Source organism: Flintibacter sp. SJQ-8, from assembly GCF_054108085.1.
The window spans coordinates 224,961-451,108 of sequence record NZ_JBPJWR010000016.1; the positions used below are offsets into that span (position 1 = coordinate 224,961).

Genomic DNA, 226,148 nt, shown 5'->3' on the forward strand with positions numbered 1-226,148 from the left:
GCGTACCTGCAAAGCGATGACCCGGAAACGCTGCGGGAGATGTCCGATAAACTCGGCAGCTATACCACATCCAGTTACCAGCTTTCGGCCAGCAACGGAAAATACACAACCCCGTCTAACTCCCAGAGCGTCAGCCTGACCGAGAGAAAGTTGCTCAATACGGATGAGGTCCGGCGCGTCAAGCGTCCCCATCAAATCATCACCAGTCGCGACCACCCCGCTATGATGTATGCGCCCGACCTTTCTCAGTGGATGTTCAACAAGATGTTGGGGTTGGGAGATATGGAGCATAACCGCAGGCTGCGGGAAGAACGGGAACAGAAACGGCCAATCATCACCGACACGAAGCAAGAAATCGCATTGTGGAACATCTGGATTTACTACCAGAAGGACATCATGCGCCGCCTTTCGCAGCAAAAGGGCGCTATGGGTGGTGGCCTTGATGATGATTAACTCATAGGAGGTTTTGAATGAAAGAGAAAATCAACCAGACGGCGGGCAGGCTGAAACAGACTGTCCGGGCGGTAGGTGTTGGTATTGCCACACTTACCGCCTCTTTTTTTATGTCCGCACCGGCTTATGCCGCTGGTGTGCAGGACAGTCAGATTGTCAAGGGAACCGAGAAACTGGTCGGTGATGTGACAACCTGGCTGATGGTTCTGGCGCCGGTTGTGGCCGGTCTGCTTATCATCTATTTCTGCATCCGGCGCGGCATGGCTGACGAGATGGATCAGAAAAAGTGGAACAACCGCATTGTGGTGGCGGTGGTGTCCTGCATTGGCGCCGTACTCGGTTCTGCCACCCTGAACCTGATTCTCGGCTACTACCAGTAAGCCGGGATACATTCCGTAGTACAGGCGATTTCCGCGCCTTACTAAATAAATCATTTTATTAACAGGAGGAAAAAACTATGGCTAACTTCATCCGCAACACTCAGGTTAAGGCTATGACTTCTATCTGGACTGCCAAGCAGAAGGCCCGTGAGCTGGCTGACCGCACGGCGGAGGCGCTGACCGACCGCACCGGTCAGGGTACGCTGGATGTGGCGATTACTGTGCTGATCTCCATTGTCCTGGGCGCCCTGATCCTGGCCGGTCTGTACCTGATCGTGGACGACACCGTGCTGCCCACCATCACCCAGCGCATCAAGGATATGTTCAACTACGGCGGCTGATCGGAACAAGCAGCGGCGGGGCCATCGGCCCCGCCCTAATTTTTGACAGGAGGTTTTTCAATGGAGTTCAAAGCGGAAATCAAAAAGACTTTTACCGGTCCCGACAAGCTGCGGGCGGTGTGCAGCGTGGTCCTGGATGACTGCTTTCTGGTGAAGAATGTGCGGGTTGTCGAGGGCGAAAAGGGGCTGTTTGTGTCCCTGCCCAGCCGTCGGAATGTCAAGGGCGAGTGGGTGGAGCATTGCTTCCCCATGACGAAGGAGCTGCGGGCGAAGCTCTCCGCTGCCGTGCTGGAAGCGTATGAGGCCGCCGTGCAGAACGAGGAAGCTGCTGCGTCCTGATTACTGCCCCATATTCCAATCCCTATTGGGGGCGGCCGAGCGCCGCCCCCAGAAAGGAGGTGGTTGCTGATTGGAATATATCTTAGTGCTGCTGATTGTGGCCCTGCTGAATGGAGCAATCGCCTATATTGATGGGCTGATGGAAGGGATCATCCCTCTTACCCTGTATGCAGAGCAGTATATGTCCACTTTGGCCGGGGTTGATCTGTTTCAATCCCTGTTTGACATTGTGTTCGGCTTTGGTGTGTCCCTGATTGTGCTGAAGTTCCTGAAAAAAGGCTTTGAAACCTATGTACTGTGGTCGGACGGGGATGCAGATGAAGAACCCATAGCCATTCTCACAAACTTCTTCAAGGCAATGGCGGTAGCAATCTGCTTTCCCACCATGTATGACTGGCTTGCCACGATTGTAGAGGAAATGAGCAATAAAATGTTGGAGGCCATCGGCCTTGCCACCGCTTACGATTGGGCTGGCTGGGTATCCGGCATCTCGACGATGGGACTTGTGACGGCCATCTTTGGTCTGGTATTTGTCATCGTCTATTTCATTCTGTATTTCCAATTCCTGATGCGCGGGCTTGAAATCCTGATCTTGCGAGTGGGCATTCCGTTGGCCTGCGTTGGTCTGATTGACAATGACAAAGGTGTATTCAAGCCCTACATGAGCAAGTTCTTCCAGTCTGCGCTCTCTGTGGTAATTCAGGTTTCTCTTGCGAAATTGGGGGTTGGCCTGATGATGAATATGCACATCTTCTGGGGCGTGGCCTGTATGATTCTTGCGGTGCGGACACCGAAGTTCCTTCAGGACTTCCTCATTACGACCGGTGGCGGTGGCGGCGGCGCCATTGTCAACAACGCATACCATTCTGTACGGCTGGTGCAGATGGTCAAGGGCATGGGAAAGTGAGGTGATGGCCGATGGTGACAATGGACGATATTTCAAATGCCATCATCCTGCTTGTGCGTGTTGGTGCGGTCGCCCGTTTCATCTACTGCCTGGTGCGTTTGACCGCAGCCGAGGAACAAGCAGCGCAGTATAAAAAGCGCGCCCGCAACACGGTGATCTTCTACATCATCGCAGAATCCATCTGGCAGATCAAAGACCTGATTCTGTACTATTATTCCTGACAGGAGGTGCAAATGGACGAAGATTTGAAACTCTACATCCCTCTGGGCGTGAAGCCGGAGGCCGAACTGTTTACCGGCTTTGGGAAAAAGCAGCTTTTTCAATCCATTGTGGGGTCCCTGGTGATGGGCGGCATAGCGGCGCTGGCCTGGCTTTTTACCGGGAATGTGACAACCACCGTTATCCTGGCCCTGGCCGGTATCTTTGGCTCTGTGATGATGACCACCAAAGACCAGAGCAATTTGTCCGTGGTAGATCAGGTGCAAAACCTGATTCGCTTTTTGCGCGGACAGAAAATCTACCCGTATCGTTACGGGGATGAATGGGGGCTTGAATAATGTACGCAACCATTCCGGTCTACTACCCCTCGCTGGAGGAAGCCGCCCGAAAGGATGAAGCGGCTCTCTGGTGTGACAGCTACAACATCAATATGTCCTGCCGCAACTTCATTCAGGATAAGGCCATGACTGCCTTCAATACCCGTGAACTGGACGCCTTTATCGAAGAATTGGTGCGCTGTTATGGAGCAGAACGGGCGATGTATGTGCTGTCCCGTACTATCCAGTTTTCCGATTGGGACGCACGGTTCGATCAGGCCGTGCTTGACCGAGCGGGCAAAACGGACTTCCCTGACACAAGAGAGCCGAGGGAGGCACATCAGGTAGACCCGACCACCCGATATGTCACGGAGATTGATCCGTGCGTTGTTAACGCCGTCTTTGTGAAGCTGATGGAGCTTGAGGACGAACAGGAAGAAACCAACTACATGAATGAAATCGAGCAGTATGAGCTTGACGAGGATATGACGGCAGAACTGTGAGGCTGCCGATGGAGCAGATGACATTTCTGGATTTCTTCGCAGGCATCGGCGGTTTCCGCAAGGGCTTTGAGCTATGCGGGATGCGCTGTGTGGGGCATTGTGAGATTGATAAGTATGCCGACCGCAGTTACAGAGCCATTCACGATGTAAAGGAGGATGAATGGTATGCAGCCGACATCACAAAAGTCGCCCCCGCAGATCTCCCCAGAGCAGACCTGTGGGCAGGAGGATTCCCGTGTCAGGATATTTCGGTCGCTGGCCGCCAGCGAGGGCTTGACGGAGCAAGAAGTGGACTCTTTTTTACACTTGCTCAACTCGTCAAAGGCCAAAGTCCTGAAAATCGACCCACATGGATTGTCCTTGAAAATGTTAAGAATCTCCTATCCATTCATGGAGGATGGGACTTTGCGACCGTTCTCGATACGCTGGCCTCACTCGGCTACCATATCGAATACGGACTGCTCAATACAAAGTATTTCGGCCCCCCTCAAAATCGAGAGCGAGTGTTCATTGTCGCTTGCCGACATCCTGGAGCCGGACGCGGACCCAAAATATTTCCTGTCCCCGCAGGCAGTGGCAAAGCTCTTATCCAACTCATAGGTGGTATGCAGGGGCAGCGCGTCTATGACCCGGCAGGCATCAGCGTAACAATGGCTGCACAGTCTGGTGGCTGGGGAGGAAAGACCGGTCTGTATTTCGTTGACCTTTGCAATGGTAATCCCAAGCTGACCGATCATGCCCGCTGCATCAAGGCCAAGTATAACAGCGGCATTACCAACCGTGGCGGGGACAATTCCGGTGTTCTGATCTCTCCCGCAGGGATGGACAAGGATGCGGTTCTGTCCTTTGTGGACATTTGCACCGGGAAGGCGAAACTCACCAGAGAAGCCCGCTGCATCCTCTCCGCCTATAACCGCACCATCAGTAATTGGGGCGGCAGTTCCGGGGTGTTCTATGGCTGCCGTGCTGTCGTGACCCCAGATCGGGAAGAAAAACGGCAAAACGGACGGAGAATCAAGAACTGCGGGGAGCCGTCTTTCACTGTTACGGCGCAGGATCGGCATGGAGTGCTATTTCAAGACTGCGATGAGTGTCCCTACGGGATGCAGATTCGAGAAGCGACAAAGAAAGGATATGATATTGCCCGCTGCGGCGACAGCATCAACCTCTCTTTCCCGGAGAGTAAGACGCGGCGCGGACGGGTCGGCAAAGACCTTGCCACGACGCTGGAAACCTCTTGCAATCAAGGCACAGCTTTTGCCGGGTGCGGCCTGATCCGCAGGCTGACGCCCCGTGAGTGCTGGCGACTGCAAGGCTTTACAGACGAGATGTTTGATAAGGCACGGGCAGTTAACAGCGACAATCAGCTATACCGGCAAGCCGGTAATTCCGTGACGGTTCCTGTAATCTACGCCATTGGGAAACAAATCCTTGCCGCACAGAAGGCATTGGAATGTGGAGAATAAGATGTTTCAGAAAAATTGGAACCCGTGGCCCATTTTTATCGGCATGGCGGTCGCAATGACCGCCATCGCCGTATTCTATCGACAAATCATGTGATGGAGGTGATTCATGCTGGAAACTGACGCATTAAAAGAAAAGCTGGAAATGGAAATCCATCGCTTTGCCCGACCGCCGGAGGAACTTTCTTCCGGTGATCCGTATTTTGAGCAGCTTCAGACCATGCTCGCAATCCGAGAAGAGCTGGAAAATATACCGCTGTGCGATATTCAGCGGGATATGCTGCTTGCGATGGAAAATGTATTGGAATCGGCATGGTTATTCCGTAATACCCCCGTCCCGGATCGCTGCATGAATCCGAACAATATCAGCGAAGTGGTGTACTACTTCCTTCAGGACAAAGGTGCCGAGTACCGGGGCGACCTGCTCTATGAACGGGCCAAAGCCGAGTTTGATGCCCGTATGGAAGAACTCGCCGCCCTGCCGCCTAAAGAAATTCTTGACCATGCCTACGAGAAGATCATCAAAGAAGATTTCCTCTGCCATCTGGAGGAAGGGTTGGACGAGTGGGAAACGGACGCTCTGTTGTCTTATCCGCAGCCTTTGGCGGCTCTCTACACGGAATGGATGGGAGTTGATTACTCCTATCTGGATATAGACAGAATCCAAAGCACGGCAAAGCAAGCAGCGGGAAAACGGTTAAATGAACTTCGCCGCCATGAGTTTGACGTCAATGGTGAGCCGCCTGCGGAACTGCGGTATTTCTATGATTTGCATAGCGAGATACTGGACAACCCAGATCTGGAGTGGGTCGGTGATATGGAGCCATGAATCCTCTGATTGTAAAAGGCGTGGTATTTGGCCTGCTGTTGGCTTGTGCTGCGCTCTGGGATATGAAAGAACGAGAGATTCCCAATCTGATTCCGGCCATGATTTTAGTTTGTGGCTTGATAGAGCTGCGCCCCGCTGCTTCTGTGGCGGGGCTTCTTGTTACGGGAGGTCCGTACCTGTTGGCTGCATTACTGACACATGGGAAAACCCTTGCCATTGGCGGTGGGGACATTAAGCTGATGGGGGCTTGTGGCTTTGTTCTGGGAGTGTGGTCTGGTTTGCTGCACAGCATTTTATCTCTGATCCTGGCCGTGCTTACAGGAGTGATGCTGTTTGGAGTACGCAGGCAGGACTTTTCTTCCATCCGGCTGCCACTTGCCCCATTCTTCTGCATTGGCGGCGTAACTGCTTATTGGCTGGCGGCTGCGGCCGCTGTAATCTGAACAAATGGAGGTATCAACTTGAACAAGAATATTTTCAGAAACCGGACGATTATCGGTGCGGTTTGTATCCTGCTGGCCGTCCTGGTTTGCTTTGGCATCACGCCCCTTTTCAATGCGGGTTTGAAGGCCCAGACCGAAGCGGTACGGGTGAAAGCCGAGGTGATTCCCCGTGGCACCTATATCACGGCGGATATGGTTGAGGTCTACACCAGAGGCGCGTCCGGTATGTCTGACGCCATTGCCACATCACTTGACGAGGTAGTAGGCCGATATACCGATGTAGAGCTTCGCAAAAACACAGATGTAAACACCGGCTGGCTTTCTTCTGAACCACTGACTCAATACGAGTACCTGACCAAGCTGGACGGTTCCAAAGTGGCGATCTCCGTTACCATTCCCACCTTTGCCAAAGGTGGTTCCGGCAAGGTGGAAGCTGGTGACATCATCATGCTCTTTGCAACCGATAAGGACACCGGGGAAACCACCCAGCCCCCGGAACTCAAGTATGTAGAGGTCCTGGCCGCAACACAGAGTTCCGGCGCCGACAAGGAATATCAGGCGCCCCAGGATGACGAGGAAGAAAATCCCGAAGAATCGCTCCCGTCCACCATTACCCTGCTGGTAAATACCGAACAGGCACAACTCCTTGCGCATTTGGAGGAATCCAACAGTCTGCACCTGGCGTTTGTGTACCGTGGAACCCGTGAGAACGCCGAAAAGTTCCTGGCAGCTCAGGATCAGTTCTTTGTGGAGCCGGAGGAAGATACCGCAGCTCAGGATGGCGAACAGGGTGAGGTATCCGGTGATAACAATGTGGCCGACAACACCGGTGATAATGCGGCCGGCAATGAACCCGCAGAGGAACAGGAGGTTGAGAATACCGATGGCGAATAAGCAGAAACAGATGCTTGCTGTGTGGGGCAGCCCTGGGGGCGGTAAAACCGTAACTGCGGTCAAACTGGCCCTGGAATTGTCCAAGCGGAAGAAAAATGTGGTGCTGGTGTTTACCGATGTGACGGCGCCCACGCTTCCGGCTGTGGTCAGCGAGAAGAAACTGCCGGATGTGTCCGTAGGCGAACTGCTGGCGGCTCCCGGAATGACGCAGGAACAGGTTCTCAAGACCTGCGTTCCCTGTGAGAAAAACCCCTATATCAGCTTTCTGGGCTACAAGGCCGGTGAAAATGTCTTTACCCATGCGGAGTACAGCAAGGAAAAGGCGGTGGATATGCTGGTCCTGCTGCGGCACATCGCAGACTATGTGATTGTGGACTGCACCAGCCTTTTGACCGGCAATGTGCTGGCGACCACCGCACTGGAGGTGGCGGATGATGTGCTGCGGGTGTGCAGCTGTGACCTGAAGGCCATCTCCTACTTCTCGTCCTATCTGTCGCTGGTTGCTGACAGAAAGTTCAAACCGGAACAGCACATCAAGGTGCTGTCCAACACGCGCCCTTATCAGGGTGGCAGCGAATACGAGAACTCCTTTGGCGGTGTGAAATACCGGCTGCCGTATCTTCCTTCGTTGGAGGAACAGGCGGCGACGCTGAAACTGCTGGAACCGCTTTCCGGTAAAGAGGCCAAGACCTATGAGCCGGTCATTGCCGCTATTGCCGGGGAGGTGTTCGGAGATGGCAAGTAATATTGACCTGTTCTTCAATACCAGCAGGAACAAGCGGACATTTCCCGAAGTGCTGGCGGAGATTCAGGAATATCTCGCCAGCAAGTATTCGACCCTGATTACCGATAACCCGGAGGAGCAGCACCAGCAGATCACCGCATACATCGCAAAGTATCTCAACGATTACAGTCTGGGCGTTGAGGGCATGAGCCATGAGGAACTGATCGACAAACTCTATACGGAAATGGCCGAGTTCTCCTTCTTGACGCCCTATCTTTTCGCAAATGATGTGGAGGAAATTAACATCAATTCGTGGAAAGATGTGAAAATCACTTATGCGGACGGGCGTGTGGTTCCCACCAAAGATCGGTTCCAGACCCCACAGCACGCTGTTGATGTAATCCGCAGACTCCTTCATAAGTCCGGCATGATTCTGGATAACAGTCAGCCGGGTGTGGTGGGCCATCTCTCCAATAAAATCCGTATCACGGTTCTGGGCAATCCGCTCACGGACAAAGAAAAAGGTGTGGCTGCATCCATCCGTATCGTGAATCCCAAGCAGTTGAGCCGGGATGATTTCATTGGCTACGGGACAGCCACCGCCGAAATGCTGGACTTTCTGGCCGAAGTTCTCCGGTTCGGTTTGTCCATCTGTGTGACTGGTTCCACCGGCAGCGGTAAAACCACGCTGATGAGCTGGATTCTCTCCACCATTCCCAACGAAAAGAGAATCTTCACCATTGAAAACGGGTGCCGCGAATTTGACCTTGTGAAAGAGGATGCAGAAGGAAATGTCATCAACAATGTGGTCCATACCGTTACCCGTTTTTCTGACGATCCCAAGCAGAATTACGATCAGGAGCGCCTTTTGGAGTTTGCCCTGACCTGTAACCCGGACATTGTGTGTGTCGGTGAGATGAAATCGGCCGAGGCTTTCGCCGCACAAGAGGCGGCCCGCACCGGCCACGCAGTTATCACCACCACCCATGCCAATAGCTGCAAGGCTACCTATTACCGCATGGTAACGCTGTGTACCCAGAAATACGATATGGGTGACAAAACCCTGTATAACCTGGTGACAGAAGCGTTTCCCATCGTTCTGTTTGTGAAAAAGCTGGAGGACAACAGCCGCCGTGTCATGGAGATCACCGAATGTGAGATTCTGGAGGACGGCACCCGGCAGCTCCACACCCTTTACCGCTATCATGTATCGGAAACCTCTATCGAAGATGGCAAGGTAAAGGTGCATGGCGAGTTTCAAAAGGTATCCACGATCTCGGCCAGCCTGCAAAAGCGGCTTTTGGAGAACGGTATGCCGCCCCGTCTGCTGGAGCGTATCGCCGGTGGCGGTGTAAAACTGGATACCGGAAAGGAGGAAACTGCGTGATTGTATTGATTTTGCTGGCCTTTGTCGGGATGCTGACCGGCATCTTCTTGATTCTGGGCATGACCCCCTTTACATTTGCGGAGGAACTGACCAAGCCGCTTTCCGGGCGCCGACAGCCGATTTCCAAGCGAATCCAGCAGGTCAACCACCCCAAAGAGCCGAAGGGCATCCGTAAAACCGTGCAGGAAGCACGGGAGATGTTGATCCTCACCGGAAAGGGTGGGAAGTTTGCCGCCGTCTGCGCTTTCTCGCTGTTCCTGGCGGCAATGGGCGCTGTGATCTGTATTGTAATTCAGAACTACTTTATGCTGCCGGTTTTGGCGGCCGGAATGGGCTTGCTCCCATTCTGGTATGTTCTGTTCACCTCTCACAGCTATAAAAAGCTGATGAACAACGAGATTGAAACCGGACTGTCCATCATCACAAGTTCCTATCTGCGCAGCGAGAGCATGATAACCGCTGTGGAAGAAAACATTCATTACCTGAACCCGCCTGTGGCTGATGTGTTCCGAGGCTTTTTGGCCGAAACCAATATGATAAGCGCCGATGTGAAACAGGCGCTCTCCAACATGAAGCCCAAGCTGGACAACTATGTGTTTCGGGAATGGGTGGATGCCGCTATTGCCTGTCAGGACGATAAGAGCCTGAAAAGCACGCTCACCCCGATCATCGGGAAACTCTCGGATATGCGGATTGTTGCGGCGGAACTGGACTATCTGCTTTATGAGCCTTTCAAAGAATTTATCACAATGGCATTCCTGCTCATTGGCAACATCCCATTGTTATACTTCTTGAATAAAGACTGGTACGATGTGCTTGTAAATACGGGCTTTGGCAAAGGGATTCTGGCGGTGTGTCTGCTGGTGCTGCTGATCTCCTTTGCGGCGGTGATCCGGCTCACCAAGCCCGTAGAGTACAAGCGTTGATCCCATCAGGAGGTGATACCATCGAGAGTGCTACCGATCTCCCTGCGGGACGCCAATGCGTTTGTTCTGGCGCATCACCGGCACAGCGGACAGGTGCGCGGCTGTAAGTTCTGTGTGGCTGTCGTAGATGATTTGGACGTCGTTCATGGAGTTGCGATTGTGGGGCGCCCCGTTGCCCGCCGACTGGATGATGGGAAAACAGCGGAAGTGACCCGGCTTTGCACCGATGGTATTGCCAACGGGTGCAGCTTCCTTTGCAGCCGGTGCGCCCGGATTGCGAAACTGATGGGCTATCAGAAAATCATCACCTACACCCTTGCAACCGAAAATGGAGCCAGCCTGCGGGCTTCCGGCTGGCAATGTGCGCCGGGACTGCGAGGCGGCGGGAACTGGAATGTGCCGGGGCGCCCCAGAGCCGACAGCCGTAACACCGGCCCCAAACGGCTCTATTACAAAGAATTGAGGTGACGCGAGTTTTGTATCTCATTTTACTATGCTTTGGGACGCTCTTTGGACTGGGAGCGTTCTTTTTGTTGGCCGGACTGCTCCGGCTGCCGACTTCCGCAAGCACAAAGGCGGTTCTGACCGTAACGAGTCGAGGGAAGTCCCAGAAAGGCAGCATCAACGCTGTCCTGTTCGATATGGCTGCACGGCTCTCTCCGCTGGTACATCTGGACGGCTATAAGCGGAAGAAGCTGGAGGCACAGTTGAAATCCGCCGAAATTAAAATGTCCCCGGAAACCTATATTGCGGCGGCCTGGGTAAAGGCTGGTCTGATTGCTCTGCTGATAATTCCGGCCCTTCTGATTTTCCCGATCCTTGCGCCGGTCATTGTGTTTCTGGCGGTGGCAGTTTACTTCAAAGAACAGAAACGAGCGGACGAGATCGTTCAACAGCGCCGGGAAGAAATCGAAGCCGAGCTGCCCAGATTTGTAAACACCATTGAACAGGAACTCCGGGCATCCCGTGATGTGCTGAACATCCTGAAATCCTACCAGAGAAATGCCGGTCATGCCATGAAGCGGGAACTGGAAATCACGATTGCGGATATGGCATCCGGCAACGAGGAAAACGCACTCACCCGCATGGAGAGCCGGATTGGAAGTACCATGCTGTCCGATGTGGTGCGCGGCTTGATCTCGGTCAAGCGCGGTGATAACGGAATTATGTATTTCCAGATGCTTTCTATGACCTTCAAGCAGTTGGAACTTCAAAAACTGAAACTGGAGGCCATGAAGCAGCCGGGGAAAATGCGTAAGTATTCCTTCATGCTGCTGGGCTGTTTCCTGCTGATGTATCTGGGTGTCCTGGGCTATGTGGTGTTGGAAGCCTTTGGCGATCTGTTCTAAAGGAGGTGGTGAAACCGTGAAACGACTTCTGAAGGACAAACGGGGTGAGGGCTTTGTGGATGTGTGTGTCCTGGTCCTGGCGATTGCAATGGTTCTGGCGTTGGTGGTCCGCATTGCGCCGGTATTTGTGGCAAAGCAGAACCTTGATGTCTTTGCAGACGAATTGGTTCGGACAGCAGAAATCAATGGTCAGGTTGGCTCTGCCACCAGCGCAAAAGCGGCAGATTTGCGGGAGCAAACCGGGCTTGACCCCAACATCTCATGGAGCGACACCGGAAAAATCCAGCTTGGAAATGAGGTGGAAGTGACCCTCACAACCACCGTCAATATCGGACTGTTCGGTGAGTTTGCATCCTTTCCTGTTACTCTGACAGCAAAGGCCAGTGGGACTTCGGAGGTGTATTGGAAGTGAAGAAGATTCAAGAAGTCCTGAAAAACAAATCCGGGCAAGGCGTACCGATGATTTTGGCCGTTGTCCTCTGTTGCCTGATTCTGGCCTGTGTAACCTTTGAGTATATGCGACTGATGATCGTTGCACAGGGGGTGCGCGATTCCGTCCAGTCCGCCATTGTGGATGTGGCCACCGAGAATTGGGATGAAGCCTATGCTGGTTTGCGGGAGGGTTACTCCGGCGGCTATCAGCTTTCCGGTTCGTCCTGGTCACAGAATGTTACCAGCGGCAATGTGTATGCCCGCCTGCAAAATGTTTTGGGTGTTGAATATGAGGGCGGGCAGTATGTAAAGTACAGCGGCGAAGATTTGGAGTATCGACTGTACGATCTGCACCTGGAAGTGGAAAATGCTCCGCTGGCCCCATCTGTGCCGGATGGGATTACGCAGCTCAATGTCACAGGAACGATCACTGTTGATGTGCCGCTTTCCTTTGGGTTCGGGCATCTGCCCCCCATGCAGATCACCATGAAACTCAACGCCAAATATGTTCCCAGGTTTTAATTTTGTGTATTTCGCCCTGTCGCTTTTCCATAGCGCAAAAAAATATTTGGCAGGAATCACACCTGGACGCCGTATTTGTGCAAATGGTATAATGATGGCGGGAAATATCGCCATCATTTTAATATAAAATCACCGTACAAGGAGGTTTTCAAATGAGTGCTAAAAACAAAAAGCTGCTGGCCGTTCTCGGCGCAGCCGCCGTTGTGGTAATTGTGATCGCCGCAGTGCTGCTGGGCAAGGGTGGGCAGACCACAACCGTTGATCCGGCATCCACCCCCTCGGATGTATCTGCCGAGGATGTGGATAGCAGCAATACCCCGGACAGCAGCTCCAGCGAACCGCTGGTAGTGGTGCCGGACGCCTCGAAGCCCGAAGCTACTGACAGCCAGAACCAGACCGATGCTGTTTTGAATGTGGAGGAAGAAGATCAGGTAGACGTTAACCTGACCGACAGTGAAAAGAAACCCGAAACCACTCCGCCCCCGGCGCCTTCTCAGGAGGAACAGCAGGCGGCCAGCGAAAAGGATGAGCCGATTGTGCATGAGCCGGACAGCAACCAACCCCAGACCGGCGACACACAGGGCGGTTCCATCTATCTGGAGGGCTTTGGCTGGATCACCGACGAGGGCGGCGGCTCCGTCCAGCACAACATTGACTCTGATGGAGATATAAATAAACAGGTCGGCAACATGGGCTGATAACAAGCCCGGAGAGTACGGTAGCGATACCGTACTCTTTTTTTGTTCTCAACTAATTTGATTGGAGGTGCGTTTTTGAAGCGGATATTTGTGATACTGCTCACATTTGTGCTGCTGTTGGGTATCTGCCCTATGAGCGCCCTGGCAGAAACCGGAGGAAGCGGAAATGTGGATGGCGGTGGCGGCGATATGGGGCAAGGAACCTCGCAGAACTCCTGGAATCCTGGTATGGATGGTGTGCGGATTACCGTGGTTGACGCAGAATCCGGTCAGCCTGTGTCGTCCTCTTTTGATTTGACCAACAAATCTCCATCTATCAAGGTTCATTTTGGGAAAGTCAGTAAAATTCAATATACGAATGGGGCGAGTATTTCTCCCACCACGGGGAATTACGACTACTATACCCCGGCAACCCCTATGCCGAGAATCATCAGCAGCGGCAGTCAGAGCGCCAGCATTGAAGCTATCAAGAAATACTTCTGCTCCGAGTATGCGGTAAAACTGGTGGCACAGCAGACCAGAATCGCATACGAGGAACTAATCGGCGGACAGTACAAGCTGTTTTTGGAGCCAATCGCCTATTTCAAGCACAACGGAATTATGATGGCAATGACTGCCCATGAAGCCGCACTCTATGATAATCAGGCAGGCGGGTCCTTGCGTAAGACCATGACGAGTTTGACCCATAAAAACCTGCCGCTGGCTATGTTCCTGGAATATGCGGATATGGGATTTCCGGCCTATACAGGGGCTACCAATAAGACCTGTTCCAACGATACTATTATCACCTATCTGGGCATGGGTATTGTATGGTTTACCGACCCGCCCGAACAGCCGGAGCCAACCGACTATGACTATGAGTATCGGGTGGATACGGATGTCATCACGCCGGTAACACTCTATGCTGGTTCGGAGATCAATCCTGACAGTCCGGCCACGGTATCCTTCACGATCAACGGCAGTACCTACCGGATGAACAATATTGTGATTCCGTCGGGAGACAGCCAGATTGCATGGGTAAAGTGGCATACACCGTCGGAGCCGCAGGACATTACCATCTATGTCAGCACCAATAAAGGCTCGTTGAGCCAAAGCACCATTCAGGCAAAGGTGGTAGATCTCTCCGGCAACGACCCGCCCGACCCGAAAGCCACCGATACGATGGGAAGCTGGACGGCCAGCAGCGTTCCCAGCCGTGAAACCAAGACCTATGCTGCTTGGAGTGTCTGGTGGGCGCAGTGGCACCCCTATTGGGTGTGGCACAGCACCGGTGATGACGATGGCTATTGGGTGGACGAAGGATGGTATGACTTCTTCCGGGACAATTACTCGGCCAGCATGACCGCTACCACCCGAATCGAACCGGACGAAAAGGTTCCCACCGCTTCGGGTGATTTGATGAAATCAGGCTATGGCGTAACAAACACGGTAACGGCGACGGTCAGCACCTCTGCCCCGCTGTCGCACTATACCTATGGGCAGACAGCCGTATCCTACTTCCCGGAGTTTGGATACGGAACCTACTGGCGGCTGCTTGAACGGCTCACCAGCGGAACGACAGCACGGTTCCAGTTTGCAAAGAACATTTACAGCACCTATAACCAGCGGGTGCATTTTACGCCGGTTTGGTTCCCGGACGGGAGCTACATCGTCAATACTCATGTGATGGATATTTGGACGCCTGCGGGGATGCTTGCCATGAATCTCACCGATGATGTAACGATCAGCGGCTCCCTCTATGATGATTGGCATATCGCACCGGGCAATCCGTAAGGAAAAGGAGAATGGATATGAACGACAACAGAACGATTCGGATTATGGTGTTTGAACCTGGACGGGCACCTTATACGACCATGCTGGAGGATTCTCTGGAACACCGGCAAGAACTTGTGGGCGGGGATATTGAGTGTATTCCTCTGCCCTGCGAAACGGTTCTCTGCTGCAATGCGTCCGGGAAACTGACAGGTCTGCCGGAGAACCGACAGTACGGGCCGGATACCCTTCACGGAACTTTTTTCCTCTATGGCGATACCCCGGAAGGACGGGGCGTTTCTTTGACCGATGAACAGATTGCCATGTATCAGGAGTATTTTCCGCAGCCGGTCCCCGCAGCGGTATCCTTTGAAGTACGGTCCGCCGCCGACATGAAAGAGTTTATGAACCTCATGTTCGGCAAGGGATGGGACATGGACACCGGAGCCGGAGAGGATATGGAGGCAGGCCGATGAGCAAAATGTTTTCGGTGGTGACTCTGGATGCCCCCCACTCTCTGATGACGGAGCATTTTGTCCCCGGCAGCCCTGATGGGCTGGATGAACTGCTGGACTGCGATGAAATCTCCGAGGTTCTTGCCGAATGGCCCCTGGGGGATACCATCGAAGCGAAAATTCAGACCTATCTCTATGGAGATGGCGAAACCGTGCGGGCTGACGAGGAGGATTTGGCTTTCTTCCGAGAGCATTTTGACGAGCTGGACGCCAGCGATGCCCTGGACTGCATCTCAGACCACAGCTTTTCTTTTGAATCGGACGAGTTGGATTTTGGGTACGGTGAAGAAAGCGAAGATGAAGAAGATTTGGAACTATAAGACATGGCTCTGCTGAAAAGCAGGGCCTATTTTTATGGCAAAGAAAGCGAGGTCGATAAATTGCTTTTGCCGATTATTATGATCTGCGTCTGTGCGCTGCTGGGCGGTGGAACGCTGATTTTTCTGAAGTTGTCGGCCAAACACAAAAAATCGAAGAACAAGGATAAGGAGGAACTGGCCCAGATTACCGCCAATGAGTTTGTGAATGTGAAGGATATTCGGGGGAACTTCCTCTATACCCGTGACAATCTGGCTCTGGCATATCTGAAAATCTACCCGATCAGCACGGAACTGTTCAGCAAAAACGAAAAGCGCCTGATTGCCAAGCAGCTTACGGTGAGCCTGTCCAGCGCACAGTACCCGTTTCAGCTTCTTGCCGTATCCCGCCCGGTAGATATTTCTCCGCTGTTGTCGGAGCTGTCTGCCACACTCACTTCTTCTTCCGATGTGAAGCAAAAGGAACTGCTGAAGCAGGAAATCGTGGAAATGGGCGCCTTTGCTCTTTCCGGCGAAGTTGTGGAACGGCAATTCTACATCAAGATTTGGGATAGGGTAAGCGATGGCGTTGAGCGCGATCTGCTTCAGAAGCTCAAGCTGCTCGGCGGATATTTTTCGGACATCGGCATTCAGACCGAGATTCTGCAACAGCAGGATATTGTCCGGCTGTGCAACCTGGTCAACAACCCGGCCTATGTGCATTTGGAGGATTCCGGCATCAATGCTGCGATCCCGATTTTGGAAAGTGTAGGTGTTGTCTAAGTATGAAGCACACCCGGCAGGATTTGAAAATCATGCAGGGTTGGAGCCTCGAAAGAAAAATCAGAGTTACGCAGACGAGAATCATGGAATGGTATATGCGGTACGATGGGCAGGTCTTTATCAGCTTTTCGGGCGGTAAAGACTCCACCGTGCTGCTTGATCTGGCACGGCGGGTCTACCCTGATATTCCTGCTGTGTATGTTGACACGGGGTTAGAATACCCTGAACTGCGCGATTTCGTAAAAACGAAGGACAATGTTATTTGGCTTCGCCCGCGCTATCCGTTCACTCAGATTCTTGAGAAGTACGGCTATCCGATCATCTCCAAAGAGATCTCGGATGTTATCAATGGCGCAAGAAAGGGACAACCTTACCGTCTGGCGAGAATCAATGGAGAACTGCTGGACAAGAACGGAAAGAAGTCGATCTACAACTGCGAGAATTACAAATATCTTCTGGACGCTCCCTTCAAGATTTCGGCAAGGTGTTGTTACCACATGAAAAAGGCGCCGCTGAACAAATTTGAAAGGCAGTCCGGGCGGCACCCGATTACGGGTGTCCTGGCCTGCGAAAGCAAGCTGCGGGAGCAATCCTGGATCAAGTTTGGCTGCAATAGCTTCGAGCGACAGCGGCCTCTCAGCCAGCCCCTTGCGTTCTGGCTGGAAGAAGATATTTTGCGGTATTTGAAAATGACCGGCATTCCCTATGCCCCTATCTATGGGGAGATTGTTGAAAGCCGCAAGAAGAACGGCACCCCGATTCTGAAAACCACCGGTGTTTCCAGATCGGGGTGTATGTATTGTATGTACGGCGTTCATCTGGAGCATGAGCCGAACCGATTTCAGCTTATGCAGGTGACGCATCCCCAGCAGTATGATTACTGCATCAACAAACTGGGGTGCGGCGCTGTGCTGGACTACATTGGGGTGCCTTACCGCAATCAGCAGTTGGAGGTGGATCATTGTTAGGTTCTAAGAAAAAAGAAGAAGTGCTTCCCGTTAATGAAGCGCTGTTAAATGTCATTACCCCGATGGGGCTGGAAATCAAGCGGAACAGTCTGGTCATCGGTGAAAATCTGGGCAAGGTGTACGGCGCCGTCCGCTATCCGCAGAAGGTGGATATGGGTTGGCTCTCCAAGATCACCAACATCCCCAGCACCATCGTTTCGGTGGGGATTACCCCCATTGACAATGGTGCGCTCATTTCCGCAATCTCCAAAAGCATTGTCCAGCAGCGCGGCGCCGCTGACAGTGCTAAAGACCCGCTGACCCGGCAGCGCGCCGAGAAAGCCGCCGAGGACGGCGAGAAAATCATGCAGCGAATCGACCAAGAGGGCGAAACGGTTGCCATGATGTCGCTGACCGTGATGCCGATTGCACAGGATGAGGCCAACTTCACAAAGGTCTGCCGCCGTGTGGAGAGTGCCTTCAACATCCAGAAGTGCAAGGTGCGCACCCTCGCCAATCTCCAAAAGGAAGGGTTCCAGAGCATTTCTCCCACCTATCCGGCTAACGCCACGGTGGACAGCATCGTGTCCCGCATTATTCCCATGAGTACCTTTGTGGGCGGGTTCCCGTTTGCCAGCTCCGGTTACAACGATGGCCGGGGCTATTATTTTGCAAAGGACAGCAACGGCGGCCTGGTGATTCTGGATACCTGGGAGCGCGGAAACGACCGCACCAATAGTAGCTTCGTGATTATGGGTGTGGCCGGTATCGGCAAGAGTACCGTTGTGAAGCACATCATGCTTTCGGAATACATGAAGGGGACGAAAATCCTGTGCATCGACCCGGAATCCGAATATAAGGATATGTGCCGGAACCTGAACGGAAGCTGGCTCAACGCTGGCGGTGGAAAAAACGGCCGCTCCAACCTTTTGCAGATCAGACCGGCGCCCCGTGACGATGACGATGAAACCGACAAACTCTATACCGATGAAGGAAACGGTATGTCTGATATGGCGCTGCACATGAAAACGCTGGAGATTGAATTTTCCCTGTATCTGCCCAGCCTGACGGATATGCAGAAAGCGATCCTCAAGCAGACGATCATTGAACTCTACAATCAGTTCGGCATCTTCTGGGAAACGGATATTCGGCAGCTCAAGGCCACGGATTTTCCCATTCTGTCCGACCTTCACGCCCTGCTGGAAAAGAAAGCGGAGGCCAACAAGGAGAATCCGGTATATCGTGATCTGGCAATGCTGCTGTACGACGCCGCAGCGGGCAGCGACAGCTTTCTGTGGAATGGTCACACCACGCTGGAGGCCAATTCCCGGTTTATTTGCCTGGATACCCACGACCTGCAAAATGCGTCGGATAATGTCAAGCGCACGCAGTATCTGAATTTGTTGAGCTGGTGTTGGGAGGAAATGAGCCGCGACCGGAATGAGCGCTGCCTGTTGGTATGTGACGAGGCATATCTGATGATCGACCCGCAGGTTCCGCAATCCCTGGTGTTCCTGCGCAATGTGGAGAAGCGGGCAAGAAAATATGAAGCTGGACTGGCGATCATTTCTCATTCCGTGGTGGATTTCCTGGCCCCGGAGGTCAAAATGTACGGGCAGGCCCTTTTGGATATTCCGTGCTATAAAATCCTGATGGGCTGCGACGGCAAAAACCTTCAGGAAACCAAAGACCTCTACAACCTGACGGACGCGGAGCAGGAATTGTTGGAGAGCAAACGGCGCGGACACGCGCTCTTTATCATTGGGTCCAAGCGGCTTCATGTAAACTTTGAGATTCCGGCTTACAAGTTTTCCTATATGGGCAAAGCTGGTGGCCGGTAATTCGGTGGCGACCGGGAGCAATCCCGGTCGCCTTACTTATTCCACACAGGAGGTTTTCAGATGAATCATGCGGAACGATACGAATACCTGGTCAACAAGATGGCTGCTATACGCTGGGGGGGCAGTGATTTGGACGCTTCCTATCATGCCGCCCTTTTCCTGATGGCTTCCCATCCGGCTCTCTTTGAGAAGATGGATCGCTACCTCTGCCCGGATGGAATTGACTTTACCAAGATGATGCGGAAAGAGGAATTTGAATATGACTGGATGAAGATGACGGCGGATGCCGCCCGCAACCTCTTTTCCTGGAACAGCAAGTGTGCTGCGACCCCCTTTGAGATTTCGCGGATGCCCGCCCCGGCGATTCGAGCGCTCTTTACGGCCTGCTTCATCGCCAATGGGGACTACATGGTATCTGTCCGGGAAAATGACAAAGGAGAAAAAGCGTTTGAAATTGACGACAGCGCCGGTAAACGGCGGGAGGCGTTCAATCTGCAAATGGAGCAGATGATGGAAGCCCCCGGTATGGAACCGGACTGATTATGGAGGTGATTTTTTGGCTGTTGATCCGTTGACTGCAAAAATTTTGGCAAAGGTGGCTATGCAGGCGGCTACCGACTCCGAGAGCCGGAAAAGAATCCTGTTTATGATCCTGGCCCCGGTTCTGGGGCTTTTGCTTTTGATTGCCTTCATCCTGTACCTCATTACCAGCCCCTTTTCCGTGCTGTCCCAATGGTTGATTGGTGATGAGGTAAACGTGGTAGAGGATTTTCAGAAGCAATATGGTTACAACCAGCAGCTCGGCATTTATGAGAAAGACTATATAGACGGTAGTGGTCAGAGCTATGAGGGCGTCATCTTTACGGATGGGGCAACCGAAGTTGTCTACTACAATCAGTTGGATGAGCGTTGGGCCGATCTTCCGTATGGAACCGATAATATCGGCGGTTATGGATGTGGCCCGACCTCTATGGCGATTGTGGTATCCAGCCTGACAGACCAGACCGTTGATCCCCCCACAATGGCAGAATGGGCGTATCAGAACGGCTATTGGTGTTCCGGCAACGGGTCCTATCACTCGTTGATACCGGGGGCTGCGGAGGGCTTTGGGCTTCAATGGGAAAGCATCAGCACCGATGACCCGCAGGCCGTGGTGGATGCTTTGGCATCCGGGAAATTGATTGTGGCACTCATGTCAAAAGGCCACTTCACATCCAGCGGTCACTTTATGGTGCTGCGTGGAGTGACCTCTGAAGGAAAAATCCTGGTGGCCGATCCTGCCAGTAAAAAACGAAGCGAACAGGAATGGGATATATCAATCATTCTGGATGAGGCCAGAAAGGGCGCCGCAGCAGGCGGTCCCCTGTGGGCGATCTACTAAAGGGGTGCGATATGAATAACCGAAACAAGCTGATTGAACTGTTTATCTACATCGTGATCGTAGTGGTGGGCATCGTCCTTTTGCTGACCGGCGGGGCGGATGACAAAACCAGTGCTGAAAATATGGGAGGTGAATCCTATGCTGTTGTACTTGACGAGTAACCAGAAAAGCAACCTGATTGACCCCGCTGTGCGGAATATGACTCTGCCCGCCAAGAAACTGGTCGGCCGGTTCAGCCTGAAAAGTTTCGTTACAAAAGATATGCGCAATTATGCCAACGCCAAATTCTTTGTGGTGGATGCGGCGTGTATCGAGGAAAGCGGCAATGATTTCACCCTTGCCCTGCAATCCTTTCAGATGATGTTCTCCGCCCGGATCATCGTCATCCTCTCCGGCTGCGAGGATGTGAACGGCGAGGTACAGCGGTTACTGTCCATCGGCGTTGTGAATCTGGTTACGGGTGAAACGATGGAGGACGCCTTGGACGAGCTGACAGAAGCACTTTCCGAAGATGGGATGCAGCGGTATGTGGTAAAGGCTCCCGTCTACGAACAGCCAGTTACTCAGCGTGAGAAAGCCCCGGAGCCGGATGAAATTATTCCATACCGCTGGAACGCCCGGAATATCCGTATTGCCGTGGCCGGTTCGCAGCGCAGGAGCGGCGTGACAGTGACGGCCTTTAACCTGGCATCTTGGCTGGCGGCCAGAGGTGCGGAGGTGGCATATATCGAAGTCAATCAGAACCGCCACCTGCAGCTCCTGCTGAACATCTACGAAGCGGCGCCGGATGGGGAGCATTACACCATTGATGGGATCGACTGCTACCTGACCAACGAACCGGATAGGGAGTATCAGTTTATCATCTATGACTGCGGCGTGATGCAGACGCCCACCTCTATTTTCCGTGACGCGGATCACCGGCTCCTGTGCGGAAGTGTCCTGCCCTATGAGATTCCGGTGTTCCACAAGGCGTTGTCCGAGTGCGGTTCGTTGGAAGTACGCCCGGTAGCGATCTGTGTGCCGCAGGAAATTCAGGAATACTGTATGGAACTCTTTGGGGAAAATGTGCAGATTGCGGCGGCATCCCACGACCTGTTTGCGAAACGGGTCAATGGGCAGATCTACCGGCCGCTTGTGGAGAAGTATATTGCAGGAGAAAAGCGCCTGTAACAGTATGACATGATTGGGAGGATTGGAATATGGTAAAGTTTGAGTATATGCAGCGGGCATTTTCTTCTGAACTGAAGCCCAGAGCACGGCTTGTGCTGCAAGTCCTGGCTCTGCATTGCAACAAAGAGGGCGAGTGCTTCCCCTCTATCAAGACCATAGCCGCCAAGTGTGGCTATGGGGTGTCCACCGTAAAGCGAGCGCTGGATGAGCTGGTGAAGGCGGGATATATCGTCAAACAGGCCCGGTTTGACGAGCGTAAGAACGGCGGCCAGACCAGCAACCTCTATACTTTATGCTCTGACTTACTCTGCCCTGACGAGCCGGAAAACGCCCCTGTGCTGGAAGATGATGCGTCTGATGAATCCCCGGCAGTGCAGCCGGAAAGCGCCCCTGCGGATGCCTGTAATGCCTCTGATCCCACACCTGGGGAACAGTCTGCCACTTTGCCAACAGCGGATTCCTACTCCTTTGCAGATGGCTTTGAAACCAAAATCGGGCGGCAATTCTGCCGCCCGATTCGTATGTGGACTGGGGGGCAGTCCATTTTTATACCCCCTTGAACCGTACAGGTGAACAGATACTTACGGATGAAGAAAAAAGTAATAGTTAATCCAAAAATTGCAAAAAATAGACGGCCAGGGGTCGAAACCCCCGCCGTCAGTCCTTGGATTGCAGTCGGTTAATAAAGCCAATTAGCATAATCAGATCTTCGTCCTTGAGTTTTCGCATTCCGTCCATCGCTTTACGGATTAACTGTGGATTGACCGCTTCTGCATCAAAAAACTGCAAAGGGGTAATCTCAAAGTAATCACAAATTTTTAAGAACTGAGCCATTGACGGAAGAGATCGACCGGATGAAATCCCCTGAATATAGCTCCGGTTCTGTCCTAAAGCCAAACTCATTTGATATTCTGATGCGCCTTTTTTCAAACGCAATTCGGTGATCCGATTGCGGATAAATTCTTCATCCATATCCTCACCTCGCTATATACAAGGATAACAGATGAAATGCCTGGATTATAAACATAGTATGTGTTATAATATTGAATATATGCCTATTTACGCCGTTTTATTTGCGTTATTTCATTTTTGTATGCGTGAGATTTGAAGTGGGGTGAAGTTTTTGGAAAAAACATACGCTTGTGCCATTACTGGGCACCGTCCAACTCGATTTAAGTTCAAGTATAATGAAGGGTATTCGTTGTGCAAAAAGATAAAAAAAGCAATGCTAAAAACATTTTGTCATTTGCATGATGAAGAAGGTATTTTCCGCTTTTATGTTGGAGGTGCATTAGGGGTAGATATGTGGGCAGCCGAACAACTCTTATATCTCAAAGAACAACCGGGATATCAAGATATTGAGTTAATTGTTGCACTTCCATTTGAAGGGCATGATTCGAAATGGGATGCAATGAGCAAACAGCGGTTGCAGATAATTATTCATAATGCCACAAAATGTATTGTTATAGGACAAAGTGGAACTACATCCGATTATAAAAAGAGAAATTATTATATGGTAGATCATGCAGATTTCTTGCTGGCAGTCTATGATAACAATCGTAAACTACGATCTGGGACAGGCCAAACAGTAAATTATGCTTTGAAACAAAATCTTCGTATAATTTTTCTCCATCCTGATACAGCAGAAATAAGTTAATGGTTTAGTTAGTTCATAAAAAATTTTCACATATACTATTGCATCGTTTTTGGTTGCCTTTTATAATATAAATACCATTTCCTTGTTTTGTATTTTATTGAAAGGGTGGCAGTGAACGATGGCACGAAAATCCTATTCAGATAAGGAACGCGAACAAGTGAAAGAAGCTCTCCTGATAACTGTTCTTGAAAGTATTGTAAATCAGGGACTTGTTCATAGTAGCATTGCTATTCTTTGTGAAAAAGTTGGAATTTCTAAAACTTTCTTTTACAGCTTTTTTTCTTCAAAAGAAGAACTTGTAATGCAGGCACTTCGATATCAGCAGCCTAAATTGCTACGCTATGCACAAGAACTGATGAATGACCCCAAACTCAGTTGGAGAGAAAGCGTCAAAACCTTCTTGAAAAATTGTTGTTATGGAGAAAAAGTTGGGTTTGCAGTCTTATCAATAGAGGAAGAACAGCAAGTATATCGCTGCCTTTCCAACGAAAATTTTCAAGCGTTTCGTAACGACCAGTTGTATTTATATCGCAACTTACTTACAATTTTTGGCGTTCCGATGGACAACATTGATCCACGGTTATTTGGTAATCTGTCCTTAACAATGATGATGAGTTATAAAGCTATTCCTGATACTATGCCTTTCCTGTTTCCCGAAGTAGCAGATGATATGGTAGAATTTCAAATCAACGCCCTGCTGGATGAAATGCAGCGAGCAAAAAAGGAAGCGATAAGGTGACGCGAGATGCACAGAGATAAACTTCCATGTTCTGTGGGATTACAGAGCAAACAAATACATTCAAAGACCAGAACAAGTCGGATTTTTGCAACCGGCTTTAGATTTGCGCGGCCTTTTTATGTCCTGCGTTCGTCTGCCCTTGTGGCAGTGCGGCGCAGGGCATTTTTTATTGTTCGGAAAGAGGTGGCCTGATATGAGTTTACCAAAACGAAATAGTGCGGACGGGCGCTGTTACTGGATGAAGCCCGAGGTGCAGGAGGAACTGCAACCGCTCTTTGACCAGTGCATCCAGGATGCCATTGACGGGAGAATCACGCGGCTTGATTCTCTCTGGCCTCCGGTAGTGGTCAGCAGCGAAGGCGCGCCCTTTGAGGTGTGGCAACTGCTTCGGACATGGACCGAAGCGCAGCGGGCTGAGACCCTTGACGCGGAAAAGGCCATCGCCTTCAGCGAAAACCTGCGCCGCCAGAGCCGGTGGGGTGAAATTGACCACCATCTACTTGATATGCTGCAACGGGAGCTACAGGAGAAATATTTTATCGTGACAGGCAATGAAGATGACCACTTCTGGGATCGGGAGTATTCCCTAAAACCAGGTATCCGTGCAGAGCAGGTCCCGGAGCCGCTGCTGCGTTTCGCCTGCTATGTGGCGGTGAGCTATAAGGTATATGGTATGGACTTTCAGTATCTGGACGCCAATTACCTCTTTGGATTGGTGGAGAAAGTCCGTCCGGATATGGTGAAAAAGCTCCGGGAAAATGGAACCGGCAGGCTACCGATCTCTCTGCAAAAGAGAAAAACAGAGCACTTCACCGCATCGGCCAACGATGCCTTTGCTGTGATCCGTATTACTGCCAGGGACAACACAGAGGAATGCTATTGCGAAGTGCTGAACTACCTGTGTGAGCTTCTGGAGCAAGAGGATTTTCCCCGCAGCTATGGGGTGGAGTTCAAAGGACCGGAAAAGAGTTATCTTCCCATCACAGGACTGCCCAAAAAGGGAGTAAACCAGCTCTTTGCCTGTGCCGTGCAGTACCCCGGCCTCCATCCCCTGATGGAACGGTACGCCCGGCTTGCCATGCGGCAATATGAGCAGTACACCAATCTCAGCGATGAGCACTGCGCGCTCCCCGGAAGTTTTGCCGTGTTCGCCCTGGGAATGCTGGGGCAAGAGTGGCGGCAGCTCCTCTGGGATTATCTCGATCTCTGCGATGATGAGCACTCCCACTTACAGGAAAAATTCCTCCGGGAGTATGTGAAACAGTTCGGATTTACCGCCGATACCGTCCCTGTATTTGTCCGTGGGGTGCTGTCCATGCAGAACATGAAGTATTCCAAGGACTATGCCGCGTGGATGGCAAACGCAGAAAGCCTGGACGCTCTGCTGGAGGCAAAAATCCATCTGTCCGAGATCGTTCCCAGCGGTTTTTCCTCCGACGAGGATGACGATGATGACGAGGACGAGGAACCCGCCGAGGAAACAGAAGCCAGCCCGGAAGAAGTGCTGCAATACGCATGGGAAACGGTCTGCTATGTGATCTGGGGCAAAGCCAGCGCCAAGGGTGGTCAGAAAGTAGTGGAAGCAGCTCCGGAGGAACTGAAGGAACTTTACCGACAGATTTTTATTCCGATAACGAAGAACCAGGAAGGAAGTGGTGGCCTGCTATGAGTTTGCCGAAACGCGACGGCGTACAAGGCCGTTACTATTTGATCCAGAAACCAGATACGAACCCCGAAGTGCTGGAACACGCCGATCAGTGCATCCAGGATGTGTTGGATGGAACTGCAAAAGAAAACCATTCCGGCTATCCGGTGGTCGTTCGGAACCAAAGCGGAACGCCCTTTCTTCCCAGCCAGCTCCTGGAGCGGTATCTGTACAAACTGCCTTTGAAGGGATTCCCCTATGAGGAAGCGGTTGTATTCTGCGATGCCCTGCGACGGTTGGTGGGCTGGAGGGAGATTGGCCATACCTTGGGAAAATACATTAAACACCAGGTGCAGGAGAGGTTTTTTGAGATTAGAGAGAATGAGGACTACTTTTCGCCTTTCCCGCTCTGTACCGCATGGCCGGAGCTGCGGCCGGAGGATGTGGACGAGAACCTGCTGCGCTTTACCTGCTATGTTGCGGTCTGTTATACGGTGTATGGAGCCAGCGATAATACGGTTATAACCGAACACTACCTTGATCTGGTTTCCCAGCTTCGCCCGGATATGGTGAAGCAACTGAAAACAGCCGGCAGCGGCAAATTACCAAAGGACATCCAGCAGCGTAAGACGGAGCATTTCACCGCATCGGCCAATGATGCGTTTGCTGCCATCCGCATCACCGCCAGGGACTCCACCGAGGAGTGCTATGCTGAAATCCTGGACTACCTGTGTGCGGTGTTGGAGCAGGAGGAATTTCCCCGCAGTTACTCGGTGGAGTTCCGTGGGAAGGAAAAACTCTATCTGCCTATTCCCGGCCTGCCCAAAAAGGGAGTCAATCAGCTCTTTGCCTGTGCTGTGCAGCACCCCAATCTTCATCCGGCTATGGAGCGATACGCTCGTCTGGCTATGCGGGAGTTTGAGTGGTACCAAAACCTCGCAGATGAAGCCTGTGCGATGCCCGGTACCTTCGCCGTGTTTGCCCTGGGACTGGAGGGAGAACCGTGGGTGCCGCTGGTGACGGAATATCTGGATCTCTGCGATGACGAGCACTCCTCTCTGCAAGGGAAATTCCTTCATGCCTTGATCCGAAAGTTTGGGTTTCAACCATGGACGCTGAGGGTATTGGTGCGGGGCGCATTATCTATGCAGTGGCTGGAGCCTGCCAGAGAATTCCGCAGCCTGATAGCCAATGGGGAAAGCCTGGATGCACTGCTGGCAGTCAAGCGCCGCTTTTCCGCTTATCTCCTGCCGGAAGAAAACGAAGACCCGAAATTCCGGGCCATCGCTTGGCAGAGCCTGCTCTGGGCCATCTGGGGGCAAGCCTCTGAAAACGGCGGCAGCAAGGTCATTAAGACGGCTCCGAAGGAACTGAGAGAAAGGTATCAGGAAATTTTTCAATAGACTATAAGGAGGACTCGGATGAGTGAAGTAAGCTATTCAAATGTACCTCCCATGATGGCTGCCATCAAAAGTGGTGACATAGAGGCGATTCGTTCCCTGCTTCACGCAGGGCATTCTCCCAATGAGCCACAATGCTATCATGTAATGATTGGAGATTGGCCGCGGGATGACGAAGCCTCTCCGCTGGAATTGGCTGTACTGGAAAATCGGATGGACATGGTACAGCTCCTGATCGAATGCGGAGCAGATTTGACCCATAACCCGGAAGAATTGCTTTGTGGTTCCCTGCGCAGTCAAGACCTGACCCTGTTTTCCTTTTTGGTAGATGTGGGAGTCAGAATCCCCGCAACGCAAAGGGATATATGCAGGCTGTTTCTCCACTTGGTGGATCGGGATGAGCCTAATGTACTCCCCATTTTGAAAAGGATGGGCATGGATTTGAAACAATACGGCGGTGAAGCCCTGCGCAGTATGGCGAGCCATGGAAATCAGCTGCTGGTGGAGTATCTGATTCAAAACGGGGCGGACATCAACTATCACAAGCCAGATATGGTGTTTCCCTACGCTTCGACTCCTGTCACTGAAGCTGCACGGCACAACGATTTTTCTATGGTGCGCTGGCTTGTGGAACAGGGTGCAGACATCACCATCCCGGATAAATACGGTGACCGGCCCTACACCGTGGCAGTACAGAACAAAAATCAGGAAATGGCCGCCTACTTAAAAGCTCTGGAGCCGGAGGAATGGCATAACGAACAGGAAAAGGCGCGTCAACTCACGCCTTACAAGCTGCCTGCCAAGCTGGTGGAATACTTAAAGACCGGCCCCTTGCGTCTGGAATTTCCAGAGCGGGAACTGGTGAAATGGGCGGAACTGTACCCCTACATGGATGTACAGGAGATGACCTGGAAACGGAAAAAGTTGCTCTCCCTTATGGCGAAAATGGACAATTACAGCGACTATTTGCTGCTGTGGAGTCCCAGAGATAAGAAACTCTGGTATCTGGACATTGAGCATAAGGAGTTTCATCCGTTAGCCAAATGGGAGGAATTTATTGCTGATCCCGGAAAATATCTTAATGGAATGATTGAGGGAGAGTTTGAGGAATAAGGAGAGAACACAAATGACAAAAGAGCAACTCTTATCTTTATGGAATGCGGACAACTGGGAGGTAATGAGCTGCGGGGTCTACCTTACGGCGCACCGGGCGGGGAAGGAACTGCATATCAACTGCAATGGTTATACCGAGGCAGAGATTCTGGCCATGCCCTTCTGGGAGCGATTAGCTCAGGAACTGGATGAGTTGGACCGGCAGGCCCACGAGATCTTACAGAAAGAATTCCCCGATGATGAGGACATCCCCGGTCTGGCCCTGACCGACATTACGATAGACAAATCCGGCTGTTACGGGACATTTTCCCTCTGCTATGATACTGGGGACTCTCCGGCTGGGGAACTCTATCTCAATGTGTCCTTTGACGAGCAGTTCGTGCCAAGCCCGAAGGTTGGCTACGACACCTTTTGATACAGGGAGGCTCCCCTATGGCATTAAAATTGAACTTTCGTGAAGTCACACCGGAAGATACCGAAATTCTTCGTATGATAGCGTTGAGAAACGGGAAAGCAGAAGATTACCTCTGCTGCGATGTTACCAATGAGGATGGTGTAACGCAGACTACCTGGTATAGTAAGGCGGATGTGGCCCTCTGGGGGGAGGATTATATCCGGGCGCACACCACAATGAAGTACAGCGATTATAGCGGATGGATCATCATTCTAGATATGGAGCCGTGGAACGATGCACAGGCATCACCACGAAAAAAGAAGAAACGGGATTCCTTTCCCCAAATCCCTACCTGGCTGGAGGGCCATGTCAAAGAACGAAAACAAAAGCGCCTGCCCACCGTGACCCTCTGCTCCTCTGCCGGAAATGAACTGCTGGAAGTGTGGTATTACGGAGAATTGCTCACAGTGAAGGGAGAGTCCCAATCCTATATCATAGATAGAGGCGAGACCCCCGGACTGGTGGCAGCCCGCGACCCAGAGAGCGGCGAGGAGTTCGTCATCTTCGACGGTGGGCAGCATGGTTATGATAATATGTTCTGCGATGAACACAATCCAGCCCAGCTGGCGCATCGCCCCCTCCAGCGGTATGAGATCCCTGCCTCCAAGTTGGTGCTGGAACTGGGCTACAATATCGACTATGAGGATGAAAAAGAGAGCTTCGAGGTAGACGAGGCTGATACCGTGGAACTGGTTAACGGTGAGCGGATGCCCTGGGAGCAGGTCAAACGGGACGGCATTGACTACATTGCACTTTACTATGTGAATGATAAAGGAAAACAGGTGCAGATTTTGGATGCGGAACTGGCATGAGTACAATAGGACTGTTTTGGTAAGAATTTGATGATTACTGGTGTTGATGATGTAAGCCGAGAAAAGAAGTAAGGTGTGTGATCAATGATTACTGGAAAGTATTTGGAGAATCCTGCGTTATATAGTCCCGATGAACTTGAACGATTGGACAACCATATCGAAAAATATTTTGGAAAAGCCACAACAGTGGTTCATGAGTTTTTCAGCGAAGATATTCATGTTGATGTCTCCATCATTCCGCCCCATGAGGAACACAACTATTATACTTTGGTAACCACAGGCATGGGTGCGTTTTCGATGAAGATCCCAAGTGAATATCAAGAGGATGGCCTTCCCTCTCGGATAGAACTGATGATGTGCCTTCCGCCTGAGTGGAACCCTGAAAGTAAGGAAAGCCAAGAAAATTGGCCAGTAGAGCTGCTTCGCTATTTAGCAAGATTTCCAATCATAGAAAGCACTTGGCTGGGCTATGGGCATTCTATTCAAAACGGAACACCATACGCAGATAATACATTGCTGGCAGGGTGTGTTCTTTTAGGCGTACAGGATGCGCCGGAGGGTGCTGCCGTCTGTAAGCTCTCAGATGGAAGTTGGGTCGGTTTTTATCAGGTGATTCCTCTGACAGAGAACGAACTGGAATACAAGATTCAACATAGTACAGATGAAATGCTGGAATACATGGAAGATGTAGACCATGTTGTATATTTCCAAAGACCGGATACCAAGTTTGAATAACACAGAAGAATAAGGAGAGAACGCAACATGGAACAGGCATATTGCACCGCAGTTTTCTGGCGCGGCGGAGAAAAGATTGATCTGAATGGGCGAAAGCCGGATGCGGTACGGTGCCTATCTGTGACGGGAGAGCGGAAGGTGAATCTGTCCTTCCTGCGAGATTATCCCAATCTGGAGGAACTAACCCTAATGGAAAAGTGTGAGGGTGTAGAAGTTCTCTCCGGGCTAAAGCAGCTTCATACACTGTCCCAATGGCTGTCGGCCCCTGTTTCCTGGGACAATGTTTCTCTCCCCGGCCTGCGTGTTCTCCACCTGCGTGGGGAAAAGAATGGCGACATCACCCCACTTCTCACCAGCATTACCTATCTCCATTTGGAGGAAATGCGGAAAACGGAAGATCTTGCCGCTTTCCTGACTCCAGCGACCCGGCTTCAGAAACTCTATCTCCAGTCACTCCCAGCTGTGCAGGAACTACCGGCTCTGGATGGGCTTCCTTCCCTTTATGCCCTGAAACTCTATGAGCTGCATAAACTAAACGATTTGTCCGCCCTCTCTCACAGCCATTTGCGCTACTTTGCCGCCTCTCTGATCGGGGATAAACTCTCCGCCCAGGCGCTGGCAGATGCTGTGATGGCGATTCCCAATCTGGAGGCAGCCGCGCTCCAGCTGGCGGATCGCTCCGAGCGGCGCTATGGCGGTGTCCAAAAAGCCTTTGCCGCCGCTGGGAAATCCGCATTGCTGTGGGAGGAAATTAGTGCTTTGACCACATGGCTGTCGCTGTAACCTGGGGATTGGGGCAAGAATGATATGGAACAGTTTTTTGAACATTCCGATTTGGGATTGGGAGCACTGACCTTTCAGAAAGGACCAGGGACCATCCACTGCTGGACTGGAAGAATCGCAGACACAGAGATCCTGTTTTCCATTATTTTGAACACATCTGAACTCCGGTCGGCAAACCTGGATTTTATCCGTTCTGTGCTTCAAAACTGGCGGGAGTATCTTTCAAAAGCGGAGCATGAGATTCAGGCGCAGATTGGTAAAAGCCCTGAGAAGTTTGGATTGCAGCGCGCTCCATTCCCTGAAACGGAGATTCCCGCCGAGCAGCCGCAATTTCTGTTTTATGATGAGACAGAATGGGGCCTGCACTTTGAGATTTGTACCCTTCCTGTGGGGGAGCCATTTGGACTTATGGTTGAGTTTTCAGGGGATACGCCAACGGATGTATATGGCTTGTCGGAAGCGGAAGAAATAGAAGCGGACATGGAATAATATAAAGGAGCCGATCAGATTGTGTGAGAATGCGAAAATTCTTTGTCCTTACTGTTTGACGAGAGAAATTGACCCGGCACAGGCGATATGCTCTGCTTGTTATTCAAAAGAGGATAAATGGGAGCGAGGCAGTTGGGATGACCTACGCAAGCGCAAGAATGCCGATGAAATCCAGATGTTTACCATAGCCAAAAAAGTAGATGAAGCGTTCCAGATACCAGAAAATGAAGCTTATGCCTGTATAGAGAAACACGAAATGATTCAGGCTGAGGCCTTGGAACGGGAAATGGAGGCTTTTCACCGGCGGCGCATCCTTTGTATGGTGGAGATATTTTCCAAGATTGATTGCGGCATCCTCTTTTCTGGCTATGTAGAACTGGATACCTATTTCAAGAATGTGTGGGATTATGCCCATCAGCGCATTGCCGCAGAACAGCTCAGAGAGGTTCAGGAGTATCTGCGGTCACAGATTCCATGGAAATCCCTATCCAGTCAGCGGATGGATCTGGGGGCAGAACTTCTCAACTTTTGGTGCGGAGAAGATGAGTTGGATTGGGGCTATTCTCAATATTTTGAGATTGCAGCAGGTAATCTCAAGCCGTTTCTTGCAATGACCTTATTCACAGAGATTCTGTGTAAGCATTTTCCAGATGTAATGTCTGCGCCAGTCAAGCGGCTGAGCAGCAAACTTTGAGGCACTAAAAAGGGGGTACTTTCATGCCAGACTGGGCACAAATCATATCCGATGCGCTGGACATTCTAAAATTTGACGGAGCCGTACAGGACACTCTGGCGGAACTTCGAGGGAAATGGGGCGCACAGGTCCCGGCGCTGCTGGATGAACGCTTTGACGCTATCGGCATCCAATATATGAAATTGCCCCATGAAAAAGGAGCGGCGGCCTTGGGGCAGGAACTCTCTGCCTTCGGCTGGGCGTTGTATAACCTGGACGATGAGGACGAGTATCTGTTTGCCTTGATCCCAGAAGAAGAACGCAACGAATGGGAACGCTACTGCAAAAAGCAGGGGCAATATTGCCACCTGATGAAACAGCAAGGGCGAAAATGGGGCGACCATGCCAAGGAGCAGGACCCTGGGAAGCTGATGCCCTGCGAGGAGTACATACTTCAGGATGAGTACGATTATTTCTTCAACTCCCTGGCGGGTGATTTTGCGGCGGGCGAATGGAAAAACCAGGATGCAGAAGAATGGAAAAACGGCTGTGTGGCCGATCTGCGCCAGCGTCCGCCCCAGGTGACCCGCGCCCACAGTTTGCCGCATCTTGGGTGCCTCACTTATTCCGCAGAAAATGGACTCTATGCCGCGTCCAGGACCGCTGGCAGCGGGACTATTGGCCGAGCATTACTGAGCAAGAATCCAGCCACGCTCAACTGGGCCGAACCGTCCCCCGTTGGATATGACGGTCCACCCCGGACCCTGTGCTGGGCTGACCATTCCCTCTGGGTGGGCGATCCCACCAACGCTACGCGGATTGAACTGACTGACCGGGGCACCTGCCAGGATGTGAAAAACTGGACTCTGCCGGAAGATGGATGGAGCACCAAATACCATTGCGGCATTACGACAGACGGTCTGGGCCGGGTCTACTTTTCCAACGAGTGGTACAAGGGGCAGATTTACCGCTGGGAAAACGGCAAGGTAACAAAACACGCCTTCTCTCTGTATGGATACGACCATCTCTCCGAGGCCGTCCCCGTTCCCGGCACAGGCCGTATCTACATGATCCACGCCGTCAGCGGCAAGGGGCGTGTGGAGGAATGCTTGCTGGAGCTGGACATGGACATCGGGCGGTGCCGCATCGCCTCCCTGCCCGGAATGGGCGAGGGGCTGAAACTACGCTGGTTTACCGGGGACTGGCTGTTGGTGCAGGGAAACGGCGAAATCCTCTCCGATGACTTTGCCCAGCTCATCAATAGGAACACCCGTGAAGTGCTGCGTATCCGTCCGGAAATGTTCGGCGGGGAGAAAATGCAGCACATTGGAATACTCACCGATGGCACGGTGGTCATCGTCACCCGGCGGGACAGGGTTGGGCCGGTATTTCGTTATCCCATCGACTTCTGGGGCTTCCTTCGGACGGCAAACAAGCCCAAAAAGCTGGAATGGCGGGAGTACAAAGAAGTGTACCCGAATCTGCCCATCTTTCTACCGTCCAAGGCCACGGAGCGAAAAATCATTCTCAAAAAAGACAGCCTGACCATCCTGGGGTCGGTATTTACGCCGCCGTTTACCCTTTCGCAGCTGGCGGAAAAGTTGGGGCCTGCCCGCATTGTCCTGCAAAATGGAACACGAAAAAGCCCCATGACTGGCCGAGAGAGTCCCTATACCCAGGCACTTGCTTTGTGGGACGAGCTTGGACTCCAGGGCTGGTTAGATGAAGATGAGCAGACCATCAAAACCCTTGGTGTCCGGGTAGCGGCACAGGGAGAGTATGCGGTTCGGCAGACATTTGACGGAGCGGTTTGGATCGGGTCCAAGGACTACCGGGAGGCCAGCTGGAAGGATTTCGCCGGATTTGCCCATACCCTCAAATTAGGCGGCTTTACCGTTTATACCCGCTTGCCGGGTCCTGTTCCAGAGGAGCAGGCAGAGCGCAGAAAGCAGCTGGAGGCCCTCTCCGCTATGGTGCAGATCAGCTGGAAAGAGCCAGAGAAAAAGACGGCGAAAGCGCAGAAATACAAGTTATCCAAGCCGACTGAGCCAGTGCTCACCTTTACCAGTTTCAACTTCAAACTGGCGGTGCTGGAAGTCCTGATGTATGAGAAAGGCTTACTGGCTCCTAAACTGGACGCCTATGAGTTTGCCAGAGAGTACAGTCGCCGCAAGATCGACATTGACGCGGAAGGGTATGAACCTATCCCAGAGATTCAGAAGTGGCTGGAACAATACCCTGTCCCGGCGCGGCTGGCCCCGGAGGTCACAGAAATCGAGATGGATGGCGGCAGCGAGATTTATACCCAGCTCTGTCCGTTCTGGGATGGCGAGGACGGAGCCTTTGATCTCAATACCATTACGGAGGATGAACTGCGCCAGTTCCCTAATCTCAAACATATTACCCTCATGTCCTCTAAGCCGGAACAGGTGCTGCCGGTTCTGGAACGGTGCGGTATCAAAGCAGATTTGCTGTGAGGTGAAAGCATGAAAGCGAAACTAAAAGTGATAAAGAACTGGGAGTTCGAGGAATTTGAACTGACGGGAACTTCCTTCAAATACAGCCCGACTGGATGCAAAGGTATGGTAGCCCGCAGCGAGGATGAAATTGTGTTTTGGACCTATCATCTCGTGCAAAAGTGCAGCGGCGTTTTGTGGGTCAAAGGCGAAGTTTCCAGGTGGATTCCCAGCCCGGAGCCGAAAGAGCAGCAAGATGTTTGGGAAGTTCCTGTCTTGCTCTCATGCGACAGAGGAATACTGTTGGTTTGCCCCGCCAGTAAATCCCTTTGGTGGATGCCGCAGATGGATGGAGAGTGGACTCCGATCCCCATGGATAACTGGTGCGCCCAGGGCATCCCTATGCCGGTGGCCGTCACCGGAAGCCAGGGCGTTTTCCCTATTGTGTGCCGAGTGGACAACTCCGCTGATGCGACCAACAGTTTTACCAGCCTGACGGTAGATTTTGAAACCATGACTGCACACTGGGCAGAAAGCGGCTCTTGCGTATACAGCAAAGCAGGAACCCGACAGACCCATTTGGCGGCGGTAGAGCGAGCTGGCGGCAATTTTGCCCAGGCAGACTTTCACTACAACTATCCTATGATTGGTTCCATACTGGAACAGAACGGACAGTTTTATGCCTTTTTGGAAAGCAGCACCATCAATCCGGCGGGTCTTTCTCTCATGGGCTACTATTGGTATCTGGAACTGGAGGAAAACGGACTATTCAAAAAGAAACTGTGGGGCAAAGATAATTTAAGCCGCCTGCCCGGAAAACATGGGATGCGCGGAAAATTCTCCGGTGACAGGACTTGCCTGATCCTATCTCCCATTTTTAAGAATGATGACTGGAAGGGTAAACAAAAGGTGCTGCGCCTTTCGGATTTGGTGCTGATCGACCTTGCCATGCCCCGTGGATACGCTTCCTTCCATGTGCTGGATGTATGGGGAAATCGGGCATTTCTCAGCGATGAGAAAGACAAGCTGGTTCTTTGTGAAATGACCTTGGAGTAGTTATGAGGGCTGAGTATGCTTTTCAAGAAAAAGATTGTATTTACGGAAGGAATGAATGAAACCCTTTGTTCTTTCGATGAAATACCCTGGTTTTCCTGTTGTGGAGTTCCGTATGATAAACCATCGTATTACCCATATCTTCAGGAAAAGGACCCAAAACGAGCAGAAAAACTACTGCTGCATACAAAGAACTACTCAGGAACCGTCTGCCTTACGAATTTGTTCAAAGAAGGCATTTGTCGTGCAGATACCTTTATTCTGCAAACGGCTGGGTGGAAGTTTTACCAGAATGAATTCATGCCATGTGTGGAGGCCAGTTGGCGCACTTATGAAAAAAGAGCATTGAAGGCAAATGGCCTCGATCTAAACTCGGTGGAAAAAAGATTCCTTCGTGATTATGGCTTTCCTGACAGTATAGATCTTCAGTTGTGCCGAATGGTGCAATATTTGCTGGTTGAACAATACTTCCTTGAAAGGTTTCCTCAGTTCCCTCTATTTTTCAGCCGGATCATTGATATTTACAAGGATGGTCATATCGTGCTTGGCTGGAGTGGAAGATTTGCATCGCATGAAACGAATCTGGAAAATGAAAACGGAGTTCCAATCTTACCAACAGACGGAAGTTTGATTATATGGTAGGAAAACAAGAACTTAATTGCTGTGAGACGAGGGAAAATGATATGGCATTACAGGAAAAGAAAATAATGCCTCCCCCTTGGCTGGCCCACCGGGAGATCGAGAGATACTCTATTGGCTGGCGCATGGGCTATGGGGAGGATTACATATACCGATTTGGCGATTGGCTGGACACCCTCTCCCCGGATGAGCAGACAGAATACCGCACCCTCTTTCCCGAGCCGGTAACCTGGAAGGGCTGGTGGGATGACGAAGATAGCAGCGAAGTGCTGGAACATGGGGACTTCTGGGTGAATGCGTGGCAGCCGGAAGGAAGCCCTAAGTACACTCGCCAGTGGCTCCAGCAGGAATTTTCCATGGGGAGAAAGCGGGAACTGTGTCTGTTCTGGGGCCATCAGCCTGCCGAGGACGGCCAGCTGACAAAAAGCTGTCTCAGCCAGTGGTGGATGGAGGATTTCTGGTCCGTTGCCAATACCTATCTTTGTATGGAGCAGTATATGATGGCAGGCAAGGCGGAACTGTTCAGCGATCAGGAGATTCGGGAGCAAATTTTGAAATGCAGCGACCCGAAACAGATCAAGGCCCTGGGCCGCAAGGTGCGGAGGTTTGACCAGAAGGTATGGGACAAGTTCAAATACGCCATTGTATTGAATGGCAACTGGTGCAAATTCAGCCAGAACCGCAACCTGCGGGAATTTCTCCTCTCCACCGGAGATAGTGTGCTGGCGGAGGCCAGTCCCTACGATAACATCTGGGGCATTCGGCTTTCAGCCAACTCCCTGGAGGCGCAGGACCCGATGAAGTGGCGGGGGCAAAACCTGCTGGGTTTTGCTCTAATGGAGGTACGGGACGAACTGCGCCGGGTCACGCAGAATGAAATGTTGTGCGACTGGAACGCAGTCTGAGGTAAAATGATGGAATTATTTGCAAAAAGAATGACTTGGGAGCTGGACAATGAGGAAGGGCTGTCCTGCCTGTTCTTTGAACTGGAGGATGGTTACTTTACACTCTCCCGCAAGACCGGCGCGGAAGCACTCCGCTTGGAAATGAACGATCCAGCCAATGGTCAGTTGATTGACCCGGACTGTTTTGAATATGCCCTTGATAATACCAGGTTTCGTCTAAATATCGTGCGGAACAACCGAAAGGTTCTGCGGTATCTGGAAGAACACCACATCAACACGGAGTTGTATGGAGAAATCGTCCTTCACTACACTCCTCTCAGCAAGCCACAGCTTGAATCATTATCTGCCGTAACTCTCAGGCTGTTTTTCGGTGAACTACTTTTTTAGGCGGAAACAGAAGTGTCGTTGGCAGAAATCACGCGAGGGGATAACTATGGTTAAAATTCATCGTATTTGGTTCAATACGGAGAGAATGGACAGAGAGGATCACTACAAAATCACATTATTCAGTCGCCCTCGTGTATCTATTCATGTGGACGAGTACATTTGGAGTTTCATCGAAGAAAACATTGTGAAGCCACACAAGCTTATGCGTAGTGAGAAGCATGGGTATCTGTTGGACATTTCGTTTGACCAGTTTGACCCGGCAAAACACCGATATTTTCCGCTTTCCTCATACAACGGCTTGCTTCGGGAAGGGGTCGAGATGGACAGCGCCAACAGAAGCTATTTCCGCGAGGACTTTGCAGGCGGCAAAGATCGGACTACCTGGTTCTCTCCCAATAAAATATGGACAAACTGCGGCGACAAGGTTCTGAATGTGGACATCAAAGCTGCCAATGTGAGCGAGAATATTACCCCCAGAGAATACGCAGATTTGCTTTTCGATGGAATTGGAGCGGCCTTGGTGTTCAATTTCAAAAGGCTCAAGCGCGAGGAGTTTGATGGGCTGAAGCCCAAGATTGATTGGAGCATTGTAGAAAGCTTCCCCTTTCCCGCACCCTTTGAGGAACAGCGGTACATTGGGGATGAAGGCGAAATTCATGTGTATTCTTGGGATGGCCGAAAGGAAACGACCCTTGTTGGTCCCTATTCCGTGCGGAAGTTGTACCTGGAGCATTTCGGAGAATCGTGAGGAGGAATTTTGCCGTGCAAGTCTGGTCAAAGATGGATTTTGGCACTGGAGAGATTATCTTTTTGGATATCACGCAAAAAGAAGATATGCTGCAAGTAGAATATCCGAACTGCTTTCTGCTGGATATGGGCTGGTATCAGGACAGATACATCATTTCTATCATTCAAAATTTTGATTGGACGCATCCAGTCCAGCAGTATGAAACAGCAGAAAGGAATCAGCTTCCCAAGCTGTTGACGGAGGCGGTTCGCCTTGTGGAAAAGGAATCACAGTCTGCCGGAGCAAATTGAAAGAGGTCTTGTTATGAACGAGAATTTATTTCGACCACAATTTGATACATTGAAACTGTCCGATAAGCTCTGGCTGATGCAGACGCTGGCGACTCGTTATCATTTGACATTCAAGGAACTATACGCCTTTTCCCGCTGGGGACAAAGCTGCACCACCGGCCTATTTGAAAAAGGTGGCCGGGAGTTTGTCTTTGTCCCGGGCGATACCGTGATTCTTGGCTGGGAGAGCTTTGTCCAAGGAATGGACAAGGCCAACCAAGAGGAACTGGCGGATATTTTTGCGGAAATCGAATATGAGGGCTCTGCGGAGGAATTTCTCAGGCAGGGCATGACCCCAGTACGCCAGGTGACCATCGCCCCCATGTTCGTGGGCAGAAAACTGGAGGAAATTGGCTGGGAAAGCGTACCCATGAACGATCCACGCATCACCGCCCACCCCGACTGGCTGGAGAACTTGCAGAAGTGGGCGGGCCAGAACAGCCAGAGCTTTGAAATACACGAAACTGTCCGCTTTGAACGCAATGGTGATAGCTGGCGAGCGTGGCTGTGCCATCCAATGACCTACCCGGAATTTCAGCGGTCCCTGTTGTGGGAGCTGGCAGCCAGCCTTCCCACGCCGGATGAGTGGGCCTATCTGTGCGGGGGCGGATGCCGCACCCTGTTTCCCTGGGGGGATGGACTGGACCACAAGATGAAACTGCACCACTTTGAAAACGGGGAAGATCAGGGTAAGCCATACGACATGGAGCAGCCCAACTTCTTTGGCCTGTCTATCGCCTACGACCCCTATAAGCGGGAGTTGGTAGACGGGAAAACATTGACCACCTGCGGCGGCGACGGCGGCTGCAATGTCTGCGGTGGCATGGGTCCTTTGCTTGGATATTTACCCTGTTCCCCTCACTGTAAACCGGAGGTTCGGGAGGATAATGAGATTCACAATGACTATGACTTTTTCCGTCCTGTTATCCGGGTGCAGACATCCGGGTGGAGAATAGTATCACCCGAAAATGAGAGGTGATATTGATGAAAAGCCGATTGGAGCAATTATTGGACGAGCTATTAAGACAAATTGATATACCTGCGATGGAGCAAGCCATGTCCAAGCAGTATAAGAGCCAGATCCGCAGACGCTGGGAACTTCCGGCAGACTATTGGATGCTGTTGGAGCGCTGCTGTGGACTGCGAACCGTGTGGAGCAATGATACCTATGAGGCCCTGGAACTGTGGGGACTGGATACCCTTGTGAAGGGCCAGGAGGGATACGCCTATAATCCTGTGGAACAAAAGGTAATTAAAGATTGGGACGAGCATCTTGTGGTGATTGCGTCTGATGCTGGTGATCCATACTGCCTGGACCTGCGACGGAACGATACAGCCGTGTTCTGGGCAGAACATGGCGCCGGAACTTGGGACTTTCAGCCTGCCTTTGATTGTTTGGAAGATTTTCTCGAAAGCGTTTTGGATGTACCCAAAACGCAGGAATATGAAACAGCATATCCCTATCACTACATCCGCCTGATTGTAACCGGGATTTCCGACACCAAAAAGGCTCTGGTGTTTCTAAAACAGCATTTTGGCGACAGCAGCTTTCAGCAGACAAAAGACAGGCTGAAAGAACTGCCGCTCTTGATCTATTCCGGTCTTGATACCGGAACCGCCCCGCTGGAAAACTCTCTTGACCGCTGGGGATTGATGTACGAAAAGCAGCAGATTTCGTTGGAAAAGTTTCTGGAAGATCAAGCATATATCCGCAATCTGTAAGGTCGAAGCTGCGTTGTGCAGGTGCGATTCATCGGCATTGGAGCCCGCTAAAGACAATCCAAATGAGCAAAGTACACAATGATGTGATTTTTGGAGGAAGTCATGATCAAAGCAATTATGAAAATCCATACCACTTCTTCTTCGGTTACATTTGTATGTGGCGATGTTGCTATTATTGGAAACGGTGAGTTTCGGGCTTCATCAGGAAAAGTGGATGGCTTTATCCTGTATGCCGACACTTTACAGTATGAAAACGGGGCGAAGCTCTCACGGGATGAACAGGAAAATTTGAAGTGCCTGTATCAGCACTTTGTATTGAACCGTGAAGATTTCATAGACTGGGATATTTGAAAAGAGATTTCCCCATGAAATGTTAGCAGATTGAGCACAGGAGTAAGGAGGAAAGCTATGGAATGGCCAAAACGGGCGCGGACAGCGGATTGGGAAAATGGTGTCCTGGCCTTAGATAGAGAGAAACAATTTGAAGTCCCGAAGCTGACCGCAGAGATCATGGAGCGGTTGGCCGGTTACACCCTGGTGGGCTTCCATGTGAAAGGGTATCCGGTGACGGATGAACTGCTTGCCCCCTTTGCCGGGCATAAAAGTATGGTCAACTTCGGCGTGGAGAACGGCGCCCTCACCGACGCCTGTTTCCCCTTTTTTTCCGCCATGCCCAAGCTGCGCTATCTGCTGCTGACCGGGAATGCCGGGATCGACGGAAGCGGCTTGTCCGCCCTGCAAAGCTGTAAGCTGGATCTACTGGCCCTTGACCACACCAGGCTGGAGGATGCCGGTCTGCTTCGAGCAGCCTCCATCCCCAAACTCTCCCACATCTGGATCGACCACACTGCTGTTACTTATGATGGACTACTGGCTGTCGCCGGCAACAACTACATCCATCCGGTGGCCCATGTGCAATTTACCAAGGAGCAGATGGAACACTTCTCCCAGCTCCAGCGGGAAAAGGCCAAAAAGCCCGTCCAGCTGGATGAGCAGGCAGCGTCGGAATGCCGCAATGTGTTGTCCGCTTTCTTTGCCGAAATGACAGAATGGGAGCAGTACATGGAGCAGGTTGGGTTTGAAGATGCCGAGGCTGTGCCCCGCCTGCTGGCGATCTGGGAGAAGTATGTGAGCGAAAAGCCCCGTCTGGGCTACCGGCCTCTGGCCCTCTCATACAGCGCCCAGGGCACCTACAACGGGGAAGAATTCCTTGACGCGGAACAGATCACTAAGAACAAGCTCTACATCTACACCAGAGAGAAAAATACCAGCTTTGACCGCCGCTTTCTCATGAAGCGCGTGGGCGAGGGTTGGATGATTGACGCGGTGCAGGAGCGGCTGGACGGCTGGCAACGGACAGGATTGTAAGGGAGGCATAATGGATGATATATAGGTTTACGGAAGTATTAAACGATCTTGTTAATTATTTTCTCCTTGGTGACATTTTGTTGCTGGAGGACTGGAAGCAGGCAAATCATCTTTCAGATGATTTAGCGATGGAGTTTACCACAAACGAAAGCGGCGACAGGATATTTGCCGAAGGAATTGTAATCCCAATGACCGGTATTGAAAACTATCCCTATACCATATTGTTCAATCTCTCTGGTGATAGACCGGAGCTGTGCAAAGAAAGAAACCGATTGCAGCTTAGAAAAAGTGGCTATTCCCTCAAAGTAGATCATAATATGCTGATGCTTTTTACATGGCCAATATTGGAACAGTTTACGCCTGAAAAGGTGAAATATCTGATTTCTTACTATAGAGTGCATAAGAAGCCGATGATTGAGCTTGCAAATGGCTGGTATCATATCGAGATTTTGGGTGGAGAAACCTTGCAGGACGGGGACTATGAACCTACATTTGAGTTTGTGATACAACCAGCCACAAATGAAGAAGCCACCATAAATGCAGATATGAATTTTAGCTTTGAAATTACAAGCTCTGCTTATTAGTGAAACCTATCCCTACCGAAGATGGAAAAGGAGATCATGATATGGATTTATTGAAACAATGCCAGCAATGGTTTGAACAGGATGAAGCGCAGAAGGTAATCGACACCCTGGAAGCGATTCCTGCCGAGGAGCGCACCCCGGAACTGGACAGCGAATTGGCCAAGGCATATATTGCCGTTGCACATATAGGAGAACGGGAGCCTTTTGAAAAGGCGCTGGAACTTCTGGCTCCCCATGAGGAGTATTTTGCCGAAGATCACTGCTGGAATTATCGAATCGCTTTGGCCTATTACTGTCTGGATGAGGAAGGCCCCGCCCTGCGTTACTTTGAAAAGGCACTGAAAGCCCGCCCCGGAGACAAAGATACCCAAGAGTACATAGACGATTGCCGCCGTCGTTTGTCCCTGCCCCGCTTTGAAAAGAACTTCCGTGAAAGGACGCAGGAAGGATGGGCAGCCTTTTCTCAGATTGAGGCAGAACTGCGTCAAATCATAGAAACTGACGAAACGCACCAGCGCGGCGAAGAACTGGTTGAAAAATGCGGGAATGCGCTCAGAACGGCCCTGCGTGATACTTCTTTTGAGCTGGGCTTCAATGGCGAAAAGTATGAATTGATCCTCAGTCCAGAGGGCCTTCGCTCCCGCCTGTTCCCGTTGGTGTACTTCCAGAAGCAGGCCCCAGAATCGGTGCTTGAGCATTGGAATATCTGGGTAGGCCGCCAGCCCTGTGAGGGGTTCGAGCTGCGGGCTGGAGAGATCGAAGTTCGGGCTGATGATGTGCAGATGTGGGCAGAGGAAACAGAGGATCATCAGGTAAGTCTGGTCCTTTACTGTGAAAAGCTGACGCCGATCTTGAAAGAGGACACAGACAAGGTCTGGTGGGCACTCTCTATGCTGGTGGATCAAACCATCGGAGAAGTTTCCGCTATCGCCTTTGTTGCTGGGTTTGATGTTTATGCTCAGCCGAAAGACGAACCGGCCAAGCTGCTTTCTGAACTGCCGGAGTTGCTGCAAAGCATGGGACTTTCTCTCTGGCGGGATGGCAGCGACTACCTGGAAAACAGCTACCTTGCCTATGAACTGAAACCGGTGGAGGACCCGGAGGCTGACTGGCGGCTGGATGTATATACTGGAAGCTGCCGCCTGCCGGTGCTCATCAACGACTACCTGACTGCCCGCAGTGATATGGTGGATGAGTACCACAAGGATGGCATTGCCGCTGGATTCCTCCTGTACCCGCTGTCCGGTTTTACCGGTGAGGAACGAGTGAAAGCCATTCTGGATTTCCGGGATAACCTGCGGGATGCCATCCTGCGGGATGCAGGAGAGGAAGCCGTGACCTTCCTGGGTGGGGCCACTGGTCTGTATTGTGGGTATCTGGATTTTATCGCCTGGGATCTGCCCGCTGTACTAACAGCAGCACAGGCATTCTTTGAGGGAAGCGACCTGCCCTATGCTCACTTCCACGCATTCCGGCGGGATGTGGGTGGTGTGCCGCTGCTGGACGAGAAAGAACCGGAGCCTGATATTCATGAGGAAACTGGCTCCCTGCTCTCGGCGGAGGATATTGAAACACTGGAATCCTTTGATGAAGGAACTGCCGCTTACTTTGGGAAAATGCTCGATTGGCTGGAGAATTTTATCAAAAGCGGCGTAGAAGAAGGAAGATTCAGCGAAAAGCAGGCTCATCAGGATCTTCAGATTGCCCTCTGGTACGCCTTCGCCAGCAACAATCTGAATGACTATATCCACTATTACCGCACTGTGGAATGGATGAAGGATTCCGAGAAAAATGCCGCAGGCTGCGCTACCTGGTATTACCGGTATTCTGTGGCGCTGATGCACTGCGGCAGACTGGAAGAAGCCTTCAGCTACGCGGAAAAAGGTGCCCAGGAGGAGCCGGACTACCCCTGGATCTGGCTACAGGTGGGCAAGCTGCGGGCGCATTTTGGCAATCAAACCGGCGCGTTAGATGCCGTCAAGCATGGATTGGAACTGGAACCGGGCGATTATGAGTTCCTGACCCTGAAAAAAGAGATCAAAGCCGGAGCTACCCTGGAGCAGATGCTGTGCCACTGGATTGACCCCGGTGCCGATCAAATGCTCCAGCAGGGGCGGGACGAAGATGCTGATGATAAACAGCGTGCCATAGCCTGTATCCGAGTAGACGAAGCAGGGCTTGCTGAATTTTATGAGCTGTTCCACCCAGAGCGGTATAACTATGAGAAAAACTCCCCCTGCTGTGAATTCCAATACCCGGTGAAGGAACATCTTGTGGAGCTCTCCTTCCGTATGAATGAAGCTGGCCTCTCCAAGATGGGAGCCGACTGGCTGCGGCAGCTCAAGGAACGGCTGGACAGCGGTGAATGGCTGACCCACACCCCCGAAGGAGAACCAGAGGGCATTCTAACAGGTGTGTTTGTGGACCAGACCCGCCGCATTGGTCTTGTCTATCAACAGCCGGGAGACGATCAGTATTTTCAGATTTTCCTGAACCCGGACGGCACGAAGGCGGATGCCTTCTGGTCCTCAAGAAAAAACAGCGAGCCGGAGGTTTATTCGGAGGATGAGATGTCTGCGATAGAGCAGCATATCAAAAACACCTTTGGTGAGTTTGAGAATGTGTTCCATGAGCTGGTTTCCCCTGACATCCATGTGGACATCTGCGTTGTTCCTCCCTCTGATGAGCGGGACTATTACACACTGGTAACGATGGGCATGGGTGCTCACCGGATGAATGTGCCGGAGGAACTGGCGGAATACAAGCTGGAACGAGCAGAGCTGGCCATCGCTCTGCCACCGGATTGGAAACTGGATGAGGAATCCCTGAAGGATGAGCGGTGGTACTGGCCGATTGGTCTCTTGAAAGTGTTGGCACGCCTGCCTATTTCCAACGATACCTGGCTGGGCTTTGGCCACACAATGGATAAGCAATCGCCGTTTGCAGAGGATACGGAACTCTGCGCCGCACTTCTGGTAGGTCCGCAGGATGTTGTCTGGAACGGAGGCGAAGTCTGCACTTTGCCGAGCGGCGAGGAGGTCAACTTCTATCAGGTGATCCCGCTCTATCGGAATGAGATGGAGTATAAGATGGAGCATGATGCGGACGCTCTGCTTAAAAAAATGGCAGGCATCAGTTTTGTGGTTAATCCCACCCGCCAGAATGCCATCACCAGAGGAACGCTTGCAGAGGAAGAATTCACCGGCGATATGGACGATGCCGCATGGCACCTGGAATCCATTCAGGAAAAGGGCTTGCCGGTGAATGAGATCAATGCCTACAACCACATGGCAATCTATCTGCGCTGGTGCATAGAGCATGATCTGATGAGCGCGGAATTTATGGAGCGGTACTGGGAGCAGGTGCAGCCGTTTATGGCAGATCTGAGCCGCGCCGATCTGCGTGGCTTTATCCGGGACCAGCTGAAAGGACAGCTCTTTGGGGCGCTGTTCAACAAGGAGGGCGCAGCCTTTGCTGGATATTACTATGGCGAGGCGGATAGCCCGTACTTCCCCAGCGACATTGATAACTATGCTTTGGAGTATTTCGGTTCAGAGCAATATTATTCCGATAAGTTCCAGGATGAAGCCTATCTGTTCATCCCATTTGATGAAAACTATTATCAGGCTATGGCAAAAGTCATGGAAAAGCGGTTCGCCAACTGGCAGGGACAGAGTTTCGATGAGGCCACTCTGGAGCCTTCAGACCTTGCGGAAGCCATGATGGAATATCTGGACTGTGAATGTACCTATTTCCCCTCAATGACGGATGATGACCCCATCATGTCGGCATATAACTATGCCAAACGGGAAAGTGTCAAAGAGGGCTTTGTGCCGGTTCTGATTAAGGCGGATGACGAAATCCTGTGGGAATGCCTGATTATGAATTCTGACCCGGACAGCGATGGCGAGGACGACTTTGCTTTCGACCCGGACAAAGTCGCCGAATACCGGAAGAAAATGCTCTCCGCCCCTGTTGAGAACAGTAAGGCAGTCCTGGAGGAAATGATTGGGCAGCGCAAGGAAGAAGCCGAGGATGACGATATGGACTGGGATGAGGAGATTCTGGGCGAGATGGAGGGCGGATATGATAACCGTCGTTTTTCAAGCTACTGGAATTCCGATAATAATATGACCTATCCTCTCATTCTGGCTAAAATCCCCGTGAAGAATCCTTGGGAGATTTTTGCCTATCTGCCCTTTGGTGGCTGGAATGAATGTCCTAACACGCCAGAGTTAATGGCAGTTGCGAAATACTGGTTTGAACAGCATGGGGCGGTGCCCGCTGCCATGAGCCACGACGAGTTGGAGTTCCTGCTCCCGGCTCCCGTTTCCGAGGAGAAGGCTATGGATGCAGCAGTGGAACTGTATGGCTTCTGTCCCGATGTGATTGACCAGGGGCCGGAGGACGCCACTGTGGGCGCTCTGGCCGATGTGCTGCGGCAGTCCACTGTTTGGTACTTCTGGTGGGATTGACGGGAGGCTACTCAAATGACAACACAGTTGTATCTTCAAAAAGCAGAAATGCAGTTATCAAGAGGACTTGAGGAAAAAGCCCTGGAAAGTTTGTTGTCGGCGCTTGTCTGTCAAAACAGAGATACCGTCAGCGAAACTCAAACGCGCTGCCTTTTGGGTGAATATCAGTTCGTCCATCAGCAGTATGTTCAGGCGCAGGAGCAGTTTAGCTGGATTTCTGACCGGGCTGAGCAGCTGGAACATGACTATGATGACCTACTCAATGAGGAGATTCGTGAAGCTGAGGTGCTGTTAGGGATCATGCAGAGATTTGGATTATGTTCTGAGCGATGAAGAAGGAGGTATTGTCCCAAAAGTGTTGCGTGATGGACTTGTGTTCAAAGATGAGGATGGTCAGGTCATATTCAACCAGTACAGCTTCTGCGAACTGGTGAAGCACCTGCTGGTGGAGCTGGTGGGGATCTCTTATGAGGAAGCCTCCCAGATAGTGGAACGCTCACCGTTGGCAGCGCCAGTGGACAATGCCATGGATGTGGCGATATTCAGCCATGACCTGCCTTATTACTGGGCTATGTTTTCCTACTATGGGAACGGTTATTGGTGGGGGGACAAGGGTATTCCAGCGCAGCCAGAGGATATGGATGCCTATTTCGCTTTAGAAAAGCAAATCATGGAAAAACACCACTTAAAAGAGCCTTTTGAGTGGGAGTGAAAGGACGGATTTAGTGGGATACGATGTGAGTTTTCACCCGATTTCACCAGAGGAAATGCGGGAATGGTATTTTACTCCCTTAACCTGGATACAGCAGGGACAGGAGGAAAAAGTGCTGGCCCTTGCCGCGCAGTATGGGATGGAGGATTTCTATGCCGAAAAATATCTGAATACCTTGCGGGTTGGGGCTGAAACGGAAGCTGACGAGCTGTTTGACAAAAGCCACGGCTTCTATATTGCAGTAATCCAAGGATTTTTCCGAGATTACTATTACACCAGAGGCAGTGCCTTTTCTTTCCTGGTGGAGCAAAAGCCAGAATATGCGCGGTACTTCACCTCATGGGAACAAATCACTCCTGTTTCCTTTCAAAACCCCATGCAGAACCGAATCATCGAAAACTATTGCTCCGGTGTATATCTGTCTCCAGATCAAGTTATACAACTTCTTAAAGACATGGAGCAGGACCCAAAAGTCCTTGAAGATCTGGAGGGGCTTTGGAGCAATGGACAGATTGCTGTGCTGAAAAAAGCACTTTCTGCTGCTGCAAAGTCAGGAGTCGGTCTGTTGGAGGCCACTGAAGTGGTAGAGCCCAACCCCATCAGCCCAAATGAGAGCACAAGCTACTCTAACCTGTACCACTGTGATCGGGACGGGGTATATCTCTACATAGATGCCGTCAGTGGTCAATTAGCGGATGCGATTGGGAAAAACGAAGGATAGATTCTCTCTATGAAAATGTGTGGGCATCTGTGGGAAGAACCAAAATAGGCAGCTACCCACAATATTGATTATCGCAGAAAAGCTCACCGTTTCGGTGAGCTTTTCTGCAATATTTCATAATTTTTTTATTGCTACCACTGGTTGCCGAATTGACATAGGTGGGGTGGTAGAGTGGCTACCACAGAAAAAATAGAATGAAAGTGAGGAGGTTCACTATGAAGTTACCCGAAAAGATTCAAAGGGAACGAAAAAAGATGGGACTGTCCCAGGAGAAACTCGCAGAAAAAATAGGAGTATCAAGGCAGGCCATCACAAAATGGGAGAACGGCTTGGCATCCCCTGAACTGGAAAAAATCGTCTCATTAAGTGAATGTTTTAAGGTATCTACTGACTATTTGTTAAAGGACAATATTACCGAGCCGACCCCACCACAAGAATCTGCATTGAAAGGAAACAAGCGAATGTCATGGAGAACGTGGCTTGGAGGAAGTTTGTTTGGAATATCGGCGCTGATTATATTTGTATTATGGCGACTTTCTGTTCGTTTTCCTATTTCGGGAATGACCGGAAACGGTGTCCATTTAACCGGATTTAGTGGCTTTCTTGGCTTTCATGGAATTTTACATGAAAGCTATGTAATAGTTGCGATTGGAATAATCGGTTTGATACTTCTGATTACTGACTTTATCCGCATAAAAAAGAATAATCGCTGATGACCGGACAATGCAGAGTTGATCTTAAACTGAATAGGTTTATTTCGGCTCGGCAGCATTGACCTGTCGGTAGAAATACATATATTTGAATTAAGAAAGGGAGTGATGCTGCCGGTGTGCCGTCCGTTTGTATGGACAGGAGTCTGATGCACTATACAATACCTCAAGAAGCGCATTATGCTGTTCCGCTGTCTTTACGCACCACGACACACGGCTTACAAGACAAAGAAAATCATCTTTATATGGAAGTATGGTGGCCGGGAGTATTGTTCTAAAAGCGAAAAGCCTCCACCTGCCAAAAGATGCTTTTTCTGCGGACTTTTTAATAAACGACTTGGAGCGGTCGAATTTGTACTGAGTTACAGATTCGGCCGCTTTTTGATTTGTTCTCGACTACTTGGTCACTGGTGTCGAGCACCACCACTTCCGATTTGTTTTCCACAAAAAACAAATCGGAGGTAACAGAGGTGCAAAATTATCGCAAAAGCGACTATGCGATAAACAAAAACAGCCCAAATATCGTTTATCGCTTTCATAACGAAATCATAGAAATCACACTGGAGGATTATCTGAAGGAGAATCCTGACAAAACGGAACATGACTTTGCAGAGCTGAAAGCCCTGTCCGATCAAATTTACTATGAGCAGGATCGGGCAGAGAGCGCCCAGACCCGCAAGGATGTTTCGATCCACGGTTTGGAGGAAACGGAGCATTGTGCCACTCGCGCTCTGGATGAAGAATGGGAAGAACGAGTTGTTGACATACAGAACCGCAAGTATGCCTGGAAAGCCCTGGAGCAGCTTTTTACAGTGGGCGCTTTGACCGAGGTTCAGAAACGGCGATTCCGGCTTCATGTTTTTCAGGGACTCTCTACCCGGCAGATCGGTCGCATGGAAGGGACAAGCCATCAAGCCGTTGCCAAGTCCATAAACCTGGCGATTGCCAAACTTAAAAAATATTTTGCGGCACAGGGTTGACACCCCTGCGGTTTCAGGACGATAGGTGAAAGGCATTCTTTCGAGTGTTCTTCTTTCACCTGTACCTTGACAACCGCATACTCATTCATCAGTAACATCCCCCCTTTCCAGCTCGAAGAGCTAAAGCCGATTCAGGGGCCGCGCCATGATATACGGACATGATGAGCAGATCCCACCTGATTATCATAATTGGTCTTGCATACAATCCTGTCCTGTATGAGCGAGTAACGGCAGCCTGTAAAAACCGGGCAGCACCCGGCGCGGCCATGACCGGAAAGGGGCATAATGGTACTCCTGTCCAGCCACAGCCCTGCTTAAGATCAGAGTAGTCCATAACATTTGGAAACCATCTGGTTGCAGGATCACGCAATGGGGGCAGCTCGGAGAGATCCTCGGAGGGGTGAGATTCCCGTGGGCCGGTTCGCTGCCGGTCACTGATGACTTCCCAATATGTGCGGGGTGTCAAGGACAAATGGCACATAACAAGAAAACAAATCGGATTTTGTATTTCGCCGGAAATGGGGCAGGTCTTATGGCCTGCCCCGTTTTCCGGCTTACTTAATATTCAGGAGGTCAGTTTATGCGAAAGGCTATCCGGCGTGGCGATCTGTTCTATGCAGACCTGAACCCGGTGGTCGGCTCCGAGCAAGGCGGCATCCGCCCTGTCCTTGTTATCCAAAATGATGTGGGGAATCACTTTAGTCCTACCGTTGTTGCAGCAGCCATCACCAGCAGAAAAGCGAAGAACAGTCTGCCTACCCATATCCTACTTGAGAATGTGCCGGGGCTTGCGCCTACCTCTCTGCTTCTGTTGGAACAACTGCGGACAATAGACCGGAAGCGGCTCCGTGGTTACATTGGGCGTATCAGTAAAGAAAAAATGCTGGAGGTAGATGCAGCCCTGGCAATCAGCATCGGCATAGGATACCCCAACGAAAGGAGGACTCACAATGTATGAAAATGACGGCGGCCTACTCTCTCCCAGAGATGCCTACCGATTGATGTTAAAAGACTACCCGGATGTGATGGACATTGGTCAAATGTGTGAGGCGCTTGGCGTCAGTACAAAAACCGGGTACAAGTTACTTAAAGATGGGAAAATTGAGTACCTTAAAATTGGACGGGCTTACCGCATCCCCAAAGCCCACATTCTTCGTTATTTGAAAATCACCTGCTCCACTTTTGCGGAGTAGCAGGCTATGGCGTCGATCTTCACCGGATAGACGCAGAAAGTTAACAATTCTGACGCGGATTTACCTGGAGTTTTGTTCTGTCCGATGATACAATAAAGGTGTCATTGGTAGGTGAACTCAATACCGCAAAAGGAGGAACAGATCAGTATGCCAGCGGTACACCTGCAAGAAAACAGCAAACTAATCTCCGGCCATGTGGCCGAGAAAAAAGGGTATCTCTATTGGGTTCTAAACCTTACCGATGAGAACGGTAAGAGAAAGCCCAAATGGATTCCCACCCATAAGAAAGTCAAGGGCAATAAGACCTGGGCAAACAATATGCTTCCCACCATCCGAAAAGAATGGACGGAAAAGCTGCTTCAGGAGGCTACGGCCTCACAGCAGTCGGCTTCTCCGTCTGGCCCGTCATCCGCAGCGATTTCCTTTGTGGATTTCCTGTACCAGTGGCTTGAGTACAAGTACAAGTCTGCTACCGGACGGGTGATGGACAGCAAGCCCATTGAACTCTCGACCTATTCGGGATACGAACAACAGCTTAACAACCCCATCGCCCCGTATTTCCGAGAGCATCCTGTCGCACTTTGTGACCTTACCAAACAAGATATTCTCGCTTTTTATGAGAAAGAATTGGAACGGGTCAAGCCGACCACCGTTAAACATTACCACGCTCTGATTCATGGGGCGTTGAATTATGCGGTTGACAAAAATCTGATTCCAAGCAATCCGGCTGACCGGATTATCATTTCCAAGCCTGAACCCTTCAAGGGTGACTACTACCTGGATTCGGAAGTCCTGAATCTGTTTGAAGTTATCAAGGGGCATAAGATCGAGCTGGTAGTTCTACTGACTGCTTTTTACGGCCTGCGCCGCAGTGAGGTTATCGGTTTGAAATGGAGTGCCTTTGACTTCAACCATAACTGCTTCTCCATTCGGCATACGGTAACAACCTGCAATGTAAAGGGAGAGCGGGTCACGATTAAGAAGGACAAGGCAAAGAACAAATCCAGTCTGCGGACTTATCCATTGATTCCTTTTTTGAAAGAACGGTTGCTGGAGGCCAAGAAACAGCAGGAAGAAAATCGCAAGCTGTGCGGGCGCGCCTACAACAAAGAATATCTGGGATATGTCTGTGTCGATGTGATTGGCAATCTCATTAAACCCAACTATGTGTCCTCGACCTTTGGGAAGTTGCTTGCCAAGAACAATTTACGGCACATTCGTTTCCACGATCTTCGCCATACCTGTGCCTCGCTTTTGCTGGCCAACGGTGTTCCGATGGAACAGGTAAAAGAATGGCTGGGACACAGTGAGATTTCAACAACGGTGGATATTTACGGGCATCTGCAATATGCCACGAAAAAACAATCCGCCGCAGCCATTGAGCAGGACATTGTGGCGCCCATGCTGCAAAACCTATCGGCGGTTTCTCCATAAAAAGGAAAGAGGTCTACCAGCTTTTCGCTGGCAGACCTCATGGCGGAGATGGAGAGATTCGAACTCTCGCGCCGGTTTTGAGCCGACCTACCGCATTTCGAGTGCGGACCCTTCAACCGCTTGGGTACATCTCCAAATTTATGTTATATCCCTGGTCCCGACCCGCCGACCAATTCAGCCGGTGGAAATCGGGAAGAACAACAGGATAGAACAAGCAACATTATTCAATTTGAACTTGGCTGGAACCCGCATGGTTCCAAGGGTTTCAGCCGTTTGGCACTCCGCATAGGAAACCTGATTTCGAATCATTATACCAACTTGGATGTTGACAGAAAATCAGGGACGATTGCGGTAACTACGGAACCCCAAAACGGACCTCTGAAAGTGACCGTCAGGTGCCTGCTCTCATTATAGCCATTCTCCTGCAAAATTCAAGCCGTAGAAAATGGGAAGAACAACAGGATAGAACAGACCCTATTTTACGATTTGAACTTGCCCGCAAACCCGCATGATTACTGGCTTTTCGGTTGTGTGGACTTCCAAACTCGAAACATGATTTCGAGTCAGCCTCGTTACGACCACTTCGATACATCTCCATGCTGTATTTTCAAGGCTTTGCGGGTTTCCGGCTGATTGAGAACCAAGTGTAGAAATCGTAGACAAAGCGTAGAAAAACCGTAGATATTCAGTTTTGAAAAAGTGTAGAAAAGCGGAAGAAGCCCGAAGTATCAAGGGTTTGCGAGGTCACCCCGGAAAGCGACCGACACGATTTCGAGTCAGCCCCGTTATGACCACTTCGATACCGCTGCGTGTATTTGATCTGCGCTCCTAATAAAATACCAGATAACCGGGCGCAAATCAAGTGTTTGCGGCAAAGTTCTTTTAAAAAAGCCCGTTCGGTATAGGCATCTGCCCCCACGGGCAGACTGGTGAAAAACGGGATCACCCTCGGCCCGGCGGACAAATGCGGCGGCGCGCTTTACTTTCTGCCCGTGGTCGTGGTATGATGAGAGACACTGGAGTATGCCGTGGGCCCGCCTGCCGGTCCCACGTGACATAAAAGAAAGGAATCGTGTTTATGTCTGAAGTGAAGCGCCGGGAGCTGTTCCCCGGCGTGTGGCTGCGCGCGGTCCACACCAACCAATTCAAAAGCGCGTATCTGTCCGTCACTCTGATGGCCCCCCTGGACGGGGCCACGGCGGCGGAGAATTCCCTGATCCCCGCCGTGCTCCGCCGGGGCACCCGGCCCCACCCGGATATGGAGTCCATGTCCGCCGCCCTGGACGAGCTGTATGGCGGAGCCATCGAGCCCGTGGTGCGCAAAAAGGGCGAGACCCAGTGCGTGGGCTTTGTGGCCAGTTTCCTGGACGACGCCTACACCCTGGAGGGGGAGCCCATTCTGGAGTCCGCCGCCGCCCTGCTGGGCCAGGTGCTGCTGGACCCCGCCACGGAAAACGGCGTCTTCCGGACCGACTATGTGGCCGGGGAGAAGGCCAACCTGCTGGACCGCATCCGGGGCCAAATCAACGACAAGCGGGTGTATGCCAGCCACCGCCTGGCCCAGGTCATGTGCCGGGAGGAGGCCTTCGGCGTGGACAAGCTGGGCGATGAGACTAGCGCTGCGTCCGTCACCCCGGACAGCCTGTGGCAGCGGTATCAGGCCCTGCTGAACACGGCGGCAGTTGAGGTCTACTACTCCGGCTCCGCCCAGCCGGAGCGGGTGGAGCGCGCCCTGCATGACGCCCTGGCCGCCCTGCCGGTGAACCCGGACCGTGTTGTCCCAGACTGCGAGGTGCGGCTGAACGCCGGGACCCAGCCCCAGATCGTGGAGGAGGCCCTGGACGTGACCCAGGGCAAGCTGGCCATGGGCTTCCGCACCGGCGGCGTGACCTGCTGGGAGGAGGACTACCCCGCCATGGTGCTGTGCAACGCCGTGTTCGGCGGCACCACCCTGTCCAAGCTGTTTATGAACGTGCGGGAGAAGCTGTCCCTGTGCTATTACGCCAGCTCCGTGCTGGAGAAGATGAAGGGCCTGGTGCTGGTGTCCTCCGGCATCGAGTTTGACAAGTACGAGACCGCCCGGGACGAGATCCTGGCCCAGCTGGAGCAGATCCGTCGGGGCGAGATTGAAGACTGGGAGATGGAGGGGGCCCGCCGCACCGTCATCGGCGGCTATCGGGCCACCCTGGATGACCAGGGGCGGCAGGAGGAGTTCTGGCTGGGCCAGTCCGCCGCCGGGCTGGAGGAGGACATCCCCGCCCTGTGCGCCCAGCTGGAGACCGTGACCAAAGAGCAGGTGGCCCAGGCGGCCCAAAAGCTCCAGCTGGACACCATCTATTTCCTGAAGGGCAAGGAGGGGCAGCATGAATAAGGAAGCATTTCCCCACGTGGGAGAGACCATGTATCACCAGGTGATGGAGAACGGACTGAACGTGTTCGTCTTCCCCAAGCCGGAGTTTCAAAAGGGCTACGCCTTCTTTGCCACCAACTACGGCGGCATGGACCGGCGCTTCTGCCTGGACGGCGTGTGGCACGACACCCCCGCCGGGGTGGCCCACTATCTGGAGCACAAGATGTTCGACACCGAGGACGGCAACGCCCTTCAGGAGCTGGCCGCCAACGGGGCCAGCCCCAACGCCTTTACCAGCTCCGCCATCACCGGATATTACTTTGAGTCCACCGAGAAGTTCCACGAAAACCTGCGCATCCTCCTCTCCTTCGTGTCCATCCCCTGGTTCACCAAGGAGAGCGTGGACAAGGAGCAGGGCATCATCGGCCAGGAGATCGGCATGATCGAGGACAACCCGGACTGGCGGGTGTTTATGAACCTGATGAAGGCCCTGTATAAAAACCACCCCATCCGGGACAGCGTGGCGGGCAGCGTGGAGTCCATCTCCCACATCACCGCCGAGACCCTGTACGCCTGCCACAAGGCCTTCTACGACCCGGCCAACATGGTCCTGTGCGTGGCGGGCAACGTGGACCCGGAGCAGGTATGCGCCATGGCCCGGGACATTCTACCTAAGCAGGCCGGTCCCATCGCCGAAAAGGACTACGGCCCCGCCAAGACCGACCGAGTCGCCCAGAGCGAGCTGACGGAGGAGATGGAGGTTTCCACCCCCCTGTTCCAGCTGGGCTATAAGGGCGACGCCCCCCAGAAGGGCGAGGCGGGCCAGCGGCAGGAGCTGGTGGCCGAGCTGGCTTTGGAGGCCCTGCTGGGCAGCTCCAGCCCCCTGTATGCCAAGCTGTATCAGCAGGGGCTCATCAACCGCAGCTTCAGCTATGGCTACGAGAGTTACCCCGGCTGTTCCTTCCTGTGCGCCGGGGGTGAGTCCAAGGACCCCCGGGCGGTGCGGGACGCTGTGGCCGCCGAGGCCGTCCGTCTGTGCCATGTTGGCATCGACGGCCCGCTGTGGCAGCGGATCAAAAAGGGCGCCTACGGGGCCAAGGTCCGCGGCTTAAACTCCTTTGAGAACCTGTGCATCGGCCAGGCCCAGGCCTTCTTCGCCGGCAGCGACTATCTCCGCTTTGCCGACCTGTTTGCCGCCATCACCCGGGAGGAGGCCCAGGACCTCATCGCCCGGTGGGTGACCCCGGAGCGCACCGCCCTGGCCGTCATCCGGCCCAAGGGGGAGGAGAAATGATCCACACCATCTCTTTCCCCGGCCTGGGACTGACCTTTACCCTGAACCGGGTGGCCTTTACCCTGCTGGGCCGTCCCGTCTATTGGTATGGCATCATCATTGCCAGCGGCCTGCTGCTGGCCGTGTTCCTGTGCGGCAAGTGGGGCAAGCGCTTCGGCATCACCGAGGACCAGATCACCGACATGATGATCTGTGCCGTCCCCGTGGCCCTTGTGGCCATCCGGGCCTATTACGTCATTTTTAATCTGGGGCTCTACCGCCGGGCGGACGGCAGCCTGGACTGGGGAGCCATCCTCCGCTACAGCGACGGCGGTTTGGCCATCTACGGGGCCATCTTGTCCTCCCTGGTGGTGCTGCTTCTCTTCTGTCATGTGAAAAAGATCAGCTTTTTGGCCTTTGCCGACCTGGGCGTCCACGGGCTGTTCATCGGCCAGCTTATTGGCCGGTGGGGCAACTTTATGAATGTGGAGGCCTACGGCGGCCCCACCACTCTGCCCTGGCGGATGTGCGGGGAGTCCATCGCCCAGAACATGCTGGACCAGGGCTATGTGGACCAGGCGGGCTATCAGGCCATCCTGTCCGGCAATCTTGGGGTACATCCCACCTTTTTGTACGAGTCCCTTTGGAACCTGGCGGGCCTGTTCCTGGTGTATCACCTGGGCAAAAAGCGCCGGTTTGACGGGCAGTGCTTCCTGTTCTACGTCTTCTGGTACGGTTTGGGCCGGGCCTGGATCGAAGGGCTGCGCACCGACAGCCTGTATCTCTATGAGGGCAGCGCCATTCGGGTGTCTCAGCTGCTGGCGGCCTTATCCGCCGTGATCGCCTTGGCGGCCACAGTCTGTTTATGGCGGCGGAGCAAGCGCCATCCCGCCCCCCTGTATGTGGACCGTCTGGCCCGGCAGGCGGCCCAGGCGGATGCTGAAGTGGTCAAGTCCGACAGCACTCCCGGCCAGTCTCAGGATGTCCAGCCCACCCAGGGCCAGATGCCCGATCCCCCGGAGGTGCCGGAGAAAAAAGAATAACGCCCCATCGGCGCAGAAAAACAGGTCCCGGAGCGGCAATGTCATTAAGTTAAGCAAATCCGCGCACACGAAAAAATGCCCACCTCGATTTTTTGAGGCGGGCATTTTTTATGCTTTCATTATGCGGTTTGATTGTGCTTACTTCGCGGGCAGGACAATGACTTGACCCTCGTAGATGGTATTGGCGTTCACAAGACGGTCGGCGTTGCGCTCGAAGATGGCCTTGTACTTCATCAAACTGGAATTTCACGTTGCAATTCAATCACGATACGGCTTTTAGGATATAGGATACTCATGCCATTCCACATTGTTTTTTAGGTCTTGATTTTCCTTTTCGGCATTGTATTCTTCTTGTGTGGCTTTTTTGCCGTTTATCATGAAATTATCCATCGTGTATGCCTGTCCTGTGGCAGATAAGACATCAGTTATAACAAGGCCGTCTTGAGTGAAGCCGATAGTAGCAACGCCCTCCTTTGAACCCAAATCATCGGAATAGATAAAGGTGCCATCCGTTTTGAGATTTTCAAATGTACGATAGTCTGTCCGATAGCCATACACATGGTCATCACTGCTATGAAGAACTAAATATCCTCCGGTATCGCCAGCTACACCACAAACAAAAACGACCGCTTCTTCACTACCGTCACCGTCCAAATCAATCATTGCATAGTTTTGAATAGCCATATAGGCATCATCAGAATTAAATAAAGATGGAATATCGGCTATATTAACAGAAGCAAAATCAGATCCACCATTAGCAGCATAATAGAACGGTTGATTACCCTTCAAAACATCTTGCATATTAGCTGGTGTCGAATTACTTGAACAACTAACCCATGCTAAAACACCAACCAATGCCAAAACTAATGTTATCAACTTTTTCATAACAACACCTCCGCCAAATTCCGATTTGCCGGTTTCTTTCACCGCTGCCAAATCCATCATATCATGCGTTTCCATACAGAGCAATAAAAAGATGGACCGCAGAAAACCCGTGATGGAATTTTCAGTACATTGGCAGGGCTTGTTGAGATCTTTTCCTAACAATTTCACTCTTACAATTCGTGGTGGTTTCTGCTGACTTTTCTATCTTTGCGCAGACTTGTTGTGAGGTCGGTCAGCTTTTCTTCCGATATGCCCCTATGCGTCGCTCACAAGTCTTTCCGCTACGGCTGTTAAGTTAAGGCGGCATTTATTTTTCTGAAAATGCGCGTTTTGACCCTCGAAAACAGCGTTTTGAAAAAATAAATGCGTTGAGGGGGCGGTGTCCGCAAACACCACCCCCTCTTTTTTACGCGGCTATGCGGTAGACAAAACCGTAAAATCCCTTGGTGCGCAAGTTCCGCTCGTCCTGTCGGTTAGGGCGGATGGGAACGGTATGCCGTGCGATTTCTTTTAACAGCGTTTCGCCGTCCGCGCGGGGCGTTCGCAAGAACTCCTTGCAGAGCATGACCGCCATTTTGAAATTGACCTTGTAGGCGTAAACGCCGTTTTTCGGCTGACGGACAACGACTTCTTTACAGACGCGGCTTGCGAAGTTAAACGCCGTCAAGCTGGCGTATATCTCCTGTTCCGCAAAAGCGTCGGACTTGCCGTGGAGATTGACAAGACCCAGCGTGTACTTGAGGTCGCGGAACGAGGTTTCTATACCCCAACGGAGATGATACAGTTCCCGAATATCCGCAAGCGTAAAGGACGGGGCAGAGAAGTGGCAGCCAAACAAAAGCAATCAAAAACTTCTAAAATTCAATCAATTTTGGCTAAACTATCACATTTTGGCTGTCTCAACTTCTGCTTGCGAACACCGTTCACCACGGCGTTTAATTTACTCTATCTCCATGCGGCGGAAAAAGCAAGCGGATAGGGCAATTCTTTACATTTTATTCAAAATTTGCGGTTAATTAAATGCAACAGCCCAAAAAGCGCCCAGCCGTTAAGAAGAGGGAAGCATCTTTCCGCCCCTCAACGGCTGGGTTTTTAGATTAACTTAATGACATTGGCCGAGCGATTTTCATGCGCTCCGGGGCCTGTTTCTTTATGTCTCTGGTTTATTTTTCGGCTCTTCAAAAGGCAGTTTGGGCAGCTCCCAGCGGTAGCGATAGGCCATCACTCTTAAAAACACCACCAGCCCCGTGGTGAAGAAAATGGAGCCGCTGGGATAGGCGGGTCGGACACAGTAATAGCTCAGCGCCCCCACCAGGGAGGCCATGGCGTAGAAGTGCTTGCGGAGGATGGCGGGGGTGGTGCAGCTGAGCACATCCCGCAGTACGCCGCCCCCCACGCCGGTGGTCAGCCCTAAGAATATGCAGAAAAAGGGGTTCTCCACATAGCCCGCGTCGACAGTCGCCTGCACGCCGATGACGGAGAACACCCCCAGTCCGATGGCATCGCACACGTTGAGAAACTGGCTGTCCCGAAAGGACACGGGCCGCTCCCCCCGGCTGGTGTACCACCCGAAGAGGAACACCGCCCAGGCGGCCAGGGCAGCCATCACCAGATACTCCCAGTCCACAAAAGCCGCCGGGGGACACCGGCCCAGGATGATGTCCCGGACGATGCCTCCTCCCAGGGCGGTGGCGATGCCCAAGGTGAACACGCCGAACAGGTCCAGCCCCCGCTGGATGGCCGTCATGGCCCCGGAGATGGAGAAGGCCACCGTGCCCAGCATATCGGCAGCGTTCATCAGGGTATCGGCATCAAAATGCACAGCGCGTCACGTCCTCTCTGGCAAATGGTTCTCGCTTGTCTTTGCTCTATTTTAACAGAAAAGGGCGGCTGTTGTAAAGAAAATGAACGCAGTTCCATCTTAAATGCTCAGTCTCCGCCGCAGCTCCCGCACCCGGTCCCGGCTGATGGGCAGAACGGTGTCCTCCCCCCGCACCCGCAGGGCAAAGCCGTTGCCCGTCCAGGGGAAGATGCTGTCCACATACTTCAGGTGGACCAGGCTGGTCTTGTGGACCCGATAGAACTGTTCCCCCTCCAGCCGGGTCTCATACTCCCCCAGGGGGGTGCTGTCGTTATACCGCTTGCCGGAGATGGTGTGGATGACGCAGCCCCGGCCCACGCCGTCGGTCTCGATATAGGTGATGTCCTCCGTGTCCAGCAGGGTGGTGCTGCGGTTGCTGCTCACCGCAATGCGGTGGAGGGGGCGGGGCTGGGGCGCGGCTGCTTCCGGATGGGGTTCCATGCACCGCTCCAGGGCCCGGCGGATGCGTTCCGGGTCAAAGGGCTTTAGGATATAGTCGTCCGCCCGCAGTTCAAAGGCCTTCACGGCAAACTCAGAATAGGCCGTGGCGAAAATGATCTTGGCCCTGGGCATCAGCCGCCGGGCCAGGGCGGCGATGGTGGTCCCCTCCATGTCCCCCAGGCGGATGTCGATGAACAGCACGTCAAAGCTCTGCCGCTCCAACAGCTCCATGGCCTGGGCCCCGCTGGCCGCCTGGGCCACCTCCGCCTGGGGCAGCAGCTGGCGGATCTGGTGGGTCAGCACGATGCGGGAATATTTTTCGTCATCAATGACCGCAATGCGCATGTCTCTCCCCCTCCTGCTCTTCTTTTCTCTTCTGTTTTCATTCATTAAAACCTGTGTTTCCCACCCCCTGCGGGGGTGGGAACGCCAAAAACTCACAGCGTATCCGGCATGTGGGGCGGGGTCAGGGGGATGGAGAAGGCCACCGTGGCCCCGTCATCGCTGTTTTGGATGGAAAACTCACAGGCGTCCCCATAGATGGCCCGCAGCCGCTTGCGCACGTTGAACAGCCCGGTATATGTGGGGTCGTTGGGGTCATCCAGCTTGCGCAGCACCTCGTCCGAGAAGCCGGGGCCGCAGTCGCTCACCTGGATATAGGCCCGCTGATCGTCCTGTCGGATGACCAGGGACACCCGCCGGTCATCCACCGCCTTAAAGCCGTGGCGCACGGCGTTTTCCACGATGGGCTGTAAGATCAGGGGCGGCAGACGCAGGGCGGTCAGATCGTCGGGCAGCTCCTTGTGGACGTGGAGCGCCCCCTCGAACCGGGCCTCGGTGAGCATCAGATAGTTGTCCACGTTGGACAGCTCCTGCTCCAGGGTGACCACCGGCTCGTTGATGGTGAGGGTCTGGCGGAAATAGTTGGCCAGCACCAGCACCGTCTGACAGGCCCGGTCCGGGTCGGTGAGACACAGGCCGGAGATGGTGTTCAGGGCGTTGAACAGAAAGTGGGGGTTGATCTGAGATTGCAATGCCCGGAACTCCGCCTGCTTGCGCAGGGCGATCTGGTGCTCCGTCTCCCCCAGTTCCAGCATGACGGAGAAGAAGTCCGCCATGCTGACCAAAGTACGCCGGTCCGCGTCCAGCACCAGGTTTGGCCCCACGGGCACCCGCAGCAGCAGCGCCCCGGTGATGCGCTCGTCCGCCCGCAGGGGGGCGGATAAAATGGCCCAACTGGCCTCCTTCCCCGTCCAGCTGGATGAAGACGTCGTTGGTCTCCATGGCCGCCCGGGCGGGCAGGGGCAGCTGGCCCTCCGGCAGCTCCCAGCCGCTGCTGGCCAGCACCTGGCCGCAGTCGGTGAGGGCCACCTGGAACGTGGGCAGCTTGTCCCGGACGATGTCCACCGCCTTTTGCAGGGCCGCCCGGTCCCCCATCCCCCGGCGGAGATAGGGCAGGCACTCCTGGGCGATGAGCAGGGCCACCGCCCGCTGCTCCACCAGCTCGATGGTCAGGTCCCGGTTCAGCCGGTCCAGTATACGCATAAAGGCGATCAGCCCCAGGGAATTCACCAGGATCTTTGGCAGCAGGATGGCCTCCTCCAGGGCGGCGGCGGCCTCGAAGGGCTTGGACAGCAGCAGGATCAGGCCGCACTGGACCAGCTCGGCCACCAGAGTGAGAAAGACCAAGTCGCTGGTGCGCCGGGACCGGCGGGTGAACCACCGGCAGCCCAATGCCCCCACCGCGCCGAAGCAGAAGGTGCCGATGCCGCAGGCCAGGGAGGTAAAGCCCGCCGGATTGTAGAAATAGCGGTGCAGCCCGCTGAGGGCCCCGGCACACAGGCCGCTGATGGGGCCGCCCACCAGCCCCGCCGCCACGGTGCTCACCACCCGGGTGTTCACCACCGCCCCCTGAAAGGCCAGGCCCGTGTAAGTACAGCTGATGGACAGCACCCCGAAGATGGCCCCCAGCACCAGCTGGCTGCTCACCGAGCGATCCTGACGCTTCAGGATCATCCGCAGGGGGCGCACCTCCGTTAAAATGGTGGCCATCAGCACCAGCAGACTGATGTTCAGCGTCAGGGAAAAGAAAAGGTTATTCTGCATAGAAATACTCCTTCCCTTCGGTCTCACCTGTACAGGCGGCTTTTTATGCTTTCTTAACGAAATAATATACCAATCGGCGCTGTAATTTCAATAGGGAAAGTACCACAAAATTTCAGTTTCTTTCAGAAAATGTCATTCCGGTTCCCCGCCCCACACACCCGTTCACCCGCCCATTGCTACCGTTCACGCAATTTTTCTTGCATTGGTGAAAATATTAACATATTATGAACGGCGTAAAGGGAAGCAGCCCGTTTCCTACACGGAGAAACTAGTGTAAAGGAGAAATTGAAGATGAAATTAAAGAAGCTCTTGTCCCTGGCACTGGCACTCAGCATGGCCCTGTCCCTGGCTGCCTGCGGCAGCAGCGGGAACACCAGCACCCCCGCTTCCAGTGGCTCGGGCAGCGACGCCTCCACCTCTCAGTCCGCCGGCGAGGTGAAGGGTCTCACCCCCGAGGAACGCTCTAAGGAGTTCATCACCGTGGGCACCGGTCCCACCTCCGGCATCTACTTCCCCATTGGCGGCGCCTTCGCCACCGCCCTGAAGGACTATGGCTATCAGACCTCCGCCGAGGCCACCAACGCCACCGGCCAGAACATCCAGAACATCCTCAACGGCGACGCGGAGATCGCCATCGCCATGCAGGACGCAGTGATGCAGGCCTACACCGGCACCGGCGCCTACGAGGGCAAGGGCGAGGCCTCCGACCTGCGGGCCCTGATGCGCCTGTGGCCCAACTATGTGCAGCTGGTCACCGTGAAGGGCACCGGCATCAACTCCGTGGCCGATCTGAAGGGCAAGCGCGTGGGCGTGGGCGCGGCCAACTCCGGCGTGGAGATCAACGCCCGCATGATCCTCAACGCCTATGGCATCACCTATGACGACATCACCCCCGACTATCTGGCCTATGGCGAGGCCATCGACAACATGAAGAACGGCCAGTGCGACGCGGTGTTCGTCACCTCCGGCCTGCCCAACTCCACCATTATGGACCTGGGCGTGCAGTATGACATGGTCATCGTCCCCATCGACGGCGAGGGCCGGGACAAGCTGGTGGCCGAGTATCCCTACTACGCCAAGTCCGTCATCCCCGCCGGGACCTATAACAACACCGAGGACGTGGAGGGCCTGTTCGTCTATAATATCATGCTGGTGCGCAAGGACCTGAGCGACGACATGGTCTATGACATGCTCCAGGGCATTTTCGAGAACATCAGCACCATCAAGGCCTCTCACAACGCCGCCGACAAGAACATCGACATCTCCTTCGGCGTGGACGACATCCAGCTGCCCCTGCACCCCGGTGCCGAGGCCTTCTGGAGAGACAACGGCTACATCAGCTGATTTTCCGTCAGCTTCCCAACATCTGACCCGGGTGCGGGCGGCACGGCCCGTCCGCACCCCCTCTCTTTGAGGCACCACCATGAACATACTGAAAAAACACCCTCTCCCGGCGCTGCTTTTGCTGGCCGTCCTGGTACTGGCCGGATATCTGGCCTTTCTCATCCCCAGCGGCTATCAGCTCCAGCTGCGGGACCGCAAGGCGGATGAACTCATCGCCGCCTGGCCCATCGCCCCGGGCGACAAGCTCTCCCTGGAGATCGAGCACTCCTTCGAGCACATCCCTTGGTATGAGTATTACTCCGTCACCGATGGACTGGAGTTCAATCTGGATGCCATCGCCGTGGCGGGCTATGGGGCGGGCATCCCCGCCGAGATGGACGTGCCCACCCGGGTGGAGGGCGGCCTGGTGTGGATGGAGGACATCAACAGTCTCTTCCCCACCCTGCACTGGATCACCTCTGACAAGTACATGAAAACCTTCACGCTGAACGGAACCGAAATTTTCGACTTCCGCTCCCTGCCCGACGCAAGCCGCGTCGAGGCCAGGATCATTCCAACAAGGGGGTATCTATTCCGTGGCTGATTTGGAAAAAACCGCCGTCACAACGGCTGACGCCTCTCCTATCGATGCCGAAAAGGGCGCCGAGATCATGGAGAAATATGAAAAAGAGTCCCGCACCCGCAAGTTCCAGGCCGACTGGCTGAACAAGCTGGTCTATGTCCTGTGTCTGTTCTTCACCCTGTATCACCTGGCCTATGCCTCTGGCATCCGCATTTTACAGATGGTGAACATCAAGCACCACGCCATCCATGTGGGACTGGTGCTGATGATCGGCTTCCTGCTCTACCCCGCCTTTAAAAAGTCCAGCCGGAAAAAGGTCGTATGGTACGACTGGATCTGCTTCGCTCTGTCGGCGGTCATGCCCATCTATGTATTCGTCCGCTATCCCGTATTCATCTCCACCGGCTTCCAGGGCGAGACCATTGACATTATCTTCGGTACGATCCTGATCCTGCTGGTGCTGGAGTGCTCCCGCCGACTCAGCGGTCCGGCCCTGAGCATCCTGTCCGTCATCTTCCTGGTCTATGCCATATTCGGCCGGTATATGCCCGGTCTCTTCATGCACCGGGGCTATAACTGGCACCGCGTCGTCACCTATCTCACCACCGATATCTACGGCATCTACGGCACCTCCGTCAAGGTGGCCGCCACCTATATCGTCCTGTTTATCATCTTCGGCGAAGTGATGAACAAGTGCGGCATGGGCCAGTTCTTCAACGACATCGCCAACGCCCTGGCCGGTCACACCAAGGGCGGCCCGGCTAAGGTGGCCGTGCTGGCCTCCGGCTTTCTGGGCTCCATCAACGGCTCCGCCGTGGCCAACGTGGTCACCACCGGCACCTTCACCATCCCCCTGATGAAAAAGACAGGCTACTCCAAGGAGTTTGCCGGCTCCGTTGAGGCCACCGCCTCGGTGGGCGGCCAGCTGCTGCCCCCCATTATGGGCGCCGCCGCCTTCGTCATGGCCGAGACCCTGGGGGTGCAATACGGAGTCATCATCAAGGCCGCCGTCATCCCCGCCCTGCTGTATTACATGGGTATTTTGGTCCAGGTGCAGATGCGGGCCACCAAAGAGCACCTAAACGGCCTGCCCAAGGAGCAGATGCCCAAGCCCGGCCAGGTCATGCGGGAGCGGGGCCATCTGCTTATCCCCATCGCCTTCCTGCTGTATATGCTCATCTGGAGCGGCAAAACGGTCATCTTCAGCGCCTTCTGGACCATCGTGGTCACCATCATCGTGGCCGAGCTGCGGCCCATCAGCCGCATGAGCCTGAAGGACATCTGCGATGCCTTTGTCTCCGGTGCCAAGTCCACCGTCTCCGTGGCCATCGCCTGCGCCTGCGTGGGCATCATCGTGGGCGTGTGCGGCATGACCGGCTTCGCCCTGAACGTGGCCCACGCCATCATCCGCATCGGCCAGGAGAGCGTGCTGCTCACCCTGGTGTTCACCATGATCACCTGCATGATCCTGGGTATGGGCCTGCCCTCCATCCCCTCCTATCTGATCACCGCCACCATCGCCGCCCCCGCCCTGGTGGAGCTGGGCCAGCCCGAGCTGGCCGCCCACCTGTTCTGCTTCTACTTTGCCATGTTCGCCAACCTGACCCCCCCTGTGGCCCTGGCCTCCTTCGCTGCGGCGGGTCTGTCCGGCGGCAGTCCCATGAAGACAGGCTGGCAATCGGTGCGATTGGCCCTGGCCGGATTCATCATCCCCTATATGTTCATGTATAACCCCCAGCTGCTGCTGGAGAACGTGACATGGCTCAGCGGCACCCAGGTGGTCATCAGCTCCTGCATCGGCGTGGTGATGATCGCCGCCGCCGTGGAGGGCCACCTGTTCGGCAACCTGAACTGGCTGCTGCGCTTCGCCTCTATGGCCGGCGCCCTGATGCTCATCGACAGCAAGACCCTCACCGACATCGGCGGCATCGCCATCCTGGCCATCATCATTGCCTATCAAAAGCTGGTCTATCAGCCCCGGCACAAGGACCCCCAGTCCCCCGTCTCCCCGTCCGCTGCCTGATGATCGCACATGAAAAAGGGAGCGCCCCGGCGCTCCCTTTTTCGTCTCTCTTGCCCTTACTTTGCTTCTCTGCTATACTGAAGCTATCAATCAAATTTCAGAAGGGATGACTGCTGTATGCCCCGCTTCGACCCGCTTATTTATCGCTACTCCTCCCGCCGCAACGTGGTCTATGCCAAAAAGGCCGTGGCCTGTACCTCTGTCCCCCTGGGGGCCCAGATCGGTCTGGACGTGATGAAGTCCGGCGGCAACGCCGTGGACGCCGCCGTGGCCATGGCCGCCGCCATGCCCCTGCTGGAGCCCACAGGCAACGGCCTGGGCTCCGACTGCTTCGCCCTGGTGTGGATTGAAAAAGATCAGAAGCTCTACGGCTTAAACGCCAGCGGCGTGGCCCCCATGGCCCTCTCCGCCGATAAGGTCCGGGAACTGGGCTTTGACCAGGTGCCCAAGGAGGGCTGGCTGCCCACCATGGTCCCCGGCGCCCCCGCCGGTTGGGCCGCCCTGAACAGCCGCTTTGGCACCAAGCCCCTGGCCGAGCTGTTCGCCCCCGCCGTCGCCTATGCCCGGGAGGGCTATCCCGTGCCTGTGAACGTGGCCCGCCAGTGGAGCAAAGACAACCGCCGCATCGCCAAGGCCATGGAGACCGACCCCGCCCCCTACGCATACTGGTGGAAGAGCTTTATGAAGCCAGACGGCACCCCCTACGCTGCGGGAGATATCTTCCGCTTCCCCGACTATGCCGACACGTTAGAGGAGCTGGCCGCCACCGGCTGCGAGAGCTATTACCGGGGAAAACTGATGGAGCAGATCGTGGCCTTCTCCCAGAAGACGGGGGGCTATTTCTGCCGGGAGGACTTTGAGAACTATTACCCGGACTGGGTTGAGCCCATCACCCAGAACTATCGGGGCTATACCGTGTGCGAGATCCCGCCCAACGGCCACGGCATCACCGTTCTCATGGCCCTGGGCATTCTGGACGGGATGACCATGCCGGAAAATCGGGAGAGCGCCGAGCACTATCACAAGGTGATGGAGGCCATCAAGCTGGCCTTTGCCGACACCAAGACCTATGTGGCCGACCCCCGGTATATGAAGACCACGGTGGACCAGCTGCTCAGCCCCGGCTATCTGGCCGCCCGCCGGGCGCTCATTTCCGACAAGGCCCTGGAGCCCAAGGCCGGGGACCCCCGCTGCGGCGGCACCATCTATCTGTGTACCGCCGACGAGCAGGGCAACATGGTCTCCTTCATCCAGAGCAACTACACCACCTTTGGCTCCGGCGTGGCCATCCCCGGCACGGCCATCTCCCTGCAGAACCGGGGGGCCAATTTCTCCCTGGACCCTGCCAGCGACAACTGTCTGGCCGGGGGCAAAAAGTCCTATCACACCATCATCCCCGGCTTTTTGCTGAAGGACGGCCAGGCGGTGGGCCTCTTCGGGGTGATGGGGGCCTTTATGCAGCCCCAGGGCCAGGCGGAGGTCATCATCAACACCCTGGACTATCACATGAACCCGCAGGAGGCCCTGGATGCCCCCCGCATCCAGTGGATCGGCGGGAAAAAGCTCCAGCTGGAGCGGGAGGCCGGTGAGGACATCGCCCAGCAGCTGCGCGCCATGGGCCACGAGGTGGAGATCATCGATGACCGCATCGCCATGGGCCGGGGCCAGATCATCTGGCGGTGTGAAAACGGCACTCTCATCGCCGGGACCGAGCCCCGCTGCGACGGCGCGGTGGCCGCCTGGTGATCTTACAGTCAACACAAAACAGCGCAAAGCGCCCGGAGAGCCGCTCTCCGGGCGCTTTTTATGACAGTTTTCTTCCCTTCCACCGGTAGTAGATCAGGCAAACCACCAGGGAAAACAGGGCCGCCCACACGGTGGACAGGCCGATCTGAAACAGCTCCGGCTCCGCCTGGCGGCTGGCCCACCAGGCATATGGGATCTTCACCAGGAAGATGGAGCACAGCCCTTGGACCATGACCAACCGGGTCCGGCCCAGGCCGTTGAAATAGCCCGTCAGGCAATAGGCGGCGGACAAAAGCAGGCACTCCACAGAGGTGGCCCGCAGAAACTCCCAGCTGGCCGCCGCCACCGCTCCCTGTCCCCCGCCCTTTCCGTGGAGGAAGAGCATGGACAGGGCCTCCCCGTGGAAAAAAGCGGCCCAGGCCGCAAGTCCGCCCAGGAGCACGGCGGTGGCCATCCCCGTCCACAGGGCTTTTTTCGCCCGGTCCGGCTGTCCGGCCCCCAGGTTCTGCGCCGTAAAGGCCGAGATGGACTGCATATACGCCACCGGGATAAGCAGAATGAACAGCACCAGCTTCTCAGCGATGCCCACCCCGGCGGAGGCCGTCACCCCCAGGGCGTTCACCAGACCGATGAGGATGAGATAAGACGCCTCATTGCACACGTCCTGCAAGGCGATGGGCGCGCCCAGCAGGAGGATGCTCCCCGCAGTCCGGCCGTCCGGTCTGAGGTGGGTCCTGCGTATGACAAATGGCAGCCCCCGGCGGCGGATGAGGGCCAGGGACAGCACCACGCTGACTCCCTGGGCCGCCACGGTAGCCATGGCCGCCCCGGCAGCCCCCAGGCCAAGCCCCCGGATCAGCGCCAGGTCCCCCGCCACGTTGACTACACAGGCGATGGCTACGAACACCAGGGGTGACCGGGCGTCCCCCATGCCCCGAAAAATGGCGCTGAGCAGGTTATAGGCCGCGATGCACAGGCTGCCCCCGCCGCAGATGCGGATATAGTCCGCCGTCTGGTCCAGCGCCTCCGCCGGGGCGTTCATCCCCCTGGCGATGGGTCCGGCGGCCAGCACCATCACCAGACTCAGCGCCGCTCCCAGCAGGCCGAACACCCACAGGCTGGCCCCAACGGCCCGGGCCGCACCGTCGTCGTCCCCCCGTCCCATGGCCCGGCCCAGCAGCACCGTGACCCCCATGGACAGGCCGGTGATCCCGCCGATGACCATCTGCATGGTCTGGCTGCCGGTAGACACGGCGGAGATGTCCGCAGTGGTGCCGAACCGTCCCACTGCCCACAGGTCCACCGCCCCATACAGGGCCTGGAGGATCAGCGCCAGCAGCACCGGCCCGCAGAAGGTCAGCAGACCGGAGAGCACGGGCCCCTCCGTCAGTGTCCGCCCCCTCATTTCTCCAGCTCCTCAAAGTTGATCTGAGCGATCACGTCCAGCATCTCGCAAAACCGGGCCACCTCCGCTGGGGAAAAGCGCTGGGTGATGCGCCGGATGACCTCCCCGTCCTGGCGGCGATAGACCTGATACCTTGGGACGGCCTCCTCGTTCACCGACAGGAAATACCGCCGCCCGTCCTCCGGGTCTGGAGTCTTCGTCACCAGGCCCTGGCGGATGAGCTCGTTTACCTTCGACGTGACTCCCGGGCGGGACACGTGGAGCATATCCGCCAACCGGGAGGCGGTGCATCTGCCCTCCATGGTGAAGATCAGCTCCAGATATAAGAGACTGTTATAGGTGATGGTCTCGTCCACAAACTTCCGGTTCATCAGCCGAAGATCGCACAGGGCGGTGCTGTAATAAAACCGGTCCAACGCCTGCCGCAGGTCCATTGTCCCACTTCCCCCTCTAAACAATTAAGATAATATCATTATATTAGCTTAATTATCTAAGCGCGTCAAGGCGAAAAACGCCCCGGCGGGCGCGGGCACGGCGGCCTGCCTCCCTCCGGGGCGTCTGGTCCTGCATGACTCCTATTACTCCGCTGTCCCGTCCACGGGGATGGGATAATGCTCGGTGAAGCAGCCCTCGCAGAAACCGCACTGGGCGTTGGGGGCCAGCTTTTGCAGGTTCTCCAGGGACAGAAAGTCCAGGCTGTCCGCTCCGGTCATGTCCCGGATCTCGTCGATGGAGTGGTGGCAGGCGATGAGCCGCTCCTTGTCCGGGATATCGGTGCCGAAGTAGCAGGGGGAGATGAAGGGCGGGGCGGACACCCGCATGTGGACCTCCGTGGCTCCCGCCTCCCGCAGCAGGGCAATGATCTGGCTGCAAGTGGTGCCCCGGACGATGGAGTCGTCCACCATGACCACCCGCTTGCCCTCCACCTCGCTGCGCAGGGCGGACAGCTTGATGCGCACCGCCTGCTCCCGGCTCTGCTGGTCGGGGGTGATGAAGGTGCGGCCCACATAGCGGTTTTTCACAAAGCCCATCACGTTGGGCAGGCCGCTCTCCAGGGCATAACCCCGGGCGGCGTCCAGGCCGGAGTCGGGCACCCCCACCACCACGTCGGCGGGGACGGGATTCTGCCGGGCCAGCAGACGGCCCGCGTTCACCCGGGCCTGGTGGACCGACTGCCCGGCGATGATGGAGTCGGGACGGGCGAAATAGATGTACTCGAAGATACACATGTGGGACTTGCCCTGGCAGTTGTCCCGGATGGACCGGACCTGGCCGTCCTGGACCACCACCACCTCGCCGGGCTCCAGTTCCCGCTCCACTCTGCCGCCCACGGCCTCGATGGCGCAGGACTCCGAGGCGAACAGGATGGCCTGGCCCTTCCGGCCCATGCACAGGGGGCGGAAGCCCCAGGGGTCCCGGCAGGCGATGAGCTTTTGGGGCGACATGACCAGCAGAGAGAAGGCCCCCCGCAGTTTAGACGCCGCCTGGCACACCGCCTCCTCCACGCTGCCGCAGCGCAGCCGGGCCTGGGCGATGGCATAGGCGATCAGCTCTGAATCGCTGGTGGTGTGGAAAATGGCCCCCTGATACTCAAACTTCTGCCGCAGCTGGTCCACCCCTACCAGGTTTCCGTTGTGGACCACCGCCAGGGTGCCCTTCACATATTTGATGGTCAGGGGCTGGGCGTTCTCCCGCTCCCTGGCCCCGGTGGTGGCATAGCGCACATGGCCCACGGCCATGGTCCCGTTCAGCCGCTGGAGGGTCTGCTTGTCAAACACCTCGCTGACCAGGCCCACGTCCTTATAAAAGGACTGCTCCCGGTCATTGATGGTGGCGATGCCGCAAGCCTCCTGTCCCCGGTGCTGCAGGGCGTACAGCCCGTAATAGGTGGTCTGGGCACAGCCCCCCGCCGGGTCATAGACGCCGAACACGCCGCACTCCTCGTGCAGGCCCATGTCCGGCCCGTCCCACTCCAGTTCTGTCTCTGCTCTGTCTGCCATTTGCGCCGCTCCTTTCTCCTATGCGCCAAAAAAGCGCAACGACGCCCCTATCCAGGCGTCGTTGTCCGTACAAAATATTATACCCCCGATATTCCCGTTTTCGCAACGGAAACCGGAGCGCAAACCCGATGATATGCGCCCCGGCATTGCAGGATCTTTCTGTGAGATTTTCACAAGGCGGGAAAAAGGGCTACCCAACGGAAAAAAATTATGGTAAAATAACTGCTAGCAGTTATTTTACCATTTATTCAAGCCGTTTTTCTCCCGGGCTTCGCCCGGAACCGAAAAACATGGCATAATGTTTCCTGTAAAATCCCGTCTCACTCACCGCTCCTAGGAGGTAATTTCCATGAGATGTCCCTTCTGCGCCCACCCTGAAAGCAAGGTCATCGACTCCCGTCCCGCGGACGAGGGCGCCAGCATCCGCCGCCGGCGGGAATGTCTGGCCTGTCACAAGCGATTTACCACCTACGAGACCATGGAGAGCCTGCCCCTGATGGTGGTGAAAAAGGACGGCAGCCGCCAGAGCTTTGACCGGAACAAGGTGCTGGGCGGCCTGATCCGGGCCTGCGAAAAGCGCCCGGTGAGCTATGCCACCTTGGAGGCCATCGTCAACGACATCGAGCAGACCCTGCAAAGCCAAATGGACCGGGAGGTCCGCTCCGCCCAGATCGGCGAACTGGTCATGGACCGGCTGAAAAAGGTGGACGAGGTATCCTACGTCCGCTTCGCCTCCGTCTACCGCCAGTTCAAAGACATCAACACTTTCCTGGACGAGCTGAATAAGCTGCTGGAGGATAAGTAAAAGCCGCCGGGATTTTTTCTTCTGCAAAGGAGGCCGCGCATATGCTGAGCAAAGAAGCCGCAAAAAAAATCGGGATCGACGCCTGTGCCGACAAGCTGGGCAGGGATTTCATCCTGGCCCACAAGAATTATGCCATATCCATATACGGCGAGAGCGCCGACAGCGTATATTGCTTTGTGGGCGTGGACGATCAGCATCGCCCGCAAAACAACTTCGACACATTCGTTCTGGATGGACCCTCCCAGTTTCCCTTTCGGGCAAGCTGCAACGTCAGCCTGGAAGACGGCATTCCCCGTTTTGAGGAGTGTGTCCTTCCGCCCCAGTCGCCCCAATAACGAATCATCAAATTTGAAAGCGTCAGCCTGGGTGCTGGCGCTTTTTTATGTTCTCTCCCCTCCGGCCTATTTTTCTCCCCGCCCGCATATGCTTTTGGGCGGAGGTGAGGGCTGTGTCTTGGGTTGGTCGGGCGGCGGACGCTCTTTGGAACCCCTGGCTGCTGGGGCTGTTTTTGTTCACGGGGCTTGTTTACTCCCTGGGCTCCGGCTTTTTTCAGCTGTTCGGCCTGCCCCTCTGGCTGCGGGCCACTTTGGGCGGGCTGTTCCGCCGGGAGAAGGGCGCTAAACGGGGCCTGTCCCCTCTTCAGTCCCTGGCCACAGCTCTGGCCTCCACCATGGGCACGGGGTCCATCGCCGGGGTGGCCACCGCCCTGACCCTGGGCGGGCCGGGGGCGGTGTTCTGGATGTGGGCGTCCGCATGGCTGGGCATGATGACCGGCTTTGGGGAGAAGCTGCTGTCCGTCCGCTTTCAGCGCCCCGCTCCCGGGGGCGGGATGCAGGGCGGGCCCATGTTCTATCTCCGGGACGGCTTGGGCTGGCACGGGGCCGCCCTGTGGTTCACCCTGGCCTGTCTCCCCGCCACCCTGGCCGGGGGCGACCTGGTCCAGTCCTCCTCCATCGCCCAGGCATTAGAGAGCAGCTTCGCTCTCCCCCGGCTAGCTACGGGACTGGTCACCGCCGCCCTGGCCGCCCTGGTCCTGATGGGCGGGGTGGGGCGCATCGCCCGGGTGTCCTCTGCCCTGGTCCCCGCCATGGCCCTGCTCTATCTGGGGGCCGGGGGCTGGGTGCTGCTGTGCCGGGCCACGGCCCTGCCCGGAGCGCTGAAACTGATTTTTCTCTGTGCCCTCTCTCCCCGGGCCGCTCTGGGCGGCGGAGCGGGCTGGACGGTGGCCTCCGCCCTGCGCTATGGGGTGGCCCGGGGGGTATTCACCAACGAGGCGGGCTTAGGCCCCTCCGCCATGGCCCACGGAGCCGCTGACCACGCCTGTCCCGTCCGCCAGGGCTTTTGGGGGATGTTCGAGGTGGCCCTGGCCACCCTGCTGGTCTGCTCCGTCACCGCTCTGGTCATTCTGGTCAGCGGCGTGTGGCAGCCGGGGTCGCCGAAGGCCCTCACCGGGACCTCTCTCACCGCCGCAGCCTTCTCCTCCGTGCTTGGCCCGGCTGGAAGCTGGACGGTGTCCCTGTGTCTGCTGCTGTTCGCCTTCTCCTCTATTCTGGGCTGGAGCTATTACGGCCAGCAGTGCCTGCGCTATCTCACCGGGGATGACCGCCTGCTGCCCCTCTACCGGGCCCTGTTTCTCCTGTGCATCCCCCTGGGGGCGGTGTGGGAAAACGCCGTGGTTTGGGAACTGGTGGACCTGTGCAACGCCCTGATGGCCCTGCCCAACCTGGTGGGGCTGATCGTCCTGGCGCCGACAGCACTCGGGGAACTGCGCACAAAAATATCCTGGCGGTTTTAAAGGCCGCCAGGATATTTGTTTACGTATTCTCTTCCCCGTGGTGCTCATTCTCAGGTTCCAGGCGTTCCACCAGGGCCCACTCTACCCGGCGGTCACACAGCTCCTCCACCCGGATGCGCAGGCCCAGGGCCTCCACCACCGGGCGGCTGCCGTCCTCGGGGATGACGGACAGCTGGGAGAACACCAGGCCGCCCAGGGTGTCATAGTCCCGGTCCTCCTCCTCGGGCAGCTCAATGCCGATGACCTGGGCCAGCTCCTCCAGGTCCGCAGAACCGGACACCCGCCACTTGTTGTCCTCCAGGCGGATGATGTCCTGCTCCTCCTGGGGGTCGAACTCGTCATAGATCTTGCCCACCAGCTCCTCCAGCAGGTCCTCCATGGTGACCAGTCCGCTGGTGCCGCCGTACTCGTCCACCACCAGGGCCATGTGGGTCTTTTTCCCCTGCATGTCCCGGAACAGCACGTCGGTGGGCACGGTCTCCGGCACGAAATAGGCCGGGCGGAGCAGATCCTTCATGGGCTTGGGCTGGGGCAGGCGGCAGTTGAGCAGATATTCCCGGGTGGACAGCACGCCCACGATGTCGTCCACGTCCTCCTGATACACCGGGAAGCGGGACAGGCCGGAGCTTTTGATGGTCTCCATCACCGTGTCGTCATCATCATCCAGTTCCAACGTGACCATGTCGGTGCGGTGGACCATCACGTCCCGGGCGGTCATAGTATCAAAGTCAAAGACGTTTTCGATGAGCGTCTTCTCGTTGCTCTGGATGGCGCCGGACTCCTCGCCCTCCTCCACCATGGCCATGATGTTGTCCTCCGACACCTTCTCCTCCCGGCGCAGCAGACGGCGGATGGGCTTTTGAAACAGCAGGATCAGGTTTCCCAACAGGCTGATCCCCAACAATACGATGGGCCATATTTGGTCCCCAGGCACGAAAAACTCCCCCTTGAACGGTTTTGTGCATCTAAAATAGCAAGAATATCATACCACACCCCCGCCCCCAGCGCAAGGGAAAGCCGGTGATTTGTCCCCCTCTTCCGCGACCACGAAAATTTTTCAAAAATTTTTTGTGGAAAAAGAGGAATCCTCCCTTTTTTTGCGTATAAGAAATTATAAGACAAAATTTCGTCTGTTGGCTGAAGCGGCCTGCCCATCTTGTTCCTTACGAACATCCCGAAAAAGGAGTGGTTTCTATGGCGGATCGTAACTTTAAAGTCGTGGCTGTCCTGCGGGACGATCTCACCCCCGCCCAGCGGCTGACCGCCGAGCGCCAGCTGTGCGCCTTGCAGCGGAAATTCCAAATCGAGAAGATCGATGACGAGACTTATTGCAAGGGCGGCCCAGTCACAGACAACGACGATTTCGGCCCGGTGACCTTTTTCTACTGCAAGCTGAAGCGGATGAAAGAATACTTCTGCAAGCTGGAGTATTACGACCTGTGGGAAGGAGAAAAGAGCGTTGCCGTCTGACCAGACCAAGGCGCGGCGGAGCCAGTGGGCACGGGGCGTGGTCCTGTCCTTCGACTTTGACACGGCAAGAAAAGAACGAAACGGGAAGGAGCGTGTGCCATGACCCTGCGGGAGGAGACCCAGCGGCGGGAGGCGGAATTTCTCTCTCCCTATGCCTGCCGCTCCGCCGCCAGCCGGGGCCGCCAGCGGAGCGAGGAGGCGTGTCCCATCCGCACGCCTTTTCAGCGGGACATTGACCGCATCGTCTATTCCAAGGCCTTTCGGCGCTTAAAGCACAAGACCCAGGTGTTCCTCCTGCCCGAGGGAGACCACTACCGCACCCGCATGACCCACACCCTGGAGGTCAATCGTATCGCCCGGACCATCGCCCGTGCCCTGGCCCTGAACGAGGACCTGACCGAGGCCATCGCCCTGGGCCACGATCTGGGCCACACCCCCTTCGGCCACTCCGGGGAGCGGGTGCTCAACGAGCTGATGCCCGGGGGCTTTGCCCACTTCCGCCAGTCGGTGCGGGTGGTGGAGCGGCTGGAGAAAAACGGCCAGGGACTGAACCTGACCTGGGAGGTGCGCAACGGCATCCTCTGCCACACGCGCGGCCCCGCCGCTGCCACGCTGGAGGGCCAGGTGGTCCGGTTGGCCGACCACATCGCCTATATCAACCACGACATCGAGGACGCCCTGCGGGGCAGCATTCTCTATCCCATGGACATCCCCCTGGAGGCCAGCGAGGTGCTGGGCTTTACCCACCGGGCGCGGATCGACACGCTGGTGCGGGACGCCATCCAGGCCAGCGCGGGCCAGCCGGAAATCAGACAGTCCCCGCCGGTGGCCCAGGCCATGCTGACGCTGAAGGACTTTATGTTCGCCAGCGTGTACACCAATCCCGCCGCCAAGGGGGAGGAGGGCAAGGCCCAGGATATGCTGCGGTCCCTGTTTGAATACTTCCAGAAGCACCCCGACGAGCTGCCCGACGACTTTCAGTCCATCCGGGCGGAGGAGGGCGTGGACCGGGCGGTGTGCGACTACATCGCCGGCATGACCGACCCCTTCGCCGTGGAGCAGTTCACCCGCCGCTTTATCCCGGCGGGGTGGTCGATGAAGTAATAGAATACCCTCTCAGTCACGGCTGCGCCGTGCCAGCTCTCCCAGAGGGAGAGCCAAGACCACGAATTATGACTATTAAAGGAAGGAGAAGAGTCGTTTGCCCATTCCCGAGCGATTTTTAGATGAGCTCATGGCCCGCACCGACATTGTGGACCTGGTGTCAGAGTCGGTGCGGCTGACCAAAAAGGGCAGCAGCTATTGGGGCTGTTGTCCCTTCCACAGCGAAAAGACCCCCTCCTTCCACGTGGTCCCGGACCGGCAGATCTACAAGTGCTTCGGTTGCGGCAAGGGCGGCGGGGCCATCAACTTCGTCATGGAGCTGGAGAACCTGTCCTTTCGGGACGCGGTGGCCGTGCTGGCCAAGCGGGCGGGCATGACCATGCCGGAGAGCTTTGGCGGCTCCCCCGACGCACAGAAGCGGCGGGAAAAGATGCTGGAGCTGAACCGCCAGGCCGCCCTGGCCTTCCACCGCTGGCTCTATGCCCCGGAGGGGGCCCACGGGCTGGACTATCTCCGCCGAAGGGGGCTGTCCCCCGGCACCCTCACCCGGTTCGGCCTGGGCTTTGCCCCGGACAGCTGGGACGCCCTCATCCAGGAGATGGCCAAGCAGGGCTATGACAAGCGGGACCTGCTGGACGCGGGCCTGGCCGTCAGCAACAAAGATGGCCGCATCTATGACCGGTTCCGCAATCGGGTCATCTTTCCCATCATCGACGTGCGGGGGGGCGTCATCGGCTTTGGAGGGCGGGTGATGGACGACTCCACCCCCAAGTATCTCAACTCCCCGGACACGCCGGTGTATAACAAGAGCCGGAATATCTTCGCCCTGAACATCGCAAAGAAGTCCAAGGCGGGTCGGGTCATCCTCACCGAGGGCTATATGGACACCATCGCCCTGCACCAGGCGGGGTTTGACAACGCGGTGGCATCCCTGGGCACCTCCCTCACCGAGGAGCACGCCCAGCTGCTCTCCCGCTACTTTAAGGACGCCATCATCTCCTACGACGGAGACGGGGCCGGTATCGCCGCCGCCCAGCGGGCCATCCCCCTGCTGGAAAAAGCGGGCCTGAAGGTGCGGGTGCTGCGGGTCACGGGGGCCAAGGACCCGGACGAGTTCATCAAGGCCTATGGCCGGGACGCCTTTGCCCGACTGCTGGACAAGAGCGAAAATCAGGTGGACTACCGCCTGGCCCAGCTGCAAAGCAAGTTCGACCTGGCGGATGACGCCCAAAAAGTGGCCTTTTTACAGGAGGCCGCCCAGCTCATCGCCGCCCGGCCCAGCGCCGTGGAGCGGGAGATCTACGGCGGCCACGCGGCCCAGATGGCAGGCGTCACCCCCGAGGCCATGGCCCAGGAGGTGTCCCGCGCCCTGCGAAACCGCCTGCGGAAAGAGAAAAAGCAGCAGGAGCGCCGGGACTTGGCTCCCGCCGCCCAGCTTCAGCCCAAGGCCCGCAGCCTGCGCTATGACAATATCCGCTCCGCCCGGGCGGAGGAGGGCGTTTTGAGACTGCTGCTGCTGGACCCGGCATTACTAAGTAAGATGGCCGGTCTGGAGGGACAGGAGTTCTCCTCGCCCCTGCTGGGCCGCGCTTTCGACGCCCTGCGGGGCCAGGTCCAACAGGGCCTGTCCCCCAATCTCGCCCCCCTGGCGCAGATTTTCACCGGGGAGGAGATGGATCACCTGGCCCAGGTGGCCAGCCAGCCCGAGTCGGCGGCCAACGGCCCCCGTGCCCTGGCCGACTACATATCCATCATCCGGGGCGAGGGGCTGCGGCGCAGCCAGGGGCAGGGCGACGATCTGCTGCTGGCCATGCAAAAGAAATATCAAAAATCAAAAGCATATATGGAGGAAAAACCATGAGCACCAAGAAAACCGGAGTTGTACACACCATCACCGCCGAGCAGAAGGAGAAAATGGACAAGCAGGCCGACATCCAGAGCCGCATGGAGGCCGGAAAAGTAGAGATCATGAAGGTGGTCGAGGGCGTTCAGGGCGCCGAGAAATTGGCCGAGCTCATCGAGCGGGGCAAGAAGAAGGGCAACCTGTCCTCCTCCGAGCTGCTGGACGTGCTGGAGGACATGAATCTGGACGCCGAGCAGATGGACAAGATCTATGACACTCTGGAGAACCTGGGCATCGACACCGTGGGCGAGGACTACATCCCCGAGCTGCCCGACGATGCCGAGCCCCCCCTGGAGGCCATGGAGGAGATCCCCGACGAGGAGCTGGTGGACCCCAACTCCATGGTGGACTCCTTCGGCACGGATGACCCGGTGCGCATGTATCTGAAGGAGATCGGCAAAGTCAATCTGCTCTCCTCTGAGGAGGAGATCGCCCTGGCCCAGGACATGGGCGCGGGCACCGCCGCAAAAGAACAGCTGGAGGAGATGGAGAAGTCCGGGGAGGAGATCCCCGACGAGGTCCGCGCCCAGCTGAACAAGACCATCAAGCGGGGCGAGCGGGCCAAGCAGCGCCTGGCCGAGGCCAACCTGCGTCTGGTGGTGTCCATCGCCAAGCGGTATGTGGGCCGGGGCATGCAGTTCCTGGACCTGATCCAGGAGGGCAACCTTGGCCTGATCAAGGCCGTGGAGAAGTTCGACTTCACCAAGGGCTTTAAGTTCTCGACCTACGCCACCTGGTGGATCCGCCAGGCCATCACCCGGGCCATCGCCGACCAGGCCCGCACCATCCGCATCCCTGTCCACATGGTGGAGACCATCAACAAGGTCATCCGCGTCTCCCGCCAGCTGCTCCAGGAGCTGGGCCACGACCCCACCCCCGAGGAGATCGCCGCCGAGATGAACATGCCCGTGGAGCGGGTGCGGGAGATCCTGAAGATCGCCCAGGAGCCCGTCTCTCTGGAGACCCCCATCGGCGAGGAGGAGGACAGCCATCTGGGCGACTTCATCCCCGACGAGGACGCCTCCGAGCCCGCCGAGGCCGCCAGCTTCACCCTGCTGAAGGAGCAGCTGGTGGAGGTCCTGTCCACCCTGACTCCCCGGGAGGAAAAGGTACTCAAGCTGCGCTTCGGCATTGAGGACGGCCGCACCCGCACCCTGGAAGAGGTGGGCAAGGAATTCAACGTCACCCGTGAACGCATCCGCCAGATCGAAGCCAAAGCCCTCCGCAAGCTCCGCCACCCCAGCCGGTCCAAGAAGCTGAAGGACTTTTTGAACTGAGTTAGAGATTGGGTTAACCGGAAAAATTTTTTTAAGTAAAAAATTTTTTCGAGGACTTTTGTCGCAAACTGCTTGAAAATCTTCGGATAAGTGAAAGTTCAGAAAACACACTTTTGTCGTTTTAAAACTTTAAAAACAACGTCTGATTTCGTAAAAAATTGAAAGTTCACCTTCATTTAAGCCTGGAGGTGAACTTTCAATTTTTCACTCCAAAAGCGAAAATAGATCGCGTTCTCTATTTCAGGGAAAAAGCGGCGCGGCGCAAGATGTGACCGAACGGAATGGCTCCTATTTTTTGTATATTGGGTACTGATTCTATCAAAAAATGAAGAAAATTCTGATTTGAAAACTGGACAACGCCCTTCTGACGGGTCTATAATAATTACAACGACCCCTCGGGAGAACAAGGGTGATGATGGATTATGAAGCGCGTGAAGATACGTAGAGTCAGTATGTGGAGCATGGTGCTCACCATTGTTGTTGGGGTGCTGTTTTTTGTGATTTCTTCTTGGACCAACCGGGAGTTTCGGGTCCTTCAGACTACGACAGAGCAGTATATCCTGTGTGAAAAAGCGGCCACTAACCTGCAGGACGGTTCGGATTACCTCACTGAGCAGGTCCGGCTGTATGTGATGACGGGCCAGCAGACCTACCTGGACAACTACTTTGAAGAGGCAAACCATACTCGCCGCCGTGAAAACGCCCTGGATGCCCTGCAGACTTACTTCGACGGAACGCGCACCTTTGCCGCCCTAAGAACAGCCATGGACCTGTCCACCCAGTTAATGGACACGGAATACTACGCCATGCGTCTGGTGCTGGAGACCGGGGACTCGGACCAGGTCAGCTGGCCCGCTCCGATTCAAGCGATCACCCTGTCTGCAGACGACGAGGCCCTCTCCTCATCTGGAAAGCTCCGCCGGGCCCAGCAGTTGGTGTGCGATGACAACTATCAGTCTGTGCGTACCCAGATCAGTGCCCAGGTATCCCGGTGTCTGTCCGATCTCATCCAGCAGACCCGGGATCAGCAGAGCCAGGCTTCTGTCGTCTTTTTTGGCATGTACCAGAAGCTGGAGATGAGCATTGGCATTCTGGTGGTCATTGTGCTGGTCGTGTGCGTCCTCATCCGCCGTCTGGTGGTACTGCCCATTCTCAAATGCAACGAGAGCGTCAAAGCGGGCGAGCCCCTTCCCGTAGCGGGTGCCGAAGAATTACAGGTAATGGCTGAGACCTATAACAAGGTCTATCAGGAGAACAAAGCGTCTCAGGCGCTGATCCGCCACAAGGCGGATTACGATGCCATTACCAATCTGCTCAACCGGAGTTCTTTTGAAATGCTGCTGAATGTCTTTGAGCAGGAAAATGCCCCCTTTGCCCTCATCATTATAGACGTGGATCGCTTCAAATCGGTGAACGATACCTACGGCCACACCGTCGGGGACAAGACACTGAAGAACGTTGCCGCCCTGCTGTGCGCTGCTTTCCGCAGCGGTGACCACGTCTTCCGCATCGGCGGGGACGAGTTTGCCGTCATCATGGTGGAGATGACCAGCGACCTGGACTATACCATCCGTGAGAAGGTGGACGCCATCAACCAGACCCTGGCCCAGCAGGACGACGGTCTGCCCAAGGTATCCCTCAGCGTGGGCGTGGCCTTCTCTGACCGGCCCGATCCCACGGGCACCATCTTCCAGGACGCGGACCAGGCCCTGTACCACCAGAAGAACCACGGCAAGGCCGGGTGCAGCTTCTATCAAAAGTGACCCTTGCCTTTTTCCCAATAGAATGGTATTTTATTGTGAGCCGGGACGAAACGCCCGGGAATCTTACGAAAAGGCTGGTGACAGCGTTGAAAATAACCGAGCTCTATGACCTCTCCCACACTGCGGCGGGGGACTATCTGGCCGGGTTCACCTATCCCTGGCAGGCTTTAGAGGGGCTGAAGGACTTTATCCTGGCCCTGGGTCCCACCCTGCCCAAGGAGGAATATGACCAGCGGGAGCCCAACGTGTGGGTCCACAAGACTGCCAAGGTCTTCCCCTCCGCCTATCTGGGCGCCCCCTGCATCATCGGGCCGGACACCGAGGTCCGCCACTGTGCCTTCATCCGCGGCAGCGCTTTAGTCGGCGCGGGCTGCGTGGTGGGCAACTCCGTGGAGCTGAAAAACGTCATCCTGTTCGACGGGGTGCAGACCCCCCACTATAACTATGTGGGTGACTCCATTCTGGGCTATAAGAGCCACATGGGGGCGGGCTCCATCACCTCCAATGTGAAGTCGGACAAGACTTTAGTCGTCATCCACGACCAGGCCGCCCCTGTGGAAACCGGGCGGAAGAAAGTGGGCGCGTTTTTGGGCGACCATGTGGAGGTGGGCTGCAACAGCGTGCTCAACCCCGGCACGGTCATTGGCCGCAACAGCAGCGTCTATCCCGTCTCCTGTGTCCGGGGCGTCATCCCGGCCAACAGCATCTGCAAGTCCGGCGGAATTGTCGTGCCCAAGCAGTGATAAGATCGGTCCCGGCGTCGGCTGGGGCCGATTTTTTTGCATCTCTCTTTGCATTCCGTGGTCATGGCAACAGAATTTTGTGGGGAACGGGGGTATACTTCGGTCAAGCTCAAGGGAGCATGGAAAGGGGATACACCTATGATTCGCAAGATCATTCACATTGACCAGGATAAATGCAACGGCTGCGGGGCCTGTGCCGCCGCCTGTCACGAGGGGGCCATCGGCATGGTGGACGGCAAGGCCCGCCTGCTGCGGGATGACTACTGCGACGGGCTGGGGGACTGCCTGCCCGCCTGCCCCACCGGGGCCATCACCTTTGTGGAGCGGGAGGCGGCGGAGTATGACCGGGCCGCCGTTGAAGAAAACCAGCGGAAGAAGGCGGGCCATATGGGTCATAAGGCTCTCCCCTTCTTTGGCGGCTGCCCGGGCAGTCGGATGCAGACCTTAGGGCACAAAGAAGCCGCTCCCGCGTCTGCCAGCGCCGTCGGCCAGACGCCCTCTCAGCTGGGCCAGTGGCCCTGCCAGATCAAGCTGGTTCCGGTGAACGCGCCCTATTTTCAGGGGGCCAAGCTGCTCATCGCCGCCGACTGCACCGCCTATGCCTATGCCAACATGCACAGCCAGTTCATGCGGGGGAAGGTCACCCTGATCGGCTGCCCCAAGCTGGACAGCGTGGACTACAGCGAAAAGCTCACCCAGATTATCCGGGACAACGACATCCAAAGCGTCACCGTGGTGCGCATGGAGGTCCCCTGCTGCGGCGGGCTGGAGATGGCCGCCAAGACCGCCCTGCAAAACAGCGGGAAGTTCATCCCCTGGCAGGTGGTGACCATTTCGATAGATGGGCAGATATTGGACTGACTTACTTTCAGTTAGGAGTTAGGAGTGATGAGAGATACGTCAACTCCTAACTCATCCTTCCTAACTCATCACTCTTTTGTATCACTCTAGAATTCTGGAATAACAGCCTTAGAAAGGGGAAATTACTATGAAAGAGCCTATGAAGAACATTGTCAAGGGCGAGGCCCTGATCCTGAAGGAGCAGGTGGACTATCAGCCCGGCCAGGTAGTCAGCAAGACCCTGGCCCAGAACGATGCCGTCAGCGTGACCCTGTTCTCCTTCGACAAGGGGGAGGAGATCAGCACCCACCAGTCCGAGGGCGATGCCTTTGTCACCTGCCTGGACGGCGTGGGCCGCATCACCATCGACGGCAAGGACTCCATCCTTCAGGAGGGCGAGTCTATCGTCATGCCCGCCGGTCACCCCCATGCGGTGTTCGGCGAGGAGCAGTTCAAAATGCTGCTGGTGGTGGTGTTCTGACGGGGCTTCCCGCAGCATTCCACTCAAAACGGGGTCGCTGGGGACGGCGACCCCGTTATTCTATCTATTTGCTATATTCAAGAGGAGGCGCAACGCCATGAAGCAGGAGATGTTTTGTTTTCAGTGTGAGCAGGCGGCGGGCTGTGTCGGCTGCACCGGACAGGCCGGGGTGTGCGGCAAGACGTCAGAGACGGCTCGGCTCCAGGACCGGCTCACCGGGGCCCTCATTGGTCTGGCCCGGGCCTCCAACGGGGAGGAGCACCTGGCGGATGACGTCTGCCGCCTGATGATCCGGGCCCTGTTCGCCACGCTGACCAACGTGAACTTTGACCCCCAGGCCCTGGGGCAGCTCATCGACCTGGTCCACCGGGAGAAGGAGCGGCTGGCCCCCGGCTGCGCCGCCTGCGGCGCGCCCTGCGGCAAGACGGAGGACTATGACATGACCCAGCTGTGGAACGCCCCCGAGGACATCCGCAGCCTGAAGTCCCTGGTGCTCTTCGGCATCCGGGGCATGGCGGCCTACGCCTACCACGCCATGGTGCTGGACTTCTGGGACGACGAGGTGGCTCAGTTCTTCCGTCGGGCCCTGTTCGCCCTGGGGGAGGACTGGGGCATGGATGAGCTGCTGCCTCTGGCCCTGGAGGTGGGCGAGCGGAATCTGGCCTGCATGGCCCTGCTGGACCGGGCCAACACCCACGCCTTCGGCACCCCAGAGCCCACCCAGGTCTCCATGGCCATAGAGCCTGGCCCCTTCATCGTGGTCTCCGGCCACGACCTGCTGGATTTGAAGCTGCTCCTGGACCAGACGGCGGGAACAGGCGTCAGCGTCTATACCCACGGGGAGATGCTGCCCGCCCACGGCTATCCCAACCTGCGGGCCTATCCCCACCTGAAGGGCAACTTCGGCACCGCGTGGCAGAACCAGCAGCAGGAGTTTGATTCGATTCCCGCCCCCATTCTGTTCACCACCAACTGCCTGATGCCGCCCAAGGAGAGCTACGCCGACCGGGTGTTCACCACCGGGGCGGTGGGCTACCCCGGCATGGTCCACATCGGGGCGGACCGGGACTTCTCCCCCGTCATCCAAAAGGCCCTGGAGCTGGGGGGCTACGCCAACCGGCGGCAGCTGTCCGGCATCAACGGCGGGACTACCCTGACCACCGGCTTTGCCCACGGGGCCGTCCTCGCCCGGGCGGACCAGGTGGTGGAGGCGGTGAAGTCGGGGGCCATCCGGCACTTCTTCCTGGTGGGCGGCTGCGACGGGGCCAGGCCGGGGCGAAACTATTACACGGAGTTCGTCCGGCTCACCCCGCCGGATACCGTTGTGCTCACCCTGGCCTGCGGCAAGTTCCGCTTCAACGACCTGGACCTGGGCACGGTGGCCGGGCTGCCCCGGATCATGGACGTGGGCCAGTGCAACGACGCCTACAGCGCCATCCAGATCGCTCTGGCCCTGGCCGATGCCTTCGGCTGCGGGGTGAACCAGCTGCCATTGTCCATGGTGCTGTCCTGGTACGAGCAGAAGGCGGTGTGCATCCTGCTGACCCTGCTGCACCTGGGCATCCAAAACATCCGCCTGGGCCCCACCCTGCCCGCCTTCCTCTCCCCCAACGTGCTCTCCTACCTGGCCGAGCACTATCACATCGCCCCCATCACCACCCCGGACCAGGACCTGATGGCCATGCTGGGGGAGTGATCTGCATTCCAAAGCCCGCGCCTGGAGCCTCCCCTCCCGGCGCGGGTTTTCCCTGTTATATGGCAGTCTCGAAATGGATATTTCTTCAAGTTTTCATCTCGTGAAAATTTTTTCGAGAAATTTAAAAAAAGTTGTTGACAACCCGGAGTCTTTCTGGTAAGATACTCATTGTTCCGAGCGAACGGGCCGCAAAAAGCCCACAACAAAATATGGGGGTATAGCTCAGCTGGGAGAGCGCTTGAATGGCATTCAAGAGGTCAGCGGTTCGATCCCGCTTATCTCCACCAACTCAAAAGTCCGAACTTTTTCCCGTTAGGGAAACGGGTTCGGGCTTTTCGTTTGTATTACCGATTTGAGGAGGAGAAACGTATGCTTAAGAAAATCAAGATCATTCTCAGTATCATTTCGATCATACTCAACCTCGCACTGATTGTGATGCTCGTGAACTACCAGGAAGAGGAAGAATAATTGGATGGGTGTGGAGTCATCCATTTGTCCGACACTCCCCTGCCGCGCATTTCCCCCTACTTACAGAGAGTTTTGGCCGCAACGAAAGTTGCGGCCTTTCTTTTTGTTCCCCAATAAAAAACGCTCAGATTTTTTATCGGTTTTTCTGTGATTTTGTTCATTACAGAACGGGATATTCCTTGCAGGATCAAGGGTTTTCTGTTATATTTATAATAAGGCTCTGTCACAACAAATGGTTGATTTTGACGAGAAATAGCGTATAATAATAGTAAGAAACAGTACCACCGAAGGAGGTAATTGGATATGCCTACTATCAAAGACGCATTAGATATTATCGGTAAGTTGACTGTCGCAGAGCAGGAAAGCCTTAAAACAATGCTTTTAAGTCCTGCCTTTGTAAAGTCTTTGAATATTGAAGATTTCGTAGCAAAGGAACGCTTTGCAAATGGTCGTGTATGCCCTCTTTGTGGCTGTATCCATGTGGTTCGCAATGGTCATCGTAAAGATGGCACACAGCGATATGTATGTAAGGATTGTGGCAAGTCCTTCGTGATTGCTACGAACTCCATTGTGTCTGGTACAAGAAAAGACTTGTCCGTGTGGGAGCAGTACATTGATTGTATGATGAATGGCTTATCCATTCGTAAGACTGCTGTTGCTTGTGGGATTCACAGAAACACCGCATTCCTTTGGAGACACAAGATTTTGGATGCACTTCAGAATATGGCAGACGATGTTACCCTTGACGGCATTATTGAGGCTGACGAAACTTTTTTCGCCATCTCGTACAAGGGCAATCATAGCAAGAGTAAGACATTTGCTATGCCACGCAAGGCTCATAAGCGTGGTCATTCTACACATATCAGAGGCTTGTCCCAAGAAAAGGTATGTGTTCCTTGTGCGGTTAATAGGAATGGCTTGTCTATCTCCAAGATTACGAATACTGGTAGAGTTTCTACAAGAGATTTACATCATATTTATGATGGTAGGATTAAGACCAATTCCACTCTTGTTACGGACAAGATGAACTCCTATGTGAGATTTACAAATGCCAATGGCATTGACCTTGTGCAGTTAAAGACTGGCAAAGCCAAGAAAGGCATTTATAATATCCAACATATCAATAGCTACCATAGCCAGCTAAAGAGGTTTATGCGTGGCTTTAACGGTGTTTCTACCAAGTATCTGAACAACTATCTTGTGTGGAATAACCTTGTAAATTACGCCAAAGAAAGCGACATGGAGAAAAGGAACATCTTCTTAACTTTCGTTTTGGCAACATTGAAAACTGCTAAATGCAGAGATTTATCAAACAGACCAGCAGTTCCTCTGGTCGCCTAATTAGAATTTGTGGAGATGATAAGATGGTCAATATAACAGATGTAAAACAGATTCTTCAATTTGCAATAGATGCGGAGATTAAAGTCTTTCTTGATGGTGGCTGGGGTGTAGATGCTCTTCTTGGATATCAGTCAAGAGCCCATAATGATATTGACATTTTTGTAGAAAAGAACGATTATCAGAACTTTATAGAAATAATGAAAGCTAATGGCTTTTATGAGATTAAGATGGAATATACAACATTGAACCATACTGTATGGGAAGATTTGAAAAACAGAATTATTGATTTGCATTGTTTTGAATATACGGACGAAGGTGAAATTCTTTATGATGGGGATTGTTTTCCGGTAGAAACTTTTTCGGGTAAAGGAAGAATTGAGGAAATAGAGGTTTCCTGTATTGAACCATATAGTCAAGTAATGTTCCATCTGGGATACGAGTTTGATGAAAATGATGCACATGATGTGAAGTTATTGTGTGAGACACTTCATATCGAAATTCCAAATGAGTATAGATAACTGCAAATAACAGTTTGTAGGGGAGTTCTGATACTCCCCTATAAAAATGGCTATTTATCAACTGTTTGTTGTGACATAGCCTATAATAAAGTTCTCATAGGCTGGCGGAGTATGTCTATCTTCGCCGCCACTACCGGAAGAGGGGATGCCACCATGGAACTTCAGCCGTCGCTGACCGTATCGCAAAAGCTGACGCTTACGCCCGCCATGCGTCAAGCCCTGCGCTGTCTTCAGCTGCCCATCCCGGAGCTGTCTGAGCTGCTACAGGAGGAGGCTCTGTCCAACCCCCTGCTCAACGCCGAGCCCCCGGAGCACACCGCCAGAGAGACCCTGTCCGCCCCCGAGATCCGGGAGGACAGCATCTGGCGCGTGGGCGGCCAGCGGGACCCAGAGGAGGACCGCACCGACAACGAGCCCCGGGTGGCCCAGGAGCAGACCTTTCAGGAGTACCTCCACAAGCAGTTGGGCCAGAACCGCCTGATCGACAGCCGACTGCGGGCCCTGTGCGACTATCTGGTGGGCTGCTTGGACAGCCGAGGCTATCTGGACTGCCCCATCCCCCAGCTGGCCCAGGAACTGGGCTGTCCTCTGTCCGATTTAGAGCAGGCCCTGTTCGCCGTGCAGATGCTGGACCCCCCCGGCGTGGGTGCCCGGGACCTGTCCGAGTGCCTGATCCTCCAGCTGGCCCAGGGGCCCTATTTCAACGCCCTCACCGTGGCCATTGCCCGGGACGGTTTAGATTTGCTGGCCGCCCAGGACTATAAGGGTCTGTGCAAAAAGCTGGGGGCCAAGCGCTCGGAGGTGGACCTGGCCTGCCAGGCCATCCGCTCTTTGAATCCAATCCCCTCCCGGGGCTTTTCCAGCGGCGCGCCCCTGTCCCTGTCCATTCCAGACGCCACCATCCGCTGCGAACAGGGGCACGTCATCATCGAGGTGGACCACCACGCCCTGCCCAAGCTGTCCATCAACCAGGACTACGCCGACATGCTCCACAAGAGCGACGACCCGGCAGTGCAGGATTACATCAAGGAGCAGCTGGGCCGGGCCAGGGCCATGATAGGCAATCTCCAGGGCCGCTATGACACCCTCACCCGCCTGCTGGCCGCCCTGACAGCGGCTCAGCCCGACTACTTCCTTCACGGGGGCGACCTAAAGCCCCTGACCATGCAGCAGCTGGCCCAGGGCATGGGGGTCAGCGTGTCCACCGTCAGCCGAACCGTTCAGAACAAATCCATTCTGTTCAATGGCATGGTGGTCCCCCTGCGCAGCTTCTTCACCGCCCCCGCCCGCACGGACGGCCAGGTGTCCTCCCAGGCGGTGAAACAGCGCATCCAGCACTTCATCCAGGCGGAGGACCCCTCCGCTCCCCTGTCCGACGACGCGGTGTGCGCCGCACTCAGCGCCGCGGGCATCAACATCTCCCGGCGGACGGCGGCCAAATACCGCGCCGCCCTGGGCATCCCCCCCGCTTCAGCCAGAAAAGCTAGAAGTTAGGAGTGATGAGTTAAAAGTTAAACTCATCTCTCATCACTCCTAACTCTTGCATCGCCAGCCAGGTGTGCAGGGCGGCGCCCAGGGGCAGCACGTCCTCGTTGAAGACCACGGCGGGGTTGTGCATGGGCCGTCCGAAGCGAGGGTCCTCCTGGGCCGTGCCCGCCCCCAGCAGCAGATAGGCGCAGGGCAGCTCGTAGGTATAGGAGGCAAAATCCTCCGATCCCATGCCCCCCTGGTCCAGGCGGATCACCCGGTCCGCCCCGGCGACCTCCTCCGCCCAGTTGGCCATCTGCTCCATCAGGGCCGGGTCGTTGTGCAGGGGCGGGGCCGAGGCCGGCTCCTCCACTAGGGCGCTGCCCCGAAAGGCCGATGCCACCGACTCCGCCACCTGGCGGATGCGGTCCATGAGCCGCTGAGACAGGTCCCGGTCAAAGGTGCGGATGGTCCCCTCCAGAACCGCCCGGTCCGGGATGACGTTGGGCAGCTCTCCCGCCTGGAACCGGCCCACGGTGACAACGGCGGGGCTTTTGGCCGGGACCTCCCGGCTGACCAGCTCCTGCAGGGCCAGATAGATGTGGGCGGTGATGTTGATGGGGTCCACCCCCGTCTCGGGCATGGCCCCGTGGCAGCCCTTTCCCGTCACGGTGACGCGGAACAGGGTACACCCAGCCATAAACGTCCCCCGCCCGCACAGCACCATACCGGAGGGCGTGCCAGAGTTCACGTGGAGGGCGATGGCCGCCTGGGGCTTAGGATTCTCCAGCACCCCGGTCTTCAGCATGGCCTTGGCTCCGGTGAAGCCCTCCTCGTCGGGCTGGAACACCAGCTTCACCGTGCCGTTTAACCGGTCCTGATATTTCCGCAGCAGGGCCGCCGCACCCAGCAGCATGGCCGCGTGCATATCGTGGCCGCATGCGTGCATGGCCCCATTGTCCGACTGAAAGTCCAGGCCGCTCTGCTCTCGCCCCGCCAGGGCATCCATGTCCGCCCGCAGCAGGACACACCGGCCCGTGTCTTTCCCGGTGATGGCGGCCACCAGGCCGCCGCCCAGAGCCTGGGGCTGATAGCCCAGCTTTTTCAGTTCCCCGGCAATATAGGCCGCCGTGCGGGGCAGTTCCTGACCCACCTCCGGGCAGCGGTGGATGGTCCGGCGGTGGGCTAGGATGGTCTCCCGCTCCTCCTGAGCGGCAGCCAACACGTCCCGGGCCGTAAGTTTTTGTTTCATAGGTCAGTTCCCCTTTCTTCTGTTTGGAATGGCTGAAAGATATTGTACCACATTTTCCCCCTTTACAACAGCGCAGAAGCAAAATCATCAGGAGGTCCTCTTTGTGACGATAGAAGCTTTTTATGCCGCTGTAGGCGGCGATTACCAGGCGACTCTCCGGCGGCTGATGGTCCCGGAGATCGTAGAGACCTTCGCCGTCCGCTATGCCCAGGACGCCACCGTGGACCGGCTCCACCGGGCCTTGGAGGCGGGCGACGCCGAGCTGGCCTTCCGCACCGTCCACTCTCTGCGGGGCCTGGCCCAGAACCTGGGCTTTCCCCGATTATATCAAGCCGCCGCCGTGCTGACGGAGGCCCTGCGGCCCAGGCTGCTGCCGGTGGACCCCGCCCTGATTGCTGCGGTAGACGACGCCCACCGCCAGGTCGTAGCGGCCATCGTCGCCTACTCTGAAACTTAACGCAAAGCCCAGCCTCTCATTCCCTCTCCCGCTTTTGTCCATCTGGGAGGAAAGGTCTGATCTTACATACAAAGGAGACCCCGGAGTGAATATCTTATCTGCCGCGCTCACCACGCTGAGCGCCTCTCCCGCCACGGGGCTGCTTCTGGCCGGGGAGCTGGCCGCTGCCGCCTGGATGGTGGAGCGCTTCGCCCGCCAGACCATAAAAATCCGAAAACAGAATCAAGCCCTGGCCTATGAGCGGACCTTCTCCCGCGCCCTGTCCCGGCTGGATCACGAGGTCTATCTGCTCCTGCGCCGCAGCGACACCTTTCCCCTGTACGTCGCCGGGGACCTGCCCGGACTCACCGGACTGACCCTGGAGGATATGCAGCGGGACATCGCCTGCTTCTTCCAGCTGATGAGCGCCGCCGATGCCAAGACCCTGCGCCGGATGCTGGAGAAGTGGGACCGCAGCGCCCCCCTGCGCATGAGCTTTCACAGCAAGCGGGAGGACCGGTGGCTGGAGCTGTGCGTGCTGCCCGCGGAGGATGACCGCTATACCCTGCTGAATCTGCGGGACGTGTCCGCTCTGCGCCAACAGCGGGAGGAGATGGCCGCCCAGCTGGAGGAGGCCCAGGCGGCCAGCCAGTCTAAGACCGAGTTCCTGTCCCGCATGAGCCACGAGATCCGCACTCCCATCAACGGCATCACCGGCCTGATGGCCCTGACCCGCACCCGCCTGGGCGGGTCCAACCCGGCGGCGGAGGAGTATCTGACCCGGGCGGAGGACCTGTCCCAGCATCTGCTGTCCGTCATCAACGACATTCTGGACCTGTCCCGCATCGAGGCGGGCAAGATCGAGCTGGAGCAGAAGAGCTTTGACCTGTACGCCCTGGGCGACCAGCTGCGCAGCATGTTCCAAAAGACGGTGGAGGCCAAGGGCCTGCGCTTCAACTTAGAGTTCAAAAACTTCACCGCCCGCTATGTGGTGGGCGACCAGCTGCGCATCACCCAGGTGCTGGTGAACTTCCTGTCCAACGCGGTGAAATTCACCAGCCAGGGCGAGATCTCCGTCACCTTCCGCCAAATGATGCTCTCTGACGACACGGTCAGCTTTATGGTGGCCGTGAAGGACACCGGCACGGGCATGGACCCCAAGTTCATCAATTCTATTTTCCGTCCCTTCCAGCAGGAGGACGCCTCCATCGCCAAGCGGTTCGGCGGCTCCGGCCTGGGCATGGCCATCACCGACCAGCTGGTGCGGCTGATGGGGGGCGAGATCGTGGTGGACAGTATGCCCGGACGGGGCAGCACCTTCACCGTCTATCTCCACCTGCCCATGGGCGACAGCCCCGCCCCCGTGGCAGCCCGGAAGGAGGAGACCGACGACTTCTCCTTCGAGGGCCGCCGCATCCTCATGGCCGAGGACAACGAGACCAACGCCAAGATCGCCGTGTCCATCCTGGAGGAGGTCCACGGGGCCCACGTGGAGGTGGCCCACAACGGCCAGGAGGCGGTGGATATGTTCTCCGCCCACCCGGCGGGCTATTACGACTTTATCCTCATGGACGTGCAGATGCCCGTGATGGATGGCCGCACCGCCGCCCGGACCATCCGCGCCCTGCCCCGGCCCGACGCCAAGACGGAGCTGATCTTCGCCCTGTCCGCCGATGCCTTCTTAGAGGACGAGCGCCAGTCTGTGGAGGCAGGCATGAACGGTCACTTCTCCAAGCCCGTGAATTATGACAAGCTCCGCCGCTGTGTGGGAACCTTTTTCAAAAGCAGAGAGGATGTTTAAATGCCCAAGCGTTCTAAAAACAGAAAACTGTCCCGCCAGGGAAAAATAGCGGTGCAGGCGGCGGCTCTGGGGCTGTGCGTTGTAGGCGGCTCTTTGGCTCTGCCCAAAGTGGGACATTCTTTCCGGCCCATCTTCGCCTTTTCCAATGTGCTGCGGCAGAACCAGATCATTTTCCCCGACCAGGAGAAGCAGTCCTCCCTGCTGGGCAATGGCGACGGCGCCTCCGACGCCCTCACCGAGGACAAGACCGCCGACGAGGCCCGCCGCCCCGACGCCAACGCCGGGACCCAGGACAGCATCCAGCTGGACGGGACCGTGCCCGACGGCGCGGTGCTGCCCGACGGGGCCATCGCCCCTGACGACGGCGCGTCCACCGGCGGCACCGGCGGCATCGCCTTTCTGCCCGGCGGCAGCGGCGGGGACGGCACCATCGTCATCCCCGGCGGTCAGATCATCCCGCTCCCGGACAAAGACGGAGACGGCACCGGTGGGACCGGCGGCGGCTCTGTCCCCTCCACCCCCGGCGACCCCGGCAGCGTCACCCCCGGCGGGGGCGGAGGCTCCGATGGCGGCGGGGGCGGCGGCGCGGAGGCCCCTGACATGCCTGACACGCCTGTCGTCCCCGGTGACGGTGCGCCTGCCGCCCCGGATACCAACATCGACTATGACGATCTGCCCACCGAGGATTATATCAAGGGCGATATCTTCGACAAGAATACCGGCATCACCAATCCCGATCTCGATCAGTACAACTACTCGCTGCTGGTCATCCAGGACGACATGGGTTTTCGTCCCAACCTGGCACATTTTTACAAGGGGCAGGAGATCACCGCCGCCGACTTTTTCCAGACCGCCGTCTTTCAGATCAAAGAGGGACTGGCGACCGGCGGCACCAACCAGGTCTACCGTGTCACCGACTTCGGGCCCAACTTCCGCATCGGCGAGTTTGATCCCGTAGTGTCGGGAGACTCCGTCACCGTCACCTTCTATTACCGCCTGAATCAGGACAGCCCCTGGCAGACGGTAGAGGCCACCTTCCCCGTGGAGCAGTGCGAGGTGCAGCTGCTGGTGGGCGACTATGACAGCGAGGGGACGCTGACCACCGCGGGCTATGGCAAGCCCGTCCGCCTGTACCCCAGCGGCCGGGAGGGCACCTTCGACCTGTCCCGCTACTTCTACCGGGCCCAGCCCATTCAGTTCTGGGGAGATGCCGCGGCCCCCATCTCCGAGCGCTCCATCGACCGCCTGTGCGTCGGCTGGGCCGCCAGCCGGGAGGATGCCGCCCAGGGCATCACGGTGGGGAATCTGTATGAGGCCCAGCCTGACCAGCACGGACTGATCGAGCTCTATCCCGTATTCGAGGACGTACCCGAGGGCTTCACCGCCGAGCTGACCCCCAGGTCAGACTATTATCTGTCCGGCAGCCTGAACAATGACGAATTCTCCTTCAGCACCGATGTGTTCTACCAGGCCATCACCGAAATTCCCGGTGACGACAGCGTGGAGCTGCCCCGGGGCACCCAGGTGTTAAGCGCCATGGGCAGTGTGAACACCATCTCCATCCCCGACACGCTGCTGTACATGAGTTTCTCCGGCCTGGATGACGACAGCTTTCTCACCGTTTACGACGGATATCAGGCCGACCCGGGCAACGAGAAGTATGCCTCCACCGAGGACGGGCTGATGTATAACAAGGACATGACCCGGCTGCTGGGCATCCCTTCCCGCTTTGACAAGCCCATCACAGTCCCCGCTGAGGTAAGCCAGGTGGTGGTGCCCCTGGCCCACTCTGTCCCATCCCTCATCTTCCTGGCCGACACCCCGCCCGCTGTCAATACTGAACAGGTCTCCCTTTGGAATCGGCTCTACCCGGACTGGAACGACCCGAATTTCTGGACGTTCACCCCCAGCCCGATGGACATTTATTTCCCCAAGTCCGCTGCCGTGTCCTACTTTGCCCTGTTCAGTCAGGCCGCTTCCGACGGCGGCTGCAACCTGTATACCCTGGGTGAGACCGGCACCGAGGATTCCGCTCCGGTGAGTTTTGCGGAAAACAACGGCCTCATCACCTCCAAGGACGGAACGGTCCTCTACTCCATCCGCGCCACGGTCTCCGGCACCTGTGTCCTGCCCGAGGGCATCACGACCATCGCCGCCGGAGCCCTGTCCGACGCATGGAACCTGACCACTCTGGTCCTGCCCAAGAGCCTGACCGCCCTGGAGGAGGGCAGTCTGGTCGGCTGGTTCCGGCAGGCCCTGTTTTTGGGGAATACTCCCCCGGCACTGGAGGGGGAGGTCTTTGACCTGTTCAGCCCGCCGGAGGTACTGGTGCGCACCGAGGCCGCCGATGCCTATGCCGCAGCCTGGGGGGAGACCCCGTCCTTCACCGCCGCCGACTTCGGCACCTATGTGCAGGACGGGTGGAGCTTCCTCCTCCTGCCCCAGGGAGCCGGCATGGATGCTACTCTGCTCCACGCGCCCACCGGCCTGACCGAATTCAACGAACACACCCTGGACAGCGTTCTGCCCGACGGCGCGGTGCTGACCACCATTGACAAGTATGCCTTTGAGGGCTGCGAGAACATGACGTTGGCCGTCTTCCCCGCAAGCGTCACCGCGGTGAACGACTATGCGTTCTGGGGCTGCACCAGTCTGGAGGGCATCTTCTTTGCCGCCAAGGACAGCATCACTGTGTCTGACTGTGCCTTTTATATCGCGGATCGTCCGCTGAACAAGGGAAATCTGCGCTTTGTGGCCCTCCAGGCCCAATGCGCCTCTTTCTCCAGTTCCTTCTCTGACTACTATACCCCCTACTACTTTCCCCAGGACAGCACGGGCTATCCAGACCCCGGATATTACGGCAACATCAAATGCTATGGTCCGGGCTATCAGCTTGAGGAACAGGGCAGCGGTGCGATTTTGTACAGCGAGCCATCCCTTTGGAAGTATTCCGACCAGGACCCCGACCCCGCCGAGGACGACCTGACCCGGGTGCTGTGCGTCGCCACCACCGGCGTGTCCGGCGACATCGACCTGTCTGGTGTCATCTGGATCAACCAGAGCGCCTTTTCTCAGTGCCCCAACGCGTTTACCCTGTCCAACGCCGATCATGTGTGGATCGTTGGGTATGAAGCATTCCTCGCTTCCGGTCTCACCGGCGAGTTGGTCCTGCCCGACGTGCGGACCATCGGCAGCAGCGCGTTCCAGCGCACCGGCATCACCTCCGCCGATCTGAGCAGCCCCAAGCTGGAGGTCATCGCCGACTTCGCCTTCAGCGAGTGTACACAGCTGGCCGCTTTGACGCTGGACCTGGACAGCACCCTGTCCTCCATCGGCTCCAACGCCTTCCAGCTCACCGCCCTCACCTCCTTCACTGTGCCCGCCAACGTGACCACACTGGGCAACGACGTGGTCAGCGGCTGCCCGCTGAGTTCCATGACGTTCCTGTCCGCCGAAGCGCCCCACCTCACCTTCTATCATGCCAAGCCCGTCTATCTGTATCAGAAGCTGGACAGCAACGAGAACGTCCTGGGCCCCGACCCGGACTTTCGGGTGGTGCTGGCCGGGGATGCCGCCGGGCACGAGATGGATTATCTGTTCGCCTGGCGGGATGCCATGTCCCCCTTTGACCAGGACCCCTATGAGACCGACCTGCTGGCCGGCGAGAACAACGCCCGCCAGGTGCTGGGGCTGGAGCGGGTGACGGAGATCACCCCAGACCCCAACGAGGAAGGACTGCCCGAGCTGCCCGCACTGCCGGAAATGCCAGAAATTCCGGAAATGCCCGAGTTTCCTGAAGGCTCCGCTGCGGGCGGCCAGGAGGAGCAGCCAGAGGCACCCGCTGCACCGGAGCCCCCCACTGAACCGGAACAGTCCGAAGGACCTGGCGAAGACAGCAAAGCCAATGAGACCGACCAAGGCGAGAATACCGACCCGGAACAGCCGGAAAATGACCCGGATGAGGCTGATGCCCCGTCTGAGGAGGAGGGCGAACAGCCATGATAATCGAACAGTCTGAGCATATCATCTGCGAGGTGGGCAAGGCCTTTATGGGCAAGGACGACATCGTCCGAAAGGTGCTGATGACCATCTATGCCGGGGGCCACATCCTGCTGGAGGACTGCCCCGGCGTGGGCAAGACCACCCTGGCCCTGGCCTTTTCCAAGGTGCTGGGTCTGCGCTTCAAGCGTATCCAGTTCACCACCGACACCCTGCCCTCTGACATCACCGGCTTCACCGTGTTCAACCAGCAGACCGGGGAATTTGAGTATCGGGAGGGCGCGGCCAACTGCCAGCTGCTGCTGGCCGACGAGATCAACCGCACCTCCCCCAAGACCCAGTCCGCCCTGCTGGAGGTGATGGAGGAGCGCAGCGTCACCGTGGACGGCCAGACCCACCAGCTGGATGCCCCTTTCCTGTGCATCGCCACCCAGAACCCCGCGGGCGCGGCGGGCACCCAGCCCCTGCCCGACTCTCAGCTGGACCGTTTCATGGTCCGCCTGTCCATCGGCTATCCCTCTCGCGAGGATCAAATTCACATCGTCCAGGCCCAGCGGACCCAGAACCCCCTGGACGACCTGTCCCCCGTGGCCGACGCCGCCAGCCTGATTGAGGTGCAGCAGTATCTGGGCACCGTCCATGCCAGTGACAGCGTGCTGGGCTATGCGGTGGACCTGTGCCAGGCTACCCGGGAGCTGCCCCTGGTGGAGCTGGGTGTCAGCCCCCGGGGCGTGGGCGCTCTGGTGCGCATGTCCCGGGCCCATGCCCTGCTGAAGCAGCGGGACTATGTGGTGCCCGAGGACGTGCAGGCCGTATTCAGCGACGTGTGCGCCCACCGTCTGGTGCTGCGGCCCCAGGCCCGGGTAGAGGGCGTGACCAGCCAGGACCTGCTGACCGAGGTGCTGCGCCAGGTCCCGCCCCCCGCCGCCCCGAGGTGGCCCCATGCTTAAACGCCGGGCGCTCTATGCCGCCGTTATTATCATGGCGGCTGGGCTGGCCTTCTGGTCGGGCAGTCCGTTTCTGGCGGCCATGACGGCGCTGCTGGTCCTGCTGCCCCTGCTGCTGTTCTGGCTGCTGCGCCGGGACATGGGCGCGGTGACCATGTCCCTCCAGGTGCCCGCCAGCTGCCCGGTGGGCAAGCCCTGCCCCATCACCGTGTACATCACCTGCCCCCGGCGGCCCTGGGTCATGGGTCTTATCACCCTGCGCATCCGCTGGCACAACGGCATGTTCGACGACGTGGTGGAGCAGGAGCGGCGGCTGTACCTGTCCGACGGCGTCATTCAGTTCCAGGTATCCATCACCTCTGACCTGTGCGGCGCGGCAGAAGTCTCCTGCCTGTCCGCCGTGGGCACCGACATTCTGGGCCTGTGCGCCGGGAGCATCCCCTGTCCCAAGCCCTCCTCTGTCATCGTGGTGCCCACCCCTCTGTCCCTGCGCCTGGTCCCGGCTGAAAACCGCCTGGGCCGCATGGACAACGAGCTGGAGTTCTTCAACCGCCGGGGGCCGGAGTTCTCCGAGATCTTCGATCTGCACCCCTATGCCCCCGGGGACGACGTGCGCTCCATCCACTGGAAGCTGTCTGGCAAGCTGAACGAGCTCATCGTCCGCCAGGGCAGCGAGCCCGCCCACAACTACACCGCCGTCATCTTAGACGCCGGTCTGGCCCAGGACGAGCAGACCGTCCCGCCCCAGCTGGTGGTGGGGGCGGTGCGGCTGGCCGCCGCCGTCAGCAGCCGTCTGGCCCGGGACGGGGTGCCCCACCAAAACGTCTTTTCCGCCCGGGGCGGCCTGTGGTCCCACGACGTGCGCAGCCAGGAGGAGAGCGCCGACACGGTGCTGCAATGGATGTCCTTCACCCTGCCCCAGCAGACGGGCACCGGTGTCCGCCGCTTTTTGGCTGCCAACGCCCAGCGGGAGTTTGCCCGGATCATCTATATCACCGCCGGCCCCCTGGTACCCGAGGTGGACTCCCTGGCCGCCCGGCGAAGCGTCACCGCCCTGTGTGTGTCCAACTGCGACCGGCCGCGGCTGACCCGGCGGGCCGACTGCTATATGATGGAGCTGCCCCTGGCCGCTCTGGAGGACGGCAAGCTGCAGCTGCCCGTGTAACGGCCCGTATCCTATCAGCCTATCAGAAAGGAGGCGCATCCCGCCATGCCGCGGAACCCGTTCCCCGTCCGAAAGACCGTGTACCTGTCGCTGACCTGCCTGTGCTTTCTCCTGGGGCTGTGCCGTGCCCTGCTGGTCCTGGTCCAGCGGGATGGGGCTATGCCCTTTTTGTTCTGTCTCATCGTATCTTCTTTGGCGCTGGGCAGCTGCGCTCTACTGGGGTGGAAGGCCCCCAAACCCGTGCCCAGCTGGACCGTTCCGGCGGTGCTGGCGGCGCTTATCACCCTGCTGCTGAACCAACCGCTGCTCCACGGCGGGGCCGGCTTTGCGAACTACTGCATCAGCTGGTGGAACCTGGCCTATGACGATGCCCTGCCCCGGCTGTCCTTGTCCGCCGACCGGACGGATCTAAACCTGTTTCTGCTGTGGCTGCTGCTGATTCTGGCTGTGCTGGTGTGGCACACCGCCGCCGATGGCGGCGTGGTCCGGGCCGTTGCCGTCACTTTTGTCTGCGCCCTGGTCACCATCGGCCTCAAGCGCTTCGACCCCCTGGCCTTCGCCCTGCTGTGCAGCGGCGTGTCCGGCCTGTGGCTCTATCGCCTGTCTGGCAATGACTGCCGGGCACAGCTGGACTGGCTGGTCCGTTTCACGGCGGTCACCGTGGCCCTGGCCCTGGTCCTGTCCGGCGGGACCCTCCAGTGGATAGATGCCGCCCGGGCCAACACTGTCCAGGCCGTCCACACCCTGCGCTATGGCTCCGACAGTCTGCCCGAAGGCGACCTGCGCCACGCCGAGAAGATGCAGACCGGCACGGACACCGTGCTGACTGTCCGCACCCAGCAGCAGAAGAACGTCTATCTCCGGGGCTATGTGGGGGGCCGGTATGAGGACGGGGTCTGGAAGCCACTGGCCCGCTCGGCTTACGCCGGGGAGTACACCGGCCTGTTCTCCTGGCTGGAGGGGCAGAACCTGCAGCCCGTCAGCCAATACGGCGCGTTCCTCGCCGCCGGGCAGGAGACCGAACCTGCGGAGAACATCATCTCTGTGGAGAATGTCTCCGCTGACCGCTCCCGGCTCTGTCTGCCCTACTCTCTGCTCTCTCTTACCGATCAGTCCCTCACCGGCCAGAAAGACGGCGCGATACGCGCTCCCGGCATTCTGGGGCTGCGCTCTTACCGGTTCTCCGAACGCTCCGGCTCCCTGCCCGGGGAGCTGCTCCAGCAGCCCGACTGGCTTACCAGGCCCCAGACCCAGGCCGAGCAGGACTATCTCCAGACGGAGTCGGTCTACCGGGCCTTTGTCTATGACACCTATCTGGACGTAGACCCCGGCCTGTCCGACCTGATCGCCCAGGTATTTGACCCCAATGGGGACGCCCCGGAGGGGCTGTACGCCGCCACCCAGCGCATCCGCACCGCCCTGAAGAACCAGACCGTCTATCACGCCCACCCCGCCTCCGTGCCCGAGAACGCGGAGCCCATCCGGTGGTTCCTCACCCAGGGGGAGGGCAACAGCGCCCTGTTCTCCGCCACCGCCGTGCTGGCCTATCGCAGCTTTGGCATCCCCGCCCGGTACGCCGAGGGCTATCTGCTGCCCCAGTCCCGCACCGCAGCAGGGGAACTGGTCCCCCTGTCCGGGGAGGACGCCCACGCCTGGGTGGAGATCTATCTGGACGGCATGGGCTGGGTGCCCGTGGACGTGACCCCCGGCTTCTATCTGGACGCCTATATGCTCCGCCAGCTGGCCGAGCACCCCCAGCAGGTGCAGCGCACCGTCTCCCTGTCTGACGACGACGCGTCCATCCAGTCTCAGCCCCAGCGGCCCTCCGCCCCGCCCAAGCAGGACACAGAGCAGACCCCCTCTCCCCTCCCCCAGCTGCTGCTGGGCGGCGGACTGGCCCTGCTCATCCTCGTTCTGGCCCTTCTCTTCCTGCTGGAGGCCCTGTGCTGGCTGGCCCTGCTGCGCCGCCTGCGGGCCTATCAGCGGGTGAAGAGCGCCGCCCGGGGCCTGTGGCTTTGCCAGTGGATCGCCAAGATGCTCCAGATCGTCGACCCGGGCCTGCGCCTGGGCTGGGAGACTCAGGCCACGGAGGACCGCCTGCGGACCCAGCTGCCCATCCTGCGCCCCGGGGAATACACCCGGGTGGCCGCCCTGATGGAAAAGTGCATCTACAGCCAGCAGCCCCTGCCCGCCTATGAGGTGCGCACCATGCTCTATTTCGCGGAGAAGCTGTGGACCCAGCGCACGGGCCTCTCCCCCGCCAAGCTGGCCCGCATCCGTCTCACCGCATTGGCGCCGCTGCCAGCGAAAACTTAAACACCCAAAAAGAAATCACGGGGACGGTTCTCTAAGAACCGTCCCCGTGGTTATTTAAACAAAATGCGGATGTAGTCCTGACGGCCGTTGATAATGCGGCCAACAGAAACAACTTCCGTTTCAATGTGGTAAAGGGCGATATAGCTTTCGACCACCAGCATACGCAAGTCAGTTTCATAACCAGTCTTTGCCTGAATAGATACACCCATTTCAGGAAATTGCTTGAGCTGGGCGCAGCCGTCAAGGATGGCCTTTGTGATCCGGTTTGCAGCGGTGGGATTATGAAGCTCACTTTTGATATACCGTTTTATTTCCTGCAAATCGCATAATGCTTCCGGCGTATATCTCAGCTTCATTCGGCCACTCCAAGGGCGCGGTAAGCATCTTCTTCGGATACCCAACCGTCCTTTTCCGCAGATGCCCAGCCTTTTTCCGCTTCATCCAACAGGCGGCGCATGGCTTTCGCCTTCATATATTCCGCGTTTTCAGGCGAGGCCAGAAACGGCAGTCCCTCCATGTTTAGGGACTGCTGAATGAAGATATTGACGGCATCGGTAAAGGAAAGGCCCTGACGGGCGTAGACGTCCTCCACACGCTGCTTGACTTCGGGATTGATCCGCATTTGAAAGGTTGTCGTTTTGGGTGCAGATGTGACATTGATCGTGTTCATAGCATTCACCTCAACTTGAGTATATACCAAAAAGCAAAAATGTCAACACAATGTAATTACAATTATAATCAGGGGGACGGTTCTCCGATCAAAAGAACCGTCCCCCTGATTTGTTTTGTTGGTTAGGGCACTTTCACTTCGCGCTCAAAAGATTATGTCCTCTTGTGGCGAACAGGTGTCCCCCCCCCCGCGATATTTCCCCCTGTTACGCTCAGCAGGGTCCGTTCCAGCACGGATATCTCCAGGGGCTTGGACACGTGGGCGTCCATGCCCGCGTCCAGGCAGACCTGGATGTCCTCGGTAAAGGCGTTGGCCGTCATGGCCAGGATGGGGATGGTCTGGCCCAGGGGATTTTCCCCTGCGCGGATGGCCCGGGTGGCCTCCAGGCCGTTCATCACGGGCATCTGCACGTCCATCAAAATGGCGTCGTACTCCCCGGGCTTCACGCTCTGGAAGGCCTCCACCAGCTTCTGGCCGTTGGGATAGATGGTGCAGGCGGCCCCGTGCATGTCCAGGATGGCCTCCAGGATCTCGGCGTTTAGCAGGTTGTCCTCGGCGCACAGGAAGCGCTTGCCCCGCAGGACGGAGCCGCTCTTTTGGGGCAGCGCCATGTCGCTGTCCTTGGCCCCGTCCACCGCCCGGATCAGGTTGGACAGGAAGAAGGGCCGGGCGATCAGGCCGTCCACGCCGCTCTTGGTCAATATCTCGTGGACCTGCTCCGGCTGGGCATAGTCGCAGCAGAACAGCAGCACCGCGTCCCGGGCGCTCTCCCGCAGGGCCTTCACCGTGTCCGCCAGGTGCGCGTCGTGGAGATAGCCGTTGAGCAAGATCACGTCCGCCGGGTGGCGCGCCAGCTGCCGCCGGGCCTCGCCCTCGGTGGCAGCCAGGGTGAAGGGCACGTTTGCCGCCCCCAGGGACGTGCCCACGTTCCGGCACAGCACGTCGTCGTCGGAGACCAGCATCACCTTCCGGTCCCCAAAACTGTTCTCCACCCCGTGGTCGATGGGGAAGGTGAGCACCACGTCAAAGCGGCTGCCCTTGCCGGGCTGGCTCTCGATCTCGATGGTCCCGCCCATCAGGTCCACGATGTTCTTGGTGATGGCCATGCCCAGGCCGGTGCCCTGGACCTTGTTGGTCATGGAGTTCTCCGCCCGGGTGAAGGGCTCGAAGATGTGGGCCACAAACTCCGGCGTCATGCCATAGCCGTTGTCCTCCACCGTGATGCGGAAGGTGGCGTGGCCGGGTTTGTCACAGGGCAGCTCCGTCAGGTCAAAGCGCACGTACCCGCCATAGGGGGTATACTTCACCGCGTTGGACAGCAGGTTCAAAAAGATCTGCCGCAGGCGCACCCCGTCGCCGATGAGATATTCGTGGGCCACCTCGTGGACCCGGATGCGGAAGCTCTGCCCCCGCTCGTTGGTCTGGGAGCGGATGATGCTGTCCACCTGGCCCACCTGCTCGGCCAGACTGATGGAGTCCTGATTCAGGGCCACCTCGCTGGATTCGATCTTGCTCATGTCCAGCACGTCGTTGACCAGACTGAGCAGATGACGGCTGGACATGAGCACCTTTTCGATGTAGGTGTGCATCTTGTCCGAGGTATCCCCTTCGTGGGCCATCAGGTCGGTGATGCCCACGATGGCGTTCATGGGGGTGCGGATGTCGTGGGACATGTTGGAGAGGAATTCGCTTTTGGCCTTGTTGGCGGACACCAGCTCGGCGTTGAGCCGTTCCAGCTTGGCGTTGTTCTCCTCTGCGATGGCCATCTCTTTCTTCTGCTGGCGGCGCTGCATCCAGAAAATAAAGCCCGCACACACACAGGTCATCAGCACGGCAAAGGTCATGACCACGATCACCGTGGTATTGACCAGCTCCACCGTGTTCATGGCCACGGCGCTGGCGTTGACCAGAAAGACCAGCGTCCACTCGGCATTCTCCATGCGGTACATGGAGTAGAAATATTCCTCCCCGTCCAAAACGGCATTGGAGTATACCATTCCGCTGGCCTCCAGCTCCTCCCGGGCCGCGTCGAAGGACGTCCCGTGGAGATACTCCATCCCCTCCAGCGCATTATAGACGTTATAGCCATGGATCAGCTCGTTGCCCTGGCTGCTGAACAACTTCAGTCCGGTGCGGTCTATCACATACACCCCGCTGCCGCCCCCGTAGGCCGCGCAGTCAAAATAGGGCTCCAGCTCGTTCATATCCCGGGTGAAGCCATAGTACACCAGTGCGTTTCCCTCCGCCAGAGGGATCGGCTGGGCCAGCCGCTTCAAAAACACCATTTTGGTGCGGTTGGTGGTGACGGTGTTGGAGACATAGCTGATGTGCTCCGGGTCGCTCAGCAGATAGTCCAGCTCCTGAAGGGTGCCCTTCCCGCCGGTCTCGGTATAATACCGGCCATGGTCGTCCACGGCGATCAGATTGTCCAGCTTAGAGTCCAGCTCGTTCATCCTGGCCTGCTGCTCCATAAACTGATGCAGCTCGTCCACGTCGGCGGGGGTGGCCGCCTCTATATAGTTGGACAGCACGTCCACCTTGCTCCACTGGGTGCCCACCACGTCCTCCAGACCGGAATACAGCTGAACGGTGACGTCCTGCATCTGGCTCAGCCGCTCGGCATAGAGTATCCTGTCGTTATACCGGGTGTAAAAGAGGGTGAAGGCGATAACGCTCCCCGTCACCGCCATTGATCTCCGGCCCGGTCTTGCCTCCGCAGCCGGTCAGCAGGGATACGGAACAGCTCACTGCCAGCAGCAGGCTCAGGATGCGCTTTTCTGCATCGCTCTCTCCTCTTTTCCACCGCAACAACACATAAAAAAGTAGTCGGCGTCACCGTCGGCTATCGAACTCCACAGCTTTTGTGTCCTGTTGTAGTTTTCATATGACGATGTATCTATTATAACGTATAACCGCCGCAGAGAACAACTCTTTTTTCCAGTGAAGTGCAAAAAATCAGGAAAAAAACGGCGGATCGTCAGGCCCTCTCGCCCGGCGGTCCGCCGTCTTGTCTCTTGTGTGATTCAGTTCAGCCTGCCGATGGCCTCGATCAAAGCGGCCACCTCCTCGTCCCGGGTGCTCCAGCTGGTGCAGAAGCGGATGCAGTTGTGCCCCTCGTCCACGGCGTGGCTCAGTTCAAAGATAAAGTCTTTCGCCAGGGCCGCCTCCTGCTCCCGGCTCACCACGGCGAACTGCTGGTTGGTGGGGCTGTCCACCCACAGGGGGATGCCCGCCTTTTGGAAAGCCGCCTTGATCTCCATGGCCTGCCGGTCCGCCTTGCGGGCCAGGTCGAAGTACAGGCCGTTCTGGAACAGGGTGTAAAATTGCAGACCCATCAGCCAGCCCTTGGCCAGCACGTCCCCCCGCTGCTTCATGCAGGTGCGGAAGTGGTCCCCCAAGGCGGGGTTCACCAGCACCAGGGCCTCCCCGAACAGGGCACCGCACTTGGTCCCGCCGATGTAAAAGGCGTCCGTCAGCCGGGCCAGATCAGCCAGGGTCACGTCGCAGCCCTCACTGGCAAGCCAATAGCCCAGCCGGGCTCCGTCCAGGAACAGGTACAGGCCGTATTTCTTGCACACGGCGGACAGCGCCTCCAGCTCGGCCTTGGAGTACACCGTGCCGAACTCCGACGGGCTGGAGACATAGGCCATTCTGGGCTGGGTGAGGTAGTCGGGCGCGCCCCCGTCCAGATACTTGCGGCACTCTGCCTCCACCGCCCGGGCGGTGAGCTTGCCGTTCTCCGCCGGGACAGCCAGCACCTTGTGCCCGGTAAGCTCGATGGACCCGGCCTCGTGGGCATTGATGTGTCCCGTGTCCGCGCTGATGACGCTCTGCCAGGGCCGCAGGGCAGCGGAGATCAGGGTGGCGTTGGTGGGGGTACCGCCCACGATGAAGTGGACCTGAGCCTCTGCCCCGCCCAGCTGTTTTATGATCTCTGCCTGGGCCTTCTCACACCACTGGTCCGCCCCATAGCCGGGGTAGTTCTCCTCGTTGGTCTGGGCCAGGGCCTGTAATACCGCCGGGTGCGCCCCCCGGTTATAGTCGTTGTTGAACCGGAACATCGCTCTCTCCTCCGTTTTCTGTTTGGTTTTGTAGCCCGATTATACCATCCTCCATCCCACAGCTTCAACCCTTTTTCCCTGCGGGTTTCCTGTGTGTTTCACGCCGTGAAAAAAACTTTGAGAAATTTGAAAAAAGTTGTTGACAACCCGACGCCTTTCTGGTAAGATACTCATTGTTCCGAGCGAACGGGCCACAAAAAAGCCCACAACAAAATATGGGGGTATAGCTCAGCTGGGAGAGCGCTTGAATGGCATTCAAGAGGTCAGCGGTTCGATCCCGCTTATCTCCACCAACCGGACATCCAATAGGGTGTCCGGTTTTTCTTTGTCTATATTTGCAACTATTTTTAGTTGCATTTTCCTCTTTTGATGTGTATAATATAGCGCAAAAAGAATTAAAAACATATCAAATCAAGCAGCTAATCGAGCTTTTAGAACAGGAAGGTCTCATATGAATAATACAATCAAATATAAGGGCTATATTGGAAGCGTGGAGTTTTCTGAGGAGGACGGCATTTTTTATGGCAAGGTCATGGGAATCCGTTCTCTGATCTCTTACGAAGGTGAAAGCGCAAAAGAGCTTCTCGCGGATTTTCATGGCGCAGTGGATGACTATCTGGAAAACTGCAAAGCCGAAGGGAAGCAGCCCGAGGAGGCCTTTAAGGGCAGCTTTAATGTTCGGGTCTCCCCTGCCCTCCACAAAAAACTGTTTTTATATACCACCGCTCACCAGATGTCCATGAATAAATATATCGAAGATACTCTGGCGGCTTCCCCTGCGGCACAAGTCAATATATAACATCTTCTAATATTCTCAATTTAACATAATAATACGGCCCCCAGGCTGCTGCTCTTCGCGGCTGCCTGGGGGCCATTTGCTTCTTTTCTGTTATCTCTGCACCCGCCCGGAGCCGTCTCCGGCCACCAGGCGCTTGACCTCGTCGGCGGTGGACAGGTTGAAGTCCATCTCCATGGTCTGCTTCAGGCAGGAGGCCGCCGCGGCGTATTCGATGGTCTCCTGGGGGCCGTAGTCGTTCATCACGCCGTACAGCAGTCCGGCGGTGAAGGAGTCGCCGCCGCCCACCCGGTCCACCAGGCGAATCATGTACTGGCGGGAGAAATAAGGCTTGCCGCCGGTATACAGCATGGCGCTCCACTCGTTGTCCGAGGCGCTGATGCTCCGGCGCAGGGTGACGGCCACCATCTTGGTGCCATAGGTCTGGCAGATCTGCTCTGCCACGTCCACATAGCCCTCCCGGTTCAGCTTGCCCTGGGTCACGTCGGTGTCCCGGGCCTTGATCCCCAGGACCTTATCCGCATCCTCCTCGTTGGCCACCAGAATGTCGATGTAGGGCATCAGCTGGGTCATGCAGGCCTTGGCCTCCGCCTCGGTCCACAGATTCTTGCGATAGTTCAGGTCGCAGCTGATGGTCAGGCCCATCTCCTTGGCCTTTTTGCACGCCTGGATGCACACCTGGGGGATGGTCTTGCTCAGGGCGGGGGTGATGCCCGTCATGTGGAAGTTGCTGGCCCCGGCAAAGATGGCCTCCCAGTCAAAGTCCTCATAGGAGCACTGGGCGATGGAGGAGTATTTCCGGTCGTACACCACCTTAGAGGGCCGCTGAGAGGCCCCCTTCTCCACATAGAACACGCCCATGCGCTCGCCGCCATAGGCGATGTGGCCGGTGCCCACGCCGAACTTGCGCAGCTGGGCCACGCCGGCGGCGGCGATGTCGTTCTCGGGCAGACGGGTGACAAAGTCGGTGTCCATGCCCATCATGGCCAGGGAGACGCACACGTTGGCCTCCGCGCCGGTGTAGTTGACCATAAAGCGGTCCGCCTGGAGAAAGCGCAGATAGCCCTCCGGGTTCAGGCGGAGCATATAGTCTCCGAAACCTACCATTTTCTTCATTGCGCTCATCTCTCCTTATTTATTTCACGATGCCGTCCCGCAGGCCCTGCACCAGCAGCATCCCGGCGGTGGCCCCCTGGTCCTCGGTACCCAGGGCCTTGGCGGCAAACACCGCCGCCTTGCCATACTTGGGCTTCATGTTCTTGGTGGCCTCCAGTCCGGCTTTGGCCCCCTCTAAAGCGGCCTGGGCAGTGTCGGCCAGGCTGGCTCCGGCAGCGGCGGCCTTCTCCGCCGCCTCCGCCGCAGGCTGAACGGCGTCCAGCACCGTCCGGTCCCCGGGGGCGCACTTGCCCCGCTTGATGATGCCGTCGGCAAAGCCACGCAAGAACGCCGCGTAACCCGCCGCGTCCACCGTCTCCTTGCCCACCAGGCGCTTGCCGCCCTCCATCCAGCCGGAGGACATCAGCGTGCCCATGGTGGAGGGCACCACGCTGGACATCTTCATGCCGGACTTAGAAAGCCGCTTGCCCATGTCCGCCTCTTCCAGACCGGAATAAATTTCGGGCAGGGCGCAGTAGCCCTTCTTCATGGTCAGGCCCAAGTCACCGTCGCCCATGCGGGCGTCCATCTCGCACAGGTGGTCGGCGTTGTCCGTCATCACCTGGGCCACAGACTGGAGGATGGCAGTCCAGTCGCTGCTTTTGATCTCGTTCATGCGATGCGCTTCCTTTCCCGCTGATCCCGCTTACTTCTGGCAATAGAAGGGGGTGGACACGGGCATGTCCAGCATGGCCCGGGTCTCGTCGTCCAGCTTCATGATGGAGATGGAGGCCCCCGCCATCTCCATGGAGGTGGCAAACTCGCCCACAAAGGTGCGGTAGATGCGGATGCCCTTGTCCTCCAGCCGCTGGGACACGCTGTTGGACAGGATGTACAGCTCCTCGGCAGAGGTGGCGCCCAGGCCGTTGATGAGCAGGGCCACCTCCTCCCCCGCCTCCACGGGCATGTCGCCCAGCAGGGTGTTCAAAGACTCCTCGGCCAGCTCGTCGGCGGTCTTCACCGGGCCGTTCCACACGCCGGGCTCCCCGTGGATGCCCATGCCCATGGCCATCTCATTCTCCCCCAGGGTGAAGTTGGCGTGGCCGATCTCCGGGATGACGCAGGGGGTCAGGGCAAAGCCCACGGTGCGGGTGTTGTCCTTGGCCTTCTGGGCGGCGGCCAGCACCTCGTCCAGGGTGCCCATCTGGGCGGCCTTGGCCCCGGCGCACTTATACATGAAGAAGATGCCGGCCACGCCCCGGCGGGCGTTCACGTCCGCGTTGGAGTTCACGTCGTCCGCGCCCACGATAGAGGCGGTCTTGATGTCGTCCATGTCGCACATCTCGGCGGCCATGTCAAAGTTCATGATGTCGCCGGTGTAGTTGCCATAGAGATAGAGCACACCGGCCCCCGCCTCCACGGCCTTGCTGATCTCATAGATCTGCTCGGCGCTGGGAGACTGGAACACGCTGCCCACGGCGCAGCCGTCCAGCAGATTCTCCCCCACATAGCCCAGGAACAGGGGCAGGTGGCCCGTGCCGCCGCCGGTGATGATGGCCACTTTGCCGGGAATCTTCTTCTTGGTGCAGTAGCAGCGCAGGTCGCCATTCACATAGCCCACCTGGTCCCCGTGGGCCCGATAGATGCCCTGGAGCATATCGTCGGTATACTGGGCGGGATCGTTGATGATCTTTTTCATGGGAACTCCTCCTATGCCAAATTTAAGACGGTTAAGACTTTTTTACGATGTGGACCGCAAAGCCGCCCACTTCCTCTTCCAGATAGACGGCCACCAGCTCGCCCTTGGCGTTCACGTTTTTGAACTCCTCCCGGGTGGCGATGCCGTGGGCCTTGAAATAGGCCAGGGCCCGGCGCATGGACAGGGTGAACACGCCGATGTGGCCAAACTTACCGGGGAAGCGCTGGTTGCAGCACTCCACATAGGTGGCCGCGAAGTTGGAGCGTCCCCCCTCCTTCACCGGCCAGCCGAAGCAGCGGTTGAACCACTCGGCGGCGCCCAGGCCCTGGTCCTTGTTCTCGCCGTTGATGCCCACATGGGCCAGGGTGAAGCCCAGGGACTTGTCCACCGCCTTTTTGCACAGAGCCGTGATGCCCGCCCAGTCCTGGGCGTCCACCATGGCGGAGGGGGCCATAAAGCTGCCGCCCACGGCGGCGATCTTGTCGCTGGAGAGATAGTTCTCCAGGTTGTCCATGGTGATCCCGGCGGTGGGGATGAACTGGATGTTGCCATAGGGGCCGCACAGCTGCTTGATGGTGGCCATGCCGTTCATGGCCTCAGAGGGGAAGAACTTAAAGGTGGTCAGGCCCAGCGCCAGCCCCGCCTCGATCTCGGTGGGGGTGATGCAGCCGGGGACCACGGGCAGACCCAGCTCCTGGCAGTGCTTCACCACGGCGGGATTGAAGCCGGGGGCGACGATAAAGTCCGCTCCGGCGGCCTTGGCCTGGTCCACCTGCTGGGTGTGCAGAATGGTCCCCGCGCCCACCAGCATGTCGGGGTCGGCCTTTTTAATGGCCTTCAGGCAGTCCATGGCCAGAGGGGCCCGCATGGTCACCTCCAACAGGGGCAGTCCCCCCGCTCTCAGGGCGGCGGCCACCTGGGGGGCGGTCTCCGGGTCTTTCAATCCCAATACGGGGATAATGCCGTGGTCCTTGATCACAGATAATGCGTCCATACAAATTGCTCCTTTCAAACAGCCGTCTGCGGGCTCCCCACAACACGGCAGCCCGCAGATGAACAAGAGAACATTACTTCGCCTGGGCGGCGGCCTTCTTCTTGGCCATCGCGGCCTTGAGCACCGGCCAGCAGAAGGTGAGCACAATGGCGATGAACAGCACACAGGACACGGGGCGGGTGACAAAGGTCGCCCAGCTTCCGTGGCTCATCACCAGGGCCCGGCGCATGTTGGACTCCAGCATGGAGCCCAGCAGCAGGCCCAGCACAAAGGGGCCGTTGGGGAACTTAAACACCTTCAGGAAGAAGCCCAGCACACCGGCGGCGAACATGACGCCCACGTCGAAGAAGGTGTTGTTCAGGGCGAAGGAGCCCACCACGCACAGGATGCACACGGCGGTCCACACCGTGGGCTGAGACACGTTCAGCACCTTGGCGGAAATTTTGGCGGTGGCCAGACCGAAGATGAGGAATACCACGTTGGCCAGCAGCATCAGGATCATGATGGTAGCGGTGAAGGTGACGTTCTCGGTGAACATCTTGATGCCGGGCTGCATGCCGTACATGGTCAGGGAGCCGATCAGGATGGCGGTGACGGCATCGCCGGGGATGCCCAGGGTCATCATGGTGGTCATAGCGCCGCCGATCACCGCATTATTGGCGGAGGAAGCCACAGCCAGGCCCTCCAGAGAGCCCTTGCCGTACTCCTCGGGGTGCTTGCTCATCTTCTTGGCGTTGCCCCAGGAGATGATGGAAGCGATGTCGCCGCCGGCGGCGGGGATGGCACCGATGACCGTGCCCTCAACGGCGGCGATCAGGGTGGGGACAGCCAGCTCCTTGGCCTGCTTGGCGGTGGGCAGCACCCGGCCCAGGGACAGGTTGACCTTGCGGGCCTCCAGCTCGGCCTCCTGCTCGGCCTTGCGGAAGCTGTAGATCTGATAGAACACCTCGCCAATGCCGAACATGCCGATCATCACGGGGATGAAGGAGATGCCGCCCAGCAGGGCCGTCTGGCCGAAGGTGAATCGTCTGATGGACAGGATGGGGTCCAGGCCCACGCAGGAGAGCAGGATGCCCGCCAGGCCTAAGATCAGGCCCTTCAGCACGCTTCCGTCAGACACGGCCACCATCATGGACAGGCCGAACAGGGCCAGCATGCAGTACTCCGGGGCGTTGAAGGAGATGGTGAACCGGGCGATGGGGGTGGAGAACAGGATCAGGCAGAAGGTGGAGAAGATACCACCGATGAAGGAATAGATCACGTTGATGCCCAGGGCCAGTCCGCCCTTGCCCTGCCGGTACAGGTTGTAGCCGTCAAAGGCCTGACAGATGGAGGCGGGGGTACCGGGGGTGTTCACCAGAATGGCGGAGATGCCTCCGGCGAAAATGGCGGCGTTCCACAGGCCCATCAGCATGGCAAAGCCGTCGGAGGGCGCGAACCAGAAGGTGATGGGAGTCATGATGGCAATACCCATGGTGGCCGACAGGCCGGGCAGAGCGCCGATGATGGTGCCGATGCACACACCAATGGCCAGAAACAGCAGGACTGAGGGTTGTAGGCACGATTGCAGTGCACTGAACCAAACGTCAGCAGTCATTGAACTTCATCTCCTTTAACGATTGAACTGGACGGAAAATCCGACCACAAACGCGGCGTAGATAAACGCAGTAAAAACCACGGTATAGATGATGTTATACTTCAGCTTCCGGCCAAACACTGCGTTCAGCCCAAAGCAGACCAGCGCGACACAGACGATAAACTGATGGGTCGTGCGCCACAGGATGAAAAACACGATCATGCTCAGAGCGGCCAGCCCCAAGCGCTTTAAGTTGAATTTGATCTCAGGGTCCACCTGAAAATACTGTACGCTGCCCTTTTGCAGCAGCCCGCGGATAAACAAAATGGTGCCCAGGATGCCCACGGCAAAGCCCAGCAGCACCGGGAAAAAGCCCGCACCGGGCACGCCGTCCGAGGACTGGGCGTTCCAGCGCATGGTGTCCTCCAACAGGACGTAGATGGCAACGGAATAACCGAATACGGCCGTAATGAGGCCGGGGATCGTATCGCCTTTATGCATGGGGAAACCTCCTAACTCATGGTAGAAGAAAGCCGCGCTCACGCCCGAGGGCCTGAGCGCGGCTTTGGTCGTTCATTTAGGCAATGCCAAGTTCAGGGATCAGTTCGCTGTAGTAAGCCAGCTCCTCAGAGGCCTTCTGGTCCATGTCAGAGCCGCTCAGATAGGCGTGCTCATAGCCCCGGTCAGCCAAGGTCTTCTTCACGGAGTCAGAGTTGATGGCGGTCTCGGAGGCCTTCTCCAGAATGTCGATCACAGCCTGAGGGGTGTCCTTGGGAACAGCGAAGCCGCCCCAGCCCTGGATGGTGATATCGATGCCCAGTTCCTGGGCGGTGGGCACGTCGGGAACCACAGAGGAGCGGCTCTCGCCCAGGACGCACAGGACCTTGAAGTCGCCGGAGTCCACGTTGTTCTTCACCTCAGAGGGGCTGACGGTGACGGCCTGGATGTTGCCGCCCAGCAGGGCAGCCACAGCGGGGGCAGCGCCGTCGAAGGGCACGTGGGTGAACTGAACGCCGCACTCCTTCTCAATGGAGGCAGCGGCGATGTGCCAGATGGAGCCGGTGCCGGAGTTGCCCACCTGGATCTCGCCGGGGTGCTCCTTGGCGTAGTTGACGAAGTCCTCGAAGGTGTCCCAGGGGGCATCGGCCCGGACGGTGACAGCGGCGGGGATGGTCATGGCACGGCCGATGAAGCGGAAGTCATCGGTGGACAGGTCGGTGAAGCCCAGGGCCTTCAGCATGGTGGACTCCACGGGCATGTAGGCGATGGTGTAGCCGTCGGGGTTGGAGTTGCGCACCTGCTCCAGGCCGATGGCGCCGGAAGCACCGGTGACGTTGGAGACCACGATGCTGGTGCCCAGGGACTGCTCCAGCTCAGAGGCATAGATGCGGGCCACGGTGTCGGATGCGCCGCCGGCGGAATAGGGCACGATCAGGGACACCTGCTTGTTGCCGGGGAAGTCCACGGTCTCGGCGCTGCTGGAACCGCCGGAACTGGCGCTGCCGCTGGCAGCGGGGGTCTTGCTTCCGCCGCAGGCGACCAGAGTCAGGCTCATGGCAGCGGCAAGGGCAAGGGCTAAGATTTTTTTCATTTCTTATATCCTTCTTTCCTTGATTTATTTCACGCCGTTCAGCGTTGAAACACAGATTAAGTAAAAGCTTACAGATAGGGGGCCACGGTCTCCTTCAGCTTGGCCACGCCGGCCTCATCCAGGTCCATCAGGGGCTTTCTCATGTGGCCGCCGGGGACGCCCCGGAAGGTGAGGATGTTCTTGAAGATGGACATATCGCCGCCGAACTGCATGACCTTCACCAGCTTGGTGGCCTCCACCTGGGCCTTGCGGGCGGCGGCCAGGTCGCCGGACTGGAAGGCCTTGTACACGTTCACAAACGCCTCGGGGAAGGGGCCGGAGCAGCCGGACACCACGCCGTCGCAGCCACAGGCCAGACAGGGCAGGAACAGGTCGTCCGCACCGGGCACCACGGAGAAGTTGCCGCCCCGCACCTGGAGATAGTCGTTGATGCGGCGCATGTCCGCAAAGCTGTACTTCACGCCCACCACGTTCTTGCACGCGGCAGCGATCTTCTCCATGGTCTCGGCGGACACGTCGTTGTGCGCCAGCTGGGGGATGACATAGACATAGACGGGGAAGTCCTCGGGCAGGGCGGCGCACACCGTCTTGTAGTACTCCACCATGGCCTTCTCGTCCACCGTGAAATAGCTGGGCGTGACTACGCCCACGCCGTCGGCGCCGATCTTCTGGGCGTGCTGAGCCAGCCGGATGGTCTCGTCCTGGTCCATGGCGCCCACGTGGATGAACACCGTGACGCGCCCGGCGGCTTTCTTCACCACCGTCTCGGCCACCAGCTCCCGCTCCTCGGCACTCATGAGATACATCTCGCCGGTGGTACCGCAGGGATACAGACACTGCACACCCTTCTGGATCAGATACTCCGTCTGCGCCTCCAGCGCAGCGACATCCACCTTGTTGTCCGCGGTGAAGGGAGTGGTCATAGCAGTGATCACGCCGTACAACTTTTTCATTGGAAGCTCCTCCTTCGTTTCCCAGCGTTTGTTCAGTATTACTGAATTATCGTTCGGGTAAACCGTTTTTTCAAGCGCATTTTAGCACGCACGTGGGAGTATGTCAACAGCTTTTTCCCATTTTGTACAACATATATACAAGTTTTTTATTCCCTGTTGACATTCCGACGAATGCACGGTAGTATAGCAACTGTATTATTGTGTCTGTGTTTTGTCCGCCCTCCCCGGCATGGCGGGCTGTGTTTGAATTTGAAGAGAAGGATCGTTGTACCATGTCTGATAAGCGAGAAGGCGTATCGTCCCCAGCCGGAGCCAGAGTCACCGCCACAGCCAAAGCCCTGCGGGTGCTGGACTGCTTCAGCCCCACCCAGCCGGAGCTCTCCCTGGCTCAGATCAGCCGTATGCTGCAAATGCCAAAAAGCACCCTGCTCAACCAGCTGCGCACTCTGGAGGAGGCGGGCTTTTTGGGCAAGAGCCCGGAGAACCAGACCTACCGCCTGGGCCATAAGATCATGGAGCTGAGCTATTGCGCCCACGCGGCCATGCCCGTCATCCAATACGCTGTGCCGGTGATGGAGGACCTTCAGGTGTCCACCGGAGAGATCATCTACCTCACCTCCCACATCGGGGGACAGGTGTTCTATCTGGAGTGCGTCTACCCCAGCCGCCGCTCGGTGTCCTATTCTGTATCAGGCAAGACCCTGCCCATGCACTGCACCGGCTGCGGCAAGGCCATGCTCAGCCAGATGCCCACCGACCAGGTGGAGGCCATCATCCAAAAACATGGCCTGCCCTCCTTCACCCAGAACACCATCACCGACCACGACACCCTGATGGAACAGCTGGCGGTGTGCCGCCGCCGGGGCTATGCTCTGGACAATGAGGAGGAGACCATGGGGGTCAAGTGTGTGGCCATGGCCATCCGCACCAGCCGTGGGGACGTGGCCGGGGCCCTGAGCATCTCCGGCTCTACTCTGTCCATCCGAAACGAGAACATCCCCCAGTATGCCGAGCTTCTCTCCCGGGCCTGCAACTCCCTGTCCCCCTATGCCCGGATGATGCCCGCTATTTTGTATCAGAACCAAAACACATTGTAACGCCCGTCCAGGGCGAAAAAAGGCGGATACGGCCTGAAAACACAGCGCCGTATCCGCCTGAATTTTTGGAAAGTCGTTTCCCCGGCTTTCCTTTTTCTTATTTTTCCGCTATAATAGGTCTATACGTACATCGCTCCGCCGGATGCCCGGGCGGGGCTTGGTTCGCTTTACGCGGAAAGGACATGTGAGGATGGAAGGATTTGACCGCAAGTTTGGCTTTGGCTTTATGCGCCTGCCCATGGATGGGGACCAGGTGGACATTCCCCAGACCACCCAGATGGTGGACGAGTATTTAAACGCCGGATTTACTTATTTTGACACTGCCCACGGCTATCTTCAGGGCAAGAGCGAGCTGGCCCTGAAGAGCTGTCTCACCAGCCGCTATCCCCGGGACCGGTATGTGCTCACCGACAAGCTGACCAACTTTTTCTTCAAGTCGGAGGCGGACATCCGCCCCTTCTTCCAAAGCCAGCTGGAGGCCTGCGGCGTGGACTACTTTGACTTTTATCTCATGCACGCCCAGAACGAGGAGAAGTTCGCCTATTTCAAAATGCACAGGGCCTATGAGACCGCCTTCGCCCTGAAAGCCGAGGGCAAGATCCGCCATGTGGGCATCTCTTTTCATGACCGGGCGGAGGTGCTGGACCGTATCCTGACGGAGTACCCCCAGATCGAGGTGGTGCAGATCCAGTTCAACTATGTGGACTACAACGACCCCGCCGTGCAGAGCCGTCTGTGCTACGAGGTCTGCCGCAAGCATAACAAGCCCGTCATCGTCATGGAGCCCGTAAAGGGCGGCAACCTGGTGAACCTGCCCCAGCAGGCCCGGGACGTGCTGGATGCCCTCCACGGCGGCAGTCCCGCCAGCTATGCCATCCGCTTTGCCGCCGGCTTTCCCGGCATCGTCATGGTCCTGTCCGGCATGAGCGATCTGGCGCAGCTGCGGGAAAACGTCAGCCTTATGCAAAACTTCAAGCCCCTGAACGAGCAGGAGCTGGCCGCCATAGCACAGGTGCAGCAGAGCTTCCGCAGCATGCATCTGATCCCCTGCACCGCCTGCCGCTACTGCGTGGACGGCTGCCCCAAGCATATCGCCATCCCCGACCTGTTCTCCCTGATGAACACCTGGAAGCTCCACCACAACCACAACGCCATCTATTACTACGACAGCGTATATACCGCTCCCGGCAGCCGGGCCTCCGACTGCGTCAGGTGCGGCAAATGTGAGGCCGCCTGCCCCCAGCACCTGCCCATCCGGGAGCTGCTGGAACAGGTGGCTGCCGAACTGGAGCAGGAGGACTGACCCGCTCCCCCATCTAACGTCCAAACGGCCCTGACGCATATGGGGACCGTTTGGATGTTTTTTCTCTTTACTCTCAGATGGTTTTCCCGTATAATAGGGTTGGGTTGGAGAGCGCTTCTCCGGCCCCTTCGCAGACAGGGAAAGGAGGTCCCGGGTCTTTACCCATGACAGCGCCAGCGCCCGGCTTGGCCGGGACGACGAGGTGAGGGGAGTATCGAACATTCGGCGGATGCCCCTCCGCGCCCCTTCGGGCGTGTCACTCAGACCGTAAAATATGCGGGTGACCGCAAAACAAAGCGGCTGAGACCGAAGGACGAGGCACAAATGGCTGCGCGTTTGTCCTCTTGAAGCGCAAAACACCAAATCAGGAGGAAATTTAGAATATGTGTGGAATCGTAGGCTTTATTGGCCGGGAGCAGGCCGCTCCCATTCTGTTGGACGGACTGGCCCGGCTGGAGTATCGGGGTTATGACTCCGCCGGCGTGGCCGTCTATTCTGAGAAGAACCAGGCCCTCACCGTGTGCAAGGCCAAGGGCCGGCTCCAGGTTCTGTCCGATTTGATCCAGGGCGGGGCCGCCGTGGACGGCACCGTGGGCATCGGCCACACCCGCTGGGCCACCCACGGGGCCCCCAGCGACGTGAACTCCCACCCCCAGGTCAGCCAGAACGGCAAGATCGCCGTGGTCCACAACGGCATCATCGAAAATTACGTGGAGCTGAAGCAGTTCCTCATCTCCAACGGCGTCACCTTCACCTCGGAGACGGACACCGAGGTGGTGGCCCAGCTCATCGAGTATTTCTACGAGGGCGACATTCTGGAGGCCGTGGGCCGGGTCCTGCGCCGCATCGAGGGGGCCTATGCCCTGGGCATCCTGTGCGCCGACTTCCCCGACCAGCTCATCGCCGTGCGCAAGGACAGCCCCCTGATCCTGGGCTATGGCGACGGCTGCAACTTCCTGGCCAGCGATGTCACCGCCATCATCCGCCACACCCGGAAGGTGGGCTATATGGAGGACGGCGAGGTGGCCGTCCTCACCCGGGACGGCATCCAGTGCTATAACCACCTGATGCAGCCCATCGAGAAGAAGGTCAGCCAGGTGGACTGGGAGATCGACGCCGCCGAAAAGGGCGGCTATGAGCACTTCATGTTCAAGGAGATCATGGAGCAGCCCGAGGCCCTGCGCCGGTGCATCTTCCCCCGCATCAAGGATGACCAGGTCTATTTCGAGGACTTCGGTCTCAGCGAGGACTATATCCGCGCCATCAGCAAGATCTACATCGTGGCCTGCGGCTCCAGCTATCACGTGGGCATGGTGGGCAAGTATAACATCGAGCGGCTGACCCGCAAGCCGGTGGAGGTGGCCCTGGCCTCTGAGTTCCGGTATATGTCCCCCATCGTGGACAAGAACACCCTGGTCATCGCCATCAGCCAGTCCGGCGAGACCCTGGACACCATGGCCGCCCTGCGGGAGGCCAAGCGCCTGGGGGCCAAGGTCCTGTCCATCGTCAACGTGGTGGGCAGCTCCATCGCCCGGGAGTCTGACGAGGTGCTGTACACCTGGGCCGGGCCTGAGATCGCCGTGGCCACCACCAAGGCATACTCCACCCAGATGGCCGTCATCGACCTGCTGGCCCTGTACTTTGCCCGCATCCTGGGCACGGTGGACCAGAAGGAGTATGAGACCGTCCTCCAGGAGATGCTCATGCTCCCCGGCAAGATGGAGATCATCCTCAGCCACACCGACACGGTGCAGTATCTGGCCTCTCAGTACTTCAACCACGACTCCGTCTTCTTCATTGGCCGGAACGTGGACTATGCCCTGGGACTGGAGGGCTCTTTGAAGCTGAAAGAGATCTCCTACATTCACTCCGAGGCCTACGCCTCCGGCGAGCTGAAGCACGGCACCATCAGCCTGATCGAAGACGGCACCCTGGTCATCGCCCTGGGCACCTACAGCAAGCTCTTTGACAAGGCCATGAGCAACGTGGTGGAGGTCAAGGCCCGTGGCGCCGACGTGCTGGCCCTGACCACCCAGTCCCACCGGGAGGAGATGGCCCAGACCGCCAACGCCGTCATGACCATCCCCGACACCCACGACCTGCTCCTCCCCTCCCTGGGCGTGGTCCCCCTGCAGCTGTTCGCCTATTACGTCGCCCTTATGCGCGGCTGCGACATCGATAAGCCCCGCAACCTGGCCAAAAGCGTGACGGTGGAGTAAAAGATTTTATCCCTAAATAGCGTTCAACCCCGGCAGCCTGCGGGCCGCCGGGGTTTGTTGTTCTTGGTAACCATGGGGAACGGATTGCCGCGTCGCTGCGCTCCTCGCAATGACAGGGCCGGGACCTTGGCTCTCCCTTCGGGAGAGCTGTCAGCGAAGCTGACTGAGAGGGCCTCACACCAGCCCCAGCTGTTTCAGCGCGAATATCCACAGAAACAGGGTCAGCGTGCAGATCAGGGAGGTGGTCACCACCATCTGGGCGGTGAATTCGTGGTCGCTGTCATAGGCCAGAGCCATGGGGTAGGCGGTGGAGGCCACGGGGGAGGCGATGCACACCAGCACCACGCCCAGGGCGTCCCCCCGGAAGCCCAAAAGGATGGCGGGGACTAACGCGCACAGGGGGGCCAGCACCAGGCGGACGAAGGAGCAGCGGACGATGGCCGCCTGGTTGTGCTGCATCCCGCCCAGCTTCAGGGACGCGCCCAGGGCCACCAGGGTGGTCACGCTGCCCGCGTTGCCCACGCTGGACACCGCCTTGACCACGGAGCCGGGCAGAGGGATATGCAGCCCCAGGCACAGCCCGCCCAGGGCGCAGCCGATGATGAGGGGGTTGCGCAGGATGCTCTTCACCAGATGCACCGGGTCGGGCCGCTTGCCCCGGCAGCTCTCCAGGGTGATGACGGCCAGGGTGTTATAGGTGGGCACCACCAGCCCCACCGCCATGGACATGAGGGCCACGCCGTTGTTCCCCATCATGGACTGGGCCAGGAACACCCCCACCACGGCGATATTGGTGCGATAGCCGCTTTGGATATAGGCCCCCCGGCGGCGCAGGTCTGGCTCCAGCTTATTGCACACGGCAGTACACAGCAGGAACCAGACCACCACCCAGGCCACCAGATAGACAAAGATGGTGGCGTGGTCCGTACCGGACAGGTCGGCGCTATATAGATTGGAGAACATCAGGCAGGGCAGAAAGGCGTGGAAGCTGATCTGGCTCAGGTGATGAAAGGCCTCCTCCGGGACGATCTTGCTGGCACGGAGCAAAATGCCCACGCACAGCGTCAAAAACATGGGCGTGACGCAGTTGAGGGCGATGATAAAGTTATCAAACATGGACAGGACCTCTTGGGGAAAGGCTCAACGGTTTACAGGGCTTACATGGTCTGCCGCCCCTCCAGGGCGCGCATGAGGGTGGCGTCGTCGGCATACTCCAGATGGCTGCCCACGGGGATGCCATAGGCCAGGCGGGAGACCCGCACCTGGAAGGGCTTGAGCAGCCGGGCCAGATACATGGCGGTGGCCTCCCCCTCCGTGTCCGGGTTGGTGGCCATGATGACCTCCTCCACCCCACCGGCGGCCACCCGCTCCACCAACGACTTGATGTGCAGGTCGTCCGGCCCCACGTGGTTCATGGGGGAGATGACCCCGTGGAGCACGTGATACAGCCCGTGATACTCCCGGGAGCGCTCCATGGCCACCACGTCCTTGGGGTCGGCCACCACGCAGATGAGACTGTGGTCCCGCTTGGGGCTGGCGCACACGGCGCAGGGGCCCTCCCCCTCCGTCAGGTTCTGGCACACGGGGCAGCAGTGGATGGCCGTTTTGGCCTGGGTGATGGACTGGGCGAAGGCGTCCGCCTCCTCCTGGGGCAGGGACAGCACGTAAAAGGCCAGGCGCTGGGCCGTCTTTCTGCCGATGCCGGGCAGCTTGGCAAAGTGCTCCACTAAATTTTCCAGCGCGGGGGGAAAGTATTCCATGAAAAAACCTCCGGGATGTGTTTGAAGCGAGATCAGCCCTGGCAGCGCAGGGCGGCGATGGCGGCGGGGATGTCCTCCTTGCCATAGACGGCGGAACCGGCCACCAGCACGTTGGCCCCGGCCTCCACCACCAGGGGAGCCGTCTTGGGGGCAATGCCGCCGTCCACCTCCAGCTCGCAGGCGGGGTTATACTGGTCGATGATCTGCCGCACCTGGCGGATGGTCTCCAGCTGAGAGTCCATGAACGCCTGGCCGCCGAAGCCGGGCTCCACCGTCATCACCAGCACCATGTCCAGCTGCTGGATATAGGGCAGGATGGCCCGGGCGGAGGTGATGGGCCGCAGGGCCACCGCCTTCTTCACGCCGCACTGATCCATGACCTTCAGGGCCTCGGCGATGCGGGTGGGGTGGTCGGCCTCCAGGTGGATGGACAGCAGGTCGGCCCCCGCCTGGGCAAAGGTCTCGATATAGCGCAGGGGCTTGTCGATCATCAGGTGGACGTCCAGGAACATGTCGGTACACTTGCGGATGGACTTGACCACGGGCACGCCCAGGGAGATGTTGGGCACAAAGTTTCCGTCCATCACGTCCACGTGGAGATAGTCGGCACTGGCCACCCGGCGGATATCCCGCTCCAGATTGCCAAAGTCGGCCGACAGGATAGAAGGGGCGATCTTGATCATGAGAAGCTGCCTCGCTTTCGTTATTGTTGTGTAAGAGTGTGCAAGGGAAGGCCCCTGGGGCCATCTGTCCCGGGGGCGCATAGGATAAAGGGCGGAGCGCGGAAGTCCATGGGCTTCCCGGTGTCCCGGCGGCGGGGCATGCTGGGCCCGTCCGGTCCCGCCCCGCTCTCCGGCGGCCCGCCGCTTTTCAGATAGCCGTCCGCCGACGGAACAACATCCCGTCGGCGGACGGCAAAGGGGTGATTTTTTACTTAAACGCGGGCTTAATACAGGTCGCCGGTGTCCCGCTCGGCCACCTGATAGCCCTCGTCCCGCATGGCCTGGAGGATCTGCATCTTGTGGTCGTGGCCAAAGGCCTCCAGCGTGACCCGCAGCTCCACGCCGGACTGGCGGTTGATGTTGACGAACTGGTTGTGCTCCAGCTTGATGATGTTGCCATTGTTCCGGGCCAGCACGTCGGCCACCCGCATCAGCTCGCCGGGACGGTCGGGCAGCTGCACGGCGAAGGTGAAGATACGGCCCCGGCCGATGAGGCCGTGCTGCACCAGGGAGGACATGGTGATCACGTCCATGTTGCCGCCGGAGAGCACGGACACCACGTTCTTGCCCTTGCAGTCCAGATGCTTCAGGGCGGCCACGGTGAGCAGGCCGGCGTTCTCCACGATCATCTTGTGCCGCTCCATGATGTCCAGGAAGGCCTCCACCAGCTCGCCGTCCTCCAGGGCCAGCACCCGGTCCACGTTCTGCTGGACATAGGGGAACACCAAATCGCCGGGGGTCTTTACCGCCACGCCGTCGGCGATGGTGCTGGCGGTGGGCAGGGTGACCACATGGCCCGCCTCCAGGCTGGCCTTCATGGAGGCCGCGCCGGTGGGCTCCACGCCGATGACCTCTACATTGGGGTTGAGCAGCTTGGCCAAGGTGGACACGCCGGCGGCCAGACCGCCGCCGCCGATGGGGATGAGGATCACATCCACGTCGGGCAGGTCCTGGAATATCTCATAGGCGATGGTACCCTGACCGGTGGCCAGGGTCAGGTCGTTGAAGGGGTGGACATAGGTCAGGCCCTGCTCCTCCGCCAGCTGGGCGGCCAGTTCGGCGGCATCGTCGAACACCTCTCCGTGGAGCACCACGTTGGCCCCATAGTCCTTGGTGTTGTTCACCTTCACCAGGGGGGTGGTGGTGGGCATGACGATAGTGGCGGCCACACCGGCGGCCTGGGCGGCATAGGCTACGCCCTGGGCGTGGTTTCCGGCGGAGGCGGTGACCAGGCCCCGGGCCTTCTCCTCGTCGGTGAGGGTGCTGATCTTATAATAGGCCCCTCGAATCTTATACGCGCCAGTGACCTGCATGTTTTCCGGCTTCAGATACACGTTGTTGCCGCAGCTCTTGCTGAGATAGGGCGAGTGGATCAGCGGTGTGGGCCGCAGCACGCCCTGCAACACATTTCGGGCTTCTTTGAACTGTTCGAGGGTAAGCATAGTTTCGCGCTCCTTTTATATCTAAATAGGCTTTTTTATCATACTCCATTCCGCCTGCATAAGTCAATGCAAACCATGCCCCGGCGGGCAATTTCCTTGACACTTCTTTGACACTTCCTTGACACCTTCCGCCCTTACGGGGTACAATGGCACTAAGCTGACAAAGCCCTTATTTTGCCCGACTGGGACGCAGGAGGAAACGACATGGCAAAGCACGTGAAGCATTCCGTTTTGCCCATCTATCTGGTGGGCTTTTTCTGGCTGGGGTACGCCCTGCTGTTCTCCCTGCGCTCGGCGGGGCAATATCTGCTGTGCGCAGCCCTGTCCGCAGTCGTGCTTATCCTGGGCAAGGCCCTGTTCCCCGACAAGACCTATGACCTACCCGGGGAGAAAGAACAGTCTAAGCAGGAGGCCGCCAAAGACGACGCCAAAGAGAAGACCCAGGCCAAGACGGAGCAGCCCGCCCCCTCCCCCGAGGTGGCTGCCCTGATGAAGGAGCGTGACCGGGCCATCAGCGAGATGCGCCGCCTGAACGACAACATCCCCGACCCCCGGCTGTCCCAGCAGATCGACCACCTGGAGGAGGTCACCGGGAAGATCGTGGACCAGGTGGTGTCCCAGCCCAAAAAGCTGCCCCAGATCCGCCGCTTTATGGACTATTACCTGCCCACGACGCTGAAGCTGCTCAACGCCTATGACCGGATGGACTCCACCGGCATCGCCGGGGACAACATCACCGCCACCAAGGACAAGGTGTCCGCCATGATGGACACCATCGTCCGGGCCTTTGACCGCCAGCTGGACGCCCTGTTCGGCGAGGAGGCCCTGGACATCTCCACCGACATCACCGTGATGGAAAACCTACTGGCCCGTGAGGGGCTGACCCAGGACAAGCCGTCCAGTCAAAACTCCGACAGCCCCGACGGCGGCGTGGAGCTCCATCTGTAACTTGATCTGATTCTAAAAACACCGAAAACGACAGGAGGACACATAAGATGAGCGAAGAAACTATGGACCTGACCCCCCAGCTGACCCTCACCCCCGACGCCGCTGCCGCCGCCCCCCAGGCCCCCAGCCTGACCCTGGAGCCCAACGCCGACCAGCAGCAGGCCCAGGCCGCCCAACAGGCCGCCCAGGCCCAGCGGGAGGCCAACGCCGTGAAGATCGACGAATCCATGCTCAGCGAGGCGGAGCGGAAGATGGTGGATGACTTTGCACAGAAGATCGACGTCACCGACTCCAACCTGGTGCTGCAATATGGCGCGGCGGCCCAGAAGAACATCGCCTCCTTCTCGGAAAACGCCCTGAGCAACGTTAGAACTAAGGATCTGGGCCAGGTGGGCGACGCCCTCAGCCAGCTGGTGGGCGAGCTGAAGACCTTCGGCCAGCCGGAGAAGAAGGGCCTGGCCGGGCTGTTCCAGAAAAAGCGCAGCGAGCTGGAGGCCATGAAGGCCAGCTACGCCAAGGCGGAGTCCAACGTGGACCGCATCGTCAAGGTACTGGAGGAGCATCAGGTGACCCTGATGAAGGACATCGCCATGTTCGACCAGATGTATGAGCTGAACACCAAGTACTATAAAGAGCTGACCATGTACATCATCGCCGGCAAGAAGCGGCTGGAGTATCTCCGCTCCAACGACCTGGTCCAGCTGCGGGAGAAGGCCGCCCAGTCCGGCACCCAGGAGGACGCTCAGGCCTGCAACGACCTTGCAAACCTGCTGGACCGGTTCGAGAAGAAGCTCCACGATCTGGAGCTGACCCGGATGATCTCTGTGCAGATGGGCCCCCAGACCCGCCTGCTGCAGAACAACGACACCCAGATGCTGGAGAAGATCCAGTCCTCTCTGGTGAACACCATCCCCCTGTGGAAGAGCCAGATGGTGCTGGCCCTCGGCCTGGAGCATGGCCGCCAGGCCACCGCAGCCCAGACCGCCGTGACCAACATGACCAACGACCTGCTGCGGCAGAACGCGGACATGCTGAAAATGGGCACCATCGAGACGGCGAAAGAGGCCGAGCGCTCTGTGGTGGACATCCAGACCCTTCAGCACACCAACGAGCAGCTCATCTCCACCCTGGACGAGGTGATGAAGATCCAGACCGAGGGCGCCCAGAAGCGCCGGGAGGCCGAGGCCGAGCTGGGCCGCATCGAGGGCGAGCTGAAGCAGAAGCTGCTGGAAATTCGGGGCTGATCTTTCCCCAATTTTCGCTCTGAAAGGACTATGCTATGAAATTCCTGCAAAAGACCTGGGTGGCCGTGGTCATCACCGCCGCCATGATCGTGGCCGCGGTGGCCATCGGCCTGAGCAAGCCCGCCCCGGCTGTCACGCCGGAGCCGTCCACCCCCGGCACCAATGTCAGCGCCGTCACCGGTCTGGACACCAGCCTGTCCACCGGGCAGTATCAGCGCTATCTCAATGACCAGCCCGGGGCCCTCACCGAGGAACAGCGCCAGCAGATTTGTCTGTACAACGCCAACTGGGACCTGCGCTATAACAGCATCCTGGTAGTGGATATCCAGTCTGCGGCCCCATCCTCCAACAGTCTGGCGGACTACGCCTATGACCAGGCCAACAGCATGGAGCTGGGGCAGTACGACGCCTATCTGGTCATCGTCCCCTCCATTCAGGACGCCTATTTTGCCGCCGGTGTGGACTATCCCCTGTCCGACAGTCAGATTACCGACTTTATGGACCGGTATCTCTATCAGGACCTGGTGGACGGCCAGACGGGCCAGGGCGTGCTGGCCCTGTGCAGCGGGCTGAACGACTACTATGTGTCCAACTTCGGCACCGGCTCCGCCGACAGCGACTATGCCTATGACGACTACGGCGCCGACGAGGGTTCCGCCCTTGTGGGTCTGCTGGTGATGCTGGTCATCCTGCTGGTGATCCTCAGCGTCATTGACCGCCTGCGCTACTCCTCCTATCGCCAGCGGTATTACGGCGTGGCGAACCCGCCCTTTGTCTTCCGGCCCCTGCTGTTCTGGCACGGGCCCTCCTATGGCTGGTATCGCCGCCGCTGGCGTCAGCCCCCTCCCCCGCCTCCCCGTGGTCCCGGCGGACCTGGCGGACCTGGTCCCCGGCGGCCCGGCGGTCCCGGCAGCTTTGGGGGCGGCCCCCGGCCCGGCAGCGGTCCTCGCCCCGGTGGCAGTTCCCGTCCCGGCAGCTTCGGCGGGGGTCCCAGACCCGGCAGCTTCGGCGGCGGCGCTCCTCGTGGCGGCGGCTTTGGCAGCAGCTCCCGTGGGGGCGGCTTTGGGGGCGGCGCTCCCAGAGGTGGTGGCTTTAGCGGCGGTTCCCGGGGCGGCGGCTTCGGCGGTGCTTCTCGCGGCGGCGGCTTTGGCGGCGGTTCCAGAGGCGGCGGCTTTGGCCGGCGCTGACCCTGCTCACTTTCTTACGCTCCGCGTCATACTCCGGCGCTGTTTCTCATATGATTTGGGGAACAAACGAATCAGGAGTGTGATGCCCCATGAGACCCAGCCCCGCTGACCTCAACCGTATCCGGCTCCATGGGCGGCTGGAGGCCGCGCCTGTCTTCTCCCACGAGAACCATGGCGTCGCGTTCTATCTCTTCCCCCTGGCCGTGGCCCGCCTGTCCGGCGTGGAGGACCGGCTGCATGTGGTCCTGCCCGACGGACTGCTCCCCCAGCTGGGGCCGCCTGTTTTGGGCCAGGAGGTCACCGTCACCGGAGAGGTCCGCACCTTCAACAACCGCTCCGGCCCGGGCAGCAAGCTGGTCATCAGCACCTTTGCCCGGTCCATCCTCCCCTGCTCCGGCCCGGATGAGAACCGGCTGGAGCTCACCGGCACTCTGTGCAAGCCCCCGGCCCTGCGCTCCACCCCTCTGGGCCGGACCATCTGCGACATGATTTTGGCGGTGAACCGGCGGTACAGCCGGGCGGACTATCTCCCCTGCATCGCCTGGGGCAGTCTGGCCCACCTGTGCGGCGGCCTGACGGTGGGAGACCGGGTGCGGCTCACCGGGCGGCTGCAAAGCCGCCTGTACAACAAGACCATCGAGGGCCGCTTAGAGGAGCGCACCGCCTTCGAGGTGTCCATCATGTCCCTGACCCAGGAGGAGGTCTCCCCTCCCCCGGAGCCAATTTTGCTCCATACACAAGCCATACAAACTGAGGGCGGTCTGTGATCACAGACCGCCCTCGTTTTTTTATGCTCTTGTTACTGCTCCTTCAGCCCGTTCTGCCGCATGGCGGCCTCCACCACGTGGGCCATGAGCACAGTGGAGGTGATGGCTCCCACGCCGCCGGGCACGGGGGTGATGGCCTTTACGATGGGCTCCACCTCCTCAAAAGCGGCGTCCCCACGCATGACCCCGTCCTTGCCCACGTTCACGCCCACGTCCACCACCACCTGGCCGGGGCGGACATAGTCGGCCTTGATGAGCCCGGCGCAGCCCGCCGCCGAGATGACGATGTCCGCCTGCTGGCACAGCTTTCGGGTATCTTCCGGCTGGGAGAGGATGTGGCAGACGGAGACGGTGGCCTCCTCGTTCATCATCAGCAGAGCCGTGGGCAGACCCACCGTCATGCTCTTGCCCACCACGGCCACTTTCTGCCCCTCCATGGGGATGTGGTAAAAGCGCAGCAGCTCCAGGCAGGCGGTGGGGGTGCAGGGGGGATAGCCCATCTCCAGCCGGGCCAGCAGCCCGCCCATAGAGCCCACGGTGATGGCGTCCACGTCCTTCTCCGGGTCCAGGGTCTGGCACACGGCCACGCTGTCCAGATGGGGCGGCAGGGGCCGGAACATAAGGCAGCCGTGGATGCTCCCATCCCCGTTGATCTCCTCCAGGGTCTGGACCAGGGTCTCCTGGGGCACGTCAGCGGGCAGCAGGAACTTTTTCACCTGCACGCCCACTTTCTCCGCCCGCTTGGTTGCCCCCCGCTCATAGGCCAGGTCGGAAGGGTGCTCCCCCACCCGCACGATGGCCAGGGTCGGCACGACGCCCGCCTGGGCCAACCGAGCCTGATTTTTCTCGATTTCCTCGCAGATGGCCTGGGCCACCGGCCCGCCTTTTAACAGAGTTGCCATGTGATTCTCCCCTTTTTAAATTTTCCCGATCTGTTTGCCCTTTTGCCACTGGATCTTATCGATCCTCGCCCCACACGGGGCGGGGACCTGAAAAGATCCAGTCAAAAAAATCAGGGCCGTATGCGCTGACATACGGCCCTGGGATGTATGATTTACAGGCCCTGCTCCTTCAGCAGCTCCTTCAGCTTCTCCTCCTCGCCCGCTTTCATCTTGTAGCAGTGCTCGGGGCCGGGGTAAGTGCCGTCGTGGCACTCCTGGACGAACTGGCTCACCGCGTCCAAGGCCACCTTATGCACGTCGGCGTACTTCTTGACGAACTTGGGGTTTCTGTCGTAATAGCCCAGCATGTCATAGAAGTTGATCATGGGGCTGTCGCTGTAGGGGCCGCAGCCGGTGCCCAGGATGGGGATGTTGCTCCGCTCATAGATGATCTTGGCCACCTCAGAGGGAATCGCCTCGATGACCACGGCGATGGCTCCTGCCTTTTCAAAGGCGGCCACCTCTTTGATCAGCTCCACTGCGGCCAGCATGTCCCGGCCCTGGGTCTTATAGCCGCCCATCTGAAGGGCCTTCTGGGGGGTCAGGCCGGTGTGGGCGATGACGGGGATGCCCGCCTTGGTCAGGGCCTCCACGGTATGGACGATCTCCATGCCGCCCTCGATCTTCACGCAGTCCATGCCAGCCTCGCGGATGTAGCGGCCGGCGTTGCGGATGGCCTCCTCGTCGCTGATCTGATAGGTGAGGAAGGGCATGTCGCCCATGATAAAGGCGCTGGGGGTCCCGGCGCGGACGGCCTTGGCGTGCTCGATCATGATATCCAGGTCGGCCTCGTTGGTGGTCTTGTGGCCCAGCATAACGGTGGCGATGGAATCGCCCATGTTGATGATCTCGATGCCGGCTTCCTCGGCCAGAACGGCCATGGGATAGTCATACAGAGCGGTGCGGGCCAGCTTCTCGCCGTTGGCCTTCTTCTCCAGGATGTAGCTCAGCGTTACCTTTTTCCGGGGTTCCATATACGATTCCTCCTGATATCTAAAATTTTATTATATCATCGATTCAGCGTGTTACTTTTTCAGACCGTAAAACTCCGCCGCCTTCTCCACGATGAACGCGCCGATGCCGTCATAGGCCTCGTGGGTGCTGCCGCCGATGTGGGGGCTGACGGTGAAGCCCTTCATGCCGAACAGGTCAGAGTTCAGCCCGGCGTTGTCCCCCAGGCCGGTGCCCGCCAGCTCGTTGGCCAGCACGTCCATGCTCAGGCCCGCCAGCTTGCCGCTGGCCAGGGCGTCCCGGGCCGCCGCCTCGTCCACCACGCCGCCGCGGGCGCAGTTGACCACGATGGACCCGTCCTTCATGGCCGCCAGCTCCTTGGCGCCCACGATGCCCTTTGTCTCCGCCGTCAAGGGGGTGTGGACGGTGAGATAATCCGCCTGGCTGCACAGCTCCAGCACGCTGTCCACCTTCTCCACGCCCTTTTCCGCCATGACCGCCCCGTCCACATAGGGGTCATAGGCCTTTACGGTCATGCCGAACGCCTGGGCCAATTGGGCCACCCGGCTGCCGATCTTACCCAGGCCGATGACGCCCAGGGTGTGGCCCTTCAGCTCGTGGCCGGTGTACTTATATTTGTTCCAGATGTGGTCCTCCTGGACCTCCCGGTTGGCCTCCATGGTAAAGCGGGACACGTCCAGCAGCTTGGAGATGGTCAGCTCCGCCACGGCGTTGCAGTTGATGCCCGGGGCGTTCTGGATGCGGATGCCCAGCTGCTTGGCATATTCCAGGTCGATGTGGTTGGTCCCCGCCGAGCACACCGCGATCATCTTCACTCGCTTGGCCGCCGCGTCCAGCAGTTCCCGGTCGATTTTGGGGTCCACCCGCATGACCAGCAGATCATATTCCGGCAAAAGCCGCTTCAACTCGTCCACGCCGGGCAGGATCTTCACGTCCACGTCCACGCCGTATTCCTTCAAACCGGATTCCACTAAGGGCGAGACCCGGTCAATGATGAGGGCTTTCATTGTATCACTATCCTTTCCTAAGATAAATTTCGCTTGGTTTTCAGGTTGCTGCTTTCTTCGCTTTTCTGCTCTGCATGAACTGTCCGCCGACCACGACGATAAAGATAACATAGCAGAAAATGTCCGTATAGAAACCGGGATCGATGCCGCAGATGGCACACAGGGCCATCAGGACCCGCTCCACCACCGTCAGCTTGCGGAAGATGTAGCCCTCGAAGCAGGCACACATACAGAACAGGCCGATGGCACAGGAGAGCACGATGCTGATGATAGAGATGGGGTTGCCCATCAGGAACAGTTCCTGGTGATAGGCAAACATGAAGGGCAGGATAAATCCGGGAAGGCCCAGCCGCGTGGCCGTGGCCGCCGTTTTGAAGTAGTCCGATTTTGCGATCTTGGACGCCACCAGGGCCGCGCTGGCCACAGGAGGCGTGATGTTCGCCAGAGCCGCGTAGTAGTAAATGAACAGGTGGACCGCGATCTTATCAAAGCCCAGCTCGATGAGCACGCTGCCAGCCAGAGAGGCCACCAGCACGTAGGCCGCCGTGGTGGGAACGCCCATGCCGAACAGGATGGTCACCGCCATGGTCAGGATCAGAGCCAGGATGCCCACGTTACCGGACAGGGTCTTGATGAAGAACACGATGTTCATGGCCAGGCCGGTCATCACGAAGATCTGGGTCACGATGCCCATGGCCGCACAGGCCGCCGCCACCGTCATGGCGCTCTTGGCACCGATGACCAGGCCGTTGTAGAGGAACATCCAGAAGTCCTTGGTCAGAATGAACTTGGGGTTGCGCACGGAATTCTTCAGCAGATAGCAGAGCACCAGCACGATACAGCCCAGGAAAGCACTGCGCATGACCGAAGTCCCGGACATCAGCAGGATAATAATGGCCAGCAGGGGCAGGAAGAAGATGCCGTCCTTTTTGAACAGTTCCTTCTTGTTGGGGATCAGCTCATCAGGCAGGGGCTTAAAGCCGTTGCGAAGGGCACGCAGGTGAACAGAAACGCCGCAGGTGACGTAATAGAACAGAGCGGGGATCAGAGCACACAGCGCGATTTTTGCATAAGGAACGCCAATGATACCGGACATGATGAACGCGCCCACGCCCATGACAGGGGGCATGATCATGCCGCCTGTGGAAGCCACGGACTCAACCGCGCCAGCGTAGTGGGGTTCATAGCCCCGGTCCTTCATCATGGGGATGGTGAAGGTGCCGGTGGAGGCCACGTTGGCCACGGCGCTGCCGTTGATGGAACCCACCAGGCCGCTGCCGATAACAGCCGCCTGAGCCGCGCCGGAACGGGTCTTGCCGCCCAGGGCGATGGCTACCTTAATAAAGAACTCACCAGCGCCGCTGGCTTCCAGCAGTCCGCCGAAGATCATGAAGAGCACGATATAGGTGGCGGAGACGTCCAGCACCGTGCCGAAAATGCCGTACAGATAAGTGGTCACGCTGGCGATCAGGCGGGGCCAGCTATATCCCGAATGACGGAAGATGCCGGGCAGCAGATAGCCAAAATGTCCATAGAGCAGAGCAATGGTCACCAGGGAAGGGAGCAGGATGCCATAAGTTCTGCGGGTGGCCTCCAACACGGCCAGGATCATGATCAGACCGATCACGGTGTCCACAGAGGTATATCGTCCGGCCCGGTTTACCAAGGCTCCGAAATTCGTGTAGATATAAATGGTAGAGACCAGAGAGCAGATCAGGAAGAACAGGCTGACCAGTTGGCTGATCAGTGCCCGCCCCGGCTTATCGCTCTCCTTCACGTTCATGGCGCTTAAAAAGACCAGTGAAAGGGCAAAGGCCAGATGCACGTCCTGGTGCAGGGTGGGGTCCATCTTGGGGATCATCACTTGCCACAGGTGGTAAATACTCATGGCAAGGGCGACAAGCGGAAAAATTCTTGCCGAAAACTTACTCAACGCTTTTCCCACGGGTATGTTCCTTTCCTTTGTATTTTGCGGGCACGGGGTTTCCTCTCCCCCCTGTCCATTTATAAAAGGGTAAACCGCCCCTGTCCGCAGCAATCAGTCACACGGTGCTCACTGCTGCGCGGCAGGAGCGGTTTCATGTCAGAACTGGTCAGCTTTATTTGCCGATCTGATAATCGTCACTCCAAACGCCGACTTCCTGATAATACTTGGCAGCGCCAGGGTGGATGGGCACGTCCTTGGGCAGACCATTCAGGGCGTCCTCTACGTTCACGCAGCTGGCGGGGGCATAGTAGGTAGCCAGGGCGTCCACGTTCTCGCAGATGGTCTTGACGAAGGTATAGGCGTCTTCCTCGCTCATGGCGGCGGAAGCAAACTGCTCAGCGGGGGAAGCCAGGTTCACATAGTCCTCGCTCTGGAAGGGGAAGGTCCCGCCCTCGATGGTGGACTGGAAGAAGTCCTTGCTCTGGCTGCACGCAGCGGCGATCTTCTCGGGGTCCTGGGGAAGGGCGCGGCAATCAGTGGTGGTGTACAGGGATTCCAGATAGGAAGCGGGGGTCTTGGCGCTGGCGAAGCCCCAGATCATATCCACGGTGCCGTCCTTCAAGGCGTCCACCGCCTGGTCGTTGGCCAGGTTCAGCATGTCGCAGTTGCTGCTGTCATAGCCATAGGCGGTCATAATCGCGGTGGCCATGGAAGCGATACCGGAACCGGTAGGCCCGAGCACCACGCGCTTGCCAGCCAGGTCCTCCAGGGACTGGATCTTGCTGTCAGCCTTGACGATGGCGATGCTCTCCACGTTGTACAGGTTCATCAGAGCCAAGATCTTATCGTTGGGGCCGTCCTCTGCGAAGGGGCCTTGGCCCACATAAGCGTCATACATCTGAGTGGTGTGGCCCACGTCCAAATCGCCGGAAGCCAGCAGGCGGCAGTTCTCAATGGAGCCGCCGGTGGCCTGTACGGTAACGGTGGAGCCAGGGATCTTATCTTGAATGACTGAGGCACAGGCGGTGCTCAGAAGCTGAATGGTTCCGCCCAGCGTACCGGCGCCCCAGGTGATGTTCAGGGCTCCGTCAGAGCTGTTTCCGCTGGTCCCGCCGGAGGTGGAACCGCCGTTGCTGCAAGAAGTCAGCACACCAACCATCATGGCCGCAGCCAGAGCCAACGCAAGTATTCTTTTTTTCATTTCTCTTTTACCTCCATTACCTTGTATTTTTAGTGTTTCCATCCATTCCTTACTTTTAAATTGTTTTTGGCTTTCTACTTAATGTTTTTTCTCATTCACCAAATTTTTCTTTGTTTCTTTCTGTTTTGTGTCCTTATCATACAATACTTGCCCTTACTTGTCTAAGGCCAAGCGCTTATATTATTATAACCAAAGGTTATCATGAGAGCAAAAAATAAGCACCATCAGCTATGGTGCTTACTACTTATTCGAAACTCAATCGTGAGTTTGTCTTATAGGATTTGAAATATTGTATTACAAATTGTTCAAACAGCTTCGACAGATATGTTCGATAGTTATTCTGATTCCGCACCAGGCACCCCTGCCAGGGGAAGGGGTCGGCGAAGGAGACCACTTTCAGGTTGTCCCGCAGGCCCCGCATGGCGTAGGGCCGGGGCAGGATGCAGATGCCCCGGTTGTGCTCGGTCATTTGCAGCATAAAGTTGACCTTAGAGCTGGAGATGTTGACCTTGGGCATAAACCCGGCCTTGATGCACCGCTCCTCGATTTGCCGGGTGAGGGTGGCGTAGCGGCTGTAGAGGTTGAAGGTCTGGTCCTCCAACTGCTCAAAACGCAGGGAGGAACACTGGGACAGGGGGTTGTTACCCGATACCACGGCGACCATCTCGTCCTCGAACAAAATGGTCTCGTGCAGTCCGTCGGCGGAGTCGCCGGTGATGCACAGGATCAGGTCCAGTTCCCCATCCAGCAGCTGTTTGCGCAGGGCGATGCTGCCGTTTTCGGTGATCTGAAGCTCCACCTCGGGCCAGCGGTCGTTGAACTCGGTGACGATGCTGACGGTGTACAGCGTGGCGATCATGGGGGTCACGCCCACCCGCAGGCGGCCCACGGGCTTGGCCTGGATGTCAGAGACGAAGTTGGTCAGGGCGTCGAACTCCGCGATCAGCGGCACAGCCCGCTGATACAGCATCTGGCCATAATCCGTCAGCTGTACCCCGGTGGTGCGGATGTCAAACAGATTGATGCCCAGCTCGTGCTCCAGCTTTTTGATGGTTTTGCTCAGGGCTGGCTGGGATATGTAAAGGTGCTCGGAGGCGCGGGTGAAATTCCGGTCTTTGGCCACCTGGACAAAGTATTTCAGCACCCGGATATCCACTGCCGTCGCTCCCTTCAAGACCGCTGGTCCACAGCGGCAAGTTTATTATAGCACACTTTTAGCGTGTTGCATAGAGAAAGACGAAAAAAATTTTCTTGACGGCTTTCCCGTTCCATGATATCCTGTCACGGAAACAGGTTACGGACCGAAAGGGATAACGACTGTGCGAAAAAGCCGCACTGTCGTTATCTCTTTTTTTGCGCCCGGACCCACAGGAGGACGGCACCATGTACCTTATGATCGACAACTACGACTCGTTCGTCTATAACCTAAAGGCCTATTTTCAGGAGCTGGGGCGGGACATCCTGGTCCGGCGCTCTGACGAGATCACTTTAGCGGACATCCAGGCCATGCAGCCCCAGGGCATCATCCTCTCCCCCGGCCCCAAGCGCCCCTGGGACGCCCAGCTGTGCGTGGACACCGTGAAGCGCTTCGGCGGAAAAATTCCCCTGCTGGGGGTGTGCCTGGGCCACCAGGTGCTGGGCCACTGCGCCGGGGCCACGGTGGAGAAAGGCGTGCGCCCCATGCACGGCAAGGTCACCCGGGTCCACCACAACGGCACCGGCCTCTTCGCCGGGCTGCCCCGGGAGTTCGACGTGACCCGGTATCACTCCCTTGTCGTGCGGCAGGAGACCCTGCCGGAGGACTATCAGGTGGACTGCGTGGCCGAGGACGGGGCCGTGATGGGCCTGTCCCACCGCACCCTGCCCCTGTTCGGGGTGCAGTTCCACCCGGAGGCCGTGCTGACCCAGTATGGCCACGAGCTGCTGGAGAACTTCTGCCGTCTGGCGGAGGAGGGGGGCGTGCCCGCATGAACCGCGTCACCGTTGAGCTGACCCCCTACGTCCCTGCGGCGGACCTGTTCCGCCTGGTGTGCCATCAGCCGGACTGCGCCTTTCTGGACTCCTCCCTGGTCAACGACCTGGGCCGCTGGTCCATCATCGGCCTGAAGCCCTATGAGACCTTTGTGAAGGAGCACGACGGCACCTTCACCCGCAACGGCCAGCCCCAGACCGGCATCTCTTTCGAGGACAGCCTGCAAAGCTATCTTCGCACCCACCGGGACGAAAATGAGACCGGCCTGCCCATGGTCTCCGGGGCCATCGGCTATTTCTCCTATGACTATGGCCGGGAGAATATGGGGGTGGCCTCTCAGGAGGCCGACCCGGAGCCCATCCCCCAGGCCCGTGTGGTCTTTTACGATCTGCTGGTCATCGAGGACTGCCGGGACAAGCGGGTGTGGCTGTCCGCCTGCGGAGTGACCGAGCCTGCGAAGATCCTGCTGGACCGTTTCCAGGCGCAGATCGCCCAGGCCGCCCGCCAGGGCTTTCCCCCCGTCCCCACCGGACACGCCTCCCGGCCCATTGATATTCGGCCCAATTTTGAAAAAGAGGAATACAAGGCGGCGGTGGACCGGATGATCCGCTATATCATCGAGGGGGACATCTACATCGCCAACATGACCCAGCGCCTGGACGTGGCCAGCGACAAGGACCCTCTTTCTGTCTTCTATTATCTGCGGGAGCACAACCCCTCCCCATTCGGCGGCTATCTGGACTGCGGCGACCACCAGATCGTGTGCGCCTCGCCGGAGCGCTTCCTCCAGCTGAAGGACGGCCTGGTCCAGACCCGGCCCATCAAGGGCACCCGCAAGCGGGGGGACACCCCGGAGGAGGACGCCGCCCTGCGTTTGGAGCTGGAGCAGTCGGAGAAGGACAAGAGCGAGCTTTTGATGATCGTGGACTTGGAGCGCAACGACTTGAACCGGGTCTGCCGCCCGGGCAGCGTGAAGGTGACGGAGCTGTTCACCGTGGAGGCCTATGCCACCGTGTTCCACCTGGTGTCCAACATCCAGGGGCAGCTGGCCGAGGGGATGGACGTCACCGACCTGCTGAAGGCCGCCTTCCCCGGCGGGTCCATCACCGGCGCGCCCAAATACCGGGCCATGGAGATCATCGACGAGCTGGAGCACGGCAAGCGGGGGCTGTACACCGGCTCCATTGGCTACCTGACCTTGGACGGGGCCTGCGACCTGAACATCGTCATCCGCACCGCCCTCCACCGGGACGGGCGCTATCACCTGGGCGTGGGCGGCGGCATCACGGCGGAGTCTGACCTGGAGTTTGAGTATCGAGGAGACCCTGCAAAAGGCCCGCGCCGTGTTGGAGGCCCTGGCATGAGCGCGCCGCTGATCTTGGACGACGGCCTGCAATTCGGCCTGGGGGTGTTCGAGACCATCGCCGCGGAACATGGCCACGGGGTGCTGCTGGAAAGTCACCTGGCCCGCCTGGCCCGGTCCGCCCAGGCCCTGGGTCTTGGGGAGCTGGCTGAACGGGGCGTCACCCATGAGGCGGTCTCCGGCTACATCCGGGAACACTGTCCGCCCCACAGCACCTGCAAGCTGATTTTGACCCAGGAGAACCTGGTCCTGCAACACCGCCCCAACCCCTATGGGCCGGAGCGGTATGACCGGGGGTTCGTCATGGACTTCAGCGCCGTGGTGCGCAACGACACCTCCCCCCTGGTTTTCCACAAGACCATGAACTATGGCGACTGCATTCTGGAGCACCGGGCCGCCGCCGCCGCTGGAATGGACGAGCGGATATTCCTCAACACCCGGGGGCAGCTGGCCGAGGGCACGGTGAGCAATCTGTTCCTCGTCTCCGGCGGAAAGCTCTATACCCCCGCCCTGGGCTGCGGCCTGCTGCCCGGGGTGCTGCGGGACTATCTCTGCCGCACGCAGGACGTGGAGGAGGCGGAGCTATACCCCTGGCAGCTGGGGGAGTTTCAGGAGTGCTTTGTCACCAACTCCCTCATGGGCATCATGCCCGTGCGCCAGCTGGGGGAGCGCGTATTCCCCAGCCGCGAGACGGCGGACCGCCTGCGGGCTGTGTATGAGCGGGACATCAAATTTTTATAAGCAAAAAAGACCTGCCGGAGCAGGTCTTTTTTCTTGCTTATTTTACGCCGTTTTCCTGGAAGAACTCCAAAATACGGGCCAGATAGTCCTCTTTTTGTTGGAAGAAGGCCCCGTGGGTGCCGCCGGGGCGCAGGTCCAGGCGGCTGTTGGGGATGGCAGCGGCCATCCACCGGGTGTGGACAGTGCGCACCAGGTCCCGCGTCCCGGCCAGCAGCAGCACCGGGGCCCGGATGCGGCCCAGTTCCTCCTCCCCCAGCTGGGGGGAGCGGCACAGCAGGGCGGCCAGCTGCCGCCGTCCCCCGAAAAAGCGCCGCAGGCCAATTCCCAGCAGGGGCAGCCGCTCCAGCATCCGGGCGGCGGCGTACTCCCCCCGGGCAAACAGCCGCAGGGGGAGGATCAGCCCCTCGGGCCGAGCGTTGCCGCTGACAGCCACCACCGCCCGGGCCCGGTCCGGGAAGCGGGCGGCAAACTCCAATGCCACGTTGGCCCCGTCGCTGAAGCCGATGATGGCGCACCGCCGGATCTTTAGATGGTCCAGCAGGGCGGCCACGTCCCCGGCCATGTCGGCGGTGGAAAACTCCCCCCGCCCCTCCCGGTGGAGGGACAGGCCGTGGCCCCGGCTGTCCATGAGCAGCACCCGGTACAGGGGACTCAGCTGCCGGAGATACCACCGGAACACCCGGTGGCTCTGGGCGTTGCCGTGGAGGAGGAGCACGGGCTCCCCCGCCCCCCAGTCCTGGTAATAGAGCCGTGCCCCCAGGGTCTCCACATAGCCGCTGGCGTTCATGGCCGCTTCTCTTTCTCCCGGGCCAGGGCGGCGGCGATGCGCCGGGCCTCCCCGGTGACCATGGACTTCACATAGCCCCGGATGCCCTTGGGGTTCTGGATCTCCACCACGGCATACAGCATGGAGGGGCTGGGCAGCTTGGGCAGATAGGCGTAGTAAGAGGGTACCCACTCCGTGGGGCTGTACTTCTCCTTGGCCCTGAACAGATCCCGGAAGCCATAGCAGTCGTTCAGGTGGTCATAGACAAAGTCCAGCAGCCGCTCCACCGGGTTCCGGCTCTCCCGGTCCAGCCCCGCCAGAGGGGCCACACCCAGGCTGCCGTACTCCACGCCTTCCGCCTTGAAGGCTTGGAACGCCTCATAGATGATGGTCTCCATCACGCCGCCGGGGGCGTCGTTCCCGTGGCGGGTCACGTCGGCCATATAGCCGTTCTTGCCCAAAAAGGGCACAAAGACGATGAAAGCCACCACCTTGCCTTGGTCGTTTTTCGCGTAGAAATACCGCTTGTCCATGGGGTCATCCAGCCCCACGGTGCCCATGGTAAAGCGGAGCAGGTCGCTCTTCTTCTGGCCCAGCCACTCCTGGGTCACCCGGTCCAGCTCTCGCTCCAGGGCGGGGTCCCGGGCGGACAGGGGCCTATACTCCGCCACCGTCACCCCGGCCTTTTTGGCGTGGTTGATGTTCATGCGCATCTTGGCGCCCTTTTTGCCGCTGATCTCATAGTCGGCCAGGCGGAACCGGGCCTCCTCCCCGCTCTTCACCGTGCCAAAGCCCTGGCGGCGGTACTTCTCAATAAAGTGGTCGGTCAGCCCCAAAAAGATCATCTGGTGGGCGGTGGAGCGGCAGAAGTCGGTGAACTCCCCCAGCAGAGCCGGAAAGTCCCCGTCGGCGCACACCGGGTCGCCGTTCACCACCACCGTGTCCCCCACAGTGCCATAGGGGACCACCCCGTCCACCGTCTTGCCGAAGTAGAGCTGTTTATCGTCCTCCAGGGCCAGATAGGAGCAGGGGTTCTGGCTATATAAATTCAGCAGGGTGCGGGCGTGCTGCCGCTGCCGGGCCTGGACGGCCTGTCCCTGCATCCAGGGGCGCAGCGCCAGGGCCAGGGCGGCCAGAATGCAGCACCAGCTGAACCAGAACAGCAGCGTCCCCATGCCCCCGGGCACGGCGGACCGGTCCCCCAGGCCGAAGATCATGCCCACGCCCAGGGCAAAGCTGTCCCACAGATCGATGCGTGTCCCCGGCGCGGCGCTCAGCCGCAGCTGGTGATAGGTCAGGCCCACGTTGGCTAGCACCGCCGCCACCGCTAGAAGGGCAAACAGGGCGGTCTTCCACTGGGTGGTCCTGCCGGAGGGGCAGCGGAAATCCTTCCGCCACAGGAAAAACAGCACCAGCAAGATCACGTCCACCGCCATGGTCCACAGCGGCATGGGCCGGGCGGTCAGCCCCCGGAGCAGGTGCAGCACAAAGACGGCCATGGCCGCCGTGTGGGCCGCCCGCAGCCGCCGATAGAGCCGGGTGGCCAGGAAGAACAGGGCCACGGAGAAGGCCCGCTCCACCATCCGCCCCATCTCCAACGACGCCTGCACCCGCTGGGCCGCCGCCAGGCTGGGGAAAAAGCTGACGCAGAACAAAAACAGGGCAAAGGCCCCCAAAAAGAAGATGGCGGCGTTCTCCGCCCAGATGCGCCGCCGGTGCGCACGCTCCTCCATATTAGGTCAACTCCTCAGTTTTTTGTGCCCTTGTTATAGTACACTCCCCGGCAAAATGCAAGTCAAAAAGTTGTGAAGTTTCTTATTCCCGCACGACAAATTCCCCCTGCCCGGCCACAAAGCGGCAGAACTGCTCTAACAAGGGGGTGGAGCGGCGGTCGTCCCACACCAGGCAGAACTTCCGCTCCCACACCGGGGTGCGGATGGCCAGGGCACGCACCGGCAGGCGCTTGAGCAGCTCCATGTCCGGCACCACCGCCGCCCCAAAGCCCCCGGCCACCAGTCCGGCGATGGCCTCGTCGTCCTCCGTCTCATAGGCGGAGAGGGGCACCCGGCCCGCCCGGGCGAACAGGCCGTCCACCACGTCCCGCAGGCCGGAATTTTTGGAGAAGGCCACCAGGGGCGTGTCTGTATCCAACAGCTCCCCCAGGTCGATCTCTCCCCGCCCGGCCAGAGGGTGGTCCTCCGGCACGATAACCACCAGGTCCTGCCGCCCCACGGGATGGCTGGACAGGCCCAGCTGCTCCGGCGGCGGAGAGGAGAACACCGCGTCCAGTTCCCCTGCCTCCAACTGGCCCAGCAGCGCGTGGGTCACGTCGGTGTGAAAGGTGAAGCGCACCTCCCCCTCTGGCCGCTCCTTTAAAAAGGCCCCGGCCAGCTTTGGCACCAGCTCCACCGCCAGGGGGCGGACCATGCCGATGCGCAGCAGTCCCGCCCCCCGGGCGGCCTGCCGCACCTCCTCTATCCCACGGTCCAGAACGTCCAGACTCTGGCGGACGGCGGTCAAGAACTGCTCCCCCAGGGGGGTGAGGGCGGTGGTGCGGCCCTGCCGCCGGAAGAGCGGTGCCCCCAGCTCCTCCTCCAGCTGGGCCATGGCGTGGCTCAGACTGGGCTGGGTGATGCACAGCCGCTTTGCCGCCTGGGTATAGCTCCCCGTGCGGCTGAGCTCCACAAAATAGCGCAGATGGATGAGATTCATGTTCTGCCCCCCTCTCTATAGATAAAATCTATTATACTATACGAAAGAATTCATTTGTCAAATGCTTTTCCCGGGACTACTCTATTAGTCGGGCTTTCGGCCCGCTTATTTTTGAAAAAGGAGCGCGTCTCATGGTTTCCTCCCAAACTCTCTCCGCCGATTCTTCCCGCGCCCTCCCCGTGATGCGGGGCGAGGCCGCCCTGGCGGTCATCATCGTCATCAACAGCCTGGGCGTGCTGCTGATGCTCCGCTCCGGCTCGGGCATCTCGGCCATCTCCAGCGTGCCCTATGCCTTCTCCCTGGTGCTGCCCTTCTTCACTCTGGGCACCTGGACCTATCTGTTCCAGGGGGCCCTGATCCTGTCCCTGATGATCCTGCGCAAAAAGCTGGTCATCCCCTATCTGTTCAGCTTTGTGGTGGGCTTTTTCTTCGGCAAGATGCTGGACCTGCACCAGCTGTGGACGGACCAGCTGCCGGTGAACCTGCCCCTGCGGGTGCTTTACTTCGCCCTGAGCTATTTCCTCATCTGCTTTGGCATCGCCCTGTCCAACCGGTGCAGGATGCCCATCATCCCCACCGACCTGTTCCCCCGGGAGCTGGCCTCCATCACCGGCTGGCCCTATGCCCGGATCAAGGTGTCCTTCGATTTGATCTGCCTGGGCACCACCGCCGTTATGACCCTGGTCTTCCTGGGCCGTCTGGACGGCCTTGGTATTGGCACGGTGCTGGCCGCCGCCACCATGGGCAAGGCCATCGCCTGGATCGGCGGCTGGATGGACCGCTATGTCACCTTCACCTCCATCCTGGACCCCGCCAAGTGAACAAAACCTATTGACAACCCCGCCCCTTCTGCTATAATCCCGTCTACAGAGATATCGCAGAAGGGGCGGGGTGCGTTTTTATGGAGCTTACGGAGCTGTTCGGCACAGAAAAGGTGGGCAAGATCTTGCTGCGGCTGGCCCCGCCGGTGATGCTGGCCCAGCTGATCCAGGCCCTTTACAACATTGTGGACAGCCTGTTCGTGGGCAAGTATGCCGACTCGGGCCTGACGGCCCTGTCCATCGTCTATCCCCTTCAGCTGCTGATGATCGCCCTGGCGGTGGGCACCGGGGTGGGCGTAAATACGGTGATGGCCGCCCGCCTTGGCATTGGCCGGAAAAAGCAGGCTGCGGAATACGCCGGGGTGGCCACCCCCATGGCCCTTGTCATGTGGCTGGCCTTTGCCGGGATCTGCTGGTGCATCATGCCCTTCTATGCCCGGGTGTCCTCCCAGTCGCCGGACGTCATCCGGGACGTGGTGACCTATGGCCGCATCGTCTGCCTGTGCAGCACTGGGCTGTTTTTAGAGAGCGTGTGGACCAAGGTCCACCAGGCCAACGGGGACATGAAGACCCCCATGGCCGCCCAGATCCTGGGGGCCGTGACCAACATCGTCCTGGACCCCCTGCTCATCTTCGGCCTGTTTGGTCTGCCCCGGCTGGGCATCGCCGGGGCGGCCATCGCCACGGTGGCCGGGCAGTTCGTGGCCGCCGCCATCGTCTTCCGGGGCGGCTTTTACCCCGCCCCCGCCCGGCGGGTCTGCTTCCGGGCCGTGCCCATCGTCCTCCGCCTGGGCTTTCCCAACATGCTCATGCAGTCGGCCTATACCTTTTACATCCTGGGGCTGAACCTGATCCTGGCGGGCTTCTCCGACCAGGCGGTCACCGCTCTGGGTCTCTATTACAAGTGGCAGACCTTCTTCTTCATCCCCCTGGGGGCCATGCAGACCTGCATCGTGCCCGTCATCAGCTTTAACTATGCCGCCCGCAAGCTGGACCGGTGCAAGAGCACCATGAAGGTATCCGCCCTGTTCGGCCTGGGGATGATGTTCCTGGGCGCCCTGGTATTCGAGTTCTTCCCCGTGCAGATGGTCCAGGTGTTCACCCCCGACCCCCTGGTGGCAGACATTTCCAAAGTGGGCTTTCGCTTTGTGGGGGTCAGCTTTCTGCCCCAGGTGCTGGCCCTGCTGTTCCCCGTGTTCTTCCAGGCCATCGGCTTCGGCCTGAAAAGCTCTCTGCTGACCATCGTCCGCACGGTGGTGCTCTTCGTCCCCCTGGGCTTTTTGTTCTCCCGCTTCGGCCTGAACTGGTTCTGGCTCACCTTCCCCGTGACGGAGGTGCTCACCGCCACGGTGGGGGCGGTGTTCTATCGGCAGTTTCTGGCCATGCCCTACGAGCAGTCCCTCCACCGGTCCTCCGCCGCCGTGTAAATGCAAAAACCGCGCCCTGTTCCGCCGGTCTTATGGCAGAACAGGGCGCGTTATTTTATGCGCTTACAGCTTGACTTTTACGACCACCTTGTGGACCTGCTCGGGGGCGTCCACGGCGATGCAGGGGGCGTGGGCGTCGCCGGGGAAGGCCACCACAAACTTGTCCCCCTCCAGCACAAAGCTGGCGCTGGCGGGACCGTGATAGAGCCACAGGTCCCGGTCCGGGTGGGCCTCCACCTCCTCGGTCATGTCCTGGAGGGGGGCCACGTCAAATTTCTCCCGGCCAGACAGGACGAACTGGATGTCGGCATACTTCCGGTGGGCCTCCGGGGTGTCGTTCACCGGGCGGGTCTCATAGTCCTGAAGGAAGAAAAACAGGTCCTCCCCCTCCACCTCATACCGGGTTTCGGTAAGGGCGGAAAAGTCCGTGTCCCGCAGCAGCTGCAAGCCCCGATAGACGCGGGGGTGGACGGTTTTATATTGCTCTATGTTTTTCAGACTGTCAAAGATCATGGCGGTGCGCTCCTTCCTGATTCCGGGCCCCTTCGGCCCGCTGCTGCCCCCATTATACGGACAGACCCCGGCCTTGGCAAGGGGCGAAAAAAGAACGGATGTCAAAAACCAGGCAAACACCGTTTTTTATTGCAGAACACAGGTCAGTTTTTAACGCCGTTTTTACCCAGTTTGTGGGGATTCCGCCGAAAAAAAATTCGTCTATTGCCTTTATTCGTAAGAACCTATATAATGAGTTCGCAAAAGAGAGGATAGCGTTCTCTATTGCGGAACTTACAAAAGGAGGCGCTGCACATGGACGGACGGGCCGAACCAAAGGTCAAATCCCTGGCCAAGGCGCTGAACATCCTCTCCTGCTTCACCATTCAAGAGCCCATCCTGGGCGTGACGGAGCTGGCCAACCGCATCGGTGTGACCAAATCCAACATCCACAACATTCTGTCCACCTTCACCTCCATGGGCTATCTTCAGCGGCTGCCCGACGGGCGCTATACCCTGGGGCTGAAGATCCTGGAATACGCGTTCATCATCAACCAGAACCTGGGCTATCCCAACGCCGTGTATGACATCCTGGTGGAGACGGCCAGCCGCACCGGCGAGATCGTCTATTTCGGTCTGCCCTATGGCACCAACGTCCTCTATCTCTATGTGGCCCACCCGGCCGACCGGCTGGGGGTGCTGCCCTATCGGGACATCCTGGGCGAGACCGCTCCCTTCTACTGCACCGGCATCGGCAAGGCCATCCTGGCCCACATGCCCGAGGAGGAGTGGCTCTCTCACATCCCTGAGGAGCGCACCAAGTATCAGCCCAACACCGTCACCGATCTGGACGGCATTCTGGAGGAGCTGCGCATCACCCGCCGCCGGGGCTATTCCATCGACAACGGCGAGCGTGACCCCAACATCCGCTGCGTGGGCGTGCCCGTCTATAACGCCGCCGGACAGCTGGTGGCCGGGGTGAGCACCTCCGGTCCCTCCGTCACCATGACGGACGAGAAGCTGCTGGAGTGCGCAGGCATCCTGCAAAACGCCGCCCTGAAGATGCGTGAGCGCATCTATCGGTAATTTTTCTTCGTTTCTTTTCCGGGTGGAGAGCCCGGTTTGGAAAAATAGGTACATTTTTGGATTTAGGAGGATCTACATGAAAAACTGGAAAAGAAGCATCGCCCTCTGCCTCAGCGCCGTCATGATGATCGGCCTGCTGGCCTCCTGCGGCAGCAAGACCCCCGCCGCCTCTGCTTCCGGCAGCACCGCTTCCGGCAGCACTTCCACCAACACCGAAGACGTTGGCGATCCCGTCAAGCTGGTCTTCTCCATCGCCGCCGTGCCCACCGATGCCCACGGTGCCGCTCAGAAGGTCTTTAAGGACACTCTGGAGGAGATTTCCGGCGGCAACATGACCGTGGAGTGCTATGACTCCGGATCCCTGTATGGTCAGGACACCGAGCACGACGCCCTGAAGAACGGCGACGTGGACCTGATCTACTCCTCCGCCTCCTGGCTGACCGACGGCTCCCCCTGGGTCTCCATGTTCACCGCTGGCTATGTGTTCCAGAGCTATGACCACATGACCAAGGTGCTCAACGGCGACATCGGCAAGGAAGTCTTCCAGAAGATCGCCGACGAGCAGGGCATCCTGCCCCTGGGCGCTTATTACCTGGGCACCCGTCAGGTCTCCCTGTCCGAGGACAAGCAGATCAAGACCCCCGAGGACCTGAACGGCATCAACCTGCGTATGCCCAACTCCGACGCCTGGGTGTTCCTGGGCAAGGCCATGGGTGCCAACCCCACCGCCATCCCCTTCAACGACCTGTATCTGGCCCTGCAGACCGGCACCGTTGACGGCCAGGACAACCCCCTGCCCACCGTGCAGTCCGCCAAGTTCTATGAGGTCCAGAAGTCCATCTCCCTGACCAACCACCTGGTGGACTCCGTGTGGCCCACCATCAACCTGAACACCTGGAACAAGCTGACCGACACCCAGAAGGGCTGGGTCATGGAGGCCGTTGAGGCCGGCCGCAAGGCTTGCGACGAGCAGAACCTGAAGACCGAGAGCGAGGTCCAGGACTTCCTGAAGGAGCAGGGCCTGAGCATCTATGAGGCCGATGTGGCTGCCTTCGCCGACCACGTGCTGAACACCTATCTGAACGACCCCATCTCCGACAGCTGGGACAAGGACCTGCTGGCCGAGATCCAGGCCATGGCCTAAATTCTCCCAAAGGTACATCCCCAACGGGGGCTGGGATAGTCCCGGCCCCCGTTTTTAAGTGCCAAAACCAATTTTCATTTTTCCTTCTGAGATCCGTTTGAACTTCCGGGCTGCCCCGGATAAAAAATTTTTGAAAGGAGCGAACATAATGAAAAAAGTCGGCGGTTTTATCCGCGACTGCGTGGAAAAGTACATCCCGGCAATGGCCTTTACGGTGCTGTTCCTGGTGTTCGTTTTCCAGGTTTTCATGCGCTACGTTATGAAGATGCCCCAGGCCTGGACCACCGAAGTGGAGCAGGCCTGCTTCCTGTGGCTGGTCATGCTGGGCGCGTGCTACTGCCAGCGGCTCAACGGCCACGTCACCTTCACTCTGGTCTATGACAAGATGAACGTGAAGGGCAAGGCCATCACTGCCATGCTGGGCAACATCCTCATCACCTTCACCTGTCTGGTCACCTTCCTGCCCTCCCTGAACTATGTGTGGGGCCTGATGGAGCGCCAGCAGATGACCACCCTGCTGAAGTGGCCCAAGACGGTCGTCTTCATGCCCTATGTGGTCTTCCTGGCCTTTATCGTGGCCTATGCCATCATGGAGATCTATGAGGAGATCATGGTCCTGTCCGGCAGCAAGAAGTATACCGACATGATGCTCGAAGCCTCTAAGTCCGAGGCCGAGCAGGCCATCGAGGCCTCTCTGGCCCAGGAGGACCTGGACCTGTCCCACATCGACTATGGAGGTGACAAGTAATGCTGGATAACCTTCCTCTGATCGTATTCCTCATCTGCTTTGTCCTGATGTTCGTGCTGCGTATGCCCATCCCCACGGGCATGATCGCCGCCTGTACCATGTACTTCCTCACCGACGGTCTGGTGGACGGCAACAGCTTTATCGGCATGATCACCGGCCAGGAGGGCCAGCTGCACCTGGTGGCCCAAAAGACCATCGAGGCCATCTTCACCAACACCACCATCATCGCCGTGCCCCTGTTCATCTTCGCGGCCAACGTGATGAACGCCGGTAAGATCACCGAGTATGTCTTCGGCGTGTGCAAGGGCCTGGTGGGCCGCTTCCCCGGCGGTCTGGCCCACGTGAACGTGCTGGCCTCTCTGGTGTTCTCCGGCATGACCGGCTCCGCCGTGGCCGACGCCTCCGGCCTGGGCAAGATGGAGATTGACGCCATGCGCGCCGAGGGCTATGATGACGGCTTCTCCTGCGCCATCACCGCCGCCTCCGCCACCATCGGCCCCATCTTCCCCCCCTCCATCCCCGCCGTTATTTACGCCATGCTCACCGGCGCCTCTGTGGGCGCGCTGTTCATGGCCGGTATGATGCCCGGCGTGATCCTGGCCATCTGCCTGTGTATCTACATCGCTTTCATCTCCAAGAAGCGCAAGTATCCCAAGTCCGTTCCTCCCCAGCTGGGTGCCTATCTGCGCTATTGCTTCAAGGCCATCTGGGCCCTGCTGACCCCCGTCATCCTGCTGGTGGGCATCTACACCGGCGTGATGACCCCCACCGAGGCTGGCGCCATCGCCGGTGCCTATGCCCTGCTCATCGCCGTTCTGGTCTATCACATCCTGAACTGGGAGGGCCTGAAGCAGGTCATTTTCGACACCGTGAAGGGCACCGGCTCCGTCTCCATTATGGTGGGCGCAGCCTCCGCCATCTCCTTCATCTTCGCCAAGGAGCAGATCGGTGTCCGTCTGGGCAACTGGATCACCTCCTTCACCGACAGCAAGTACGTCTTCCTTATCATGGTCAACATCATCATCCTGGTGCTGGGCATGTTCGTGGACACCTCCGTCATCCAGCTGGTCATGATCCCCATTCTGTGGCCCGTGGCCCAGCAGTTCGACGTGAACATCATCCACTTCGGCCTGATCATCATCTTCAACATGATGCTGGGCCTGTCTACCCCTCCCTTCGGTATGTGCCTGTTCATCACCTCCGGCATCTCCGGCACGCCCCTGAAGAACGTGATCAAAGAGATCTGGGGTCCCATCGTGGTCATGCTCATCGTGCTGCTGATCATCACCTTCGTCCCCGAATCCGTGCTGTTCCTGCCCAAGATGTTCGGTCTGATGTGAGCCGACTTCCCCGCTGTTCCTATTTGAAACCTAATATCTATCGAAGGAGCGATTTTTCATGGCATTTTCCATCAATCCCGGCGTTTGGCCCGTTATGATCACCCCCTGGACCGAGGACAACAAGCCTGACTTCAAGGCCATCAAGCAGCTGTGCGACTGGTATGTGGAGAAGGGCTGCACCGGCATCTTCGCCGTGTGCCAGTCCAGCGAGATGGCCTACCTCACCGAGCAGGAGAAGCTGGACATCGCCCGTGCCACCGCCGAGGCGGTGGACGGCCGCATCCAGGTGGTGGCCTCCGGCCACACCGCCGATGACAAGGCCACCCAGTTCCGGGAGATCGAGAACATGATGAAGATCCCCGGCATCGGCGCTTACGTGCTGGTGTCCAACCGTCTGGACCAGAAGAACGAGGGCGAGGCCGTGTTCGAGGCCAACGCCCAGGAGATCTTTGACCGCTATCCCGAGATCGACTTCGGCATCTACGAGTGCCCCATGCCCTGGAAGCGCCTGGTCTCCACTGAGTTCCTGCGCAAGGCCGGTCAGCAGGGCCGCATGGTCTTCCTGAAGGACACCTGCTGCGACTACGAGCTGGTGCGGGAGCGCCAGGCCGCTGTCGAGGGCACCCCCCTGAAGATCTTCAACGCCAACGCCCAGTCCTGGTTCGACAGCGTGTGCCACGGCGCCGCCGGTTACAGCGGCGTGATGGCCAACTTCCACCCCGATCTGTACAAGTGGTGCTTCGATCACAAGGACACCGACTATGACAAGGCCCGCCTGGTGGCCGACTTCCTGACCACCGCCGCCATGATCGAGATGCGCATCTATCCCTGCAACGCCAAGTATCACCAGAACCTGGTGGACGTGCCCATGAGCGTCTTTGCCCGCAGCGCCGACTGCGCCAAGCTGGACAAGAACGCCAAGGGCGAGGTGGAGAGCCTCATCCACCTGGAGCAGTATGTCCGCAAGCAGCTGGGCCTGCTGTAATGCACAAACCACATGGGCGTCCTGAGCTTTTCAGGGCGCTCATGCAATATCCGTCATAATGGGAGGAATCTTCTATGTCTTTAAAAAAGCCTAATATTCTGGTGGTCGGCAGCTTTATGATGGACCTGATCGCCAGCACCCGCCGGGTGCCCAACTCCGGCGAGACCGTCATCGGCATGAAATTCCAGACCGCCCCCGGCGGCAAGGGGGCCAACCAGGCCGTGCAGTGCGCCCGGCTGGGGGCCCACGTCACCATGGTAGGCCAGGTGGGTGACGATGCCTTCGGCAAGATCATGACCGACACCGCCGCCGCCGCGGGCGTGGACGTGTCCCATGTGTCCGTGGACCCCAACGAGTCCTCCGGCGTGGGCCACATCACCCTGGAGGTCACCGACGACGGGGCCAAGAACCGCATCACCGTCTGCCCCGGGGCCAACTTCACCCTGACGGTGGACGACCTGGCCTGGCTGAAGGACCAGATCGGCCGGTATGACCTGGTGATGATGCAGTTCGAGCTGCCCATGCCCGTCATCGAGGCGGTGGCCCAGTGGGCCCACGACGCCGGGGTCATCGTCATGATCAACCCCGCTCCCGCCGCCCCCCTGTCCGACAAGCTGCTCGCCTGCACCACCTATATCTCCCCCAACGAGCACGAGGCCGCCATCCTGGCCGACCACTCCATCGACGTGTCCAACGGCATCAACATGGACGACGTGGCCATCGTGGCCCGCGCCTTCCATGACCGGGGCGTGGAGAACCTGATCATCACCATGGGGGAGAACGGCTCCATCGTGGCGGGCAAGGACGGCATCCACCACACCGACTGCGTGAAGGCCCCCCAGGTGGTGGACCCCACCGCCGCCGGAGATTCCTTCGTGGCCGCTTTCTGCACCGGCCTCACCGCTGGTCTGCCCCAGGGTCAGGCCCTGGCCTTTGCCAGCCACACCGCCTCCCTTACCGTGTCCAAGATGGGCGCCATGCCCAGCCTGCCCACGGTGGACCAGGTGCAGGCCTTTATGGCCGAGCGTGGCTACACCGGCTTTGACCCCGCCGTTCTGGACGGTTTGAAGTAATATCCTTATCTTTCCCCATGGGAATACCAGTATCGAAAAGGAGTGTATCATTATGCTGAAAGAGGAGAGCAAGCAGGCTGTTTCTCAGTTCTTCACCGCTGTGGACCAGGAGTTCAACGCCTTTTTGAAGGCCCGCAGCCCCGAGGATTATGAGGCCGCCGCCCAGCTGATCCTGGAGTCTCAGGCCCACGGCGGACGGCTCCACGTCACCGGCATCGGCAAGTGCAGCCATGTGTCCACCTATGCCGCCTCTCTGTTTTCTTCCACCGGAAACCCCGCCTATTATCTCCACGGGACGGAGGCCGTCCACGGCTCCTGTGGCCAGCTGGTGGCCGGGGACGTGGTCATCGCCATCTCCAACTCCGGCGAGACCGGCGAGCTGAAGGCCACCGTCCTGGCCGTGAAGAACAACGGCTGTAAGATCATCGGCGTGTCCGGCAACCCCGACAGCTGGCTGGCCCACGAGAGCGACGCCTTCCTGGTGGCCGGCGTGAAGCAGGAGGGCGGCCCCCTGAACCGGGCCCCCCGCAACTCCGTCCTGGCCGAGCTGCTCACCCTCCAGGCCCTGTCTGTGGCCCTGCAGGTGGAGAAGGACTGGGACCCCGTGAAGTATGTCCGCTGCCACCCCGGCGGAAAGCTGGGCCAGCTGCGGGACAACGAGAAGAAGTAAATTAAGGGAGGTTTTTCACATGCTCACTGGTAAGCTGATCCACCCGGACATCATGGCCGCCCTGGCCCTGTGCGGCCACGGGGACAAGGTCCTCATCGCCGACGGCAACTATCCCCTGGACTCTAAGAGCGGTGAGGCCAAGACCGTCTATCTGGGCCTTACCCCCGGTCTGCCCACCGTCACCGACGTGCTGGAGGCCATCCAGAGCGTGGTGAACATCGAGAAGGCGGAGGTCATGGACCCCGCCGACGGCACCACCCCCGAGATCTTCGGCCAGTTCCAGTCCATGCTGGGCGGCATGGAGCTGACCAAGCTGGGCCGGTATGAGTTCTACGACGCCTGCTGCCAGCCCGGCGTGCGTCTGGCCATCTCCACCGGCGAGAAGCGCACCTTTGCCAACATCCTCGTCACCATCGGCGTGGCCTGAGCCATCTGAAGTTTCATCGTCTGACCGCCGCTGTAGGTCCCTCCTACGGCGGCGGTCTTTTTGTATGTCTTTTGACGTCCCTGGACAGACTAAGGGCATCTATCACGCCTGGAGGTCGATGCTCATGTCCCGTTTCCGCCCTTCCAAGGGTCCCGTTCTGGCCGGGCTGGCCCTGTGCCTGGTCCTGGCCGCCGCGATCTGCTACTACCACGCACAGCAGCCCCTGTCCCCCGCCGCCGGTCCGGCGGCCATCCCCGCCTCCACGGACAACTGGGGCCTGTCCTTCCCGGAGGAGGGCCAGTCCCCCGTGGGCAACGCCAGCTCCGAGGAGCTGGCCAACTACAACGCCCGCTTTCTGGGGGACACGTCCCAGAAAGTCATCTATCTTACGTTCGACTGCGGCTATGAGAACGGCTATACCGACGCCATTCTGGACGCCCTGAAAAAGCACCGGGCCCCCGCTGCCTTTTTCGTGGTGGGCAATATGATTGAGACCGCCCCCGACGTGGTCCGCCGCATGGCCCAGGAGGGGCACATCGTGGGCAACCACACCTTCCACCACCCGGACATGTCCGCCATCGCCGACCAGGCCGCCTTTCAGAAGGAGCTGGACAGCCTGGCGCAGCTCTACCAGCAGACCACGGGCCGGACCATGCCCCGGTATTACCGCCCGCCCCAGGGCAAATATAACCTGGAAAATCTGAAGCAGGCCCAGGCCCTGGGCTATCAGACCATCTTCTGGAGCCTGGCCTATGTGGACTGGTATGTGGACGACCAGCCCACCCCCGAGCAGGCGTTCAGTAAGCTCCTCCCCCGCATCCACGATGGGGCCATCGTCCTGCTCCACGCCACCTCCCGCACCAATGCGGAGATCCTGGATGAGCTGCTCACCCGGTGGGAAAACATGGGCTATACCTTCGCCTCCCTGGACCAGCTGCCCGCCCTGTGAGCGTCCCTTGGAAAAACTTTTTTATTTATTTTTAAAAAAGACTTGCATTCTGCCGCAAAAGCTGGTATGATACCAGTCGAGGCTTTTTGATAAGCGATTCTCATAGCGAGGAGGTAAGCAACATGGCCAAATGCGAATTCTGCGACAAGGGCGTCACCTTCGGCATTCAGGTGTCCCACTCTCATCGCCGTTCCAACCGCACCTGGAAGCCCAACGTGAAGCGCGTGAAGGCGATCGTGAAGGGCACCCCCACTCACGTGTACGTCTGCACCAGATGCCTCCGTTCCGGTAAGGTCACCCGCGCTGTGTAATGGAATATGGCAACTAAAAACAGCCGCCTTTTTTGAAGTGACCCCCAAAAGTTAGACAATATTTTGAAGTAAAAATTGTTCAAGCAGCCGAAAGGGCTTGCTGTCTGTGAATTGCAGGCGGCAAGCCCTTTAGCTTTGCCTTGATGCGGCGGTTGTTGTAGTAATCCAGATATTCGATCAGTTCCAGTTTGAAGTGTTCCATGGAGCGGAACTCCTGCAAATACAGCAGTTCACTTTTGAGTAAGCCGAAGAAATTCTCTATCACGGCGTTGTCCAGACAGTTTCCTTTCCGGCTCATGCTCTGGCGAACACCTTTCTCCCGGAGCATCTGTTGGTATTGTTTGTGTTGGTACTGCCAGCCCTGGTCAGAATGGAGAATCAGGTTTGTTCCGGCCGGGATCTTTGCAAACGCCTCGTCCAGCATGGTGGTTACCATGCTGAGTACAGGACGATCCGATATGGTGTAACTGACCAGATCGCTGCTGCACAGATCGAGAATCGGGGACAGATAGAGCTTCTCTCCAAACAGGCTGAACTCCGTCACATCCGTGACCCATTTCTGATTCGGCTTTTCGACATGAAAATCCCGATTTAGCAAATTTGGTGCAATTTTGCCTACTTCTCCCTTGTAGGAACGATATTTTTTCATCCTGACACGACAAACTAAGCCCAGCTTCTTCATGAGCCGCTGGACAGTCTTGTGGTTCACAGAGAATTTACGCTTGCGAAGTTCTGCCGTGATCCGGCGATAGCCGTACCGGCCCCTGTTTTCGTGGTAAATTGCTGCGATTTCTTCCTTAACAGATGCATATTTGTCTTCTCTCTGCATCTGCTTCAAATGATAGTAGAAAGTTGCACGGGGCAGCTGAGCGATTGAGAGCAGAATACTGAGTGCGTGTTTTTGCCTTAGCTTCTGAACTACCAGCGTTTTCTGCGCTGGCGTCGCTCGTCTTCCAAAACCAAGGCTTGCAAGTTTTTTAGGTAATCGTTCTCCGCACGCAGTCGCTGCACTTCGGCTAGCAGATCTTCTTCCACCTGCTTCGGCAGCTGCTTTGGCGGACGACCCTTACTGCTGCGGCCACGCCGTTCGATGGCTAACCCTTCCGGCCCTTCTTCCAGGTAGATTCGCTCCCATGATTTGATTCGATCTCTACTGTTTACCTCAAATCTACGGCAGGTTTCGCTGTAACTCAATTTCTCTTTCTGCATGGTTTCAATCACCAGTTTTTTGAATTCCGGCGTATATCGTTTGTTTGGTACTCCTTTTGGCATAGCAAAACACCCCACTTGTTAGATAGTATACCATACTGTCTAACAAATGGGGTGCAGTTCATTTCGGGCGGCTGTTTTTCTTTTGTCCCGGCGCTTGCTTTTTAGTCGGACGTTCTGATATATTAAAGTCAGACAAACAGAAAGGTGGGATACTCATGGGGATGATACATCCAGCGCCCCGGCGGTGTTTGGCGGCGGCCTGCGGCGGCGTATTTCTCGCGGCCATGCTCCTCCTGCCCTCCTGCGGGGTGCAGCATACAGCAGACCCCGTCCAGGACTTTCAGGCGCAGCTGACAGAGCGTGCCGTGCCCTGTGTTGGCTCTGAAAAGCAAGAGCCCCGAGACCTTATGCCGGCCTCCATTCAGTACGGCCACTTCTCCTCCCCGTCGTCTGACGAGCTGTGCGCCCTCTTCAAGTATACGTCCCTGGTCCACTCGGAGGGGCTGGACCGGACCCTGGCCGTGGTCTATGACACGGAGGACCTGTCTGTGGTGGCCAGCCACGAATTCGTCGCGGACCAGGTCCAGCTTCAATTTCTCCCCGCCAAAGACGGGCGGGACTATGTGCTCTATCTGGGCACCGTCACCTATCAGGGTATCTCCGCCTATTACCTACAGCTGTTCCAGATCGGCAATTCGGCCTGGGAGCCCGTCTCCGCAGACCTCCCCCAGTCTGAGGACGGCGCATACTCCCTCACCGACCGGGCCATCCTGCGCCTGAACGGGGACCACACCTACACGTCCTATGTGTGGGACCAGGAGGCAGAGCGCTTTATAAAAGACGGCTGATTTTTTCCCCCAACCAAAAACCGACAGAGCCTGCCCGTTTGCAAGCTCTGTCGGTCTTTTGTTCTTTACAGCTCCTTCGCCGCTCTCCAGGGCACATCCTGAAAGCGCTCTCCGGCCTCCAGGACCTCCACCCCTCCGGCGGTAACGTCCAGGACGTGGGCGGCAAACTCTGCGGAGCGCTCCTCGGGCAGCAGGCAGGACAGCACCACGTCCGCCCCATAGTCCACCTGCTCCACCACACCGGAGAAGGCAGCCACCTCCCGGCGCATCCCCTCGAACTGGGCGTAGGTACAGGGCACCTCCATGGCCACCCACCGGCGGACCACGGAAATGCCGGCGGCATCCAGGGCGTCCTTAGCGCTCTGGGTATAGGCCCGCACCAGGCCCCCGGCCCCCAGCAGCACCCCGCCGAAATATCGGGTGACCACGCAGCACACGTTCTCCACGCCCTCCCGCTGGAACACGTTCAGCATGGGCTGGCCCGCCGTGCCCTGGGGCTCCCCGTCGTCGGAGTAGCGCACGGCCCCGTCCCGGATGAGATAGCACCAGCAGTTGTGCCTGGCATCGTAGTGCTGTTTCTTTGTCTCCTCAATGCGCTGCCGCGCCTCCTCCTCCGAGGAGACCCGCCACACCTGGCCGATGAAGCGAGAGCGCTTTTCCACCAGCTCCGTCTGGCTGTGTCCGGTGGGGATATAGTACTCCGTCACTTAGGCTCCACCTTTCTGTCTCATTCCTGTCTCATTTGGTCTGTCAGTCCTCCCAGGGCTCCTTATGGGGCTGCCAGCCCTCCACCAGGGGACCCAGCTGGCCGATGATCCTGGTGGTACACACGGCCTTTATGTCGATGGTCTGGCCATACTCCACCGACTCCACCTTGGCCTGCTGATACAGGGTCTCTAAGATGCCGCCCTTGTCATAGGGCAGGTGGATGGTCACCCGGCGGGCCCCGTTGTCCAGCACGCCGCCGATGGCCTTCAGCAGGTCGTCCATGCCCTCCCCCGTCTTGGCGGAGACGGACACCCGGCCCTTGCCGTGGGGGCGGATCTCCCCCTGCCACTGGTCGCTCTTGTTGAACACCTCGATGCGTGGGGTGTGGTCAGCGCCCAGCTCATGGATCAGCTTATCCACCACCTCCGCCTGCTCCATCCACTCCTCGTTGGAGGCGTCGATGACGTGGAGCAGCAGATCGGCAAAGGACAGCTCCTCCAGGGTGGCCTTAAAGGCCTCCACCAGGTGGTGGGGCAGCTTGCGGATAAAGCCCACCGTGTCGGACAGCAGGACCGTACAGGTGTCGGAGATTTCTAAGGTGCGGGTGGTGGTGTCCAGGGTGTCGAACAGGCGGTTGTTGGCGGGGATGTCCGCCCCGGTGAGGCGGTTGAGCAGGGTGGACTTGCCCGCGTTGGTATAGCCCACGATGGCCACCACGGGCACCTCGTTTTTGATGCGGCGGTCCCGCTGGGTGGCCCGCACCCGGCGCACGTCCTTCAGCTCCCCCTCCAGCTTGGCGATCTTCCGGTGGATGTGCCGCCGATCAGACTCCAGCTGAGTCTCGCCGGGGCCGCGGGTGCCGATGGCGCCCTCCTGGCGCTCCAGGTGCTTCCACATGCCCGTCAGCCGGGGCAGCAGATATTTATATTGGGCCAGCTCCACCTGCAGCCGGCCCTCTCTTGTCCGGGCCCGCTGGGCAAAGATGTCCAGGATCAGGGCGGAGCGGTCCAGCACCGAGACGTTCAGCTCCTCGCTGAGCACCCGCTGCTGGGAGGGGGACAGGCTGTTGTCAAAGATGACCATGTCCGCGTTCATGGCGTGGACCAGCTCTTTCACCTCGGCCACCTTGCCCTCGCCGATGAAGGTGCGGGGGTCGGGGCTGTCCTTGGACTGCATAACCACCGCCGCCGTCTGGCCCCCCGCCGTCTCCAGCAGGGCGGCCAGCTCGTCCATGGACTCCTGGGTGGCGTTTTCCTCCCGGGACAGGCTGAAGGCGTCCAGCCCCACCAGCACCGCCCGCTCCTTTTTCTCTTGGGTATTGATGTCGGTCATAGTTCCTCCCGTTTCCGGCCAGACGCCCGGCCCGGCGTCACCGCGCCAGGACCTCTACGATCTGGCCGATATACATGGTGTGATAGTCCTGCTGGGGATACCACTTCTCCTTCACATCCTGGGGGATGTTGGCCGGGTCCATGGGCTGGACAAAGCGCTTGCGGCACACCAGCACCAGCTCCGCCTGGTCAAAATAGGGCGCGCCGCACTCCGCCGCCTGAACGGTGAAGCCGCACTCCTTCACCTTGTCCACGTCCCGGCCGCTCTTGCTGCCGCACAGGGACAGGGCCTTGCGATACTCCTCGCCGAAAAAGCACAGGGTGAAATACTCCTCCCGGTCCACGAACTCCTTGGTATAGCGCTGGGGACGGATGTAGCAGGTGGCCGCCGGAGCGCCCCAGATCACGCCCAGCCCGCCCCAGGAGGCCGTCATGGTGTTGCACCGCTCCCGGCTTCCGGCGGTGATGAGCATCCACTTGTCCCCGATGAGGGAAAACACGTTCTCGCCCAGCGTTTTGGGGTCTACCTTATGAAACATAACACATACCTCCCGGCTTTCATATACGGAAAAAGCCGCACCGAATACTCGGCGCGGCTTTTATGGACGATCTTACTTGTCCAGACCGAACTTCTTGTTGAAACGGCTGACGCGGCCGCCAGTGTCTACCATCTTCTGCTTACCAGTGTAGAAGGGATGACACTTGGAGCACACCTCGACGCGGATGTCCTTCTTGGTGGAACCGGTCTCGATCACATTGCCGCAGGCGCACCGAATCGTGGTCTGCTCGTAGTTAGGATGGATGCCTTCCTTCATTTATATTCACCTCTTTCTCCCTGGAGGATCGTTTCGCACAATGCAACTGATATAATACCACAGGGCAAAGGGAAATGCAACTGTTTTTTGAAAAAAATTATTTTTTGGTTTTTCGCCCCGGGCGCGCTCCTCTTCATTTATTGTCTCAGTAAAATTTTCCCGACGGAATTGTGCGCTTTGTTGATGTGGCTGAAATCGTTCCCAGGGTTTTTGTGCTGAAATGTGCGGGTTAGCTATTGACAACTTTAGTGAGCAATGGTAAACTTAGTCCGCTTAAAAAGTTAGCCCCTGCAAACCTTTTTGCGTATTTGCGGGAGGTCACGATGAAAGGAGCGGTTTCCCATTATGCCATTAAGCCTTTCCACCACCGGCAGCGTGGTCACGATCAAAGATATCAAAGGAAAAGACGAGACCCGCCGTTTTCTGGAGAGCCTGGGCTTTGTCGTTGGCGGCAATGTGTCTGTGGTCTCTGAGATCGACGGCAATCTGATCGTCAACGTCAAAGAGAGCCGTGTGGCCATCAGCAAGAGCATGGCCAACCGGATCATGGTCTGATGGGAGACGCGGCGGCGCTGTGCCGCGCCGCCGCGCTCTTTCAAGGGAGAAAGGAGAAGTTTTACTATGAGCAAAACACTCAAGCAGGCCAAAGTGGGCGAGACTGTCACCGTGCAGCGCCTTCAGGGCGAGGGCCCTGTGAAGCGCCGCATCATGGACATGGGCATCACCAAGGGCGCTTCTATCTTTGTGCGCAAGGTGGCCCCCCTGGGCGACCCCATCGAGGTCACGGTCCGCGGCTATGAGCTGTCTCTGCGTAAGGACGACGCCGAGCTCATCCTGGTGGACTAATGTCTGTCCCGCCTTTGGGCGGGATAAACTTGGGGGCCTGACCCGTCCCCGTTTTTTTCAGTGAAGTGGTTAGCTTTCGCTAATTATTTTAAGGAGGAGAGTTGATTCATGTCCATTAAAATCGCGCTGGTGGGCAATCCCAACTGCGGAAAGACCACCATGTTCAACGCCATGACCGGCGCCAACCAGTACGTTGGCAACTGGCCCGGCGTTACCGTGGAGAAGAAAGAGGGCAAGCTGCGGGGCTATCCCGACGCTGTGGTCACCGACCTGCCCGGTATCTACTCCCTGTCCCCCTACACCCTGGAGGAGGTCGTCAGCCGGAACTACATCATTGACGAGCACCCCGACGTGATCGTCAACCTGGTGGACGCCACCAACCTGGAGCGCAACCTGTATCTGACCACCCAGGTCATGGAGATGGGCATCCCCGTTGTCATCGCCCTGAACATGATGGACGTGGTGAAGAAGAACGGCGACAAGATCGACGCCGTGAAGATGTCCAACGAGCTGGGCTGCCCCGTGCTGGAGGTCTCCGCTCTGAAGGGCACCGGCCTGAAGGAGCTGTTCGACAAGGCCGTTGAGGTCGGCAACGCCAAGACCTATAGCGGCCACCAGCACAAGTTCGCCCCCGCCGTTGAGGAGGCCCTGGGCAAGATCGAGGGTCTGCTGGAGGGCAAGGTCCCCCAGGCTCAGCTGCGCTGGCACGCTGTGAAGCTGTTCGAGCGGGACGACAAGGTCCAGGCCAAGTTCGACGCCGCCATCGTCAACAGCGTCAATGAGATCACCTCCGCCTGCGAGACCGCCCTGGATGATGACAGCGAGTCTATCATCACCAACGAGCGGTATGAGTACATCACCTCCATCATCGGCAAGATCTATAAGAAGGCCCGCCAGGGCATGAGCGTGTCCGACAAGATCGACCAGATCGTCACCAACCGTATCCTGGCCCTGCCCATCTTCGTGGTCATTATGACCCTGGTGTATTACATCGCCGTGTCCAGCCTGGGCACCATCGTCACCGACTGGACCAACGACACCCTGTTCGGCGAGTGGATCCAGCCCGCCGTGGGCGCCTTCCTGGAGAACGCCGGCGCTGCCGACTGGGTCGTGTCCCTGGTCGTTGATGGTATCATCGGCGGTATCGGCGCCCCCGTGGGCTTCGCTCCTCAGATGGCCATCGTGTTCTTCTTCCTGTCCATTCTGGAGGACTGCGGCTATATGGCCCGTGTCGCCTTCATCATGGACCGGATCTTCCGCCGCTTCGGCCTGTCCGGCAAGTCCTTCATCCCCTTCCTGATCTCCTCCGGCTGCGGCGTGCCCGGCATCATGGCCACCCGTACCATTGAGAACGAGAAGGACCGCCGCATGACCATGATGACCACCACCGCCATCCCCTGCGGCGCTAAGCTGCCCGTTATCGCCACCATCGCCGGCTTCCTGATGGGCGGCGCCTGGTGGGTCGCCCCCCTGATGTACTTTGCCGGCATCATCGTCGTCATCGTCTCCTGCATCATCCTGAAGAAGACCAAGATGTTCTCCGGCGACCCCGCCCCCTTCGTCATGGAGCTGCCCCAGTATCACGTGCCCTCTCTCAAGGGCGTGCTGCTCCACGTTTGGGAGCGCGTGTGGGCCTTCCTGAAGAAGGCCGGTACCATCCTGTTCGTCTGCTGCGCTGTCATGTGGTTCCTGGGCAGCTTCGGTATCCAGGACGGCGTGTTCGGCCTGGTGGACACCGACTACTGCTTCCTGGCCACCATCGGCGGCGCTATCGCCTGGATCTTTGCTCCTCTGGGCTTTGGTACCTGGCAGGCCGTGGCTTCCTCCCTCAGCGGCTTTGTGGCCAAGGAGGGCATCGTCTCCACCATGGGCGTGCTGAGCGGCCTGGGCGAGATCGAGGAGTATGCTCCCGACATGCACGCCCAGTTCGCAGCCTTCTTCCCCACCAGCCTGTCCGCTATCTCCTTCCTGCTGTTCAACCTGTTTGACTCCCCCTGCCTGGCCGCTATCTCCACCACCGCCAAGGAGATCGGCAGCCGCAAGTTCTTCTGGTTCGCCATCGTGTTCCAGAACGTCATGGCTTACGCCATCTCCCTGATGGTGTATCAGCTGGTGGGCCTGGCCCTGGGCGAGGTGCAGTTCGGCGCCGCCACCGTGGCCGCCGCCATCGTGCTGGTGCTGATCCTGTACTTCCTGTTCCGGCCCGACCCCGCCAAGCAGCTGCAGCGCCGCGCCGCCGCCACCCACGCCTGATCTCCTGGAGCTGATTATCAATGACCACAAATCTTTCCTTAGGCACTGCCGATATCGTGGTCCTGTGTGTGCTGGCAGTTTTGATCCTGCTGGCCCTGAAGATCATCACCGGCTTTTTCAAAGGTGGTAAAAAGTAATGCTCACTTGGATCTCCGCAAACCTGACCAACATCGTGGTGGTCGGCGTCGTTCTGGTGCTGCTGGCCCTGGCGATCCGCAAGATCGTCTCTGACCGCATCCATCACAGGAGCGATTGCAGCACCGGGGTCTGCTCCGGCGACTGCGCCCACTGCCACATGCAGCACTGAGTTTGCCAAAGACGCCCGCTCTCTCCGTTTGGAGGGGGCGGGCGCTTTCTTGACTTTTTTCTCCCGGCTTGCTATACTCAAACCGTTCTTTCAAAATTTTTCGGGAAATCGCGGGCCTGCCTGGGCCCGCGCCCTTTTGTCCCGGCAGAAAAAGGGGCCAACGCCATGTCACAATCCAAAAACATTCTGGGCACCATGCCCATGGGGCGGCTGATCTTCACCATGTCGGGGCCCATCATGCTCTCCATGCTGATGCAGGCGGTATATAACCTGGTGGACAGCATCTATGTGGCCCGGCTGGGGGACAACGCCTTTCTGGCCCTGTCCTATGCCTACCCCATCCAGACCCTGCTCATCGCTTTCTGCGTGGGCACAGGGGTGGCCTTCAGCGCCACCCTGTCCCAGCGGCTGGGGGCCAGGCAGATGGACCAGGCCAGCGCTGTGGTCCTCCACGGGGGGTCATTCTATTTCGGCTGCTGGCTGCTCTTCTTCCTGTTCGGCCTGCTGGGGGCGAACGCCTATCTCCGCGCCTGCACCGACACCCCGTCGGTCATCACCCAGGGCGCGGCCTATCTGCGGGTGTGCTGCTGCCTGTCCTTCGGCGTGTGTACTCAGTTCCCCTGCGAGCGTATCCTCCAGTCCTCTGGCCGCCCCGCCGGATTTATGATCATCCAGGGCTCCGGGGCCCTCATCAACATCATCCTGGACCCCATCCTCATCTTTATCTTTGACATGGGCGTGGTGGGGGCCGCCGTGGCCACCGTCATCGGCCAGATCACCGGGGCGTTCATCGGCCTGTTTTTGGTCCACGGGCTGCGGGAGCACTTCCCCATTTCCCTCCGTGGCCAGCGTCTCCAGCCCGCCCTGCTGGGGGAGATGGGCCGCATCGCCGGGCCCGCCATCCTGATGCAGTCGCTCAGCAGCGTCATGTCCCTGGGGCTGAACGCCATCCTCCGCCAGGTGTCTGAGACCGCCGTGTGGGTGCTGGGGGTCTATTTCAAGCTGCAATCCTTTGTGTTCATGCCCATTTTCAGCGTGAACAACGGCCTTATCTCCATCATCAGCTTTAACTACGGGGCCCGTGACCGCCGCCGGGTGTCCGGGGCCATCCGCTTCGGCATGATCCTGGCGGTGAGCACCGGCGTCATCGGCTGCGTGCTGCTGATCCTGTGCGCCACTCCCCTGCTGCGGGTGTGCTTCAACGCCGGGGCGCAGGCTCTGGCCCTGGGCGTCCCCGCTTTAGGTCTCACCGCCCTGTCCTTCCCCGTGGCCGCCGTGAGCATCATCCTGTCCGCCGCCTTCCAGTCCCTGGGCCACAGCCGCGATTCCCTGGTCATCTCCCTGCTGCGGTATATCGTGCTGCTGCTGCCCATCGCCCTCCTGCTGGTCCACCTGTGGCCGGAGCGGGCGTTCCTCTGCTTCCTCCTCACCGAGCTCGGTGCCTGCCTGGTGGCCCTGCCCATGTACCGCAGCGTGTACCGGAGCAAGATCGCGGTCCTGTAACGTGAACGGGCCGACACAGAGGTCGGCCCCTACGGCGTGTCATGTGGGCCGTCTGTAGGGACCGCTGTCCCCAGCGGCCCGCCGTTGACAACAAAACCCCCGGATACCTTGGGAACGTACCGTTCCGTGGTATCCGGGGGTTCTTTTATGAACTTATTTCGCCTTCAGCATCCGTCCGGCGTTCAAAATTGCGATGACGGATACGCCTACGTCGGCGAAGACGGCCATCCACATGTTGGCGCGGCCAATGGCGGACAGGAACAGCACCAGGAACTTCACCGCCAGGGCGAACCAGATGTTCTGGTGGACGATGGTCAGGGTCTTTCGGGCGATGCGCACCGCCACGGGCAGCTTGGACAGGTCATCGTCCATGAGGACCACGTCCGCCGCCTCGATGGCCGCGTCAGAGCCCATGGCGCCCATGGCCACGCCGATGTCCGCCCGGGACAGCACGGGGGCGTCGTTGATGCCGTCGCCCACAAAGACCAGCTGTTCGCCGGGGCGCTTCTCCTTCAGCAGGCGCTCCACCCAGTCCACCTTGTCCCCGGGCAGCAGCCCGGCGTGGACCTGATCCAGGCCCAGCTCACCGCCCACGGCCTGGGCCACGGCGGGGTCGTCGCCGGTGAGCATCACCGTCTGGCGCACCCCGGCCTCCTTCAGGGCCTTCAGGGCGGGGGCGGCGCTGTCTTTGATCTGGTCGGCCACCACCAGGTAACCGGCATAGGACCCGTCCACCGCCACGTGGACCACGGTGCCCACGGGCTTCTCCCCCTGGGGTCTGGCGATGTGATTGGCATCCATCCACTTCCCGTTGCCCGCCAGCACGGTGCGGCCATCCACCATGGCCTTCACTCCGTGGCCCGCGATCTCAGAGCCATCGGTCACCCGGCTCTGGTCGGGGGCGGGCTGACAGGCGGCCTGGATGGACAGGGAGATGGGGTGGCTGCTGAAATGCTCGGCCAGGGCGGCCCACTCCAGCAGCTCCCGCTCAGAGCAGTTCACCGGCTTGGTCTGGGTGACGGCGAAGGAGCCCCGGGTCAGGGTGCCCGTCTTGTCCATCACCACCACGCCCGTCTTGGCCAGGGCCTCCAGATAGTTGCCGCCCTTCACCAGCACGCCCACCCGGGACGCGCCGCCGATGCCGCCGAAGAAGCTGAGGGGCACGGAGATGACCAGGGCGCAGGGGCAGGACACCACCAGGAAGATCAGCGCCCGCTGCACCCACATGGAGAAGGGCCCAAAGCCCAGCACTGGGGGCAGGATGGCCAGCGCCAGGGCGGCGAAGACCACTGCCGGGGTATAGTACCGGGCAAAGCGGGTGATAAAGTTCTCCGCCTTGGCCTTTTTGGCGGAGGAGTTCTCCACCAGGTCCAGGATCTTGGCCACGGTGGACTCGCCATAGGGCTTGCTGACTTTCACCCGCAGCACGCCGGTCTGGTTGATGCAGCCGCTGATGACCTCCTGGCCGGGGGACACCTGGCGGGGCAGAGACTCGCCGGTGAGGGCCGCCGTGTCCAGGGCGGAGGTGCCCTCCTCCACGGTGCCGTCCAGGGGGACCCGCTCGCCGGGCTTGATGACGATGGTATCGCCCACGGCCACCTCCTCCGGGTCCACCTGGACCAGCTCCCCCTCCCGCTCCACGTTGGCATAGTCGGGGCGGATGTCCATCAGGTCAGAGATGGACTGGCGGCTGCGGGAGACGGCCACGCTCTGGAACAGCTCCCCCACCTGGTAAAACAGCATGACGGCCACGGCCTCGGAATACTCCCCGCAGCCAAAAGCGCCCACGGTGGCCACCGCCATGAGGAAATTCTCGTCAAACACCTGGCCGTTGCTGATGTTCCGCACGGCCCGCCACAGCACATCCCAGCCGATGACGGCATAGGGGATGAGGAACAGCACCAGGCCCAACCAGCCCCGGTGCTCCGCCCCGATGACGAGCAGCAACACATAGAGCACCGCGCTGACGATGATGCGGCGCAGGGTCTTTTTTTGCTTTCTTGTCATTGTGTCTCTCCCTCCTCTGGAAGACCAGAGGTCACTTCACCACGACCTCGCAGTCGGGCTCCACCTTTTTGCAGACCTTTACGGCCTGCTTGACGATCTCGTCAAACTTGTCGTCCTCGGCGTCGATGGTCATCTTCTGGGACAGGAAGCTGACGGAGGCGTCGTTCACGCCGTCCAGCTTTTTAATGGCGGCCTCCATCTTGGCGGCGCAGTTGGCACAGTCCAGGTCGATCAGCTTAAAGGTCTTTTTCATGAGAAAGCACTCCTTTTTGTCATCTCTTTATTTTGGTTTGCCTATTTTCTTCTGCCACCCGGCAGGGGTTTACTCCATGATGTGCTCCATGCCCTGAGACAGGATGCGGATCACGTGCTCGTCCGCCAGGGAATAGAACACGGTCTTGCCCTCCTTGCGGAACTTCACCAGCTTGCTGGTCTTCAGCACCCGCAGCTGGTGGGACACGGCGCTCTGGCTCACCTCCAGCAGCTTGGCGATGTCGCACACGCACAGCTCCGCCTCCAGCAGGGCGTACAGGATTTTCACCCGGGTGCTGTCCCCGAATATCTTGAACAGCTCCGCCAGGTCATACAGCACCTCGTCCTCCGGCAGCAGGCTTTTCACCTGCATCAGGGTGTCGGCGTGGATGATGGCCTCCTCGCAGCAGGGGGTATCCCGCTTCTCCATGAACGCACCTCGCTTTCTTTTCGATATATGAACATGTATTCATATGTTAGTTGTAATATACTCCTTAACAGGATCTTTGTCAAGAGGGTTTTCACAGGTATAGCTTTTTTTCTTCATCCCTGCTATAATAGGGCGCAAGCGTTGATACGACACGGAACGATACCTCTTATCTGGAGATGACTGTGATGGAACACAACAAAGAATTTTTAGATCTGCTGCTGGACCGGCGCAGCTGCCGGGCCTTTCGGCCTGACGCCCTGGACCGCCCCACTTTGGCCGCCATTGTAGAGACGGGCCGCTATGCCCCCAGCGCCATGGACACGCAGCAAAACCACTTCTATATCATCACCGACCAGAAGCTGCTGAAGCAGCTGAGCGAACTGGTCAGCCGCAAGCTGGAGCATCTTGCGGACCGGGACTTCCGCTATGGGGCCCCCGCCCTGGTGCTGGTGACCAACCGGAAGGACCACGCCATGGCCCCCCAGGACGCCGCCTGCGCCATGGAGAACATGATGCTGGCCGCCTATTCCATGGGCGTCGGCTCCTGCTGGCTCAATCAGCCCTTCCACCTTCAGGACGACCCCGATCTGCGCGCCCTCCTGGCCCCCCTGGGCGTAACAGAGAAGGACCTGCTGTGCTGCGCCCTGGCCCTGGGACTGCCCCAGGGGGAGCTGCCCCGCTCCCGCCCGGAGCGCACAGGCAATCTGATCACCTGGGTGGACGGAGTGTAAAAAGTTTTTTCTGATTTTGGGAACCTTTTTCTCCGGGTTTCGTCCAACCATGGCGTAACACAAAAAATACGCTGAATTTCAGCCCGAACAAAAGGAGAACCTAAGTTATGAAACGACGCACCCTCTCTCTGGTCCTGGCCTGCGCCCTGTCTGTGGCTCTGCTGTCCGCCTGCGGCAGCAAGGGGAACGACAGTTCCGTCTCCGGCTCCGCCAGCGGCAGTCTGCTGCCCGGCGGCTCCTCCTCTGTGTCTGCGGACATCTCCCATCCGGACGGCTCCGCCCCCGACCAGTCTGAGCCTGACGCCTCCGCCCCCGACGGCTCTCAGCCCGGCGACGCCTCTCAGGAGCCCGCCGCTGCCGGTTCCCTGTCCCTGAACAAGAACAGCTTCACCCTGTCCAAGGCGGGGGCGACCTATCGCCTGAAATATACCCTCTCCCCCGAGGGCGGCAAGGTGACCTTCTCCTCCAGCGACGAGAAGGTGGCCACGGTCAACGCCAAGGGCACCGTCACCGCCGTGGCCCCCGGCTCCGCCGTGATCACCGTCTCCAGCGGAGACCTCACCGCCCAGTGCACCGTCAAGTGCAGCTGGACCGCGTCCAAGCCTGCGGAATCCAAGCCTGCTGAGAGCAAGCCTGCCGGGAGCACCCAGCCCTCCGCCCCCAGCCAGAGCGCCCAGGACAAGCTGCCCTCCCAGGAGGAGAAGGCGGTGGATCTGGCCGCCTTCTTCACCAAGATCGAAAAGGACTATGACATGTCCTCCATGGAGGCCGCCGACGGCGAGCTCATCGAAAACTGCTACCCCGGCCTGTCCGCCATCCAGACCCAGCAGCTGGCCGTTTATATGTGCATGATGAACCCCTCTCCCAACGGAGACGTGGTGCTGGTCCAGGTGAAGGACAGCAAGGACGTGGACGCAGTGAAGGCCATTCTTCAGGCCCGCATCCAGTACATGGTGGGCGACGGCAACGGCCCCGGCGGCGCCTGGTATCCCGAGCCCACCGAGATGTGGGAGAACAACTCCCGCATCGTCACCCACGGCAATTATGTCATGATGGTGGCCGACTTCGAGTGCGACAACATCGTGAACGCATTCAACGCCCTGTTTTGAGCCGGACCCAAATTTAACAAATCGAGAGAACGGCGGACGAAGAGACCCTCGTCCGCCGTTCTCGTGAGGAGCGCTTATGGTTTTTTCAACGCCCATTTTCCTGTTTTATTTTCTCACCCTGACCCTGCTGGTCTACTATCTGGTGCCCAGGTGTCTGCGCAATCCGGTGCTGCTGTGCGCCTCCCTGCTGTTTTACTTCTGGGGGGAGCGGGTCTACACCGTCATTATGCTCCTGTCCACCGCCATCGACTATACCCACGGGATGCTGGTGGAGCGGTGCAAGGCTCGGGGGAACGACCGGGGGGCCCGGATGGCGGTGGCCTCGTCCATGGTGTTCAATCTGGGGCTGCTGTTCTTCTTCAAGTACTGGGACTTTCTGGCCGGGTCTCTCCAGGCCGTTGGTCTGGGCTTTATGCCCGTACTGAACATCCACCTGCCCATCGGCATCTCCTTCTATACCTTCCAGACCATGAGCTATACCATCGACGTATACCGTGGAGATGCCCGGGCCCAGCACTCCATCATCAACTTCGGCACCTTTGTCACCCTGTTTCCCCAGCTCATCGCCGGTCCCATTCTGAAATACAAGGACCTGGGGGACCAGATCGACCAGCGGGACTGCACGGCGGAGAAGTTCGCCTCCGGCGTGCAGATCTTCATGGTGGGCATGGGGAAAAAGGTCCTGCTGGCCAACAACGTGGGGCTGCTGTGGGAGCGGTATAAGGCCCTCCCCCTGGACCAGCTCACGGTGGCCGGGGCCTGGCTGGGCGTCATCGCCTTCACCTTCCAGATCTACTTCGACTTCTCCGGCTATTCCGACATGGCCACGGGCCTTGGCCGGATGCTGGGCTTTGAGTTTGCCCCCAACTTCCGCTATCCCTATATCTCCCGCAGCATCACCGAGTTCTGGCGGCGGTGGCACATCTCCCTGTCCTCCTGGTTCCGGGAGTATCTCTACATCCCCCTGGGGGGCAACCGGTGCAGCAAGCCCCGGTGGATGCTGAATCTGTTTCTGGTCTGGGCGGCCACCGGCATCTGGCACGGGGCCAGCTGGAACTATCTGCTGTGGGGTCTCTATTTCTTCGCCCTGCTCATGCTGGAAAAGCTGTTCCTGCTGGCCCGGCTGGAACAGGCCCCCCGTGTCCTTCAGCATCTCTACACCATGTTTCTGGTGGTGGTCAGCTGGGCCATCTTCGCCATCGAGGACTTTTCCCAGCTGCGGGCCTATCTGGCGGTGATGTTCGGCCTTGGGGGTGCGCCCCTGGCCGACGGGGTCTTTGGCTATTACCTGCGCAGCTATCTCCCCGTGCTGTGCGCCGCCGCCCTGGCCTCCACCCCCCTGGGCGTGTCCCTGTTTCAAAAGCTGGGGAGCCGGACCCGTCAAATTCTGTGTACCCTGCTGGTGCTGGCCGGTCTGGTCCTATGCACCGCCTATCTGGTGGACGGGACCTATAACCCCTTCCTCTACTTCCGCTTTTAAAGGAGGCCGCCATGAACAAAAAATTCGCTGTCTTTCTCTCCGCCCTGTTCTGCTGCTTTCTGGGGGGCATGGCCCTGGTCAGTCTGATCTTGCCCAAGCAGACCTTCTCCCCCATGGAGAACCGCTATCTGCAAAAGGCCCCCGCCCTCACCCCGGAGCGGGTGATGAACGGCAGCTTTATGACCGACGCGGAGAATTACGTCTCCGACCACATCGCCGGGCGGGACCTGTGGGTGGCCATGAAGGCCTGGAACGAGCGTCTGTCCGGCAAGCAGGAGAACAACGGGGTCTATTTCGGCAAACAGGACACCCTCATCAACCGGGTGGACCAGCCGGACATGGACCAGTTGGAGCAGAACCTGTCCTATGTGGACGATCTGACTGCCAACCTGTCCGTCCCGGTGTACTTCGGCCTCATCCCCTCCTCCGCCGCCATCTGGGCTGACCGTCTGCCCGACGGGGCCCCCACCGCCGACGAGAAGGGCATCATTGACCGGCTGTCCTATGAGACCGGCGCCCAGTCTGTGGACCTGTACGCCGCCCTGGACGCCCACAAGTCGGAGGACATCTACTACCGCACCGACCACCACTGGACCAGCCTGGGGGCCTATTACGGGGCCAACGCCCTGCTGGAGGAGATGGGTCTGCCCGCATTGAAGCTGGAGGACTACGCCAGGACCACGGTGAGCGACAGCTTCTACGGCACCACGTTCTCCACCTCCGGCGTGCGGTGGGTGCGCCCGGACCAGATCGACACCTATGTCCCCGAGGACGGCGTCACCGTCACCAGCTATCCCGACGGCACCCCCCAGCCCGGCTCACTGTACGTCCCTTCCCACCTGGAGGAGAAGGACAAATACTCCTTCTTCCTGGGCGGCAACCAGCCCCTGTGCGTCATCCAGACCCAGCAGAAGGACGCCCCCAAGGTGCTCCTGGTCCGGGACTCCTATTCCGACAGCCTGGCCCCCTTCCTCACGGAGCGCTTTTCCGAAATTCACCTGTTCGACCTGCGCTATAACCTGACCAGCGTCAAGTCCTATGTGGAAGAGCACGACATCGACGCGGTGGTGGTGCTCTACTCCTTCTCCAACTTCGTCACGGGAACGAATCTGTTCGCGTTGGGACGATAAACAATAAGAAAGCGGCAGCTTTGCAGAACGAAAAGTTTGCAAAGCTGCCGCTTTTTCTGTAGGGGCGGATGTCCTCATCCGCCCGCTTTGACATCTGACGGGCCGCTGAGGACAGCGGCCCTTACGCAATTCAGATAATTTAGATATCCTTAAACGCCCGGCTCAGTCTCCAGATGATGACCAGATCGGTCACGCCGTCGAAGATGAGGGACGCGCCCACCAGGCCCATCAGGGCGGCAAAGGTGCCGAAGGGGTTGACCACCACCAGCACGCCCAGGGCCAGCGTCAGGACAGCCAGGAGCAGGTCCACCCACCAGCGGCTGTAGCCCTGACCCATCAGGGCCAGCGCCCCCTGAAGGTCCACGACGCCGTGGAAGATGAGCACCGCGCCGAAAATATACTGCACCAGCTGCACCACCGAGGCGGGGCTGGTCATCAGCCAGGCCCCCAGGGCGAACAGGACTACCCCGGGCAGCACGAACAGGGCGGGCACGCCCTCCCGCCGCCGGGCCAGCCAGCCCACGAAATAGATGATCCCGGTGACGGCGATGGCCGCCCCCAGCAGCATACACAAAAAGGATACCGACTGCCCCGGCCAAAAGGCCAGGAACAGCCCCAGGAGAATGGTCACCACGGCGGCGGCGATGCTGCTGCGCCGCTGTTGATTCAGGATAGAGTTCATACTTGCCACCAGCTTTCTTGTTGTGTTCCCCTCACAGGGGCTTGACCTTGATTTGGTCTAATATCTGCCCGATGGGCCCGTGGAGCACCAGGTCGGCTTCCCTGTCCCGGGGGGTCTCGCTCTTGTTGATGAGTACCAGACGGCTGCCCCGGTAGTAGTTGATGAGTCCCGCCGCCGGATACACCGCCAGGGAGGTCCCGCCCACGATAAGCAGGTCCGCCTTTCGGATGTCGTTCACCGCCCCCTCAATGACGTCGCTGTCCAGCTGCTCCTCATACAACACCACGTCGGGCTTGACCACGCCGCCGCAGTCGCATTTGGGCACGCCGGTGCCGGAGAGCACCCACTGGGCGGAGTAGCTCTTGCCGCAGCGCGTGCAGTAATTCCGGTGGACGCTGCCGTGGAGTTCCCACACCCGTTTGGACCCGGCCAGCTGGTGCAGCCCGTCGATGTTCTGAGTCACGATGCTGCGCAGCCGCCCCGCTGCCTCCAGCTGGGCCAGCTTTCGGTGGGCCGCGTTGGGCTGGGCGGTGAGACAGAGCATCTTGTCCCGGTAAAAGCGGTAAAACTCCTCCGTCTTCCCCTTGAAAAAGGTATGGCTCAAGATCTCCTCCGGCGGATAGGCATACTTCTGGTTATAAAGCCCGTCCACGCTGCGGAAATCCGGGATACCAGACTCGGTACTCACGCCTGCGCCACCGAAGAAGACGATGGCCCGGCTCTCGTCGATCCAGCGCTGCAAGGTCTGCACATCTGCTTCCATAAAACGCCCTCCCTTTGTTTTTTCTATTGTATCACAATACCTTCAAGCAATCCAGCTGCATCATTGCAGCAGCCACGTGGCCGGGATGGACAGCAGGGGGATGGTCACGGCGGACAGGGCGGTTGTGACCACGAACAGCTCGGTGGCGTAGCGGGCGTCCCCGTCATACCGCTGGGCGAACAGGATGGTGGCCGCCGCCATGGGGCAGGCAGTGCCCACAAAGATGGTGAAGGCCATGATGAACTCCAGGTGCAGGGGCCACAGGATCAGCAGCCCCATCAGGGGATAGGCCACCAGCCGGGTCAGGGTGAGCAAATACAGCCGCTTGTTTTTCAGACTGTGGCGGATGTCCCCCTGGGCCAGGGAGATGCCCGCGATCATCATGGCCAGGGGCGTGTTCATGTTGCCGATGAGGGTGATGGGGGACAGCAGCACCTCCGGCAGGCGGACGCGGGCCACAAAACAGAGGACGCCCAGCAGGATGCCGATGACCGAGGGGTTGAATATCTTCTTCCAGCCCCCGCCCGTCTCCCCCTTCCGGTCCATGATGGACAGACCGTGGGTCCAGAACAGCACATTGAACACGGTGAGATAGGCCGTCATGTAGAAAACGCCCCGGCTGCCTAAAATTCCGTCCACCAAAGGGATGCCGATGAAGCCGCAGTTGGAGTAGATGGCCGCCATCTTCTCCACCCGGCCCCGGTCATCCCGGCCGGGGAAGAGAAATTTCGCCGCGAAAATACCCACCGCCGAGATGAGCAGCGACGCCCCCGCCACCTCCAGCAGGCCGTAAAACAGCTCCAGGTCAAAGTCCGTCTGATAGGACTGAAACAGCAGCAGCGGGGCCACCACCGTGAGCAGCAGGTCAGACAGCTTTTTGCTGGCCGTCTCGTCTATGATGCCCAGCTTATACACCGCCACCCCTACCAGCAGGATCACCAGCATCTCGCAGATGCGCTCGGCCACAATTCCAAACATTCTCTCCGTCCCTTTCCTGATCATTCAAATCTGTTTCAGTATAACCCCAACCACCGGGGGGCCGTCAAGGGGGAGCGTGTTTTTGCGGGGACGGCAAAGCGGCGCGCCTTCAAAACAGAAAGTGCGCCGCTTCTTGATTTTATAGTCTTTACAGCTTGCCCGGCCCGCCGATGACGTTGATCGGGCGGCCCGCCAGATAGCAGCGGAGGTTCTCCACCGCAAAGTCCAGCAGGCGCTGCCGCGTCTCCTTGGGGACCCAGGCCACATGGGGGGTGATGATGCAGTTGGGAGCGCGGAGGAGGGGGCTGTCCGGCGGAATGGGCTCTGTGGCCGCCACGTCCACCCCCAGGCCGCCCAGCTGGCCGGTCTCCAGGGCCCGGGCCACGTCGGCCTCATTCAGCAGTCCGCCCCGGGCGGTGTTCAGCAGCAGGACCCCTGGCTTCATCCCCGCGATGCGCTCGGCCCGGATCATCTGCCGGCTGCCCTCCGTCAGGGGGCAGTGGAGGGAGATCACGTCCGCCCGGGCGAACAGCTCCTCCCGAGGGACGAACTCCACCGGGACGGCGCAGGGCTTTTTGTGCTGTTCGTCCGCCAATAGCTTCATGCCGAAGCCGTGGGCGATGGCGGCCACCGCCTGGCCGATGGACCCAAGACCCACAATGCCCATGGTCTTGCCCCAAAGCTCCGCCATGGGCCGGTCCCAAAGGCAGAAGTCGCCGCTTTCACCCCAGCGGCCCGCTTTCACCGCCCGGTCATAGTGGCCCACCTGGTTGCACAGCTCCAGCAGCAGGGCGAAGGTGTGCTGGGCCACCGCCGGGGTGCCATAGGCGGGGATGTTGCAGATGGTCACCCCGTGCCGGGCGGCATAGTCCAGTGTCTCCCGGTCCACCTGGTCATAGCCGGTGGAGGTGAGGTCGATGAACTTCAGCTCCGGGCAGGCCTCCAGCAGCTCCCGCTTCACCACCCGCTGGCGGAGCATGGCCCCCTGGCTGCCCTGAAGGCAGTCGATCACCGCCGCCAGGGGCGGCTCCGTTTCAAAATTGGTGACGGTCACCTCCGCCAGGGCCCGAAAGCCCTCCCAGCTCAGATCCCCCGGGTTAAAGATCCGGCCATCCACCACAGAAAATTTCATAAGCTCTCGCTCCTTTTGTTTGTTGTCTGCCCGCTCACGCCGCCGCCCCGCCCAGGGCCAGCAGCACGGGGATGGTGGCCAGGGACAGCAGGGTGGAGATGAGCACGCACTGGGCCGCCAGGCGGCTGTCTGCGTCATATTTCTCCGCCATCAGGGCGCAGTTGGCCGCCACCGGCATCCCGCCCACCAGCAGAGGGGCGGAGAAGGCCTCCCCCCGGACCCCCAGGGCCAGCATGGCCGCCGCCAGGATCAATGGCGTGACCACCAGACGGCAGAAGGACACCACATAGAAGGCCCGGCCCCGCACCAGCCTGGGCAGGGAGAAGTCGGAGATGGCAAGCCCCGTGATGACCATGCCCAAGGGAGCCAGACAGGCATTGAGCATGTCAGCCGTGTCATAGATCACCTGGGGCACGGGCACCCCCAGCAGGGCCACCGGGATCATCACCAGCAGGGCCACCACCGGCGGGGTCTTCACCGTGGCCCACAGGGAGCCGGAGGAACCCTTTCTCCCCCGCTCCATGATCCAGATCCCCAGGGGCATGTTGGTCAGGCGATAGACCAGGCCCATCATGTTGGCATACAGCAGGCCCTGGCTGCTGTAGAGGCTGCTGACCATGCCCAGCCCGGCAAAGCCGAAGTTGTTATAGGCCATGGAGAACACCACCACGTTGGCCGCGGGATAGTCCAGCTTCATCCACCGGGTGACCGCCAGGGCGGCCAGAAAGGGCAGCATGACCCATATCCCCCCCGCCAGCACCAGCTTGCCGCTGTTGATCAGGGTGTCACCGCTGAGTTCCATCCCCTCGAAGGAGGTGACCACCGAGGCCGGGAACAGGATCAGAAAGCAAAAGTCTGTCAGCTGGCGGCGGAAGTCCGCCGTCACCAGCCCCTTTTTCCCCAGCACGATGCCCAGCAGCATCAGCAGGAACAGGGGCAGCAGCTGCACGACGCCCTTGAGCACCATGGTCCTCTCTCCTTTCCGGTGAAAGAGGCGGAAGGGGTCCTCCCCTTCCGCCCCGTGTCGTTTTTTTAGGGTAGTTTTTTAGATCGCTTCGATCAGATGTCCTCCTCGCCCTCCTCGGCCAGGCGGCCCTGGGCCATGGCGGCCTTGCGCTCCTTGTATGTCTTTTTCACCGACAGGAACACAGACAGCGCCGCCAGCACCAGGAAGAACACAGCGATGGGGCTGTGGAACATGGGCATGAACGACCCGTCAGACAAAATCAGCGCCCGGCGCAGGTTCTGCTCGGCGATGGGCCCCACGATATAGCCGATGATCAGGGGCGTGACGGGGAAGTCGAACTTTTGCAGCAGCATCCCATACATGCCGAACACGCCCAGCATGGCGATGTCAAAGGCCCGGTTGTTGTTGGAGAAGGCGCCCACGCAGCACAGGACCATGATGGTGGGCATCAGAATGGCCTTGGACACGGTGAGCAGCCGCACAAAGCCCCGCATCCCCACATACTCCATCAGGATCATGAAGACGTTGGCGATGATCATGGCGGCGAACACGGTGTACACCAGGCCCGCGTTGTTCACAAACAGCAGGGGGCCGGGCTGGATGCCCTGAAGGGTCAGCGCGCCCAGCATCAGGGCGGTGGCCACGTCGCCGGGGATGCCCAGGGCCAGCAGGGGGATCATGGCCCCGCCCACGGTGCCGTTGTTGGCCGACTCGCTGGCCACGATGCCGTCCATAATGCCGGTGCCGAACTTTTCGGGGTATTTAGACGTATCCTTGGCCACGGAATAGGCGATGAGGTTCGAGGTACTGGCCCCCACGCCGGGCAGGATGCCCACGCCGATGCCGATGATGGCGGAGCGGATGCAGTTGGGCAGCTGGGTGATGAACTCCTTCATGCTGAAGCCAAAGCCCTTGATCTTATAGGAGGAGACCTCCACTTTGGTGGTGTCCCGGCTCTTCTTGGCGTTTTTCATCACCTCGCCCAGGGCGAAGGAGCCGGTGAGCACGGAGATGAGGGCAAAGCCGCCCTGCAGTTCCGTAACCCCAAAGGTGAAGCGGGGGGTAAAGTCCACGGGGGCGATGCCCACCATGGCGATGACAAAGCCGAAGCAGCCGCTGATGAGGCCCTTCACCATGTTCTTGCCCGACAGGCTGGCCACCATGGTCAGGGCGAAGACGGCGATGGTGAAATACTCCCAGGTGCCAAACTTCAGGGCAAACTTGGCCATGGTGGGGGCGATGAGGATCAGGCAGAACATGCTCAGCAGTCCGCCGATGAAGGAGAAGACGATGCCCGTGCCCAGGGCCTTGCCCGCCTCCCCCCGCATGGCCATGGGGTGGCCGTCGAAGGTGGTGCCGAAGGAGGCCGCCGTGCCGGGGATGTTCAGCAAAATGGCGCTGATCAGGCCGCCGGACACGCCGCCCATCATCAGGCCCATGATCAGGGCGATGCTGATGTTGGGCTCCAGAGTATAGGTGACGGGGATGAACAGGGCGATGGCCACCGAGCCGCTCAGGCCGGGGACCGCGCCGAAGATAATGCCCACGAAGGTGCCCAGGGCGATGTAAAACAGGCCCTGCAGGGTCATAACAGAGGCAAAGCCCGCTGCGATCATACCAAAATTAAGCATCTGTGCGACCCTCCTTTAACCCAGGATGCCCTTGGGCAGCATCAGGAAGAAATAGTTACGGAACAGGAAATAGACCGCGCAGGGGATGAGGACAGAGGACAGGATGGCCACCAGATAGTTCCGCTTTCCCATGGTGGTATACAGCAGAATTTGCAGGAACATATAGACGATGGAGGGTAGCAAAAAGCCCAGGCTGCCGATGCTGAACACATAGACCAGCATCAGCACGCCGCTGACCCAGTCCAGGTTGTCGTAAAAGAGCTGCTTAAAGGTCTTCTTGCCCTCGTAGGGCTCCAGCTGGCCGTGGTCCTTCAGAAACTTAAAGTCCCGGATGGCGGTGTTCAGATTCAGCAGGCCCAGCAGGAAGATCACCACAGAAATCAGCCGGGGCATGAACTCCGGCCCCAGGGTGGTGACGGTGGAGGTCTCCACGAAGAAGGACGCTATAAACAGGAACGCCGCCAGCAGCAGCACCACAATGGCCGCGCCCACGTTTTTATAGTTGTTCAGGCTGTATTTTCGCAAAAGAGATCATCTCCTTTATCCACACGGAAATGGGCGGCCCGGCGAAACCGCTGGGGCCGCCCATTTCGTCGGCTTGATTTGAACAGATCAGAACGTGTCGCTCTGGATGGTGTCCGCCATGCCGTTCAGGAAGTCGTAATACTCGGTCTCATACTCGGCCACCTTGGTGGGGTCCATGTACAGGGGGGTGAACTGAAGGTTCTCGCAGTCCTTCTGATACTCCTCGTCGTTGACCATCTGCTCGATGGCGGAGGCCAGGGAGTCGATGATGTCCTGGGGAGTGTCCTTCTTGACCCACACGGTGTAATGGACGGCAAAGCCCACGTCGCCGATGTCCACGCCCTGCTCGTTCAGGGTGGGGATGTCGGGGGCAAAGTCAGAGCGCTCAGAGGCCAGAGAGCCGATGACCTTGGCGTCGCCGGAGGCGATGTAGTCCTTCATGATGCCCACGGTGGAGGAGACCACGTCCACCTCGCCGGAGAGCATGGCCACCACCTTGTCAGAGCCGCTGCCGATGTCCACCTTCTTGAAGGTAGTGCCGCTGGCCTGCTCAAAGGCCACGGCGTGATAGTGAGAGGGAGAACCCAGGGTCACGGCGAAGGACACCTCGCCGGGGTGCTCCTTCATGTAGTCCACCAGCTCCTGGGCGTTGCTGTAGGGGGCGTCCTTGCTGACCACCAGGATCTGGGTGTCGTTCTTGGCATAGCAGGCCACGGGGACGATGTCGTCCCAGGCATACTCCAGCTTGCCGCCCAGCACGGCGTTGGCATAGGAGAAGTAGTTGATGACCTGCTGGCCGTCGGCATCGCCGTCCATGATCTGCTTCATGGCCAGGTTTCCGCCGCCGCCATCCACGTTCACGGGGACCACGGTGGTGCCCAGATACTTCTCCAGGTCCTTGGCGAACAGGCGTCCGCTGGAGTCCACGTCGCCGCCGGGCTTGGCGGGCAGCACGATCTGCACGGGGCCGTTGGGGTAATTGCTCTGGCTGCCGCCGGAGCTGGCAGAGCCGGAGCTGGCCGCTCCGCCGCCTCCGCCGCCGCTGCATCCCGCCATCAGGAGCATCAGGGTGGCCATCGCTGCCGCAATCATCTTTTTCATCTTCGTTTCTCCTTTTCGTTTCATTTTTGTTTTTATTTCAGGGGGTCATCCCCCTTGTACCTGCATTCAGTCCGCTTTCTGCTCCTGCTGGGCCTGCCAATCTCTCACCGCGCCCACCAGCTGTTTCAGTCCGTTCATCAGGATCTGCTGGTCAGAGCCCAGGGACAGGAAATAGGTCCCGTCCTTTTTGGCCTGGGCCATGGTCTCCGGGGTGTGATACATCTCCCAGCCGATCTTTCGCACGGCCAGGGCCTTCTCCCGCACCGTTTTGATGGCGTTCACCACCCGGGGGTCGTCATACTTGCCTGGGCAGCCATAGGAGGCGGTCAGGTCCGAGGGGCCGATGGGCACCCAGTCGGTCTGGGGGATGGCCAGGATGCGGTCAATGTCCTCCACGCCCTCCTTGGTCTCGATCTGGGGCACCACAAAGCTGTTCTCGTTGGACCGGCGGGCAAACTCCTCCGGGGTCATGCCGTTGCCATAGCTGGCGGCCCGGGTGATGGGGCAGAAGCCACGCTTGCCCTCCGGGGCGAACTTCACCGCCTGGACCAGCTCCATGGCCTCCTCATAGGAACCCACAGAGGGGATCTGGATGCCGTCGGAGCCCATGTCCATCACCTGGGCGATGCGGGCCTCCTCCACGTTGGGCAGGCGCACCATGCACAGCTTGCCCGCCGCGTGGACGGCCCGGATGATGTTCTGCATGTTCTGGGCGTCAAAGGCATAGTGCTCGTTGTCGATGACGACCAGCTCCACGCCCTGAATGGCCAGCATCTCCGCCAGACTGGGGTCGGGGAAGCGGAGCATGATGGAGGTGACGACCTGACCGGCCTTCAGCTTTTCTTTCAGTTTCTTTCCGTCTAACATGCCGTTGCCTCCTTTAGTGATAGGCCGCTTCCAGCAGTGCCTTGCAGCCGGCGGCGATGATCTGCTGGTCGGAACCGATGCTCACGTGGCGCACGCCCCGCTCCAGCAGGGCCCGCACCGCTTCGGGGGTATAGGCCATCTCGCCCACGTTCTTCCCCGCAGCTCTGGCCCGGTCAATGATGTCCCGCACCACCCGCTGGACCTCCGGGTCGTCGTTGTGGCCGGGCTTGCCATAGGAGGCCGCCAGGTCAGAGGGGCCGTAGTCGATGCAGTCGATCTCCGGGATGGAGAGGATGCGGTCCAGGTCGGCCACGCCCTCCTTGGTCTCGATCTGCACCATGACGATGGAGTGCTCGTTGGCAAACTCCGCATACTCCTGGGCGGACTTGCCAAAGCCATATTCCGCCGCCCGGGTGATGGGGCAGAAGCCCCGCTCTCCCACGGGGGCATATTTCACCGCGTTCACCAGCTGCATGGCCTCCTCATAGGAGTCCACCGAGGGGACCAGGATGCCGTCCACGCCATAGTCCATGATCTGGGCGATGCGGGTGGGCTCGGCATTGGGCACCCGGACGGCGCAGGCCATGCCCCGCACGTCCGCCGCCCGCACCAGGTCGATCATGGTCTCCTCGTCAAAGGGATAGTGCTCGTTGTCGATGATGACCAGGTCCACCCCCGCCAGGGCCATGATCTCCATGGCCGCCGGACTGGGGAAACGCAGCATGGCGGAGATGACCACATCGTTGTTCCGCAGCCGCTGCCGGATATTTGTACGTCCGATCACAGGTTCTTCACTCCTTTGATTTTCATGGGGCGCGCCGCCGTCACATGCGCGCTTTCACGCCCTGGATCAGCTCCTTGAACCCGCCGCTGAGCAGCTGGAGGGGAGAGCCGATCTGGAACATGCGCACCCCGGACCGGATAGCCTTTTTAGCCTGCTCCGGGTTTTTATAGAGGTCGCACAGGCACTTGCCCGAGGCGATGATCTTCCGCTGGCCCTCCTCAATGGCCGCCTTGACCACCGGGTGGTCCGGCTGGCCGGGCAGACCGTAGGACGCGGACACGTCCGAGGGGCCGATGGCCACGACGTCGATCTCCGGGATGGACAGGATCTCGTCCAGGTTCTCCAGACCCCGCTTCGTCTCCACCATGATGGAGACCACGCTGTCCCGGTTGGCCCTGACTGGATAGTCCGCCGGGGAGGCGGTAAAGCCATAGTCCGCTGCCCGGGTGATGGGACAGAAGCCCCGCTTGCCCACTGGGGCGTATTTCACTGCGTTTACGATGGCCAGGGCCTGTTCCTTGGTCTCCACGTGGGGGATCTTGATGCCCTGAAGCTGACAGTCCATCATCTGGGCCACCCGGGCCGCCTCCTCGTTGGGGACGCGGATGACCACGCCGGAGCCGTATATCTGGGCCGCCCGGGCCAGGGCCTCCACCCGCTGGGGATTGAAGGGATAGTGCTCGTTGTCGATGCACAGCATGTCGATGCCATACTGGGCGGCGATCTCCGCCGCAGCCATGTCCGACTGGCGCAGCATCATGCACAGGAGCAGTCCGCCCCGGTCCAGCTTCTCTCTGATGGGATTTTTCATGCTCACGCCTGCTCCTCCTCTCCGCCGAAGCACTCCCGCTCCAGGGCCCGGATATCCCGCATCATGGCGTCTAAGCGCCAGCGGATCATCTGCACGTCAGAGCCCACCGTCATCACCGTGGCGCCCCGCGCACGCATCCGCTCCGCCGCCTCCGGGGTATAGGCCTGGGCCACCAGGGCCTTGCCCGACGCGGAGATCTTCCGCTGGCCCTCCTCAATGGCCGCCTTCACCACCGGGTGGTCCGGCTGGCCGGGCAGACCATAGGAGGCGGACACGTCCGAGGGGCCGATGGAGATGCCGTCCACTTCTGGGATGGCCAGGATGTCATCCAGGGCCTCCAGGCCCTTTTTCGTCTCGGTCATCAGAATGATGCAGGTCTGTTCGTTGGCCAGGCGGGTATATTCGTCGCCGCTCATGGCCATGCCATAGCTGGCCGCCCGGGTGATGGGACAGAAGCCCCGGTGGCCCACAGGGGCGTATTTCACTGCGTTCACCACGGCCAGGGCCTCTTCCCGGCTCTCGATGTGGGGGACCACCACGCCGATGGCACCCATGTCCATGATCTGGGCGATGCGGGCGGGCTCGGTGTTGGGCACCCGGACCATGCACTCGGCCCCATAGGTCTCCGCCGCCCGTATGATGGTCTCCATCCGCTGGGGGTTGAAAGGATAGTGCTCGTTGTCGATGACGATCAGGTCCACCCCGGCCAGAGCCATGATCTCCGCCGACGTGGGGTCGGAGCTTCGGAGAAAGGCCCGGATGACGATCTCGCCGTTTTTCAGCTTCTGCTTCACCTTGCTGGTCTGAAGCATATTGTCTCCTCCTTCTGGTGGGGGTTCAGGGCTCCTCGGTCAGCCCCAGCTCCACATACATCTTGTCAAAGCCATAGCGGGCGAACAGATAGGAGCCGTTCTGGCGCACGTGCTTCAGAGTCTCCTCCTCGCTTCTCTCCCGCTCCAGCACCTTTTGCAGGACCTCCTCCGCGTCCGCCTTGGGCACGATGACCACGGCGTCGTTGTCGGCCACCACCAGGTCGCCCGGCTCCACATACACGTTGCCGATGACGATGGGGTGGTTGATGGTGCCGGGGGTGCGCTTGGTGCTGCGCTTTACGCTGATGCCCCGGGACCAGACGGGAAAGCCGATGCGCTGCATCATCATGGTGTCCCGCACGCAGCCGTCGATGACCAGGCCGGAGGCCCCCTGCACCTGGGCGGCGTTGCTCATGATGCCGCCCCACATGCCGCCGGCCTCCTGGAACCCGTCGCAGGTGACGATGACAAAGTCCAGGGGGGAGAGCATGGTCAGCGCCTTCTGCAAGATCAGGTTGTCCCCGGGCCGGGCCTGCACCGTGAAGGCGCGGCCCACTGCGTGGGTGCCGGGCCACACAGGGCGGAAGTCGTGGGTCAGGGCCCCGTTCTTCTTCAGACACTCGTTGACCGAGGCGCTCTCGTGGACGTCCTGAAAGGCGTGGATGATCTCGTCGCTGACGGAGTCATAATGCTTGATGATGTCGTACATAATGAAAAAGACCTCTCTTTCACTATCGCGTGTTTTTATTGTATCTGTGATTGGATACAATTTTTTATGCAACAAGATTACTCCCATTCCACCCTCTTTGTCAACGGATGCGCCCTTGGTTTTTCCGCTTTTATGCAAGATGCACCATTTCTTTTGCACACTTTTCCGCTAAAGTCTGAAAAACAAAGCAAAACGGGGGCGTGTCCGTCACCTGGGGCACGTCCCCGCTGTTGATCTTTGCAAGATTTTCCCGCCGGTTCTCCCGGTTTTTCTCTGTTTTCCCGGGAAAATCAGACGATATCCGTCCTTTCGTCATATCTGACAAGGAATATCGTCAGTTTTTTGACCGGTTTTCCCTTGCATATTTGTATTTCAGTACGTATACTTAATTGTATTCAATATGTTATTTCTCCCGGTTCTTTCGGCTCAGGCTGGAGATATAGGACATGGCCATGGCGAACTGGGGGGCATACTCCGGGCTGGACAGGACCTTTTGAAAGTTCTGCTCGCTGCGGTTCAGATGCTCGCTCATGCTCTCCACACAGGCCTCCCGGTCCCCCTTCATCAGCGCCTGCTGGATCTTCTCGTGCTCTTTCTCCGCGTCGCCCATGCGCTCGGGCAGCACAAAGTTCAGCCACCGGGCCCGGGAAATTTGCAAGCGCATTCGGTTGGATATCTCGATCAGGCGCTTGTTCCCCGCCGCCTCCATAATGGCGTTGTGGAACAAATCGTCGTAGTAATAGTTCTGCACCGGGTCCTTGTTGCTCTGCATCTTGGTATAGATGTCCCCGATCTCGTCCTTCTGCTGCCGGGTCAGTCCCCCGTGGTCCATGATGATGTTGATGGCGGCCACCTCGATGGCCTTGCGCACCTGGCATATCTCGATCACGTCCTCCAGCGTCATGGGGGCCACCTTGGTCCCCGTGGGGGTGGTCTCCAGCAGGCCGTTGGCCGTGAGCAGCAGCATTGCCTCCCGGATGGGGGAGCGGCTCATGTCCAGCTCCTGCTCCAGGGCGTGGTCCGACACGGGCATCCCGGGCGCCAGCTCGAAATTGATGATCTTGTCCTTGATATAGTCATAGGCCTGCTGCACCTGCGGCCCCTTTTTTCTCGCCATGGTGTCTCCTCCCCCTCCGCGCTTCCCGGCGCGTGGTCTCCATATTTATATTTAATATAGTATACAGAACAAAACCGTTTGTCAATGTATCCCTTTATCCAGTTGTTTCCGGCGGTCCTCCGCCGAACGATCGATCCACTTTCCCACATTCTGAAGAGAGGATGACTTGCTTTATGAAAAAAATCGTGTCCTTTTTTGCCGATCACTCCGAGACCTTCGATCAACTGAACCGGCAGGCCGCCGACCACGCCCGCGCCCTGGGCTATGACTATCGCTGGGAGCCCCAGTCCCCCTTCCAGGCGGACCAGGTCATCGCCGCCCTAAAGGAGGCCGACGTGGGCATCATCGACGTGGAGCCATACGGCGAGGAGATCTTCAAGGAGATCCAGGGCCACACCAAGCTGCTGGTGCGCTTTGGCGTGGGCTTTGACAAGGTGGACCTGGCCGCCGCCAGCCGCCACGGCATCGCCATCGCCCGCACCACCGCCGCCAACGCCAGCGGCGTGGCCGAGATGGCCCTGTCCCTGATCCTGGCCGCCCGCCGGGGCCTGCGGCACAACCGCATCCACTGCATCGACACCGGCAAGTGGGACCGCTATGTCTATCACGAGACCGCCGGGGCCACCGTGGGCATCTTCAGGGCTGGGGGCCATTGGCCGCATCCTGGCCCGCCTGTGTCTCGGCCTGGGCTGCCGCGTGATGGCCTATGACCCCTACGCCAGCCAGGACGCCGCCCAGGCGCTGGGGGTGGAGCTGGTGGACCTGGATAAGCTGTTCACCACCGCCGACGCCATCAGCGTCCATGTCCCCTATTCCAAGGAGACCCACCACATCGTGGACGCCCACCGCATCGCCCAGATGAAGCCCTCCGCCGTGCTGGTGAACACCGCCCGGGGCAATCTGGTGGACGAGGACGCCCTGTACGACGCCCTGAAGGCAAACCGCATCTGCGGCGCGGGGCTGGACGTGTTCGCCCAGGAGCCCCTGCCCACCACCTCTAAGCTGCTGGAGCTGGACAACCTGGTCCTCAGCCCCCACTTCTCCAGCCAGACGGTGGAATCTCTGTGGAACACCTATAAAATGGCCATCGACATCGCCGATGACTTCTTCCAGGGCCGGGACTGCCCCCACATCCTGAACTCGGAGTATAAGGATGCCCTGTAACGCCTCCCGCCTAAGTCCTTCAAGCCTTTGAGGTGATCTGCATGAAATTTGAAAAGCATTCCCTGTGCCATATCCCCTTCTGTTATGCCGTGGGGGCCATGCCCGTAGGCGGGCGGCAGACTTATTTCTTCGCCACCGATGACACCGGCCCCTGCTATGCCGTGGACGCCCAGACGCTGGCGCGAGAGACCGTTTGGGACGGCCCCGGCGGCACCATGTCCATCGTGCCCCTGCCCAACGAACCGGACGCCTTTCTGGCCTCTCAGAACTTTATGCCCGGCTTTGCCGCCGCCCACGCCCGCATCGTCAAGGTGAAGCGGACTCCCTCCGGCTGGACGGTAACTCCCTGGCTGAAGCTGCCCTATGTCCACCGCTTCGACCTGCTCCAGCGGGACGGGCGCTGGTACTTCTTGGCCTGCATCCTCTCCTCCACCCAGGAGGAGCACGCCCGCCGGGACTGCCCCGGCTATCTGGCCGCCGCCCCCATGTCAGCCGACTTTGCGCCCCCCGCTCACCTGGAGGTGATCGCCCGGGGGATGGCCCGGAACCACGGCTATTGCCGGGTGGCCCGGGAGGGATATGACCAGGCCTATACCGCCTGCGACCAGGGGGTCTTCCGCGTCACGCCCCCCGCCGCCCCCGGAGAGAACTGGACGGTGGAGCAGCTGCTGAAGCAAGCCGCCTCCGACGTGGCGGTGTGCGACGTCGACGGAGACGGGCAGGAGGAGCTGGCCGTCATCCATCCCTTCCACGGAGACGTGTTCGCCGTGTACCACCGGAAGGCCCAGGGCTACGTTCCCTGCTATTGCTACCCCAAGCCAGCCCCCTTCCTCCACGCCATCTGGGGCGGGACCCTGCGGGGAAAGCCCGTCTTCCTGGCCGGGTGCCGGGCGGGCGACAAGGACTTCTTCCTGGTGGAGCACACCCCGTCCGGCCTCCGCGCCCGGCTCATCGAGACCGGAGCCGGTCCCAGCAACGTGACCGTCCTCCCCGGCCCGGACCACGACACCATCCTCATCGCCAACCGAGAAAGCCACGAGGCCGCGGTGTTTACCGTCACCGAGGGATGATTTGAAGGAATAGATGGCACCCCCGGCCCAGCGCCGTTTTCCGCAGGCGGTGGACCGGGGGTGTTGTGCGGTTGATAGATTCTTCATGAAAAACCTTAGTCTTACAGTCTACATCATCAGCCATCTTTTTTGTCGCAGGTCTTCCAGCGTTATCACAAGACCGTAGCTTGCTAAAAATGCATTCATATCGTTTACAAAACGCCGCTGATTTTCATCTGATAAGTTATCAAATTCTCTTTTTACCTCCTGCATATTTTTTAATAGTTTCAATCTAAATATTCCATATTCTTGTTGCAAATTCATATACGTACCTCCATGGTTTATTTTCCTTATTTTATCATATTTGTATAGTTAAGTCAATCTCTTGCCATAACGTGCCCATACATATTCCGGCAGATCCTGCAAATACTGTTTTCAGAAACAAACAGGCGTTTTTACACGCCGCAAAGGAGAAATTGTTATGAAAGCAACCGGCATTGTCCGGCGCATCGACGACCTGGGCCGTGTAGTTATCCCCAAGGAGATCCGGCGGACCATGCGCATCCGGGAGGGCGACCCGCTGGAGATATACACCGACAAGGACGGCGGGGTGATCTTTCGGAAATACTCCCTCATGGGGGCGCTGGCGGATTTTGCCGGGCAGCTGTGCGAGACCCTCAACCGCACCTGCGGGCGGGTGACGGTGATCTGTGACCGGGACAGCTGCATCGCCGTGGCCGGGGTGCCCCGGCGGGAGCTGATGGACCGCCCGGTGTCTCAGGAACTGGAACAGCTGATGTCTGGCCGCCAGGTGTATCAGCACAAGCCCGGTGAGCCCGCCCTGCCCCTGTGCGCCGGTCAGGACCGCCCCGCCCTGTCCACCGCCGCCCCCATCCTCTCCGGCGGCGACGTGCTGGGCTGCGTCACCTTCGTGGCCCAGGACCAGGACCTGGACGGCACCGAGGTGGAATACAAACTGGCCCAGTCCATCGCCGCCTTTTTGGGACGGCATATGGAGAATTAAAACAGACCCGCATCTGTCATTCAGCAGATGCGGGTCTTATCTTGCGTACTAACTTGCGTACTTTCTTCCTCCGTGATTAGTTCAGATTTTTACATATCTTTGATTTCTGCTGTTTGGCTTATCCGGTATGGTCATCTGCACCAAGTTCATCTGGAGCGCTGGGTGAAGACAATTCCTGCGGAAGCCTTCTCTTGACTTCATCCCCAGCTTTTCCATCAAGGCGGCGCTAGTGTATGGAACATCATATTCCATCGCGTCCAGCAGCCTTCGGACAGCATTGGGAAGAGCTTCATTTCTCTCGCTGATTTGAACAGAGATATCCTCCAGTATCCTGTCGATTTGAGACAGCATAAATTCGATAAAGATCGTAGATTCCCCGGCGACATGGCACCGGGAAATGGCCGCATAGTATTCATCCTGAAACTGCTCGATCTGGCTTTCGATGGGGATATATTCAAACACCGGCTTCCATTTGGACAAAATGGCCGTATGCCACAGTCTTGCCATTCTGCCGTTCCCATCAGAAAAGGGGTGGATAAAGACAAACTCATAATGAAAGACGCTGCTTAAGATCAACGGGTGAACGTCAGCCCGCGCTTCTTTCATCCACGCAAACAGCTCGTGCATAAGCTGCGGGACCAATCGCGCAGGCGGCGCCATGAAGATGCACTGGTCCCCGTTGAAAACGCCCTCCTCCCCGGAGCGAAATTCACCGGACTCCTCCACAAGATACTTTGTCATCATCCCGTGGAACCGTTTCAAATAGCGCATATCATAGGGGTCGATCTCAGAAAGCCGTTCATAGGCAGCATAGGCGTTTTTTACCTCTTGAATCTCTTTCTGCTCGCCCAAAACAACTTTGCCGTTGATCACATCCCGGACCTGTCCCAGGGTCAGGGAGTTTGCTTCGATCTTCAACGAGGAATGGATCGATTTGATCTTGTTGTTGCTCCGCAGATGCGGCTTCGCTTCCAAGCTGCTGGTGGCTGTGATCCGGCCAATTTTTTCGGAAATCGACGATACATATGACAGTATCTGGTTTGTGATCGTAAATGGCGGCTTGTATTTTTCCATCGGACCTCCTCCGTTATCTTGCGTACTATCTTGCGTACTATCTTCCTCCATTATACGGTTTTTCCGGGAAAAATCAATCTGGATCAGAAGATCAAACAGACCCATATCCGGGTCTTATCTTGAAAAAACGGCGAAATATGGTATATTGGAACCAAGACAATGAAAGGAGCTGCTTTATGAAGTGCGTGAAATGTGGGCATGAGATGGAAGGCGGATATTCTTTCCGTCTGGCCCTTGCGGGACCCGTTAAAATCGAAAAAATGGAGATCAAAAAGAACTCCATGCAGCCAGAGGTCTGCGTCTGCCCGAACTGCGGGAAGGTGGAGATATACGTTGATCCGCAATCAAGGGGACGGTTCTTATGATCAGAGAACCGTCCCCTTGATTATTTCACCCCAAATTTTCCTCAAAGAACCGCATCGTGTTCCCATAGAACAGCTGGTCGCACAGCGCAGTTCCATAGCGCTCCGCCAGCTCGCCGTACAATCCGGCGGCTTTGGTGGGGGAGCTTAGGAACTGGGGCAGATCGGCGCCGTCGAAGTCGCTGCCCAGGGCCAGGCAGTTTTCCGCCCCCAGGGCCAGGAAGTGGTCGATGTGCCGCATCAGGTCGCCAAGCTCTGGCTGGCCGTCCTCCCGGAGAAAGCGGGTGTAATAGTTCAGGCCGATCAAGCACCGGCGGCTGACCATCTGGCGGATCTGGTCGTCGGTGAGGTTCCGGGGGTGGGGGCACACGCCGCGGGCGTTGGAGTGGCTGGCCACGAAGGGGTGGTGTACCAGGTCCAGCAGCTGATAAAAGCCCGGGTCGTTGAGATGGGACACGTCGATGAGGATGCCCGCCTCCTCCAGCCGGGGGACAGCCGCTCGGCCCAGGGGGGACAGGCCGTGGTCGGTGGCGTGGCCGGAACCCAGGGGGTTCTCCCCGTTCCAGGTGAGGGTGAGCATCCCCACCCCGTCCCGGGCCAGCCGGTCAATTTCGTCTAAATCTCCACCCAAGGCCGCGCCGTTTTCCACGGTGAGAATGGCCGCCGTTTTGCCCCCGGCCCAGGCTCGGTGGATATCTCCCGCTGTGCGGCATTGGGCGGCGTCAGCCCGGACTGAGAGCTGGCGGACGAAGCTGGCCTGAAAGCGGCGGTAATAGGCGTTCCCCTCCGCCGGGGTCAGCCCGTCGGGCACGAAGACGGCAAAGCACTGGCACCAGTTTACCCCCTTCGGCAGGCGGGACAGGGCCAGCACGGACCGGGGATCGTCTAACGTATGGCTGTTCTCCCCGCCGTGGGTTGCGGTGAGGGTGTCACAGTGTAGGTCGATGAGGGCGGCGGGATAGGTCATGGACATAGGGCGCTCCTTTCTCAACATTGGCGATCAATCAGGGGGACGGATCGCCACGTCGGCCCGTTGGGCTTCCTCGCAATGACAGGCTTTTTTGACAGTCTTGGCTCTCCCTCTGGGAGAGCTGGCACGGCGAAGCCGTGACTGAGAGGGCTTTAAGACGGCTTCTTCATGGTCAGACTAATGCGCTTTTTCCCCTCGTCCACCGACAGGACCCACACGGTGACCACGTCGCCCACGGCCAGACGGTCAGAGGGGTGCTTCACCCGCCAGGGCAGCTGGGTCACGTGGACCAGGCCGTCCTGGTGGACGCCGATGTCCACGAACACGCCGAAGTCCACCACGTTGCGCACCGTGCCTTGAAGCTCCATGCCCGGTTTCAGGTCCTTGGCCTCCATCACGTCGGTGCGGAGGATGGGGGGCGGCAGCTCGTCCCGGGGGTCCCGTCCGGGCTTGGACAGCTCCCGGATCATGTCGTTCAAAGTGGGCAGACCCACGCCGCACTGCTCCGCCAGAGCGGCAAGGCCGATCTCCTCCGCCCGCTCCCGCAGCTGGGACAGGTCGCCCTCCCCCTTGCAGGCGCACAGCTGGAGGAGCTTTTTCGCCGCGGGGTAGCTCTCCGGGTGGACGCCGGTTCGGTCCAGGGGTTCGGCGCTCTCGGGCACCCGGATGAAACCGGCGCACTGCTCAAAGGCCTTTGGCCCCAGCTTGGGCACCTTCAGCAGCTGGCGGCGGGAGGTGAAAGCCCCGTTCTCCTCCCGATAGGCCACCAGGTTCTTGGCGGTGGTGTTGGTCAGCCCGGACACCCGCACCAGCAGGGAGGGAGACGCGGTGTTGGCGTCCACCCCCACGGCGTTGACGCAGTCCTCCACCACCCCGTCCAGGGCCTGGCTCAGGCGGGCCTGGGGCATGTCGTGCTGATACTGGCCCACGCCGATGGCCTTGGGGTCGATCTTCACCAGCTCGGCCAGGGGGTCCTGAAGCCGCCGGGCGATGGACACGGCGGAGCGCAGATTCACGTCGAACTGGGGGAACTCCTCCGCCGCCAGGGGGGAGGCGGAGTACACCGAGGCCCCCGCCTCACTGACGATCATATAGGACAGGTCGCCCCCCACCCGGCGGATCAGCTCCACCGTCATCTGCTCGGTCTCCCGGCTGGCGGTGCCGTTGCCGATGGCGATGCAGGTGACACCGTGGCGACGAATGAGGGCGGAGAGCTTGGTGATGCACTCCTCTTTCTGCCGCTGGCCGTGGGTGGGATAGACCACCGCGGTATCCAGGACCTTGCCCGTGGGGTCCACCACCGCCACCTTGCAGCCCATGCGATAGCCCGGGTCCAGGCCCATGGTCACCTTGCCCTTCACCGGGGGCTGCATGAGCAGGGGCTTTAAATTCAGGGCGAACATGTGGATGGCCCCCTCGTCGGCCTGCTGGGTGAGGGCGTTTCTGATCTCCCGCTCCAGAGAGGGCTGGATGAGCCGGTCATAGGCGTCGTCCGCCGCCGTGCGCACAAAGTCCATGCAGGCCGCCCCGGGCACCACGGCCCGCCGGACGGTGACGTGGGCCGTCTCCGGGTCCAGCTCCAGAGACACTTTCAGGACCTTCTCCCGCTCTCCCCGGTCCATGGCCAGGATTTGGTGGCCGTGGAGACGGCTGACGGGACAGCGGAAGTCATAATACAGGCGATAGACCGTGTCCTCCGGCTCCGCCTGGGCAGCTTTGGACACCAGCACCCCCCGGCGCTGGGCCAGCTCCCGCAGCTGCTTGCGCAGATCGGCCTGGTCAGATATCTCCTCGGCCAGGATGTCGCTGGCCCCCTGAAGGGCGTCCTGTATCGTCTCCACACCCTTCTCCGAGGCGATGAAGGCGGCGGCCTCCCGCTCCGCGTCCAGTTGGGCGCTCCCCTTGGCAGACAGGCGGCGGGCGAGAGGCTCCAGGCCCCGCTCCCGGGCGATGGTGGCCCGGGTGCGCCGCTTCTGCTTATAGGGGCGGTACAGGTCCTCCACCTCCGCCAGGGTGGCCGCGGCGGCGAGGGCGGCGGACAGCTCCTCCGTCAGCTTGCCCTGGGCCTGGATGGCGGCGGACACCTCACTGCGGCGCTGGTCTAAGTTCCGCAGATATTGCAGCCGGTCCGCCAGCTGGCGCAGCAGCTGGTCGTCCATGGACCCGTGCAGCTCCTTGCGGTAGCGGGCGATAAAGGGAATGGTGGCCCCCTCGTCGATGAGGCGGACCACATTCTCCACATAAACTTCTTTCTGCCCCAGTTCCTGGGCCAGGGCTTTGATGATGGCTTCCATGTTACCGTTCTCCTTCGGTCAGAATCTCTATCAGTTTAGCTCCCCGGCGGGAAAAAGTCCAGGGAATCAGGCGGTATTTTGGAAAAAACGCCCCCGTTCCCCTGGACAACCGGGCCAGTTTTGTCTATACTGGTGTTGAACGGGCCGGACCCCGGCCTGTATTTTTATTTTTAGGAGTGCCTGTTTTTTGAACCTTTCTATTTTGACACTGGAGCGTGTGGCCTGACCGGGAGGTCGGCAAATCTCACACGCCAGCCTCCCGAGTGGTTTTCTCACATTCAGGAGGTCATTTTCTATGAACCGCGAACACAAGCGCCAGCAATTTGACAAACATTATTTCAAGACCCACCCCTGCACCGACAGCTTCACCTGCAAGGTCTGCGGCCGCCTGGTCACCCCGGATGGGGCGGGCAGCGGCCACCGGAACCACTGCCCCAACTGCCTGTTCAGCCTGCATCTGGACGAGGAGCCGGGGGACCGGTCCTCTGACTGTGGCGGCAGGATGGAGCCCGTGGCCGTCTGGGTGCGCAAAGGGGGCGAGTGGGCCATTGTCCACCGCTGCACCCGCTGCGGCGTCCTCCGCTCCAACCGCACGGCGGCGGACGACAACCCCATAAAGCTGATGAGCATCGCCCTGAAGCCCCTGGCCAGCCCGCCCTTCCCCCTAGAGCGCATCCGGGAGCTGGCCGCCCTGATGGGCGGGGACGGGGCGCTGGAATAACCTTTCCCAAGACGCAAGGAGAACACGCCATGAAATATAACAAGGAGGCCGCCAGCGCCAAGCAGGGGGCCAAGATATTAGAGACGGCGGGACGGCTGTTTCTGGAATACGGCTATCACGAGACCAGCATCCGCCAGATCGCCCGGGAGCTGGACATCAGCCCGGGACTCATCGGCTATTACTTCCCCACAAAACGGGACCTGGCCGTGGCCCTGCTGTCCCGGCAGTTAAAGCGTTTTGCCCAACTGGACAGCCAATATGTCCCGGCGGACGACCCAGTGCTCCGCTCGGCGGTGCTGATCAAGCTGGAGATCACCGTGCTCAACTCGCCGGTATTCAAAAAGTTTTATCTTGGGGCCCTGAAAGAGGACGTGATCCTCACTGTGATCCGGGCCTCTGGCCAGGACATCTATCGGGCCATTTCGGAAAAGTATCACCTGAATTACCCAGACAGCCGCTTTGCCATGAACGACTTACTCGCCTCCAGTATCGAGCGTACCCTTGTGTTGTATGCTGACGACATCCAGTTGGAACGCAGCATCGCCGACGAGGTGTTCCTCATCAACATGCGCCTGATCTATGGCTCCGAGGACTTTCTGCTGGAAAAATGTCGAGAGAGCGAGCTGATCACCGCCCGCATTCTTTGTGACCACCCCGAGATATTAAAAGACTGGCTGTAAGTAAAAAAGTTTCCCGTGGGACTGATTTTTCAGTCCCACGGGAATTTTCTTGCCTATTTTGTGTTTAGATGAGGCATGCGGCCACGGTACACACCAGCACCAGAGGGATATTCACGCACAGGAAGGCAGGGATACAGGTATCCCGGATGTGGTCGTGCTGACCGTCGGCATTGAAGACGGAGGTACAGACCAGGGTATTCTCAGAGGCGGGGGAGCCGGAATCACCCAGAGCGCCGGCGGCAGCCACCAGCATGATGATGGCCGCGGTGCTCATGCCCATGCTCTGGCCCAGGGGAACCAGAATGGTGGCCACGATGGGCACGGTGCCGAAGGAGGTACCGATGCCCATGGTCACGGCCAGACCCACGATAAGCATGAAGAAAGCGGCAATCAGCTTGTTCCCGCCCAGGACATTGCTGAGGGCGGCAATCAGCGTATCCAGCTGGCCGATCTCACGGGTGACATTGCCGAAACCGGCGGCGGCCATCAAAATGAAACAGCCATAGGCCATGGTCTTGATGTTCTCCGTGAAGCTCTCAGACAGCTTGTTCAGCCGCACCACGCCGCACAGAATCAGGAAGGCCACACCGCAGGTGGCGGACAGGGGGATGTTGCTGGTCATGAACAACACCACCACGATGATGACGGCGGAGACCAAGGTCAGCCAGTGCTTGGCTTCCATCTTGGGCAGGGGCGTGTTGGCCTGGTTGGCGGCCTCTTCCACCACGTCGGTGGCGGTATAAGCACGGGGTTCGCGGAAGACGACGATGGCGGCGATAACACCCAAGATCAGGGCCAGCAGAATGGGCAAGTTAGCGGCGGCCACCTGAGAAAGACCCACGCCGTCCAGACCGTTGTCGGCCATGGCGCTCTGCACGATGCCCATATATACCGCGCCGATGCCCACGGGAATGCACACATAGCCGATCTGCATTCCGGCGTCGATCACAGTGACCAGCATCCGGCGGTCCACCTTGTACTTGTTGAACAGGGAGATGAAGGGAGGAATGAAAATGGGGACGAAGGTGACATAGATGAGCACCACCGTCTCAGACAGGACGGCCATCAGGCACAGGAACACGGGGATCAGCCACACTTTATTGCCGATGAGCCGGGACAGACGGGGCACCAGAACCTCGCCCATTTTGATTTCCTGCATGACAACGCCCAGCATGCCCATGACCAACAGGCCATAGACGATCTCGTTGTTGCCGCCCATGCCGTTGATGAACAGCCAGAAGCTGTCGTTCACGTTGGCACCGCTGAGGAAAATACATACAAATACGCTGGCCACGATGCTGAAGAATACCTCTACCTTCAGCAGACACAGGACGACCATGACCACCGTTGCCACTAGCATTGGGTTACAGATAATGTCCATGAAATGACCCACCCCTATTTCTTTGTTTATTTTGGACGCGTCCTATATTTCGCATTGTACTGTACGTGTCCAAAAATGTCAACTGTTATTTTACGAAATTTTCCTCCACTTGGACGGACGATTTATTAAGCTGTGGTTTTGTGCCGCTTAATTTTCATGTCGTGAAAAAAGATTTTTACTAAAAATCACAAAATCGTGTTGACATTCTCTCGGCGGCGTGCTATGTTGTGTTTGGACGCGTACAAAATTTGCAGTGAGGTGCAGATAGCTATGAAAATCGAAAAGCCGTATCCCCATTTGTTCCAGCCTCTGGTGGTCCGGGGCAAGAAGTTCCGCAACCGCATCATCTCCTCCCCCCACAATGCCGCCCCCAACACCATCCGGGCCGGCGCGGACGGGTATACCAATTTTACCGAGAACGCCATCGCCTACTACGGCAGCATCGCCCGGGGCGGCGCCGCTGTGGTGAACACCGGCCACCTGGGCGTGGACCCGGAGTACACCCTGGGCAGCGACCGGGAGCGCTTTGACTTTGGTTTCACCCCCGAGTCTACCAGCACGCCCACTCTGGTGGCTCTTACCGATACCATCCACGCCTATGGCGCGCTGGCCTCTCTGGAGCTGAATCATCCCGGCTATCAGCTGACCATTCCTCGCACCCGGGACTATATGATCGCCCCCTGTGATGGCGAGAACGAATTCGGCGTGTACAAGGCCATGGACGAGGCAGAGATGGACCGGGTGGCCGAGTGCTTTGCTAATGCTGCCCTGTTCGGCAAGCGCTGTGGCTTTGACATTATCAACGTGCATGGCGCCCATGACTGGCTTATCCAGTCCTTCCTCTCCCCCATCTCCAACCAGCGCACCGACCAGTACGGCGGCAACTGGGAGAACCGGGCCCGCTTCCCCAAGATGGTCCTCCAGCGCATCCGGGACAAGGTTGGCGAGAACACCATCATCGAGATGCGCTTTAACGCCTGCGACTATGTAAAGGGCGGCATCTCCATCGAGGACGCCGCCGCCACCATTGACTATCTCAGCGACGTGGTGGACATCATCCAGTGTACCGGCGGCAGCATGGACGACCCCTATGCCGACGTGTTCAGCATCTCTCTGGGGCCCATGGGCCACGCCATCAACGCCTGGTCCGCCGAGGAGATGAAAAAGCGCATCAAGAGCAACGTCATCATCGAGACCGTGGGCGGCATCAACGAGCCTGCCCTGGCCGAGCAGGTGCTGGCCGAGGGCAAGGCCGACCTGGTGGCCATGGCCCGCTCCTTCATCGCCGACCCCGACTGGGCCCGGAAGGCCAAGGCCAACCACGCCGAGGACATCCGCCCCTGCATCCGCTGCCGCCGCTGCCTGACCACCAGCACCCCCGAGTTCTGCAACCGCAGCCGCTGCACCGTGAATCCCGCCCGCACCCTGCCCGTGAAGCTGCCTGCCTCTGAGATCCCCTTTGAGAAGAAGACCGTGGGCGTCATCGGCGGCGGCGCTGCCGGTATGTTCTGCGCCACCGAGCTGACCAAGAAGGGCCACGACGTTATCCTGTTCGAGGCCAAGGACAAGCTGGGCGGCGTGCTGGAGTTCACCGACCACTCCGACATGAAGGACGACCTGAAGCGCTATCGGGACTATCTCATCTGCCAGGTGAAGAAGGACGCCCACATCGACCTGCGCCTGAACACCACCGCCACCCCCGAGCTGCTGGACTCCCTGGGCGTGGATACCGTGGTGCTGGCCGCCGGCGGCTCCCCCTTCATTCCTCCCGTCCCCGGCGCTGACCGGCCCAACGTGTTCCACGCCGTGGACGCCTATGGCAAGGAGGATCAGCTGGGCGACCACGTGGTAGTCGTGGGCGGCGGCTTTGTGGGCTGTGAGCTCACCATCCACCTCCAGTCCATGGGCAAGCACGTGGACGTGGTGGAGATGGCTCCCCGCCTGATGCCCGGCGAGGTGGAGTGGCTCAGCGAGTACGCCTATATCAAGTATTTCATGACCCACGAGTTCTCCCGCACCGCCCCCCTGTATCGGGATAACCCCGAGATCGACCGGGTGAAGGTCCACCTGGAGACCGGCTGTAAGGAGATCGGCCCCGACGGCGTGGTGATCCAGGGCAAGGACGGCCAGCCCGTCAAGATCGACGCCGACTCCGTGGTCATGGCCACCGGCTTCCGGCCCCAGGCCGCCCTGGCCGAGGGCTATGAGGCCCTGGGCATGGACGTCTATGTGGTGGGCGACTGCAACCGCGTGGGCAACGTGATGTCCGCCACCGAGAGCGCCTATTCCGCCGCCCTCCAGATCTGATCGAATATTCCCCTCTTTTCTAATTGGCCCCCGCGCCCGGCCCCTTCCCGGGCGCGGGGGGGCGCCCCAAACAAAAATTTTAAAAATTTTTGAAAAAAGGCTGGCTTTTTCCGAAAAGCTGTGCTATACTATCCCAGTCGCCAAAAGGCGGCACAATATCCGGGTGTGGCGAAGTTTGGTATCGCGCTTGAATGGGGTTCAAGAGGCCCTGAGTTCGAATCTCAGCACTCGGACCAAGAAAAAGCCTTGAAATCGTATGATTTCAAGGCTTTTCAGTTTGTTAAAGAACCCCTGTCCTCGTTTGTTGAGAACAGGGGTTCTTTGATAAACTGGGGAGCCGCCTGCGTATCCGCAGACGGCTCCTGTTTTGATCCACGCCCTATCCGTCATACCACTCGTCCCAGGCTTCGTCCTCATCCTCGTACCGGTCCTGGTTCTCCTCCCAAAGGTCCTCTGGGGTGTCATAGTCGTCCCGAATGCTGCCGGTGTGGCCGCTGCTGTCAGATGGGCCGAAGGGCGGTACCAGGGGTGGGGCGGAGTCGGGGCGGCCAATGGGCGGGTCGTGATAGGTAAAGCTGGAAATGGTCTCCTCCGTCTCCCCCCTCTTCTGCTGGGAGTGACACGTTGCCACGATCTGCCCCTCGTCGTTGCTCCAGGTCAGGATCTTATACCGCCGGTAAGTGTCCATGTCGTCGTAAAACCGACACTTCTCCGTCTTTGTGGGCGAGCCCAGGGACGTGTACTTCAGGCTGCTGGTGGGCATCCCGTCCACGGGCAGCTTGCCGGAATACTGCTCCTTGCGCTGCGCCTCTTTCTTTGCCGCGTCCGCCGCCTTCTCCGCCGCGCTGTACCGTTCCACCCGGAATATTAACGCGTCCACCTGCTTCTGCAAGTCCATGTTATACCGCAGCCGGATCTTGGAGAGCTCCCACAGTCCACCCTCATACTCCGTGGCGTTTTGATAGATGTTCATGTACTTGCAGTAGACGGACAGCGGCTCAGCATCCCGATAACCGGAGAGGTCGGAAAAGCTCTGTTCCGCAGATATATATTTCCCCCGTGACAGCGCGTCCAGCGCCTCTTCATAGGCCGCCGCCTGCCGCTTTTCGTGGGTCAGAAACGCGATGGCGACGCCCGCGACCACAGCCACTGCCAGGAGCGCTTTCACAAACTCCTTCATGGGGAAGGGCTTTTTCGGGCGCACAGGCTTCTGCTGGATCACAGATTTCTTTGGGGGCGGGGGCGGCTCCTCCCCCTTATCCGGTTCATTGGGCGCAACGGGCTCCACGGGCTGTGAGGGAACTTCCGGCGCTTTGGGCTCTGCGCTCTGTTCGGGAACAGCAGGGCCTTCTGTTTTTTCCGGCTCTTCGACCTCTTTCGGCTGTTCAGCCACTCCCTCTGGCGGCGCAATATGCTGCTCCACGTTCGGTGCGGCAGTTTCTGTAGTCTGTTCGCCCTCCGGCGCAGCTATGATTTGGATGACGGTCTTTGTCTGCTCCGGCGGCCAGGGGGCCACGGTCCGGGTGCAGTCCATGATCGCCTTGACCTGTCCCTTTCGCGGCGCGTCGTCTTTTCCGAAAGGCAGCTCCACCCAGTCCCCCACCTTCAGCGGCAGACCGCCGGTCAGATAGGCATAGGAGCGGCGCACCCCCTCGATCTGCACGGAACAATAGTGAAACACCGTCCCGTCGTCGGGCTTCGGGTCTTCAGGCGGTCTTCTGGCCCCACGGGTGCGCGGCTTCGTCTTTTGGCCGGATACCGCCGGATAAAAGATATGCTGAAGCCGCTTTTCCCAATCTGCGTCCAGATAGGGGTTCTTCCGCACCAGTTCAAGGCATTGCTTTCCCAATTCCTCCTGGCCGTTGTCCCGACAGGCTTCCAAAACATCCAGCTGCAATTTGCCAACAGACGCGCTTTGGAATATCTGTGACGCAAAGCGCGCGTCTTTCAGGGCACACAAAATCGGCAGCGCCTGTTCTGGCTCTGAAAAGTCTATCCAGTTCCAGTTTGGAAGCAGTTTCTTGGCCGTTTCCAGGTCTGTTTTTAAAACAGGCTCCGCGAGGTCCAGCAGGGACCGCCACATCTCCACGCCCTTTGCTCCGTCCCGAGAAAACACCTCATCCAGAATGTTCTCCCAGGACAGCTCGTCCAGGGCCTGGGCGCTCTCGTGGGGGACCTCCTCCGGGTAGTCCACCAGCAGGATCTCCCGGCAGATATCCTCGTAGTCGGGGAACTCCCCCTTTGCCAAAAGGCCCTTCGCCCGCTCCCCGTCGGGATGCAGCAGGGCCTTTTCCATGCAGTGGGCGTCATAGGCGTCCTGCCGCGCATTCTGATAGTCCTGCCCCCGGCCCATCTCCTCGCCCTTTCTCCCCTCGAAGTAGGCGTAGGCCGAACCCAGTTCGTCCAAGAGTTCGTACAGGCCGTCTGGCGTGTCACGGTTATAGTAGTCCTCCACGTGGGCGGCGATGATCTCCCGCCAGAAAGTCCCGCACTCCGTTTCAGACAGCGCCCCTTCCTCGCTGAACAGGACGCCCTTCTCCACCTGAGTCAAGACCGCCTCTATGTTTTCGCCCAGGTTTAAGTCGGGGGTGTGGTACAGGAACGCCCGCAGTTTCTCCCCCTTTTCCTTCTCCAGACCAGCCGCCGCGTTTCGAATCCCCTCTGAGATGCTGTGCAGCAGCACCCGGCCCAACAGCTGGGCGGGCTGGGACTGATCTGGCATCAGCTGCCCCAGCGCCTTTTTCAGGTCGGTCCAGCTCTCCGCCAGGTCCACATGATAGGAGAGGGAAAACGACAACTTGACCTGCACCGTTTTCTGCGTCGGTACGCTTCTTCTTCGCAGAAATCCGCTGTCGCCGCACCAGCCGCACTCCCAGTGGTTCCCGGTTATCCTGACCGGTTCGCTCCCGCACCAGGGACAACGCATATGCGCTCACCTCTCATTCCAGAAATCACTCCACACCCAGGGCCTTGTAGACGGCGTCCTCGTTTATTCCATATATAAATCTAGTATACTACATCTTCATACCCGTTTCCACAAGAAAAGCTCACCCTCTCCTTGACAGCGGCGTAGACGCGTGTCCATAATATACACAGAAGGCACGAGAAATCAGGAGGGACCGATGGAATACTACGCAAAATCCGCAAATCCCCAGGGCTATCAGGAGCCCTTAAAGCACCATCTGCAAAAGGTCTCGGAACTGGCCTGGGAGTTTGGCAAGCCCTTTGACCTGGAAAACGCCAGTGCGCTGGCGGGACAGATGCACGACTTCGGGAAGTATTCCCAGGCCTTTCAGGACGTGCTGCGAGGGACCCGAACAGGAGTCGACCACGCCATGGGCGGGGCGTGTCTACTGGAGAATTTGTATCGCGGGAGCGTCAGCAGCCGCCCTGTGATCGAGGCGGTCAACGGGCACCACGACGGCCTGGTAGCATACGACGAGATCCGCAGCGAGCTCCGCGCCATTGCCGCCAAAGACAAAACGGCCCGCGGCAACGGCGGAAAAACGCCGTCCATTGAGAGCGGCGAACAGCTGACCGAAGCCTGTACCGCATTTCGACAGGATTTCCCCGAGTTCAGACCGCCGAAACAGCTTCCCGCTCCGCCCACCGCCGAACTGGAGTCTATGCTGTACACCCGGATGCTGTTCTCCTGCCTGGTGGACGCGGACTACACCGCCTCTGCCCTGAATGACGACGGCACATACCTAGCTCATGCAGAAGATAGCTTTTTCGACCCCGCGCTGCTTTTGGAAAAGCTGTATGCCTATCGGGACGACATCAAGCGAAACTCCAAATCAGATCAGACCCTGAACGCCTATCGGGACCAGGTCTTTGACCGGTGCGGCGAGATGGGCGACGCGGCGGAGGGGCTGTTTACGCTGACGGCCCCCACCGGGACCGGGAAAACGCTGGCCCTGCTGCACTTTGCCCTTCGGCACTGCCTGAAGCACGGGAAACGGCGGATCATCATCGTGCTGCCCTTCCTGACGCTGGCCGAGCAGAGCGCCGACACCTATGCCAACATCATCCCAAACATCCTCACAGACCACAGCCAAAGTCATCTGCCGGAGGACGCCCGGGAGCTGGCAGCCCGGTGGAGCGCGCCGGTCATCATCACCACCTCCGTCCGCTTTTTCGAAGCCCTGTTTTCTGACCGGCCAACAGTCTGCCGCAAGCTCCACAACATCGCAGACAGCGTCGTCCTGTTTGACGAGGCTCAGAGCCTGCCTGCCAGCCTGACCTCTTCCACCCTCCGTGGGGTGAACGAGCTCTGCCGTCGGTATCACACCACCATAGTGTTCTCCACGGCGACCCAGCCGGATTTTTCCGCTCGAAAAGACGTGGACTGGCATCCCACGGAGATCCTGCCGGAGCACAAAGCGCTGTTTGCCGCCTTGCAGCGGGTCAACGTGGCGTGGCGGCTGGGGGAGGAGACGCCATTAGAATCCATCGCGGCGGAGATGTCAGAGCACGAGAGCGTCTGCGCCATCGTCAACCTGCGCCGCCACGCCCGGAGCATCGTGCAGGAGCTGAAAAGGCGCTGTCCGGCGGAGACGGTATTTTTCCTGACGACGGACCTGTGCCCCGCCCACCGGAGCAAGCAGATCCAGATCATCCGGGAGCGCTTGGAGCACAAGCTGCCCTGCCGGGTGGTGGCCACTCAGTGCATCGAAGCGGGGGTGGACCTGGACTTTCAGACAATGTACCGGGCCCTGGCTCCCTTGGAGGCCATCATCCAGGCTGCCGGGCGCTGCAACCGAAATGGCGGGGCCATGGGCCGCGTGATCGTTTTCCGCCCGGCGGATGAGCGGATGCCATACCCCGATGACTGGTACAACAACGCCGCCGTCACCGTGCAGGAGATGGCCCCGCCCTTCTCTATCCACGACCCGGAGACGATCCGGGAGTACTACCGGCGGCTCTTTGACGGTGCTGTGGACAAACCGGAACTGCGAAAGGCCATCGAAGCCCGGTCCTTTCCCCAGGCGGCGGCGCAGTATCATCTGATCCAAAACGCAGGCGCCCAGGTCATTGTGCCCTATCCCAGAGAGAAAGCGGAGCAGAAGGGACAAAAGGAGCAGAAGCAGTACGGTGAGATCGCCCAACAGCTGCGGGCTGACGGCGTCACCGGCGCACTGCTCCATGAGGCCGCGTCCATCACAGTGACCTGCTTTGCCAAAAACTTAGCGACCTACGCCGAAGAAATTCCCTTCGCCCAGCACGGGAGGAAAAAGCACACAGAACAGACGGAGGGCAGCGGCATTTATCTGCTCCGCCCTCAGTATGAGGATCTTTACGACCCGGTCCTGGGCCTGCATTTCCCCCAGGAGGAACAGTCAAATTACATCTGGTGACGCACAAACACGCCAGCTGTCCTGATTATGGGACAGCTGGCGTGTTATATTGATTTCACCATTAAAAGACTATTGACAAAGCAGTGTCGAACTTATACACTATACTTGACCAGCCACCATAAATTAATCCATCATTAGTTATTATTGGGTATAATTGGCTGAGAGTAGAAATAAGTAGAGTGTTATTTGACCGCTCTGTCCGTGAAACGGAGCAGAGCGAACAAATTATGGAGGTGAAAATTTATTTGAAAGAGATCGTCATCGAAGTGTGGGGGGATCTTGCCTGTTTTTCCATGCCCTATGCCAAGGTAGAGCGGCTGACCTATCCCTTCCCTACCCCATCCGCCGCCAGGGGCATCCTCTCTGCGATCTACATGAAACCGAAGGAGTTCCGGTGGCAGGTCAACCGCATCGAGGTGCTCAGTCCCATCCGCTACATCAGCTTCAAGCGCAACGAGGTCAAATCCACAACGAGCACAGCGCCGATCTCCACGGAGGAGGAGCGTACCCAGCGGCAGACGGTGGCTCTACAGGACGTCCGCTATCGAATCGCGGCGTCCATCGTCCCCCGGCCCGCCTTTGCTGGGAAGGAGACGCAGCTCTATGAGCAGGCCCTGCGGCGCATCCGCGGAGGAAAGTGCTATTTCCAGCCGTCCTTGGGGCTGCGGGAATTTGCCTGCTATTTTGAGGAGAGCGACGGGAGCCGCTCTCCCATCTCCCAGTCCATGGACGCGGGGCTGATGGTCTATGACCTGTTTACGCCGGAGGATGTGGAAGTCACGAAGAAGACAAATATCCAGATGTCTCTCTTCCACGCAGTAATGGAAAACGGCGTGATTCAGGTCCCGCCCTATGACAGCCCGGAGGTTTTGAAGGGAGGCAGCTCATGCTGAAAGCACTCTATGACTATGGAATGCGCCGACAACTGGCGCTGCCGCCGGGATTTGTGGGGAAAACCATCAAAGCATATCTCTCCTTTTCGGAACACGACGACCATGTCAGCGTCTATCTGGGGGATGAAGAATTGGTCCCCTGCCCGGACATCGGCAGTCTGGCCAACGGGAAGGACAAGAGCAACGTCCTTGCGGAGAAGCGCTCCGTGGTGATCCCAGAGGAACCCGGAAGCAAAAGCGCCTTCTTTCTGGAGACGCTCCGCTGTGCAGCGGCGGAAGAGCCCCTGCTGAACGTGTGCGTCCATGCCCTGGAGAACCCGGAAACGGCGGCGGCCATCCGGGCGGAGCTGGACCGGGCCAAGATCAAGCCGGGAGACCGGATCTCCTTCCGGGTCAACGGAACGCCGGTGCTGCGATCTGAAAAAGTCCGTGCCTGGTGGCAGGACTATCGAAAGCAATTTTTGAAGAACGCGGAGCACCCCACCGCGCTGTGTCTCATCACCGGCGAGCCCACTGTTCCCATGACCACCACTACACCCATCCAGGGATTGCAGGTCGTCGGCGGCCACGCCCGCGGGGACGCCCTCATCTGCTTTGACAAGGCGGCCTTCTGCTCCTATGGCCAGAAAAAGGCGGCCAACGCCCCGGTCTCGGAGGAGGCCTTCTCCGTGGTAAAGGCGGCGCTGGACGACTTGTTGAAGGACGCGCCCATTCTGGCCGGCATGAAGTTTGTCCACTGGTTTGACCGGGAGATCCCCCCGGAGGATGACCCGCTTCACTCCATCGATCTCGGCTTTGATCCGCTGGAAGCGCCGGAAACGGAGGAAGAAGCCGCTTCTCCCATCAACGAGGGGACCGCACGGAACAGGGCCGATCAGGTCCTGAACAGCATCGATCTCGGGCAGCCTGTTCCCGATCTGGACGATGTGTCCTATTACATCCTGCTGCTCTCCGGCGCCAACAGCCGGATCATGATCCGCAAATATGACCGGGGAAATTACGCCGACCTCCGCCGCAATCTGGGACAGTGGTACGCCGACCTGGCCCTGACCAATTCCGTCGGCACCGGAAACATCCGCCCCATGAAATTGACGGCGCGCCTGCTCCGGCTGCTGAAATTTCAGAAAACGGACAGCCGCCCCTTCGAGCGCCTGTCCAAGGAGCTAGCCGGGATCACCCCGGCGGTCATTCAGGCGATCCTGTCCGGCGGCCCTCTGCCGGACGCTGTGGCGGCCAAGTCGCTGGCCTATATCCGCTCTGACCTGGTAGCCGACGACGACAGCGGCACGCAGTGGGCCCTGCCCCTGCCCAATCCTCTGGCCTGCCAGTGGCTGAAGGTCTGGCTGCTTCGGAGAAACAGAATTCATCATCAGGAGGAACCGATCTTGGAAGAATACAACTTCGCTCTCGCCAACTCCGCCTATCATTGCGGTGGACTCATGGCCATCTATGCGGCGATCCAGCAGGCGGCCATGCCAGACGTGAACACCGGTATTGTGGAGCGGTACTACGCCTCCGCCATCCAGATGCCCGCGCTGGTCATCGGCCAGCTTAGCAGCCGGTCCAATCACCACCTGGAAAAACTGGAAAACAAGTGGCTCGCCGGAGAATATCAGAAAAAGCTGCAACAGGTCTCCGTCGCCCTGGGGACCGCTATCCCTGCCACCCTGAATCTGGAGCAGCAGTCCTACTTTGCGCTGGGCTATTACCAGATGGGCGCAAAACTCAACCAGGACAAGAACGAACATATCGCCGCCAAGAAAGCGGCGGAGACGACGAAAGAATAAGAGGAGGGTATCTTATGGCGATCCAGAACCGTTATGAATTTTTGTATTATGTCGCGTGCACGAACTCCAACCCCAACGGCGACCCGGACATGGGCAACATGCCCCGCATCGATCCCCAGACCATGCAGGGCTACATCACCGACGGCGCCACCAAGCGCCGCATCCGAAACTACATCGAGCTGGCCCATGGGGACGAACCCGGCATGAACATTATCATTCAGCAGGCCACCAATATCAACCGCCACATCGCCGAGGCCAAGCGGGCAGCCGGCGTGGAGGACTGCGCCAAGTCCAAAGAGGCCGTCTACGCCGGGCGGAAGAAGGCGTGTGAGCTGTTCTATGACGTCCGCACCTTCGGCGCGGTCATGTCCACGGGCCCCAATGCAGGCCAGGTGCGCGGCCCTGTGCAGATCACCTACGGCAAAAGCCTGGACGCGGTCCTTCCTTTGGACATCTCCATCACCCGCATGGCCGTGGCGGACAAGGTGAAAGACGGTGGTGTCACTGTGGAAGAGTATCTGGCGTGGGAGCAGGCCCAGTCTGAGGACAAGCTCCGCACCATGGGCCGGAAGCAGATGATCCCCTTCGGCCTTTACGAGGTCCGCGGCTTTGTCAGCGCCAATCTGGCCCAGGAGACCGGCTTTGACAAGGCCGACCTGAACGCCCTTTTCGAGGCCATTTTGAACATGTACGAGCATGACCACTCCGCCAGCAAGGGCGAGATGGCGGTGGTCTCCCCGTTGATCATTTTCAAGCACGTGGGCACAGATTCCAATCCGGTCCAGCGGGCCCGCCAGGCCAGGTTGGGCTGCGCCCCGGCCCATAAGCTCTTCGACCTGGTCAAGGTCACAAAGAAGCCTTCTGTCTCCTACCCCCGGAGCTATCGGGATTATGACGCGGTGGTCTCGCTGGACAAGGTGCCCAAGGGCGTGCAGATCGGTTTCCAGCCCAGCGCCTTCGAGCCGGTGACCTGGGACGAACTCCCCGCCGGCGAGGACTGGTTCCGCCATGGATGACTGGGACCCGATTTCCCTCTCCCGGCTGTCCCACGCTGGTTTTTGCCTGCGGCGGGCCGCGCTGCTGACCAATGAACAGGTATGGTCAGAGAGCGCGGACACCGCCAAGGGCCGTGCCGAGCACGAGCGGGTCCATACCCAGCGGGTAGAGCGCCGGGGCGACTCCGCCAAGCTGTATGAATTCCCGGTTTATTCCCACGCCCTGGGTATCGCCGGGAAGTGTGATTGCATTGAGGCGGAAGCGGACCCTCACGGATGTCACGTCCCTGCGTTGGACTTTCCCGCTCGGCTATACCCCGTGGAATACAAGCACGGAAAGCTCCGTGCAGAGCAGGAGTATGAGATCCAATTGTGCGCACAGGCCATGTGCCTGGAGGAAATGTTCCAGACGCACATCTCAGAAGGTGCCATCTACTACATCACCTCCCACCGCCGGTATCCGGTGTCCTTGACTGAGAGATTGCGGAACCTGGTAAAGGAAACGATTCGAGAGATCGAGTCGTTTCGCCGCAGCTTTTCCATTCCTCCAGCAGAGCCAGGGGCAAAATGCAAGGCGTGCTCCCTTCGGGACCACTGTCTGCCCGGTGTACAGCCGTCTGCTCTCAGCTACTGTACACAGCTCCGCAGAGAAGCACTGGAGGAGGACGCACCATGAAAAAACTGCTGGAAACGCTGTATATCACAACGCCAGAAAGCTATCTCTTTGAACGAAACGGGAACATCTGCATCTCCATCGGCGGCACCGAAAAGGCCTCCGTCCCAATTTCACAAGTGGATTCCATCGTTCTATTCGGAAAAAATACCCTCTCCACCGCACTGCTGTCCTTTTGTTCTAAAAACGATGTGACCATTACCTTTCTCAGTGAAAACGGCTTTTTCCAGGGACGGGTGTGTGGCCCGGTGAGTGGCAACGTGCTGCTGAGAAAACGACAGTATGAAAGCCTTTCAGAACCGGAGTTCGTAAATCGCTTTGTAACAGACCTGTTGTTCTGCAAAATTCGGAACAGTAAGTCCGTGCTGCTGAGATACGCCCGTTCCACCTTTGACGAAACTGCAAAGCGCTCTCTTGCTGCCGCGGTATCCGAACTGACAGAGATTGCGCAAAAGCTGGACGTCTGCTCGGATATTGACTCCATGCGCGGCATCGAGGGCGCAGCGGCGTCCGTCTATTTCTCCCGATTTGATGCGCTGCTCTCCAGTCCCAAGGGATACCGTTTTGAGGTGCGGAGTCATCGGCCTCCCATGAACGAGGTCAACGCTGTGCTGTCCTTTGTATATACGCTTTTAGCCCACGATGTTCGCGCATCCATAGAGACCGTGGGCCTGGACCCCGCTGCCGGGTATCTGCACACACTTCGTCCGGGACGTTCCTCCTTCGCTTTGGACCTGATAGAGGAGCTTCGCGCCCCTTTGTGTGACCGCTTGGTCATTTCTATGTTCAACAAAAACCAGTTTCAGGGGCAGGATTTTACCACGGACTTTGGTGCGGTGTACCTCAGTGACAGAGGACGGCGAAAGGTCCTGGAGCAGTGGCGCAGCAGAAAACGAGAGTCCATTCAACACCCGTTTTTAAAAGAAAAAATCTCCATTGGGATGATCCCTTACGCACAATCCATGCTCTTTGCCCGTGTGCTGCGCGGGGATCTGGACCGATATCCACCCTTTGTATGGAGGTGATGACCCATGATGCTGGTTGTGACATATGATGTGGATACCTCAGACGCCGCTGGGCAAAAGCGTCTGCGGAAAGTCGCAAAGATTTGCGAACGACATGGAATGCGCGTGCAAAACTCTGTGTTCGAGGTCCTTGTAGACGCCGCACATCTGGTCATTTTAAAAAATGAACTGGAAAAGGTCATTGACTTGGAGCAAGACTCCGTCCGCTTCTATCGGCTGGGCAATTCCTATGAGAATCGGATCGAGACCATGGGAAAAAAGCCTCTCGTAGAAGCCGGAAGCGCCTTGATCTTCTAGCGCCGACCCTTCCCGTACATAATTTCGCGGAAGGTCCGCGCAAAAATTCTTTTGATTTTCGCGGCTTTTTGAAAGATTTCTCTGACATACGGGGAATATCTCGTAAAAAACCGCGTGATCTTTCGGCAATTCTCCACAAAACACAGCATCAACTTTGTGGAAAATTGCCGTCGCCCCTCCCGTGGGGGCGCGAGTAGAAATCTCTGCGGGCGGTGCAGGCGGGGCAGGACGTTTCCGTCGCCCCTCCCGTGGGGGCGCGAGTAGAAATTATTTCCTCTCTTTCTTCTTCAACGGGCAGTAGCGTCGCCCCTCCCGTGGGGGCGCGAGTAGAAATCCGGAGCATCTCAGATGCCAAACTGCTCAACCTCGTCGCCCCTCCCGTGGGGGCGCGAGTAGAAATAAGCTGGACAAGCAGAGCGTGGCCGCCATCCTGGTCGCCCCTCCCGTGGGGGCGCGAGTAGAAATTGAGTGCAATGTGCCGTTCTATGCTTGCGTGCGGGGGGTCGCCCCTCCCGTGGGGGCGCGAGTAGAAATAAGGTCCGCCGCCTGATAAGGGGCGCTGCGGTCAGGTCGCCCCTCCCGTGGGGGCGCGAGTAGAAATCTTGAGGATGATATCCCGCTGCATGGCGTACTTATGTCGCCCCTCCCGTGGGGGCGCGAGTAGAAATCGGTACTTGGTGCAGCTTGCCACCTTAGCAAGGCCGGTCGCCCCTCCCGTGGGGGCGCGAGTAGAAATTCTTCCGGGGCCGTGTGGGTGCGGCACCAGTCATCGTCGCCCCTCCCGTGGGGGCGCGAGTAGAAATATCTATGACAAGTTCCAGGCCGCCGCAGACACAGGTCGCCCCTCCCGTGGGGGCGCGAGTAGAAATCTCCCTCTTCACCGGGGCGGATGAGGCGGCCCCGGGTCGCCCCTCCCGTGGGGGCGCGAGTAGAAATAATGTCTTGTTTTAAGCTCGCAATTCCGGTTGCGCGTCGCCCCTCCCGTGGGGGCGCGAGTAGAAATACACTCCCACCTCCGCGTCGTAGTCGATGGCCTGGGTCGCCCCTCCCGTGGGGGCGCGAGCAGAAATAAAGGACCACCTATCCACCGTATACCCTGTCCCCGTCGCCCCTCCCGTGGGGGCGCGAGTAGAAATAATTTGAGTGCTCTGGATTCCGCTACGTTATCCAGTCGCCCCTCCCGTGGGGGCGCGAGTAGAAATGAATATGTCTAATTAGATATAAAATCCGATTCAGTCGCCCCTCCCGTGGGGGCGCGAGTAGAAATACAGATGGTCGTTATATTCCCGTTTGCGGATACGTCGCCCCTCCCGTGGGGGCGCGAGTAGAAATTTCATACAGGCTGCTATAAAGCGCAAAGGGGAAGACGTCGCCCCTCCCGTGGGGGCGCGAGTAGAAATTGATTGAGCCACCCCACCTCCGACGTGGCCCCGCGTCGCCCCTCCCGTGGGGGCGCGAGTAGAAATTATATCGCCGCTTTCTTCGTGCTGGTGTACCTCCGTCGCCCCTCCCGTGGGGGCGCGAGTAGAAATGTGTATGGTGCGCCCCGGACAATCGACTGAGTGCCAGTCGCCCCTCCCGTGGGGGCGCGAGTTGAAATTGCGGTACGCCCTTGATGTTGGGGTTGACGCAGTAAGTCGCCCCTCTCACAGGAGCGTGAGTTGAAATGAGCATTTTTCTGGGACAAATCATAAAATGCTGAGTTGTCCCTCCCGCAGGGGCCCAAGCAAAACCGGCGGCGTGGTTTTTAAGTACCACGCCGCCGGTTCTGTCATTTTATATTGTCCAGGTCAGGTCGTGCCCTTCCCCACCGTCTCGTTATCTCCCCGATCAGAACGCCCAGCACTGCCGCGCCCAGGATGTCGCTGGGGAGTGGACATAGATGCTCCAGTCCAGATTCATGACAAGCTCTCCCCCTTCTGAAGGGCACCGTTGGCCTGCTCCCGCCGCTTGGTGGCCTTTTTCAGCCCCTCCAGCGCCAGCAGGATGGCCGTGCCCAGCAGGAAGGCGGGGAGCTGAAAGGTGGCGGCGTCCAGGGGCGGCAGGGGTGTGTCCAGGCTGGCGGGGCCGTTTGCGATGGCATAGAGCGACCCCAGCATCAGGCCCAGGATCAGCCAGACCATCTGGCTGCGGCAGCTGCGCAGGGCGGCGCGGATGGCGTGGATGGACAGCCCCGCTCCCGCGACGACGCCAAAGCCCAGGGCGCACAGCCCGGGGACCACGTCCAGCTGAAGGCGCAGAAAGCTGTGGATGGCCTGGATCGTGGGCAGGTACACCCCCGCGATCAGCAGGATGGACGAGCCGGAAATGCCGGGCAGCACCATGGCGGTGATGGCCACCATGCCGGAGAAAAACAGATAGACCAACTGGACCGGCGTGAGATGGGCATAGTTCACGCTGCCCATGGCGCCCATCCCCGTGCGCAGCAGAGTCAGGGCCGCCACAGCGGCCACCCCCAGCAGCAAGAACCACCCGTGGCGCAGGGGCTGCTTTTTCAGCGTCTCCCGCTCCGCCGAGACGATGAAGGGGACAGAACAGAGGGTGAGTCCCAGGAACAGGGAACTCATGAAGTAGATGTTCTTGGCAAACAGGCCGGACAGCAGGATCACACAGGCGGTCATGCCCACCATCCAGCCCAGCCCCAGCTTCAGCACATAGCGCAGCCCGGCCTTTCGCCGCTCCCTCTCCCCCCGGAACAGGTCGTGGATGGCGTCCAAAAAGCGCTCGTAAAAGCCCAGGATGAACGCGATGGTCCCGCCGGATACGCCGGGGACGCTGTCGGCCAGGGCCATGCAAAAGCCGTGAAATACCGTTACGATCATAAAAAACGCCTACTTTCTGTGAAAGATCATCTGTGCGGTGGACAAAACTGCCGGAGCGCCCAGCAGCAACAGGAGCACCAGACACCCGCCCTGCACCAGCAGCCCTCCGGGGAGCCCCAGCAGGAGCCACCCGGTCTGAACCGTCAGCGTGCCCACGCCCAGGGCCAGCTTTTTCCCGGAGAGGTGGAAGGGGAGCAGCAGGCGGGCGTTGACCAGCCGGATCAAAAACACCGCCAGACAGCTGAAAAAGGTGGCGGCGGCAGCTCCCTGAATGCCCAGCCAGGGGATGAGCCACAGGTTCAGCAGGACGTTGGATATCGCCCCCACCAGTGAGGTCCAGAAGGAGGCCGCGCTCTTTTTGGTCACCACATAGACGCTGCCCATAAAGTTGGAGAGAGCGGCGGCGGCCATGGACAGGGTCAGCATGGGGATATACCGCCACGCGGGGTAGTATGGCTCGTCCGCCAGAATGCGGATGAGCAGCGGCGACAGGGCAATGATCCCGCCTGCCCCCAAAAAGACGGTGGAGGCGAACAGGTCCCAGATCCGCCCATAGAACCGCAGGTGGGCCCGCCGGTCCCCGCTGCTCTCGGCAATGGCGGACAGCTGCCAGGCGTCCATGAATACAGAGGCCAAAATGGTCAGGATGGTGGGGATCTTATAGGCCACGGCGTAGATGCCGTTGGCGTCGCTGCCCAAAAACCACTTGACCATATACCGGTCCGACACCCCCATGACCCACCAGAAGATGGCCGTGGGGATCAGCGGGATGCAATAGCGCAGCATCTGCCGCCGCAGCCTGCTTTTGGGTGCGAATTGCACATACCGCCACAGCCGCGCTTTCCAGACAAGCCCCAGCGTTGTGGCCAGGTTCGCCACCGTGGTGGACAGGACATAGCCTCGGATGCCCCACTGGAACACCGCCAGAAAGAGCACGTTCAGACCGATGAACAGGGCCGTGTTGAACAGTCCTTGGGCGGCAAACAGGGCCGTGTCCCCCCTGGTCCGGACGAAGTGGGCACAGAGAGCGTGATAGCAGGAGGCGATGACGAAGGAGGCCAGCAGGAATCCATAGGCCCGCACCTCCGGGAACCCCTGTAAAAGGGCGATCACCAGCAGCATTCCCGCCGAGCCCAGGGTGATCACCCGCAGGCCCACGGAGAAGGCCCCGCCCGTCCGCTCCGGCGGTCCGCCGCAAAACGAAACACCGCGTCGGTGATGTCCAGCGACACCAGGGGGATCAGCAGATTTGCCGTCTGGGTGATGAGGTCGGCGGTGCCGTACTCCGCCGGGGTGAGATAGCCGGTGTAAAACCGCACCATCAAAAACACCAGCAGCTTAGAGCCGACGGTGCCGATGCTCATCAGAATGGTGTTGGCCGCCAGGGTCTGGTATTTGTTCATGCCAGGCCCGCCGCCAAACTGCCCTGTGCTTCGTTCGTCTCTCCCATAATAAACAAGCGCCTCCCTTACACCATGTCATTGTAACGGGAGGCGTAAAACTCGATATAAACAGTTGTTAAACAAAGTTTAAACTGAGGCACAAAACAGCAAAAGGGCTGCGGCACACGCCGCAGCCCTCAGTTTATGCTATTTTATCCTATCCGAAATACAGCGTCAGTTCGACTTCGTCCTCCTGGTCCTGCAGGAAGGGCAGCTGTTCGCCCTCTTGCGTGGAACGGATGCGCAGCTGCTCGCCGGAGGGAGATATCTCCACGGGGAAGGCTCCACTGACCGTCATGTCCTGGCCGGACAGCTCCAGGCGGAGGTCGTCTTCCTCCATCCGCCACTGGCCGGAGCAGACCAGTTCGTCGGACTGGCCCTCCTGGCTCTCGCACAGCTCCGCCGTGCCCGCCCAGTCGGCGGCGTCCGCGTCTCCGCCCAGCTTCAGGACCCAGCCGGAGCAGCCCCACACCGTCTCCGCCAGACCCGTATCCGTGGGGGCAGCCCAGTCGGCGTCGCCCATCTCGTCGGGCGGCTTCTGGCTGCTGCCGGGGAAGTAATCCCCCGTGATGTCCTCCCCCGCCCCGTTATAGAAGGTCATATCATCCACGTGGGTGTCCTCCGTCAGGCCGCTGAGCTTGGTGCAGACCAGGAAGTGGTCCCCCTGGGGGTACAGGTCATAGGTCTCTCCCCCCAGCTGGGCGGATATTCTGGCGATCTGCTCCCCGGCGTCCCGCCCGGCGATGAGCAGGTATTTCTCCCCGCCGCTCTCCTCCACGCTGTTTTTAAAGTTTCCGCCGCCCCAGCCAATGCGGACGATCTTATACCGCCCCAGGGGGCCGCGCTCCAGTGTGGCGGTGCCCAGTTCTAAATCGGGCCCCACCTCAAACAGGTAATAGTTTCGCCGGCCCAGCTCCAGTTCGTCATATATCGTGACCTGTGGCGACAGGGGCGTGCTGCGGCCCCGGTCATAGAAGTCCGCCAGATACCCGGGCAGCGTGGCCTGGTCCAGTTGGATGGGATAGGTGAGGCAGACGCCCCCCAGGGCGCACAGGGCCGCCACGGCCAAAACCGCCAGCGCCAAAGTGACCTTTCGCTTCATAGAGCACCTCCAATTCCTTCATGGCCATATTGCTTGAGTTGGCCTATTATATCACAGGAAATGGCAGGGGGCAAGTGCTGTTGAAACAGATAGAAAAAGTCCTGAAAACTTTCGTTTTCAGGACTTTTGGTCCGAGTGCTGAGATTCGAACTCAGGGCCTCTTGAACCCCATTCAAGCGCGATACCAAACTTCGCCACACCCGGAAGTATTCTGTTGGCTGTCCGTGTCAGACAGCTTAGTTATAATAGCATACCCCCGGGAGAAATGCAAGTCTTTTTTTCGATTTTTTGAAAAATTTTTCTTGTATTTTCTGTCAGCGTGTTTCGTCCGTCTCCCGGCTCGGTCCAGGCGGCCAAGGCAGGTCGATCTCGCCCCGGAAGACGGTGTGGGCCGGGCCGGTCATAAAGAGCCTGCCCTCCCGCTCCTCCACCTTTAAAGTGCCTCCGGGCAGGCGGACCTGCACCTTCCTCCCACACAGGTCCCGGCGTCGGGCGGCGGCGAAGCTGGCGCAGGCCCCGGTGCCGCAGGCCAGGGTCACGCCGCTGCCCCGCTCCCACACCCGGACGGTCAGGTGCTCCCGGTCCTCCACCGTCAAAAACTCGATGTTCCGCCGCTCTCCCAACTGGGGGCAGCCCTCCAGCATGGGGCCCACCCGGGCCGTCTCCTCCTCCGTCCACTCCGGGCAGAAGACCACCCCGTGGGGGTTGCCCACATCCACCGGCGTGACCCAAAAGGCCCCCGCCGGGGTCTGGCAGTATACCTCCTCCTCCACCTGGGCCGGCCCCATGTCCACCGTCACCTCCGCCACCTGGCCGTTCTGGACGGACAGCTCCAGCCCCCGGGGCCCCGCGTCAGTCTGGACGGTCAGGCAGCGCTTGCGGGTCAGGCCATTGTCATACACAAACTTGCCCAGGCAGCGGATGCCGTTGCCGCACATGGCCCCCCGGGAGCCATCGGCGTTGTACATCTCCATGGCAAAGTCCCCCGCCCACCCCGGCTTGACGCAGATAAGTCCGTCCGCCCCAACGCCAAAATGCCGGTCACTGAGCCGTTTCGCCAGCCGGGGCAGGTCAGGCGGCTCCCCCTCCAGGCAGTTGAGAAAGAGATAGTCGTTGCCCAGGCCCTCCATTTTTACAAACTTCACAGCACGCACCACCCTTGCACCAATATCAAGCTGGTACAAGGTATGCCGGCTCCCATAGAGTTATGAGTTAGGAGTTAGGAGGGATGAGTGGAGTGGCCAACTCCTAACTCATCCCTCCTAACTCCTAACTATTTTTCTAGCTCTCGAATGACCTGTCTTGCCGTGTGGCTCAGTCTGGCTCCGGCGTCCATGCTTCGCTTTTGCAGCTCCCGGTGGGCCTGGTCCTCGGTCATGCCCAGGCGGTCCATGAGCAGCTTTTTCGCCCGGTCCACCGTGGCCTGGTCGGCGCTGGTTCGGCGGGCGGCGGTGAAGCGCTCCATCCGGTGGCCGAACTGGAGCAGCAGCTTGACGGTGGACACCGCCTCCTCCCGGCGGATGGGGGTGGCCAGGGTGTACACGTCCCGGCTGGCGCAGGCGTCCAGCATGTGCTGAGGCCCCACCAGAAGCAGGGAGCAGGCCGGGGGCAGGTCCTCCGCCAGCCACTCCGCCGGGCCGTCGGACAGATGGGGACCGCAGACCACGCAGTACACCGTCTGCTTGTTCATCAGACGGCGGACCTGGTCCCCGGAGCGGCACAGGAGGCATTTGGCCGTGCCGGTGTTCTCCAGCAGCTCGCCAAAACGCTGGGCCATGGTCCCGTTTTCAAAGGCCACGATCACCGTCTCCATGTCCGCTTCCCCCTCTCCCAGTTGTAAACGATTTGTCCGGGCGGCCACAGGCCGCCCCTACACCAGATTCATAAAGCCCGAGTATCGTTTTAATAGGTCACCAGATACTTCTCCAGCTCCCAGCTGGACACCCGGGTCTGATACTCGTTCCACTCCTTGCGCTTGCCCTGGATGTAGTGCCGGGCCACATGCTCCCCCAGCACGTCCATCATCAGCTTGTCCCGCTCCAGGGCGTCCAGGGCGTCCTTCAGCGTCTCGGGCAGGGCCCCGATGTTCCGGGCCGCCCGGGCCGCGTCGTCCATGGCGTACACGTCCCCGGAGATCTCCTCCGGCGGCTCCAGCCCCTGGGCGATGCCGTCCAGCCCGGCGGCCAGACAGGCGGCCACCGCCAGATATGGGTTGCAGGAGGGGTCCGGGCTGCGCAGCTCCACCCGGGTGCTCTGTCCCCGCACCGAGGGGATGCGGATCAGGGTGGACCGGTTGGCCGAAGACCAGGCCTTATACCGGGGGGCCTCATACCCCGCCCCCAGGCGCTTGTAGGAGTTCACCAGGGGGTTGGTCAGGGCGGTGAAGCCGTCGGCGTGGCGCAGCAGTCCGGCAATAAAGGACCGGGCCGTTTTCGACAGCTGCCGCTGGCCCCCCTCGTCATAGAACACGTTCCGCCCGTCTTTGAACAGGGACATGTTCAGGTGCATCCCCGACCCGGCCACGCCGTACACCGGCTTGGGCATGAAGGTGGCGTGCAGGCCGTTTTTCTGGGCCAGGGTCTTCACGGCCAGCTTCAGGGTCATGATCTTGTCCGCCCCGTCTAAGGCGTCCACATATTTAAAGTCGATCTCGTGCTGGCCGATGGCGCACTCGTGGTGGCTGGCCTCGATCTCAAAGCCCATCTCCTCCAGGTTCATGCACACCTCCCGGCGGGTGGACTCCCCGTGGTCCAGGGGGCCTAAGTCGAAATAGCCCGCCTCGTCCCGGGTAATAGTGGTGGCCCGGCCCATCTCGTCGGTCTCGAACAGGAAGAACTCCAGCTCCGGGCCGATGTTAAAGGTGTCAAAACCCATGTCCTCCGCCCGGCGGAGCACCCGGCGCAGCACGCCCCGGGGGTCGCCCACAAAGGGGGTGCCGTCCGGGTTATACACGTCGCAGATGAGCCGGGCCACCTTGCCCTGGGAGGGCCGCCAGGGGAAGATGGTAAAGCTGTTCAAATCGGGATACAGGCACTGGTCCGACTCGTTGATGCGGGTGAACCCCTCGATGGAGGAGCCGTCGAACATGATCTGGTTGTTCACCGCCTTCTCGATCTGAGAGGCGGTGATGGCCACGTTTTTCAGCTGGCCGAAAATATCCACAAACTGCATTCGGATAAACTCGATCTCTTCGTCCTCTACCAGACGGATGATGTCTTCCTTGGTGTGACCCATGCAGAACGCTCCTTTTCTCCTCCCGCGGGAGGGCCGCTTTGGGACTTAATGAAAAAAGTATGGCATTTCAGGGGCGCTTCTGTCAAGAGGCGGCTTTCTTTTCTGAGCCGCTTTCCCGGGAAAGGCGGGGCATTTTCGCCGGTTTTTTATCACTTTCGTGAGAACTCCCATGATTTTCTGGCCGGTCCGCCGGGAACTTTAGTCAGAATTCACTCTTGCAAAAGAGGCCGGGATAGGGTATGTTAGTAGCAGAAGATTTGCTTGCTTCCTATTTTGGATGTGGAGTAGAGCGGTCTGCTGTGAAGTAGGGCAATGACGTCTGAGTTGGCGTTGTTGTCTCTTTTTTTACCCTGACCGCCACCGGTTTAAAAGGAAAGGATCGGATCATATGAGCGTGAACATCTCTGAAATTTTCGGCGAAAACGTGTTCAGCATGTCTGTCATGCGGGAGCGCCTGCCCAAGAAAGCCTATGCCGAGGTGGTAGACGTGATGGAGCACGGCGGCAACATCACCATGGCCACCGCCGACATCGTGGCCAACGCCATGAAGGACTGGGCGGTGGAAAAGGGCGCCACCCACTACACCCACTGGTTCCAGCCCCTCACCGGCATCACCGCCGAAAAGCATGACTCCTTCATCACCGCCCCCGACGACAGCAAGACCCTGCTTCAGCTGACGGGCAAGCAGCTCATCAAGGGCGAGCCCGACGCCTCCTCCTTCCCCTCCGGCGGCCTGCGGGCCACCCACTACGCCCGGGGCTACACCGCCTGGGACATGACCTCCCCCGCCTTTGTGAAGGAGATGTCCTGCGGCACCATCCTGTGCATCCCCACCATCTTTGTCTCCTATAACGGCGAGGCCCTGGACAAGAAGACCCCCCTGCTCCGGTCTATGGAGGCCGTGAGCACCCAGGCCGTGCGTATCCTGCGCCTGTTCGGCAACACCCAGGCCACCCGGGTGACCCCCTCTGTGGGCGCGGAGCAGGAGTATTTCCTGGTGGACCGGGACAAGTACTTAAAGCGCCGCGACCTCATCTACACCGGACGCACCCTGTTCGGCGCCCCCGCCCCCAAGGGCCAGGAGCTGGACGACCAGTATTTCGGCGTCATCCGCTATCGTGTGGGCCAGTTCATGGCCGACCTGAACCAGGAGCTGTGGAAGCTGGGCATCCCCGCCACCACCCAGCACAACGAGGTGGCCCCCGCCCAGCATGAGATGGCCCCCATCTATACCATGTGCAACCTGGCCGTGGACCAGAACCAGCTGGCCATGGAGACCATGAAGCGGGTGGCCACCCGCCACGGTCTGGTGTGTCTGCTCCACGAAAAGCCCTACGCCGGTGTGAACGGCTCCGGCAAGCACGACAACTGGTCTCTCACCACCAACCTGGGCGAGAACCTGCTGGACCCCGGCGACACCCCCAACGAGAATCTCCAGTTCCTGCTGGTCCTCTCCTGCATCATCAAGGCGGTGGACGTCCACGCCGACCTGCTGCGCTGCTCCGCCTCTAACCCGGGCAACGAGCACCGCCTGGGCGCTCAGGAGGCTCCCCCCGCCATCATCTCCATCTTCCTGGGCGATCAGCTGGACAGCGTGGTGGACCAGATCGTGTCCAACGCCGACTCTGTGCAGCTGCTGGCCACCACCAAGCTCTATTCCGGCGTGTCCACCGTGCCCCTGATCAAAAAGGACGCCACCGACCGGAACCGCACCTCTCCCTTCGCCTTCACCGGCAACAAGTTCGAGTTCCGCATGGTGGGCTCCTCCGACTCCATCGCCGACGCCAACACCACCCTGAACGCCATCGTGGCCGAGGCCATGTGCGAGGCCGCCGACGTGCTGGAGAAGGCCGACGACTTTAACGCCGCCTGCTTCAAGCTCATCCACGACATGCTCTCCGCCCACCACCGGGTCATCTTCAACGGCAACGGCTATTCCGACGCCTGGGTGGAGGAGGCCGCCCGCCGTGGTCTGCCCAACCTGCCCTCCATGGTCAACGCCATCCCCGCTCTAACCACCGAGAAGGCCGAGAACCTGTTCACCAAGTTCAACATCTACACCAAGTCCGAGCTGGAGGCCCGGGCGGAGATCATGTACGAGACCTATGCCAAGGTGCTGAAGATCGAGACCCAGACCATGATCCACATGGCCGGCAAGCACTATATCCCCGCCGCCATCCACGACTGCACCCGTCTGGGCCAGTCCATCGCCGCCGTCACCGGCGCCGGCGTGGACGCCCCCGTGCAGAAGGAGCTGCTGGAGAAGTGCTCCGCCCTGCTGACCCAGGCGTCTGAGGCCCTGGAGAAGCTGAAGGTCCTGCTGCCCCAGGTGGACTCCATGGACGACGTGCCCGCCATGGCCATGGCCTATCACGACCAGATCGTCCCCGCCATGGCTGCCCTGCGCAAGCCCGTGGACGAGCTGGAGCTGCTGGTGGACAAGGCCATCTGGCCCGTGCCCACCTATGGCGACCTGATGTTCGAGGTGTAATTTTCGCGTCTGTCAGACGGCGGTCTCTTCTCTCCATTTTCCTGGTACCTTTTCCTTTCTCCTCACTTTCTTCTCTTCTTTCCGCCGCCGTCTGTGTCCCAAAGCCCCGCCCGCGCCTGTAACCAGGTGCGGGCGGGGTGCTTTTTTGTCGCACATAGCATTTATTCGTCGAATTCTAAAGTTTATGCTGTTGATAGCACAAACTTGATTTTTTTTAGAGTTTATGCCATACTATCCACAGGAGGTGTGTTCCTATGATCGGATCTCACAAGCTGAAAATGCGCAAATCTTATCTGGATAAGCTGATCGGTTTTCAGGACACGGAACCTGTCAAGATCATCACCGGTATCCGCCGCTGCGGAAAATCCAGTCTGCTGAAGCTGATGGCAGAGCATCTGCGCGATACCGGCGTGCTCCCGGAGCAGATCATCGAAATGAATTTTGAATCCCACGACTTCCGCAGCATGACCGCAGATGATATTTACCAATACGTCCGCGCCCGCACAGTTCCGCAAAAGCGAATGTATCTCTTCTTTGACGAGCTGCAGCGAATCGAGGCCTGGGAAAACGCGGTCAACGCCTTCCGGGTGGACCTTGACTGTGATATCTATGTCACCGGCTCCAACGCCTATCTCCTCTCCTCTGAGTACTCCACCTATCTCTCAGGCCGCTGTGTCGAGATCAAAATGCTCCCCCTGTCCTTCCGGGAGTTTCTGGACTTTCACGACTTTCAGGTCCGCGTGACCAACAGCGCCCTGGGCGGGACCCGCAAACAGATATTCGGCAAGGACAACGAACCCTATGAGATACGGGAAGTGTTCGACGCCTATCTGTGCTTTGGTGGGATGCCTGGGATCGCCGATGTGGGCCTGGACCAGGAGCGGGCCTTTGCCCTGCTGGACGGTATTTATTCCACGGTCATCATGCGCGACATTCTGGAACGGGAAAAGCGCCGTGGGCAGCGTCAGATCACAGACGCGGCGCTGCTGCGCAAGATCATTCTGTTTTTGGCCGACAACGTGGGCTCCACCGTCTCTATCTCCTCCATTGGAAACACACTGTCCAACGAGGGGCTGCTGGAGCACGGGCAGCGCAGAGGCAGCCCAAGTACGCACACGGTGCAGGCTTATGTGAATGCGCTGCTGGAAAGCTACTTCTTCTATGAGATCAAACGGTTTGACATCAAAGGAAAAGAATACCTCCGCACTCTTGGAAAATACTATATCGTGGACATCGGGCTGCGCAACTGTCTCCTGGGGCTGCGTGACCGTGACAGCGGACATGTCCTGGAAAACCTGGTCTATTTCGAGTTGCTGCGCCGGGGCTACGACGTCGCCATCGGCAAGATCGACAACGCCGAGGTGGACTTTATCGCCACCACTACCACGGACAAGATCTATATCCAAGTGACTGAATCCATGAGCGCCGAAACGGTCCGTCTGCGTGAATTGGCTCCGCTGCAAAGGATACAGGACAACTATGAAAAAATCGTGCTGTCGCTGGACCCTGGAGTGGAGCAGTCTTACGAGGGTATCCGATCTAAAAACCTGATCGACTGGCTGCTTTCGGACTGACCTGTGCGTTCCCTTTGTTGTCTTTCCCCGCCCGTGCCTGTTCCAGGTGCGGGCGGGGTGCTTTTTTGTCGCGCTTCCCCTTCCTTGACTTTCCCCCGGGAAATTTGGTATGATTATAGTGATATATTATGTACGTCACATGCACGAAAAGAGTGAGGAAGGTTTACCATGGCTCAAAAGAAAACCCCCTATGGAAACGAATCTATTTCCGCCCTGAAGGGGGCGGAGCGGGTGCGGAAGCGGCCCGGCGTTATCTTCGGCTCCGACGGGCTGGAGGGCTGCGAGCACTCCGTGTTCGAGATCATGTCCAACGCCATCGACGAGGCCCGGGAGGGCCACGGGCGGCTCATCACCGTCACCCGCTTTGCTGACCGGTCCATCCAGGTGGAGGACCAGGGCCGGGGCTGCCCCGTGGACTGGAACGAGAACGAGCAGCGCTTTAACTGGGAGCTGGTCTTTTGCGAGCTGTACGCCGGCGGCAAATATGACAACACCAGCGGGGACAACTATGAATATTCCCTGGGTCTGAACGGCCTGGGCGCCTGCGCCACCCAGTATTCCAGCGAATATTTCGACGCCACCATCTGGCGGGACGGCTTTAAATACACCCTCCACTTTGAAAAGGGCGAGAACATCGGCGGCCTGCACAAGGAGCCCACAGACCGGGGCAAGAAGACGGGCTCCCTGTTCCACTGGAAGCCCGACCCTGAGGTGTTCACCGACGTGGATATCCCGGTGGAATACTATCTGGACGTGATGAAGCGCCAGTCGGTGGTCAACGCGGGCATCACCTTCCGCTTCCGCAACCAGGTGGGCGGCAAGTTCGAGACCACCGATTTTCTCTATGAAAACGGCATCGTGGACTATGTGGCCGAGCTGGCCGGGGAGGACGCCCTCACCAAGCCCGTCTTCTGGGAGGCGGAGGACCGGGGCCGGGACCAGGCGGACAAGCCGGAGTATAAAGTGAAGCTGTCCGTGTCCTTCTGCTTCTCCAACCGGGTACAGGTCATCGAGCACTATCACAACTCCTCCTGGCTGGAGCACGGCGGCTCCCCGGACCGGGCGGTGCGGTCCGCCTTTGTCTCTGAGCTGGACGCCTATCTGAAAAGCCAGAACAAGTATAACAAAAACGAGAGCAAGATCACCTTCCCTGACGTTCAGGACGCGTTGGTGCTGGTGAGCAACAACTTCTCCACCCTGGCCTCCTATGAGAACCAGACGAAAAAGGCCATCAACAACAAGTTCGTCCAGGAGGCCATGACCCGCTTCCTCCGGGAGCGGCTGGAGGTCTATTTCACCGAGAACCCCCAGGACGCCCAGAAGATCGCCGAACAGGTGCTCATCAACAAGCGGTCCCGGGAGAACGCGGAGAAGACCCGGCTGAATCTGAAAAAGAAGCTCACCGGCTCCATGGACCTGTCCAACCGGGTGCAGAAGTTTGTGGACTGCCGCACCAAGGACGTGTCCCGGCGGGAGCTGTACATCGTGGAGGGCGACTCCGCCATGGGCAGCGTAAAGCTCAGCCGTGACGCGGAGTTCCAGGGCATCATGCCCGTGCGGGGCAAGATCTTGAACTGCCTGAAGGCCGACTACAACAAGATCTTCAAAAGCGAGATCATCACCGACCTGCTGAAGGTGCTGGGCTGCGGCGTGGAGGTGCAGGACAAGCGGGCCAAGGACCTGGCCTCCTTCGACCTGAACAGCCTGCGCTGGAACAAGATCGTCATCTGCACCGACGCCGACGTGGACGGCTTCCAGATCCGCACCCTGATCCTCACCATGCTCTATCGCCTGACCCCCACCCTCATCCAGCAGGGCTATGTCTACATTGCCGAGTCCCCCCTGTACGAGATCACCTGCAAGGACATGCCCTATCCCTTCTTCGCCTACTCCGACAAGGAGAAGAACGACAAAGTCGCTCAGCTTGCCGGGAAGAAGTATGAGATCCAGCGCTCCAAGGGCCTGGGCGAGAACGACCCGGAGATGATGGCCCTGACCACCATGTCCCCCGCCACCCGGCGGCTCATCAAGGTCATGCCCGAGGACGTGGAGCGCACCGCCCAGGTCTTCGACCTCCTCCTGGGCGACGACCTCCAGGGCCGCAAGAGCCACATCGCGGATAACGGATATAAATACCTGGACCTGGCGGATATTTCGTAAGGGTTTATCTCGGGCCACCCTGACACGGACATAATGGATTTAGCAACAAGACTATCCTGACACGCCGTAGGGGCGGACCTCTGTGTCCGCCCGCGACGACCACCGCACAACGATAAAACGGTAAATTTATCATTTCTCAACGGGGGCGTTCTCTTTGTCTGATGATATCATTTATCCCCGCAGGCCGAGTCTTCGTCTCTCTGCCTACGACTATAGCTCCCCAGGATCTTATTTCGTTACCATATGCGCTGCGCGGCGGGACTGTGTGTTCTTTTGCCACATCGGCCAACAGGCCGACCTGTTCTCCGACCCGCCCGTTTCCCTCACCCCGCTGGGCGTCAAGATAAAACAGTCCATTTTATCCATTCCCGCCGTGAATCCCGGCGTCGCTGTGGACTGTTATGTCATCATGCCGGACCATGTTCATCTGTTGCTGAATCTGACGGGACAGTATGGGGGCCACCCCCTGTCCAAGGTCATACAGCGGTTTAAATCTTATACCGACCACCTCTATCAGACAGACGGGCAGCCGTTCGGGCCCAAGCTGTGGCAAAGAGGATATCATGACCACATTTTGCCAACGAGAACGATTTGCTTCAAGTCAGAAATTACATACAAGAAAATCCCTTGCGCTGGAGCCAATGTCACTGACCCTGGCATTTTACGATACCCTGTCCAGCGGGCGGACACAGAGGTCCGCCCCTACGGCGTATCAAGAAGCTCTTCTAAAATCTATGATACACAGCAAACACGGGCAGCGTTGTGATATGCCTAATTACTTAACAACTCAGATTTGCTTTACTTTCTTAAAGGACTGATACAATGGCAAGAAAAAAGACCGGCGGCGGGGCGAAGAAGCCCGCTGTTGTGGACCCTGCGGCCATGGGGCTGCGGGCGGAGGTGCTGGAACAGCCCATCACCGAAACGCTGGAAACCAACTATATGCCCTATGCCATGAGCGTCATCGTCTCCCGGGCCATCCCAGAGATCGACGGCTTTAAGCCCAGCCACCGAAAGCTGCTGTACACCATGTACCAGATGAAGCTGCTCTCCGGCCCCCGGACCAAGAGTGCCAATGTGGTGGGCCAGACCATGAAGCTCAACCCCCACGGCGACGCGGCCATCTATGACACCATGGTCCGCCTCTCCCGGGGCTATGGCGCTCTGCTCCACCCCCTGGTGGACAGCAAGGGCAACTTCGGCAAGGTCTATTCCCGGGACATGGCCTGGGCCGCCAGCCGGTATACCGAGGTGCGGCTGGACCCCATCTGCGCCGAGCTGTTCCGGGACATCGACCAGGACGCGGTGGACTTTGTGGACAACTATGACGGGAAGATGAAGGAGCCCGCTCTGCTGCCCACCACCTTCCCCAATGTGCTGGTGTCCGCCAACCAGGGCATCGCCGTGGGCATGGCCAGCAACCTGTGCGGCTTTAACCTGGGGGAGGTGTGCGACGCCACCATCGCCTATTTAAAGGACCCGGAGTGCGACCTGATGGAGACGCTGAAGGCCCCCGACCTGCCCACCGGCGGCGAGCTGCTGTATGACCAGGCCGCCCTCAGCGACATCTATCGCACGGGCCGGGGCTCCTTTAAGATCCGCTCCAAGTGGCGCTATATCAAAGAAGAAAACCTGATCGAGGTCTATGAGATCCCCTACTCCACCACCATCGAGGCCATCAAAGAGAAGATCATCGAGCTGGTGAAGACGGGCAAGACCCGGGAGATCTCCGACGTGCGGGACGAGAGCGACCTGTCCGGCCTGAAGCTGACCATCGACCTGAAGCGGGGCACCGACCCGGACAAGCTCATGGCCAAGCTGTTCCGCTCCACCCCCCTGCTGGACAGCCAGTCCTGCAACTTCAACATCCTCATCGCCGGGATGCCCCGGGTGATGGGCGTGCGGGAGATCCTGGAGGAGTGGACCGCCTGGCGGATGGACTCCGTGCGCCGGCGCACCTATTTCACCATGAACCGGAAGAAGGAGAAGCTCCACCTGCTGCTGGGTCTGCGCCGCATCCTGCTGGACATTGACCGGGCCATCCAGATCATCCGGGACACGGAGGAGGACGCCGAGGTGGTGCCCAACCTGATGATCGGCTTTGGCATCGACCAGACCCAGGCCGAATATGTGGCCGACATCCGCCTGCGGAACATCAACAAGGAGTATATCCTCCGCCGCACCCAGGAGGTGGACGAGCTCCAGGCGGAGATCGCCGATCTGGAGGACCTGGTCTCCTCCCCCAAGCGCATCAAAAAGCAGATCACCCAGGAGCTGACCGAAGTCAAGAAGAAATACGCCACCCCCCGGCGCACCGAGATCGTCTATGACCACCAGAGTCAGACGGAGGCCGCCCCGGAGGACGAGACCCCCGACTATCCCGTCCACCTGTTCCTGTCCCGGGAGGGCTATCTGAAGAAGATCACCCCCCAGTCCCTGCGCATGGCCAGCGACCAGAAGTATAAGGACGGGGACGGCCCCTTCCTCCAGTGGGAGGCCAACAACCGGGACGAACTGCTGGTGTTCACCGACAGACAGCAGTGCTATAAGACCCGCCTGAGCGACTTTGACGACGCCAAGGCCAGCGTTCTGGGGGACTATCTGCCCACCAAGCTGGCCATGGACCAGGAGGAGCGTCCCCTGTGGGCCTGCATCCCCGGGGACTACTCGGGCAATCTGCTGTTCTTCTTTGACAACGGCAAGGTGGCCCGGGTGGAGCTGAGCGCCTATCAGACCCAGACCCGGCGGAAAAAGCTCACCGGAGCCTACTCCGACAAGGCACCCCTGGTCACGGCATTTTTGGTCCGGGAGGACTTTGAGGCCGCCGTGTACACCACCGAGGGCCGCTGCATGGTCTTCCACACCTCCGCCCTGAACCCCAAGACCACCCGCACCACCCAGGGCGTGAACATCATGACCCTCAAGCCCAAATACCGGGTGGAGAAGGTCCTGCCCCTGGATCAGACCGCCATCGTCAATCCGTCCCGCTACCGCGCCCGCTCCCTGCCGGTAAACGGCGCTCTGCTGAAGGAGGAGGACCGGGGCGAGACCCAGATGACCCTGGACCTGTCCTGATTTTCCCCAAGACGGACCGATAGAGAAAGAAGGGTTTCTTCATGAACGCCCAGTCCGCGAAAAAGCTGCTCACGTCTTATCTCTGGATCACCATGGGCTCCCTGCTGTACGCCTTGGCCTTTAACTGGTTCTATGCCCCCAACCAGATCGCCCTGGGGGGCATCACCGGCCTGGGCCAGGCCATCCACACCTATATTCCCTTTCTGTCGGTGGGCCTGTTCGTCCTGCTGGTGAACATCCCCCTGTTTCTGCTGGGGTGGCGGTTCATCGGCGGACATCTGCTGGCCTCCTCCCTATACGCCATGGCCCTGTCCTCGGTGGCCATGGACGGGCTGAACCTGCTCTTTCCCTTCCCGGCCACCGACCCCATGCTGGCCGCCGTGTGCGGCGGGGCCCTGCTGGGCCTGGCGGCGGGACTGATCTTCTCCAAGGGGGCCACCACTGGGGGCACCGACCTGATTGCCCGGCTGCTGAAGCTGGCCCTGCCCTGGCTGTCCATGGGCAAGGTGCTGCTTGCGGTGGACGTGTCCGCCCTGCTGCTGGTGTCCGCGGCCTATGGCAGCATCAACGCCGCCCTGTACGGCCTGGTGGCTCAAGTGGCCTATTCCTATGTCACCGACACGGTGCTCTATGGTCTGGACAAAGCCAAGGTGGCTTATATCATCACCCAGCAGACCGGCCCGGTGGTGGAGGCCCTGACCCATGATCTGGGCCGGGGCGTGACCCTGCTCCACGGCCAGGGGGCCTGGAGCGGCCAGGAGAAGCAGGTACTCATGTGCGCCTTTAAGCAGCGGCAGATCGTGGCCGTGCGCCAGACGGTGAAGGAGCTGGACCCGGACGCCTTTCTCATCGTCTGCGACGCCCGTGAGGTGCTGGGCCGGGGCTTTACCCGGTATAAGAAGAACGCACTGTAAGCCCAGAATTTCAGGAGGGGTCTTGTATGCCAAATTACGAAAAGCTCACAGAAAATCTCACCCGCCGGGGCTACACCGTCCGGCGCTTTGCCGCCGCCCAGCAGGCGGCGGACTATCTGGACTCCGTCATCGACCACACATCCGTGGCCTTCGGCGGCTCCGTTACCCTGGACCAGCTGGATCTGTACCCCCGCCTGTCCGCCCACAACCGCTGTCTGTGGCACTGGAAGGGGGATGACCGGATGGACGGGATGCAGACGGAGGTGTATCTCAGCTCTGTAAACGGCCTGGCCGAGACGGGGGAGCTCATCAACATCGACGGGGCTGGCAACCGGGTGGCCTCCACCCTGTTCGGCCACAAGCGGGTCTATTTCGTGGTGGGGGCCAACAAGATCGCCCCGGACTACGACGCCGCCCTGTGGCGGGCCCGGAACATCGCCGCCCCCAAAAACGCCCAGCGGCTAAAGCGCAAGACCCCCTGCGCCGCAAAGGCGGACCGTTGCTATGACTGCTCCAGCCCGGAGCGCATCTGCCGGGAGCTGGTGGTCCTGTGGAACAAGCCCATGGGGGTAGACACCATGGAGATCGTTTTGATCGACCAGGACCTGGGGATGTGACCTGCACATGGGCCGATGGGGACATCGGCCCCTACAAAAATCATGCTGTTACGTCGGGTGTCGCGGGCAGATCATATCCGCCCCTACTCCTATCTCATCACTCCTAACTCCTATCTCATCACTCCTAACTCCTATCTCATCACTCCTAACTCCTATCTCATCACTCCTAACTCCTAACTCAGAAAGGGGGGGCCGCACTCTTATGAAAACACGCATATTGGCCGCTGCCGCCGCCGCGTCCCTGCTGCTCACCGGGTGCGCCGGGCTGCTG

General features: G+C 58.7%; 219 protein-coding genes, 5 tRNA genes, 2 pseudogenes and 1 CRISPR repeat array (2 of these 227 cut by a window edge). Of the genes and pseudogenes, 149 read left to right on the forward strand and 77 right to left on the reverse strand.

Annotation, left to right across the window (positions count from 1 at the left end; translation table 11 throughout):
- The 31 genes from ACSAMP_RS12555 to ACSAMP_RS12705 all read left to right on the forward strand — a co-directional run.
- Window positions 1–453: the 3' portion of a VirD4-like conjugal transfer protein, CD1115 family gene (locus ACSAMP_RS12555; RefSeq protein WP_457800683.1), read on the forward strand. 1,113 nt of this gene lie to the left of the window's left edge; only the last 453 of its 1,566 coding nucleotides appear in the window; the start codon falls outside the window, past its left edge; the stop codon is at window positions 451–453.
- A 17-nt stretch (window positions 454–470) separates the two neighbouring features.
- Window positions 471–833 (forward strand): Mbov_0395 family pilin-like conjugal transfer protein, encoded by a 363-nt coding sequence (locus ACSAMP_RS12560; RefSeq protein WP_025544406.1) that lies wholly within the window; start codon window positions 471–473, stop codon window positions 831–833.
- A 77-nt stretch (window positions 834–910) separates the two neighbouring features.
- A complete protein-coding gene (locus ACSAMP_RS12565; RefSeq protein ID WP_025544405.1) occupies window positions 911–1,174 on the forward strand; it encodes a DUF6133 family protein in 264 nt (87 codons plus the stop codon).
- Between the two features lie 60 nt (window positions 1,175–1,234).
- Window positions 1,235–1,513, forward strand: coding sequence for a SpoVG family protein (locus tag ACSAMP_RS12570; protein ID WP_087182908.1), 279 nt, complete (start codon window positions 1,235–1,237; stop codon window positions 1,511–1,513).
- A gap of 70 nt (window positions 1,514–1,583) precedes the next feature.
- Complete coding sequence (locus ACSAMP_RS12575) at window positions 1,584–2,420, forward strand: conjugal transfer protein TrbL family protein (protein ID WP_021632268.1); 837 nt, start codon at window positions 1,584–1,586, stop codon at window positions 2,418–2,420.
- Window positions 2,421–2,431: 11 nt separating this feature from the next.
- The gene (locus ACSAMP_RS12580; protein ID WP_087182907.1) at window positions 2,432–2,641 is read left to right on the forward strand and encodes a mercury transporter; all 210 of its coding nucleotides are present in this window, start codon (window positions 2,432–2,434) and stop codon (window positions 2,639–2,641) included.
- A 12-nt stretch (window positions 2,642–2,653) separates the two neighbouring features.
- Entirely contained in the window at window positions 2,654–2,977 is a 324-nt protein-coding gene (locus ACSAMP_RS12585) for a hypothetical protein (protein ID WP_006354129.1), read from the forward strand.
- Window positions 2,977–3,459: a DUF3849 domain-containing protein gene (locus ACSAMP_RS12590; protein ID WP_457800684.1), complete on the forward strand. Its 483-nt coding sequence runs from the start codon at window positions 2,977–2,979 to the stop codon at window positions 3,457–3,459. Before ACSAMP_RS12585 ends, ACSAMP_RS12590 begins: the two co-directional genes overlap by 1 nt.
- An 8-nt stretch (window positions 3,460–3,467) precedes the next feature.
- Window positions 3,468–4,925, forward strand: a complete 1,458-nt coding sequence (gene dcm / locus ACSAMP_RS12595) for a DNA cytosine methyltransferase (RefSeq protein WP_006354131.1) — start codon at window positions 3,468–3,470, stop codon at window positions 4,923–4,925.
- A 106-nt stretch (window positions 4,926–5,031) separates the two neighbouring features.
- Window positions 5,032–5,751, forward strand: a complete 720-nt coding sequence (locus ACSAMP_RS12600; RefSeq protein ID WP_055180697.1) for a DUF3848 domain-containing protein — start codon at window positions 5,032–5,034, stop codon at window positions 5,749–5,751.
- Window positions 5,748–6,194: a prepilin peptidase gene (locus ACSAMP_RS12605; protein WP_457800685.1), complete on the forward strand. Its 447-nt coding sequence runs from the start codon at window positions 5,748–5,750 to the stop codon at window positions 6,192–6,194. The genes ACSAMP_RS12600 and ACSAMP_RS12605 overlap by 4 nt, the downstream gene beginning before the upstream one ends.
- A gap of 18 nt (window positions 6,195–6,212) precedes the next feature.
- Window positions 6,213–7,088, forward strand: coding sequence for a Flp pilus assembly protein CpaB (gene cpaB, locus ACSAMP_RS12610; RefSeq protein ID WP_154238253.1), 876 nt, complete (start codon window positions 6,213–6,215; stop codon window positions 7,086–7,088).
- Window positions 7,078–7,833, forward strand: coding sequence for an AAA family ATPase (locus tag ACSAMP_RS12615; RefSeq protein WP_025544398.1), 756 nt, complete (start codon window positions 7,078–7,080; stop codon window positions 7,831–7,833). Before cpaB ends, ACSAMP_RS12615 begins: the two co-directional genes overlap by 11 nt.
- Complete coding sequence (locus tag ACSAMP_RS12620; RefSeq protein WP_457800686.1) at window positions 7,823–9,199, forward strand: ATPase, T2SS/T4P/T4SS family; 1,377 nt, start codon at window positions 7,823–7,825, stop codon at window positions 9,197–9,199. The genes ACSAMP_RS12615 and ACSAMP_RS12620 overlap by 11 nt, the downstream gene beginning before the upstream one ends.
- Window positions 9,196–10,125 carry a type II secretion system F family protein gene (locus ACSAMP_RS12625; protein WP_457800687.1) on the forward strand — a complete coding sequence of 310 codons (930 nt, stop codon included), beginning with the start codon at window positions 9,196–9,198 and terminating at the stop codon, window positions 10,123–10,125. Before ACSAMP_RS12620 ends, ACSAMP_RS12625 begins: the two co-directional genes overlap by 4 nt.
- A gap of 27 nt (window positions 10,126–10,152) precedes the next feature.
- A complete protein-coding gene (locus ACSAMP_RS12630; protein ID WP_457800688.1) occupies window positions 10,153–10,593 on the forward strand; it encodes an XF1762 family protein in 441 nt (146 codons plus the stop codon).
- A gap of 8 nt (window positions 10,594–10,601) precedes the next feature.
- A complete protein-coding gene (locus ACSAMP_RS12635; protein WP_457800689.1) occupies window positions 10,602–11,474 on the forward strand; it encodes a type II secretion system F family protein in 873 nt (290 codons plus the stop codon).
- Between the two features lie 16 nt (window positions 11,475–11,490).
- Window positions 11,491–11,886, forward strand: a complete 396-nt coding sequence (locus ACSAMP_RS12640; RefSeq protein ID WP_006354140.1) for a DUF4320 family protein — start codon at window positions 11,491–11,493, stop codon at window positions 11,884–11,886.
- Window positions 11,883–12,428 carry a hypothetical protein gene (locus tag ACSAMP_RS12645; protein WP_457800690.1) on the forward strand — a complete coding sequence of 182 codons (546 nt, stop codon included), beginning with the start codon at window positions 11,883–11,885 and terminating at the stop codon, window positions 12,426–12,428. The genes ACSAMP_RS12640 and ACSAMP_RS12645 overlap by 4 nt, the downstream gene beginning before the upstream one ends.
- A 152-nt stretch (window positions 12,429–12,580) precedes the next feature.
- Complete coding sequence (locus ACSAMP_RS12650) at window positions 12,581–13,126, forward strand: DUF6550 family protein (protein WP_457800691.1); 546 nt, start codon at window positions 12,581–12,583, stop codon at window positions 13,124–13,126.
- Window positions 13,127–13,201: 75 nt separating this feature from the next.
- The gene (locus ACSAMP_RS12655) at window positions 13,202–14,899 is read left to right on the forward strand and encodes a DUF8193 domain-containing protein (RefSeq protein ID WP_457800692.1); all 1,698 of its coding nucleotides are present in this window, start codon (window positions 13,202–13,204) and stop codon (window positions 14,897–14,899) included.
- Window positions 14,900–14,916: 17 nt separating this feature from the next.
- A complete protein-coding gene (locus ACSAMP_RS12660; protein WP_227151314.1) occupies window positions 14,917–15,354 on the forward strand; it encodes a DUF3846 domain-containing protein in 438 nt (145 codons plus the stop codon).
- Complete coding sequence (locus tag ACSAMP_RS12665) at window positions 15,351–15,713, forward strand: hypothetical protein (RefSeq protein WP_118426514.1); 363 nt, start codon at window positions 15,351–15,353, stop codon at window positions 15,711–15,713. The genes ACSAMP_RS12660 and ACSAMP_RS12665 overlap by 4 nt, the downstream gene beginning before the upstream one ends.
- A 3-nt stretch (window positions 15,714–15,716) precedes the next feature.
- A complete protein-coding gene (locus tag ACSAMP_RS12670; RefSeq protein ID WP_457800693.1) occupies window positions 15,717–16,472 on the forward strand; it encodes a TraC-like domain-containing protein in 756 nt (251 codons plus the stop codon).
- Between the two features lie 2 nt (window positions 16,473–16,474).
- Entirely contained in the window at window positions 16,475–17,440 is a 966-nt protein-coding gene (locus ACSAMP_RS12675) for a phosphoadenosine phosphosulfate reductase family protein (protein WP_457800694.1), read from the forward strand.
- Window positions 17,434–19,260: a VirB4 family type IV secretion system protein gene (locus tag ACSAMP_RS12680; RefSeq protein ID WP_457800695.1), complete on the forward strand. Its 1,827-nt coding sequence runs from the start codon at window positions 17,434–17,436 to the stop codon at window positions 19,258–19,260. Before ACSAMP_RS12675 ends, ACSAMP_RS12680 begins: the two co-directional genes overlap by 7 nt.
- 60 nt (window positions 19,261–19,320) lie before the next feature.
- Window positions 19,321–19,800 (forward strand): hypothetical protein, encoded by a 480-nt coding sequence (locus tag ACSAMP_RS12685; protein WP_457800696.1) that lies wholly within the window; start codon window positions 19,321–19,323, stop codon window positions 19,798–19,800.
- Window positions 19,801–19,816: 16 nt separating this feature from the next.
- Window positions 19,817–20,641 carry a C39 family peptidase gene (locus ACSAMP_RS12690; RefSeq protein ID WP_087271385.1) on the forward strand — a complete coding sequence of 275 codons (825 nt, stop codon included), beginning with the start codon at window positions 19,817–19,819 and terminating at the stop codon, window positions 20,639–20,641.
- Window positions 20,642–20,652: 11 nt separating this feature from the next.
- Window positions 20,653–20,802: a hypothetical protein gene (locus tag ACSAMP_RS12695; protein ID WP_006354152.1), complete on the forward strand. Its 150-nt coding sequence runs from the start codon at window positions 20,653–20,655 to the stop codon at window positions 20,800–20,802.
- Window positions 20,780–21,811 (forward strand): hypothetical protein, encoded by a 1,032-nt coding sequence (locus ACSAMP_RS12700; protein WP_457800697.1) that lies wholly within the window; start codon window positions 20,780–20,782, stop codon window positions 21,809–21,811. Before ACSAMP_RS12695 ends, ACSAMP_RS12700 begins: the two co-directional genes overlap by 23 nt.
- A 29-nt stretch (window positions 21,812–21,840) precedes the next feature.
- Window positions 21,841–22,371, forward strand: coding sequence for a helix-turn-helix domain-containing protein (locus ACSAMP_RS12705; RefSeq protein WP_457800698.1), 531 nt, complete (start codon window positions 21,841–21,843; stop codon window positions 22,369–22,371).
- Between the two features lie 97 nt (window positions 22,372–22,468).
- On the opposite strand, the gene ACSAMP_RS12710 is transcribed toward ACSAMP_RS12705, so the two are convergent.
- The gene (locus ACSAMP_RS12710; RefSeq protein ID WP_006354155.1) at window positions 22,469–22,783 is read right to left on the reverse strand and encodes a helix-turn-helix transcriptional regulator; all 315 of its coding nucleotides are present in this window, start codon (window positions 22,781–22,783) and stop codon (window positions 22,469–22,471) included.
- A 142-nt stretch (window positions 22,784–22,925) separates the two neighbouring features.
- Here ACSAMP_RS12710 and ACSAMP_RS12715 point away from each other — a divergent pair, with 142 nt between their 5' ends.
- The 32 genes from ACSAMP_RS12715 (at window position 22,926) to ACSAMP_RS12870 (ending at window position 52,727) form a co-directional block, all read left to right on the forward strand.
- Window positions 22,926–23,468 carry an SLOG family protein gene (locus ACSAMP_RS12715; protein ID WP_006354156.1) on the forward strand — a complete coding sequence of 181 codons (543 nt, stop codon included), beginning with the start codon at window positions 22,926–22,928 and terminating at the stop codon, window positions 23,466–23,468.
- 118 nt (window positions 23,469–23,586) lie between these two features.
- A complete protein-coding gene (locus tag ACSAMP_RS12720; protein ID WP_025543803.1) occupies window positions 23,587–24,207 on the forward strand; it encodes a TetR/AcrR family transcriptional regulator in 621 nt (206 codons plus the stop codon).
- A 193-nt stretch (window positions 24,208–24,400) separates the two neighbouring features.
- Entirely contained in the window at window positions 24,401–25,876 is a 1,476-nt protein-coding gene (locus ACSAMP_RS12725) for a DUF6138 family protein (protein WP_457800699.1), read from the forward strand.
- Window positions 25,873–27,255, forward strand: a complete 1,383-nt coding sequence (locus ACSAMP_RS12730) for a DUF6138 family protein (RefSeq protein WP_457800700.1) — start codon at window positions 25,873–25,875, stop codon at window positions 27,253–27,255. The genes ACSAMP_RS12725 and ACSAMP_RS12730 overlap by 4 nt, the downstream gene beginning before the upstream one ends.
- An 18-nt stretch (window positions 27,256–27,273) precedes the next feature.
- Complete coding sequence (locus tag ACSAMP_RS12735; RefSeq protein WP_015565824.1) at window positions 27,274–28,365, forward strand: ankyrin repeat domain-containing protein; 1,092 nt, start codon at window positions 27,274–27,276, stop codon at window positions 28,363–28,365.
- Between the two features lie 13 nt (window positions 28,366–28,378).
- Entirely contained in the window at window positions 28,379–28,780 is a 402-nt protein-coding gene (locus ACSAMP_RS12740) for a hypothetical protein (protein WP_419500887.1), read from the forward strand.
- Window positions 28,781–28,797: 17 nt separating this feature from the next.
- Window positions 28,798–29,631 (forward strand): hypothetical protein, encoded by an 834-nt coding sequence (locus ACSAMP_RS12745; RefSeq protein ID WP_419500888.1) that lies wholly within the window; start codon window positions 28,798–28,800, stop codon window positions 29,629–29,631.
- 84 nt (window positions 29,632–29,715) lie between these two features.
- Window positions 29,716–30,366 carry a suppressor of fused domain protein gene (locus ACSAMP_RS12750; protein WP_036627022.1) on the forward strand — a complete coding sequence of 217 codons (651 nt, stop codon included), beginning with the start codon at window positions 29,716–29,718 and terminating at the stop codon, window positions 30,364–30,366.
- 27 nt (window positions 30,367–30,393) lie between these two features.
- Window positions 30,394–31,149 (forward strand): hypothetical protein, encoded by a 756-nt coding sequence (locus ACSAMP_RS12755; RefSeq protein ID WP_457800701.1) that lies wholly within the window; start codon window positions 30,394–30,396, stop codon window positions 31,147–31,149.
- Between the two features lie 24 nt (window positions 31,150–31,173).
- The gene (locus tag ACSAMP_RS12760) at window positions 31,174–31,638 is read left to right on the forward strand and encodes a hypothetical protein (RefSeq protein WP_025543807.1); all 465 of its coding nucleotides are present in this window, start codon (window positions 31,174–31,176) and stop codon (window positions 31,636–31,638) included.
- Between the two features lie 19 nt (window positions 31,639–31,657).
- Complete coding sequence (locus tag ACSAMP_RS12765) at window positions 31,658–32,332, forward strand: hypothetical protein (RefSeq protein WP_025543808.1); 675 nt, start codon at window positions 31,658–31,660, stop codon at window positions 32,330–32,332.
- Between the two features lie 23 nt (window positions 32,333–32,355).
- The gene (locus ACSAMP_RS12770; RefSeq protein WP_457800702.1) at window positions 32,356–34,788 is read left to right on the forward strand and encodes a DUF6892 domain-containing protein; all 2,433 of its coding nucleotides are present in this window, start codon (window positions 32,356–32,358) and stop codon (window positions 34,786–34,788) included.
- A gap of 9 nt (window positions 34,789–34,797) precedes the next feature.
- Window positions 34,798–35,823, forward strand: coding sequence for a hypothetical protein (locus tag ACSAMP_RS12775; protein WP_457800703.1), 1,026 nt, complete (start codon window positions 34,798–34,800; stop codon window positions 35,821–35,823).
- 15 nt (window positions 35,824–35,838) lie between these two features.
- Window positions 35,839–36,462 (forward strand): hypothetical protein, encoded by a 624-nt coding sequence (locus ACSAMP_RS12780; RefSeq protein WP_025543811.1) that lies wholly within the window; start codon window positions 35,839–35,841, stop codon window positions 36,460–36,462.
- A gap of 41 nt (window positions 36,463–36,503) precedes the next feature.
- Window positions 36,504–37,364, forward strand: a complete 861-nt coding sequence (locus ACSAMP_RS12785) for a riboflavin biosynthesis intermediates N-glycosidase (RefSeq protein ID WP_025543812.1) — start codon at window positions 36,504–36,506, stop codon at window positions 37,362–37,364.
- Window positions 37,365–37,373: 9 nt separating this feature from the next.
- The gene (locus tag ACSAMP_RS12790; protein WP_025543813.1) at window positions 37,374–37,751 is read left to right on the forward strand and encodes a hypothetical protein; all 378 of its coding nucleotides are present in this window, start codon (window positions 37,374–37,376) and stop codon (window positions 37,749–37,751) included.
- A gap of 46 nt (window positions 37,752–37,797) precedes the next feature.
- Window positions 37,798–38,499, forward strand: a complete 702-nt coding sequence (locus tag ACSAMP_RS12795; RefSeq protein ID WP_025543814.1) for a hypothetical protein — start codon at window positions 37,798–37,800, stop codon at window positions 38,497–38,499.
- A gap of 14 nt (window positions 38,500–38,513) precedes the next feature.
- Window positions 38,514–38,789, forward strand: a complete 276-nt coding sequence (locus ACSAMP_RS12800; protein WP_025543815.1) for a hypothetical protein — start codon at window positions 38,514–38,516, stop codon at window positions 38,787–38,789.
- A gap of 13 nt (window positions 38,790–38,802) precedes the next feature.
- A complete protein-coding gene (locus ACSAMP_RS12805; RefSeq protein WP_055180721.1) occupies window positions 38,803–39,807 on the forward strand; it encodes a hypothetical protein in 1,005 nt (334 codons plus the stop codon).
- A 5-nt stretch (window positions 39,808–39,812) separates the two neighbouring features.
- Window positions 39,813–40,550 (forward strand): SMI1/KNR4 family protein, encoded by a 738-nt coding sequence (locus tag ACSAMP_RS12810; RefSeq protein ID WP_008394714.1) that lies wholly within the window; start codon window positions 39,813–39,815, stop codon window positions 40,548–40,550.
- A 102-nt stretch (window positions 40,551–40,652) separates the two neighbouring features.
- On the forward strand, window positions 40,653–40,901 hold the full coding sequence (locus tag ACSAMP_RS12815) for a hypothetical protein (RefSeq protein ID WP_006354168.1): 249 nt from the start codon (window positions 40,653–40,655) through the stop codon (window positions 40,899–40,901).
- Between the two features lie 57 nt (window positions 40,902–40,958).
- Entirely contained in the window at window positions 40,959–41,918 is a 960-nt protein-coding gene (locus tag ACSAMP_RS12820) for an NTF2 fold immunity protein (protein WP_025543817.1), read from the forward strand.
- Window positions 41,919–41,932: 14 nt separating this feature from the next.
- The gene (locus ACSAMP_RS12825; RefSeq protein ID WP_457800704.1) at window positions 41,933–42,502 is read left to right on the forward strand and encodes a hypothetical protein; all 570 of its coding nucleotides are present in this window, start codon (window positions 41,933–41,935) and stop codon (window positions 42,500–42,502) included.
- A gap of 41 nt (window positions 42,503–42,543) precedes the next feature.
- On the forward strand, window positions 42,544–46,977 hold the full coding sequence (locus ACSAMP_RS12830) for a suppressor of fused domain protein (RefSeq protein ID WP_457800705.1): 4,434 nt from the start codon (window positions 42,544–42,546) through the stop codon (window positions 46,975–46,977).
- A gap of 15 nt (window positions 46,978–46,992) precedes the next feature.
- Window positions 46,993–47,310: a hypothetical protein gene (locus ACSAMP_RS12835; RefSeq protein ID WP_457800706.1), complete on the forward strand. Its 318-nt coding sequence runs from the start codon at window positions 46,993–46,995 to the stop codon at window positions 47,308–47,310.
- The gene (locus ACSAMP_RS12840) at window positions 47,288–47,689 is read left to right on the forward strand and encodes a hypothetical protein (protein ID WP_206671251.1); all 402 of its coding nucleotides are present in this window, start codon (window positions 47,288–47,290) and stop codon (window positions 47,687–47,689) included. Before ACSAMP_RS12835 ends, ACSAMP_RS12840 begins: the two co-directional genes overlap by 23 nt.
- Before the next feature lie 13 nt (window positions 47,690–47,702).
- Window positions 47,703–48,410, forward strand: a complete 708-nt coding sequence (locus ACSAMP_RS12845) for a hypothetical protein (RefSeq protein WP_457800707.1) — start codon at window positions 47,703–47,705, stop codon at window positions 48,408–48,410.
- Between the two features lie 215 nt (window positions 48,411–48,625).
- Window positions 48,626–49,123 (forward strand): helix-turn-helix domain-containing protein, encoded by a 498-nt coding sequence (locus ACSAMP_RS12850; protein ID WP_025543819.1) that lies wholly within the window; start codon window positions 48,626–48,628, stop codon window positions 49,121–49,123.
- Between the two features lie 467 nt (window positions 49,124–49,590).
- A complete protein-coding gene (locus ACSAMP_RS12855) occupies window positions 49,591–50,100 on the forward strand; it encodes an RNA polymerase sigma factor (protein ID WP_025543820.1) in 510 nt (169 codons plus the stop codon).
- Window positions 50,101–50,680: 580 nt separating this feature from the next.
- Window positions 50,681–51,058 carry a type II toxin-antitoxin system PemK/MazF family toxin gene (locus ACSAMP_RS12860; protein ID WP_006354176.1) on the forward strand — a complete coding sequence of 126 codons (378 nt, stop codon included), beginning with the start codon at window positions 50,681–50,683 and terminating at the stop codon, window positions 51,056–51,058.
- Window positions 51,051–51,293 (forward strand): helix-turn-helix domain-containing protein, encoded by a 243-nt coding sequence (locus ACSAMP_RS12865; protein WP_006354177.1) that lies wholly within the window; start codon window positions 51,051–51,053, stop codon window positions 51,291–51,293. Before ACSAMP_RS12860 ends, ACSAMP_RS12865 begins: the two co-directional genes overlap by 8 nt.
- A gap of 147 nt (window positions 51,294–51,440) precedes the next feature.
- Window positions 51,441–52,727 (forward strand): tyrosine-type recombinase/integrase, encoded by a 1,287-nt coding sequence (locus ACSAMP_RS12870; RefSeq protein WP_025543821.1) that lies wholly within the window; start codon window positions 51,441–51,443, stop codon window positions 52,725–52,727.
- A 40-nt stretch (window positions 52,728–52,767) separates the two neighbouring features.
- On the opposite strand, the gene ACSAMP_RS12875 is transcribed toward ACSAMP_RS12870, so the two are convergent.
- A tRNA-Ser gene (locus tag ACSAMP_RS12875) sits at window positions 52,768–52,861 on the reverse strand.
- 944 nt (window positions 52,862–53,805) lie between these two features.
- Here ACSAMP_RS12875 and yfmF point away from each other — a divergent pair.
- Genes yfmF through lgt form a run of 3 tightly spaced genes read left to right on the forward strand, consistent with a single transcriptional unit; the run spans window position 53,806 to window position 57,393 of the window.
- Window positions 53,806–55,098: an EF-P 5-aminopentanol modification-associated protein YfmF gene (yfmF, locus tag ACSAMP_RS12880; protein ID WP_457800708.1), complete on the forward strand. Its 1,293-nt coding sequence runs from the start codon at window positions 53,806–53,808 to the stop codon at window positions 55,096–55,098.
- Window positions 55,091–56,371: an EF-P 5-aminopentanol modification-associated protein YfmH gene (gene yfmH, locus ACSAMP_RS12885; RefSeq protein ID WP_457800709.1), complete on the forward strand. Its 1,281-nt coding sequence runs from the start codon at window positions 55,091–55,093 to the stop codon at window positions 56,369–56,371. The genes yfmF and yfmH overlap by 8 nt, the downstream gene beginning before the upstream one ends.
- The gene (gene lgt / locus ACSAMP_RS12890) at window positions 56,368–57,393 is read left to right on the forward strand and encodes a prolipoprotein diacylglyceryl transferase (RefSeq protein WP_457800710.1); all 1,026 of its coding nucleotides are present in this window, start codon (window positions 56,368–56,370) and stop codon (window positions 57,391–57,393) included. Before yfmH ends, lgt begins: the two co-directional genes overlap by 4 nt.
- Window positions 57,394–57,669: 276 nt before the next feature.
- On the opposite strand, the gene ACSAMP_RS12895 is transcribed toward lgt, so the two are convergent.
- The 7 genes and pseudogenes from ACSAMP_RS12895 to ACSAMP_RS12925 all read right to left on the reverse strand — a co-directional run.
- Window positions 57,670–58,338: a hypothetical protein gene (locus ACSAMP_RS12895; RefSeq protein WP_457800711.1), complete on the reverse strand. Its 669-nt coding sequence runs from the start codon at window positions 58,336–58,338 to the stop codon at window positions 57,670–57,672.
- A 346-nt stretch (window positions 58,339–58,684) separates the two neighbouring features.
- Entirely contained in the window at window positions 58,685–59,122 is a 438-nt protein-coding gene (locus tag ACSAMP_RS12900; RefSeq protein ID WP_457800712.1) for a transposase, read from the reverse strand.
- A 306-nt stretch (window positions 59,123–59,428) separates the two neighbouring features.
- The gene (locus ACSAMP_RS12905) at window positions 59,429–60,100 is read right to left on the reverse strand and encodes a trimeric intracellular cation channel family protein (protein ID WP_457800713.1); all 672 of its coding nucleotides are present in this window, start codon (window positions 60,098–60,100) and stop codon (window positions 59,429–59,431) included.
- Between the two features lie 99 nt (window positions 60,101–60,199).
- Window positions 60,200–60,925, reverse strand: a complete 726-nt coding sequence (locus ACSAMP_RS12910) for a LytR/AlgR family response regulator transcription factor (protein ID WP_457800714.1) — start codon at window positions 60,923–60,925, stop codon at window positions 60,200–60,202.
- Between the two features lie 92 nt (window positions 60,926–61,017).
- Window positions 61,018–61,440: a sensor histidine kinase gene (locus ACSAMP_RS12915; protein WP_457800984.1), complete on the reverse strand. Its 423-nt coding sequence runs from the start codon at window positions 61,438–61,440 to the stop codon at window positions 61,018–61,020.
- An 18-nt stretch (window positions 61,441–61,458) separates the two neighbouring features.
- Window positions 61,459–61,698, reverse strand: a pseudogene (locus ACSAMP_RS12920) (histidine kinase); the annotation flags it as partial.
- Window positions 61,699–62,122: 424 nt separating this feature from the next.
- A pseudogene (locus ACSAMP_RS12925) lies at window positions 62,123–62,686 on the reverse strand (LytS/YhcK type 5TM receptor domain-containing protein); the annotation flags it as partial.
- Between the two features lie 291 nt (window positions 62,687–62,977).
- Here ACSAMP_RS12925 and ACSAMP_RS12930 point away from each other — a divergent pair.
- From ACSAMP_RS12930 to ACSAMP_RS12945, 4 genes are all read left to right on the forward strand, one after another.
- Complete coding sequence (locus ACSAMP_RS12930; protein ID WP_441795995.1) at window positions 62,978–64,030, forward strand: TAXI family TRAP transporter solute-binding subunit; 1,053 nt, start codon at window positions 62,978–62,980, stop codon at window positions 64,028–64,030.
- Between the two features lie 79 nt (window positions 64,031–64,109).
- Window positions 64,110–64,613, forward strand: coding sequence for a DUF1850 domain-containing protein (locus tag ACSAMP_RS12935; RefSeq protein WP_441795996.1), 504 nt, complete (start codon window positions 64,110–64,112; stop codon window positions 64,611–64,613).
- Window positions 64,606–66,615, forward strand: coding sequence for a TRAP transporter permease (locus ACSAMP_RS12940; protein WP_457800715.1), 2,010 nt, complete (start codon window positions 64,606–64,608; stop codon window positions 66,613–66,615). The genes ACSAMP_RS12935 and ACSAMP_RS12940 overlap by 8 nt, the downstream gene beginning before the upstream one ends.
- Window positions 66,616–66,732: 117 nt before the next feature.
- The gene (locus tag ACSAMP_RS12945) at window positions 66,733–68,361 is read left to right on the forward strand and encodes a gamma-glutamyltransferase family protein (protein ID WP_457800716.1); all 1,629 of its coding nucleotides are present in this window, start codon (window positions 66,733–66,735) and stop codon (window positions 68,359–68,361) included.
- Between the two features lie 58 nt (window positions 68,362–68,419).
- Here the strand turns inward: ACSAMP_RS12945 and ACSAMP_RS12950 are convergent, their stop codons facing one another.
- The 3 genes from ACSAMP_RS12950 to purF form a co-directional block, all read right to left on the reverse strand.
- Window positions 68,420–69,766: an MATE family efflux transporter gene (locus ACSAMP_RS12950; RefSeq protein ID WP_457800717.1), complete on the reverse strand. Its 1,347-nt coding sequence runs from the start codon at window positions 69,764–69,766 to the stop codon at window positions 68,420–68,422.
- The gene (locus ACSAMP_RS12955; protein WP_457800718.1) at window positions 69,763–70,200 is read right to left on the reverse strand and encodes a MarR family winged helix-turn-helix transcriptional regulator; all 438 of its coding nucleotides are present in this window, start codon (window positions 70,198–70,200) and stop codon (window positions 69,763–69,765) included. The genes ACSAMP_RS12950 and ACSAMP_RS12955 overlap by 4 nt, the downstream gene beginning before the upstream one ends.
- A gap of 144 nt (window positions 70,201–70,344) precedes the next feature.
- Entirely contained in the window at window positions 70,345–71,766 is a 1,422-nt protein-coding gene (gene purF, locus ACSAMP_RS12960; RefSeq protein ID WP_457800719.1) for an amidophosphoribosyltransferase, read from the reverse strand.
- A 349-nt stretch (window positions 71,767–72,115) separates the two neighbouring features.
- On the opposite strand from purF, the gene nrdR reads away from it, so the two are divergent.
- The 3 genes from nrdR to ACSAMP_RS12975 all read left to right on the forward strand — a co-directional run bounded on the left by nrdR (window position 72,116) and on the right by ACSAMP_RS12975 (window position 74,366).
- Complete coding sequence (gene nrdR, locus ACSAMP_RS12965) at window positions 72,116–72,571, forward strand: transcriptional regulator NrdR (RefSeq protein WP_147560995.1); 456 nt, start codon at window positions 72,116–72,118, stop codon at window positions 72,569–72,571.
- A gap of 41 nt (window positions 72,572–72,612) precedes the next feature.
- A complete protein-coding gene (locus tag ACSAMP_RS12970) occupies window positions 72,613–72,906 on the forward strand; it encodes a hypothetical protein (protein ID WP_457800720.1) in 294 nt (97 codons plus the stop codon).
- A gap of 113 nt (window positions 72,907–73,019) precedes the next feature.
- Entirely contained in the window at window positions 73,020–74,366 is a 1,347-nt protein-coding gene (locus ACSAMP_RS12975) for an alanine/glycine:cation symporter family protein (RefSeq protein WP_457800721.1), read from the forward strand.
- 19 nt (window positions 74,367–74,385) lie between these two features.
- Here ACSAMP_RS12975 and ACSAMP_RS12980 read toward each other — a convergent pair whose 3' ends face one another.
- Window positions 74,386–75,300 (reverse strand): hemolysin family protein, encoded by a 915-nt coding sequence (locus ACSAMP_RS12980; protein WP_457800722.1) that lies wholly within the window; start codon window positions 75,298–75,300, stop codon window positions 74,386–74,388.
- Between the two features lie 260 nt (window positions 75,301–75,560).
- Here ACSAMP_RS12980 and ACSAMP_RS12985 point away from each other — a divergent pair, with 260 nt between their 5' ends.
- The 13 genes from ACSAMP_RS12985 to rpoN all read left to right on the forward strand — a co-directional run bounded on the left by ACSAMP_RS12985 (window position 75,561) and on the right by rpoN (window position 89,464).
- Entirely contained in the window at window positions 75,561–75,836 is a 276-nt protein-coding gene (locus tag ACSAMP_RS12985; protein WP_441796002.1) for a hypothetical protein, read from the forward strand.
- A gap of 99 nt (window positions 75,837–75,935) precedes the next feature.
- Window positions 75,936–76,940 (forward strand): deoxyguanosinetriphosphate triphosphohydrolase, encoded by a 1,005-nt coding sequence (locus tag ACSAMP_RS12990; protein WP_457800723.1) that lies wholly within the window; start codon window positions 75,936–75,938, stop codon window positions 76,938–76,940.
- Window positions 76,941–77,037: 97 nt separating this feature from the next.
- Complete coding sequence (gene dnaG / locus ACSAMP_RS12995) at window positions 77,038–78,801, forward strand: DNA primase (protein WP_457800724.1); 1,764 nt, start codon at window positions 77,038–77,040, stop codon at window positions 78,799–78,801.
- A 107-nt stretch (window positions 78,802–78,908) separates the two neighbouring features.
- Window positions 78,909–80,120: an RNA polymerase sigma factor RpoD gene (gene rpoD / locus ACSAMP_RS13000; protein ID WP_457800985.1), complete on the forward strand. Its 1,212-nt coding sequence runs from the start codon at window positions 78,909–78,911 to the stop codon at window positions 80,118–80,120.
- 422 nt (window positions 80,121–80,542) lie between these two features.
- Window positions 80,543–81,883 (forward strand): GGDEF domain-containing protein, encoded by a 1,341-nt coding sequence (locus ACSAMP_RS13005; RefSeq protein ID WP_457800725.1) that lies wholly within the window; start codon window positions 80,543–80,545, stop codon window positions 81,881–81,883.
- A 77-nt stretch (window positions 81,884–81,960) separates the two neighbouring features.
- Entirely contained in the window at window positions 81,961–82,626 is a 666-nt protein-coding gene (locus ACSAMP_RS13010; RefSeq protein ID WP_457800726.1) for an acyltransferase, read from the forward strand.
- A gap of 138 nt (window positions 82,627–82,764) precedes the next feature.
- A complete protein-coding gene (locus tag ACSAMP_RS13015) occupies window positions 82,765–83,487 on the forward strand; it encodes an ATP-binding protein (RefSeq protein WP_457800727.1) in 723 nt (240 codons plus the stop codon).
- Window positions 83,488–83,614: 127 nt separating this feature from the next.
- Window positions 83,615–83,947, forward strand: coding sequence for a cupin domain-containing protein (locus tag ACSAMP_RS13020; RefSeq protein WP_457800728.1), 333 nt, complete (start codon window positions 83,615–83,617; stop codon window positions 83,945–83,947).
- Between the two features lie 97 nt (window positions 83,948–84,044).
- Window positions 84,045–85,643 (forward strand): hydroxylamine reductase, encoded by a 1,599-nt coding sequence (gene hcp, locus ACSAMP_RS13025; protein WP_457800729.1) that lies wholly within the window; start codon window positions 84,045–84,047, stop codon window positions 85,641–85,643.
- Between the two features lie 211 nt (window positions 85,644–85,854).
- A tRNA-Ala gene (locus ACSAMP_RS13030) sits at window positions 85,855–85,930 on the forward strand.
- Window positions 85,931–86,414: 484 nt separating this feature from the next.
- Window positions 86,415–87,452, forward strand: a complete 1,038-nt coding sequence (locus tag ACSAMP_RS13035; RefSeq protein WP_002837184.1) for an IS1595-like element ISSag10 family transposase — start codon at window positions 86,415–86,417, stop codon at window positions 87,450–87,452.
- A gap of 23 nt (window positions 87,453–87,475) precedes the next feature.
- Window positions 87,476–87,970 carry a lincosamide nucleotidyltransferase Lnu(C) gene (gene lnu(C) / locus ACSAMP_RS13040; RefSeq protein WP_019543803.1) on the forward strand — a complete coding sequence of 165 codons (495 nt, stop codon included), beginning with the start codon at window positions 87,476–87,478 and terminating at the stop codon, window positions 87,968–87,970.
- A 153-nt stretch (window positions 87,971–88,123) separates the two neighbouring features.
- A complete protein-coding gene (gene rpoN, locus ACSAMP_RS13045) occupies window positions 88,124–89,464 on the forward strand; it encodes an RNA polymerase factor sigma-54 (RefSeq protein ID WP_457800730.1) in 1,341 nt (446 codons plus the stop codon).
- Between the two features lie 10 nt (window positions 89,465–89,474).
- On the opposite strand, the gene ACSAMP_RS13050 is transcribed toward rpoN, so the two are convergent.
- On the reverse strand, window positions 89,475–90,689 hold the full coding sequence (locus ACSAMP_RS13050; protein WP_457800731.1) for a M20 metallopeptidase family protein: 1,215 nt from the start codon (window positions 90,687–90,689) through the stop codon (window positions 89,475–89,477).
- A 103-nt stretch (window positions 90,690–90,792) separates the two neighbouring features.
- On the opposite strand from ACSAMP_RS13050, the gene ACSAMP_RS13055 reads away from it, so the two are divergent.
- The 6 genes from ACSAMP_RS13055 (at window position 90,793) to ACSAMP_RS13080 (ending at window position 101,353) form a co-directional block, all read left to right on the forward strand.
- A complete protein-coding gene (locus ACSAMP_RS13055) occupies window positions 90,793–91,146 on the forward strand; it encodes an Hpt domain-containing protein (protein ID WP_457800732.1) in 354 nt (117 codons plus the stop codon).
- Between the two features lie 85 nt (window positions 91,147–91,231).
- Window positions 91,232–92,926 (forward strand): ATP-binding protein, encoded by a 1,695-nt coding sequence (locus ACSAMP_RS13060; protein WP_457800733.1) that lies wholly within the window; start codon window positions 91,232–91,234, stop codon window positions 92,924–92,926.
- A complete protein-coding gene (locus ACSAMP_RS13065) occupies window positions 92,927–96,928 on the forward strand; it encodes a leucine-rich repeat domain-containing protein (RefSeq protein ID WP_457800734.1) in 4,002 nt (1,333 codons plus the stop codon).
- Entirely contained in the window at window positions 96,925–97,875 is a 951-nt protein-coding gene (locus tag ACSAMP_RS13070) for an AAA family ATPase (protein ID WP_457800735.1), read from the forward strand. The genes ACSAMP_RS13065 and ACSAMP_RS13070 overlap by 4 nt, the downstream gene beginning before the upstream one ends.
- Window positions 97,868–99,037, forward strand: coding sequence for a DUF58 domain-containing protein (locus tag ACSAMP_RS13075; RefSeq protein ID WP_457800736.1), 1,170 nt, complete (start codon window positions 97,868–97,870; stop codon window positions 99,035–99,037). The genes ACSAMP_RS13070 and ACSAMP_RS13075 overlap by 8 nt, the downstream gene beginning before the upstream one ends.
- Window positions 99,038–99,082: 45 nt before the next feature.
- Window positions 99,083–101,353 (forward strand): transglutaminase-like domain-containing protein, encoded by a 2,271-nt coding sequence (locus tag ACSAMP_RS13080; RefSeq protein ID WP_457800737.1) that lies wholly within the window; start codon window positions 99,083–99,085, stop codon window positions 101,351–101,353.
- Between the two features lie 50 nt (window positions 101,354–101,403).
- Here the strand turns inward: ACSAMP_RS13080 and ACSAMP_RS13085 are convergent, their stop codons facing one another.
- The 4 genes from ACSAMP_RS13085 to ACSAMP_RS13100 form a co-directional block, all read right to left on the reverse strand.
- Complete coding sequence (locus ACSAMP_RS13085; protein WP_457800738.1) at window positions 101,404–101,709, reverse strand: type II toxin-antitoxin system RelE/ParE family toxin; 306 nt, start codon at window positions 101,707–101,709, stop codon at window positions 101,404–101,406.
- The gene (locus ACSAMP_RS13090) at window positions 101,706–102,023 is read right to left on the reverse strand and encodes a type II toxin-antitoxin system RelB/DinJ family antitoxin (protein WP_441795560.1); all 318 of its coding nucleotides are present in this window, start codon (window positions 102,021–102,023) and stop codon (window positions 101,706–101,708) included. Before ACSAMP_RS13090 ends, ACSAMP_RS13085 begins: the two co-directional genes overlap by 4 nt.
- A 152-nt stretch (window positions 102,024–102,175) precedes the next feature.
- Window positions 102,176–104,707, reverse strand: coding sequence for a hybrid sensor histidine kinase/response regulator (locus ACSAMP_RS13095; protein ID WP_457800739.1), 2,532 nt, complete (start codon window positions 104,705–104,707; stop codon window positions 102,176–102,178).
- Between the two features lie 339 nt (window positions 104,708–105,046).
- Window positions 105,047–106,084 carry a threonine aldolase family protein gene (locus ACSAMP_RS13100; protein WP_457800740.1) on the reverse strand — a complete coding sequence of 346 codons (1,038 nt, stop codon included), beginning with the start codon at window positions 106,082–106,084 and terminating at the stop codon, window positions 105,047–105,049.
- A gap of 217 nt (window positions 106,085–106,301) precedes the next feature.
- On the opposite strand from ACSAMP_RS13100, the gene ACSAMP_RS13105 reads away from it, so the two are divergent.
- Window positions 106,302–106,377, forward strand: a tRNA-Ala gene (locus ACSAMP_RS13105).
- A 158-nt stretch (window positions 106,378–106,535) separates the two neighbouring features.
- A complete protein-coding gene (locus tag ACSAMP_RS13110; protein WP_441795553.1) occupies window positions 106,536–106,883 on the forward strand; it encodes a type II toxin-antitoxin system HicB family antitoxin in 348 nt (115 codons plus the stop codon).
- A gap of 90 nt (window positions 106,884–106,973) precedes the next feature.
- Here ACSAMP_RS13110 and ACSAMP_RS13115 read toward each other — a convergent pair whose 3' ends face one another.
- From ACSAMP_RS13115 to ACSAMP_RS13150, 8 genes are all read right to left on the reverse strand, one after another.
- Complete coding sequence (locus ACSAMP_RS13115; RefSeq protein WP_457800741.1) at window positions 106,974–107,996, reverse strand: PfkB family carbohydrate kinase; 1,023 nt, start codon at window positions 107,994–107,996, stop codon at window positions 106,974–106,976.
- A 19-nt stretch (window positions 107,997–108,015) separates the two neighbouring features.
- Window positions 108,016–108,651, reverse strand: coding sequence for a dihydroxyacetone kinase subunit L (locus ACSAMP_RS13120; RefSeq protein ID WP_441795551.1), 636 nt, complete (start codon window positions 108,649–108,651; stop codon window positions 108,016–108,018).
- A 30-nt stretch (window positions 108,652–108,681) separates the two neighbouring features.
- Complete coding sequence (locus ACSAMP_RS13125; protein WP_457800742.1) at window positions 108,682–109,674, reverse strand: dihydroxyacetone kinase subunit DhaK; 993 nt, start codon at window positions 109,672–109,674, stop codon at window positions 108,682–108,684.
- A 31-nt stretch (window positions 109,675–109,705) separates the two neighbouring features.
- Entirely contained in the window at window positions 109,706–110,668 is a 963-nt protein-coding gene (gene eda / locus ACSAMP_RS13130; protein ID WP_457800743.1) for a bifunctional 4-hydroxy-2-oxoglutarate aldolase/2-dehydro-3-deoxy-phosphogluconate aldolase, read from the reverse strand.
- A gap of 73 nt (window positions 110,669–110,741) precedes the next feature.
- A complete protein-coding gene (locus tag ACSAMP_RS13135; RefSeq protein ID WP_457800744.1) occupies window positions 110,742–112,265 on the reverse strand; it encodes a tripartite tricarboxylate transporter permease in 1,524 nt (507 codons plus the stop codon).
- Between the two features lie 15 nt (window positions 112,266–112,280).
- Window positions 112,281–112,745, reverse strand: a complete 465-nt coding sequence (locus tag ACSAMP_RS13140; RefSeq protein WP_147561086.1) for a tripartite tricarboxylate transporter TctB family protein — start codon at window positions 112,743–112,745, stop codon at window positions 112,281–112,283.
- Between the two features lie 76 nt (window positions 112,746–112,821).
- On the reverse strand, window positions 112,822–113,835 hold the full coding sequence (locus tag ACSAMP_RS13145; RefSeq protein WP_147561084.1) for a tripartite tricarboxylate transporter substrate binding protein: 1,014 nt from the start codon (window positions 113,833–113,835) through the stop codon (window positions 112,822–112,824).
- Between the two features lie 68 nt (window positions 113,836–113,903).
- Window positions 113,904–114,788, reverse strand: a complete 885-nt coding sequence (locus ACSAMP_RS13150; RefSeq protein ID WP_147561082.1) for a dihydrodipicolinate synthase family protein — start codon at window positions 114,786–114,788, stop codon at window positions 113,904–113,906.
- 272 nt (window positions 114,789–115,060) lie between these two features.
- On the opposite strand from ACSAMP_RS13150, the gene ACSAMP_RS13155 reads away from it, so the two are divergent.
- The 3 genes from ACSAMP_RS13155 (at window position 115,061) to glmS (ending at window position 119,407) form a co-directional block, all read left to right on the forward strand.
- Window positions 115,061–115,885, forward strand: a complete 825-nt coding sequence (locus ACSAMP_RS13155; RefSeq protein WP_457800745.1) for an IclR family transcriptional regulator — start codon at window positions 115,061–115,063, stop codon at window positions 115,883–115,885.
- Between the two features lie 190 nt (window positions 115,886–116,075).
- Window positions 116,076–117,188 (forward strand): aldo/keto reductase, encoded by a 1,113-nt coding sequence (locus ACSAMP_RS13160; protein ID WP_457800746.1) that lies wholly within the window; start codon window positions 116,076–116,078, stop codon window positions 117,186–117,188.
- A 383-nt stretch (window positions 117,189–117,571) separates the two neighbouring features.
- Window positions 117,572–119,407 carry a glutamine--fructose-6-phosphate transaminase (isomerizing) gene (gene glmS, locus ACSAMP_RS13165; RefSeq protein WP_457800747.1) on the forward strand — a complete coding sequence of 612 codons (1,836 nt, stop codon included), beginning with the start codon at window positions 117,572–117,574 and terminating at the stop codon, window positions 119,405–119,407.
- A gap of 174 nt (window positions 119,408–119,581) precedes the next feature.
- On the opposite strand, the gene ACSAMP_RS13170 is transcribed toward glmS, so the two are convergent.
- The 4 genes from ACSAMP_RS13170 to ilvA form a co-directional block, all read right to left on the reverse strand.
- Window positions 119,582–120,523, reverse strand: coding sequence for an AEC family transporter (locus ACSAMP_RS13170; RefSeq protein ID WP_457800748.1), 942 nt, complete (start codon window positions 120,521–120,523; stop codon window positions 119,582–119,584).
- 41 nt (window positions 120,524–120,564) lie between these two features.
- Window positions 120,565–121,167, reverse strand: a complete 603-nt coding sequence (recR, locus tag ACSAMP_RS13175) for a recombination mediator RecR (protein ID WP_457800749.1) — start codon at window positions 121,165–121,167, stop codon at window positions 120,565–120,567.
- Between the two features lie 32 nt (window positions 121,168–121,199).
- Window positions 121,200–121,850 carry a ribulose-phosphate 3-epimerase gene (gene rpe / locus ACSAMP_RS13180; protein WP_457800750.1) on the reverse strand — a complete coding sequence of 217 codons (651 nt, stop codon included), beginning with the start codon at window positions 121,848–121,850 and terminating at the stop codon, window positions 121,200–121,202.
- A gap of 263 nt (window positions 121,851–122,113) precedes the next feature.
- Complete coding sequence (ilvA, locus tag ACSAMP_RS13185) at window positions 122,114–123,331, reverse strand: threonine ammonia-lyase (protein ID WP_441795539.1); 1,218 nt, start codon at window positions 123,329–123,331, stop codon at window positions 122,114–122,116.
- Window positions 123,332–123,535: 204 nt separating this feature from the next.
- Here ilvA and ACSAMP_RS13190 point away from each other — a divergent pair, with 204 nt between their 5' ends.
- The 4 genes from ACSAMP_RS13190 to ACSAMP_RS13205 all read left to right on the forward strand — a co-directional run bounded on the left by ACSAMP_RS13190 (window position 123,536) and on the right by ACSAMP_RS13205 (window position 127,477).
- A complete protein-coding gene (locus tag ACSAMP_RS13190; protein ID WP_457800751.1) occupies window positions 123,536–124,279 on the forward strand; it encodes a 5-bromo-4-chloroindolyl phosphate hydrolysis family protein in 744 nt (247 codons plus the stop codon).
- Between the two features lie 47 nt (window positions 124,280–124,326).
- Window positions 124,327–125,523: a toxic anion resistance protein gene (locus tag ACSAMP_RS13195; protein WP_457800752.1), complete on the forward strand. Its 1,197-nt coding sequence runs from the start codon at window positions 124,327–124,329 to the stop codon at window positions 125,521–125,523.
- A 35-nt stretch (window positions 125,524–125,558) separates the two neighbouring features.
- Complete coding sequence (locus ACSAMP_RS13200; RefSeq protein ID WP_457800753.1) at window positions 125,559–126,710, forward strand: TPM domain-containing protein; 1,152 nt, start codon at window positions 125,559–125,561, stop codon at window positions 126,708–126,710.
- A gap of 89 nt (window positions 126,711–126,799) precedes the next feature.
- On the forward strand, window positions 126,800–127,477 hold the full coding sequence (locus ACSAMP_RS13205; protein WP_457800754.1) for a single-stranded DNA-binding protein: 678 nt from the start codon (window positions 126,800–126,802) through the stop codon (window positions 127,475–127,477).
- Between the two features lie 32 nt (window positions 127,478–127,509).
- Here ACSAMP_RS13205 and ACSAMP_RS13210 read toward each other — a convergent pair whose 3' ends face one another.
- The 6 genes from ACSAMP_RS13210 to ACSAMP_RS13235 form a co-directional block, all read right to left on the reverse strand.
- Window positions 127,510–128,379 (reverse strand): bifunctional 5,10-methylenetetrahydrofolate dehydrogenase/5,10-methenyltetrahydrofolate cyclohydrolase, encoded by an 870-nt coding sequence (locus tag ACSAMP_RS13210; protein ID WP_457800755.1) that lies wholly within the window; start codon window positions 128,377–128,379, stop codon window positions 127,510–127,512.
- 152 nt (window positions 128,380–128,531) lie between these two features.
- Complete coding sequence (panB, locus tag ACSAMP_RS13215; RefSeq protein WP_457800756.1) at window positions 128,532–129,392, reverse strand: 3-methyl-2-oxobutanoate hydroxymethyltransferase; 861 nt, start codon at window positions 129,390–129,392, stop codon at window positions 128,532–128,534.
- 51 nt (window positions 129,393–129,443) lie between these two features.
- On the reverse strand, window positions 129,444–130,397 hold the full coding sequence (locus ACSAMP_RS13220; protein WP_457800757.1) for an NAD(P)-dependent oxidoreductase: 954 nt from the start codon (window positions 130,395–130,397) through the stop codon (window positions 129,444–129,446).
- Between the two features lie 40 nt (window positions 130,398–130,437).
- Entirely contained in the window at window positions 130,438–132,342 is a 1,905-nt protein-coding gene (locus tag ACSAMP_RS13225; RefSeq protein ID WP_457800758.1) for a TRAP transporter permease, read from the reverse strand.
- Window positions 132,343–132,496: 154 nt separating this feature from the next.
- On the reverse strand, window positions 132,497–133,525 hold the full coding sequence (locus tag ACSAMP_RS13230) for a TAXI family TRAP transporter solute-binding subunit (protein ID WP_457800759.1): 1,029 nt from the start codon (window positions 133,523–133,525) through the stop codon (window positions 132,497–132,499).
- A 244-nt stretch (window positions 133,526–133,769) separates the two neighbouring features.
- The gene (locus ACSAMP_RS13235; RefSeq protein WP_441795531.1) at window positions 133,770–134,681 is read right to left on the reverse strand and encodes a LysR family transcriptional regulator; all 912 of its coding nucleotides are present in this window, start codon (window positions 134,679–134,681) and stop codon (window positions 133,770–133,772) included.
- 227 nt (window positions 134,682–134,908) lie between these two features.
- Here ACSAMP_RS13235 and ACSAMP_RS13240 point away from each other — a divergent pair, with 227 nt between their 5' ends.
- Together ACSAMP_RS13240 and pabB are read left to right on the forward strand one after the other, a co-directional pair.
- A complete protein-coding gene (locus ACSAMP_RS13240; RefSeq protein ID WP_441795530.1) occupies window positions 134,909–135,496 on the forward strand; it encodes an anthranilate synthase component II in 588 nt (195 codons plus the stop codon).
- Entirely contained in the window at window positions 135,493–137,601 is a 2,109-nt protein-coding gene (gene pabB, locus ACSAMP_RS13245; RefSeq protein ID WP_457800760.1) for an aminodeoxychorismate synthase component I, read from the forward strand. Before ACSAMP_RS13240 ends, pabB begins: the two co-directional genes overlap by 4 nt.
- Before the next feature lie 37 nt (window positions 137,602–137,638).
- On the opposite strand, the gene ACSAMP_RS13250 is transcribed toward pabB, so the two are convergent.
- From ACSAMP_RS13250 to ACSAMP_RS13260, 3 genes are all read right to left on the reverse strand, one after another.
- The gene (locus tag ACSAMP_RS13250; protein WP_457800761.1) at window positions 137,639–138,388 is read right to left on the reverse strand and encodes an alpha/beta fold hydrolase; all 750 of its coding nucleotides are present in this window, start codon (window positions 138,386–138,388) and stop codon (window positions 137,639–137,641) included.
- Entirely contained in the window at window positions 138,385–140,100 is a 1,716-nt protein-coding gene (locus ACSAMP_RS13255; RefSeq protein WP_457800762.1) for a bifunctional lysylphosphatidylglycerol flippase/synthetase MprF, read from the reverse strand. The genes ACSAMP_RS13250 and ACSAMP_RS13255 overlap by 4 nt, the downstream gene beginning before the upstream one ends.
- An 82-nt stretch (window positions 140,101–140,182) precedes the next feature.
- A complete protein-coding gene (locus ACSAMP_RS13260; protein WP_457800763.1) occupies window positions 140,183–141,079 on the reverse strand; it encodes a LysR family transcriptional regulator in 897 nt (298 codons plus the stop codon).
- Between the two features lie 131 nt (window positions 141,080–141,210).
- Here ACSAMP_RS13260 and ACSAMP_RS13265 point away from each other — a divergent pair, with 131 nt between their 5' ends.
- Together ACSAMP_RS13265 and ACSAMP_RS13270 are read left to right on the forward strand one after the other, a co-directional pair.
- The gene (locus ACSAMP_RS13265; RefSeq protein ID WP_441795524.1) at window positions 141,211–141,900 is read left to right on the forward strand and encodes a DUF6198 family protein; all 690 of its coding nucleotides are present in this window, start codon (window positions 141,211–141,213) and stop codon (window positions 141,898–141,900) included.
- Between the two features lie 80 nt (window positions 141,901–141,980).
- Window positions 141,981–143,327: an MATE family efflux transporter gene (locus ACSAMP_RS13270; protein ID WP_441795523.1), complete on the forward strand. Its 1,347-nt coding sequence runs from the start codon at window positions 141,981–141,983 to the stop codon at window positions 143,325–143,327.
- 63 nt (window positions 143,328–143,390) lie between these two features.
- Here the strand turns inward: ACSAMP_RS13270 and ACSAMP_RS13275 are convergent, their stop codons facing one another.
- On the reverse strand, window positions 143,391–143,840 hold the full coding sequence (locus ACSAMP_RS13275) for a NanQ anomerase/TabA/YiaL family protein (protein WP_441795522.1): 450 nt from the start codon (window positions 143,838–143,840) through the stop codon (window positions 143,391–143,393).
- A 294-nt stretch (window positions 143,841–144,134) separates the two neighbouring features.
- Between ACSAMP_RS13275 and ACSAMP_RS13280 the strand changes: the two genes are divergently transcribed.
- From ACSAMP_RS13280 to rpmB, 10 genes are all read left to right on the forward strand, one after another.
- Window positions 144,135–144,905 (forward strand): IclR family transcriptional regulator, encoded by a 771-nt coding sequence (locus tag ACSAMP_RS13280; RefSeq protein ID WP_441795521.1) that lies wholly within the window; start codon window positions 144,135–144,137, stop codon window positions 144,903–144,905.
- 76 nt (window positions 144,906–144,981) lie between these two features.
- Window positions 144,982–146,049, forward strand: coding sequence for a sialic acid TRAP transporter substrate-binding protein SiaP (locus ACSAMP_RS13285; protein WP_457800764.1), 1,068 nt, complete (start codon window positions 144,982–144,984; stop codon window positions 146,047–146,049).
- A 148-nt stretch (window positions 146,050–146,197) separates the two neighbouring features.
- Entirely contained in the window at window positions 146,198–146,797 is a 600-nt protein-coding gene (locus ACSAMP_RS13290; protein ID WP_457800765.1) for a TRAP transporter small permease, read from the forward strand.
- On the forward strand, window positions 146,797–148,137 hold the full coding sequence (locus ACSAMP_RS13295; RefSeq protein ID WP_457800766.1) for a TRAP transporter large permease: 1,341 nt from the start codon (window positions 146,797–146,799) through the stop codon (window positions 148,135–148,137). The genes ACSAMP_RS13290 and ACSAMP_RS13295 overlap by 1 nt, the downstream gene beginning before the upstream one ends.
- Window positions 148,138–148,195: 58 nt before the next feature.
- Entirely contained in the window at window positions 148,196–149,122 is a 927-nt protein-coding gene (locus tag ACSAMP_RS13300) for a dihydrodipicolinate synthase family protein (RefSeq protein WP_441795517.1), read from the forward strand.
- Between the two features lie 74 nt (window positions 149,123–149,196).
- Window positions 149,197–150,195, forward strand: coding sequence for a ribokinase (locus ACSAMP_RS13305; RefSeq protein WP_457800767.1), 999 nt, complete (start codon window positions 149,197–149,199; stop codon window positions 150,193–150,195).
- 52 nt (window positions 150,196–150,247) lie between these two features.
- On the forward strand, window positions 150,248–150,865 hold the full coding sequence (locus tag ACSAMP_RS13310) for an SIS domain-containing protein (protein WP_457800768.1): 618 nt from the start codon (window positions 150,248–150,250) through the stop codon (window positions 150,863–150,865).
- Window positions 150,866–150,884: 19 nt separating this feature from the next.
- Window positions 150,885–151,292 (forward strand): RbsD/FucU domain-containing protein, encoded by a 408-nt coding sequence (locus ACSAMP_RS13315; RefSeq protein WP_457800769.1) that lies wholly within the window; start codon window positions 150,885–150,887, stop codon window positions 151,290–151,292.
- Between the two features lie 124 nt (window positions 151,293–151,416).
- Window positions 151,417–152,241 (forward strand): polysaccharide deacetylase family protein, encoded by an 825-nt coding sequence (locus ACSAMP_RS13320; RefSeq protein WP_457800986.1) that lies wholly within the window; start codon window positions 151,417–151,419, stop codon window positions 152,239–152,241.
- A gap of 122 nt (window positions 152,242–152,363) precedes the next feature.
- Window positions 152,364–152,552, forward strand: a complete 189-nt coding sequence (gene rpmB / locus ACSAMP_RS13325) for a 50S ribosomal protein L28 (protein ID WP_087288054.1) — start codon at window positions 152,364–152,366, stop codon at window positions 152,550–152,552.
- Window positions 152,553–152,631: 79 nt separating this feature from the next.
- Here the strand turns inward: rpmB and ACSAMP_RS13330 are convergent, their stop codons facing one another.
- Window positions 152,632–153,477 carry an IS3 family transposase gene (locus tag ACSAMP_RS13330; protein ID WP_457799222.1) on the reverse strand — a complete coding sequence of 282 codons (846 nt, stop codon included), beginning with the start codon at window positions 153,475–153,477 and terminating at the stop codon, window positions 152,632–152,634.
- A complete protein-coding gene (locus ACSAMP_RS13335; protein ID WP_457799214.1) occupies window positions 153,471–153,824 on the reverse strand; it encodes a transposase in 354 nt (117 codons plus the stop codon). The genes ACSAMP_RS13330 and ACSAMP_RS13335 overlap by 7 nt, the downstream gene beginning before the upstream one ends.
- Before the next feature lie 155 nt (window positions 153,825–153,979).
- Between ACSAMP_RS13335 and ACSAMP_RS13340 the strand changes: the two genes are divergently transcribed.
- Window positions 153,980–154,612, forward strand: a complete 633-nt coding sequence (locus tag ACSAMP_RS13340) for a hypothetical protein (RefSeq protein WP_457800770.1) — start codon at window positions 153,980–153,982, stop codon at window positions 154,610–154,612.
- A gap of 65 nt (window positions 154,613–154,677) precedes the next feature.
- Here the strand turns inward: ACSAMP_RS13340 and ACSAMP_RS13345 are convergent, their stop codons facing one another.
- The 4 genes from ACSAMP_RS13345 to rpmE form a co-directional block, all read right to left on the reverse strand.
- Complete coding sequence (locus ACSAMP_RS13345) at window positions 154,678–155,319, reverse strand: YigZ family protein (RefSeq protein ID WP_457800771.1); 642 nt, start codon at window positions 155,317–155,319, stop codon at window positions 154,678–154,680.
- Window positions 155,320–155,362: 43 nt separating this feature from the next.
- Window positions 155,363–156,652, reverse strand: a complete 1,290-nt coding sequence (hflX, locus tag ACSAMP_RS13350; RefSeq protein ID WP_457800772.1) for a GTPase HflX — start codon at window positions 156,650–156,652, stop codon at window positions 155,363–155,365.
- Between the two features lie 37 nt (window positions 156,653–156,689).
- Complete coding sequence (locus ACSAMP_RS13355; protein ID WP_457800773.1) at window positions 156,690–157,190, reverse strand: flavin reductase family protein; 501 nt, start codon at window positions 157,188–157,190, stop codon at window positions 156,690–156,692.
- A 72-nt stretch (window positions 157,191–157,262) separates the two neighbouring features.
- Window positions 157,263–157,466, reverse strand: a complete 204-nt coding sequence (gene rpmE, locus ACSAMP_RS13360) for a 50S ribosomal protein L31 (protein WP_118644792.1) — start codon at window positions 157,464–157,466, stop codon at window positions 157,263–157,265.
- Window positions 157,467–157,811: 345 nt separating this feature from the next.
- Between rpmE and ACSAMP_RS13365 the strand changes: the two genes are divergently transcribed.
- The 5 genes from ACSAMP_RS13365 (at window position 157,812) to ACSAMP_RS13385 (ending at window position 162,375) form a co-directional block, all read left to right on the forward strand.
- Entirely contained in the window at window positions 157,812–158,021 is a 210-nt protein-coding gene (locus ACSAMP_RS13365) for a FeoA family protein (protein WP_441795509.1), read from the forward strand.
- Window positions 158,022–158,087: 66 nt separating this feature from the next.
- Complete coding sequence (locus ACSAMP_RS13370; protein ID WP_441795508.1) at window positions 158,088–158,312, forward strand: FeoA family protein; 225 nt, start codon at window positions 158,088–158,090, stop codon at window positions 158,310–158,312.
- 108 nt (window positions 158,313–158,420) lie between these two features.
- Window positions 158,421–160,565, forward strand: a complete 2,145-nt coding sequence (gene feoB, locus ACSAMP_RS13375) for a ferrous iron transport protein B (RefSeq protein WP_457800774.1) — start codon at window positions 158,421–158,423, stop codon at window positions 160,563–160,565.
- A gap of 136 nt (window positions 160,566–160,701) precedes the next feature.
- On the forward strand, window positions 160,702–160,872 hold the full coding sequence (locus ACSAMP_RS13380) for a FeoB-associated Cys-rich membrane protein (protein WP_441795506.1): 171 nt from the start codon (window positions 160,702–160,704) through the stop codon (window positions 160,870–160,872).
- Between the two features lie 165 nt (window positions 160,873–161,037).
- Window positions 161,038–162,375: an MATE family efflux transporter gene (locus ACSAMP_RS13385; RefSeq protein ID WP_457800775.1), complete on the forward strand. Its 1,338-nt coding sequence runs from the start codon at window positions 161,038–161,040 to the stop codon at window positions 162,373–162,375.
- A gap of 153 nt (window positions 162,376–162,528) precedes the next feature.
- Here ACSAMP_RS13385 and ACSAMP_RS13390 read toward each other — a convergent pair whose 3' ends face one another.
- The 3 genes from ACSAMP_RS13390 to ACSAMP_RS13400 all read right to left on the reverse strand — a co-directional run bounded on the left by ACSAMP_RS13390 (window position 162,529) and on the right by ACSAMP_RS13400 (window position 165,007).
- The gene (locus tag ACSAMP_RS13390; protein ID WP_457800776.1) at window positions 162,529–164,382 is read right to left on the reverse strand and encodes a heavy metal translocating P-type ATPase; all 1,854 of its coding nucleotides are present in this window, start codon (window positions 164,380–164,382) and stop codon (window positions 162,529–162,531) included.
- 31 nt (window positions 164,383–164,413) lie between these two features.
- Window positions 164,414–164,635 (reverse strand): cation transporter, encoded by a 222-nt coding sequence (locus tag ACSAMP_RS13395; protein WP_441795502.1) that lies wholly within the window; start codon window positions 164,633–164,635, stop codon window positions 164,414–164,416.
- 69 nt (window positions 164,636–164,704) lie between these two features.
- On the reverse strand, window positions 164,705–165,007 hold the full coding sequence (locus ACSAMP_RS13400; protein WP_441795607.1) for an ArsR/SmtB family transcription factor: 303 nt from the start codon (window positions 165,005–165,007) through the stop codon (window positions 164,705–164,707).
- 242 nt (window positions 165,008–165,249) lie between these two features.
- On the opposite strand from ACSAMP_RS13400, the gene ACSAMP_RS13405 reads away from it, so the two are divergent.
- From ACSAMP_RS13405 to ACSAMP_RS13420, 4 genes are all read left to right on the forward strand, one after another.
- Complete coding sequence (locus ACSAMP_RS13405) at window positions 165,250–165,795, forward strand: nitroreductase family protein (RefSeq protein WP_441795501.1); 546 nt, start codon at window positions 165,250–165,252, stop codon at window positions 165,793–165,795.
- Window positions 165,796–165,902: 107 nt separating this feature from the next.
- Window positions 165,903–166,904 (forward strand): Ig-like domain-containing protein, encoded by a 1,002-nt coding sequence (locus ACSAMP_RS13410; RefSeq protein WP_457800777.1) that lies wholly within the window; start codon window positions 165,903–165,905, stop codon window positions 166,902–166,904.
- A gap of 76 nt (window positions 166,905–166,980) precedes the next feature.
- The gene (locus ACSAMP_RS13415) at window positions 166,981–168,384 is read left to right on the forward strand and encodes an MBOAT family O-acyltransferase (RefSeq protein WP_457800778.1); all 1,404 of its coding nucleotides are present in this window, start codon (window positions 166,981–166,983) and stop codon (window positions 168,382–168,384) included.
- Between the two features lie 11 nt (window positions 168,385–168,395).
- Complete coding sequence (locus ACSAMP_RS13420; protein WP_457800779.1) at window positions 168,396–169,514, forward strand: DHHW family protein; 1,119 nt, start codon at window positions 168,396–168,398, stop codon at window positions 169,512–169,514.
- 139 nt (window positions 169,515–169,653) lie between these two features.
- Here ACSAMP_RS13420 and ACSAMP_RS13425 read toward each other — a convergent pair whose 3' ends face one another.
- The 14 genes from ACSAMP_RS13425 to ACSAMP_RS13490 form a co-directional block, all read right to left on the reverse strand.
- Window positions 169,654–170,196 carry an HdeD family acid-resistance protein gene (locus ACSAMP_RS13425; RefSeq protein ID WP_457800780.1) on the reverse strand — a complete coding sequence of 181 codons (543 nt, stop codon included), beginning with the start codon at window positions 170,194–170,196 and terminating at the stop codon, window positions 169,654–169,656.
- Window positions 170,197–170,227: 31 nt separating this feature from the next.
- Window positions 170,228–170,959 (reverse strand): NAD-dependent protein deacylase, encoded by a 732-nt coding sequence (locus ACSAMP_RS13430; RefSeq protein WP_441795496.1) that lies wholly within the window; start codon window positions 170,957–170,959, stop codon window positions 170,228–170,230.
- 60 nt (window positions 170,960–171,019) lie between these two features.
- Window positions 171,020–171,937, reverse strand: a complete 918-nt coding sequence (locus ACSAMP_RS13435; protein ID WP_457800781.1) for an AEC family transporter — start codon at window positions 171,935–171,937, stop codon at window positions 171,020–171,022.
- 148 nt (window positions 171,938–172,085) lie between these two features.
- Complete coding sequence (locus ACSAMP_RS13440) at window positions 172,086–173,069, reverse strand: D-2-hydroxyacid dehydrogenase (RefSeq protein ID WP_457800782.1); 984 nt, start codon at window positions 173,067–173,069, stop codon at window positions 172,086–172,088.
- A 34-nt stretch (window positions 173,070–173,103) separates the two neighbouring features.
- A complete protein-coding gene (locus ACSAMP_RS13445) occupies window positions 173,104–174,036 on the reverse strand; it encodes an AEC family transporter (protein WP_457800783.1) in 933 nt (310 codons plus the stop codon).
- A gap of 92 nt (window positions 174,037–174,128) precedes the next feature.
- The gene (locus tag ACSAMP_RS13450) at window positions 174,129–175,667 is read right to left on the reverse strand and encodes a tripartite tricarboxylate transporter permease (protein WP_457800784.1); all 1,539 of its coding nucleotides are present in this window, start codon (window positions 175,665–175,667) and stop codon (window positions 174,129–174,131) included.
- A gap of 15 nt (window positions 175,668–175,682) precedes the next feature.
- Window positions 175,683–176,192: a tripartite tricarboxylate transporter TctB family protein gene (locus ACSAMP_RS13455; protein ID WP_457800785.1), complete on the reverse strand. Its 510-nt coding sequence runs from the start codon at window positions 176,190–176,192 to the stop codon at window positions 175,683–175,685.
- 87 nt (window positions 176,193–176,279) lie between these two features.
- The gene (locus tag ACSAMP_RS13460; RefSeq protein ID WP_457800786.1) at window positions 176,280–177,293 is read right to left on the reverse strand and encodes a tripartite tricarboxylate transporter substrate binding protein; all 1,014 of its coding nucleotides are present in this window, start codon (window positions 177,291–177,293) and stop codon (window positions 176,280–176,282) included.
- A gap of 66 nt (window positions 177,294–177,359) precedes the next feature.
- Window positions 177,360–178,160, reverse strand: a complete 801-nt coding sequence (locus ACSAMP_RS13465) for an HpcH/HpaI aldolase family protein (protein WP_457800787.1) — start codon at window positions 178,158–178,160, stop codon at window positions 177,360–177,362.
- Window positions 178,161–178,173: 13 nt separating this feature from the next.
- Entirely contained in the window at window positions 178,174–178,944 is a 771-nt protein-coding gene (locus tag ACSAMP_RS13470; protein ID WP_441795491.1) for an HpcH/HpaI aldolase family protein, read from the reverse strand.
- Window positions 178,945–178,984: 40 nt separating this feature from the next.
- On the reverse strand, window positions 178,985–179,755 hold the full coding sequence (locus tag ACSAMP_RS13475) for an HpcH/HpaI aldolase family protein (protein WP_457800987.1): 771 nt from the start codon (window positions 179,753–179,755) through the stop codon (window positions 178,985–178,987).
- Between the two features lie 2 nt (window positions 179,756–179,757).
- Entirely contained in the window at window positions 179,758–180,567 is an 810-nt protein-coding gene (locus ACSAMP_RS13480; RefSeq protein WP_457800788.1) for an HpcH/HpaI aldolase family protein, read from the reverse strand.
- Window positions 180,568–180,592: 25 nt separating this feature from the next.
- Window positions 180,593–181,276, reverse strand: a complete 684-nt coding sequence (locus tag ACSAMP_RS13485; RefSeq protein WP_441795489.1) for an RraA family protein — start codon at window positions 181,274–181,276, stop codon at window positions 180,593–180,595.
- Window positions 181,277–181,679: 403 nt separating this feature from the next.
- Complete coding sequence (locus ACSAMP_RS13490) at window positions 181,680–182,393, reverse strand: GntR family transcriptional regulator (RefSeq protein WP_441795488.1); 714 nt, start codon at window positions 182,391–182,393, stop codon at window positions 181,680–181,682.
- Between the two features lie 173 nt (window positions 182,394–182,566).
- Between ACSAMP_RS13490 and ACSAMP_RS13495 the strand changes: the two genes are divergently transcribed.
- Genes ACSAMP_RS13495 through ACSAMP_RS13505 form a run of 3 tightly spaced genes read left to right on the forward strand, consistent with a single transcriptional unit; the run spans window position 182,567 to window position 184,627 of the window.
- On the forward strand, window positions 182,567–183,103 hold the full coding sequence (locus ACSAMP_RS13495; protein ID WP_457800789.1) for a Rossmann-fold NAD(P)-binding domain-containing protein: 537 nt from the start codon (window positions 182,567–182,569) through the stop codon (window positions 183,101–183,103).
- Window positions 182,991–183,557: an NAD(P)-dependent oxidoreductase gene (locus ACSAMP_RS13500; RefSeq protein WP_457800790.1), complete on the forward strand. Its 567-nt coding sequence runs from the start codon at window positions 182,991–182,993 to the stop codon at window positions 183,555–183,557. The genes ACSAMP_RS13495 and ACSAMP_RS13500 overlap by 113 nt, the downstream gene beginning before the upstream one ends.
- Window positions 183,558–183,598: 41 nt before the next feature.
- Entirely contained in the window at window positions 183,599–184,627 is a 1,029-nt protein-coding gene (locus tag ACSAMP_RS13505) for a hypothetical protein (protein ID WP_457800791.1), read from the forward strand.
- Between the two features lie 108 nt (window positions 184,628–184,735).
- Here the strand turns inward: ACSAMP_RS13505 and ACSAMP_RS13510 are convergent, their stop codons facing one another.
- A complete protein-coding gene (locus ACSAMP_RS13510) occupies window positions 184,736–184,930 on the reverse strand; it encodes a hypothetical protein (RefSeq protein WP_457800792.1) in 195 nt (64 codons plus the stop codon).
- A gap of 157 nt (window positions 184,931–185,087) precedes the next feature.
- On the opposite strand from ACSAMP_RS13510, the gene ACSAMP_RS13515 reads away from it, so the two are divergent.
- Entirely contained in the window at window positions 185,088–185,630 is a 543-nt protein-coding gene (locus ACSAMP_RS13515) for a stage V sporulation T C-terminal domain-containing protein (RefSeq protein ID WP_441795483.1), read from the forward strand.
- Window positions 185,631–185,711: 81 nt separating this feature from the next.
- Here ACSAMP_RS13515 and ACSAMP_RS13520 read toward each other — a convergent pair whose 3' ends face one another.
- A complete protein-coding gene (locus ACSAMP_RS13520) occupies window positions 185,712–186,704 on the reverse strand; it encodes a Fic family protein (RefSeq protein WP_457800793.1) in 993 nt (330 codons plus the stop codon).
- 176 nt (window positions 186,705–186,880) lie between these two features.
- Here ACSAMP_RS13520 and ACSAMP_RS13525 point away from each other — a divergent pair, with 176 nt between their 5' ends.
- Window positions 186,881–187,069, forward strand: coding sequence for a hypothetical protein (locus tag ACSAMP_RS13525; protein ID WP_457800794.1), 189 nt, complete (start codon window positions 186,881–186,883; stop codon window positions 187,067–187,069).
- Between the two features lie 25 nt (window positions 187,070–187,094).
- Here ACSAMP_RS13525 and ACSAMP_RS13530 read toward each other — a convergent pair whose 3' ends face one another.
- Both ACSAMP_RS13530 and ACSAMP_RS13535 read right to left on the reverse strand, forming a co-directional pair.
- On the reverse strand, window positions 187,095–188,039 hold the full coding sequence (locus ACSAMP_RS13530) for a dipeptidase (RefSeq protein ID WP_457800795.1): 945 nt from the start codon (window positions 188,037–188,039) through the stop codon (window positions 187,095–187,097).
- Window positions 188,040–188,188: 149 nt separating this feature from the next.
- A complete protein-coding gene (locus ACSAMP_RS13535; RefSeq protein WP_457800796.1) occupies window positions 188,189–190,330 on the reverse strand; it encodes a Tex family protein in 2,142 nt (713 codons plus the stop codon).
- Window positions 190,331–190,625: 295 nt separating this feature from the next.
- On the opposite strand from ACSAMP_RS13535, the gene ACSAMP_RS13540 reads away from it, so the two are divergent.
- Together ACSAMP_RS13540 and ACSAMP_RS13545 are read left to right on the forward strand one after the other, a co-directional pair.
- The gene (locus tag ACSAMP_RS13540; protein WP_441795478.1) at window positions 190,626–191,051 is read left to right on the forward strand and encodes an RNHCP domain-containing protein; all 426 of its coding nucleotides are present in this window, start codon (window positions 190,626–190,628) and stop codon (window positions 191,049–191,051) included.
- A 29-nt stretch (window positions 191,052–191,080) separates the two neighbouring features.
- Window positions 191,081–191,731 (forward strand): TetR/AcrR family transcriptional regulator, encoded by a 651-nt coding sequence (locus tag ACSAMP_RS13545; protein WP_457800797.1) that lies wholly within the window; start codon window positions 191,081–191,083, stop codon window positions 191,729–191,731.
- Window positions 191,732–191,795: 64 nt separating this feature from the next.
- Here ACSAMP_RS13545 and ACSAMP_RS13550 read toward each other — a convergent pair whose 3' ends face one another.
- Window positions 191,796–193,112, reverse strand: coding sequence for an SLC13 family permease (locus ACSAMP_RS13550; protein ID WP_457800798.1), 1,317 nt, complete (start codon window positions 193,110–193,112; stop codon window positions 191,796–191,798).
- A 270-nt stretch (window positions 193,113–193,382) separates the two neighbouring features.
- Between ACSAMP_RS13550 and ACSAMP_RS13555 the strand changes: the two genes are divergently transcribed.
- Window positions 193,383–195,419, forward strand: coding sequence for an oxidoreductase (locus ACSAMP_RS13555; RefSeq protein WP_457800799.1), 2,037 nt, complete (start codon window positions 193,383–193,385; stop codon window positions 195,417–195,419).
- A gap of 159 nt (window positions 195,420–195,578) precedes the next feature.
- A tRNA-Pro gene (locus ACSAMP_RS13560) sits at window positions 195,579–195,655 on the forward strand.
- A gap of 143 nt (window positions 195,656–195,798) precedes the next feature.
- On the opposite strand, the gene ACSAMP_RS13565 is transcribed toward ACSAMP_RS13560, so the two are convergent.
- On the reverse strand, window positions 195,799–198,345 hold the full coding sequence (locus tag ACSAMP_RS13565) for a hypothetical protein (RefSeq protein WP_457800800.1): 2,547 nt from the start codon (window positions 198,343–198,345) through the stop codon (window positions 195,799–195,801).
- 196 nt (window positions 198,346–198,541) lie between these two features.
- Here ACSAMP_RS13565 and cas3 point away from each other — a divergent pair, with 196 nt between their 5' ends.
- The 7 genes from cas3 (at window position 198,542) to cas2 (ending at window position 206,446) form a co-directional block, all read left to right on the forward strand.
- Window positions 198,542–200,776 (forward strand): CRISPR-associated helicase Cas3', encoded by a 2,235-nt coding sequence (cas3, locus tag ACSAMP_RS13570; RefSeq protein ID WP_457800801.1) that lies wholly within the window; start codon window positions 198,542–198,544, stop codon window positions 200,774–200,776.
- A 227-nt stretch (window positions 200,777–201,003) separates the two neighbouring features.
- Window positions 201,004–201,669 (forward strand): type I-C CRISPR-associated protein Cas5c, encoded by a 666-nt coding sequence (gene cas5c, locus ACSAMP_RS13575; protein ID WP_457800802.1) that lies wholly within the window; start codon window positions 201,004–201,006, stop codon window positions 201,667–201,669.
- Complete coding sequence (cas8c, locus tag ACSAMP_RS13580; RefSeq protein WP_457800803.1) at window positions 201,663–203,456, forward strand: type I-C CRISPR-associated protein Cas8c/Csd1; 1,794 nt, start codon at window positions 201,663–201,665, stop codon at window positions 203,454–203,456. The genes cas5c and cas8c overlap by 7 nt, the downstream gene beginning before the upstream one ends.
- Before the next feature lie 14 nt (window positions 203,457–203,470).
- Entirely contained in the window at window positions 203,471–204,472 is a 1,002-nt protein-coding gene (gene cas7c / locus ACSAMP_RS13585; protein WP_457800804.1) for a type I-C CRISPR-associated protein Cas7/Csd2, read from the forward strand.
- Window positions 204,465–205,127: a CRISPR-associated protein Cas4 gene (gene cas4, locus ACSAMP_RS13590; RefSeq protein WP_457800805.1), complete on the forward strand. Its 663-nt coding sequence runs from the start codon at window positions 204,465–204,467 to the stop codon at window positions 205,125–205,127. Before cas7c ends, cas4 begins: the two co-directional genes overlap by 8 nt.
- A complete protein-coding gene (cas1c, locus tag ACSAMP_RS13595; protein ID WP_457800806.1) occupies window positions 205,124–206,149 on the forward strand; it encodes a type I-C CRISPR-associated endonuclease Cas1c in 1,026 nt (341 codons plus the stop codon). Before cas4 ends, cas1c begins: the two co-directional genes overlap by 4 nt.
- A gap of 6 nt (window positions 206,150–206,155) precedes the next feature.
- Window positions 206,156–206,446 carry a CRISPR-associated endonuclease Cas2 gene (gene cas2 / locus ACSAMP_RS13600; RefSeq protein ID WP_441795467.1) on the forward strand — a complete coding sequence of 97 codons (291 nt, stop codon included), beginning with the start codon at window positions 206,156–206,158 and terminating at the stop codon, window positions 206,444–206,446.
- 169 nt (window positions 206,447–206,615) lie between these two features.
- Window positions 206,616–208,046: a CRISPR direct-repeat array (repeat unit 32 nt; unit sequence GTCGCCCCTCCCGTGGGGGCGCGAGTAGAAAT).
- Window positions 208,047–208,344: 298 nt separating this feature from the next.
- Here cas2 and ACSAMP_RS13605 read toward each other — a convergent pair.
- The 8 genes from ACSAMP_RS13605 to glnA all read right to left on the reverse strand — a co-directional run bounded on the left by ACSAMP_RS13605 (window position 208,345) and on the right by glnA (window position 215,046).
- Window positions 208,345–209,268 carry a DUF368 domain-containing protein gene (locus tag ACSAMP_RS13605; RefSeq protein ID WP_457800807.1) on the reverse strand — a complete coding sequence of 308 codons (924 nt, stop codon included), beginning with the start codon at window positions 209,266–209,268 and terminating at the stop codon, window positions 208,345–208,347.
- Between the two features lie 9 nt (window positions 209,269–209,277).
- The gene (locus ACSAMP_RS13610; protein WP_457800808.1) at window positions 209,278–210,426 is read right to left on the reverse strand and encodes an oligosaccharide flippase family protein; all 1,149 of its coding nucleotides are present in this window, start codon (window positions 210,424–210,426) and stop codon (window positions 209,278–209,280) included.
- Window positions 210,411–210,671 (reverse strand): polysaccharide biosynthesis protein, encoded by a 261-nt coding sequence (locus ACSAMP_RS13615; protein ID WP_457800809.1) that lies wholly within the window; start codon window positions 210,669–210,671, stop codon window positions 210,411–210,413. The genes ACSAMP_RS13610 and ACSAMP_RS13615 overlap by 16 nt, the downstream gene beginning before the upstream one ends.
- Before the next feature lie 196 nt (window positions 210,672–210,867).
- Window positions 210,868–211,812 carry a hypothetical protein gene (locus ACSAMP_RS13620; protein ID WP_457800810.1) on the reverse strand — a complete coding sequence of 315 codons (945 nt, stop codon included), beginning with the start codon at window positions 211,810–211,812 and terminating at the stop codon, window positions 210,868–210,870.
- Between the two features lie 127 nt (window positions 211,813–211,939).
- A tRNA-Pro gene (locus tag ACSAMP_RS13625) sits at window positions 211,940–212,016 on the reverse strand.
- A gap of 110 nt (window positions 212,017–212,126) precedes the next feature.
- A complete protein-coding gene (gene dapF / locus ACSAMP_RS13630) occupies window positions 212,127–212,957 on the reverse strand; it encodes a diaminopimelate epimerase (RefSeq protein WP_457800811.1) in 831 nt (276 codons plus the stop codon).
- A 128-nt stretch (window positions 212,958–213,085) separates the two neighbouring features.
- Entirely contained in the window at window positions 213,086–213,625 is a 540-nt protein-coding gene (locus tag ACSAMP_RS13635) for an ANTAR domain-containing response regulator (protein ID WP_457800812.1), read from the reverse strand.
- 89 nt (window positions 213,626–213,714) lie between these two features.
- Entirely contained in the window at window positions 213,715–215,046 is a 1,332-nt protein-coding gene (gene glnA, locus ACSAMP_RS13640) for a type I glutamate--ammonia ligase (protein ID WP_441795462.1), read from the reverse strand.
- A gap of 388 nt (window positions 215,047–215,434) precedes the next feature.
- Between glnA and ACSAMP_RS13645 the strand changes: the two genes are divergently transcribed.
- The 8 genes from ACSAMP_RS13645 to ACSAMP_RS13680 all read left to right on the forward strand — a co-directional run.
- Window positions 215,435–217,537 carry a glutamine synthetase III family protein gene (locus ACSAMP_RS13645; RefSeq protein ID WP_457800813.1) on the forward strand — a complete coding sequence of 701 codons (2,103 nt, stop codon included), beginning with the start codon at window positions 215,435–215,437 and terminating at the stop codon, window positions 217,535–217,537.
- A 254-nt stretch (window positions 217,538–217,791) separates the two neighbouring features.
- Window positions 217,792–219,111 carry an ATP-binding protein gene (locus ACSAMP_RS13650; protein WP_457800814.1) on the forward strand — a complete coding sequence of 440 codons (1,320 nt, stop codon included), beginning with the start codon at window positions 217,792–217,794 and terminating at the stop codon, window positions 219,109–219,111.
- A gap of 168 nt (window positions 219,112–219,279) precedes the next feature.
- Entirely contained in the window at window positions 219,280–221,271 is a 1,992-nt protein-coding gene (locus tag ACSAMP_RS13655) for a DNA gyrase/topoisomerase IV subunit B (RefSeq protein ID WP_457800815.1), read from the forward strand.
- Between the two features lie 391 nt (window positions 221,272–221,662).
- A complete protein-coding gene (locus tag ACSAMP_RS13660; protein ID WP_457800988.1) occupies window positions 221,663–222,037 on the forward strand; it encodes a transposase in 375 nt (124 codons plus the stop codon).
- 56 nt (window positions 222,038–222,093) lie between these two features.
- Entirely contained in the window at window positions 222,094–224,346 is a 2,253-nt protein-coding gene (locus ACSAMP_RS13665) for a DNA gyrase subunit A (protein WP_457800816.1), read from the forward strand.
- 41 nt (window positions 224,347–224,387) lie between these two features.
- Window positions 224,388–225,260 carry a YitT family protein gene (locus ACSAMP_RS13670; protein WP_457800817.1) on the forward strand — a complete coding sequence of 291 codons (873 nt, stop codon included), beginning with the start codon at window positions 224,388–224,390 and terminating at the stop codon, window positions 225,258–225,260.
- Between the two features lie 26 nt (window positions 225,261–225,286).
- The gene (locus ACSAMP_RS13675) at window positions 225,287–225,877 is read left to right on the forward strand and encodes a lactate utilization protein (RefSeq protein ID WP_457800818.1); all 591 of its coding nucleotides are present in this window, start codon (window positions 225,287–225,289) and stop codon (window positions 225,875–225,877) included.
- Window positions 225,878–226,079: 202 nt separating this feature from the next.
- Window positions 226,080–226,148 carry the beginning of a hypothetical protein gene (locus ACSAMP_RS13680; protein ID WP_457800819.1) on the forward strand. Its footprint extends 1,020 nt past the window's final position, so the window shows 69 of its 1,089 coding nt (coding positions 1–69); its start codon is at window positions 226,080–226,082; its stop codon lies off the right edge, out of view.

What these genes read in the sequence shown, in the direction of transcription:
- ACSAMP_RS13250 (WP_457800761.1), bottom strand. Translation starts at nt 138,388, where the DNA reads ATGAACGCCAGCGGCTATGTGGAGACCCTGGGGGCACGGCTCTATTAC.
- ACSAMP_RS13650 (WP_457800814.1), top strand. Translation starts at nt 217,792, where the DNA reads ATGATCGGATCTCACAAGCTGAAAATGCGCAAATCTTATCTGGATAAG.
- ACSAMP_RS13120 (WP_441795551.1), bottom strand. Translation starts at nt 108,651, where the DNA reads ATGAACGAGATCAAAAGCAGCGACTGGACTGCCATCCTCCAGTCTGTG.
- ACSAMP_RS12750 (WP_036627022.1), top strand. Translation starts at nt 29,716, where the DNA reads ATGATTACTGGAAAGTATTTGGAGAATCCTGCGTTATATAGTCCCGAT.
- ACSAMP_RS13355 (WP_457800773.1), bottom strand. Translation starts at nt 157,190, where the DNA reads ATGTTTCATAAGGTAGACCCCAAAACGCTGGGCGAGAACGTGTTTTCC.
- cas5c (WP_457800802.1), top strand. Translation starts at nt 201,004, where the DNA reads ATGGAGGTGAAAATTTATTTGAAAGAGATCGTCATCGAAGTGTGGGGG.
- ACSAMP_RS13370 (WP_441795508.1), top strand. Translation starts at nt 158,088, where the DNA reads ATGAGCAAAACACTCAAGCAGGCCAAAGTGGGCGAGACTGTCACCGTG.
- ACSAMP_RS13135 (WP_457800744.1), bottom strand. Translation starts at nt 112,265, where the DNA reads ATGACTGCTGACGTTTGGTTCAGTGCACTGCAATCGTGCCTACAACCC.
- ACSAMP_RS13090 (WP_441795560.1), bottom strand. Translation starts at nt 102,023, where the DNA reads ATGAACACGATCAATGTCACATCTGCACCCAAAACGACAACCTTTCAA.
- ACSAMP_RS13465 (WP_457800787.1), bottom strand. Translation starts at nt 178,160, where the DNA reads ATGTTAGACGGAAAGAAACTGAAAGAAAAGCTGAAGGCCGGTCAGGTC.
- ACSAMP_RS13675 (WP_457800818.1), top strand. Translation starts at nt 225,287, where the DNA reads ATGCCAAATTACGAAAAGCTCACAGAAAATCTCACCCGCCGGGGCTAC.
- ACSAMP_RS12755 (WP_457800701.1), top strand. Translation starts at nt 30,394, where the DNA reads ATGGAACAGGCATATTGCACCGCAGTTTTCTGGCGCGGCGGAGAAAAG.
- ACSAMP_RS13540 (WP_441795478.1), top strand. Translation starts at nt 190,626, where the DNA reads ATGAACCGCGAACACAAGCGCCAGCAATTTGACAAACATTATTTCAAG.
- ACSAMP_RS13145 (WP_147561084.1), bottom strand. Translation starts at nt 113,835, where the DNA reads ATGAAAAAAATCTTAGCCCTTGCCCTTGCCGCTGCCATGAGCCTGACT.
- ACSAMP_RS13220 (WP_457800757.1), bottom strand. Translation starts at nt 130,397, where the DNA reads ATGAAAGCCCTCATCATTGACCGGGTCTCGCCCTTAGTGGAATCCGGT.
- feoB (WP_457800774.1), top strand. Translation starts at nt 158,421, where the DNA reads ATGTCCATTAAAATCGCGCTGGTGGGCAATCCCAACTGCGGAAAGACC.
- ACSAMP_RS13270 (WP_441795523.1), top strand. Translation starts at nt 141,981, where the DNA reads ATGGAGCTTACGGAGCTGTTCGGCACAGAAAAGGTGGGCAAGATCTTG.
- ACSAMP_RS12945 (WP_457800716.1), top strand. Translation starts at nt 66,733, where the DNA reads ATGCCCCGCTTCGACCCGCTTATTTATCGCTACTCCTCCCGCCGCAAC.
- ACSAMP_RS12775 (WP_457800703.1), top strand. Translation starts at nt 34,798, where the DNA reads ATGAAAGCGAAACTAAAAGTGATAAAGAACTGGGAGTTCGAGGAATTT.
- ACSAMP_RS12935 (WP_441795996.1), top strand. Translation starts at nt 64,110, where the DNA reads ATGAACATACTGAAAAAACACCCTCTCCCGGCGCTGCTTTTGCTGGCC.
- rpoN (WP_457800730.1), top strand. Translation starts at nt 88,124, where the DNA reads ATGGAACTTCAGCCGTCGCTGACCGTATCGCAAAAGCTGACGCTTACG.
- ACSAMP_RS12820 (WP_025543817.1), top strand. Translation starts at nt 40,959, where the DNA reads ATGGAATGGCCAAAACGGGCGCGGACAGCGGATTGGGAAAATGGTGTC.
- ACSAMP_RS13555 (WP_457800799.1), top strand. Translation starts at nt 193,383, where the DNA reads ATGAAAATCGAAAAGCCGTATCCCCATTTGTTCCAGCCTCTGGTGGTC.
- ilvA (WP_441795539.1), bottom strand. Translation starts at nt 123,331, where the DNA reads ATGCTTACCCTCGAACAGTTCAAAGAAGCCCGAAATGTGTTGCAGGGC.
- ACSAMP_RS12825 (WP_457800704.1), top strand. Translation starts at nt 41,933, where the DNA reads ATGATATATAGGTTTACGGAAGTATTAAACGATCTTGTTAATTATTTT.
- ACSAMP_RS13190 (WP_457800751.1), top strand. Translation starts at nt 123,536, where the DNA reads ATGGCAAAGCACGTGAAGCATTCCGTTTTGCCCATCTATCTGGTGGGC.
- cas7c (WP_457800804.1), top strand. Translation starts at nt 203,471, where the DNA reads ATGGCGATCCAGAACCGTTATGAATTTTTGTATTATGTCGCGTGCACG.
- ACSAMP_RS13285 (WP_457800764.1), top strand. Translation starts at nt 144,982, where the DNA reads ATGAAAAACTGGAAAAGAAGCATCGCCCTCTGCCTCAGCGCCGTCATG.
- dcm (WP_006354131.1), top strand. Translation starts at nt 3,468, where the DNA reads ATGGAGCAGATGACATTTCTGGATTTCTTCGCAGGCATCGGCGGTTTC.
- ACSAMP_RS13305 (WP_457800767.1), top strand. Translation starts at nt 149,197, where the DNA reads ATGTCTTTAAAAAAGCCTAATATTCTGGTGGTCGGCAGCTTTATGATG.
- ACSAMP_RS12695 (WP_006354152.1), top strand. Translation starts at nt 20,653, where the DNA reads ATGAATAACCGAAACAAGCTGATTGAACTGTTTATCTACATCGTGATC.
- ACSAMP_RS13300 (WP_441795517.1), top strand. Translation starts at nt 148,196, where the DNA reads ATGGCATTTTCCATCAATCCCGGCGTTTGGCCCGTTATGATCACCCCC.
- ACSAMP_RS13200 (WP_457800753.1), top strand. Translation starts at nt 125,559, where the DNA reads ATGAAATTCCTGCAAAAGACCTGGGTGGCCGTGGTCATCACCGCCGCC.
- ACSAMP_RS13265 (WP_441795524.1), top strand. Translation starts at nt 141,211, where the DNA reads ATGGTTTCCTCCCAAACTCTCTCCGCCGATTCTTCCCGCGCCCTCCCC.
- yfmF (WP_457800708.1), top strand. Translation starts at nt 53,806, where the DNA reads ATGTCTGAAGTGAAGCGCCGGGAGCTGTTCCCCGGCGTGTGGCTGCGC.
- ACSAMP_RS13320 (WP_457800986.1), top strand. Translation starts at nt 151,417, where the DNA reads ATGTCCCGTTTCCGCCCTTCCAAGGGTCCCGTTCTGGCCGGGCTGGCC.
- ACSAMP_RS12815 (WP_006354168.1), top strand. Translation starts at nt 40,653, where the DNA reads ATGATCAAAGCAATTATGAAAATCCATACCACTTCTTCTTCGGTTACA.
- ACSAMP_RS12990 (WP_457800723.1), top strand. Translation starts at nt 75,936, where the DNA reads ATGACCCTGCGGGAGGAGACCCAGCGGCGGGAGGCGGAATTTCTCTCT.
- ACSAMP_RS13500 (WP_457800790.1), top strand. Translation starts at nt 182,991, where the DNA reads ATGTCTATCACGAGACCGCCGGGGCCACCGTGGGCATCTTCAGGGCTG.
- rpe (WP_457800750.1), bottom strand. Translation starts at nt 121,850, where the DNA reads ATGATCAAGATCGCCCCTTCTATCCTGTCGGCCGACTTTGGCAATCTG.
- ACSAMP_RS13140 (WP_147561086.1), bottom strand. Translation starts at nt 112,745, where the DNA reads ATGCATAAAGGCGATACGATCCCCGGCCTCATTACGGCCGTATTCGGT.
- ACSAMP_RS13460 (WP_457800786.1), bottom strand. Translation starts at nt 177,293, where the DNA reads ATGAAAAAGATGATTGCGGCAGCGATGGCCACCCTGATGCTCCTGATG.
- ACSAMP_RS13340 (WP_457800770.1), top strand. Translation starts at nt 153,980, where the DNA reads ATGGGGATGATACATCCAGCGCCCCGGCGGTGTTTGGCGGCGGCCTGC.
- ACSAMP_RS13515 (WP_441795483.1), top strand. Translation starts at nt 185,088, where the DNA reads ATGAAAGCAACCGGCATTGTCCGGCGCATCGACGACCTGGGCCGTGTA.
- cas8c (WP_457800803.1), top strand. Translation starts at nt 201,663, where the DNA reads ATGCTGAAAGCACTCTATGACTATGGAATGCGCCGACAACTGGCGCTG.
- hflX (WP_457800772.1), bottom strand. Translation starts at nt 156,652, where the DNA reads ATGACCGACATCAATACCCAAGAGAAAAAGGAGCGGGCGGTGCTGGTG.
- purF (WP_457800719.1), bottom strand. Translation starts at nt 71,766, where the DNA reads ATGGCAGACAGAGCAGAGACAGAACTGGAGTGGGACGGGCCGGACATG.
- ACSAMP_RS12620 (WP_457800686.1), top strand. Translation starts at nt 7,823, where the DNA reads ATGGCAAGTAATATTGACCTGTTCTTCAATACCAGCAGGAACAAGCGG.
- ACSAMP_RS12930 (WP_441795995.1), top strand. Translation starts at nt 62,978, where the DNA reads ATGAAATTAAAGAAGCTCTTGTCCCTGGCACTGGCACTCAGCATGGCC.
- ACSAMP_RS12790 (WP_025543813.1), top strand. Translation starts at nt 37,374, where the DNA reads ATGGAATTATTTGCAAAAAGAATGACTTGGGAGCTGGACAATGAGGAA.
- ACSAMP_RS13290 (WP_457800765.1), top strand. Translation starts at nt 146,198, where the DNA reads ATGAAAAAAGTCGGCGGTTTTATCCGCGACTGCGTGGAAAAGTACATC.
- yfmH (WP_457800709.1), top strand. Translation starts at nt 55,091, where the DNA reads ATGAATAAGGAAGCATTTCCCCACGTGGGAGAGACCATGTATCACCAG.
- ACSAMP_RS12615 (WP_025544398.1), top strand. Translation starts at nt 7,078, where the DNA reads ATGGCGAATAAGCAGAAACAGATGCTTGCTGTGTGGGGCAGCCCTGGG.
- ACSAMP_RS12860 (WP_006354176.1), top strand. Translation starts at nt 50,681, where the DNA reads ATGCGAAAGGCTATCCGGCGTGGCGATCTGTTCTATGCAGACCTGAAC.
- ACSAMP_RS13310 (WP_457800768.1), top strand. Translation starts at nt 150,248, where the DNA reads ATGCTGAAAGAGGAGAGCAAGCAGGCTGTTTCTCAGTTCTTCACCGCT.
- ACSAMP_RS13605 (WP_457800807.1), bottom strand. Translation starts at nt 209,268, where the DNA reads ATGATCGTAACGGTATTTCACGGCTTTTGCATGGCCCTGGCCGACAGC.
- ACSAMP_RS13485 (WP_441795489.1), bottom strand. Translation starts at nt 181,276, where the DNA reads ATGTACGACATCATCAAGCATTATGACTCCGTCAGCGACGAGATCATC.
- ACSAMP_RS13125 (WP_457800742.1), bottom strand. Translation starts at nt 109,674, where the DNA reads ATGAAAAAGATCATCAACGATCCCGCCCAGTATACCGACGATATGCTC.
- ACSAMP_RS13495 (WP_457800789.1), top strand. Translation starts at nt 182,567, where the DNA reads ATGAAAAAAATCGTGTCCTTTTTTGCCGATCACTCCGAGACCTTCGAT.
- ACSAMP_RS12710 (WP_006354155.1), bottom strand. Translation starts at nt 22,783, where the DNA reads ATGGATGAAGAATTTATCCGCAATCGGATCACCGAATTGCGTTTGAAA.
- ACSAMP_RS13380 (WP_441795506.1), top strand. Translation starts at nt 160,702, where the DNA reads ATGCTCACTTGGATCTCCGCAAACCTGACCAACATCGTGGTGGTCGGC.
- ACSAMP_RS12725 (WP_457800699.1), top strand. Translation starts at nt 24,401, where the DNA reads ATGAGTTTACCAAAACGAAATAGTGCGGACGGGCGCTGTTACTGGATG.
- ACSAMP_RS13535 (WP_457800796.1), bottom strand. Translation starts at nt 190,330, where the DNA reads ATGGAAGCCATCATCAAAGCCCTGGCCCAGGAACTGGGGCAGAAAGAA.
- ACSAMP_RS13475 (WP_457800987.1), bottom strand. Translation starts at nt 179,755, where the DNA reads ATGAAAAATCCCATCAGAGAGAAGCTGGACCGGGGCGGACTGCTCCTG.
- ACSAMP_RS13430 (WP_441795496.1), bottom strand. Translation starts at nt 170,959, where the DNA reads ATGGAAGCAGATGTGCAGACCTTGCAGCGCTGGATCGACGAGAGCCGG.
- ACSAMP_RS12700 (WP_457800697.1), top strand. Translation starts at nt 20,780, where the DNA reads ATGCTGTTGTACTTGACGAGTAACCAGAAAAGCAACCTGATTGACCCC.
- ACSAMP_RS12670 (WP_457800693.1), top strand. Translation starts at nt 15,717, where the DNA reads ATGGCTCTGCTGAAAAGCAGGGCCTATTTTTATGGCAAAGAAAGCGAG.
- ACSAMP_RS13260 (WP_457800763.1), bottom strand. Translation starts at nt 141,079, where the DNA reads ATGAATCTCATCCATCTGCGCTATTTTGTGGAGCTCAGCCGCACGGGG.
- ACSAMP_RS13505 (WP_457800791.1), top strand. Translation starts at nt 183,599, where the DNA reads ATGAAATTTGAAAAGCATTCCCTGTGCCATATCCCCTTCTGTTATGCC.
- ACSAMP_RS13015 (WP_457800727.1), top strand. Translation starts at nt 82,765, where the DNA reads ATGATTCGCAAGATCATTCACATTGACCAGGATAAATGCAACGGCTGC.
- cas2 (WP_441795467.1), top strand. Translation starts at nt 206,156, where the DNA reads ATGATGCTGGTTGTGACATATGATGTGGATACCTCAGACGCCGCTGGG.
- ACSAMP_RS13275 (WP_441795522.1), bottom strand. Translation starts at nt 143,840, where the DNA reads ATGATCTTTGACAGTCTGAAAAACATAGAGCAATATAAAACCGTCCAC.
- ACSAMP_RS13410 (WP_457800777.1), top strand. Translation starts at nt 165,903, where the DNA reads ATGAAACGACGCACCCTCTCTCTGGTCCTGGCCTGCGCCCTGTCTGTG.
- ACSAMP_RS12780 (WP_025543811.1), top strand. Translation starts at nt 35,839, where the DNA reads ATGCTTTTCAAGAAAAAGATTGTATTTACGGAAGGAATGAATGAAACC.
- ACSAMP_RS12565 (WP_025544405.1), top strand. Translation starts at nt 911, where the DNA reads ATGGCTAACTTCATCCGCAACACTCAGGTTAAGGCTATGACTTCTATC.
- ACSAMP_RS13510 (WP_457800792.1), bottom strand. Translation starts at nt 184,930, where the DNA reads ATGAATTTGCAACAAGAATATGGAATATTTAGATTGAAACTATTAAAA.
- ACSAMP_RS13315 (WP_457800769.1), top strand. Translation starts at nt 150,885, where the DNA reads ATGCTCACTGGTAAGCTGATCCACCCGGACATCATGGCCGCCCTGGCC.
- recR (WP_457800749.1), bottom strand. Translation starts at nt 121,167, where the DNA reads ATGGAATACTTTCCCCCCGCGCTGGAAAATTTAGTGGAGCACTTTGCC.
- ACSAMP_RS13420 (WP_457800779.1), top strand. Translation starts at nt 168,396, where the DNA reads ATGAACAAAAAATTCGCTGTCTTTCTCTCCGCCCTGTTCTGCTGCTTT.
- nrdR (WP_147560995.1), top strand. Translation starts at nt 72,116, where the DNA reads ATGAGATGTCCCTTCTGCGCCCACCCTGAAAGCAAGGTCATCGACTCC.
- ACSAMP_RS13065 (WP_457800734.1), top strand. Translation starts at nt 92,927, where the DNA reads ATGCCCAAGCGTTCTAAAAACAGAAAACTGTCCCGCCAGGGAAAAATA.
- rpmE (WP_118644792.1), bottom strand. Translation starts at nt 157,466, where the DNA reads ATGAAGGAAGGCATCCATCCTAACTACGAGCAGACCACGATTCGGTGC.
- ACSAMP_RS12810 (WP_008394714.1), top strand. Translation starts at nt 39,813, where the DNA reads ATGAAAAGCCGATTGGAGCAATTATTGGACGAGCTATTAAGACAAATT.
- ACSAMP_RS12795 (WP_025543814.1), top strand. Translation starts at nt 37,798, where the DNA reads ATGGTTAAAATTCATCGTATTTGGTTCAATACGGAGAGAATGGACAGA.
- ACSAMP_RS13295 (WP_457800766.1), top strand. Translation starts at nt 146,797, where the DNA reads ATGCTGGATAACCTTCCTCTGATCGTATTCCTCATCTGCTTTGTCCTG.
- ACSAMP_RS12735 (WP_015565824.1), top strand. Translation starts at nt 27,274, where the DNA reads ATGAGTGAAGTAAGCTATTCAAATGTACCTCCCATGATGGCTGCCATC.
- ACSAMP_RS13170 (WP_457800748.1), bottom strand. Translation starts at nt 120,523, where the DNA reads ATGTTTGATAACTTTATCATCGCCCTCAACTGCGTCACGCCCATGTTT.
- ACSAMP_RS12970 (WP_457800720.1), top strand. Translation starts at nt 72,613, where the DNA reads ATGCTGAGCAAAGAAGCCGCAAAAAAAATCGGGATCGACGCCTGTGCC.
- cas3 (WP_457800801.1), top strand. Translation starts at nt 198,542, where the DNA reads ATGGAATACTACGCAAAATCCGCAAATCCCCAGGGCTATCAGGAGCCC.
- ACSAMP_RS12770 (WP_457800702.1), top strand. Translation starts at nt 32,356, where the DNA reads ATGCCAGACTGGGCACAAATCATATCCGATGCGCTGGACATTCTAAAA.
- ACSAMP_RS13445 (WP_457800783.1), bottom strand. Translation starts at nt 174,036, where the DNA reads ATGGTGCTCAAGGGCGTCGTGCAGCTGCTGCCCCTGTTCCTGCTGATG.
- ACSAMP_RS12730 (WP_457800700.1), top strand. Translation starts at nt 25,873, where the DNA reads ATGAGTTTGCCGAAACGCGACGGCGTACAAGGCCGTTACTATTTGATC.
- ACSAMP_RS12985 (WP_441796002.1), top strand. Translation starts at nt 75,561, where the DNA reads ATGGCGGATCGTAACTTTAAAGTCGTGGCTGTCCTGCGGGACGATCTC.
- ACSAMP_RS12745 (WP_419500888.1), top strand. Translation starts at nt 28,798, where the DNA reads ATGGCATTAAAATTGAACTTTCGTGAAGTCACACCGGAAGATACCGAA.
- ACSAMP_RS12585 (WP_006354129.1), top strand. Translation starts at nt 2,654, where the DNA reads ATGGACGAAGATTTGAAACTCTACATCCCTCTGGGCGTGAAGCCGGAG.
- ACSAMP_RS13080 (WP_457800737.1), top strand. Translation starts at nt 99,083, where the DNA reads ATGCCGCGGAACCCGTTCCCCGTCCGAAAGACCGTGTACCTGTCGCTG.
- ACSAMP_RS13230 (WP_457800759.1), bottom strand. Translation starts at nt 133,525, where the DNA reads ATGAAAAAAAGAATACTTGCGTTGGCTCTGGCTGCGGCCATGATGGTT.
- ACSAMP_RS12570 (WP_087182908.1), top strand. Translation starts at nt 1,235, where the DNA reads ATGGAGTTCAAAGCGGAAATCAAAAAGACTTTTACCGGTCCCGACAAG.
- ACSAMP_RS13480 (WP_457800788.1), bottom strand. Translation starts at nt 180,567, where the DNA reads ATGCTTCAGACCAGCAAGGTGAAGCAGAAGCTGAAAAACGGCGAGATC.
- ACSAMP_RS12865 (WP_006354177.1), top strand. Translation starts at nt 51,051, where the DNA reads ATGTATGAAAATGACGGCGGCCTACTCTCTCCCAGAGATGCCTACCGA.
- ACSAMP_RS13280 (WP_441795521.1), top strand. Translation starts at nt 144,135, where the DNA reads ATGGACGGACGGGCCGAACCAAAGGTCAAATCCCTGGCCAAGGCGCTG.
- ACSAMP_RS13070 (WP_457800735.1), top strand. Translation starts at nt 96,925, where the DNA reads ATGATAATCGAACAGTCTGAGCATATCATCTGCGAGGTGGGCAAGGCC.
- ACSAMP_RS12955 (WP_457800718.1), bottom strand. Translation starts at nt 70,200, where the DNA reads ATGGACCTGCGGCAGGCGTTGGACCGGTTTTATTACAGCACCGCCCTG.
- ACSAMP_RS13050 (WP_457800731.1), bottom strand. Translation starts at nt 90,689, where the DNA reads ATGAAACAAAAACTTACGGCCCGGGACGTGTTGGCTGCCGCTCAGGAG.
- ACSAMP_RS13665 (WP_457800816.1), top strand. Translation starts at nt 222,094, where the DNA reads ATGGCAAGAAAAAAGACCGGCGGCGGGGCGAAGAAGCCCGCTGTTGTG.
- ACSAMP_RS13670 (WP_457800817.1), top strand. Translation starts at nt 224,388, where the DNA reads ATGAACGCCCAGTCCGCGAAAAAGCTGCTCACGTCTTATCTCTGGATC.
- ACSAMP_RS13645 (WP_457800813.1), top strand. Translation starts at nt 215,435, where the DNA reads ATGAGCGTGAACATCTCTGAAATTTTCGGCGAAAACGTGTTCAGCATG.
- ACSAMP_RS12950 (WP_457800717.1), bottom strand. Translation starts at nt 69,766, where the DNA reads ATGAGGGGGCGGACACTGACGGAGGGGCCCGTGCTCTCCGGTCTGCTG.
- ACSAMP_RS13435 (WP_457800781.1), bottom strand. Translation starts at nt 171,937, where the DNA reads ATGTTTGGAATTGTGGCCGAGCGCATCTGCGAGATGCTGGTGATCCTG.
- ACSAMP_RS13550 (WP_457800798.1), bottom strand. Translation starts at nt 193,112, where the DNA reads ATGGACATTATCTGTAACCCAATGCTAGTGGCAACGGTGGTCATGGTC.
- eda (WP_457800743.1), bottom strand. Translation starts at nt 110,668, where the DNA reads ATGGACGCATTATCTGTGATCAAGGACCACGGCATTATCCCCGTATTG.
- ACSAMP_RS13005 (WP_457800725.1), top strand. Translation starts at nt 80,543, where the DNA reads ATGAAGCGCGTGAAGATACGTAGAGTCAGTATGTGGAGCATGGTGCTC.
- ACSAMP_RS13115 (WP_457800741.1), bottom strand. Translation starts at nt 107,996, where the DNA reads ATGAAGAAAATGGTAGGTTTCGGAGACTATATGCTCCGCCTGAACCCG.
- ACSAMP_RS12705 (WP_457800698.1), top strand. Translation starts at nt 21,841, where the DNA reads ATGGTAAAGTTTGAGTATATGCAGCGGGCATTTTCTTCTGAACTGAAG.
- ACSAMP_RS12675 (WP_457800694.1), top strand. Translation starts at nt 16,475, where the DNA reads ATGAAGCACACCCGGCAGGATTTGAAAATCATGCAGGGTTGGAGCCTC.
- ACSAMP_RS13385 (WP_457800775.1), top strand. Translation starts at nt 161,038, where the DNA reads ATGTCACAATCCAAAAACATTCTGGGCACCATGCCCATGGGGCGGCTG.
- ACSAMP_RS13520 (WP_457800793.1), bottom strand. Translation starts at nt 186,704, where the DNA reads ATGGAAAAATACAAGCCGCCATTTACGATCACAAACCAGATACTGTCA.
- ACSAMP_RS13210 (WP_457800755.1), bottom strand. Translation starts at nt 128,379, where the DNA reads ATGGCAACTCTGTTAAAAGGCGGGCCGGTGGCCCAGGCCATCTGCGAG.
- ACSAMP_RS13365 (WP_441795509.1), top strand. Translation starts at nt 157,812, where the DNA reads ATGCCATTAAGCCTTTCCACCACCGGCAGCGTGGTCACGATCAAAGAT.
- ACSAMP_RS13395 (WP_441795502.1), bottom strand. Translation starts at nt 164,635, where the DNA reads ATGAAAAAGACCTTTAAGCTGATCGACCTGGACTGTGCCAACTGCGCC.
- ACSAMP_RS12560 (WP_025544406.1), top strand. Translation starts at nt 471, where the DNA reads ATGAAAGAGAAAATCAACCAGACGGCGGGCAGGCTGAAACAGACTGTC.
- ACSAMP_RS12835 (WP_457800706.1), top strand. Translation starts at nt 46,993, where the DNA reads ATGACAACACAGTTGTATCTTCAAAAAGCAGAAATGCAGTTATCAAGA.
- ACSAMP_RS13155 (WP_457800745.1), top strand. Translation starts at nt 115,061, where the DNA reads ATGTCTGATAAGCGAGAAGGCGTATCGTCCCCAGCCGGAGCCAGAGTC.
- panB (WP_457800756.1), bottom strand. Translation starts at nt 129,392, where the DNA reads ATGGAACCCCGGAAAAAGGTAACGCTGAGCTACATCCTGGAGAAGAAG.
- ACSAMP_RS13075 (WP_457800736.1), top strand. Translation starts at nt 97,868, where the DNA reads ATGCTTAAACGCCGGGCGCTCTATGCCGCCGTTATTATCATGGCGGCT.
- ACSAMP_RS13405 (WP_441795501.1), top strand. Translation starts at nt 165,250, where the DNA reads ATGGAACACAACAAAGAATTTTTAGATCTGCTGCTGGACCGGCGCAGC.
- ACSAMP_RS12600 (WP_055180697.1), top strand. Translation starts at nt 5,032, where the DNA reads ATGCTGGAAACTGACGCATTAAAAGAAAAGCTGGAAATGGAAATCCAT.
- cas4 (WP_457800805.1), top strand. Translation starts at nt 204,465, where the DNA reads ATGGATGACTGGGACCCGATTTCCCTCTCCCGGCTGTCCCACGCTGGT.
- ACSAMP_RS13035 (WP_002837184.1), top strand. Translation starts at nt 86,415, where the DNA reads ATGCCTACTATCAAAGACGCATTAGATATTATCGGTAAGTTGACTGTC.
- glmS (WP_457800747.1), top strand. Translation starts at nt 117,572, where the DNA reads ATGTGTGGAATCGTAGGCTTTATTGGCCGGGAGCAGGCCGCTCCCATT.
- cas1c (WP_457800806.1), top strand. Translation starts at nt 205,124, where the DNA reads ATGAAAAAACTGCTGGAAACGCTGTATATCACAACGCCAGAAAGCTAT.
- lgt (WP_457800710.1), top strand. Translation starts at nt 56,368, where the DNA reads ATGATCCACACCATCTCTTTCCCCGGCCTGGGACTGACCTTTACCCTG.
- ACSAMP_RS12685 (WP_457800696.1), top strand. Translation starts at nt 19,321, where the DNA reads ATGAATCATGCGGAACGATACGAATACCTGGTCAACAAGATGGCTGCT.
- ACSAMP_RS12760 (WP_025543807.1), top strand. Translation starts at nt 31,174, where the DNA reads ATGGAACAGTTTTTTGAACATTCCGATTTGGGATTGGGAGCACTGACC.
- ACSAMP_RS12660 (WP_227151314.1), top strand. Translation starts at nt 14,917, where the DNA reads ATGAACGACAACAGAACGATTCGGATTATGGTGTTTGAACCTGGACGG.
- ACSAMP_RS12740 (WP_419500887.1), top strand. Translation starts at nt 28,379, where the DNA reads ATGACAAAAGAGCAACTCTTATCTTTATGGAATGCGGACAACTGGGAG.
- ACSAMP_RS12850 (WP_025543819.1), top strand. Translation starts at nt 48,626, where the DNA reads ATGAAGTTACCCGAAAAGATTCAAAGGGAACGAAAAAAGATGGGACTG.
- ACSAMP_RS13240 (WP_441795530.1), top strand. Translation starts at nt 134,909, where the DNA reads ATGTACCTTATGATCGACAACTACGACTCGTTCGTCTATAACCTAAAG.
- ACSAMP_RS13620 (WP_457800810.1), bottom strand. Translation starts at nt 211,812, where the DNA reads ATGAAGCGAAAGGTCACTTTGGCGCTGGCGGTTTTGGCCGTGGCGGCC.
- ACSAMP_RS12605 (WP_457800685.1), top strand. Translation starts at nt 5,748, where the DNA reads ATGAATCCTCTGATTGTAAAAGGCGTGGTATTTGGCCTGCTGTTGGCT.
- ACSAMP_RS13160 (WP_457800746.1), top strand. Translation starts at nt 116,076, where the DNA reads ATGGAAGGATTTGACCGCAAGTTTGGCTTTGGCTTTATGCGCCTGCCC.
- ACSAMP_RS13415 (WP_457800778.1), top strand. Translation starts at nt 166,981, where the DNA reads ATGGTTTTTTCAACGCCCATTTTCCTGTTTTATTTTCTCACCCTGACC.
- ACSAMP_RS13400 (WP_441795607.1), bottom strand. Translation starts at nt 165,007, where the DNA reads ATGCAGGTGAAAAGCCTGCTGCCGGAGGACGAGGTGCTGTATGACCTG.
- ACSAMP_RS13615 (WP_457800809.1), bottom strand. Translation starts at nt 210,671, where the DNA reads ATGAACAAATACCAGACCCTGGCGGCCAACACCATTCTGATGAGCATC.
- ACSAMP_RS13440 (WP_457800782.1), bottom strand. Translation starts at nt 173,069, where the DNA reads ATGAAATTTTCTGTGGTGGATGGCCGGATCTTTAACCCGGGGGATCTG.
- glnA (WP_441795462.1), bottom strand. Translation starts at nt 215,046, where the DNA reads ATGGGTCACACCAAGGAAGACATCATCCGTCTGGTAGAGGACGAAGAG.
- ACSAMP_RS13425 (WP_457800780.1), bottom strand. Translation starts at nt 170,196, where the DNA reads ATGAACTCTATCCTGAATCAACAGCGGCGCAGCAGCATCGCCGCCGCC.
- rpoD (WP_457800985.1), top strand. Translation starts at nt 78,909, where the DNA reads ATGAAGGTGGTCGAGGGCGTTCAGGGCGCCGAGAAATTGGCCGAGCTC.
- ACSAMP_RS12720 (WP_025543803.1), top strand. Translation starts at nt 23,587, where the DNA reads ATGGCACGAAAATCCTATTCAGATAAGGAACGCGAACAAGTGAAAGAA.
- ACSAMP_RS12895 (WP_457800711.1), bottom strand. Translation starts at nt 58,338, where the DNA reads ATGATGGATTTGGCAGCGGTGAAAGAAACCGGCAAATCGGAATTTGGC.
- hcp (WP_457800729.1), top strand. Translation starts at nt 84,045, where the DNA reads ATGAAGCAGGAGATGTTTTGTTTTCAGTGTGAGCAGGCGGCGGGCTGT.
- pabB (WP_457800760.1), top strand. Translation starts at nt 135,493, where the DNA reads ATGAACCGCGTCACCGTTGAGCTGACCCCCTACGTCCCTGCGGCGGAC.
- ACSAMP_RS13085 (WP_457800738.1), bottom strand. Translation starts at nt 101,709, where the DNA reads ATGAAGCTGAGATATACGCCGGAAGCATTATGCGATTTGCAGGAAATA.
- ACSAMP_RS12580 (WP_087182907.1), top strand. Translation starts at nt 2,432, where the DNA reads ATGGTGACAATGGACGATATTTCAAATGCCATCATCCTGCTTGTGCGT.
- ACSAMP_RS12830 (WP_457800705.1), top strand. Translation starts at nt 42,544, where the DNA reads ATGGATTTATTGAAACAATGCCAGCAATGGTTTGAACAGGATGAAGCG.
- ACSAMP_RS13490 (WP_441795488.1), bottom strand. Translation starts at nt 182,393, where the DNA reads ATGGCGAGAAAAAAGGGGCCGCAGGTGCAGCAGGCCTATGACTATATC.
- ACSAMP_RS12590 (WP_457800684.1), top strand. Translation starts at nt 2,977, where the DNA reads ATGTACGCAACCATTCCGGTCTACTACCCCTCGCTGGAGGAAGCCGCC.
- ACSAMP_RS13655 (WP_457800815.1), top strand. Translation starts at nt 219,280, where the DNA reads ATGGCTCAAAAGAAAACCCCCTATGGAAACGAATCTATTTCCGCCCTG.
- ACSAMP_RS13525 (WP_457800794.1), top strand. Translation starts at nt 186,881, where the DNA reads ATGAAGTGCGTGAAATGTGGGCATGAGATGGAAGGCGGATATTCTTTC.
- ACSAMP_RS13020 (WP_457800728.1), top strand. Translation starts at nt 83,615, where the DNA reads ATGAAAGAGCCTATGAAGAACATTGTCAAGGGCGAGGCCCTGATCCTG.
- ACSAMP_RS13195 (WP_457800752.1), top strand. Translation starts at nt 124,327, where the DNA reads ATGAGCGAAGAAACTATGGACCTGACCCCCCAGCTGACCCTCACCCCC.
- ACSAMP_RS13150 (WP_147561082.1), bottom strand. Translation starts at nt 114,788, where the DNA reads ATGAAAAAGTTGTACGGCGTGATCACTGCTATGACCACTCCCTTCACC.
- ACSAMP_RS12910 (WP_457800714.1), bottom strand. Translation starts at nt 60,925, where the DNA reads ATGCGCATTGCGGTCATTGATGACGAAAAATATTCCCGCATCGTGCTG.
- ACSAMP_RS13545 (WP_457800797.1), top strand. Translation starts at nt 191,081, where the DNA reads ATGAAATATAACAAGGAGGCCGCCAGCGCCAAGCAGGGGGCCAAGATA.
- ACSAMP_RS12805 (WP_055180721.1), top strand. Translation starts at nt 38,803, where the DNA reads ATGAACGAGAATTTATTTCGACCACAATTTGATACATTGAAACTGTCC.
- ACSAMP_RS13635 (WP_457800812.1), bottom strand. Translation starts at nt 213,625, where the DNA reads ATGGAGACGGTGATCGTGGCCTTTGAAAACGGGACCATGGCCCAGCGT.
- ACSAMP_RS12870 (WP_025543821.1), top strand. Translation starts at nt 51,441, where the DNA reads ATGCCAGCGGTACACCTGCAAGAAAACAGCAAACTAATCTCCGGCCAT.
- ACSAMP_RS13530 (WP_457800795.1), bottom strand. Translation starts at nt 188,039, where the DNA reads ATGTCCATGACCTATCCCGCCGCCCTCATCGACCTACACTGTGACACC.
- ACSAMP_RS13205 (WP_457800754.1), top strand. Translation starts at nt 126,800, where the DNA reads ATGAGACCCAGCCCCGCTGACCTCAACCGTATCCGGCTCCATGGGCGG.
- ACSAMP_RS13110 (WP_441795553.1), top strand. Translation starts at nt 106,536, where the DNA reads ATGAATAATACAATCAAATATAAGGGCTATATTGGAAGCGTGGAGTTT.
- ACSAMP_RS13335 (WP_457799214.1), bottom strand. Translation starts at nt 153,824, where the DNA reads ATGCCAAAAGGAGTACCAAACAAACGATATACGCCGGAATTCAAAAAA.
- ACSAMP_RS12785 (WP_025543812.1), top strand. Translation starts at nt 36,504, where the DNA reads ATGGCATTACAGGAAAAGAAAATAATGCCTCCCCCTTGGCTGGCCCAC.
- ACSAMP_RS13450 (WP_457800784.1), bottom strand. Translation starts at nt 175,667, where the DNA reads ATGCTTAATTTTGGTATGATCGCAGCGGGCTTTGCCTCTGTTATGACC.
- ACSAMP_RS13255 (WP_457800762.1), bottom strand. Translation starts at nt 140,100, where the DNA reads ATGGAGGAGCGTGCGCACCGGCGGCGCATCTGGGCGGAGAACGCCGCC.
- ACSAMP_RS13390 (WP_457800776.1), bottom strand. Translation starts at nt 164,382, where the DNA reads ATGACAAGAAAGCAAAAAAAGACCCTGCGCCGCATCATCGTCAGCGCG.
- rpmB (WP_087288054.1), top strand. Translation starts at nt 152,364, where the DNA reads ATGGCCAAATGCGAATTCTGCGACAAGGGCGTCACCTTCGGCATTCAG.
- ACSAMP_RS13100 (WP_457800740.1), bottom strand. Translation starts at nt 106,084, where the DNA reads ATGTTCCGGTTCAACAACGACTATAACCGGGGGGCGCACCCGGCGGTA.
- ACSAMP_RS12650 (WP_457800691.1), top strand. Translation starts at nt 12,581, where the DNA reads ATGAGTGCTAAAAACAAAAAGCTGCTGGCCGTTCTCGGCGCAGCCGCC.
- ACSAMP_RS13565 (WP_457800800.1), bottom strand. Translation starts at nt 198,345, where the DNA reads ATGCGTTGTCCCTGGTGCGGGAGCGAACCGGTCAGGATAACCGGGAAC.
- ACSAMP_RS12665 (WP_118426514.1), top strand. Translation starts at nt 15,351, where the DNA reads ATGAGCAAAATGTTTTCGGTGGTGACTCTGGATGCCCCCCACTCTCTG.